The 230,686-nt window shown below is 60.0% G+C and carries 208 protein-coding genes, 8 tRNA genes, 3 rRNA genes, 1 other RNA gene, 3 pseudogenes and 1 riboswitch (1 of these 224 only partly in view); of the genes and pseudogenes, 99 read left to right on the top strand and 124 right to left on the bottom strand.

The genetic code is table 11. The annotated features are described in order from the left end of the window. The first annotated feature begins 646 nt into the window (after positions 1-646). The 6 genes from BLU24_RS06630 (at position 647) to BLU24_RS06605 (ending at position 9,170) form a co-directional block, all read left to right on the top strand. A complete protein-coding gene (locus BLU24_RS06630) occupies positions 647-1,807 on the top strand; it encodes an efflux RND transporter periplasmic adaptor subunit (protein WP_093098507.1) in 1,161 nt (386 codons plus the stop codon). After that, complete coding sequence (locus BLU24_RS06625) at positions 1,804-4,905, top strand: multidrug efflux RND transporter permease subunit (protein ID WP_093098504.1); 3,102 nt, start codon at positions 1,804-1,806, stop codon at positions 4,903-4,905. Before BLU24_RS06630 ends, BLU24_RS06625 begins: the two co-directional genes overlap by 4 nt. Before the next feature lie 8 nt (positions 4,906-4,913). Beyond that, complete coding sequence (locus tag BLU24_RS06620; protein ID WP_090286106.1) at positions 4,914-5,591, top strand: heavy metal response regulator transcription factor; 678 nt, start codon at positions 4,914-4,916, stop codon at positions 5,589-5,591. Continuing rightward, positions 5,581-6,945, top strand: coding sequence for a heavy metal sensor histidine kinase (locus tag BLU24_RS06615; RefSeq protein WP_093098501.1), 1,365 nt, complete (start codon positions 5,581-5,583; stop codon positions 6,943-6,945). The genes BLU24_RS06620 and BLU24_RS06615 overlap by 11 nt, the downstream gene beginning before the upstream one ends. A 316-nt stretch (positions 6,946-7,261) precedes the next feature. Beyond that, complete coding sequence (locus tag BLU24_RS06610) at positions 7,262-7,483, top strand: hypothetical protein (RefSeq protein ID WP_093098498.1); 222 nt, start codon at positions 7,262-7,264, stop codon at positions 7,481-7,483. Positions 7,484-7,661: 178 nt separating this feature from the next. Then, positions 7,662-9,170 (top strand): sensor domain-containing diguanylate cyclase, encoded by a 1,509-nt coding sequence (locus tag BLU24_RS06605; RefSeq protein ID WP_093098494.1) that lies wholly within the window; start codon positions 7,662-7,664, stop codon positions 9,168-9,170. Positions 9,171-9,348: 178 nt separating this feature from the next. Here BLU24_RS06605 and lpxC read toward each other — a convergent pair whose 3' ends face one another. The 18 genes from lpxC to rsmI form a co-directional block, all read right to left on the bottom strand. After that, on the bottom strand, positions 9,349-10,260 hold the full coding sequence (lpxC, locus tag BLU24_RS06600) for a UDP-3-O-acyl-N-acetylglucosamine deacetylase (RefSeq protein WP_007916984.1): 912 nt from the start codon (positions 10,258-10,260) through the stop codon (positions 9,349-9,351). Positions 10,261-10,372: 112 nt separating this feature from the next. Further along, entirely contained in the window at positions 10,373-11,569 is a 1,197-nt protein-coding gene (gene ftsZ, locus BLU24_RS06595; protein ID WP_016986475.1) for a cell division protein FtsZ, read from the bottom strand. A 103-nt stretch (positions 11,570-11,672) separates the two neighbouring features. Further along, positions 11,673-12,932, bottom strand: a complete 1,260-nt coding sequence (ftsA, locus tag BLU24_RS06590) for a cell division protein FtsA (protein WP_007916987.1) — start codon at positions 12,930-12,932, stop codon at positions 11,673-11,675. 15 nt (positions 12,933-12,947) lie between these two features. Then, positions 12,948-13,814 (bottom strand): cell division protein FtsQ/DivIB, encoded by an 867-nt coding sequence (locus BLU24_RS06585; protein ID WP_093098491.1) that lies wholly within the window; start codon positions 13,812-13,814, stop codon positions 12,948-12,950. 4 nt (positions 13,815-13,818) lie between these two features. Beyond that, positions 13,819-14,793 carry a D-alanine--D-alanine ligase gene (locus tag BLU24_RS06580; RefSeq protein ID WP_090286112.1) on the bottom strand — a complete coding sequence of 325 codons (975 nt, stop codon included), beginning with the start codon at positions 14,791-14,793 and terminating at the stop codon, positions 13,819-13,821. Further along, on the bottom strand, positions 14,790-16,250 hold the full coding sequence (gene murC, locus BLU24_RS06575) for a UDP-N-acetylmuramate--L-alanine ligase (protein ID WP_090286114.1): 1,461 nt from the start codon (positions 16,248-16,250) through the stop codon (positions 14,790-14,792). The genes BLU24_RS06580 and murC overlap by 4 nt, the downstream gene beginning before the upstream one ends. Then, positions 16,243-17,313: an undecaprenyldiphospho-muramoylpentapeptide beta-N-acetylglucosaminyltransferase gene (gene murG, locus BLU24_RS06570; RefSeq protein WP_093098488.1), complete on the bottom strand. Its 1,071-nt coding sequence runs from the start codon at positions 17,311-17,313 to the stop codon at positions 16,243-16,245. Before murG ends, murC begins: the two co-directional genes overlap by 8 nt. Beyond that, positions 17,303-18,520, bottom strand: coding sequence for a putative lipid II flippase FtsW (ftsW, locus tag BLU24_RS06565; RefSeq protein WP_090286119.1), 1,218 nt, complete (start codon positions 18,518-18,520; stop codon positions 17,303-17,305). Before ftsW ends, murG begins: the two co-directional genes overlap by 11 nt. Beyond that, complete coding sequence (murD, locus tag BLU24_RS06560) at positions 18,517-19,863, bottom strand: UDP-N-acetylmuramoyl-L-alanine--D-glutamate ligase (RefSeq protein WP_093098485.1); 1,347 nt, start codon at positions 19,861-19,863, stop codon at positions 18,517-18,519. The genes ftsW and murD overlap by 4 nt, the downstream gene beginning before the upstream one ends. Before the next feature lie 5 nt (positions 19,864-19,868). After that, a complete protein-coding gene (gene mraY, locus BLU24_RS06555) occupies positions 19,869-20,951 on the bottom strand; it encodes a phospho-N-acetylmuramoyl-pentapeptide-transferase (protein WP_090286123.1) in 1,083 nt (360 codons plus the stop codon). Continuing rightward, positions 20,951-22,318, bottom strand: a complete 1,368-nt coding sequence (locus tag BLU24_RS06550; protein ID WP_093098482.1) for a UDP-N-acetylmuramoyl-tripeptide--D-alanyl-D-alanine ligase — start codon at positions 22,316-22,318, stop codon at positions 20,951-20,953. The genes mraY and BLU24_RS06550 overlap by 1 nt, the downstream gene beginning before the upstream one ends. Beyond that, positions 22,311-23,774, bottom strand: a complete 1,464-nt coding sequence (locus tag BLU24_RS06545; protein ID WP_093098479.1) for a UDP-N-acetylmuramoyl-L-alanyl-D-glutamate--2,6-diaminopimelate ligase — start codon at positions 23,772-23,774, stop codon at positions 22,311-22,313. The genes BLU24_RS06550 and BLU24_RS06545 overlap by 8 nt, the downstream gene beginning before the upstream one ends. Further along, positions 23,774-25,513 carry a peptidoglycan D,D-transpeptidase FtsI family protein gene (locus BLU24_RS06540; protein WP_172833318.1) on the bottom strand — a complete coding sequence of 580 codons (1,740 nt, stop codon included), beginning with the start codon at positions 25,511-25,513 and terminating at the stop codon, positions 23,774-23,776. Before BLU24_RS06540 ends, BLU24_RS06545 begins: the two co-directional genes overlap by 1 nt. Then, on the bottom strand, positions 25,513-25,806 hold the full coding sequence (ftsL, locus tag BLU24_RS06535; RefSeq protein ID WP_016773269.1) for a cell division protein FtsL: 294 nt from the start codon (positions 25,804-25,806) through the stop codon (positions 25,513-25,515). Before ftsL ends, BLU24_RS06540 begins: the two co-directional genes overlap by 1 nt. Continuing rightward, positions 25,803-26,750 carry a 16S rRNA (cytosine(1402)-N(4))-methyltransferase RsmH gene (rsmH, locus tag BLU24_RS06530; protein ID WP_418951622.1) on the bottom strand — a complete coding sequence of 316 codons (948 nt, stop codon included), beginning with the start codon at positions 26,748-26,750 and terminating at the stop codon, positions 25,803-25,805. Before rsmH ends, ftsL begins: the two co-directional genes overlap by 4 nt. Further along, a complete protein-coding gene (gene mraZ, locus BLU24_RS06525; RefSeq protein WP_090286131.1) occupies positions 26,747-27,202 on the bottom strand; it encodes a division/cell wall cluster transcriptional repressor MraZ in 456 nt (151 codons plus the stop codon). Before mraZ ends, rsmH begins: the two co-directional genes overlap by 4 nt. 401 nt (positions 27,203-27,603) lie before the next feature. Beyond that, an RNA gene (gene rnpB / locus BLU24_RS06520) (RNase P RNA component class A) lies at positions 27,604-27,957 on the bottom strand. Between the two features lie 73 nt (positions 27,958-28,030). After that, complete coding sequence (gene rsmI, locus BLU24_RS06515; RefSeq protein WP_093098473.1) at positions 28,031-28,936, bottom strand: 16S rRNA (cytidine(1402)-2'-O)-methyltransferase; 906 nt, start codon at positions 28,934-28,936, stop codon at positions 28,031-28,033. 177 nt (positions 28,937-29,113) lie between these two features. On the opposite strand from rsmI, the gene BLU24_RS06510 reads away from it, so the two are divergent. The 4 genes from BLU24_RS06510 (at position 29,114) to BLU24_RS06495 (ending at position 32,560) form a co-directional block, all read left to right on the top strand. After that, a complete protein-coding gene (locus tag BLU24_RS06510; RefSeq protein WP_090286136.1) occupies positions 29,114-30,925 on the top strand; it encodes a penicillin-binding protein activator in 1,812 nt (603 codons plus the stop codon). Further along, on the top strand, positions 30,925-31,287 hold the full coding sequence (locus tag BLU24_RS06505; protein WP_090286138.1) for a YraN family protein: 363 nt from the start codon (positions 30,925-30,927) through the stop codon (positions 31,285-31,287). Before BLU24_RS06510 ends, BLU24_RS06505 begins: the two co-directional genes overlap by 1 nt. Positions 31,288-31,391: 104 nt before the next feature. Then, positions 31,392-31,985 (top strand): phosphoheptose isomerase, encoded by a 594-nt coding sequence (locus tag BLU24_RS06500; RefSeq protein WP_008082788.1) that lies wholly within the window; start codon positions 31,392-31,394, stop codon positions 31,983-31,985. Continuing rightward, positions 31,982-32,560: a BON domain-containing protein gene (locus BLU24_RS06495; protein WP_090286140.1), complete on the top strand. Its 579-nt coding sequence runs from the start codon at positions 31,982-31,984 to the stop codon at positions 32,558-32,560. Before BLU24_RS06500 ends, BLU24_RS06495 begins: the two co-directional genes overlap by 4 nt. A 51-nt stretch (positions 32,561-32,611) precedes the next feature. On the opposite strand, the gene BLU24_RS06490 is transcribed toward BLU24_RS06495, so the two are convergent. From BLU24_RS06490 to rplM, 7 genes are all read right to left on the bottom strand, one after another. Next, positions 32,612-33,022: a ClpXP protease specificity-enhancing factor gene (locus BLU24_RS06490; RefSeq protein WP_093098471.1), complete on the bottom strand. Its 411-nt coding sequence runs from the start codon at positions 33,020-33,022 to the stop codon at positions 32,612-32,614. 16 nt (positions 33,023-33,038) lie between these two features. After that, a complete protein-coding gene (locus BLU24_RS06485; RefSeq protein WP_090286143.1) occupies positions 33,039-33,656 on the bottom strand; it encodes a glutathione S-transferase N-terminal domain-containing protein in 618 nt (205 codons plus the stop codon). 146 nt (positions 33,657-33,802) lie between these two features. Then, positions 33,803-34,585 carry a cytochrome c1 gene (locus BLU24_RS06480; protein WP_093098468.1) on the bottom strand — a complete coding sequence of 261 codons (783 nt, stop codon included), beginning with the start codon at positions 34,583-34,585 and terminating at the stop codon, positions 33,803-33,805. Next, entirely contained in the window at positions 34,585-35,796 is a 1,212-nt protein-coding gene (locus BLU24_RS06475) for a cytochrome b (protein WP_093098464.1), read from the bottom strand. The genes BLU24_RS06480 and BLU24_RS06475 overlap by 1 nt, the downstream gene beginning before the upstream one ends. Continuing rightward, positions 35,796-36,389, bottom strand: a complete 594-nt coding sequence (petA, locus tag BLU24_RS06470; RefSeq protein WP_007917031.1) for a ubiquinol-cytochrome c reductase iron-sulfur subunit — start codon at positions 36,387-36,389, stop codon at positions 35,796-35,798. The genes BLU24_RS06475 and petA overlap by 1 nt, the downstream gene beginning before the upstream one ends. A gap of 275 nt (positions 36,390-36,664) precedes the next feature. Beyond that, complete coding sequence (rpsI, locus tag BLU24_RS06465) at positions 36,665-37,057, bottom strand: 30S ribosomal protein S9 (RefSeq protein WP_003228056.1); 393 nt, start codon at positions 37,055-37,057, stop codon at positions 36,665-36,667. 14 nt (positions 37,058-37,071) lie between these two features. Next, positions 37,072-37,500 (bottom strand): 50S ribosomal protein L13, encoded by a 429-nt coding sequence (gene rplM / locus BLU24_RS06460; RefSeq protein ID WP_007917032.1) that lies wholly within the window; start codon positions 37,498-37,500, stop codon positions 37,072-37,074. Positions 37,501-37,744: 244 nt separating this feature from the next. Here rplM and BLU24_RS06455 point away from each other — a divergent pair, with 244 nt between their 5' ends. Then, the gene (locus BLU24_RS06455; RefSeq protein ID WP_093098461.1) at positions 37,745-38,785 is read left to right on the top strand and encodes an NADP(H)-dependent aldo-keto reductase; all 1,041 of its coding nucleotides are present in this window, start codon (positions 37,745-37,747) and stop codon (positions 38,783-38,785) included. Positions 38,786-38,890: 105 nt separating this feature from the next. Here the strand turns inward: BLU24_RS06455 and BLU24_RS06450 are convergent, their stop codons facing one another. Beyond that, positions 38,891-40,027, bottom strand: coding sequence for an acyl-CoA dehydrogenase family protein (locus tag BLU24_RS06450; protein ID WP_093098458.1), 1,137 nt, complete (start codon positions 40,025-40,027; stop codon positions 38,891-38,893). A gap of 250 nt (positions 40,028-40,277) precedes the next feature. Between BLU24_RS06450 and BLU24_RS06445 the strand changes: the two genes are divergently transcribed. Beyond that, the gene (locus tag BLU24_RS06445; protein WP_172833317.1) at positions 40,278-41,174 is read left to right on the top strand and encodes a GlxA family transcriptional regulator; all 897 of its coding nucleotides are present in this window, start codon (positions 40,278-40,280) and stop codon (positions 41,172-41,174) included. 193 nt (positions 41,175-41,367) lie between these two features. Here BLU24_RS06445 and zapE read toward each other — a convergent pair whose 3' ends face one another. The 3 genes from zapE to BLU24_RS06430 form a co-directional block, all read right to left on the bottom strand. After that, positions 41,368-42,462 carry a cell division protein ZapE gene (zapE, locus tag BLU24_RS06440; protein WP_090286153.1) on the bottom strand — a complete coding sequence of 365 codons (1,095 nt, stop codon included), beginning with the start codon at positions 42,460-42,462 and terminating at the stop codon, positions 41,368-41,370. 90 nt (positions 42,463-42,552) lie between these two features. Then, positions 42,553-43,908 carry a tryptophan--tRNA ligase gene (locus tag BLU24_RS06435; RefSeq protein ID WP_093098452.1) on the bottom strand — a complete coding sequence of 452 codons (1,356 nt, stop codon included), beginning with the start codon at positions 43,906-43,908 and terminating at the stop codon, positions 42,553-42,555. 24 nt (positions 43,909-43,932) lie between these two features. Continuing rightward, the gene (locus BLU24_RS06430) at positions 43,933-44,562 is read right to left on the bottom strand and encodes an alpha/beta hydrolase (protein ID WP_093106469.1); all 630 of its coding nucleotides are present in this window, start codon (positions 44,560-44,562) and stop codon (positions 43,933-43,935) included. 144 nt (positions 44,563-44,706) lie between these two features. On the opposite strand from BLU24_RS06430, the gene BLU24_RS06425 reads away from it, so the two are divergent. After that, positions 44,707-45,141 (top strand): YhcB family protein, encoded by a 435-nt coding sequence (locus BLU24_RS06425; protein WP_016773251.1) that lies wholly within the window; start codon positions 44,707-44,709, stop codon positions 45,139-45,141. Between the two features lie 228 nt (positions 45,142-45,369). Here BLU24_RS06425 and BLU24_RS06420 read toward each other — a convergent pair whose 3' ends face one another. Then, positions 45,370-46,104: an OmpA family protein gene (locus tag BLU24_RS06420; protein ID WP_090286156.1), complete on the bottom strand. Its 735-nt coding sequence runs from the start codon at positions 46,102-46,104 to the stop codon at positions 45,370-45,372. Between the two features lie 116 nt (positions 46,105-46,220). Beyond that, positions 46,221-46,865 (bottom strand): MBL fold metallo-hydrolase, encoded by a 645-nt coding sequence (locus BLU24_RS06415; protein WP_093098449.1) that lies wholly within the window; start codon positions 46,863-46,865, stop codon positions 46,221-46,223. 478 nt (positions 46,866-47,343) lie between these two features. Here BLU24_RS06415 and BLU24_RS27955 point away from each other — a divergent pair, with 478 nt between their 5' ends. Beyond that, positions 47,344-52,059, top strand: a complete 4,716-nt coding sequence (locus tag BLU24_RS27955) for a M10 family metallopeptidase C-terminal domain-containing protein (protein WP_269458772.1) — start codon at positions 47,344-47,346, stop codon at positions 52,057-52,059. A 91-nt stretch (positions 52,060-52,150) separates the two neighbouring features. Here BLU24_RS27955 and BLU24_RS06405 read toward each other — a convergent pair whose 3' ends face one another. From BLU24_RS06405 to BLU24_RS06385, 5 genes are all read right to left on the bottom strand, one after another. Next, positions 52,151-54,880, bottom strand: a complete 2,730-nt coding sequence (locus BLU24_RS06405; protein ID WP_093098442.1) for a LuxR C-terminal-related transcriptional regulator — start codon at positions 54,878-54,880, stop codon at positions 52,151-52,153. 175 nt (positions 54,881-55,055) lie between these two features. Beyond that, positions 55,056-56,420, bottom strand: coding sequence for a DUF1329 domain-containing protein (locus BLU24_RS06400; protein WP_090286162.1), 1,365 nt, complete (start codon positions 56,418-56,420; stop codon positions 55,056-55,058). A gap of 27 nt (positions 56,421-56,447) precedes the next feature. Then, positions 56,448-58,337, bottom strand: coding sequence for a DUF1302 domain-containing protein (locus tag BLU24_RS06395; protein WP_090286164.1), 1,890 nt, complete (start codon positions 58,335-58,337; stop codon positions 56,448-56,450). Positions 58,338-58,674: 337 nt separating this feature from the next. Continuing rightward, complete coding sequence (locus BLU24_RS06390) at positions 58,675-60,357, bottom strand: fatty acid--CoA ligase (RefSeq protein ID WP_093098439.1); 1,683 nt, start codon at positions 60,355-60,357, stop codon at positions 58,675-58,677. A gap of 576 nt (positions 60,358-60,933) precedes the next feature. Next, entirely contained in the window at positions 60,934-61,563 is a 630-nt protein-coding gene (locus BLU24_RS06385) for a LysE family translocator (protein ID WP_090286168.1), read from the bottom strand. Between the two features lie 91 nt (positions 61,564-61,654). Here BLU24_RS06385 and BLU24_RS06380 point away from each other — a divergent pair, with 91 nt between their 5' ends. The 3 genes from BLU24_RS06380 to BLU24_RS06370 all read left to right on the top strand — a co-directional run bounded on the left by BLU24_RS06380 (position 61,655) and on the right by BLU24_RS06370 (position 64,500). Then, positions 61,655-62,620 (top strand): 2-hydroxyacid dehydrogenase, encoded by a 966-nt coding sequence (locus tag BLU24_RS06380; protein WP_093098436.1) that lies wholly within the window; start codon positions 61,655-61,657, stop codon positions 62,618-62,620. A gap of 33 nt (positions 62,621-62,653) precedes the next feature. Beyond that, positions 62,654-63,652 carry a class I SAM-dependent methyltransferase gene (locus tag BLU24_RS06375; protein ID WP_093098433.1) on the top strand — a complete coding sequence of 333 codons (999 nt, stop codon included), beginning with the start codon at positions 62,654-62,656 and terminating at the stop codon, positions 63,650-63,652. A 50-nt stretch (positions 63,653-63,702) separates the two neighbouring features. After that, positions 63,703-63,827, top strand: a riboswitch (yybP-ykoY riboswitch). 88 nt (positions 63,828-63,915) lie between these two features. Further along, positions 63,916-64,500, top strand: a complete 585-nt coding sequence (locus tag BLU24_RS06370) for a TMEM165/GDT1 family protein (RefSeq protein ID WP_093098429.1) — start codon at positions 63,916-63,918, stop codon at positions 64,498-64,500. A gap of 101 nt (positions 64,501-64,601) precedes the next feature. On the opposite strand, the gene BLU24_RS06365 is transcribed toward BLU24_RS06370, so the two are convergent. After that, entirely contained in the window at positions 64,602-65,420 is an 819-nt protein-coding gene (locus BLU24_RS06365; protein WP_093098426.1) for a M48 family metallopeptidase, read from the bottom strand. Positions 65,421-65,686: 266 nt separating this feature from the next. On the opposite strand from BLU24_RS06365, the pseudogene BLU24_RS28155 reads away from it, so the two are divergent. Further along, positions 65,687-66,925 (top strand): annotated as a pseudogene (locus BLU24_RS28155) (methyl-accepting chemotaxis protein); the annotation flags it as partial. A 60-nt stretch (positions 66,926-66,985) separates the two neighbouring features. After that, the gene (locus BLU24_RS28150; RefSeq protein WP_442965780.1) at positions 66,986-67,828 is read left to right on the top strand and encodes a methyl-accepting chemotaxis protein; all 843 of its coding nucleotides are present in this window, start codon (positions 66,986-66,988) and stop codon (positions 67,826-67,828) included. A 202-nt stretch (positions 67,829-68,030) separates the two neighbouring features. Here the strand turns inward: BLU24_RS28150 and BLU24_RS06355 are convergent, their stop codons facing one another. Genes BLU24_RS06355 through BLU24_RS06350 form a run of 3 tightly spaced genes read right to left on the bottom strand, consistent with a single transcriptional unit; the run spans position 68,031 to position 69,059 of the window. Continuing rightward, a complete protein-coding gene (locus BLU24_RS06355) occupies positions 68,031-68,654 on the bottom strand; it encodes an SOS response-associated peptidase (RefSeq protein WP_093098421.1) in 624 nt (207 codons plus the stop codon). A gap of 36 nt (positions 68,655-68,690) precedes the next feature. Continuing rightward, complete coding sequence (locus tag BLU24_RS27740) at positions 68,691-68,867, bottom strand: hypothetical protein (protein ID WP_172833243.1); 177 nt, start codon at positions 68,865-68,867, stop codon at positions 68,691-68,693. A gap of 9 nt (positions 68,868-68,876) precedes the next feature. After that, positions 68,877-69,059 (bottom strand): CPXCG motif-containing cysteine-rich protein, encoded by a 183-nt coding sequence (locus BLU24_RS06350; RefSeq protein ID WP_093098419.1) that lies wholly within the window; start codon positions 69,057-69,059, stop codon positions 68,877-68,879. A 142-nt stretch (positions 69,060-69,201) separates the two neighbouring features. Between BLU24_RS06350 and BLU24_RS06345 the strand changes: the two genes are divergently transcribed. Continuing rightward, on the top strand, positions 69,202-70,365 hold the full coding sequence (locus BLU24_RS06345) for a 1-acyl-sn-glycerol-3-phosphate acyltransferase (RefSeq protein ID WP_172833242.1): 1,164 nt from the start codon (positions 69,202-69,204) through the stop codon (positions 70,363-70,365). Positions 70,366-70,425: 60 nt separating this feature from the next. Here the strand turns inward: BLU24_RS06345 and BLU24_RS06340 are convergent, their stop codons facing one another. Then, positions 70,426-70,704 carry a hypothetical protein gene (locus tag BLU24_RS06340; RefSeq protein WP_090286189.1) on the bottom strand — a complete coding sequence of 93 codons (279 nt, stop codon included), beginning with the start codon at positions 70,702-70,704 and terminating at the stop codon, positions 70,426-70,428. A gap of 193 nt (positions 70,705-70,897) precedes the next feature. Between BLU24_RS06340 and BLU24_RS06335 the strand changes: the two genes are divergently transcribed. Continuing rightward, positions 70,898-71,104 (top strand): hypothetical protein, encoded by a 207-nt coding sequence (locus tag BLU24_RS06335; RefSeq protein ID WP_008083982.1) that lies wholly within the window; start codon positions 70,898-70,900, stop codon positions 71,102-71,104. A gap of 290 nt (positions 71,105-71,394) precedes the next feature. Here BLU24_RS06335 and BLU24_RS06330 read toward each other — a convergent pair whose 3' ends face one another. Next, a complete protein-coding gene (locus tag BLU24_RS06330; RefSeq protein WP_093098414.1) occupies positions 71,395-71,979 on the bottom strand; it encodes a YajG family lipoprotein in 585 nt (194 codons plus the stop codon). A gap of 203 nt (positions 71,980-72,182) precedes the next feature. On the opposite strand from BLU24_RS06330, the gene BLU24_RS06325 reads away from it, so the two are divergent. Next, on the top strand, positions 72,183-72,416 hold the full coding sequence (locus tag BLU24_RS06325; RefSeq protein WP_090286191.1) for a hypothetical protein: 234 nt from the start codon (positions 72,183-72,185) through the stop codon (positions 72,414-72,416). Positions 72,417-73,122: 706 nt separating this feature from the next. Further along, entirely contained in the window at positions 73,123-74,631 is a 1,509-nt protein-coding gene (gene mqo / locus BLU24_RS06320) for a malate dehydrogenase (quinone) (protein ID WP_090286193.1), read from the top strand. A gap of 76 nt (positions 74,632-74,707) precedes the next feature. On the opposite strand, the gene BLU24_RS06315 is transcribed toward mqo, so the two are convergent. The 3 genes from BLU24_RS06315 to BLU24_RS06305 all read right to left on the bottom strand — a co-directional run bounded on the left by BLU24_RS06315 (position 74,708) and on the right by BLU24_RS06305 (position 76,279). Next, positions 74,708-74,995 (bottom strand): PA4642 family protein, encoded by a 288-nt coding sequence (locus BLU24_RS06315; RefSeq protein WP_093098410.1) that lies wholly within the window; start codon positions 74,993-74,995, stop codon positions 74,708-74,710. A gap of 66 nt (positions 74,996-75,061) precedes the next feature. Further along, positions 75,062-75,541, bottom strand: a complete 480-nt coding sequence (locus BLU24_RS06310) for a hypothetical protein (protein WP_093098408.1) — start codon at positions 75,539-75,541, stop codon at positions 75,062-75,064. A 180-nt stretch (positions 75,542-75,721) separates the two neighbouring features. Next, on the bottom strand, positions 75,722-76,279 hold the full coding sequence (locus tag BLU24_RS06305; protein WP_090286198.1) for a hypoxanthine-guanine phosphoribosyltransferase: 558 nt from the start codon (positions 76,277-76,279) through the stop codon (positions 75,722-75,724). Between the two features lie 164 nt (positions 76,280-76,443). Here BLU24_RS06305 and upp point away from each other — a divergent pair, with 164 nt between their 5' ends. Both upp and BLU24_RS06295 read left to right on the top strand, forming a co-directional pair. Continuing rightward, positions 76,444-77,082, top strand: coding sequence for a uracil phosphoribosyltransferase (gene upp, locus BLU24_RS06300; protein WP_090286199.1), 639 nt, complete (start codon positions 76,444-76,446; stop codon positions 77,080-77,082). A 2-nt stretch (positions 77,083-77,084) separates the two neighbouring features. Then, entirely contained in the window at positions 77,085-78,359 is a 1,275-nt protein-coding gene (locus BLU24_RS06295) for a uracil-xanthine permease family protein (RefSeq protein WP_090286201.1), read from the top strand. 131 nt (positions 78,360-78,490) lie between these two features. Here BLU24_RS06295 and hemH read toward each other — a convergent pair whose 3' ends face one another. Next, positions 78,491-79,516, bottom strand: a complete 1,026-nt coding sequence (hemH, locus tag BLU24_RS06290) for a ferrochelatase (RefSeq protein WP_093098406.1) — start codon at positions 79,514-79,516, stop codon at positions 78,491-78,493. Positions 79,517-79,529: 13 nt separating this feature from the next. Beyond that, positions 79,530-80,432: a TIGR01777 family oxidoreductase gene (locus BLU24_RS06285; protein WP_093098404.1), complete on the bottom strand. Its 903-nt coding sequence runs from the start codon at positions 80,430-80,432 to the stop codon at positions 79,530-79,532. Between the two features lie 197 nt (positions 80,433-80,629). On the opposite strand from BLU24_RS06285, the gene BLU24_RS06280 reads away from it, so the two are divergent. The 12 genes from BLU24_RS06280 (at position 80,630) to BLU24_RS06225 (ending at position 91,304) form a co-directional block, all read left to right on the top strand. After that, entirely contained in the window at positions 80,630-81,616 is a 987-nt protein-coding gene (locus tag BLU24_RS06280) for an NAD(P)/FAD-dependent oxidoreductase (protein ID WP_093098402.1), read from the top strand. Further along, entirely contained in the window at positions 81,613-81,828 is a 216-nt protein-coding gene (locus BLU24_RS06275; RefSeq protein ID WP_093098400.1) for a TIGR02450 family Trp-rich protein, read from the top strand. The genes BLU24_RS06280 and BLU24_RS06275 overlap by 4 nt, the downstream gene beginning before the upstream one ends. A 761-nt stretch (positions 81,829-82,589) precedes the next feature. Next, a complete protein-coding gene (locus BLU24_RS06270) occupies positions 82,590-83,552 on the top strand; it encodes a YbgA family protein (RefSeq protein WP_090286212.1) in 963 nt (320 codons plus the stop codon). Next, positions 83,552-84,493 carry a MerR family transcriptional regulator gene (locus tag BLU24_RS06265; protein ID WP_093098398.1) on the top strand — a complete coding sequence of 314 codons (942 nt, stop codon included), beginning with the start codon at positions 83,552-83,554 and terminating at the stop codon, positions 84,491-84,493. The genes BLU24_RS06270 and BLU24_RS06265 overlap by 1 nt, the downstream gene beginning before the upstream one ends. 21 nt (positions 84,494-84,514) lie before the next feature. Next, entirely contained in the window at positions 84,515-85,960 is a 1,446-nt protein-coding gene (gene phrB, locus BLU24_RS06260) for a deoxyribodipyrimidine photo-lyase (RefSeq protein ID WP_172833316.1), read from the top strand. Then, positions 85,953-86,375, top strand: a complete 423-nt coding sequence (locus BLU24_RS06255) for a nuclear transport factor 2 family protein (RefSeq protein WP_093098393.1) — start codon at positions 85,953-85,955, stop codon at positions 86,373-86,375. The genes phrB and BLU24_RS06255 overlap by 8 nt, the downstream gene beginning before the upstream one ends. Continuing rightward, on the top strand, positions 86,372-87,154 hold the full coding sequence (locus tag BLU24_RS06250) for an SDR family NAD(P)-dependent oxidoreductase (RefSeq protein ID WP_093098390.1): 783 nt from the start codon (positions 86,372-86,374) through the stop codon (positions 87,152-87,154). Before BLU24_RS06255 ends, BLU24_RS06250 begins: the two co-directional genes overlap by 4 nt. After that, positions 87,151-88,398 (top strand): NAD(P)/FAD-dependent oxidoreductase, encoded by a 1,248-nt coding sequence (locus tag BLU24_RS06245; RefSeq protein WP_093098387.1) that lies wholly within the window; start codon positions 87,151-87,153, stop codon positions 88,396-88,398. The genes BLU24_RS06250 and BLU24_RS06245 overlap by 4 nt, the downstream gene beginning before the upstream one ends. Next, positions 88,395-89,210, top strand: a complete 816-nt coding sequence (locus tag BLU24_RS06240; RefSeq protein ID WP_093098384.1) for a DUF1365 domain-containing protein — start codon at positions 88,395-88,397, stop codon at positions 89,208-89,210. Before BLU24_RS06245 ends, BLU24_RS06240 begins: the two co-directional genes overlap by 4 nt. Beyond that, positions 89,197-90,462, top strand: a complete 1,266-nt coding sequence (locus BLU24_RS06235) for an SAM-dependent methyltransferase (protein ID WP_093098381.1) — start codon at positions 89,197-89,199, stop codon at positions 90,460-90,462. The genes BLU24_RS06240 and BLU24_RS06235 overlap by 14 nt, the downstream gene beginning before the upstream one ends. Further along, positions 90,455-90,946 carry a DUF2878 domain-containing protein gene (locus BLU24_RS06230; RefSeq protein WP_090286227.1) on the top strand — a complete coding sequence of 164 codons (492 nt, stop codon included), beginning with the start codon at positions 90,455-90,457 and terminating at the stop codon, positions 90,944-90,946. Before BLU24_RS06235 ends, BLU24_RS06230 begins: the two co-directional genes overlap by 8 nt. Before the next feature lie 52 nt (positions 90,947-90,998). After that, positions 90,999-91,304 carry a YkgJ family cysteine cluster protein gene (locus BLU24_RS06225; protein ID WP_090286229.1) on the top strand — a complete coding sequence of 102 codons (306 nt, stop codon included), beginning with the start codon at positions 90,999-91,001 and terminating at the stop codon, positions 91,302-91,304. A 129-nt stretch (positions 91,305-91,433) separates the two neighbouring features. On the opposite strand, the gene BLU24_RS06220 is transcribed toward BLU24_RS06225, so the two are convergent. The 6 genes from BLU24_RS06220 to hemA form a co-directional block, all read right to left on the bottom strand. Continuing rightward, positions 91,434-91,952, bottom strand: coding sequence for an acyloxyacyl hydrolase (locus BLU24_RS06220; protein ID WP_090286231.1), 519 nt, complete (start codon positions 91,950-91,952; stop codon positions 91,434-91,436). A 110-nt stretch (positions 91,953-92,062) separates the two neighbouring features. Then, positions 92,063-92,854, bottom strand: coding sequence for a glutamate racemase (gene murI, locus BLU24_RS06215; protein WP_093098378.1), 792 nt, complete (start codon positions 92,852-92,854; stop codon positions 92,063-92,065). After that, positions 92,847-93,602, bottom strand: a complete 756-nt coding sequence (locus tag BLU24_RS06210; RefSeq protein WP_093098375.1) for a molybdopterin-synthase adenylyltransferase MoeB — start codon at positions 93,600-93,602, stop codon at positions 92,847-92,849. Before BLU24_RS06210 ends, murI begins: the two co-directional genes overlap by 8 nt. Next, a complete protein-coding gene (prmC, locus tag BLU24_RS06205; RefSeq protein ID WP_090286237.1) occupies positions 93,596-94,426 on the bottom strand; it encodes a peptide chain release factor N(5)-glutamine methyltransferase in 831 nt (276 codons plus the stop codon). The genes BLU24_RS06210 and prmC overlap by 7 nt, the downstream gene beginning before the upstream one ends. After that, positions 94,427-95,509: a peptide chain release factor 1 gene (prfA, locus tag BLU24_RS06200; RefSeq protein ID WP_093098371.1), complete on the bottom strand. Its 1,083-nt coding sequence runs from the start codon at positions 95,507-95,509 to the stop codon at positions 94,427-94,429. Then, positions 95,506-96,792, bottom strand: a complete 1,287-nt coding sequence (gene hemA, locus BLU24_RS06195) for a glutamyl-tRNA reductase (protein ID WP_093098369.1) — start codon at positions 96,790-96,792, stop codon at positions 95,506-95,508. Before hemA ends, prfA begins: the two co-directional genes overlap by 4 nt. 183 nt (positions 96,793-96,975) lie before the next feature. Between hemA and BLU24_RS06190 the strand changes: the two genes are divergently transcribed. From BLU24_RS06190 to ychF, 8 genes are all read left to right on the top strand, one after another. Then, positions 96,976-98,700, top strand: a complete 1,725-nt coding sequence (locus BLU24_RS06190) for a tetratricopeptide repeat protein (protein WP_093098367.1) — start codon at positions 96,976-96,978, stop codon at positions 98,698-98,700. 3 nt (positions 98,701-98,703) lie between these two features. Then, complete coding sequence (gene lolB, locus BLU24_RS06185; RefSeq protein WP_090286245.1) at positions 98,704-99,321, top strand: lipoprotein insertase outer membrane protein LolB; 618 nt, start codon at positions 98,704-98,706, stop codon at positions 99,319-99,321. 3 nt (positions 99,322-99,324) lie between these two features. Beyond that, the gene (gene ispE, locus BLU24_RS06180) at positions 99,325-100,176 is read left to right on the top strand and encodes a 4-(cytidine 5'-diphospho)-2-C-methyl-D-erythritol kinase (RefSeq protein WP_093098364.1); all 852 of its coding nucleotides are present in this window, start codon (positions 99,325-99,327) and stop codon (positions 100,174-100,176) included. A 36-nt stretch (positions 100,177-100,212) separates the two neighbouring features. After that, positions 100,213-100,287 (top strand) — tRNA-Gln (locus tag BLU24_RS06175). A 45-nt stretch (positions 100,288-100,332) separates the two neighbouring features. Next, on the top strand, positions 100,333-101,274 hold the full coding sequence (locus BLU24_RS06170) for a ribose-phosphate pyrophosphokinase (RefSeq protein ID WP_090286249.1): 942 nt from the start codon (positions 100,333-100,335) through the stop codon (positions 101,272-101,274). Between the two features lie 141 nt (positions 101,275-101,415). Continuing rightward, entirely contained in the window at positions 101,416-102,018 is a 603-nt protein-coding gene (locus tag BLU24_RS06165) for a 50S ribosomal protein L25/general stress protein Ctc (RefSeq protein ID WP_090286251.1), read from the top strand. Positions 102,019-102,188: 170 nt separating this feature from the next. After that, positions 102,189-102,773: an aminoacyl-tRNA hydrolase gene (pth, locus tag BLU24_RS06160; RefSeq protein WP_008079560.1), complete on the top strand. Its 585-nt coding sequence runs from the start codon at positions 102,189-102,191 to the stop codon at positions 102,771-102,773. Between the two features lie 22 nt (positions 102,774-102,795). Next, positions 102,796-103,896 (top strand): redox-regulated ATPase YchF, encoded by a 1,101-nt coding sequence (gene ychF / locus BLU24_RS06155; RefSeq protein ID WP_090286253.1) that lies wholly within the window; start codon positions 102,796-102,798, stop codon positions 103,894-103,896. A gap of 185 nt (positions 103,897-104,081) precedes the next feature. On the opposite strand, the gene BLU24_RS06150 is transcribed toward ychF, so the two are convergent. Next, complete coding sequence (locus tag BLU24_RS06150; RefSeq protein WP_093098361.1) at positions 104,082-105,299, bottom strand: MFS transporter; 1,218 nt, start codon at positions 105,297-105,299, stop codon at positions 104,082-104,084. Between the two features lie 333 nt (positions 105,300-105,632). On the opposite strand from BLU24_RS06150, the gene BLU24_RS06145 reads away from it, so the two are divergent. Together BLU24_RS06145 and BLU24_RS06140 are read left to right on the top strand one after the other, a co-directional pair. Beyond that, the gene (locus BLU24_RS06145; RefSeq protein WP_093098358.1) at positions 105,633-107,690 is read left to right on the top strand and encodes a methyl-accepting chemotaxis protein; all 2,058 of its coding nucleotides are present in this window, start codon (positions 105,633-105,635) and stop codon (positions 107,688-107,690) included. A gap of 115 nt (positions 107,691-107,805) precedes the next feature. Continuing rightward, positions 107,806-107,882: transfer RNA gene (locus BLU24_RS06140), tRNA-Met, on the top strand. 374 nt (positions 107,883-108,256) lie between these two features. Here the strand turns inward: BLU24_RS06140 and BLU24_RS06135 are convergent. Both BLU24_RS06135 and BLU24_RS06130 read right to left on the bottom strand, forming a co-directional pair. Next, the gene (locus BLU24_RS06135; protein ID WP_093098355.1) at positions 108,257-108,481 is read right to left on the bottom strand and encodes a SymE family type I addiction module toxin; all 225 of its coding nucleotides are present in this window, start codon (positions 108,479-108,481) and stop codon (positions 108,257-108,259) included. A gap of 80 nt (positions 108,482-108,561) precedes the next feature. Beyond that, positions 108,562-108,957, bottom strand: coding sequence for a helix-turn-helix domain-containing protein (locus BLU24_RS06130; RefSeq protein ID WP_093098352.1), 396 nt, complete (start codon positions 108,955-108,957; stop codon positions 108,562-108,564). 328 nt (positions 108,958-109,285) lie between these two features. Between BLU24_RS06130 and ggt the strand changes: the two genes are divergently transcribed. Then, on the top strand, positions 109,286-111,118 hold the full coding sequence (gene ggt, locus BLU24_RS06125; protein WP_093098349.1) for a gamma-glutamyltransferase: 1,833 nt from the start codon (positions 109,286-109,288) through the stop codon (positions 111,116-111,118). 70 nt (positions 111,119-111,188) lie between these two features. On the opposite strand, the gene BLU24_RS06120 is transcribed toward ggt, so the two are convergent. From BLU24_RS06120 to BLU24_RS06105, 5 genes and pseudogenes are all read right to left on the bottom strand, one after another. Then, a complete protein-coding gene (locus tag BLU24_RS06120) occupies positions 111,189-111,821 on the bottom strand; it encodes a LysE family translocator (protein ID WP_093098346.1) in 633 nt (210 codons plus the stop codon). A 71-nt stretch (positions 111,822-111,892) separates the two neighbouring features. Next, positions 111,893-112,492 (bottom strand): flavin reductase family protein, encoded by a 600-nt coding sequence (locus BLU24_RS06115; protein ID WP_093098343.1) that lies wholly within the window; start codon positions 112,490-112,492, stop codon positions 111,893-111,895. A gap of 196 nt (positions 112,493-112,688) precedes the next feature. Continuing rightward, positions 112,689-113,126: pseudogene (locus BLU24_RS28145) on the bottom strand (methyl-accepting chemotaxis protein); the annotation flags it as partial. 150 nt (positions 113,127-113,276) lie between these two features. After that, a pseudogene (locus tag BLU24_RS28140) lies at positions 113,277-113,915 on the bottom strand (PAS domain-containing protein); the annotation flags it as partial. Between the two features lie 205 nt (positions 113,916-114,120). Continuing rightward, complete coding sequence (locus BLU24_RS06105) at positions 114,121-115,434, bottom strand: MFS transporter (protein WP_093098338.1); 1,314 nt, start codon at positions 115,432-115,434, stop codon at positions 114,121-114,123. Positions 115,435-115,749: 315 nt separating this feature from the next. Between BLU24_RS06105 and BLU24_RS06100 the strand changes: the two genes are divergently transcribed. From BLU24_RS06100 to BLU24_RS06090, 3 genes are all read left to right on the top strand, one after another. After that, positions 115,750-117,168 (top strand): short-chain fatty acid transporter, encoded by a 1,419-nt coding sequence (locus BLU24_RS06100; protein ID WP_093098335.1) that lies wholly within the window; start codon positions 115,750-115,752, stop codon positions 117,166-117,168. A gap of 234 nt (positions 117,169-117,402) precedes the next feature. Next, a complete protein-coding gene (locus BLU24_RS06095; RefSeq protein WP_093098332.1) occupies positions 117,403-118,590 on the top strand; it encodes a hypothetical protein in 1,188 nt (395 codons plus the stop codon). A gap of 178 nt (positions 118,591-118,768) precedes the next feature. Then, positions 118,769-119,293 carry an SET domain-containing protein-lysine N-methyltransferase gene (locus BLU24_RS06090; RefSeq protein ID WP_093098329.1) on the top strand — a complete coding sequence of 175 codons (525 nt, stop codon included), beginning with the start codon at positions 118,769-118,771 and terminating at the stop codon, positions 119,291-119,293. Between the two features lie 6 nt (positions 119,294-119,299). Here the strand turns inward: BLU24_RS06090 and can are convergent, their stop codons facing one another. After that, complete coding sequence (gene can / locus BLU24_RS06085; protein WP_090286282.1) at positions 119,300-119,944, bottom strand: carbonate dehydratase; 645 nt, start codon at positions 119,942-119,944, stop codon at positions 119,300-119,302. A gap of 142 nt (positions 119,945-120,086) precedes the next feature. Between can and BLU24_RS06080 the strand changes: the two genes are divergently transcribed. Further along, a complete protein-coding gene (locus BLU24_RS06080) occupies positions 120,087-120,491 on the top strand; it encodes a serine kinase/phosphatase (RefSeq protein ID WP_093098326.1) in 405 nt (134 codons plus the stop codon). 100 nt (positions 120,492-120,591) lie between these two features. On the opposite strand, the gene rimI is transcribed toward BLU24_RS06080, so the two are convergent. Together rimI and BLU24_RS06070 are read right to left on the bottom strand one after the other, a co-directional pair. Continuing rightward, complete coding sequence (gene rimI / locus BLU24_RS06075; RefSeq protein WP_090286286.1) at positions 120,592-121,044, bottom strand: ribosomal protein S18-alanine N-acetyltransferase; 453 nt, start codon at positions 121,042-121,044, stop codon at positions 120,592-120,594. Further along, positions 121,037-121,798 (bottom strand): energy transducer TonB, encoded by a 762-nt coding sequence (locus BLU24_RS06070; protein ID WP_093098323.1) that lies wholly within the window; start codon positions 121,796-121,798, stop codon positions 121,037-121,039. The genes rimI and BLU24_RS06070 overlap by 8 nt, the downstream gene beginning before the upstream one ends. Positions 121,799-122,019: 221 nt before the next feature. On the opposite strand from BLU24_RS06070, the gene mksB reads away from it, so the two are divergent. The 3 genes from mksB to mksF are packed head-to-tail and all read left to right on the top strand — an operon-like array spanning position 122,020 to position 126,828. Next, a complete protein-coding gene (mksB, locus tag BLU24_RS06065; RefSeq protein WP_167359908.1) occupies positions 122,020-123,300 on the top strand; it encodes an Mks condensin complex protein MksB in 1,281 nt (426 codons plus the stop codon). After that, positions 123,290-123,991, top strand: coding sequence for an Mks condensin complex protein MksE (gene mksE, locus BLU24_RS06060; RefSeq protein WP_090286292.1), 702 nt, complete (start codon positions 123,290-123,292; stop codon positions 123,989-123,991). The genes mksB and mksE overlap by 11 nt, the downstream gene beginning before the upstream one ends. Next, positions 123,988-126,828: an Mks condensin complex protein MksF gene (gene mksF, locus BLU24_RS06055; RefSeq protein ID WP_093098320.1), complete on the top strand. Its 2,841-nt coding sequence runs from the start codon at positions 123,988-123,990 to the stop codon at positions 126,826-126,828. Before mksE ends, mksF begins: the two co-directional genes overlap by 4 nt. A 192-nt stretch (positions 126,829-127,020) precedes the next feature. Here the strand turns inward: mksF and BLU24_RS06050 are convergent, their stop codons facing one another. From BLU24_RS06050 to BLU24_RS05980, 14 genes are all read right to left on the bottom strand, one after another. Then, positions 127,021-129,324: a PqiB family protein gene (locus BLU24_RS06050; RefSeq protein ID WP_093106464.1), complete on the bottom strand. Its 2,304-nt coding sequence runs from the start codon at positions 129,322-129,324 to the stop codon at positions 127,021-127,023. Beyond that, entirely contained in the window at positions 129,317-129,940 is a 624-nt protein-coding gene (locus tag BLU24_RS06045; RefSeq protein ID WP_090286297.1) for a paraquat-inducible protein A, read from the bottom strand. The genes BLU24_RS06050 and BLU24_RS06045 overlap by 8 nt, the downstream gene beginning before the upstream one ends. Next, positions 129,927-130,586: a paraquat-inducible protein A gene (locus BLU24_RS06040; RefSeq protein ID WP_090286299.1), complete on the bottom strand. Its 660-nt coding sequence runs from the start codon at positions 130,584-130,586 to the stop codon at positions 129,927-129,929. Before BLU24_RS06040 ends, BLU24_RS06045 begins: the two co-directional genes overlap by 14 nt. Positions 130,587-130,732: 146 nt before the next feature. Beyond that, a 5S ribosomal RNA gene (gene rrf, locus BLU24_RS06035) occupies positions 130,733-130,848 on the bottom strand. Positions 130,849-130,999: 151 nt separating this feature from the next. Next, positions 131,000-133,893, bottom strand: a 23S ribosomal RNA gene (locus BLU24_RS06030). A gap of 234 nt (positions 133,894-134,127) precedes the next feature. Further along, positions 134,128-134,203, bottom strand: a tRNA-Ala gene (locus BLU24_RS06025). A 10-nt stretch (positions 134,204-134,213) separates the two neighbouring features. Next, positions 134,214-134,290, bottom strand: a tRNA-Ile gene (locus BLU24_RS06020). A gap of 123 nt (positions 134,291-134,413) precedes the next feature. After that, positions 134,414-135,950 (bottom strand): 16S ribosomal RNA (locus BLU24_RS06015). The 16S, 23S and 5S rRNA genes sit together here with 2 tRNA genes alongside, the layout of an rRNA operon. Before the next feature lie 485 nt (positions 135,951-136,435). Beyond that, positions 136,436-137,059, bottom strand: a complete 624-nt coding sequence (gene msrQ, locus BLU24_RS06005) for a protein-methionine-sulfoxide reductase heme-binding subunit MsrQ (protein ID WP_093098317.1) — start codon at positions 137,057-137,059, stop codon at positions 136,436-136,438. Next, on the bottom strand, positions 137,059-138,072 hold the full coding sequence (gene msrP, locus BLU24_RS06000) for a protein-methionine-sulfoxide reductase catalytic subunit MsrP (RefSeq protein WP_093098314.1): 1,014 nt from the start codon (positions 138,070-138,072) through the stop codon (positions 137,059-137,061). The genes msrQ and msrP overlap by 1 nt, the downstream gene beginning before the upstream one ends. A gap of 63 nt (positions 138,073-138,135) precedes the next feature. Continuing rightward, on the bottom strand, positions 138,136-138,993 hold the full coding sequence (gene pssA / locus BLU24_RS05995; protein ID WP_093098311.1) for a CDP-diacylglycerol--serine O-phosphatidyltransferase: 858 nt from the start codon (positions 138,991-138,993) through the stop codon (positions 138,136-138,138). 148 nt (positions 138,994-139,141) lie between these two features. Then, positions 139,142-140,158 carry a ketol-acid reductoisomerase gene (ilvC, locus tag BLU24_RS05990; protein ID WP_003228216.1) on the bottom strand — a complete coding sequence of 339 codons (1,017 nt, stop codon included), beginning with the start codon at positions 140,156-140,158 and terminating at the stop codon, positions 139,142-139,144. Between the two features lie 46 nt (positions 140,159-140,204). Next, positions 140,205-140,696: an acetolactate synthase small subunit gene (gene ilvN, locus BLU24_RS05985; protein WP_003176102.1), complete on the bottom strand. Its 492-nt coding sequence runs from the start codon at positions 140,694-140,696 to the stop codon at positions 140,205-140,207. A gap of 2 nt (positions 140,697-140,698) precedes the next feature. Further along, the gene (locus tag BLU24_RS05980; RefSeq protein ID WP_090288639.1) at positions 140,699-142,423 is read right to left on the bottom strand and encodes an acetolactate synthase 3 large subunit; all 1,725 of its coding nucleotides are present in this window, start codon (positions 142,421-142,423) and stop codon (positions 140,699-140,701) included. 399 nt (positions 142,424-142,822) lie between these two features. Between BLU24_RS05980 and BLU24_RS05975 the strand changes: the two genes are divergently transcribed. Continuing rightward, positions 142,823-143,239, top strand: coding sequence for a DUF4124 domain-containing protein (locus BLU24_RS05975; protein WP_093098308.1), 417 nt, complete (start codon positions 142,823-142,825; stop codon positions 143,237-143,239). A gap of 19 nt (positions 143,240-143,258) precedes the next feature. Here the strand turns inward: BLU24_RS05975 and BLU24_RS05970 are convergent, their stop codons facing one another. Genes BLU24_RS05970 through mrcB form a run of 3 tightly spaced genes read right to left on the bottom strand, consistent with a single transcriptional unit; the run spans position 143,259 to position 146,684 of the window. Beyond that, positions 143,259-143,594: a YqcC family protein gene (locus tag BLU24_RS05970; RefSeq protein ID WP_093098305.1), complete on the bottom strand. Its 336-nt coding sequence runs from the start codon at positions 143,592-143,594 to the stop codon at positions 143,259-143,261. Beyond that, the gene (locus BLU24_RS05965) at positions 143,594-144,343 is read right to left on the bottom strand and encodes a tetratricopeptide repeat protein (RefSeq protein ID WP_093098302.1); all 750 of its coding nucleotides are present in this window, start codon (positions 144,341-144,343) and stop codon (positions 143,594-143,596) included. Before BLU24_RS05965 ends, BLU24_RS05970 begins: the two co-directional genes overlap by 1 nt. Positions 144,344-144,359: 16 nt before the next feature. Then, positions 144,360-146,684: a penicillin-binding protein 1B gene (gene mrcB / locus BLU24_RS05960; protein WP_093098299.1), complete on the bottom strand. Its 2,325-nt coding sequence runs from the start codon at positions 146,682-146,684 to the stop codon at positions 144,360-144,362. 116 nt (positions 146,685-146,800) lie between these two features. Here mrcB and BLU24_RS05955 point away from each other — a divergent pair, with 116 nt between their 5' ends. From BLU24_RS05955 to BLU24_RS05940, 4 genes are all read left to right on the top strand, one after another. Continuing rightward, positions 146,801-148,357, top strand: coding sequence for a bifunctional aminoglycoside phosphotransferase/ATP-binding protein (locus BLU24_RS05955; RefSeq protein ID WP_093098296.1), 1,557 nt, complete (start codon positions 146,801-146,803; stop codon positions 148,355-148,357). A gap of 91 nt (positions 148,358-148,448) precedes the next feature. Next, positions 148,449-148,793, top strand: a complete 345-nt coding sequence (locus BLU24_RS05950; protein ID WP_093098293.1) for a pentapeptide repeat-containing protein — start codon at positions 148,449-148,451, stop codon at positions 148,791-148,793. A gap of 285 nt (positions 148,794-149,078) precedes the next feature. Further along, positions 149,079-149,351, top strand: a complete 273-nt coding sequence (locus BLU24_RS05945; RefSeq protein WP_016773175.1) for a TfoX/Sxy family protein — start codon at positions 149,079-149,081, stop codon at positions 149,349-149,351. 16 nt (positions 149,352-149,367) lie between these two features. Then, a complete protein-coding gene (locus BLU24_RS05940; RefSeq protein WP_093098290.1) occupies positions 149,368-150,168 on the top strand; it encodes a Crp/Fnr family transcriptional regulator in 801 nt (266 codons plus the stop codon). Between the two features lie 227 nt (positions 150,169-150,395). On the opposite strand, the gene BLU24_RS05935 is transcribed toward BLU24_RS05940, so the two are convergent. Genes BLU24_RS05935 through BLU24_RS05920 form a run of 4 tightly spaced genes read right to left on the bottom strand, consistent with a single transcriptional unit; the run spans position 150,396 to position 153,939 of the window. After that, positions 150,396-151,244 carry a ChaN family lipoprotein gene (locus BLU24_RS05935; protein WP_093098287.1) on the bottom strand — a complete coding sequence of 283 codons (849 nt, stop codon included), beginning with the start codon at positions 151,242-151,244 and terminating at the stop codon, positions 150,396-150,398. A 21-nt stretch (positions 151,245-151,265) separates the two neighbouring features. Beyond that, positions 151,266-152,033, bottom strand: coding sequence for a heme ABC transporter ATP-binding protein (locus BLU24_RS05930; RefSeq protein WP_093098284.1), 768 nt, complete (start codon positions 152,031-152,033; stop codon positions 151,266-151,268). Further along, entirely contained in the window at positions 152,033-153,016 is a 984-nt protein-coding gene (locus BLU24_RS05925; protein WP_172833315.1) for a FecCD family ABC transporter permease, read from the bottom strand. The genes BLU24_RS05930 and BLU24_RS05925 overlap by 1 nt, the downstream gene beginning before the upstream one ends. 50 nt (positions 153,017-153,066) lie before the next feature. Beyond that, complete coding sequence (locus BLU24_RS05920) at positions 153,067-153,939, bottom strand: heme/hemin ABC transporter substrate-binding protein (RefSeq protein ID WP_093098278.1); 873 nt, start codon at positions 153,937-153,939, stop codon at positions 153,067-153,069. Between the two features lie 164 nt (positions 153,940-154,103). On the opposite strand from BLU24_RS05920, the gene BLU24_RS05915 reads away from it, so the two are divergent. Next, positions 154,104-154,421 (top strand): Rieske (2Fe-2S) protein, encoded by a 318-nt coding sequence (locus BLU24_RS05915; RefSeq protein WP_093098275.1) that lies wholly within the window; start codon positions 154,104-154,106, stop codon positions 154,419-154,421. On the opposite strand, the gene sfsA is transcribed toward BLU24_RS05915, so the two are convergent. Further along, positions 154,418-155,131 carry a DNA/RNA nuclease SfsA gene (gene sfsA, locus BLU24_RS05910; protein ID WP_093098272.1) on the bottom strand — a complete coding sequence of 238 codons (714 nt, stop codon included), beginning with the start codon at positions 155,129-155,131 and terminating at the stop codon, positions 154,418-154,420. The genes BLU24_RS05915 and sfsA overlap by 4 nt on opposite strands. Continuing rightward, the gene (locus tag BLU24_RS05905; protein ID WP_093098269.1) at positions 155,131-156,300 is read right to left on the bottom strand and encodes a pyridoxal phosphate-dependent aminotransferase; all 1,170 of its coding nucleotides are present in this window, start codon (positions 156,298-156,300) and stop codon (positions 155,131-155,133) included. The genes sfsA and BLU24_RS05905 overlap by 1 nt, the downstream gene beginning before the upstream one ends. Positions 156,301-156,633: 333 nt before the next feature. Between BLU24_RS05905 and dksA the strand changes: the two genes are divergently transcribed. The 15 genes from dksA to BLU24_RS05830 all read left to right on the top strand — a co-directional run bounded on the left by dksA (position 156,634) and on the right by BLU24_RS05830 (position 176,791). Beyond that, positions 156,634-157,077 (top strand): RNA polymerase-binding protein DksA, encoded by a 444-nt coding sequence (gene dksA / locus BLU24_RS05900; RefSeq protein WP_090286337.1) that lies wholly within the window; start codon positions 156,634-156,636, stop codon positions 157,075-157,077. Positions 157,078-157,281: 204 nt separating this feature from the next. Continuing rightward, on the top strand, positions 157,282-158,175 hold the full coding sequence (gluQRS, locus tag BLU24_RS05895; protein ID WP_093098266.1) for a tRNA glutamyl-Q(34) synthetase GluQRS: 894 nt from the start codon (positions 157,282-157,284) through the stop codon (positions 158,173-158,175). A 77-nt stretch (positions 158,176-158,252) separates the two neighbouring features. Further along, positions 158,253-158,429: a hypothetical protein gene (locus BLU24_RS05890; RefSeq protein WP_003176118.1), complete on the top strand. Its 177-nt coding sequence runs from the start codon at positions 158,253-158,255 to the stop codon at positions 158,427-158,429. Continuing rightward, the gene (locus BLU24_RS05885) at positions 158,413-161,367 is read left to right on the top strand and encodes a sensor histidine kinase (RefSeq protein WP_167359909.1); all 2,955 of its coding nucleotides are present in this window, start codon (positions 158,413-158,415) and stop codon (positions 161,365-161,367) included. The genes BLU24_RS05890 and BLU24_RS05885 overlap by 17 nt, the downstream gene beginning before the upstream one ends. A 22-nt stretch (positions 161,368-161,389) precedes the next feature. Continuing rightward, on the top strand, positions 161,390-162,826 hold the full coding sequence (locus tag BLU24_RS05880) for a sigma-54-dependent transcriptional regulator (RefSeq protein WP_093098263.1): 1,437 nt from the start codon (positions 161,390-161,392) through the stop codon (positions 162,824-162,826). A gap of 733 nt (positions 162,827-163,559) precedes the next feature. Next, entirely contained in the window at positions 163,560-164,960 is a 1,401-nt protein-coding gene (locus tag BLU24_RS05875) for a polynucleotide adenylyltransferase PcnB (RefSeq protein WP_093098260.1), read from the top strand. A gap of 4 nt (positions 164,961-164,964) precedes the next feature. Next, positions 164,965-165,450 (top strand): 2-amino-4-hydroxy-6-hydroxymethyldihydropteridine diphosphokinase, encoded by a 486-nt coding sequence (folK, locus tag BLU24_RS05870; protein WP_093098258.1) that lies wholly within the window; start codon positions 164,965-164,967, stop codon positions 165,448-165,450. Positions 165,451-165,850: 400 nt separating this feature from the next. Next, positions 165,851-166,651, top strand: a complete 801-nt coding sequence (gene panB, locus BLU24_RS05865) for a 3-methyl-2-oxobutanoate hydroxymethyltransferase (RefSeq protein WP_090286350.1) — start codon at positions 165,851-165,853, stop codon at positions 166,649-166,651. Then, positions 166,648-167,508: a pantoate--beta-alanine ligase gene (panC, locus tag BLU24_RS05860; RefSeq protein WP_093098256.1), complete on the top strand. Its 861-nt coding sequence runs from the start codon at positions 166,648-166,650 to the stop codon at positions 167,506-167,508. Before panB ends, panC begins: the two co-directional genes overlap by 4 nt. A 207-nt stretch (positions 167,509-167,715) precedes the next feature. Further along, positions 167,716-168,096, top strand: coding sequence for an aspartate 1-decarboxylase (panD, locus tag BLU24_RS05855; protein WP_093098254.1), 381 nt, complete (start codon positions 167,716-167,718; stop codon positions 168,094-168,096). Between the two features lie 232 nt (positions 168,097-168,328). Continuing rightward, on the top strand, positions 168,329-169,993 hold the full coding sequence (pgi, locus tag BLU24_RS05850; RefSeq protein WP_093098252.1) for a glucose-6-phosphate isomerase: 1,665 nt from the start codon (positions 168,329-168,331) through the stop codon (positions 169,991-169,993). Positions 169,994-170,260: 267 nt separating this feature from the next. Continuing rightward, a complete protein-coding gene (gene acs / locus BLU24_RS05845) occupies positions 170,261-172,198 on the top strand; it encodes an acetate--CoA ligase (RefSeq protein WP_093098250.1) in 1,938 nt (645 codons plus the stop codon). Positions 172,199-172,305: 107 nt separating this feature from the next. Next, on the top strand, positions 172,306-173,322 hold the full coding sequence (locus BLU24_RS05840) for a class I SAM-dependent rRNA methyltransferase (RefSeq protein ID WP_093098248.1): 1,017 nt from the start codon (positions 172,306-172,308) through the stop codon (positions 173,320-173,322). Positions 173,323-173,543: 221 nt separating this feature from the next. Further along, entirely contained in the window at positions 173,544-176,495 is a 2,952-nt protein-coding gene (locus BLU24_RS05835) for a DUF748 domain-containing protein (protein ID WP_093098246.1), read from the top strand. Then, positions 176,495-176,791 carry a DUF2845 domain-containing protein gene (locus BLU24_RS05830; protein WP_093098244.1) on the top strand — a complete coding sequence of 99 codons (297 nt, stop codon included), beginning with the start codon at positions 176,495-176,497 and terminating at the stop codon, positions 176,789-176,791. Before BLU24_RS05835 ends, BLU24_RS05830 begins: the two co-directional genes overlap by 1 nt. A 267-nt stretch (positions 176,792-177,058) precedes the next feature. On the opposite strand, the gene BLU24_RS05825 is transcribed toward BLU24_RS05830, so the two are convergent. From BLU24_RS05825 to BLU24_RS05820, 3 genes are read right to left on the bottom strand one after another with little or no spacing between them, the layout of a single operon-like run. Further along, positions 177,059-177,412: a BON domain-containing protein gene (locus BLU24_RS05825; protein ID WP_093098242.1), complete on the bottom strand. Its 354-nt coding sequence runs from the start codon at positions 177,410-177,412 to the stop codon at positions 177,059-177,061. Between the two features lie 53 nt (positions 177,413-177,465). Further along, positions 177,466-177,690, bottom strand: coding sequence for a hypothetical protein (locus tag BLU24_RS27525; RefSeq protein WP_157720821.1), 225 nt, complete (start codon positions 177,688-177,690; stop codon positions 177,466-177,468). Between the two features lie 19 nt (positions 177,691-177,709). After that, positions 177,710-178,132 carry a pilin gene (locus tag BLU24_RS05820; protein ID WP_090286368.1) on the bottom strand — a complete coding sequence of 141 codons (423 nt, stop codon included), beginning with the start codon at positions 178,130-178,132 and terminating at the stop codon, positions 177,710-177,712. A gap of 225 nt (positions 178,133-178,357) precedes the next feature. Between BLU24_RS05820 and pilB the strand changes: the two genes are divergently transcribed. From pilB to yacG, 5 genes are read left to right on the top strand one after another with little or no spacing between them, the layout of a single operon-like run. After that, complete coding sequence (pilB, locus tag BLU24_RS05815) at positions 178,358-180,058, top strand: type IV-A pilus assembly ATPase PilB (protein WP_093098240.1); 1,701 nt, start codon at positions 178,358-178,360, stop codon at positions 180,056-180,058. Between the two features lie 2 nt (positions 180,059-180,060). Next, positions 180,061-181,278, top strand: a complete 1,218-nt coding sequence (locus BLU24_RS05810; protein WP_093098238.1) for a type II secretion system F family protein — start codon at positions 180,061-180,063, stop codon at positions 181,276-181,278. A gap of 1 nt (position 181,279) precedes the next feature. Beyond that, positions 181,280-182,152: a prepilin peptidase gene (locus BLU24_RS05805; protein ID WP_093098236.1), complete on the top strand. Its 873-nt coding sequence runs from the start codon at positions 181,280-181,282 to the stop codon at positions 182,150-182,152. Continuing rightward, entirely contained in the window at positions 182,149-182,772 is a 624-nt protein-coding gene (gene coaE / locus BLU24_RS05800; RefSeq protein WP_093098234.1) for a dephospho-CoA kinase, read from the top strand. Before BLU24_RS05805 ends, coaE begins: the two co-directional genes overlap by 4 nt. After that, the gene (gene yacG, locus BLU24_RS05795; protein ID WP_093098232.1) at positions 182,769-182,969 is read left to right on the top strand and encodes a DNA gyrase inhibitor YacG; all 201 of its coding nucleotides are present in this window, start codon (positions 182,769-182,771) and stop codon (positions 182,967-182,969) included. Before coaE ends, yacG begins: the two co-directional genes overlap by 4 nt. A 6-nt stretch (positions 182,970-182,975) precedes the next feature. On the opposite strand, the gene BLU24_RS05790 is transcribed toward yacG, so the two are convergent. Further along, on the bottom strand, positions 182,976-183,191 hold the full coding sequence (locus tag BLU24_RS05790; protein ID WP_093098230.1) for a hypothetical protein: 216 nt from the start codon (positions 183,189-183,191) through the stop codon (positions 182,976-182,978). A 65-nt stretch (positions 183,192-183,256) separates the two neighbouring features. Further along, positions 183,257-183,946 (bottom strand): energy-coupling factor ABC transporter permease, encoded by a 690-nt coding sequence (locus tag BLU24_RS05785; RefSeq protein WP_093098228.1) that lies wholly within the window; start codon positions 183,944-183,946, stop codon positions 183,257-183,259. Positions 183,947-184,063: 117 nt separating this feature from the next. Between BLU24_RS05785 and BLU24_RS05780 the strand changes: the two genes are divergently transcribed. The 5 genes from BLU24_RS05780 (at position 184,064) to BLU24_RS05760 (ending at position 187,592) form a co-directional block, all read left to right on the top strand. Continuing rightward, the gene (locus BLU24_RS05780) at positions 184,064-184,690 is read left to right on the top strand and encodes a DUF1780 domain-containing protein (RefSeq protein WP_007909887.1); all 627 of its coding nucleotides are present in this window, start codon (positions 184,064-184,066) and stop codon (positions 184,688-184,690) included. Further along, the gene (locus BLU24_RS05775; protein ID WP_093098226.1) at positions 184,687-185,214 is read left to right on the top strand and encodes an MOSC domain-containing protein; all 528 of its coding nucleotides are present in this window, start codon (positions 184,687-184,689) and stop codon (positions 185,212-185,214) included. The genes BLU24_RS05780 and BLU24_RS05775 overlap by 4 nt, the downstream gene beginning before the upstream one ends. Before the next feature lie 52 nt (positions 185,215-185,266). Beyond that, positions 185,267-185,440, top strand: coding sequence for a DUF3094 family protein (locus BLU24_RS05770; protein ID WP_042561123.1), 174 nt, complete (start codon positions 185,267-185,269; stop codon positions 185,438-185,440). A gap of 63 nt (positions 185,441-185,503) precedes the next feature. Then, the gene (locus tag BLU24_RS05765) at positions 185,504-186,802 is read left to right on the top strand and encodes an NAD(P)/FAD-dependent oxidoreductase (RefSeq protein ID WP_090286386.1); all 1,299 of its coding nucleotides are present in this window, start codon (positions 185,504-185,506) and stop codon (positions 186,800-186,802) included. Between the two features lie 382 nt (positions 186,803-187,184). After that, positions 187,185-187,592, top strand: a complete 408-nt coding sequence (locus tag BLU24_RS05760) for an HvfA family oxazolone/thioamide-modified RiPP metallophore (RefSeq protein ID WP_090286388.1) — start codon at positions 187,185-187,187, stop codon at positions 187,590-187,592. A 60-nt stretch (positions 187,593-187,652) separates the two neighbouring features. On the opposite strand, the gene BLU24_RS05755 is transcribed toward BLU24_RS05760, so the two are convergent. The 8 genes from BLU24_RS05755 to rluD form a co-directional block, all read right to left on the bottom strand. Next, positions 187,653-189,278 (bottom strand): methyl-accepting chemotaxis protein, encoded by a 1,626-nt coding sequence (locus tag BLU24_RS05755; protein WP_093098224.1) that lies wholly within the window; start codon positions 189,276-189,278, stop codon positions 187,653-187,655. Between the two features lie 163 nt (positions 189,279-189,441). Then, positions 189,442-189,518, bottom strand: a tRNA-Pro gene (locus tag BLU24_RS05750). 97 nt (positions 189,519-189,615) lie between these two features. Further along, positions 189,616-189,691 (bottom strand) — tRNA-Lys (locus tag BLU24_RS05745). Positions 189,692-189,696: 5 nt separating this feature from the next. Further along, a tRNA-Pro gene (locus BLU24_RS05740) sits at positions 189,697-189,773 on the bottom strand. A gap of 9 nt (positions 189,774-189,782) precedes the next feature. Beyond that, a tRNA-Asn gene (locus BLU24_RS05735) sits at positions 189,783-189,858 on the bottom strand. Positions 189,859-190,156: 298 nt separating this feature from the next. Next, on the bottom strand, positions 190,157-192,721 hold the full coding sequence (clpB, locus tag BLU24_RS05730; protein ID WP_090286393.1) for an ATP-dependent chaperone ClpB: 2,565 nt from the start codon (positions 192,719-192,721) through the stop codon (positions 190,157-190,159). A gap of 263 nt (positions 192,722-192,984) precedes the next feature. Beyond that, positions 192,985-193,734, bottom strand: coding sequence for a peptidoglycan editing factor PgeF (gene pgeF / locus BLU24_RS05725; protein WP_093098221.1), 750 nt, complete (start codon positions 193,732-193,734; stop codon positions 192,985-192,987). Beyond that, a complete protein-coding gene (gene rluD, locus BLU24_RS05720; RefSeq protein ID WP_016773140.1) occupies positions 193,731-194,693 on the bottom strand; it encodes a 23S rRNA pseudouridine(1911/1915/1917) synthase RluD in 963 nt (320 codons plus the stop codon). The genes pgeF and rluD overlap by 4 nt, the downstream gene beginning before the upstream one ends. Before the next feature lie 151 nt (positions 194,694-194,844). On the opposite strand from rluD, the gene BLU24_RS05715 reads away from it, so the two are divergent. The 4 genes from BLU24_RS05715 (at position 194,845) to BLU24_RS05700 (ending at position 199,152) form a co-directional block, all read left to right on the top strand. Beyond that, complete coding sequence (locus tag BLU24_RS05715; protein WP_090286399.1) at positions 194,845-195,861, top strand: outer membrane protein assembly factor BamD; 1,017 nt, start codon at positions 194,845-194,847, stop codon at positions 195,859-195,861. A 126-nt stretch (positions 195,862-195,987) separates the two neighbouring features. Next, positions 195,988-196,230, top strand: coding sequence for a PP0621 family protein (locus tag BLU24_RS05710; protein ID WP_090286400.1), 243 nt, complete (start codon positions 195,988-195,990; stop codon positions 196,228-196,230). Next, positions 196,220-197,809: a sensor histidine kinase gene (locus BLU24_RS05705; RefSeq protein ID WP_090286402.1), complete on the top strand. Its 1,590-nt coding sequence runs from the start codon at positions 196,220-196,222 to the stop codon at positions 197,807-197,809. The genes BLU24_RS05710 and BLU24_RS05705 overlap by 11 nt, the downstream gene beginning before the upstream one ends. Further along, positions 197,806-199,152 (top strand): sigma-54-dependent transcriptional regulator, encoded by a 1,347-nt coding sequence (locus BLU24_RS05700; RefSeq protein WP_093098219.1) that lies wholly within the window; start codon positions 197,806-197,808, stop codon positions 199,150-199,152. Before BLU24_RS05705 ends, BLU24_RS05700 begins: the two co-directional genes overlap by 4 nt. Positions 199,153-199,283: 131 nt before the next feature. Here BLU24_RS05700 and thiO read toward each other — a convergent pair whose 3' ends face one another. From thiO to BLU24_RS05665, 7 genes are read right to left on the bottom strand one after another with little or no spacing between them, the layout of a single operon-like run. Continuing rightward, the gene (gene thiO, locus BLU24_RS05695; protein WP_093098216.1) at positions 199,284-200,384 is read right to left on the bottom strand and encodes a glycine oxidase ThiO; all 1,101 of its coding nucleotides are present in this window, start codon (positions 200,382-200,384) and stop codon (positions 199,284-199,286) included. Positions 200,385-200,441: 57 nt separating this feature from the next. Next, complete coding sequence (locus BLU24_RS05690; protein WP_090286408.1) at positions 200,442-200,843, bottom strand: type IV pilin protein; 402 nt, start codon at positions 200,841-200,843, stop codon at positions 200,442-200,444. 15 nt (positions 200,844-200,858) lie between these two features. Continuing rightward, positions 200,859-203,948, bottom strand: a complete 3,090-nt coding sequence (locus BLU24_RS05685) for a pilus assembly protein (RefSeq protein WP_093098214.1) — start codon at positions 203,946-203,948, stop codon at positions 200,859-200,861. Continuing rightward, positions 203,935-204,411: a pilus assembly PilX family protein gene (locus BLU24_RS05680; protein WP_093098212.1), complete on the bottom strand. Its 477-nt coding sequence runs from the start codon at positions 204,409-204,411 to the stop codon at positions 203,935-203,937. Before BLU24_RS05680 ends, BLU24_RS05685 begins: the two co-directional genes overlap by 14 nt. A 10-nt stretch (positions 204,412-204,421) precedes the next feature. Next, entirely contained in the window at positions 204,422-205,135 is a 714-nt protein-coding gene (locus BLU24_RS05675) for a PilW family protein (protein WP_093098210.1), read from the bottom strand. Next, a complete protein-coding gene (gene pilV, locus BLU24_RS05670) occupies positions 205,132-205,581 on the bottom strand; it encodes a type IV pilus modification protein PilV (RefSeq protein ID WP_090286416.1) in 450 nt (149 codons plus the stop codon). Before pilV ends, BLU24_RS05675 begins: the two co-directional genes overlap by 4 nt. Beyond that, a complete protein-coding gene (locus BLU24_RS05665; protein WP_093098208.1) occupies positions 205,578-206,051 on the bottom strand; it encodes a GspH/FimT family pseudopilin in 474 nt (157 codons plus the stop codon). The genes pilV and BLU24_RS05665 overlap by 4 nt, the downstream gene beginning before the upstream one ends. Before the next feature lie 130 nt (positions 206,052-206,181). On the opposite strand from BLU24_RS05665, the gene BLU24_RS05660 reads away from it, so the two are divergent. Further along, positions 206,182-206,736: a GspH/FimT family pseudopilin gene (locus BLU24_RS05660; protein WP_093098206.1), complete on the top strand. Its 555-nt coding sequence runs from the start codon at positions 206,182-206,184 to the stop codon at positions 206,734-206,736. Here the strand turns inward: BLU24_RS05660 and ispH are convergent. From ispH to murJ, 6 genes are all read right to left on the bottom strand, one after another. After that, positions 206,708-207,652 carry a 4-hydroxy-3-methylbut-2-enyl diphosphate reductase gene (gene ispH, locus BLU24_RS05655; RefSeq protein ID WP_090286422.1) on the bottom strand — a complete coding sequence of 315 codons (945 nt, stop codon included), beginning with the start codon at positions 207,650-207,652 and terminating at the stop codon, positions 206,708-206,710. The genes BLU24_RS05660 and ispH overlap by 29 nt on opposite strands. Before the next feature lie 156 nt (positions 207,653-207,808). Next, a complete protein-coding gene (gene fkpB / locus BLU24_RS05650) occupies positions 207,809-208,261 on the bottom strand; it encodes an FKBP-type peptidyl-prolyl cis-trans isomerase (protein WP_090286424.1) in 453 nt (150 codons plus the stop codon). Further along, positions 208,254-208,766, bottom strand: a complete 513-nt coding sequence (gene lspA / locus BLU24_RS05645; RefSeq protein WP_093098204.1) for a signal peptidase II — start codon at positions 208,764-208,766, stop codon at positions 208,254-208,256. Before lspA ends, fkpB begins: the two co-directional genes overlap by 8 nt. Then, positions 208,759-211,590, bottom strand: coding sequence for an isoleucine--tRNA ligase (gene ileS / locus BLU24_RS05640; RefSeq protein WP_093098202.1), 2,832 nt, complete (start codon positions 211,588-211,590; stop codon positions 208,759-208,761). Before ileS ends, lspA begins: the two co-directional genes overlap by 8 nt. Positions 211,591-211,603: 13 nt before the next feature. Beyond that, positions 211,604-212,542, bottom strand: coding sequence for a bifunctional riboflavin kinase/FAD synthetase (gene ribF, locus BLU24_RS05635; RefSeq protein WP_172833241.1), 939 nt, complete (start codon positions 212,540-212,542; stop codon positions 211,604-211,606). 129 nt (positions 212,543-212,671) lie between these two features. Further along, a complete protein-coding gene (gene murJ, locus BLU24_RS05630; protein ID WP_093098197.1) occupies positions 212,672-214,210 on the bottom strand; it encodes a murein biosynthesis integral membrane protein MurJ in 1,539 nt (512 codons plus the stop codon). Positions 214,211-214,462: 252 nt separating this feature from the next. Between murJ and rpsT the strand changes: the two genes are divergently transcribed. Next, on the top strand, positions 214,463-214,735 hold the full coding sequence (gene rpsT / locus BLU24_RS05625; RefSeq protein WP_003228351.1) for a 30S ribosomal protein S20: 273 nt from the start codon (positions 214,463-214,465) through the stop codon (positions 214,733-214,735). Between the two features lie 124 nt (positions 214,736-214,859). Here rpsT and BLU24_RS05620 read toward each other — a convergent pair whose 3' ends face one another. Beyond that, positions 214,860-215,606, bottom strand: coding sequence for an NADPH-dependent F420 reductase (locus BLU24_RS05620; RefSeq protein WP_093098195.1), 747 nt, complete (start codon positions 215,604-215,606; stop codon positions 214,860-214,862). A gap of 103 nt (positions 215,607-215,709) precedes the next feature. Between BLU24_RS05620 and BLU24_RS05615 the strand changes: the two genes are divergently transcribed. After that, positions 215,710-216,063, top strand: coding sequence for a winged helix-turn-helix transcriptional regulator (locus BLU24_RS05615; RefSeq protein ID WP_093098193.1), 354 nt, complete (start codon positions 215,710-215,712; stop codon positions 216,061-216,063). Positions 216,064-216,165: 102 nt separating this feature from the next. Here BLU24_RS05615 and BLU24_RS05610 read toward each other — a convergent pair whose 3' ends face one another. The 5 genes from BLU24_RS05610 to rplU all read right to left on the bottom strand — a co-directional run bounded on the left by BLU24_RS05610 (position 216,166) and on the right by rplU (position 219,921). Beyond that, the gene (locus tag BLU24_RS05610; RefSeq protein ID WP_090286439.1) at positions 216,166-216,633 is read right to left on the bottom strand and encodes a CreA family protein; all 468 of its coding nucleotides are present in this window, start codon (positions 216,631-216,633) and stop codon (positions 216,166-216,168) included. Between the two features lie 10 nt (positions 216,634-216,643). Further along, positions 216,644-217,762 carry a glutamate 5-kinase gene (gene proB / locus BLU24_RS05605; RefSeq protein ID WP_093098191.1) on the bottom strand — a complete coding sequence of 373 codons (1,119 nt, stop codon included), beginning with the start codon at positions 217,760-217,762 and terminating at the stop codon, positions 216,644-216,646. Positions 217,763-217,899: 137 nt separating this feature from the next. Further along, complete coding sequence (gene cgtA, locus BLU24_RS05600; RefSeq protein ID WP_090286443.1) at positions 217,900-219,123, bottom strand: Obg family GTPase CgtA; 1,224 nt, start codon at positions 219,121-219,123, stop codon at positions 217,900-217,902. A gap of 193 nt (positions 219,124-219,316) precedes the next feature. After that, positions 219,317-219,574 carry a 50S ribosomal protein L27 gene (gene rpmA, locus BLU24_RS05595; protein WP_016773121.1) on the bottom strand — a complete coding sequence of 86 codons (258 nt, stop codon included), beginning with the start codon at positions 219,572-219,574 and terminating at the stop codon, positions 219,317-219,319. Between the two features lie 35 nt (positions 219,575-219,609). After that, complete coding sequence (gene rplU, locus BLU24_RS05590; protein WP_007924746.1) at positions 219,610-219,921, bottom strand: 50S ribosomal protein L21; 312 nt, start codon at positions 219,919-219,921, stop codon at positions 219,610-219,612. 241 nt (positions 219,922-220,162) lie between these two features. Here rplU and BLU24_RS05585 point away from each other — a divergent pair, with 241 nt between their 5' ends. The 3 genes from BLU24_RS05585 to BLU24_RS05575 all read left to right on the top strand — a co-directional run bounded on the left by BLU24_RS05585 (position 220,163) and on the right by BLU24_RS05575 (position 222,043). Then, entirely contained in the window at positions 220,163-221,131 is a 969-nt protein-coding gene (locus BLU24_RS05585; protein ID WP_090286445.1) for a polyprenyl synthetase family protein, read from the top strand. A 121-nt stretch (positions 221,132-221,252) separates the two neighbouring features. Next, positions 221,253-221,594, top strand: coding sequence for a zinc ribbon domain-containing protein YjdM (locus BLU24_RS05580; RefSeq protein WP_090286447.1), 342 nt, complete (start codon positions 221,253-221,255; stop codon positions 221,592-221,594). A 191-nt stretch (positions 221,595-221,785) separates the two neighbouring features. Next, positions 221,786-222,043: a PA4570 family protein gene (locus BLU24_RS05575; RefSeq protein WP_093098189.1), complete on the top strand. Its 258-nt coding sequence runs from the start codon at positions 221,786-221,788 to the stop codon at positions 222,041-222,043. A gap of 135 nt (positions 222,044-222,178) precedes the next feature. On the opposite strand, the gene BLU24_RS05570 is transcribed toward BLU24_RS05575, so the two are convergent. From BLU24_RS05570 to BLU24_RS05560, 3 genes are all read right to left on the bottom strand, one after another. After that, positions 222,179-222,796, bottom strand: a complete 618-nt coding sequence (locus BLU24_RS05570; protein ID WP_093098187.1) for an FKBP-type peptidyl-prolyl cis-trans isomerase — start codon at positions 222,794-222,796, stop codon at positions 222,179-222,181. A gap of 122 nt (positions 222,797-222,918) precedes the next feature. Continuing rightward, positions 222,919-223,224 carry a DUF6482 family protein gene (locus BLU24_RS05565; RefSeq protein ID WP_090286453.1) on the bottom strand — a complete coding sequence of 102 codons (306 nt, stop codon included), beginning with the start codon at positions 223,222-223,224 and terminating at the stop codon, positions 222,919-222,921. Positions 223,225-223,358: 134 nt separating this feature from the next. Continuing rightward, positions 223,359-223,847: a TIGR00645 family protein gene (locus BLU24_RS05560; RefSeq protein WP_090286455.1), complete on the bottom strand. Its 489-nt coding sequence runs from the start codon at positions 223,845-223,847 to the stop codon at positions 223,359-223,361. Positions 223,848-224,008: 161 nt separating this feature from the next. Here BLU24_RS05560 and BLU24_RS05555 point away from each other — a divergent pair, with 161 nt between their 5' ends. Continuing rightward, positions 224,009-225,838: a hypothetical protein gene (locus BLU24_RS05555; protein ID WP_093098185.1), complete on the top strand. Its 1,830-nt coding sequence runs from the start codon at positions 224,009-224,011 to the stop codon at positions 225,836-225,838. Here the strand turns inward: BLU24_RS05555 and BLU24_RS05550 are convergent. Then, on the bottom strand, positions 225,835-226,155 hold the full coding sequence (locus BLU24_RS05550) for a PA4575 family protein (RefSeq protein ID WP_090286459.1): 321 nt from the start codon (positions 226,153-226,155) through the stop codon (positions 225,835-225,837). The genes BLU24_RS05555 and BLU24_RS05550 overlap by 4 nt on opposite strands. Positions 226,156-226,478: 323 nt before the next feature. Then, positions 226,479-228,917 (bottom strand): Lon protease family protein, encoded by a 2,439-nt coding sequence (locus tag BLU24_RS05545; RefSeq protein ID WP_093098183.1) that lies wholly within the window; start codon positions 228,915-228,917, stop codon positions 226,479-226,481. Between the two features lie 300 nt (positions 228,918-229,217). Between BLU24_RS05545 and BLU24_RS05540 the strand changes: the two genes are divergently transcribed. Beyond that, a complete protein-coding gene (locus BLU24_RS05540) occupies positions 229,218-229,706 on the top strand; it encodes a DUF3015 domain-containing protein (protein WP_007909797.1) in 489 nt (162 codons plus the stop codon). 96 nt (positions 229,707-229,802) lie between these two features. Then, positions 229,803-230,686 carry the 5' end (the start) of an Lnb N-terminal periplasmic domain-containing protein gene (locus tag BLU24_RS05535; protein WP_093098181.1) on the top strand. It continues 970 nt past the right edge of the window, so 884 of the gene's 1,854 nt are visible here — the first part of the coding sequence; it begins with the start codon at positions 229,803-229,805; the stop codon falls past the right edge of the window.

Raw genomic sequence — 230,686 nt, 5'->3', positions numbered from 1 at the left:
CCCTCACCCTAGCCCTCCCGAAACGTCGGACCGCCCGTAGGGAGAGGGGACTGATCGTGGGGGATGCGAGAACTACGCCGACTCGGGATATCGAGCCGTACGCGATTTCGAAGCCAACATAGATCGGCTCCCTCTCCCTCCGGGAGAGGGCTGGGCGGGCGGCGTTCCGATGAGGGGCGAATCCACCACAAATCCCAAACCAACCACCCGCTTCTAACCACTCAACAATGAGCGTTAGCTCGAGTGCCTTTGATCTTGATCTTGCCTAACCAGCGACATCGGAAGGCTGAGCGCAGGGATTGATCCGGGCGTGGGAGCGCAGCGACCGTACGACGAAGTCGTACACAGCGGAAGTAGGTGCAGCGAAGCAAACCGTAGCCGCTGCGCCCGGATCGATCCCGGAGGGAAGGGACCCGAGCCTGCGAGGGCCGTACGCAGGAGCAAGCGTTTTTTGCTTACTTTTTTTGGCGCTTGTAAAAAAGTAAGTCGCCGTCAGGCGAAACCGCCAGCAGCCGCTACAGCAGCAACGGATAACCCCCCAAACGAAACTGACAGCGCTGTCAGCCAGCCGTCACCCTCCTGACCCCCAAACCCGTATATAAAGTTCCAATCTGCCCAAACTCCAAACCCATCGGCGCCACACCGCATGCGAATCGAAAAAAACAAAGCCCTGCTCGCCACCCTGCTCATCCTGCTGGCAGCCACAGGCCTCTGGTTTGCACTCAAACCCGCCCCGGCCAAACTCGCCGCCCCCAACGCCATCCCGGTGCGAGTAGTAACGGTCAGCGCCAAAGACGTTCCCCGCTACACCAGCGGCATCGGCTCGGTCCTATCCCTGCACAGCGTGGTGGTGCGCCCACAGATCGACGGCATCCTCACCAAAATCCTCGTCAAGGAGGGCCAGTTGGTCAAAGCAGGCGACCTGCTGGCGACCATCGACGACCGCTCGATCCGCGCCAGCCTCGATCAGGCCCGCGCGCAACTGGGCGAAAGCCAGGCGCAACTGCAAGTCGCCTTGGTCAACCTCAAACGCTACAAACTGCTCAGCGTCGATGACGGCGTTTCGAAACAGACCTACGACCAGCAGCAAGCATTGGTCAATCAACTCAAGGCCACCGCCCAAGGCAACAAGGCCTCGATCGATGCAGCGCAGGTGCAACTGTCCTACACGCAGATTCGCTCCCCGGTCACCGGCCGGGTCGGCATTCGTACGGTCGATGAAGGCAACTTCCTGCGCATGACCGACACCGCCGGCCTGTTTACCGTGACCCAGATCGACCCGATCGCCGTCGAGTTTTCCCTGCCCCAGCAAATGCTGCCAACCCTGCAAAGCCTGATCAACGATCCGCAGCGCGCGCCGGTCAAGGCCTACATCGGCGCTGACACCGATGGCGAAACCGCCAACCTGCTCGGCGAAGGTCATCTGACCCTGATCGACAACCAGATCAACGCCAACACCGGCACCATTCGCGCCAAGGCCGAATTCGCCAACGCCAGCCAAAAGCTCTGGCCCGGCCTGCTGGTCACGGTAAAAATTCAGACTGCCCTCGACAAGGATGCGCTGGTCGTACCGCCCACGGTCGTCCAGCGCGGCCTTGATCAACACTTCGTTTACCGGGTCAACGGCGACAAGGTTGAAGCCGTGCCGGTGCAGATGGTCTATCAGGGCAGCGGTCAGGACATCATCAAGGGCGTGAACGCAGGCGATGTATTGGTCACCGATGGGCAGTCGCGGCTCAAGCCCGGCTCGACCGTGCAAGTCATGAGCGAACCGCCGCAAGTGGTGCAAGCGGAGCCGAGTCGATGAAGGCGCACAAAGGCGTCTCGACCTGGTGCATCGATCACCCGGTCGCGACCATTCTGTTGACCGTCGCACTGGTGTTGGTGGGCGTGATTGCCTTCCCGCGCTTGCCGATTGCACCGCTGCCGGAAGCCGAATTCCCCACCATCCAGGTCTCGGCGCAGTTGCCCGGCGCCAGTCCTGACACCATGGCTTCATCCGTGGCCACGCCGCTGGAGGTGCAATTCAGCGCCATCCCCGGCATGACCCAGATGACCTCGAGCAGTGCGCTGGGCTCGACCCTGCTGACCCTGCAATTCACGCTAGACAAAAGCATCGACACCGCCGCCCAGGAAGTGCAAGCGGCGATCAACACCGCCGCCGGCAAGTTGCCCAAGGACATGCCGACGCTGCCGACCTGGAAGAAGGTCAACCCGGCTGACAGCCCGGTGCTGATCCTCAGCGTCAGCTCTACGCAGATGCCTGGCACCGAACTCAGCGACCTGGTGGAAACCCTGTTGGCGCGTCAGATCAGTCAGATCGATGGCGTAGGCCAAATCAACATTACCGGTCAGCAACGCCCGGCGATTCGCGTGCAGGCTTCGGCAGACAAACTGGCGGCGATTGGCCTGACCCTCGCCGACATTCGTCTGGCAATTCAGCAGACCAGCCTCAACCTCGCCAAGGGTGCGCTGTACGGCGAGTCGAGCATTTCGACGCTGTCGACCAACGACCAGTTGTTCCATCCTGAGGACTACAGCCAGCTCATCGTTTCCTACAAGGATGGCGCCCCGGTGCACCTGCGCGATGTCGCCAAAGTTGTCAACGGTGCCGAAGATGCCTACGTGCAGGCCTGGGCCGGTGATCGTCCGGGGGTGAACCTGGTGATCTCGCGCCAGCCCGGCGCCAACATCGTCGAGACCGTCGACCGCATTCAAGCCGCCCTGCCCGGCCTCGAAGCCATGCTGCCGGCCTCGGTGCAGGTGAAAACCCTGATCGACCGCACCCAGACCATTCGCGCCTCGCTGCATGAGGTCGAAATCACCTTGTTGATCGCGATTCTGCTGGTGGTGGCGGTAATGGCGCTGTTCCTGCGCCAATTGTCGGCAACGCTGATCGTCTCGGCGGTGCTCGGCGTGTCGCTGGTGGCCAGTTTCGCCCTGATGTACCTGCTCGGTTTCAGCCTGAACAACCTGACGCTGGTGGCAATTGTCGTCGCGGTCGGGTTCGTGGTCGACGATGCGATTGTGGTCGTGGAAAACATTCACCGGCATCTGGAGGCCGGCGACGACATGCGCGAAGCGGCGATCAAAGGCGCGGGCGAGATCGGTTTTACCGTGGTCTCGATCAGCTTCTCGCTGGTGGCGGCGTTTATTCCGCTGCTGTTCATGGGCGGTGTGGTCGGGCGGTTGTTCAAGGAATTCGCCTTGACCGCGACCTCGACCATCATGATTTCTGTAGTCGTTTCGCTGACGCTGGCGCCGACGCTGGCGGCGCTGTTCATGCGCAAACCGACGCACCACGCCCACGACAAACCGGGTTTCAGCGAACGCTTGCTCGGCTGGTATGAACGCGGCCTGCGCCGCGCCCTCGCCCATCAGAAGTTGATGATCGGGGTGTTCGGTCTGTCGCTGGCACTGGCCATCGGCGGTTACATCTTTATCCCGAAAGGTTTCTTTCCGGTGCAGGACACCGGCTTCGTCCTCGGCACCACCGAGGCGGCTGCGGACATTTCCTACGGCGACATGGTGAAAAAACACTTGGCGATGGCCGAAATCGTCGCCGCCGATCCAGCGGTGCAGGCGTTTTCCCATTCGGTTGGAGTCTCCGGCAGCAACCAGACCATCGCCAATGGGCGCTTCTGGATCGCCCTGAAGAAACGCGGCGATCGCGACGTCAGCGCCAGCCAGTTCATCGACCGCATCCGCCCACAACTGATGAAAGTCCCAGGCATCGTGCTGTATCTGCGCGCCGGTCAGGACATCAACCTCAGCTCCGGCCCGAGCCGTGCGCAGTACCAATACGTGCTCAAGAGCAACGACGGCGCGACCCTCGCGACGTGGACGCAACGCCTGACCGAAAAACTGCGCAGCAACCCGGCGTTCCGCGACATTTCCAATGACCTGCAACTGGGTGGCAGCATCACCCACATCAGCATCGACCGCAGCGCCGCCGCGCGCTTCGGTCTGACCGCCAGCGATGTCGATGAAGCGCTGTACGACGCCTTCGGCCAGCGACAGATCAATGAGTTCCAGACCCAGGTCAACCAGTACAACGTGATCCTCGAGCTGGATACAAAACAGCGCGGCAAAGCCGAAAGCCTGAATTATTTCTACCTGCGTTCGCCGCTGAGTGGCGAGATGGTGCCGCTGTCGGCGCTGGCGCGATTCGATGCGCCGACCATTGGACCGCTGTCGATCGCCCACGACGGCATGTTCCCGGCGGCGAATCTGTCGTTCAACCTCGCCCCCGGTGTGGCGCTGGGTGATGCGGTGGTTCTGCTCAATCAGGCCAAGGCAGAGATCGGCATGCCGACCGCGATCAGCGGCAATTTTCAGGGTGCGGCGCAGGCGTTTCAGAGTTCGCTGGCCAGTCAGCCGTGGCTGATTCTTGCGGCGCTGGTGGCGGTGTACATCATTCTTGGTGTGCTCTATGAGAGCTTCGTGCATCCGCTGACGATCATTTCGACATTGCCGGCGGCGGGTCTGGGCGCGGTGATCATGCTGTGGATCTGCGGTCAGGACTTTTCGATCATGGCGTTGATCGGGCTGGTGTTGCTGATCGGCATCGTCAAGAAAAACGGCATCCTGATGATCGACTTCGCGCTCGAAGCGCAGCGCCACCGAGGCCTGTCGCCGCAGGAGGCGATTTTCGAGGCGTGCATCACGCGGTTCCGGCCGATCATCATGACCACCCTCGCCGCCCTGCTCGGCGCCCTGCCGCTGATGCTCGGCTACGGCACCGGCGCCGAGTTGCGCCAACCGTTGGGGATCGCCGTGGTTGGCGGTTTGCTGGTCAGCCAGATGCTGACGCTGTTCACTACACCGGTCATATACTTATGGCTTGAGCGGCTGTTCCACCGGCCCCGACCTGTGCCGGCAACGGCATTGGCGACCACAGACTGAGGCGGGTCATGCGCGTTCTGATTATCGAAGACGAGGAAAAAACCGCGGACTATCTGCACCGCGGCCTCACTGAACAGGGTTACACCGTGGACCTGGCCCGCGACGGTGTCGAAGGCCTGCATCTGGCGCTGGAAAGCGATTACGCGGTGATCGTCCTCGACGTCATGCTGCCGGGCCTCGATGGCTTCGGCGTGCTGCGTGCCTTGCGTGCGCGCAAGCAGACCCCGGTGATCATGCTCACCGCCCGCGAGCGCGTCGAGGACCGTATCAAAGGCCTGCGCGACGGTGCCGACGATTACCTCGGCAAACCGTTTTCCTTCCTCGAACTGGTCGCGCGTCTGCAAGCGCTGACCCGCCGCAGTGGCGGCCATGAACCGGTGCAAGTGAGCATCGCCGACCTGTGGGTGGATCTGATCAGCCGCAAAGCCACCCGTGCCGGCACCCGGTTGGACCTGACGGCCAAGGAGTTCTCGCTGCTCAGCGTGCTCGCCCGCCGCCAGGGTGAAATCCTCTCGAAAACCGCGATTGCCGAAATGGTCTGGGACATCAATTTCGACAGTGACGCCAACGTCGTCGAAGTCGCGATCAAACGCCTGCGCGCCAAACTCGACGGTCCGTTCGACGAGAAACTGCTGCACACCATTCGTGGTATGGGTTATGTGCTGGAGAGCCGTGGTGTCCAGTAACTCGATTGCCCTGCGCCTCAGCGGGATGTTTACGCTCGTGGCGCTGGTGGTGTTTGTTTTGATCGGCGGCGCGCTTTATCAACAAGTCGACAAGGGTCTGGGCCTGCTTCCCGAAGCCGAACTCGATGCGCGTTACAGCGTGCTCGAATCCACCGTCGGCCGTTACGGCACGCCGGAGCACTGGGTGAAAATCAACAACAAGCTCAAGCTGCTCGGCGAGGAAGACAAACGCATCAGTTTCTGGATCAGCAGCGGCAACCCGCAATACGAATACGGCAACCTCACGCCACAGATCCGCGCGGTCGCCAACGGCCCGCTGGGCATGCGTGACCTGCAACTGCCCGATCAGCCCGCTCCGCTGAAAGTGCTGGTCAGCCAGTTCCCGGCCAAGGACCAGCGTCCGCCGCTGCGCTTCATGATTGGCATCGACACCGAGACCTTTCACCAGACCCAGCACCAGTTGCTGATTGCCTTGGTCAGCCTGGCGATCGTCGGCGTGCTGCTGGCGTCGGCGCTGGGTTATTGGGTAGCGCGGATTGGCTTGCAGCCGCTGATCAAGCTGTCTCAGGAAGCCCAGCGTCTGGCGCCGCCACTGCGGGCCGGGCGCCTGCGTCTGTCACCACTGCCGCCGGAGCTTGCGCAGTTTGTCGAGTCGTTCAACTCGACCCTGGAGCGCGTGGAACTGGCCTATTCGCGCCTGGAATCATTCAACGCCGACGTCGCTCATGAACTGCGTTCGCCACTGACCAACCTGATCGGCCAGACGCAAGTGGCGCTGACCCGCGGGCGCTCTGCAGAGCATTACTTCGAAGTGCTGCAATCGAATCTGGAAGAACTCGAACGACTGCGCTCGATCATCAACGACATGCTGTTTCTGGCCAGTGCCGATCAGGGCAACAAGGCGACCCGACTCACCTCTACGTCGTTGGCCGATGAAGTGGCAACGACGCTGGACTATCTGGATTTCATTCTCGAAGACGCGCAGGTGCAAGTGCGGGTCAGCGGCGACGCGCAGGTACAGATCGAAGTCGCGCATTTGCGTCGGGCGTTGATCAACCTGCTCAGCAACGCGGTGCAGCACACCGAGCCGGGTGAGGTGATCGAGGTGTGCATCGAGGTCCAGGAACATCAGGTGAGCATCGGTGTGGCGAATCCCGGATTGCCGATTGCCAGTGAACATCTGCCGCGTCTGTTTGAGCGATTTTATCGGGTCGATGCCTCACGGCGTAACAGTGGCAATAACCACGGACTGGGGCTGGCAATCGTCAAGGCGATTGCGTTGATGCATGGTGGGGATGTGTTTGTGCGCAGTGATCGGGGGGTTAATACCTTTGGAATGCATCTGCCAATCTAAAAGCCCCTCATCGGAACGCCGCCCGCCTAGCCCTCTCCCGGAGGGAGAGGGGACTGACCGCGTTGTTCTCTCGAGTTGCATCGACCTGAAATACCCAGTCGAACTCAAGTTCTGAAAAGCCCCCGATCAGCTCCCTTTCCCCCTCGCCCCCTTGGGGAGAGGGCTGGAGTGAGGGGTTGCTCTTGGCTACACCGCGATCCTGGACTTTTACCTCCTACGCAACAGTCATTTATGAAAACCACGCTGTTTCCCATCGCCCGGCAACCTTATCTTTGCCCGCACCAAACAGCACTCGCCAAGCGAGAAGGTTTCCAGGATGTCCAACAGTATGGGTATTGCCAGCGCGTTCGTTTTGTCCTCATTGTTCCTGTCGCCGATGGCGATGGCTGAAGAATCGCAAACATTCGTGGCGCACAACATTGCCCGCGCGCAAGCATTCGATCAGCATCGGGCCGAAGTGATGGCCAAGACCCAAAACGCCACGCAAGCCCCGCAGGCTGCCACCTCACAGACGCCAGTCGGCGAAACCGACAGCTGAGTCGCACACCGCGCCACCGTTTCCCTCGACGCGGTTGTTTGGCTCTTCCCGTTCAACCGTCGTCATTGCAGGCCGCTGATTTTCAGCGGCCTTTTTTCGTTTTGGATTGCTCTCTCCACAGGGTTTTGTGGTGTGTGTTTAACTACGCTAAGAAGATCATCCCAACCGACAGTCCACCATGATCGTAAGCCGTACCCCGTCCACCACGGGCAAATCCAAACGCCCCGAGCGACTGCTGATCTGTGGCAGTCTGCTCAGCGTGATCGCGATTGTGTGCATCGTCACCTTCCTGCTCATCCGCGAGCACGCCAGCGCCCAGGAATCCGCCACTCGCAGCGCCACGACCATTGCGCAACTGATCGACGCCGATGTGCTGCGCACGGTCGAGCTGTATGACCTGACGCTGCAAGGCCTGATTGCCGCCGCGCAACGGGATGATCTGCAGAACGTCTCGCCGCAGATCCGTCATCTGGCGCTGTTCGATCGCTCGACCACGGCGCGCTACAAGGGCGATATCCTGCTGCTCGACAAGCTTGGCAATGTCGTCGCCGACTCTTCGCGGGTCGAGCCGAAGCCGGGCAATTTTGCCGACCGCGATTATTTCCTCGCCCACGCCTTCAACCGCGACATCGGCATGTTCATCAGCCGACCGTTCCAGACCCGTTGCGACTGCGATGAAGCCAATCAGTGGACGATCAGTTTCAGCCGCCGGATTTCCACGCAAACCGGCGAGTTTGCCGGCGTGGCCGTGGCGTCACTGAAGCTCGACTACTTCGATCAGTTGTTCAACAGCCTCGATATCGGTAAAGACAGCACGCTGAACATCATCAACAGCGATGGCGTGCTGCTCGCGCAGAAGCCTTATCTGCAGAGCGATTCGGTCGGCAAGAGCTTTGGCAACCGCCCCAATGTGGTGAAAATCCTCAGCGACAAGGATGGCAAAGGCAGTTTCACCAGCACCTCAAGCATGGATCAGCAGCAGCGCCTGTATACGTATTCGCGGGTCGGCAATCTGCCGCTGACGGTGATGGTCGCGCTGTCCAGCGACGAAGTGTTCGGCACCTGGCGGCGCACCGCACTGCTGATCAGCGGCGCCACCGGTGTGTTGTGCGTGGGGTTGCTCTGGCTGACCTGGCTGCTCGCCCGCGAGCTGCGCTTGCGCCAGCGTGCCGAGCGCGAACTGGCTCAACTGGCGGCCACCGACGATCTCACCGGCGTGGCCAACCGACGCATGCTTGATCAGACGCTGCGTCATGAATGGTTTCGCGCCCAGCGTTCGGGCCAGCCGTTGTCAGTGATGATGATCGATGCCGATCACTTCAAGGCGTTCAATGACCGCCACGGGCATCAGGCCGGGGATCAGGCACTGAAAACCCTGGCGCAGGTGATTGGCGAAAACGTGCGACGCCCGGCGGATCTCGTGGCGCGTTATGGCGGTGAGGAGTTTTCGGTGATTCTGGCCGAGACCGACAGCCAGGGCGCGCAACGGATTGCCGAGAAGATTCGCCAGGCAGTCGAGCAACTGCCGCTGGTGGACGGGGCTGAGCGGGCGATGACGGTGAGCATTGGCATTGCGACCTGGACGACGGCCAGCGAGATGACGCTGGAGCAGTTGCTGTTTGCGGCGGACAAGGCGTTGTATCAGGCCAAGGAAGGGGGGCGTAATCGGGTGGTGGTGGCTTCCTGACAGGTTCATTGGGGCCTCACCGGCCCTATCGCGAGCGGGCTCACTCCTACATTTGGAATGCATTCCCCTGTAGGAGTGAGCCTGCTCGCGATGAGGCCGGCCCAGGCAACACAAAAACCAAAGGCATAAAAAAAGGCCATCCAGGGATGGCCTTCAAAAAACTAGAGAGGTTTTTTACTTACACGGCCGCAACCGGGCGCATGTAAGAGATCGGTGCGGTGCTGGCGTCTTCGAACGTCACCACTTCCCAAGCGTCTGTCTGCTCAATCAACTTGCGCAGCAGCTGGTTGTTCAGTGCATGACCGGACTTGAAGCCTTTGAACTCACCAATCAGGCTGTTGCCCAGCAGGTACAGGTCGCCAATTGCATCGAGGATCTTGTGTTTAACGAATTCGTCTTCATAACGAAGACCGTCTTCGTTCAACACGCCATCGGCGTCGACCACGATTGCGTTTTCAACGCTGCCGCCGAGTGCGAGATTGTGCTTGCGCAGGTACTCGATGTCACTCATGAAACCAAAGGTACGCGCGCGGCTGACTTCTTTTACAAACGAAGTGCTGGAAAAGTCCACGCTTGCACTCTGGGTGCGGTCCCGGAAAACCGGGTGATCGAAATCGATCTCGAAGCTCACCTTGAACCCTTCGAAAGGCACGAAAGTGGCGCGCTTGTCGCCGTCTTCCACTGTCACTTCACGCAGGATGCGGATGAATTTCTTGGCGGCGTCCTGTTCTTCCAGGCCTGCCGATTGAATCAGGAATACGAAGGGTCCAGCGCTGCCATCCATGATCGGGACTTCGGACGCGGAGAGCTCGACGTAGGCGTTATCGATGCCCAGGCCAGCCATGGCCGAGAGCAAGTGCTCTACCGTGTCCACTTTGACGTCGCCATTGATCAGCGTCGTCGACATAGTGGTTTCACCGACGTTTTCCGCGCGGGCAGGAATCTGCACCACAGGGTCGAGGTCAGCGCGACAAAACACAATGCCAGTGTCGACAGGCGCAGGCTTGAGGGTCAGATAGACCTTCTCACCGGAGTGCAGGCCTACACCTGTGGCACGGATAATATTTTTCAGTGTGCGTTGTTTAATCATGGCTTGGGCCGCTTCAGCGCAAATTGCGAACTGGTATCAACAAAGGCTGGCGATGATAGCAGACCATGCCTTTGCTGAACACCAATCACCTTCATAGGCCTGATACATTCCATCAATCGGCCTGACGACGCAGGAATGCCGGGATGTCCAGGTAGTCCAGGTCATCTTGCGGATTCATCTTCGCGGCAGCCGCAGCACCGGCCTGAGCCTGGTTGCGCATGACGGTCGGACGGTCCAGATCACGGTAGTTCACCGCTGGCGCTTCCTGACGGGCCGGAGCCGGTTGTTGCACCTGCGCCGACGCCATGGAGGTGTGAACGGTGTTGTCGATGACCTTTACAGGCTTCTCGATTTTCGCGCCCAGACCGGTAGCAACCACGGTGACGTGCAGCTCGTCGCGCATGTCCGGATCGATAACGGTACCGACCTTGACCATGGCGTGCTCGGAAGCGAAGGCTTCGATGATGCTACCCACGTCGGAGTACTCACCCAGCGACAGGTCAGGACCGGCGGTGATGTTCACCAGAATGCCGCGTGCGCCCTGCAGGTTGACGTCTTCGAGCAGCGGGTTGCGGATTGCCGCTTCAGTGGCTTCACGTGCACGGTTCGGACCGCTGGCGCAGCCAGTGCCCATCATCGCCATGCCCATTTCGCTCATCACGGTACGCACGTCGGCGAAGTCGACGTTGATCATGCCCGGACGCTTGATGATGTCGGAGATACCGCGAACGGCACCGGCCAGTACATCGTCTGCCTTGGCGAAAGCCGACAGGAGGCTTGCGTCTTTACCGAGGATGGTCAGCAGTTTTTCGTTCGGAATGGTGATCAGCGAGTCGACGCTTTCCGAGAGCATGCGGATGCCTTCATCGGCGATCTGCATACGCTTGCGGCCTTCGAACGGGAACGGACGCGTCACGACCGCAACGGTCAGGATGCCCATTTCCTTGGCCACTTCGGCGATGATCGGCGCTGCACCGGTACCGGTACCGCCGCCCATGCCAGTGGTGATGAACACCATGTTGGTGCCCTGCAGCACTTCGGCAATGCGCTCGCGGTCTTCCAGAGCGGCCTGACGACCCACTTCAGGGTTGGCGCCCGCGCCCAGACCTTTGGTCACGCCGGTGCCCAGTTGCAGGATGGTCCGCGCGCCGATGTTTTTCAGCGCTTGAGCATCGGTGTTGGCGCAGATGAACTCAACGCCTTCGATGTTGCTCTTGACCATGTGATTGACAGCGTTGCCGCCGCCACCGCCGACACCGATAACCTTGATTACCGGGCTTGCGGGGATGTTGTCTACGAGTTCGAACATTTTCCCTCTCCTTACATTCTCTAGTTTTTTCGCCTACTGCTGTTTGTTGCGGTGTATCTACTGCAGTTGCTTGCCGCTTGAAGCTTGTCGCTTCAAGCTGCTTTTAAAAGTTGCCCTGAACCCACTTCTTCAAGCGGTCCAGCAACGGTGCCTGTGGCTCTTCGTTGCTGTAGCTGTCGCGGCTGCCGATGCCGGAGAACGACACCCCGTCGGACTGCTTTTGCAGGCCGTACATCAACAAGCCGACGCCAGTGGAATAGATCGGGTTGCGCACCACGTCATCCAGGCCTTTGACGCCATGCGGTACACCGAGGCGTACCGGCATGTGGAAGATTTCCTCGGCCAGTTCAGTGGCGCCTTCCATCTTCGACGTGCCACCGGTCAGCACGATGCCGGCCGGGATCAGGTCTTCGTAGCCGCTGCGACGCAGTTCGGCCTGGATCAACGTGAACAGTTCGTCGTAACGCGGCTCGACCACTTCGGCCAGGGCCTGACGCGACAGTTCGCGCGGTGGACGGTCGCCAACGCTTGGCACCTTGATGGTTTCGCCGGCGCCGGCCAGTTTGGCCAGGGCGCAGGCGTAACGGATCTTGATTTCTTCGGCGTACTGGGTCGGGGTGCGCAACGCCATGGCGATGTCGTTGGTCACCTGATCACCGGCAATCGGGATCACCGCGGTATGGCGGATCGCGCCTTCGGTGAAGATCGCGATGTCGGTGGTACCGCCGCCGATGTCGACCAGGCACACGCCCAGTTCTTTCTCGTCGTCGGTCAGCACCGAGTAGGCCGAGGCCAGTTGCTCGAGGATGATGTCGTCGATTTCCAGACCGCAGCGACGCACGCATTTTTCAATGTTCTGCGCGGCGTTGACGGCACAGGTGACCACGTGAACCTTGGCTTCCAGACGTACGCCGGACATGCCCAGTGGCTCGCGCACGCCTTCCTGGTTATCGATCACGTAATCCTGCGGCAGGGTGTGCAGCACGCGCTGGTCAGCCGGGATCGCCACGGCCTGAGCGGCATCCAGTACACGCTCGAGGTCCGCCGAGCTGACTTCACGATCACGGATCGCAACGATGCCGTGGGAATTCAGGCTACGGATGTGATTGCCGGCCACGCCGACAAATGCCGAGTGAATGCGGCAGCCGGCCATCAGCTGGGCTTCTTCGATCGCGCGCTGAATCGACTGCACGGTGGACTCGATGTTGACCACCACGCCCTTCTTCAGGCCACGGGACGGATGGGTACCGATCCCGACGATTTCCAGCGAGCCGTCGTCGGAGACCTCGCCGACCAGCGCCACCACCTTGGAGGTGCCGATATCGAGACCGACGATCATTTTGCCGCTTTGCACGTTTGCCATGGGTCCTGCCTCTTCTTAATTCTTTGCGACAGCGGGTTGGGCTGTCGTCGGCGCTACGGGTTCCCGCCAGCCAACAGCGAGGCCGTTGGCGTAGCGCAGATCGATGCGCGCAATGTTCGTAATCTGCTCTTTCAGCGTCTTGTCATAGATGGCGATGAAGCGGCGCATCTTTTCCACCAGATTGCCGCGTCCCAGCAGCAACTCGATGCCGGGGCCGGAACTGCCGGCACCGGTGGTCAGGAACCAGCTGCCGCGTTCACGCAATTCCAGGCGTGCAATCGAAAAACCCAGCGGGCGCAACATCTGGCTCAACACCTGGTACTGCTGCATCACTTGCTGCTGCGCCCGTTGTGGGCCGAACAGTTGCGGCAGGTGTTCGTAGTTCGCCAGCTCCTTGGGCGTGAACGCCTGGCCCTGGTTGTTGAGTAACGACTCGTCACCCCAACGCGCGACCGGCAGTTGCTCTTCGAGGCGGATCACCACTTGATCCGGCCACACGCGACGCACTTCGGCGTGGGCGATCCATGGCATCTGCTCAAGCTCGGTGCGCATCCCGGCCAGATCGATGGTGAAGAAGCTCGACGCCACGAATGGCGCGATGCGCTGCTGCACCGCCTGCTGGCTGATGTAGCTCAGGTCGCCCTGCACCGCGATCTTGCTGATCGGCCGGTCGGCGTACGGCAGCAGACGCTGCGCGCCTTCGTACGTACCGAAGCCCAGCGCCACCAGCAGCACCGGCCAGAACAGGCTTTTCAGAAAGTCGAAATTGGCTTTCGGCAGGCGCGCGGACATCGGCTCTTTCGCCACCATTCGGCTGGCGCCACGCGGCACCGGCTTGCGGCCGGGTGCGGGGGGCTGATGTCGCAGATGAGCGCCTTGCATGGTCTTAACCTCGCGCCTCTTTATTGCCGGCGTCTTCAACGCTGGCCGCCAGAATGGCCAGTACCAGTTGCTGGAAATCCAGACCGGCGGCACGCGCCGCCATCGGCACCAGACTGTGATCGGTCATGCCCGGTGCGGTATTCACTTCGAGGAACCAGAACTGCCCGTCGGCATCCTGCATCACATCCGCCCGGCCCCAACCGGCAATACCCAGCGCCTCACAGGCCTTGGCCGTGAGATCCATGAGTTCCTGCTCTTTGGCGGCATCCAGCCCGCACGGAATGCGGTACTGGGTATCGTTGGCGATGTACTTGGCGTCGTAGTCGTAGAACGAGTGCGGTGTCCCCAGGGCGATAGGAGGCAACACCTGGTCACGCAGAGTGGCGATGGTGAACTCCGGACCTTGAATCCATTGCTCGACCAACACTTGTGAATCGTAGGTACTGGCCGCTTTCCATGCGTCGATCAACTCGGACGCAGAACTCACTTTGGCCATCCCGATACTTGAACCTTCATGCGCCGGTTTGACGATCAAAGGGAAGCCCAGTTCCGTCGCTGCCGAAATACAATCGGCTTCGCTGCACAGCACGGCGTGACGCGGCGTCGGAATGCCGAGGCTGTGCCAGACCTGCTTGGTGCGCAGTTTGTCCATGGCCAGTGCCGAGGCCAGAATGCCACTGCCGGTGTACGGAATGCCCGCGCATTCGAGCAGGCCTTGCATGCTGCCGTCTTCGCCGCCGCGACCGTGAAGAATGATGAACGCACGGTCGATCTTTTCGCTGAGCAGACGCTGCAGGAAGTCGTCGCCGACATCGATGCCGAACGCGTCCACGCCAGCGCTTTGCAGCGCCTCGAGCACGGCGTTACCGGATTTCAACGAAACCTCACGCTCGGCACTCAGGCCGCCGAAGAGCACGGCGACGCGGCCGAAGTCTTTCGGCGCGATGGTGGAAAACAGCTTGGCGTAGGCAGCAGTCATTTCAACTTCCCCTCGACCGACGCCGCCACGGCGCCAGCGAACAATTCACTTTTCAACAGCTTCGGCGCGAGCCCGCCGATATCACCGGCGCCCTGGCACAGCAGGATGTCGCCGGCACGCAGCAGCGGCTTGACCAGCGGCGCGAGGTCGACGCCACGCTCGATGTAGATCGGGTCGAGCTGGCCGCGCTGACGGATGCTGTTGCACAGCTTGCGGCTGTCGGCGCCGGGGATCGGCTCTTCGCCGGCCGGATAGACTTCCATCAGCAGCAGCACGTTGGCGTCGGCCAGTACATTGACGAAGTCGTCGTACAGATCGCGGGTGCGGCTGTAACGGTGCGGCTGATACACCATCACCAGACGGCGCTCCGGCCAGCCACCGCGCACGGCTTTGATCACCGCCGCGACTTCGGTCGGGTGATGGCCGTAGTCGTCAACCAGCATCACGTTGCCGCCGTCGACCGGCAGTTCGCCGTAGACCTGGAAGCGTCGACCCACGCCCTGGAAACCCGAGAGCCCCTGTACGATGGCTTCATCGCTGACGCCCTCGTCGGTGGCAATACAAATGGTCGCCAGCGAGTTGAGCACGTTGTGGTTGCCGGGCATGTTCACCGACACTTCCAGCGGCTCGCGATCCGGGCGCAGCACGGTGAAGAACGTCTGCATGCCTTGCTGGCGAACATTGATCGCGCGCACGTCGGCGTCTTCGCTGAAGCCATAGGTCACGGTCGGACGCTTGACCAGCGGCAGGATTTCACGCACCACCGGATCGTCCAGGCACATCACCGCCAGCCCGTAGAACGGCAGGTTGTGCAGGAATTCGACGAAGGTTTTCTTCAGTTTGTTGAAGTCGCCGTCGTAGGTCGCCATGTGATCGGCGTCGATGTTGGTGACCACGGCCACCAGCGGCTGCAAATGCAGGAAGCTCGCATCGCTCTCGTCGGCTTCGGCGATCAGGTAACGGCTGGTGCCGAGCTGGGCATTGGTGCCCGCGGCATTCAACCGGCCACCGATTACAAAGGTCGGATCGAGGCCACCGGCAGCAAACACCGAAGCGATCAGGCTGGTAGTCGTGGTTTTACCGTGGGTACCGGCGACGGCGATGCCGTGGCGATAGCGCATCAGCTCGGCGAGCATTTCCGCACGCGGTACCACCGGGATGCGGCGCTCAAGCGCGGTCGCGACTTCCGGGTTGGAGGTGTTCACCGCGCTCGACACTACCAGCACATCAGCGGCCGCAGCGTTCTCGGCACGGTGACCAATGAAGATCTGCGCGCCGAAGGATTCCAGGCGCTCGGTGACCGGCGAGGCTTTCAGGTCGGAACCGGAGACTTGATAGCCCAGGTTCAACAGCACTTCGGCGATACCGCACATACCCACGCCGCCGATACCGACGAAGTGGATGCGGCGGATGCGGCGCATTTCCGGTTGTGGCATGGCTTTCTGATTCTCAACCATGGGCCACCTCCAGACAGGTATCGACCACGCTACGGGTGGCATCGGGTTTGGCCAGACGGCGGGCCGCTTGGGCCATTGCTTCGAGTCGTTGCGGTTGCATCAAGACCTCTGTCAGGCGCGCGGCAAGGTCCGCGGCGCCAGTCGTTCTTTGCGGCATCAGGAAGGCAGCGCCTTCGCGAGCCAAATAATCGGCGTTGCGGGTCTGGTGATCGTCGATCGCGTGGGGCAAAGGCACCAGCATCGAGGGCAGACCGGCGGCCGCCAGCTCACTGATGGTCAACGCGCCTGCGCGGCATACCACCAGGTCAGCCCAGCCATAGGCTTGGGCCATGTCTTTGATGAACGGCTGCACCTGCGCTTCCACACCGGCGGTGCGGTAGCGCTCGGCAGTCACTTCATCGTGATTTTTGCCGGCCTGATGAAACACTTCCGGGCGCAAATCGGCAGCGACCTGGGCCAGGGCTTCAGGCAGCAATTTGTTCAACGGTTCTGCGCCCAGGCTACCGCCAAGGATCAGCAAACGCGCTTTGCGGCCGGCCAGAGCAGGACGCGAGGTGTCGAGGAACAGCTCGCTGCGCACCGGATTACCGGTGGTACGGCGGCTGTCCGACAGAGTAAAGGTGTCGGGGAACGCTTCACACACTCGGGCGGCGAACGGCACCAGCAACCGATTGGCGGTGCCGGCGACGGCGTTCTGCTCGTGAACGATCACCGGCACGCCGGCCAGTTTCGCGGCGAGGCCGCCGGGCCCGGTCACATAACCACCGAAGCCGACCACACACACCGGCTTCAGGCGACGCATGATTGCCCGTGCCTGCCACACCGATTTCAGCAACATCAACGGTGCCTTGAGCAACGACAGTTTGCCCTTGCCGCGCAGGCCGCTGGCGTTGATCCGGTGCAACTCGAGACCCGCCGCCGGGACCAGTTCGTTTTCGATGCCGCGTGGTGTGCCGAGCCAGTGCACGGTGTAGCCGCGCGCCTGAAACTCGCGGGCACAGGCCAGCGCCGGGAACACGTGGCCGCCGGTACCGCCGGCCATGATCAATACGTTAGCGCCCATGAGTCGGCTCCTCGGCGAAGTCGCTTTCATGGAATTCCATCTCTTCGCTGCCCAGGTGGGTTCGACTCTCCCACTCGATGCGCAGCAACAAGCCCAGACAGGCGCAGCAGATCACCAGCGAACTACCGCCGTAACTGAGGAACGGCAAGGTCAGACCCTTGGTCGGCAGCAGGCCGACGTTCACACCGATGTTGATCAGGAACTGACCAATCCACAGGAACGACAGACCGTAAGCCACATAAGCGGCGAAGAACTGCTTGGCCTTCTCGGCCCACAAGCCGATGTACATGCCGCGAACACACACGAACACGAACAGCGCGACGGTGCACAGCGAACCGACCGCGCCGAGCTCTTCGGCGAGTACCGAGAACACGAAGTCGGTGTGCGCTTCCGGCAGGTAGAACTGCTTTTGCACGCTGTTGCCCAGGCCCACGCCTAGCCATTCACCGCGACCAAACGCGATCAACGCTTGCGACAGTTGATAACCGGCGCCGAACTGATCGGCCCACGGGTCGGCGAAGTTGGTCAGACGTGCCATCCGGTAGGGCTGCATCTGAATCAGCAAGACCACGGCACCGACCGCCAGCACCACCATCAGCGAGAAACGGAACAGCCCGACCCCGCCTAAAAACAGCATCGCCGCCGCCGCGCCCATCATCACCACGGTGGCGCCGAAGTCCGGCTCCATCAGCAGCAGACCGGCCATCGGCAGCAGCACGATGAACGGCTTGAAGAAGCCCATCCAGCTCTCGCGCACTTCTTTCTGGCGACGCACCAGATAACCGGCGAGGTAGATCACCACAAACACCTTGGCGATTTCCGAGGGCTGCACGTTGAAGAAGCTGAAACCGATCCAGCGCATCGAACCGTTCACTTCGCGGCCGATGCCGGGGATGATCACCATCACCAGCAAACCGAACGCGCCGATCAGCATCATCCAGCCGAGGCGTTGCCAGGTGGCGATCGGGATCATCATGGTGACGATGCACGCGCCCAAACCCAGCACCACATAAATAAGGTGGCGAATCATGTAATACAGCGGACTGCCCGACTGCGCCGCTGCCACTTCGGTGGATGCCGAGGCAATCATGATCAAACCGAGACCGAGCAGCGCCAGACACCCGGCGAGCATCGGGAAATCGAGGTCGATGCCACGCCCGGTGATCAACGGCGACGGGTACGGTTTGATGATGTTTCTAAGGTTCATGCCAGTTCCTCCACGGCGCGGACGAACTGGTGACCACGGTCTTCGTAATGCTTGAACATGTCGAAACTGGCGCAGGCCGGCGACAGCAGCACCACATCGCCCGGTTGCGCGACGGCACGGCATTGCGCGACAGCATCGACCAGCGAGGTCGCACGAATCAGAGGCACGGCATCGCCGAGCGCTTCGCCGATCTTGTCCGAGTCGCGGCCCATCAGGACCACGGCGCGGCAGTTGGCCGCGACCGGAGCACGCAGGTCATTGAACTCGGCGCCCTTGCCATCGCCGCCGGCGATCAGAATGACCTTGCCGTCGATGTCCGCGCCCAGGCCTTCAATCGCGGCCAGTGCGGCGCCAACGTTGGTGGCTTTGGAATCGTTGTAGTAGGCAACGCCATCCAGGTCACGCACCCACCGGCAGCGGTGTTCGAGCCCGGTGAAGTTGCGCAGGGCCGACAGCATGGCGTCGAACGGCAGACCGACCGCATGGCCGAGCGCCAGCGCCGCTAGGGCGTTGGACTGGTTATGCGCACCGCGCACCTTCAGTTCACGCACCGGCAGCAGATTCTGGAATTCGAAAGCCAGGTATTTCTCGCCGCCCTCTTCACGCAGACCGAATGCCTTGAAATCCGGCTTGTTCAGACCGAAGGTCCAGCACGGCTGGCCCTCGCCGATCAAAGGACGGCTCAGCGCATCCTGACGGTTGACCACGAACTGCTTCGCGCCACGGAAGATCCGGTGCTTGGCCAGGTGATACGCCGGCAGACCGCTGTAGCGATCCATATGGTCTTCGCTGATGTTCAGCACGGTGGCGACTTCAGCGTTGAGCTGGTCGGTGGTTTCCAGTTGAAAACTCGACAGTTCCATCACGTACAGCTCGATGTCGTCGCTGAGCAGATCCAGCGCCGGCGTGCCGAGGTTGCCACCGACGGCGACGCGTTTGCCGGCCGCAGCGGCCATCTCGCCGACCAGTGTGGTGACGGTGCTTTTCGCGTTGGAACCGGTAATCGCGACGATCGGCGCCCGCGCGTTACGCGCGAACAACTCGATGTCGCCGGACATTTTCACGCCACGCGCCGCAGCGGCTTGCAGGGCCGGAGTCGCCAGCGCCAGGCCGGGGCTCACGTAGAGCTCGTCGGCACGGCAGAGGAATTCCACGTCCAGCTCGCCACAACGCACTTCCACGTGCGGATAGTCACGCTTGAGCGTGGCCAGTTCCGGTGGATTGTCCCGCGTGTCGGCCACGGCAAACGCCACGCCCCGGTTCGCCAGGAAGCGAACCAGGGACATGCCGCTCTTGCCGAGGCCGACAACGATGCGGAAGTGGTCAGAAGCGATCAGAGACACTCGTTCTACCTCAGCTTCAGGGTGGCAAGGCCAACCAGCACGAGAATCACGGTGATGATCCAGAAACGGACGATCACGCGCGGCTCGGGCCAGCCCTTGAGTTCAAAGTGGTGATGGATCGGTGCCATGCGGAACACACGGCGACCGGTGAGCTTAAAGGACGCAACCTGAATGACCACTGACAGGGTTTCCATCACGAACACGCCGCCCATGATGAACAGGACGATTTCCTGACGGACGATTACCGCAATGGTGCCTAGTGCCGCGCCGAGTGCCAGGGCGCCAACGTCGCCCATGAACACTTGCGCCGGATAGGTGTTGAACCACAGGAAGCCGAGGCCGGCGCCAATCAGCGCGCCACAGAATACGATCAGCTCGCCCGCGCCCGGTACGTAAGGGATCAGCAGGTACTCAGCGAATTTCACGTTACCCGACAGGTAGCAGAAAATCCCCAGACCGCCGCCGACCATCACCGTCGGCATGATCGCCAGACCGTCGAGGCCGTCAGTCAGGTTGACCGCGTTGCTCGAGCCGACGATCACGAAATAGGTCAGCACGATGAAACCGGCGCCCAACGGAATGCTGTAGTCCTTGAGCATCGGCAGGATCAGCGTGGTTTCCACCGGGGTGGACGCGGTCATATAAAGGAAGATCGCCGCACCGAGGCCGAACACCGACTGCCAGAAATACTTCCAGCGGCTCGGCAGGCCACGCGAGTTCTTCTCGATGACTTTGCGGTAATCGTCGACCCAGCCGATGGCGCCGAACAGCAGGGTCACCAGCAACACCACCCAGACGTAACGGTTGCTGAGGTCGGCCCAGAGCAAGGTGCTGACACCGATCGACGACAGGATCAGCGCGCCGCCCATGGTCGGCGTACCGGATTTTGACAGGTGCGATTGCGGGCCGTCATTACGCACGGACTGGCCGATCTGACGGTTCTGCAGGGTGCGGATCATCCACGGGCCATAGCACAGCGACAAGACCAGCGCGGTCAGCACACCGAGAATCCCGCGCAGGGTCAGGTACTGAAAGACCGCGAAGCCTTTGTAGAACTGTTGCAGATACTCCGCTAGCAGCAGCAGCATTAATGTTTCTCCAGACTGGGCCCGCACAGAGCCGCAACGATGTTTTCCATCGCTGCACTGCGCGAACCCTTGATCAAAATGGTGGTGTTTGTGTCCTGCTCGGCGTCGAGGGCCTGGATCAGTTCGGCTTGCGTGCCGAAGTGATGCGCCTGTTCACCGAAAGCGTTCACGGCGTGGACCATGTTCGGCCCGACAGCGTAAAGCGCGGAAACCTTGCCTCGGGCGTACTCGCCCACGTCGCGGTGCCCCTGCTCCGCCCACTCGCCCAACTCGCCGATATCCCCGAGCACCAGGACGGTGCGGCCGGAAAAGCCGGCGAGTATATCAACGGCGGCGCACATCGAGGTGGGGTTTGCGTTGTAAGTGTCGTCAATCACGCGCATGCCGTTTTTCGCCAGTTGCGCGACGGTGCGGCCCTTGACCGGCTGCACGGCGCCAAGCCCGGTGGCGATGCCGAACAGCGACACGCCCAAGGCGTGGGCGGCAGCGGCGGCGGCCATGGCATTGGCGACGTTATGGGTGCCGAGCAGGTTCAACTGCACACGTTCGCTGCCTTCCGGTGTGTGCAGATTGAACGCCGGGCAGCCGCGCGCATCGGTGTTCAAGTCGCTGGCGTAGAAGTCCGCCTGAACGTTGCTCAGAGCGAAGGTCAGCACTTTGCGAGCGCCTGCACGGGTCTGCCAGATGCCAAAAGCCTTGTCATCGAGATTGAGCACGGCGACGCCATCAGCGGCGAGGCCGTCGATGATTTCGCCTTTGGCTTCGACGATTTTTTCCGGCCCGCCGAACTCGCCAACGTGGGCGGTACCGGCGTTATTGAGGATCGCGACGTGCGGCTTGGTCAGGCCCACGGTGTAGGCGATTTCGCCGAGACGCGAGGCCCCCAGTTCGATCACCGCCGAAGTGTGCTCCGGGGCGAGTTCGAGCAGGGTCAGCGGCGCGCCGAGGTCATTGTTCAGATTGCCACGGGTGGCCAGCACCGGACCGCGGGTGCGCAGGATGCTCGCGAGCATTTCCTTGACCGTGGTCTTGCCGCTGGAACCGGTCACCGCTGCCACAGGCTGAGTAAAGGCGGCACGGTTCAACGCGCCCAACTGGCCCAGCGCCTGACGGCTGTCCTTGACCAGCAATTGCGGCAGCGTGCTGTCGGCGACTTCACGCTCGACCAGTGCAGCAACGGCGCCTTTGCCAGCGACGTCGTTCAGATAATCATGACCGTCGAAACGCGGACCGGTCAGGGCGACAAACAATTGGCCTGGCTGGATCGCGCGGCTGTCGATGCTGACGCCATTGAAGCTGGCATCGCTGCCGATCAGACGGGCGTCGAGGGCGTTGGTCAGCTCGCTGAGTGTCAGGGCCTTAAGCATGGGCCACCTCCCACGCGGTCAGGGCATGATCGGCCTCGACCAGATCGGAGAAGGCATGGCGCACGCCGTTGATTTCCTGGTAGTCCTCGTGACCTTTGCCCGCGAGAACAATCACGTCGTCAGCCGTCGCGTCGGCAATCAATTGCGCAATGGCCTGGCCACGGCCGGCGACGAAGGTGACTTTATCCACAGCAGTGAAACCGGCGCGGATGTCATCAAAGATCACGGCCGGGTCTTCGCTGCGCGGGTTGTCATCTGTGACCAATACTTTGTCCGCCAAACGCTCGACCACTTCGGCCATCAACGGACGCTTGCCGCGATCACGATCACCGCCGCAGCCGAACAGGCACAGCAACTGACCTTTGACGTGCGGGCGCAGTGCGCTCAGGACTTTTTCCAGCGCATCCGGGGTGTGGGCGTAATCGACCACCACTAGCGGTTGTGTGCCGCCACCCAGACGCTGCATGCGCCCGGCCGGACCTTCGAGTTTCGGCAGCACTTTGAGAATTTCGTCGAGCGCGTAATCCAGACCGAGCAAGGCGCCGACCGCCGCCAGTACATTGCTCAGGTTGAAACGCCCGAGCAGTGTGCTGCGCAGGTGATGTTCGCCCTGCGGCGTGACCAGGGTGGCGCGCACGCCGTGATCGTCGAACTGCGCTTCGCGGCAAAACAGGTAAGCGCTGCTGTCGAGCAGGCTGTAGGTGATCAAGCGCGATTCGCGTTTTTCCGCCGCCAGTTGCCGACCGAAATCATCATCGAGGTTGACCACACGGCATTTCAGGTCATTCCAGGCGAACAACCTCGCCTTGGCCTCGGCATACGCCTGCATGGTGCCGTGATAATCCAGATGGTCGCGGGACAGATTGGTCATCACCGCCACGTCAAACGCCAGCGCGCTCACGCGGCCCTGATCCAGACCATGGGACGACACTTCCATGGCCACGGCTTTGGCGCCGGCCTTTTTCAGGTCGCCCAAGGTTGCCTGCACGGCGATCGGATTCGGCGTGGTATGCAGACCGCTTTCCAGCGCGCCATAGAAGCCGGAACCCAGGGTGCCGACGATGCCGCAATGCTGGCCGAGCAGATCCAGCGCCTGCGCGACCAATTGGGTCACGCTGGTCTTGCCGTTGGTACCGGTCACACCGATCAGATTCAGGTGATGGCTCGGCTCGCCATAAAAGCGCCCGGCGATGTCCGACAACTGCGCCGCCAGGCCCTTGACTGGAATCAGCGGCACATCGGTGATCGGCAGCACGGTGGCGCCTTCTACTTCATACGCCACGGCCGCGGCGCCGCGTTGCAGGGCATCGGCGATGTGCGCACGGCCGTCGAATTTGCCGCCGGGCACAGCGAGAAACAGATCGCCGGCGCGCACGTTGCGGCTGTCCAGCGCCAATTCACGGATCAACAGATCGTGGCCGGCGTGGGGGAATATCTTGTTCAGACTCAATGACATCAGCCGCGCCCTCCATTGGCTTTCAGCGGAATGACCGGGGTAGCGTTGGCCTGTTGCGTGGTCGGCAGGTTATCCGGGGTCACGTTCATCAGGCGCAGGGTGCCGGACATCACACGGCTGAACACCGGCGCCGACACCAGACCACCGAAGTAACCGGCCTTGGTCGGTTCGTCGATCACGACGACGATGGCGTAACGCGGATCGCTCATCGGACCGAAACCGGCGAACAGCGAACGGTAGGAATTTTCCGCGTAGCCTTTGGTGCCGACCGAGGTTTTACGCGCCGTACCCGACTTGCCGCCGACGTGGTAAGCCGGCACTTGCGCACGGAACACACCGCGCGGCGCTTCGATCACTTGCTGCAACATGCCCTGCATGGTTTTCGCCACGGCTTCGGGCAGCACTTGCGTGGTCTGCGGCATCTTGTCGGTTTTGATCAGGGTCAGCGGCGCCAGACGACCGTTGTTGGCCAACGCCGAGAATGCGTGCACCAGCTGGATTGCGGTCACGGAAATACCGTAGCCGTAAGACAAGGTTGCAGTTTCGGCCTTGCGCCATTCTCGGTAATTCGGCAGATTGCCGACACGTTCGCCGGGGAAGCCCAGGCCGGTGTCCTGGCCGAGGCCGACTTTTTGCGCGAGGCGGAAAATCGTTTCGCCGCCGATGTCGAAGGCGACCTTGCTCATGCCGACGTTACTGGAATTGATCAGAATCCCGGTCAGGTCGAGCACCGGACCTTCGCTCTTGGACACGTCTTTAATGGTGTATTTGCCGATCTGCAACGAGCCCGGATACACCTCGACGGTGTCGCTCGGTTTCCAGCGACCGGTTTCGATCGCCGCACTCATCGAGATGGCTTTCATGGTCGAACCCGGCTCGAACACGTCGATCATCGCGCGGTTGCGCATCATCGCCGGTTGCAGGTTTCGACGGTTGTTCGGGTTGTAGGTCGGCTGGTTGACCATGGCGAGAATCTCACCGGTCTTCACATCCATGATCACCAGACTGCCGGCCTTGGCGCCGTTCTCGATGATCGCGTTGCGCAGCTCGCGGTTGGCCAGGTATTGCAAACGCAGGTCAATCGACAACGCCAAGGGCTTGCCGGCCTTGGCGTTTTTGGTGACCTGGACATCCTTGATCAGCCGCCCGCGGCGATCCTTGATCACTTGTCGTTTGCCCGGGACCCCGGCCAGCCATTCGTCATAGGCCAGCTCGACACCTTCGCGGCCGTGATCGTCGATATCGGTAAAGCCGACCATGTGCGCGGTGACTTCGCCGGCCGGGTAGAAGCGGCGGAATTCTTCGATGCCGTAAACGCCCGGCACTTTCAGGTCGAGCACAGCCTGGCCCTGCTCGGGGGTCAAGCCGCGCACCAGGTAAATGAATTCTTTATTGGCCTGGGCTTCGAGGCGTTCGGCCAGGGCTTTCGGGTCCTGACCCAGCGCGGCGGCAAGTGCCGGCCACTTTTCTTTGTCCGACTGCATTTCCTTGGCGTTGGCCCACAGCGTGGTCACCGGGGTACTCACGGCCAGAGGTTCGCCATTACGGTCGGTGATCAGGCCACGGTGCGCAGGAATCGGGATGTGCCGCAGACTGCGCGCGTCGCCCTGCCCCTTGAGGAAGTCACGATCGACCACTTGCAGGTCGATGATCCGCCAGCAGATCGCCGCAACCATCAGGCCGAGCAGCGCCACCATCAGGCGGAAGCGCCACGGGAACAGTGCGCCTTCGAGCTTCATCATGGCGCCACCATCTTCACGTCAGCCGCGCCGGGAATGTGCATTTTCAATTGTTCGGTGGCCAGCACTTCGATGCGGCTGTGCGCAGTCCAGGTGCTCTGCTCGAGAATCAGCCGGCCCCACTCGGCCTGCGCCTTGTCGCGCACGCTGAGTTCGTTATAAAGGGTGTTGAGCAACTGACGGTTCCAGTGCGCGCTGTACGACACGGCAATCGCCGAAAAAAGCACGCCGATAAACAGCAGCAGCATCAGAAAGCTGCCGCCAGGCAATGGCTTGGCGAAAAGCTTGCTCACCGCAACTTCTCCGCGACACGCATGACCGCGCTACGGGAACGTGGGTTGGCTTTGAGTTCGGCGTCGGAGGCCGTCTGCGCTTTGCCGTGGATTTTGATTTTCGGTTCGAAGGCAACGTGGCGCACTGGCAGGTTACGCGGCAGATTGTCGGCCTCGCCCTTGACCAGTTTGCGCATGAACAGTTTGACGATGCGATCTTCCAGCGAATGGAAGCTGATCACCACCAGACGACCGCCGACTTCCAGCGCATCCAGAGCGGCTTCGAGGCCGGCTTCAAGATCACCCAATTCGTTATTGACGTGAATGCGCAAACCCTGGAATGCGCGGGTGGCCGGGTTCTTGCCCTTTTCCCACGCCGGGTTGGCGACTTTCAGTACTTCAGCCAGATCGGCGGTGCGCTCGAACGGCTTGATATCGCGACGCTCGACCACGGCACGGGCCATGCGCCCGGAAAAACGCTCTTCGCCGTATTCCTTGAACACCCGGGCGATTTCTTCAGCCGGCGCGGTGTTGACGAACTCGGCCGCGCTGATGCCACGGGACGGGTCCATGCGCATGTCCAGCGGGCCGTCGTTGAGGAAACTGAAACCGCGCTCGGCATCATCGAGCTGCGGCGACGACACACCGAGGTCGAGCAGAATACCGCTGACCTTGCCGGCCAGACCCTGTTCGGCAACCACCGAACCGAGCTCGGCAAAGCTGCGCTGCACAACGACAAAGCGGCCGTCTTCGGCCGCTAGCGTTTGCCCGGTGGCAATCGCTTGAGGATCCTTGTCGAATCCGATGAGCCGACCGTCCGTGCCGAGCTGGCTCAGGATCAACCGGCTGTGCCCGCCGCGCCCGAACGTGCCGTCCAGATAGCAGCCATCAGGACGTACGGCGAGAGCCTCGACGGCTTCGTCAAGCAGTACGGTGATGTGGTTAAAGCCGCTATCAATAGTCACAGGATCAAATCACGCAGTTCATCAGGCATCGCGCCCGGTTGTTGAATAGCAGCAAGGTCAGCGGCAGACACCGCGTTCCATGCATCCTCGTCCCACAATTGGAACTTGTTCAGTTGGCCCACCAGCATCGCGCGCTTATCCAGCCTGGCGTACTCGCGCAGACGCGGTGGAACCAGAAAACGACCACTGCCATCGAGCTCGAGGTCGACGGCGTTACCAATCAGCAAACGTTGCAGGCGACGGTTCTCTTCGCGAAGCGAAGGGAGCGCGCGCAACTTGGTTTCAATGATTTCCCATTCGTCGAGCGGGTAGACACACAAGCACGGGTCGACAGCATCAATGGTCACGATCAATTGACCGGAACTGCGCGAATCGAGCTCGTCACGGTACCGGCTCGGCATGGCGAGACGGCCCTTTGCATCGAGACTGATAGCGTTAGCTCCGCGAAACACGTCTGCGTTTCTCCAATTTTTATCGTTTTGAGCTCAAAAAACCCACTTCATGCCACTTTCCGCCACTTGTGCACACTATAGGAATGCGCCCACCACACCGTCAAGGCGCGGATTAAAGGAAAACCCTTACAGAACGGAGATTTAGCAGCTTAAAAGGAAGCACAACGAGAATCTGACGGGGGCTTTTGACCAATAACCTGATGCAGCACTGAAAGCTGCGCTCGGAAGTTAAAGTAGTTTGTTAAGAGTAAGATTTTTTTGGTATTACAAATGCGCTTCTGCTGTTGATTGAAGCGAGGTGGGAAATGGCTATTACCGCGTTTGCCGCTGCCGGATTTTCAGCCCAAGCCTGCTGATATTACACAGCCCTGTTGCCATTGATTCAAGCAGGGAAAGAAAAGGTGGAGAGTCGATCTGTAAGCCGGGTTCTGTCTTGAACAGTCATTCGTCTACGATGGCCATCACTGGACATCTTTAGCAACCTACCCGGTCCCAGCGCGGGCCACGCCTTGGGACCCTATTTGGTCTTGCTCCAAGTGGGGTTTACCTAGCCACGAACTGTTGCCAGACGTGCGGTGCGCTCTTACCGCACCTTTTCACCCTTACCGGCGCTTGCGCGCTTAGGCGGTTATTTTCTGTGGCACTTTCCGTAGGCTCACGCCTCCCAGGCATTACCTGGCACTTCGCCCTATGGAGCCCGGACTTTCCTCCCCCCCCTAATTCTCATAGAGGGCAGCGACTGTCCGATCGACTCTCCGCCGCGAAGGTTAACGGCAGAGCGGCGGAAGAACAAGCGCTAAAACCCGCAAGACCGCTATGGGCGACGGCTTACACGCCCTTCTGCTTATCCAGCGCAACCTGATAAAGCACGTTTTTGCGCTCTCCGGTGATCTGTGCGGCAAGCGCAGCGGCGCGTTTGAGCGGCATTTCCTCAAGCAGCAGATCGAGGATGCGCATCGCCTCGCTGCTGACCGCGTCTTCGGATTCCGGCGCGGTCCAACCCGCCACCAGCACCACGCATTCACCTCGCTGCTGATTGCTGTCCGATTCGACGAATGCGCGCAGCTCGGCCAGCGGCAAGCCCTTGAGTGTTTCGAAGGTCTTGGTGATCTCCCGGGCCAGCAAGGCCTGACGCTCGCCGCCGAACACTTCTTCCATGTCCTGCAGACACTCAAGAATGCGATGCGGGGCTTCGTAGAAGATCAAAGTGCGCGGCTCTTCCTTGACGGCTTCGAGACGAGCCTTGCGCCCCACCGACCTGGCCGGCAGAAAGCCTTCGAAGATAAACCGGTCGGACGGCAGACCGGCCGCCGACAGCGCCGCGATCAATGCACAGGCGCCTGGCACCGGCACCACATTAATGCCCGCCGCTCGCGCCTGACGCACCAGGTGGTAACCCGGATCGGAGATCAGCGGCGTGCCGGCATCGGAGATCAGCGCCACGTTGTCACCGGCCAGCAGACGGGTGATAAAGCGGCTACCTTCATCCCGTTCGTTGTGTTCGTGACAGGCCGCCAGTGGCGTACCGATCCCGAAGTGCTGCATCAGCCGCGCCGAGTGCCGAGTGTCTTCGGCGGCAATCAGTGCCACTTCACGGAGGATTTTCAGGGCCCGGGCACTGATGTCGTCCAGGTTGCCGATGGGCGTCGCCACCACATAAAGCGAGCCAGCAGCGGAATTCAGGGAACCTGGAGCAGTCAAAGCGCACACCTCGTGATCGGTAAAAGCGGCCATTGTAGCGCGTCACGAGGCTTGCGACGTGCTCGCGCCGAGCGCGGTTTTTCGCACAGTTGTGGGCCGCCGCAACATTTACTCCTGCTAAATTGCCCGTTTCACGCCAGTAACATCGCGCCCCGGCCAGTGCTTGGGTACAATTCCACGCTAATTTGATCGAGTATCAGGAACACTTACATGATCGCTTGCCTGCGGCTGTTCACTGCCCTCTGCCTCGCTGCCTTGTTGGCGGCTTGCGCCAGCTCCCCTTCCTCCAGCCTTGGCGAACTTCCACGGACTCCGGATGCCAGCATCGAGCAACTGCTCGAACAGGCGACCCAGGCTAAAACCCCGGAAAAAGCCGCTCTGTTGCGCTTGAGCGCCGCCGACCTTGCCTATCGTCAGGGCAATGCCGGCCAGTCCGCGCAAATCCTGCAACAAGTGCCGGTCGAGCAACTCAAGCCTGGCCAGCAGATTTTCGCCAACACCCTCTCTGCCGAACTGGCCATGACCCGCAACCAGCCGAAAGCTGCGCTGACTGCCCTGAGCCATCCAAGCCTGCAGAAACTTGGCGAAATGCCGGAAGAGCAGCAAGTACGCACCGGCACTGTTCACGCCCGCGCTCTTGAAGCCGATGGCCAGACCCTGGCCGCCGCACGTGAACGAGTGTTCATCGCGCCGATGCTCGAAGGTGAAGCCGCGAGCAAGAACCACGAAGCGATCTGGACCCTGATCGGCTCGCTGCCGGCCGACCAACTGCAAGCCAACAGCACCGACGACCTCGGCGGCTGGATGGCTTTGGCCCTGGCGGTAAAAACCGCTGGCACGCTGGAACAGCAGCAGGCGGCGATCGACAATTGGCGCACACAGAACCCCAAGCACCCGGCCGCAATCAACCTGCCGCTGCCGCTGACCAAACTCAAGGAACTGGCCAGCCAGCCTCTGAGCAAGATCGCCCTGCTGTTGCCGCAGGATGGCCAACTGGCCGCGGTCGGCAAAGCCTTGCGTGAAGGCTTCATGGCGGCGCACTACCAGGCACAACAAGCCGGGCAAAAACCGCCAGCCATCGAGTTCTACGACAGCTCCAGGCTGACCTCGATGGACGAGTTCTACCGCAAGGCCCAGGCTGACGGCGTGCAACTGGTGGTCGGCCCGCTGGAAAAGCCGCTGGTCAAGCAACTGAGCACCCGCCCGCAACTGCCGATCACGACCCTTGCGCTGAACTACAGCGAAGGCGATCAGGGTCCGGCGCAACTGTTCCAGTTCGGTCTGGCTGCCGAAGACGAAGCCCGCGAAGTGTCGCGCCGCGCCCGTGCCGATGGCCTGCACCGCGCCGCAATCATGGTGCCGAAAGGCGAATGGGGCGACCGCGTATTGCGTGCGTTCAGCCAGGACTGGCAAGCCAACGGCGGCAGCATCGTCGCCACCGAGCGTGTTGATCAGCCGGTGCAACTGGCCCAGCAGATCGCCGACATGTTCCAGCTGCGCCAGAGTGAAGCCCGCGCCAAGAGCCTGCAGAATGCGGCTGGCACCAACGTCGCCGCGCAGCCTTCGCGTCGCCAGGACATCGAATTCATCTTCCTTGCCGCCACGCCACAACAGGCGCAGCAGATCAAGCCGACCCTGAACTTCCAGTACGCCGGTGACGTTCCGGTCTACGCGACCTCGCACGTGTACAGCGCCAGCGGTGACATCAACCAGTACAACGACATGAACGGCATTCGCTTCTGCGAAACCCCATGGTTGCTGGACACCAGCGATCCGCTGCGTCAGCAAGTGGTTGCCCAGTGGCCGCAAGCCGCCGGCAGCCTCGGCCGTCTGTACGCAATGGGCGTGGACGCCTATCGCCTGGCACCGCGTCTGGGCCAGCTCAAAGCCCTGCCGGACAGCCGCATCGACGGTGAATCGGGCAGCCTCGGCATGACCCAGACCCAACGCGTCGTCCGTCAGTTGCCTTGGGCACAATTCGTCAGCGGCCAGGTGCAGCGCCTGCCGGACACCCCACGCTGATGCCCGACAGGTCACGCTCGCAAAGCGGCAAGGATGCCGAGCGCCAGGCGCTCGAACATCTGCAAAATCAAGGTCTGCGCCTGCTGGCGCAGAACTGGCTCTGCAAACGCGGCGAGCTTGATCTGGTCATGCTTGATGGCGATACAGTAGTATTCGTCGAAGTTCGTTATAGAAAGAACACTCAATGGGGTGGCGCGCTTGCCAGCATCGATGCGCGCAAGCAGCAGAAACTGATTTTTGCCGCGCAGTATTTTCTTCAGCGTGAATCGCGCTGGGCCAATTCCCCCTGCCGCTTCGACGTGGTGGCAATCGACAGCCACCCGGATCAGCTGAACTGGTTGCAGAATGCTTTCGACAGTTGATCGCCGGCGTTGCGACCCGGACAATTCCACCGCCACATTTTGCTCTTTGCTTTGCGGGCTGCACATTCATGTGCCGGACAGCCGCGCTACTTAAGGTCACACAGATGGACATGCAATCCCGAATTCGCCAGCTCTTCCAGGCCAGTATCGACACCAAGCAACAGGCGATGGACGTACTTGCACCGCACATCGAGCAAGCCAGCCAGATCATGGTCAACGCCCTGCTCAACGAGGGCAAGATGCTCTCGTGCGGCAACGGCGGCTCCGCCGGTGACGCGCAGCACTTTTCCTCGGAGCTGCTCAACCGTTTCGAGCGCGAGCGCCCGAGCCTGCCGGCGATCGCGCTGACCACCGACACCTCGACGATCACCTCGATTGCCAACGACTACAGCTACAACGAAGTGTTCTCCAAGCAGATCCGCGCACTGGGCCAGCCCGGCGACGTGCTGCTGGCGATTTCGACCAGCGGTAACTCGGCGAACATTATTCAAGCGATCCAGGCCGCACATGATCGCGAAATGATTGTCGTAGCTTTGACCGGACGCGATGGCGGCGGCATGGCGTCGCTGCTGTTGCCCGAGGACGTCGAGATTCGCGTACCGGCCAATGTCACTGCACGTATTCAAGAAGTCCACTTGCTGGCGATCCATTGCCTCTGCGATCTGATCGACAGCCAACTGTTCGGGAGTGAAGAATGACCCCTAATCGCCTTGGCCTTCTGGCCTTGACTCTGTGCCTCGGCATCAGCGGCTGCACCTCGGTGGTGAATGCCAGCCGTGAAGCACCGATCGAAGACGACCGTGGCACGCGCACCTTCGGCAGCAAGATCGACGACTCGTTGATCGAAACCAAGGTCGGCGTGAACATAGCCAAAGCCGACCCGGCGCTGGACAACGATTCGCACATCGTCGTCACCAGCTTCAACGGCGTGGTACTGCTCGCCGGCCAGACCCCGCGCGAAGACCTCAAGGCCAAGGCCGAACAGGCTGCCGCCAATGTGCAACGGGTCAAGAAAGTCCACAACGAGCTGCAAGTGCTGCAGCCTTCGTCCCTGCTGGCTCGACAGAATGACGCGTGGCTGACCACCAAAATCAAAACGCAGATGCTCACCGACGCCAGCATTCCCGGCTCGCGCATCAAAGTCATTACCGAGAACGGCATCGTCTACCTGCTGGGCCTGCTGACCAAACAGGAAGCCACTCAGGCGACCAATCTGGTTCAGGGTGTTTCCGGCGTGCAGAAAATCGTGAAGCTGTTCGAGTACATCGACTGACCAGCGAGCGGCAGACACAAAAAAGGCGATCCATCCGGATCGCCTTTTTTGTTACTTCACCACTTTCAGGCTTGGCCGGCCGCTGGGGCGCGGTGGCTCGCTGTCCGGTGGCGGCTGGTCGTCATCCTGCTCGATATCGTCGTCATCCAGCGGCGACTCGAGATCGAACACCATGCCCTGACCGTTCTCCCGGGCATAGATGCCCAGAATCGCGCTGATCGGCACGTACAGGCTGTGCGGCACACCACCGAAGCGACCTTCGAACGTCACCACGTCGTTGTCCATGTGCAGATGGCGCACGGCGCTTGGCGAGATGTTCAGCACGATCTGCCCGTCGCTGGCGAAACCCTGCGGCACCTGCACCGCCGGGTATTCGGCGTTGACCAGCATGTGCGGGGTGCAATCGTTATCCACAATCCACTCGTAGAGCGCGCGGACCAGATAAGGTCGACTGGAGTTCATAGCGGCTCCTTAAGCCTTAGCGCATGTCGCGTTCGACACCAGACAGACTCGCCTGGAAAGCCTCACGCGCAAACTGGCGCTCCATATAATCAAGCAGCGGCTTGGCCGGCCGCGGCAGTTCAATACCCAGAATCGGCAAACGCCAGAGTATGGGTAATAGGCAGCAATCGACCAGACTTTGTTCCTCACTGAGGAAGAACGGCTTGTCCGCAAACAGCGGCGACACGCCCGTCAGGCTTTCGCGCAACTCCTTGCGCGCCACCACCCGCGCGGCTTCCTTGGCCTTGGGATCAAGAATCAGATCCACCAGACCGCACCAGTCACGCTGAATGCGATGAATCAGCAGACGGCTGTTGGCACGCGCCACCGGATAAACCGGCATCAACGGCGGGTGCGGGTAACGCTCGTCCAGATACTCCATGACCACGGTCGACTCCCACAACGCCAGGTCGCGATCGACCAGCGTAGGCAGGCTGCCGTAAGGGTTCACCTCAATCAGTTTAGGCGGCTGGCGGCCGGCTTCCACGTAAATGATTTCAGCGCTGACACCCTTCTCTGCAAGCACGATGCGCACTCGGTGGGAATAGTGGTCGGCGGGGTCGGAGTAACAGGCCAACCGATTGGTCACGCCCATGGCGATCCTCCTCGCTTGTTGAATTTTTCGGAACCGGAAAAACGCGCGCGCCCAGAGGGCACCTCCCGCAGGGTCTGACCGAGCAGACCCTGCTTTATCGGAGGCGCCCTTGGGCGCGCGCGATTAACAGCAATGCTTGAAGCGTATCAGTGCACGTCTTTCCAGTATTCACGCTTGAGCAGGTAGGCGAACACAAAGAAGAACGCCAGGTACAGCAAGACATAAGTACCAATGCGCTGATGTTGCAGCTTAACCGGGTTAGCCGAGTAAGCCAGGAAGGTTACCAGATTCTTGACCTTCTCATCGAACTGCTCTTCGTTCAGAGCACCGGATTTGGGCACGATGGTCAGTTGATCGCAGGCTTCATGGGTCAAAGCCGTGCCGGTCAGCGGATCATATTGCTTCTTGCCGTCTTCGACGATCTGCACCTGCTTGCAACCTACGACCTGGCGACCTTGCAGACCGACGAGCACGTTAGGCATGCCGACGTTCGGGAAGACCTTGTTGTTCACGCCCCATGGGCGCGCCGGATCTTCGTAAAACGACTTCAGGTATCCGTACAGCCAGTCAGTGCCGCGCACGCGGGCCACCAGGGTCAAGTCCGGCGGCGCTGCACCGAACCAGGTTTTGGCGTCAGCCGGCTGCATACCGATGTTCATGTGGTCGCCAATCTTGGCGCCGGTGAACACCAGTTTCTCCAGCATCAACTCGTGGGGAATACCGAGGTCATCGGCGACCCGCTCGTAACGCTGGAATTTGGCGCTGTGGCAGCCCATGCAATAGTTGGCAAAGGTCCGTGCGCCATCCTGCAAAGCCGCCTTGTCGGAAACATCGATATCGACTTTTTCCAGTTCCGGACCATGGCCCTCGGCTGCAAAAGTCAGGGAAGGCAGCGCAGCAAAAATCAGAGCAAGCAATAACTTTTTCATCAGCCAGTCACCCTCTCCGGTACCGGTTTGGTCTTCTCGAGCCGGGTGTAGAACGGCATCAGAATGAAGTAGGCGAAGTACAGGAAGGTGCAGACCTGCGACAGCAACGTGCGGCCCGGCGTCGGCGCAAGCACACCGAGAATGCCGAGAATCACGAACGAAATGCAGAACACCACCAGCCAGATCCTGCTCAGCCAGCCTTTGTAGCGCATCGATTTGACCGGACTGCGGTCCAGCCACGGCAGCACGAACAGCACTGCAATCGCCGCCCCCATGGCGATAACGCCGAGGAGTTTATCCGGCACCGCGCGCAAGATCGCGTAGAACGGCGTGAAGTACCAGACCGGTGCAATATGCTCAGGCGTCTTGAATGGGTTGGCCGGTTCGAAGTTTGGCTTTTCAAGGAAGTAGCCACCCATTTCCGGGAAGAAGAACACAATGAAGCAGAAGATAAACAGGAACACCACGACACCGACAATGTCCTTCACCGTGTAGTACGGGTGGAACGCAATGCCGTCCAGCGGGATGCCGTTTTCGTCTTTATGCTTCTTGATATCGACGCCATCAGGGTTGTTTGAACCGACTTCGTGCAGCGCCAGAATGTGCAACACCACCAGACCGAGAATCACGATTGGCAGCGCCACGACGTGCAGTGCGAAGAAGCGGTTCAGGGTGATGCCGGAGATCAGGTAGTCGCCGCGAATCCACTGGGTCAGGTCGTCGCCGATCAGCGGAATCGCGCCGAACAGCGAGATGATCACCTGCGCGCCCCAGTACGACATTTGGCCCCACGGCAGCAAATAACCCATGAACGCTTCGGCCATCAGCGCCAGGTAGATCAGCATGCCGAACACCCAGACCAGCTCGCGCGGTTTCTGGTACGAACCGTAGAGCAGGCCACGGAACATGTGCAGGTACACCACGATGAAGAACGCCGAAGCGCCGGTCGAGTGCAACAAACGCAGGATCGAGCCGTACTCGACGTCACGCATGATGTATTCGACGGAAGCAAACGCCTCTTCTGCCGACGGCGTGTAGCTCATGGTCAGCCAGACGCCTGTGACAATCTGATTGACCAGCACCAACAGCGCCAGAGAGCCGAAGAAATAGAAGAAGTTGAAGTTTTTCGGAGCGTAATACTTGCTGAGATGGTCTTCCCACATCTTGGTTGCAGGAAAGCGCGCATCAACCCAATCCATGAACTTGCTCATCACGCTTTCTCCGTATCGACGCCAATGACAATCAGGTCATCGGTCTCATAGGAATGCGGGGGAACTGGCAGGTTCAAAGGCGCAGGTTGCGACTTGTAGACGCGGCCAGCCAGATCGTAGTGGGAACCGTGGCAAGGGCAGAAATAACCGCCTACCCAGTCTTTGCCCAAATCCGCAGGTGCCACTTCGGGACGGAAAGTCGGTGAGCAACCCAGGTGCGTGCAAATCCCGATCAGCAGCAGAATTTCCGGCTTGATCGAGCGCACTTCAGGGTCGACATAGGTAGGTTGCGTAGAGTTTTTCGAGGTCGGATCGGAGAGTTGGCCCTCGATCTTTTTCAGATTCCCCAGGATTTCCTCGGTACGGCGGACAATGAACACCGGCTGGCCGCGCCATTCAGCAATCATTTGCTGGCCTGGCTCGATTTTGCTGACATTCACTTTCACCGGTGCGCCGGCGGCTTTCGCCTTGGCGCTGGGAAACCATGACCCTACGAACGGGACCGCAGCCCCCACCGCTCCTGCAGCACCGACCACGGATGTGGCTGCCACCAGGAAGCGACGCCGGCCTGCATTCACGCCGTCATTGCTCATTCAGTCCTCTCCCATCAGCTTTTTTGGCCTGTTAAATCAGGCGTCTACTAAATAAACCGCGTGCTACTTATAAAAATTTTGCCGAATGGTAATGAAAAGCCCCAATTCTGACAAGGGAATTACCCGGAGCTCTCCACCCCTAAGCCTTGCAGTATAGGGGGTCTGCGAATGAGGCAAGTTGTCACAGCGCAATTCTTTCTGGAAAAAATGCACGCATAAAAAAACGCCCGATTCCGTGAGGAATCGGGCGTTCTTTTTTGAACGTGGAAGCGGTATTAACGCTTCGAGTACTGCGGACGCTTACGCGCTTTACGCAGACCCACTTTCTTACGTTCAACTTCACGGGCGTCGCGGGTAACGAAGCCAGCTTTGCGCAGAGCGCTACGCAGGGTTTCATCGTAGTCCATCAGAGCGCGAGTGATGCCGTGGCGGATTGCGCCAGCCTGACCACTTACACCACCACCGATCACGGTGACGTAGATGTCGAACTTCTCGACAGTCTCGGTCAGCTCCAGCGGCTGACGAACTACCATGCGGGCAGTTTCGCGGCCGAAGAAGTTATCCAGCGAACGGTTGTTGATGGAGATGTTACCAGTACCCGGACGCAGGAAAACGCGTGCGGTTGCGGTCTTGCGACGGCCAGTGCCGTAATTTTGAGTCGCCGACATAATGTACTATTCCGTTAAAACTTCAGTTCTTGGGGCTGCTGAGCAGTATGTGGGTGAGCAGCGCCCGCATAGACTTTCAGCTTACGGTACATGTCGCGACCCAGTGGGTTTTTAGGCAGCATGCCTTTAACCGCGGTCTCGATCACGCGCTCAGGGGCCTTGGCGATCAGCTTTTCAAAGTTGATCGACTTGATGCCGCCCGGGAAACCGGAGTGGGAGTAGTACATTTTGTCAGTGGTTTTAGCGCCGGTAACACGGATCTGCTCGGCGTTGATGACGACGATGTAGTCGCCGGTGTCAACGTGAGGAGTGTACTCAGGCTTGTGCTTGCCACGCAGACGGCTCGCGATTTCGGTGGCCAGACGACCCAGGGTCTGACCAGCAGCGTCGACGACAAACCAGTCGCGCTTTACTGTTTCCGGTTTAGCAGTAAAAGTTTTCATTCTTTATAGCCTCAGGGGCCGCCTGTAAATAAGACGGCGGATCTTACTGAATAGTGCGTACTTTGACAAGTCAAAGGCAGCCGGATACAGACGCTTTCGGGGGCTCGGGTCGGCGCGTCCGTTCAACGGCAAGATTCTTCGGCGGCGGCGCATCACTTCCACTGCAGAAAGAGGTCGGCAATTATGCAGATTGCGAAAAATATTTCAACCTGCTTTTATGATTGTTTTGCCCAAGGAGCACCCGATGGACTATCGCCAGCTAGGCCGTACCGACCTGAACGTGAGTGCAATCTGCCTCGGCACCATGACCTGGGGCGAGCAGAACACTGAAGCTGAAGCCTTCGCCCAGATCGAACGCGCCAAAGAGGCCGGGATCAATTTCCTCGACACCGCCGAGATGTACCCCGTGCCGCCGAAAGCCGAAACCTACGCCACTACCGAGCGCTACATCGGCAATTACTTCAAGAGTCGCGGCGACCGCGCCGACTGGATCCTCGCCAGCAAGATCGCCGGCCCGGGCAACACCATCGACTACATTCGCGACAAGAACCTGCGCCACAACCGCCAGCACATCACTGAAGCGCTGGATGGCAGCCTCAAGCGCCTGCAGACCGACTACATCGATCTGTATCAACTGCACTGGCCGGAACGCAGCACCAACTTTTTCGGACAGCTGGGCTACAAACACAAGACCGAAGCCAACCTGACGCCGCTGGAAGACACCCTCGAAGCCCTCGATGAGCAAGTGAAAGCCGGCAAGATCCGCCACATCGGCCTGTCCAACGAGACGCCGTGGGGCACCATGCGCTTTCTGGCCTTGGCCGAAGCCCGTGGCTGGCCGCGTGCGGTGTCGATCCAGAACCCGTACAACCTGCTCAACCGCAGTTTTGAAGTCGGCCTGGCGGAAATCGCCATCCGCGAACAATGCGGGCTGCTCGCCTATTCGCCGCTGGCGTTCGGCTTCCTCTCCGGCAAGTACGAGGGCGGCGCGCGCCCGGCGAAAGGTCGCCTGAGCCTCTACAGCCGCTTCAGCCGCTATTTCAACCCGCAGTCAGAGGCAGCGTGCAGCCGTTACGTTGCCCTGGCCCGTGAGCACGGCCTGGATCCGGCGCAGATGGCCCTGGCGTTCGTCAATCAGCAAACATTCGTCACCAGCAACATCATTGGCGCGACAACGCTCGAGCAACTGGACAGCAACATTGCCAGTTTCGATCTGAAACTTTCCGATGAAGTGCTGGCCGGGATTGAGGCGATTCACAAGGATCATCCGAATCCGGCGCCATAACTGACCGGCAAAAGCTTCGCGAGCAGGCTCAGTCCTACAGGGGAATGCATTCCAGAATGCAGGAGTGAGCCTGCTCGCGATAGCGGCCTGTCAGTCGCGCGAGGGTCAGAGCGACCGCGCAATGATCTCCTTCATGATTTCATTGGTCCCGGCATAGATCCGCTGCACCCGCGCATCCGCCCACGCCCGGGCCACCGGGTATTCCCACATGAAGCCGTAGCCGCCGTGCAACTGCACGCATTCATCGAGTACCTTGCACTGCAGGTCGGTGCCCCAGTATTTGGCCATCGCCGCCGTCGGCACGTCGAGTTTGCCCTGCAGGTGCAGTTCCAGACAGCGGTCAACGAACACCCGGCCGATCTGGATTTCCGTGGCCATCTCGGCCAGTTTGAAGCGGGTGTTCTGGAAATCGGCAATCGACTTGCCGAACGCCTTGCGATCGCGGGTGTAGTCGAGCGTCCACCGCAACGCCGCTTCGGCCGAGGCGAGGCCTCCAATCGCCACGGTCAGGCGCTCCTGCGGCAATTCCTGCATCAGATAAGCGAACCCTGCCCCGGCCTGCCCCAGCAGATTTTCCTTCGGCACGCGTACGTCCTGGAAGAACAACTCCGACGTGTCCTGCGCCTTCATGCCAACCTTCTCCAGACGCTTGCCCTTCTCGAAGCCCGGGGTGTTCGCCTCCACCAGAAAAAGACTGGTGCCCTTGGCGCCGGCCTTCGGATCGGTCTTGGCGACCACGATCACCAGGTCGGCAAGAAAGCCGTTGGTGATGAAGGTTTTCGAGCCGTTGATCACGTACTCGTCGCCGTCCAGCACCGCCGTGGTTTTCACCCCTTGCAGATCGGAGCCTGCACCCGGCTCGGTCATGGCGATCGCCGTAACCATCTCGCCAGAAACCAGTTTCGGCAGGTATTTGTGCTTCAGCGCTTCACTACCGTAATGCAGGATGTACGGCGCGACGATGTCCGAATGCAGGGAAAACCCGATCCCGGTCAAACCCAGCCTGCCAACCTCTTCGATGACTACCGCGCTGTAGAGAAAATCCGCGCCCAGCCCGCCGTATTCCTCCGGCAGATGCGAGCACAACATCCCCGCCTCGCCCGCCTTGTTCCATAGCTGGCGGTCGATGTGGCCTTGTTTTTCCCATTGCGCGTGGAACGGCACCGCTTCTTTTTCGAGGAAGGTTCGTACGCTGTCGCGGAACAATTCGTGCTCTGAGCTGAACAAGGTTCTGGGGATCATGCGGCACCTGTCTTTCTTGTTGGAGGGATACGTCCTTCAGAGACTATGCGCCGCCAGCGTCACGGGACACTGGACACATCCGACAAAAAATAAGACGATCCAGCCGTCTGGTGACCACTTTCCCTTATAAAAACAAAACAAAAGTTGAATTATGTCCAAGCACGTCTCCACGCCCTTGCGGCGCGTCAGCATCCTGGCAATCGACCGGGTTTTCGCTTCCACCCTCATGCAAGCCAAGGATTTCTTCCATCTGGCCAGCCTGCGTTATGGCAAACAACTGGGCCAGGGCCTGACACCGGCGTTCGAAACGCGCCTGGTCAGCCCCGACGGCAAACCGGTGAATAGTTTCAGTGACGTGGTGATGCCGGTCGATGGCGGTCTGGAAAACGCCGATGTGATTATCCTTCCGGCGTTCTGGGATGATTTCGACACGCTGTGCAGCCGTTACCCGCAAGTCCTGCCGTGGCTGCGTGAGCAACACGCCCGTGGCGCAGTCTTATGCGGCGAAGCGACCGGGGTGTTCTGGCTGGCGGAAGCGGGTTTGCTCAATGGCAAGGAAGCGACCACCTACTGGCGTTTTTTCAATGCTTTCGCCGAGCGTTTCCCCAAGGTTTATCTGAATCAGGACAAACACCTGACCGATGCCGACAACCTGTATTGCGCCGGCGGTACTACTTCAGCCTGCGACTTGTACATTTATCTGATCGAACGCTTTTGCGGCGCAAACGTGGCGCAAGCCGTGGCTCGCGACATTCTTTACGAAGTGCAGCGCAGCTATTCGCCGGGACGCATCGGTTTCGGCGGGCAGAAGCTGCACCAGGATGTGATCATCCTGCAGATCCAGCACTGGCTCGAAGAGCATTTCGCCGACAAGTTCCGCTTCGAGGACGTGGCGCGCGAGCACGGCATGAGCATCCGCAATTTCATGCGCCGTTTCCAGACCGCCACCGGCGACAAGCCGCTGCATTACCTGCAACGCCTGCGCATCGAAACCGCCAAGGGCTTGCTGTCGGGCAGCCGCAAGAGCATCAAGACCATCAGCTATGAGGTCGGTTACGACGACGCAAGCTTCTTTGCCCGACTGTTCCGCCAGCACACCGAATTGTCGCCGAACCAGTATCGGCAGCAGTTTCAGCAGGCTGCCTGACCCTGAAGCAAATACAAAACCTGTGGGAGCTGGCTTGCCAGCGATAGCGGTTTGTCAGAGAAAGAAATATCACCTGACACGACGCCATCGCTGGCAAGCCAGCTCCCACAGGGATTGAAGTGCGTTCGGGTTTTTCTTCAGCGCACAAAAAGGGCCTGCATTTGCAAGCCCTTTTTCGTTGCCGAGACTCCGCTTAAGGCTTGTGCGCCCGCGACAGGAATTCGTGGGATTGCATCTCGAGCAGACGGCTCAGCGTACGCTGGAATTCGAAGGTCAGGCGGCCGCCGGTGTAAAGATCCTTCAGCTCGACTTCGGCAGAAATGATCAGCTTGACGTTGCGGTCGTAGAACTCGTCGACCATGTTGATGAAGCGTCGGGCGATGTCGTCGGTGGTGACGCTCATCTGCTCGACACCGCTGAGCAACACGGCGTGGAAAATCTTGCCCAGTTCGATGTAATCGTTCTGGCTGCGCGGGCCGTCGCACAGTTCACGGAAGTCGAACCAGGCCACGTCGTCGCAAGTGCGCAGCGCACGGATTTCGCGGTTCTCGATGATCAGCACATCGTTTTCGACTGCTGCTGTGCACTCCGGCGTCAGCGCCTTGAAGCTCTTGCGCAGGCTTTCATGGGCGGCTTCGTCGAGCGGATAGTGAAACAGCTCGGCTTGTTCGAGGTGGCGCAGACGATAGTCGACCCCGCTGTCGACGTTGACGATCTCGGTGTTCTGCTTGATCAGCGCAATCGCCGGCAGGAAACGCGCGCGTTGCAGGCCATCCTTGTACAGACCGTCCGGGACGATGTTCGAGGTCGCGACCAGGGTCACGCCATTCTTGAACAACTCTTCCATCAAGGTGCCGAGGATCATCGCGTCAGTGATGTCGGAAACGAAAAATTCATCGAAGCAGATCACCCGCGACTCGGTCGCGAAGCGCTTGGCGATGATGGTCAGCGGGTTTTTCTCGCCGCCGAGGGTTTTCATCTCTTCGTGCACGCGCTTCATGAAACGGTGGAAGTGGGTGCGGGTCTTTTCCTTGAACGGCAGCGCTTCGAAGAAGGTGTCGACCAGGTAAGTCTTGCCGCGACCTACGCCGCCCCAGAAATACAGGCCCTTTACCGGCGTTTGATCCTTTTTGCCAAACAGCTTGCCGAGAAACCCCGGCTTGTTCTGGTCGGCGGCGATCAGGTCGTCGTACAGACGCTGCAAATGACGCACAGCCGTTTCCTGCGCAGCGTCATGGAAGAAGTCCGGGCGTTTCAGATCTGCTTGATATCGTTCTAGGGGCGTCATAATTCGTTAGCAAGGCAACAAAAACGGGCCGTCACTGTAGCGACGGCCCGCAGGAATGGCAATCGACCCTTGGTCGGGCCGTGCCGCCGATCAGTCCTGAGCCGGGGTCAGCGCGACGCGCAGTGCTGCGATGGCCGCGTCCCGCGCAGCCGCGTCGGCGAACGCCGGGCTGTCGCCGACGCATTCGCCTTGCAGCCAGACGCTGAAGCTCAGGTCATCGTTGCGCACGTCCAGCGGCTCGCCGGACTGCAACTGCTTGGTCACCTGCCCCGCGGTTTTGCCATCGGCGAAGTTGCGCGACAACAGCAATTGCTCGCCATCGGCCGCCAGCAGACGGAAACGGAAGCTGCCGTCGTCTTCGCGGAAGCTGACGAAACGTGCGGCTTTGGCGGCTTTCTTCTTGGTGGTTGCGGCGACCTGCACCTGGTTGACGAACGAACGCAGGCCAACCGCTTCACGCAATTCATTGAGGAACGGCGTGGCCACGGCACGGGCCTTTTTCGCGCCGATCTGCAGGATATCTTCCAGATCCGCCGGGCGTTCGATCAACTGGTGATACTTGTCGCGCGCTTCGCCGAGTTCGTTGTCGAGCAACTGGAACAGACGGTTCTTCGCCTCGCCCCAACCCAGACCACCAAGCAGTTCGCTGCGGAATTCGTCAGCCTGTGCCGGTGTGGCGAACGCCGTGAACAGGGTGAACAGATGCGAGTTGTCCGGATCCTTGGCTTCGCCCGGGGCCTTGGAATCGGTAACGATCCGCGAGATCGCGTCCTTCATTTCCTTGGCGCTGGAGAACAACGGGATGGTGTTGTCGTAGCTCTTCGACATTTTGCGACCGTCGAGGCCGGGCAAGGTCGCCACGCTTTCCTCGATCAGCGCTTCAGGCATGGTGAAGAACTCCTTGCCCTGGCCGAACAGATGGTTGAAACGCTGGCCGATATCCCGGGCCATTTCCACGTGCTGGATCTGGTCGCGGCCGACCGGCACCTTGTGCGCGTTGAACATCAGAATGTCTGCGGCCATCAGCACCGGGTAGCTGTAGAGACCCATGGTGATACCGGCATCCGGGTCTTCACCGGTCTCGACGTTCTTGTCCACCGAGGCCTTGTAGGCGTGCGCACGGTTGAGCAGGCCCTTGGCGGCAACACAGGTCAGCAGCCAGGTCAGCTCGGGGATTTCCGGAATGTCGGACTGACGGTAAAAGGTCACGCGGTCGACATCCAGGCCACCGGCCAGCCAGGTCGCGGCGATTTCCAGACGCGAGCGCTGGATGCGCAGCGGGTCATCGCATTTGATCAGGGCGTGGTAGTCAGCCAGGAAGTAGAACGAATCGGCATTGCTGTCGCGGCTGGCGAGGATCGCCGGGCGGATCGCGCCGGCGTAGTTGCCCAGATGCGGCGTGCCGGTGGTGGTGATGCCAGTGAGGATGCGGGTACGGTTGGTCATGGGTAATCGCTTGTCAGACTGCAATCAATTCGAGAGACGCGGCAGGATCAGATCCTTGAGATCGGTCAGCTTGCCGTGAAAAAAGTGTCCGCATTCTGCCACTTTCAGCAGCTCATGGGGGCGCTGGAGTTGCTCGGACCATTGGTAGACCAGTTGCGGATCGATGACCTCATCGGTTTCCGGCTGGATCACGGTCAGTTCGCCATGCTGCGGCAGTTGATCCTGCTCGCCCAGGCGCATCACCGCCGGCGCGACCATGAACAGGTGCTCGAGCTGCACGCCCTCGGCTTCGAGACGGCCGCCGAGACTTGCTGCAACAAATCCGCCAAAGGAAAAACCGAACAGGGTCAGCGGCAAGTCCGGGTGTTTTTCCCGCAGCCAGGCAGCGGCGGCCTGGGCATCGTCGACTTCACCGGTGCCCATGTCGTGGGTGCCTTCGCTGGCGCCAACGCCGCGATAGTTGAAGCGCAAGGTGATCAGGCCGGCGTCGCGCGCGGTGCGCTGCAGGGTCGAGACGACCTTGTTGAGCATGGTGCCGCCCTGCACCGGGTTCGGATGGCAGATCAGCGCGATGCCGCGCGGCTGCTCGCTGTCCAGGTAAAGACTTTCCAGTTGACCCACCGGGCCGGCAATCACTACAGGGGTTTCACGCATCAGCAAGGGAGGAACTCCGTGACCTCGAATCGGGTCGACTCGTCTAGCAAATTGTCTGTGCCGATCTATTGCGAGTGAATCGCGGTATACAGCGCAGGTTCGAGCCGTTAACGTAAAGCAAAGCCGTTTATAGAGGAAGGACTCGTGGAACACTCGCTCTTAGTTTGGTTGTTACCGACTCTTGCCCTGGTTGTGGGTGTCGCCATTGGATTCCTGATCGCGCGCGTTGCGCCGAACGCCGCACCGAGCCGTACGCAGCGTCAACTGGATGATATCCAGGAGCGTTTCGACAGTTATCAAAACGAGGTGGTCACCCACTTCAACAGCACCGCGATGCTGGTCAAGAAGCTCACTCAGAGCTATCAGGAAGTGCAGGATCATCTTGCCGAGGGCGCCAACCGTCTGGCCCTCGACGAACAGACCCGCCAGCGCCTGATCGCCGCCCTGCATGCCGACGCCGCGCAGGCACCGCGCGAACGCCTGACGCCACCGCGCGATCAAGAGCCGCCGCGCGACTACGCGCCGAAAAGCCCGAACTCGCCGGGCATGCTCGATGAGCATTATGGGTTGAAGAAGTAAGCAGTCTTCGCGCCAGACAAAAAGCCCCCGGACAGTGATGTGTCCGGGGGCTTTTTTGTATCCGATGATTTTGTGGTGCCCATTTAATAGCCATCGCGAGCAGGCTCACTCCTACATTTTGAAATGCATGCCCCTGTAGGAGTGAGCCTGCTCGCGATGGGGCCATAACGGCCAACACAAAAAAATGCCCGGTCACAAGACCGGGCATTTCTTCATTCAGGCAATCGCTTACGGATACTGCTGCACCGTACCCGGCTGTTGCTGCTGACCACCGTATTGCTGACCCGGAATCGCCTTCAGGTTGACCTCAACCCGGCGGTTCTGCGCCCGGCCATTGACGTCACCGTTGCTGGCAATCGGATTATCCGGACCGGCGCCACGGGCCGACAGGTTGGCACCGCTGACGCCTTGCGAGGTCAGGTAAGTCGCCACGCTCTGCGCACGACGCTGGGACAGGTCCATGTTGTGCTGGCGGCTGCCGGTGCTGTCGGTGTAGCCGACGATTTCGATCTGATTCTGGTTGAACTCTTTCAACGAGTTGGCCAGGTTGTTCAACGGCTGGTAGAAGCTTGGAGCGATGTTCGCCGAATCGGTCGCGAAGGTGATGTTACCCGGCATGATCAGCTTGATCTGATCGCCCTGACGCTGCACTTCAACGCCGGTGTTGGCCATGCTCGCGCGCAGTTTTTTCTCCTGCTGGTCGGCGTAATAACCGTAACCGGCCGCCGAGGCACCGACGACGGCGGCGCCGATCAACGCGCCCTTGCCACGGTTATCGTGACCGATCGCGGCGCCGGCGAGCGCGCCGGCCAAGGCACCGAGGCCACCGTATTTGGCGGTCTTGCTCATGCCTTGCGAGCCACCGTCGGCCTGCCCCTGATTGTCATACGGGTTGGGCGAGGCGCAGCCGGACAGCAAGGCCACGGCAGTAGCGACAATAATCAAACGACGCGTGGTGAACATGGAGAGCTCCTGGTTTTTTGCTTTCTTTGGTGCAGCGGCCATCGGTTAATGGACCCGTGCGGGCGTTGGATCATGACAATGCCTGAAAATTCCGCCGCACAACCGTTACAAAAAATTCAGGCACGCACGAACGGGTTTTCACGCATCTCGTCGCCCAAGCGTGTATCCGGCCCATGCCCGGTCACCACGGTCGCGTCTTCATCCAGCGTATACAGCCGCTGCTTGATCGAACGCACGATGGTCGCCTGATCGCCGCCCCACAAATCCGTGCGCCCCACGCCACGACGAAACAACGTGTCGCCGGCTATCAACAGCTTAGCCTCGGAAAACCAGAAGCTCATGGAACCTGGCGTATGTCCCGGCGTGTGCAGCGCCACACCGCAACCGCAGGCCAGTTCTTCATCGTCGCTCAACCAGCGATCCGGCGACGGCACCGGCGTGTAGGGCACGCCGAACATCTGGCATTGCATTTCGAGGTTGTCCCAGAGGAACTGGTCATCCTTGTGCAGATGCAGGGTCGCGCCGGTTTTTTCTTTCATCTGCCCCGAAGCGAGGAAGTGATCGAGATGTGCGTGGGTGTGGATGATGCTGACCACTTTCAGGCCATGCGCATCGAGGCGCGCCATGATCAGGTCGGGATTGCCGCCTGGGTCGACGACGATGGCTTTTTTTGTGATCGGGTCGCCGATGATCGTGCAGTTGCACTGGAGCGGGCCAACCGCAAAGGTTTCGCGGATCAGCGTTGGCGAGGCGGCAGGCATGATGACTCCCAATAGCGTGGCAAATCCGCAGAATACGTTTGCCCACTTCAGTAATCCACGTTTTTGGTCGATACAAGGTTCTTGGCAGCCATGCGTCGGCCAGTCAAAAAAATAGTGTCAATATGATGTCACGCGCCCCGTTTTTGTTGCAAAATCATACTTTTCAGCGGCCGTATCTTGGACAGGCCGCGGTCCATCCAGGAATATACCCATGCCTCGCCCGACTCAATCGACTGATAGTACTTTCTCCGCATTGACTGGAAACAAAGCCGTAGACAGCTTGATCTCGGGCTCTCAGTGGGAAAGCGTCCGATCGACCGATAAAAGCGCGCCGACTGAACTCACCTTCAGTTTCGTCACCGTGGGGTCGTCATATTTCGCGACCAATTACAGTGCCAATAACGAATACAATGCGGTTTTTTCCCTCACCGCCAATCAGCAAAACGCCGTCTTCAGCGCCCTGAGTTCGTGGAGTTCGGTGGCGAATATCAAGTTCAGCCAGACCACCGACGATGTGTTCAATGTCGGCGATCTGCGCTTCGGCGGCTATTCGCTGATGGACAGCGGCACCGTGGCCTGGGCTTACCTGCCCGGCAGTGCGCCAAGGTCCGGCGACGTCTGGATCGGCCCCGAGACCAATCAGGCGGTACCGGATAAAGGGTCCTACGATTACCTGACCTTCCTGCACGAAATCGGCCATGCCATCGGTCTCAAGCACCCGTTCGCCACCAGTGTGACCAATAACACGGTGCTGGATGCTTCGCTGGACGATGTGCGTTTTACCGTGATGAGCTACAACGACAATTACTCGTACCAGCCCACGACGCCAATGCTGCTGGACATACTTGCCATCCAGAGCCTGTATGGTGCCAACAACGCCTGGCAGGCCGGTAACACCACCTACTCGTGGGCGAACAATCAGTCGGTTTTCGAAACCATCTGGGACGCTGGCGGCACTGACACCATTGATGCGTCCAATCAGCTGAATGCCGTGCGTATCGATTTGAATGAAGGCGCCTTCAGTCAGATCGGCAAAGCGTTTCTCGACCTCAAGACGTTGACTGCATTCAATGAAGGCCTGGCCATCGCCTACGGCGCGAAGATCGAAAACGCCGTCGGCAGCAGCAATGACGACAGCCTCACCGGTAACGCTCTGGACAATATTCTCAACGGCCTCGGTGGCGCCGACACGATGGTCGGCGGCACCGGCAATGACACCTATTTCGTCGACAATGTCGGCGACACCGTTATCGAGACCAGCAACCTGTCGAATGAAATCGACACGGTGCTCAGCTACATCGATTACACACTGGGGGCCAATGTCGAACTGCTGACCTTGATGGGCACCGGCAACCTCAGCGGTACCGGTAACGCGCTGAACAACCGCATCACCGGTAACTGGGGGCAAAACACGCTCGATGGCGGTGCCGGCGCGGACACGCTGATCGGTGGCGGCGGCAACGACACATACTTCGTCGACAACGCTGGCGACGTCGTCGTTGAAACCAGCGAAGTGGGTGGCGGCACCGACACTGTCAATTCATCCGTCAGCTACAGCCTGAGTGCCAACATCGAAAACATAGTGTTGACCGGGTCCGCCAACCTGAACGCTAACGGCAACAGCAGCAACAACGTAATGACCGGCAACAGCGGCAACAACGTACTCAATGGCGGCGCGGGTGTGGACACCCTGATCGGTGGCGCTGGCGATGACACTTACTATCTGGACCAGTCGGCCGAGCTCGGGCTGATTCAGGAAAACGGCGGCGAGGGTAATGACACCCTGCGTATCTATTACAACGCCACGGCCTCGACCAATACGGTCAACCTCAATCAAGGCAACCTCACTGACGTTGAAAACGTCTGGTTGATGGGTTCCGGCAACTACACCGTGCAAGGCAACAGTCTGGCCAACTACCTCCTCGGCGGCGCTGGCAATGACAACCTGCAGGGCGGGGCCGGCGATGACCGGCTGGATGGCGCAGCGGGTGCCGACACGCTGGCAGGCGGCGCAGGTGACGACATCTATGTGATCGATAACGCCGGCGACGTTGTCATCGAAGGCAGCGGCGAAGGCCGTGATCGCGTACTGAGCAATATCGGTTACACCCTCACCGCCAACATCGAAGACGGACAACTGCTGGGCAACGGCGATCTGTATCTGGTCGGCAACAGCGAGGACAACACTCTGATCGGCAATGCCGGCAGCAACATCATCAATGGCCAGGCCGGCGCCGACACCATGGACGGTGGCGCCGGCAACGACACTTACTTCGTCGACAACTTAGCCGACGTCATCATCGAAAACGGCGCGTCGCTGACCGAGATCGACACGGTGCTGTCCTCCCTCGCCAACTACACGCTCGGCGCCAACCTGGAAAATCTCACCCTGCGTTTTGCCGACAATATCAACGGCACCGGTAACGCGCTGAACAACGTCATGACTGGCAACACAGGCGATAACATTCTCGACGGCGGCGCCGGTGCCGACACGCTGATCGGTGGCCTGGGCAACGATACCTACGTGGTCGATAACGCTAGCGACGTGATAGTCGAAAGCAGCGCATCGATGACCGAGATCGACACCGTGCGCTCTTCGATCAACTACAGCCTGGGCGCCAACCTGGAAAATATCGTGCTGACCGGCACCGCCAACCTCAATGCCAACGGCAATACCTTGAGCAACGTGATGACCGGTAACAGCGGCAATAACGTGCTCAACGGTGGCGCGGGCCTGGACACCATGATCGGCGGCAATGGCGACGACACCTATTACCTCGACCAGAGCGGCGAACTTTCGCTCATCCAGGAAAACGCCAGCGAAGGCAGCGATACCCTGCGCATCTATTACAACTCCACGCCGCTGACCAGCGTGGTCAACCTGAGCCTGAGCAATCTGGCCAACGTCGAGAACGTCTGGCTGATGGGCACTGGTGGCTACACGGTGCAGGGTAACAACCTGAACAACTATCTGCTCGGCAGCGCGTCGGCGGATACCTTGCAAGGCGGTAACGGCGATGACCGCCTGGACGGCGCCGCCGGGGCGGACACCTTGATCGGCGGCAGCGGTGACGATACCTACGTCATCGACAACGCAGGCGACCAGGTAGTGGAGCTGGGTAACGAAGGCCGTGATCGCGTCCTCACCAACATCGGCTACACGCTGACCGGCAACGTCGAAGACGGCCTGTTGCTGGGTACCAGCGACCTGTATCTGGTGGGTAACGGACTGGACAACGTCCTGACCGGCAATGCCGGCAGCAACATCATCAACGGCCAGGAAGGCGCCGACACCATGGACGGCGGCGCCGGCAACGATACCTATTTCGTCGACAACATCGGCGACGTGATCATCGAAAACGGCACCTCGCTGACCGAGATCGACACCGTGCTGTCGTCGATGTCCAGCTACACGCTCGGTACCAATCTGGAAAATCTGACGCTGCGCTTCGCCGACAATATCAACGGCACCGGCAACGCGCTGAATAACGTCATCACTGGCAACGCCGGCAACAACATTCTGGATGGCGGTGCAGGTGCCGACACCCTTATCGGCGGTCTGGGCAACGACACCTATGTGATCGATAACGTCGGCGACGTGATTGTCGAAAGCAGCACCCTGATCAATGAGATCGATACCGTTCGCACCTCGTTCAACTACAGCCTTGGCGCCAATCTGGAAAACGTCGTGTTGACCGGCTCGGCCAACCTCAATGCCAACGGCAATACCCTGAACAACGTCATGACCGGCAACAGCGGCAATAACGTACTCAACGGCGGCGCGGGGCTGGACACCATGATCGGTGGCGCCGGTGACGACACCTATTACCTCGACCAGTCAGGTGAGTTGTCGCTGATCCAGGAAAATGCCAGCGAAGGCACCGATACCCTGCGTATCTACTACAACGCTACAGCTTCGACTAACACGATCAACCTCAACCCGGCCAACCTCAGCCACGTCGAGAATGTGTGGCTGATGGGTACCGGTAACTACATCGTGCAAGGCAACGGCCAGGACAACTATCTGCTCGGCGGCGCCGGCAACGACACGCTGCAGGGTGGTGCCGGTAACGACCGTCTGGATGGCGCGGTCGGCGCGGACACGCTGGCTGGCGGTACAGGCGATGATACTTACGTGATCGACAACGCCGGTGACCTGATCATCGAAGGCCTCGGCGAAGGCCACGACCGCGTGCTGAGCAATATCGGCTATACCCTGACCGCTAACGTCGAAGACGGCCAGTTACTGGGCAGCAGCGACCTGTACCTGGTGGGTAACGGGCTGGACAACGTCCTGACCGGCAACAGCGGCAATAACATCATCAACGGCCAGGAAGGCGCGGACACGATGGACGGTGGCGCCGGCAACGACACCTACTTCGTCGACAATGTCGGCGATGTCATCATCGAGACCGGGACGTCGCTGACCGAGATCGATACCGTGCTGTCCTCGCTGGCCAATTACACCATGAGCGCCAACCTGGAAAACATGACGCTGCGTTTCGCCGACAATATCAACGGCACCGGCAATGCTCTCAACAACGTCATCACCGGCAATGCCGGCAATAACGTTCTCGACGGCGGCGCGGGTGCGGACACTCTGATCGGCGGTCTGGGCAACGATACCTATGTGATCGACAATGCCGGTGACGTGATTGTCGAGACCAGTACGCTGGGTAACGAAATCGATACGGTTCGCTCCTCGATCAATTACACCCTGGGCGCCAACCTGGAAAACCTGCAACTGACCGGCAGCACCAACCTGCTGGGCTATGGCAACGAACTCAATAACGTCCTCACTGGCAACGATGGCAACAACGTGCTCAATGGCGGCGCCGGCAACGACACATTGATCGGTGGTCGCGGCGTTGACATGCTCACCGGTGGCAGCGGGGCCGATACCTTTGCGTTCACCGACATCAGCGAAGTGGGCAAAGGCGCCGAGCGCGACGTCATTTATGACTTCAACAGCCTGCAGGGTGACAAGATTGATTTCTCGGCGTTCGACGCCAATCTGGGCACTGCCGGCCTCGACGCGTTCACCTTTATCGGTGCGGGCGACTTCACCGGCGCCGGGCAATTGCGCTTTGTCGATCAGGTACTGTCAGGCAATGTCTCCGGTAATGCCGGCGCTGACTTCGAGATTCATCTGGTCGGTGTGAACGCATTCTCCGAGCAGAACCTTGTGGCTTGATTGACATGAGTTGAACGCAACGCGCAACGCGCATGATGAAAAAAACGCCCCGAACCTGTCGGGGCGTTTTTTTTGCAACCGCTGCATGGCGCTATGCCAACAGTCCCAGCTCCTTGGCTCTGGCCACCGCTTGAGTGCGCCGCTCTACCCCCAGCTTGCTATTGATGTGGCTGGCATGGGTTTTTACGGTATGCAGGGAAATGAATAACTGCTCACTGATCTGCTGATTCGAACAACCTTGAGCAATCAGCCGCAATACCGCCAGCTCCCGAGTGCTCAGTTGTTCTGCGGCGCTGGTGTCCATGCCCACGGCTGTGGGCGGCGCAAGCTGCGCGAACAACTGTTGCGCCGCCCGCGCAGGCGAGTTTTGCACATGCGTACGTAGCCAGTCCGCGTGGTCTTTCACTAACTGGTCAAATGGCTGCAAGACGCCACCGCCAGCGGCTTCCAGCGCTTGAATGAACACCTTGCGCGCCTCTGCCTCGCGTGCACCGGTCAGAAGCAGCGCGACTTTCTGCGTCAACGCCATCACACAGAGCAACTGGCGTCCGCTTTGCTGGCCGTTCTGGTGCAACGCGTCCAGACGCCCCTCGGCGAGCATCGGGCGCCCCTGAATGACATCGAGCAGCGCCTGCTGCAGTTCGACATGCAGTGGCAGTTGTGGATGGAATTCGGGCGGTGCCGCGGCCTGCTCACCGGTATAGGTCTGGCTCAAGCGCGTGAGCCAGGCCTCGGCGAGATCGGTACGCCCCTGTGCCAGCCACAGTTCGCATTTGACCAGAGTGATCATCGCCAGGTAGTAAATTGGCGGTACGTCCCAGATGTGCATCAAGCGTTCGGCTTCGGCGAGTTCGGCAAATGCCCTGGCGAATTCGCCACGGCTACCGTCCAGACGCGCAATCACGCAATGGCCGATCAACACGCTGATATCGCGACAGGCGCGCGCTTCGCCAAGGCCCGCCAGCAGGCGCACTCGTGCTGCGTCGGGCTGCATGCGCATCGCCAGCAGAAAACCTTCGTACAACGTCAGCCGCGCGCGCACCGCATACAAGCGTTGCGGCGACAAACCGCGCAAGCGTTCCAGGCCCTGATGCACTTCATCCAATGCTCGCAGGATCTCGCCCCGCGACTGCAACACCCGCGCCCGGTCGTAATGCGCGAGCGCTTCGAACAGCGGATTGCCAACACGCTGCGCCAGTTCCAGAGACTCACGGTTGAGGCCGCGGGCGCGCCACAGGTCACCGTCGGCAATCGCCAGATTGGACAGGGTCGACAAACACATCAGCCGTTGCCCATAACGTTTGGCCGGCAGGCTTTCCAGGGCCTCGGTGCAGTATCTGATCGTCAACTCCCGATGGCCGCGCCCACGGGCAATGATCCCGCTCAACGCCAGCCATTGCGCCAGCATCGACTTTTGGGCAGTGGCCGAAGGCGCCGGCAGAAAGCGGCTCAGATGACTGGACAGATCTTCGGCGGCATCGAGCTGGCAGGCCAGCCCCAGTGCCCAGCTGTACAGAACGATCAGCCGCGGCGTGCTGATCAGCAGGCTGTCGGGCAAGTCCATTTTCCAGCGCAGCAACATGCCGACATTCTGCTCGGCGAGCAGTTGTTCCTCGGACAGGTTCTGCACCAGATTTGCCGCCACATCGAGGTGACCGGCACGCAGGGCTTGCTCCACAGCTTCGTCGAGCAAGCCCTGCGCGTTGAACCAGCGACAGGCGCGCAAGTGCAACGTGGCAGTCGGCACCAGCGCCTGTGCCGGAGGACGACTGCGCAACAAATCAGAAAACAGATGGTGATAGCGATACCAATGCCCGTGTTCATCGAGCGGCACCAGAAAAACCTGATGAGCCAGCAGGAAACGCAAAATCTCGGCGCTGTCATGGGCCTCGCGCACCGCGTCGCACAACTCGCTGCAAAAACGCTCCTGCGGCGCGGTGTCATACAGGAATGTCTGCACTTCGGCCGGCAGGCAATCGATGACTTCTTCAAGCAGATAATCGCGAATCAGCCCTTCCCCGCCGTTGAGCGCTTGCGGCAATGCCGCCTCGCTGCCCGCCTCGGACACCGCGAGCAACCAGAAACGCAAACCGGCAACCCAGCCTTCGCTGCGCTGGATCAGGTTTTCCAGCGCTTCGCCGCGCAGTGACGTGCTGTGGCGATCGAGCAGCGCCAACGCCTCGTCGTGAGTCAGGCGTAGATCCTGTTCATGCAGCTCCAGCAACTGCCGCGACAGGCGCAGGCGCGCCAGATGCCAGTCCGGGCGCTGGCGGCTGGTTACCATGACCAGCAGGCCATCGGGCAGATGATTGAGGAAAAACTGCAGGCAGCGGTCGAGCACCGGACCTTGGGCGAGATGATAATCGTCGAGCACCAGCAATAACGGTGCGGCTGCGTCGAGATGCAGCGCCAGCTCGTCGAGCAGGCCGTCGAGCCATTCTTCGAAGGCGAACGGCTGATGGCGCTGACGCATTTTCAGCAGCCCGAGGGCACCGGCACCCAACGCTGGAAAGTAATCTTGCAAACCTTCGAGCAGACGCTCGAGAAAGCGCCCGGGATCACTGTCGCGCGCGCTCAATCCGAGCCACAGGCTTTGCCAGTGCGCCGGCAGACTCTGACAGAACTCCACCGCCAGCGAACTCTTGCCGAACCCCGCCGGAGCGCTGACCAGCAACAGACGCCCGCTGAGCCCCGCTTGCAAGCGCTCGCACAGACGCGGTCGCAGCACATAGCCGTCGGGCAGTGGCGGGCGAAAAAAACGCCCGTCCAATGCCGTGACGGCAGCACTTGCAGGACCCGGAATCGGGGACAGATCAGTCATGGCCGGCTCTTGTTCGAATGGCGTTGGCGGCGTTGCAGATGTCCGCAGCCTAGCCTTAATCGAACCGGTTATGAAGGTTGCTGCTACAAATGGCTACAAAAAGACTACAGACACGAAAACGCCCCGAACCGGTCGGGGCGTTTTCACGAGGATGCGGCCTCGGGTTTACTGCGGTTTAGCGAACACCGTCCTGACGCAGAGCGGCCGGGGTGAAGTCGCTGGTGGTGGCGGTGAAGCCGAAGTCATACGCACTCTTCTCTTCGTTCTTCATGCCCAGTGCCAGATAGCGGCCGGACTGCAGGTCGTAGAGGGTTTCCAGGGCATACCAAGGCACTTGCTTGTCGTAGTAGTTCTCGGCGTGCGCCTCGGCGACGCGCCACAGTTGGCCACGACCGTCGTAGTGGTCGATGACCGCTGCCTGCCAGGTATCCTCGTCGATGTAGAAGTCACGCTTGGCGTAAATGTGGCGCTGGCCTTCCTTCAGCGTCGCCGTCACGTGCCAGACGCGGCGCAGCTCGTAACGCGCCAGGTCCTGGTTGATGTGGCCGGCCTTGATGATGTCCGAGTACTTCAGTTTCGGATCGTCGAGCTTGTAGCTGTCGGAGGCGATGTACATCTCTTTCTTGCCTTCGAGCTTCCAGTCGTAGCGATCCGGGGCACCGTTGTACATGTCGAGGTTGTCGGACGTACGCAGGCCGTCCGCTGCGGTACCCGGACCGTCATAGGACACTTGCGGTGCGCGGCGCACACGACGCTGACCGGCGTTGTAGACCCACGCCGAACGTGGCTCTTTAACCTGGTCGAGGGTTTCGTGCACCAGCAGTACGCCACCGGCCAGACGTGCCGGCGCGGTCACTTTCTGCTTGAAGTAGAACAGGATGTTGCCCGGGTTCGCCGGATCGTAGTCCTTCATCTTGTCGCGGAACACGAACTGGTCCTGGAAGTACACCAGGCTGTACGAGCCGTTCGGCTGCGGCGTGGCCTGGGTCACCAGACGGGTCACGCTGCCGCCGCGATAGCGGGTGATGTGGTTCCAGATCACTTCCACGCCGGTTTTCGGAATCGGGAATGGCACGGCGGTATCAAAGTTTTCCAGACCGTTGCCGCCCGACACCAGATTGGTGCTGGTGGCGTTCTTCTTGATGGCCGCGAATACGTTATCCGGCACGGTGGCGCCGCGATGGGACGGATAGACCGGCATCTTGAAGGTTTCCGGGTAGCGCTTGAACATCGCGTACTGGCCCGGCGCAAGCTTGTCCTTGTACTTGTCGGCATCCTTGGCGGTGATGGTGAACAGCGGCTGCTCGCTGGCGTAAGGGTTGGACAGGAAGCCCTTGCTGTCGACACTGCCGGCATTCTTCGGCAGTGGCTTCCAGGCCGGGATCGAACCGTCGGCGTTACCGGCCATTTCCGCGCCCATCGGCGTCAGGCTTTTACCCAGCTTGTCGGCTTCAGCGGCAGGCACAGCGGCCATGACGCTGGTTGCCAGCAGCGACAGACCCAGAACACCGGCGTGGAACAGACTCTTTGTTATTTTCATAAATTCGTTCGTCCTGAAATGCAGTGCTTAGAAGTTCACGCCGAAGCTGAGCGCAACGAAGTCGCGGTCATCCACGGTGGTGTACTTGCCGTCGAAGAAGTTGGTGTAAGCCAGGCTCGCGGTGTAGGTGTTCTGGTACTCGGCATCGACGCCCAGGCTGACCGCCTTGCGACCTTCCTCGAAGTTGCCGCCAGGGCCTGGCGAGTAACCGCTGACGTCGTGGGACCAGGCCACGTTCGGCTTGAGGTTCACACCGGCGAACACGTCGTTGTATTCCCAGATGGCGCGACCGCGGTAGCCCCACGACATCGACGTGGTGAAACCATCGTTGTCACAGTTGCGGCTGCGGTTGTTCTGCGGCGAACCCGGACCTGCACCATTGATGGTGCTGGCGTTGAGAATGTTCGCGCAGGTATTGGCAGTGCCAGTGGCTGGCAATTCACCCGGACCGTAGACCGGGTCGCGGCCATAACGCATGTCGGAACGGCTCTCCAGCCCGCCGACGTAGGTCGCACCGACTTCACCGACGAGGGTCAGACGGCTGGCGCCCATGACCTGATCGAAGAAGTGCGTGAAGGTCGTCTGGATCTGGGTGATTTCCTTGCGCTCGTAACCGTGCAGATCCTGACCCGGTACGCCGGTGAGCAGCGAAGCGTTGGTCAGCGCGCCGCCCAGTGGACGTACACCAGCAAACAGAATGTCGGTGGAGTTCAGCTGCACCGGTGCGTTCGGACGGTAGCTGATCTCACCGCTCCACGCCGTACCGGTAGGCAGGGTGGTGGAGAAGCTCAGGCCGTAGAGGCGAATGTCTTCAGGGTATTCAATGAAGTATTGCGAGTTGCCGGCTACCAGCAGTGGTGCGAGTGCGGCAAACGGCCCTGGCAGTCCGGCAGCTGTGTTGTAGACCGATTGCGGTGCGCCAGTGGCGCTGAAGATCGGCGCACGACTGTGGTAGTTCATGAAGTAGGCGCCAAACTCGGTGTCGAGTGGCTCGAACATGTATTTGAGGGATGCCCCCCACTGACCACTGTCGCGGGCATCGCGGTCCGGACCACGGCGCACCAGCACGCCTTCCTGGTTGACGTCGACGCCAGCGTTGGCAAGCGGGCCCAGGGCAATGGCCGGAATCTGCGAACGCTTGTTCAGCACGCGCAGGTTGCTGTCGCAACCGTCGGCCACGATGTCTGGCTGGGAGAAGAAGGTGCCGCAGTTGTCGACGACGGTCTGGTCCCATTCCAGCTGATAGAAGGCTTCAGCCGAAAGGTTGTCGGTCAGGCTCTGCGAAACGTAGAACATGTTGACCGGAATCAGGCCTTCCTTGATTTCGGCACCCGGACGACGGAACGCGGACACGTCAATCGGGTTGATCGAGTTGATGCCGCCGCCGATGAAGGTGCTTTCACCCCAACTGACCACTTGCTTGCCCAGACGCACGGAGCCTGGCTGATCGGCAATCGCATAGTTGTGGTAGACGAAGGCGTCGAGGATCTGCCCGCCCGAGGACTTGGCGCCCTCCTTGCGATTGCTGTCGCTGATGTCCTTGAACTCGCGGCTTTCATCCTTGAGTTCGAAGTCGTACCAGTATTTGCCACGAACGAACACGCCGGTGTCGCCGTACTTCAGTTCAAGGTCATGGATACCCTTGAAGATTTTCGAGAAGGTTTCGCCGCTCTTGAAGTTGGCGTGGCCGTCATCGGAGGTTTGCGACAGGCCGCGGCCGCCGTTGTTGACGCCGATGAGGTTCTTGTTCGGGCTCTGAGTAGACCAACTCGCACCGATCGACAGGGACGAGTCGAACTGGCCTTCGATTTCACCGACGTTGAAACTGACGCCGAATGCGGGCCCGGCGAGCGAGGAGGCAAGACTGACTGCCAGAGGCAGTTTCGCCCGGCGCCAGAACTGGTTTACTGAGGTCATCGACGCTACTCCATGTGCATTATTGTTATGGCAGTGAGTACTTTCAAAAACGCTGTGAAGGGCCGGAAGCCAAGGCTGCCCGAAACCGCTTCAAAGTTGCTCGCCCCAATCAGTGCGTGTGCTCCGTTTTCAAAAAGTCCTTGAGCGGACTATAGCCAGCAGGGGGTACTGCTTGATCCCTCTAAAGTGTGATTTGCAGTCGCCAACCACTCTGGAACAGTCCTTTCGCCAGTCCGACACAAGTCGGCACGGCAAGGATGGCTGATTTTTTCGATTTCACAAGCCAAGCGCTTGCTCGGTGGGTCTGGCGCGCCGGTTTCGGCGCGCCAGCGGACACTCAAAGTGTCGAAAGGAAGGTGCTGTTGCTGGCCTGCCATTCGCTGATGTCGAGGCGGATGCGCTTCTTGTCGAGCTTGCCGACACTGGTCTTGGGAATTTCGGTAACAAGGGCAATCTGACTCGGGATCGCCCACTTGCTCAGGTGCCCCAGTTCAACGAATGGCTTGAGGTGCTCCTTGAGCTCCCGCGCGCCGATCTCATGGCCTTCGCGAATCACCAGCAGGGCAAACGGGCGCTCGCCCCACTGTGGATCGGCAATCCCCACCACTGCTACTTCGCGTACCGCGACGTGACGGCTGATCAGGTCTTCGAGGTCCAGTGACGAAATCCACTCGCCGCCAGTCTTGATCACATCCTTGATGCGGTCACGGATGTCGATCACGCCCATGCTGTCGAGCGTGGCAACGTCGCCGGTGTGCAGCCAGCCGCCGCTCCACAGTTCAGCACCCTTCTGCGGCTCGTTGAAATAGCCCTCGGTGAGCCACGGTGCCCGCAGCACCAGTTCGCCCTGGGTTTCGCCGTCGGCCGGGAGAAAGTTCCCCTCGCCGTCGACAATCGCTGCCTCGACCAACGGCCCCGGCACCCCGGCCTTGATCCGGTAAGTGGTGCGTTCGTCTTCAGTGCCGGCCATCAGCTCATCGTTGAGGTGCGCGCAGGACACCAGCGGCCCGGTTTCCGACATGCCGTACGCTGCCGTCAGCTGGATGCCCCGGGCCTTGGCGTTTTCGTACAGGGAGCGATTGAGCGCACTGCCGCCGATGACAATCTTCCAGCCGCCGAAATCGGTGTTTTGTGCGCCTTTGGCATTGAGCAGCATTTGCAGGATGGTCGGCACGCAGTGCGAGAAAGTCACTTTCTCCTTGCGCCACAGTTCGACGAGAAACTCCGGGTCGTAACGCCCCGGATAAACCTGTTTCAGCCCGAGCATGGTTGCCACGTACGGCAAGCCCCAGGCATGTACGTGAAACATTGGGGTGATCGGCATGTACACATCGCTGGTACCGAGCAGACGCACGCTGTCGATCGAGCCCATGATCGTCGACACGCCGATGGTGTGCAGGACCAGTTGCCGATGGGTGAAATACACGCCCTTGGGATTACCGGTGGTGCCAGTGGTGTAGAAGGTGGTTGCGACGGAGTTTTCGTTGAAGTCCTGGAAATCGTATTGCGGACTCGCAGCAGCCAGCAGTTGCTCGTATTCGCCGACCAGGTTTGGCAGCTCGGCGTTTTTTTCCGGCAGATCGGTCAGCAGCAGGGTTTTCTCGACCGTGGTCAGCTGCGGCGCGATCGCCTGATACAAGCCGACGAATTCGCTGTTGACCAGCACGAAGCGGTCCTCGGCGTGGTTCATCGTGTAGAGAATCTGCTCCGGCGACAGGCGCACGTTGATGGTGTGGATCACCGCGCCGATCATCGGGATCGCGAACATGCATTCCAGATAACGATGACTGTCCCAGTCCATCACCGCCACCGTGTCACCGGCCTTCACACCCGCCGCCGTCAGCACGTTGGCTAGCCGTGCGACGCGCTCGATCAGCGTCGGATAGCTGTAGCGCAACTGGTCACGGTAGATGATCTCGCGGGTTTTCTCGTACCGGGCGCCGGACATGAGCAGCCGTTTGATCAGCAATGGATACTGGTAGGCCCCGTCGGCCGGGGGAATGACGCGAGTCTGCAACATAAGAATCCCTTTTCTGACTGCACGGTGTTGGCGGAGAGATCAGTACTCTAGTGCGCCTGCATGACAGTCAAATCAGCCAAAGGAATGATTTGCACAGCCGTACAAATGCTAGCTTTGCGCCAGCATCCAATGACTGAATCAGGGGCATGCGAACCGGGCGGCGGGCAAACCTGTGAGAGCAGCAGCGAAAGGTTGCTTCGCCTGACAAAAATCTGAACCGCCCCAAAAGCCCCTCACCCTAGCCCTCTCCCAAAGGGAGAGGGAACTGACCGAGTTGTGCCGAGCCAAACGCCGAACTGAAAGACCGAGGCGATTGTGGGTTCGGAGAAAGTCGTTCGCCGGCGTATTTCTCCAACTTCCCCCAATCGGTCCCCTTCCCCTCGGGAGAGGGCACTGACCGAGTTGTGCCGAGCCAAACGCCGAACTGAAAGACCGAGACGATTGTTGGTTCGGAGAAAGTCGTTCGGGCCTATTTCTCCAACTTCCCCCAATCGGTCCCCTCTCCCTCGGGAGAGGGCTAGGGTGAGGGGCTACAGTCTGCCAAGCGCCTTGAACCTCGAATCAATCACCCGCCCCTCAATGCATCTCGGTAAACGCGATTTTCACGCCGAGAGCAATCAGCACCGCGCCCATGGTGCGGTCGAACCAGTGGCCCATGCGGGCGAAACCGGCACGCACGCGGTGCTGACTGAACAGCATCGCCACCAGGCAGAACCAGATCGCGGTGGCCACAGCCAGGTAAACGCCGTAACCGGCCTGCACCGCCAAAGGCGTGTGCGGGTTGATCACTACAGTGAACAGCGACAGGAAGAACAGCGTGGCTTTCGGGTTCAGGCCGTTGGTCACGAAACCCGAGGTGAAGGCGCCGCGCGCGGTGCGCAAACCGGCCTCCTTGTGCAAATCATCCGCCACCGGTTTCGCCGGCTGCGCACGCAATGCCTTGAAGCCGATGTACAGCAGATACGCCGCTGCCGCCCATTTCAACGCATTGAACAGCACGATTGATTGCGACACGATCAGACCGATGCCCAGCAGCGAATAACCGACATGCAGGAAAATCGCCGTGCCGACACCCAGTGCCGTCCACGTACCGGCGCGACGACCGTGCGTCACGCTCTCGCGCACCACCACGGCAAAGTCCGGGCCGGGGCTGGCGACGGCCAGCAAATGGATCAATGCAACGGTCAAGAATTCGGTCCAGTACATGAGGGCTCCTTTCGGCCAGGCGTATCAATTTGTTTCATCTGGTAGGCTCGACAGAGTACGCCCTACGCTCTTCGCACAAAAGGTACAGTTGATGACGAACACGCACCGCGCGGTATTCCTCGATCACCCGTCGCTGGATCTCGGCGACCTCGACCTCAATCCGTTGCGCGACTGTTTCAGCGATTTGCAGCTGTTCGCCCAGACCACGCCGCAGCAGGTTGCCGAACGGTTGCAGGGCGCCAGAGTGGCGATCACCAACAAAGTCGTGATCGACGCGGCTGCCATGGCGGCCAACCCACAACTGAAACTGATCCTGATCAGCGCCACCGGCACCAATAACGTCGACCTCGCCGCCGCTCGCACGCAAGGCATCACGGTGTGCAACTGCCAGGCCTACGGCACGCCGTCGGTGGCGCAACACACGATCATGCTGTTGCTCAACCTCGCCACACGTCTGGCCGACTATCAGAAAGCCGTCGGCGAGGGTCGTTGGCAGCAGGCGAAGCAGTTCTGCCTGCTCGACTATCCGATTGTTGAACTGGAAGGGAAAACCCTCGGCCTGCTCGGTCACGGTGAACTCGGCGGCGCCGTGGCACGGCTGGCCGAAGCGTTCGGCATGCGCGTGCTGCTCGGGCAGATTCCCGGACGCCCTGCCCGCCCGGATCGCCTGCCGCTGGATGAACTGCTGCCGCAAATCGACGCCCTGACCCTGCACTGCCCTCTCAATGAACACACGCGCCATTTCATCGGTGCGCACGAGCTGGCCTTGATGAAACCGGGCGCTTTCGTGGTCAACACTGCACGCGGTGGCTTGATCGATGAGCAGGCGCTGGCCGATGCCTTGCGCAACGGGCACCTCGGTGGCGCGGCGACGGATGTGCTGAGCGTTGAACCGCCAGCTCAGGGTAATCCGCTGCTGGCAAACGACATCCCACGCTTGATCGTCACCCCGCACAATGCCTGGGGCAGCCGCGAAGCACGCCAGCGCATCGTTGGCCAACTCAGTGAAAACGCGCAGGCGTTCTTCAGCGCTAAGGCGCTGCGGGTCGTCAGTTGATAAACTGCGGCACTTTTTTTTCGAGGAGCAGTTATGGATCCGCGCAGTGAAGTACTGCTTCGTCAGCCCGAATGGTTTCAAGGTTCGCTGTTGCTCGCCGGTTTGCCCGCCGACGACTTGCTTGGACGCCTGCCGAATGCCTTTGGCTGGTGCTGGCACGCCGGCGATCAAGCCGCGCTGGAGGCCCGTTTCGAAGGTCGCAGCGATTTTGGCGTGAACATCCCGGAGCGTGAATTCGACAGCGCGGTGGTGTTTCTGCCCAAGTCCAAGGATTTGACCGATTACATTCTCAACGCCGTTGCCTCGCGCCTGGCCGGTCGAGAGGTGTTTCTGGTCGGGGAAAAACGCAGCGGCATCGAAGGGGCGGCGAAACAGCTCAACCCGTTCGGCAAACCACGCAAGCTCGACAGCGCGCGGCATTGCCAGCTCTGGCAAGTCACCGTGGCCAATGCGCCTGAAACCAGATCACTGGAAAGCCTGGCGCAGACCTACGAACTGCCCTTGGCCGAAGGCCCGTTGAAAGTCATCAGCCTGCCGGGCGTGTTCAGCCACGGTCGCCTCGATCGCGGTAGCGCCCTGCTGCTGGAGCACCTGGACAAGCTGCCAAGCGGCCATTTGCTCGACTTCGGTTGCGGTGCCGGGGTGCTCGGTGCGGCGGTCAAACGTCGCTATCCGCACAATCAGGTGACGTTGCTCGACGTCGATGCGTTTGCCGCCGCCAGCAGCCGTCTGACTCTCGCCGCCAATGGCCTCGAAGCCGAAGTACTGACCGGCGATGGCATCGATGCGGCGCCGATGGGTTTGAGCGCAATTCTGAGCAATCCGCCGTTCCATGTCGGTGTGCACACGGATTATTTCGCCACCGAGAACTTGCTGCGAAAAGCGGCCAAACATCTGAAAAACGGCGGCGAACTGCGCCTGGTCGCGAACAGCTTCCTGAAATATCAGCCGTTGATCGAGGAGCATCTGGGCATCTGTGCAATCAAAGCCGAAGGCAATGGTTTCCGAATCTATCGGGCCAAGCGCGGCTGAAACCGCTTTGAAAAAAGTCGCTTGCCCAATCGGATTTGCCTAGGCAGAATCCGCTCCGTCCTAGGGGAGTAGTCTCCCACGAGCGCCAAGCTCGTCCGGCATACGTCAACATACTTGATCCTCAGATCATGGCGTATGCGACCCAAGCGTCCGCAGCAGACGGATCGCAGGGTTTGACAAGACCTATGACACGCACACCTTACCCGGGGCGGGAAGGCTGTACGTGTCATAGCCGTGTCGACCCGCCCCTTAGGAAATCCCTGATGCTGGACTCGTTACTCGTTCCCACCGCAATCGTTGCCTTGGCCGAAATCGGCGACAAGACGCAACTGCTCGCGCTGATTCTTGCCGCTCGCTTCCGCAAACCCTGGCCGATCATTGCCGGGATTGTCGCCGCGACCCTGGCTAACCACGCGGCAGCCGGTGCGGTCGGTGCCTGGTTCGGCAGTTTCTTCTCCGACAGTGTTCTGCACTGGATTCTCGCTGCAAGCTTCGCCGCCACGGCGTTGTGGACGCTGGTCCCGGACAAGCTCGATGACGACGAAGCCAGCACGGCGCGCAAGTTCGGCCCGTTCCTGACCACGCTGATTGCATTCTTCCTCGCCGAAATCGGCGACAAGACCCAGATCGCCACGGTGATGCTCGCCGCGCAGTATCCGGAATTGTGGATGGTGATCATCGGCACCACCGTGGGCATGCTGATTGCCAACGTGCCGGTGGTATTGGCGGGTAATTTTGCAGCGGACAAACTGCCACTGACCCTGATCCGTCGCTTGGCGGCTTCGGCGTTCATGATTCTGGCGATTGTTGCTGTGTATAAAGCGATGCAGAGCAGTGGATGGGTTTGAGGCAGCTACAAGCTCTCAGCTGCAAGCTTCAAGAGTAAGCTGCAAGCCACGCGAATCTGCTTTGACTTGTAGCTTGCCGCTCGAAGCTTGCCGCTGCTTTATCAGGATTTTGGGGCTTTTTCGTAGAGTGGCATGACCTTCGGAATCGCTGCCTGCAACGCGGCGATCCGGCTGGTCGAGGCCGGGTGGGTGCTCATGAATTCCGGCGGCGAACCTTCCGAAGCCTTGCTCATCTTGTCCCACAGGGTGATTGCGGCATTCGGGTTGTAGCCGGCGCGGGCGGCGAGTTCCAGGCCGATCAGGTCGGCTTCGTTTTCGTTGGCGCGGCTGTTGGGCAAGGTCATGCCGTAGTTGGCCACGGTGTCGGCCAGGGCCAGGCTGTCCTGGCCTAGACCGAACAACGCACCGGCGCCCTGCTTGGCCATTTCAATGCCATACGCCTTGGACATCGCTTCGCGACCGTGCTCGCGCAAGGCGTGGGCGATTTCATGGCCCATGACCGCAGCGATTTCATCGTTGGTCAGTTTCAGGCTGTCGATCAGCCCGGTGTAGAAAATGATCTTGCCGCCGGGACCGCAGTTGGCGTTGAGTTCGTCGCTCTTGATCAGATTGACTTCCCACTGCCACTGCGCCGCATCCGGACGGAAATTCGGTGCCTGGGCGATCAAACGGTTGGCAATCGCCTGCACCCGCTTGGCCTCGGGGCTGGTCTTGTCCAGCACACCTTTGCTGGATGCCTCGCCGACAGTCTTCTGATACGACTGGGCGTACATCTGGTCGACTTCCTGTGCCGACAGCATGCTGAACATATACTGCTTGCGCTCCACCCCGACGGCGCCGCCGCTGGTGGTGTTGACCGACTGACAACCGGCCAGCAACAGCGCTGCGCTCAGTGCACTCACAACCAATGTCTTGTTCATCGAAAAGCTCCCTGAAAACCTGTGGCGTATCCTAGGCGGGTAATTGTATCGATGCCAGATACAAAGGATAGGTTGAAGTGACTTTCAGACATTTCCCGCAGCGTAATGTCACGAAAAAAAACCGAGCGACCGCCAGCCGCGCAGCCACTGCGTCACGCAGCAGCCGGTTTGCGACATCCCGGGCCGATTCCGACCAGCGCCACTCATGGCCCCGCCGGCGCCGCCGATAAATCTTTCGCAGATATTCTCCTGCCTGCGGAGCTCCCATGAAGTTCAAGTCGATCCAGTTTTCCGTCGCCGCCCTGGCCGGCGCCATCGTTCTCAGCGTGGTCGCTGCGCTGGTGCTGTATGCATTGTTTGTCGGCGCGCGCACCCAGGCGATGGTGCAACAACGCACCCAGGCCCAGTTCGAGCAGGTCATCGAACAGCGCCTGACCGCGCTGGCGCAAACCCAGGTCAGCCAGATCCAGCGCGAGCTCGAAGCGCCGCTGCTGATTGCCGGCGGGCTGGTGCGCGTCAACGCCCTGCTGGGCACGCCAGGCGCCGATGGCCAGCCGCGCCTGAGCGTCAGCCGCGAGCAACTGATCAGTCTGATCAAAGAAAACGTCGAAAAGAACCCGAAGATTCTCGGCACGTACATCGGCTGGGAAAAGAATGCTCTCGATCACAATGACGCGGCGTATGTCGGCACTAGCGTGGTCGGTATCGATGCGAGCAACGGGCGCTTTCTGCCGTGGTGGTTCCGCAACGAGGACGGCACCCTCGGCCTCGACAAACTGGTCGACGTCGACGATCAGAAAACCCTGTCGACCGGCGTGCGCGCCAGCGAGTACTACCTGTGCTCGAAGGAAAGTAAAAAGTCCTGCGTGATCGATCCGGCGCCGTACAAGGTTGGCGACAAGGTCGTCATGCTTGCCTCGTTTATCGAACCGATCATGCTCAACGGCGCTTTCCAGGGCATCGTCGGTGCGGACCTGTCGGTGAACTTCATTCAGGAAATGCTGCTGGGCGCCAACCAGAAACTCTACAGCGGTGCCGGGGAAATGGCTTTGGTGGGCGGCAATGGTCGGATCGTGGCCTACACCAAGGACCCGAGCAAATTCGGCGAGAAGGTCAACGATATTCTCGATGCCGAACAGTCCGCCAACATGGCCAGCCTCAAGCGCGGCGAAGTGACCTACTCGGTGAACAAGGACAAGGGCCGGATCGAGCTGTACCTGCCGTTCGGCATCGGTCAGACCGATGCGCGCTGGACGCTGATGCTGCAACTGCCGCTCAACGCGGTGATGGCCGACCTGCAAACGCTGCAGGCCGACCTCGATGCCCAGCGCAAGTCCGACACCTTCGGCATGGCCATGGTCGGTTTGCTGATCGCCGGCCTCGGCTTGCTGGTGATCTGGCTGGTCGGCCATGGCATTGCCCGACCGCTGAAGCAAATGGTCGCCATGCTCAATGACATCGCCCAGGGCGAAGGCGATCTGACTCGCCGCCTGAGCAGTGACCGCAGCGATGAACTCGGTTCGATCGCCAAGGGCTTCAACACCTTCCTGGCCAAATTGCAGGCGATGATCACCCAAGTGGTGACCTCGGTGCAGAGCGTCAGCGACTCCTCGGAGCACACCGCCGACATCGCCATTCGCACCAACATCGGCATCCAGAAACAAATGGCCGAGATCGATCAGGTGGCGACAGCGGTGCAGGAAATGACCGCGACCGCGCAAGACGTGGCGCGCAATGCCACGCAAGCTGCGCAGGCCGCGAGCCACGCTGATCAGGCAGCCACTCAGGGCATGCAGATCGTGCGCGACACCTCGAACTCGATCGGTGTGCTGGCCAAGGAAATCGGTAAAGCGGTCGACGTGGTGCAAAACCTGGCCAAGGACAGCGAAAACATCAACGCGATTCTCACGGCGATTCGCGGGATTGCCGAGCAGACCAACCTGCTGGCGCTGAACGCGGCGATCGAAGCGGCGCGCGCTGGCGAACAAGGTCGCGGCTTTGCGGTGGTGGCGGACGAAGTGCGCAACCTGGCGCAGAAAACCCAGAAAGCCACCGAAGAAATCCAGAGCATGATCCAGCAACTGCAACAAGGCACCCGCGATGTGGTGCGGGTCATGGAAGACAGCCAGAACCGCACCGACGAAAGCGTTCAACACGCGGCGAAAGCCGCCGAGGCGCTGGAGACAATTACGCACGCAGTGTCGGTAATCAACGACATGAACACGCAGATTGCCAGCGCGGCGGAAGAGCAGAGTGCGGTGGCCGATGACATCAATCGCAACGTGATCAATATCGGTCAGGTGGCCAACGAAGTGGCGGGCGGCGCGGATGAATCGAGTTCGGCGAGTGCCGGACTGACCAAACTGGCGGAGCAGCAGCGGCGGTTGATCAATCAGTTCAAGGTCTGAAGATCAAGAGCCCCTCACCCTAGCCCTCTCCCAGAGGGAGAGGGGACTGACCGAGTTGTCTCCCGTCATACATCGACCTGAAAAATCGTGTCGATTGGATTCAATTCGGAGCGTTCAAGTCGGTGTATTTCTTCAATATCCCCCAATCAGTCCCCTCTCCCTCCGGGAGAGGGTTAGGGTGAGGGGCTTTTGATCTACAGACTTAGCCCGGGGTCAAACACTCCGGCCCATTCAACTTCGGATCATTCACCAGATTCGCCAGCACCCGCTCGCGCAGCGCCGCCGGCTCACTGGCCAGCAAGCCCTGCAACACATGCAGCGGTGTTTCCGGATCAAGCCACGCCGCCTGCCCCGCCTCATCGAGTATCAACGGTCGGCGCTGACTGGCCGCCGGCTGGGTAATGACGGCGGTACTCAGCCAGACCTGTTCCTGCACCGGATACGCCTCCCAGATCGCCGCAAAACACAGCGACGAGCCCTCCCCCGGCGTCAGCCAGAACGGACGCTTGCGCTGAGTCCCGCGCCATTCGTAAAAACCATTGGCGGGCAACAGGCAACGACGCAAGCGCAACGCTTCGCGGAACATCGGTTGCTCGGCCACGGTTTCCGCGCGGGCGTGGGCAGGCGTTTTCGACAGGTCGGTCAGCCACGGCGGTGTCAGCCCCCAACGCGCGCGGGCCAGCGTGCGCTCACCGCCTGCACCGGCGCGCAGCATCAGCACTGAATCATTGGGGGAAATGTTCCACTGCGCCTGCTGATCGGCGGGAAAACCTGGCAGGGCCGCGAAGTCGCGGTTCCAGCGAAACAGGGCATAACGTCCACACATGAGGCAACACGACTCTTCAATAAAACCGACGCCAGCCTAACAGACCAGCGTACCGGGATAGCTCTCCGGTTCATCGCCGGGCAGCGGCAGCGCGGCATTGTACGCGGTGATCAGCTCGCGGCCGATCAGGTGCGCCTCGATGCCTTCGCTGGCAAGCATGCCCTTGAGCATTTCGCCTTCCATCAGACTGGCCGGTTCGTAGATTCGCTGCATGGGCGCCTCTCATTCGTTTTCGCTGAAGACTTCCAGGTGCCATTCCTCACCATGGACCTGCAAAACAAAGGTGATCGGTCGGCAACACACCTGACAATCCTCGATATACGTCTGATCGCCACCGGACAGATCCACCGAAGTCTCGACTACTTCCCCACAATACGGACATTCATACTCAGCGGTTTCCAGCATCGCGGTCTCCCAAGTGACTTGTGCGTATAATCGCCGGTCTATTGGCAGGGCTATTGGTGTCTGGCTATTTTTTCAGACCGTGCCCCGCGGGTTTTCGATCAAACCCTTTACTTACCCTAGCCGTTTCCAACAAGAGAGCATGATGGGCGAATTCGATGCCATCCGACCTTACGACGACAGCGAAGTACCTGTGGTACTGGCAAGACTGCTCGGCGACAAGGCGTTTCTAGATATCCTCACCCACTTCCGCTTCCCGCGTTTTGCCGGTGCCTTCGGCTGGATGCTCAAACCTCTTATAGCGCATCGGCTGCGTCGTGAGTTCGCCGACGTGGTTTCGGTGGCGACTTTGCAGGACAAGATCGAGTCTTATGTCGATCACACCATCGAGCGTGCTACCGACGGCGTGACCTACACCGGGGTCGAGCAATTCAAGTCCGGCAGCGCCTATCTGTTCATCGCCAACCACCGCGACATCGTCATGGACCCGGCTTTCGTCAACTACGCCGTGTACCACGCCGGCCTGCCGACGCCGCGTATCGCGATTGGCGACAACCTGCTGCAGAAGCCCTTCGTCAGCGACCTGATGCGCTTGAACAAGAGCTTCATCGTGCATCGTTCGATCACCGGTCGACGCGAGAAAATGGCCGCGTATCAGTTGCTGTCGGCGTACATCAACCACTCGATCCGCAACGATTGCGCCTCGATCTGGATCGCCCAGGCGGAAGGTCGGGCGAAGGACGGCGACGATCGCACCGAGTCGGCGATCCTCAAGATGTTCCACATGAGCCGCAAGGACGAGCCGTTCGGCGAAGTGATTCGCTCGCTCAATGTGACGCCTGTGTCGATCAGCTATGAATACGACCCTTGCGATCAGGCCAAGGCCCGCGAGCTGTACATCCGCGCCACCACCGGCACCTACTGCAAGGCGCCGGGCGAGGATGACGTGAGCATCGCCAAGGGCATCACCGGCTACAAGGGCCGCGTGCACATCAACTTCGCCGCGCCGATCACCGATGTGTTCGAAGACACCAAGCAGTTGGCGACCGAGATGGACAAGCAGATTCTCGGCGGTTACCGCTTGTTCCCGGTGCATTACCTGGCGTACGCGCAGTGGGCTGACGCTGATCCGCAACTGAATGTGCCGAAGGCTGCCGAGGTGTTCCCGGCCGACGAACTGGCCAAGGCGCAGGAAGAATGGCAGAGCCGGCTGGACGCCTGCCCCGCCGAGCATCGCCCGTATCTGGTGCTGCAATACGCGACGCCGGTGCGCAATCAGTACCGGGTCAAGGCTGGATTGCCGTTGTAAGCGGTGTGAGCCATACACAAAAACGGCGCCTGCGGGCGCCGTTTTTCATGCCTGAACGAGTCAGAAACGCGTGCTGATCCACGACACCAGCAAGGCCAGGCCCAGGCAGGCAAAACCGAAACGATAGAAAAAACGGTTCATGCGCAAGGTCGCCCAATCGAGCAGCGGCTCGGCATTCGGCTGCGCCTGACGCTGGGCGGCGAGGCTGGCCTGCGCGCGTTGTTCGCGGCGACGGGTGGCGTGCAGCAGCCAACTGCCGGGAAACGCCAACAGCAGCGCCAGCAGATTGATCAATTTGGCGGGATGGGCGGTAAACAGTGTCATCAAGTGCAGCGACATCACAGACCTCAATCTAGACCGGTTCGGCAGACGCCAGACCGACGACCGCGGCGCGGATTCTACCCAAACCCGAGCGCCCTGCCCCAGCCTTTGCGACAAATAACCTGACAAACGACCGATGGCTGTCCTGTGTCACGGCTTCGTCATGTGGATGCTGCACCCTGCGCGCCTCGAAACTTCAATGGATTGCACCATGCTGCACGCGGAAAACCAGGATCGCCTGTACCTCATCACGCCCTACGACGAACAGCAAAGTCTGGTCGGCAGCCTTGCGTTCAACGTGCAGGATCGGCATTGGCTGGTGTATTGCGCACTGGGCGGGCATCAGCATGCGGATTTGCCGGAGACGGATTTGCTGACTGGAGTGAGCGTGCTCGACTTTTATTCGCAGGCTGCCTGAACGTCAAAAGCTTAAAAGCCCCTCACCCTAGCCCTCTCCCAGAGGGAGAGGGGACTGATTGGGGGATGCTTTGAAATTTCACTGACCTGGCCGTCATGCTGTGAATCCATAATCGACAGAATCCTTCAGGTCGATGCATGACGCAAGACAACACGGTCGGCTCCCTCTCCCTCCGGGAGAGGGCTGGGGTGAGGGTGAGGCCCTTCCAGCCCACATCGATCTTGAGTCCGAGCCACAAAAAAAGCCCGAAACCATCACTGGCCCCGGGCTTTTTCACATCCGGTGAAAACTTACTCAGCCAGAACCTGCCCCACCGTCGGATCCTTGAACAGACGCGTCAACGCATCGCTCAACACATCGCTGACCAGCTTGGTGTTGGTTTCCTGGTTCGGCGCCATGCCGAAGCGCTGGTCCAGCGAAGCGCCGTAACGGCCGCTGTAGCGGCGGTTGGCGTTCTGCACGTCGGAGCGGAAGGTCGCGCCGATGGTCGCTTCGGTCACGTACATACCTTCCTTCGGCGACTGATATTTCAGCTCGGCCAGCGTCACCGTCAGCTGCGGCGCGTTCGGCGCGTTGGTGGTCGGGGTGAAGCCGAGCAGACGCACGGCGGCCTCAGCCTGTGCCTGCAGCTTGGGCAGGATCTGTTCGCGCTGCACAGTGATGGCGCTGGTTTCCGGGTACAGGCCGCCACGGGTGCCGAGGGTTGGCGACGGACGACCGTCGACCACGCGCACGACAACCGGCTGGCCACGGCCGACCGCTGGCAGTTGCGTGGTCAGCTTCGGCTCCGGATTCAGTTGTTGCGGGCTGTGGGCGCAGCCGGCCAGGGTCAAACCGGCCACAGTGATCAAACCGAACAACAGGCGTTGCAACATGCTTTCTCTCCAGAATCAGGCACAAACAGGCCGGCAGTATAGCGGTGGGCCACTGCGGGTAACCAGCGCCATACAGTGAATACTGAAATGTCTGACAAACCCCGTCGAAAGCGGTTCCTGTCACAGATTCTTCACCGTCCATACACCACGACGTCACGGCCCGAGGCCAAGCTTCACCTCAGTCCCCAACAAGGTACTCAGCCATGCGTTATCTGATCTCGTTGTTCGCCCCGCGTCCGCTGCACCGCTGCTTTGCACTGCTCGACCGCAACGGCCACTGCCAGGCCTTCAAGCAGTGCAGCCTGCAACCGATGGGCGACGGTTGGGTGGAAATCGAAGAAATCCGCCTCAACTGGTTGCACCAGCCACTGCCGGCCAGCGCCCGCGTCATAGCGTCGCAGCCTCGCACACGGGTTCAGGCGATGTTGAGCATCTGACCGGATGGCTAATAAAAGTCATTAAACACGAGCAACTGCGCGCATTTCTTCGCTACAATCTCCCCCCGATTATAAGGACGTCTCCTGATCGGGCCCCGCAACAGCGTCAATGCACATGCATCGACACCAAAAATCGCCCACAGAGAGCCGCCCACACAGATCGAGTGAAGTTGGCGCGCTTGCCTGTTCTTCCGGCAAAAACCCGCTTTTCGCGAATCTGCAGAGCTGTCATGACGCTCGGCCACCGCGTTGTTTTGCCCTTGCGGGCAGGTGCCAGGCCAAGGCAGCCCTTTTTTGAGGTTCACGTCTTCAAAAGAGCGTGAAAAAAACGGGTTTTCACAACTTCACAAGAGTGTGGCGAGCAAATGAATAGTTTTGCGTCTGAACATGCACCATTAGCGTCTGAAACAGCCCAACGACACAGGACCGGGTATACCTCGAATACCGGAGCCTGAAGCCTGTCCGCTACGGATTTGGTTGCACAAAACGGATGTCTCGACCATAAGTCGAATTGCCAGCCTTGCGCAGAAATGAGTTCATGGAACCCTTGAAGCCAGGCCGCACGCATCCGTCGAAGTTGCGAAAAATTGCGAAGATTCGGACATGGCGAACCTGACCACGGATAGCCCGGACACCACTGACCTGTCCCGGAACGCCTGGCAGCCATGCCGACAATTTGGTGCTGCAGATTTTGGAGACGCGTTAAATGGCGCATAACGAAGCAGTCGACGTAGTTCTGGTAGGGGCCGGCATCATGAGCGCCACCCTGGCCGTACTGCTCAAAGAGCTCGACCCCGCGATCAAGCTGGAAGTCGTCGAGCTGATGGATTCCGGTGCCGCCGAGAGTTCCAACCCCTGGAACAACGCCGGTACCGGCCACGCGGGTCTGTGTGAGCTCAACTACACGCCGCAGGCTGCCGATGGCAGCGTCGACATCAAGAAAGCCGTGCACATCAACACCCAGTTCGAGGTGTCGAAACAGTTCTGGTCGTACCTGACCAAGAAAGGCACCTTCGGCTCGTGCAAATCCTTCATCAGCCCGGTGCCGCACCTGAGCTTCGTTCAGGGCGACAGCGGTGTGTCGTTCCTCAAGGAACGCTTCAACGTGCTGAGCAAGCACCACGCCTTTGCCGACATGGAATACACCGAAGACAAAGGCAAGATGGCCGAGTGGATGCCGCTGATGATGCCGGGCCGTTCGCCGGACGAAGTCCTCGCCGCGACCCGCGTGATGAACGGCACCGACGTCAACTTCGGCGCCCTGACCAATCAGTTGCTCAAGCACCTGACCAGCGCCCCGGACACCCAGGTCAAATACTGCAAGCGCGTCACCGGCCTGAAGCGTAACGGCAACGGCTGGACCGTCAGCATCAAGGACGTCAACAACGGCAACACCCGCGAAGTCGACGCCAAGTTCGTCTTCCTCGGTGCTGGCGGCGCGGCGCTGCCATTGCTGCAGGCCTCGGGCATCGAAGAAAGCAAAGGCTTCGGCGGCTTCCCGATCAGCGGCCAGTGGCTGCGTTGCGACAACCCGGAAGTGGTCAAGCAGCATCAGGCCAAGGTCTACAGCCAGGCGGCTGTGGGTTCGCCACCGATGTCAGTGCCACACCTCGACACCCGTGTCGTCGACGGCAAGAAATCCCTGCTGTTCGGGCCATACGCCGGTTTCACCACCAAATTCCTCAAGCACGGTTCCTTCATGGACCTGCCGCTGTCGGTGCGCGCCGGCAACATCGGGCCGATGCTGGCCGTGGCGAAAAACAACATGGACCTGACCAAGTACCTGGTCAGCGAAGTGATGCAATCGATGGAGCAGCGCCTGGATTCCCTGCGCCGTTTCTACCCGCAGGCGAAAGCCGAAGACTGGCGCCTGGAAGTGGCCGGCCAACGGGTGCAGATCATCAAGAAAGACCCGAAAAAGGGCGGCATCCTGCAATTCGGTACCGAGTTGGTTGCTGCGAAGGACGGCTCCCTCGCCGCCCTGCTCGGCGCTTCGCCAGGCGCGTCGGTGACCGTTTCGATCATGCTGGAACTGATCGAGAAGTGCTTCGCGGACAAAGCCAAAGGCGAATGGGCCGGCAAACTGGCCGAGATCTTCCCGGCCCGTGAGAAGGTCCTGGAAACCGATGCTGCGCTGTATCGCAAGATCAACACGCAGAACAACATCGCGCTGGAACTGGTAGAAGAAAACAGCGAGACGCCAAGCTACGCTTGATCTCGCGGCATAAAAAACGCCCCGTACTCAATGAGTGCGGGGCGTTTTTTTCGCCTTGGCAATTGAATTGAATGCCTCAGCCGCGAGCCTTGTCGATCAACTCGATGTAGTCGGCGGCATTGCGCTGATCGGCGATCAGCTCGACGAAGGTCTTGCCCTGCTCGTCCTTGCCATCAACGTCGTAACCGGCCGCGACGAAGAAGCCCAGAAAGCGCTCGAAGTCGTCAACACGCAGACCGCGATACGCCTTGATCAGTTTGTGCAGCGACGGCGAAGTGGCGTCGACGGGCTCAAAATCGAGGAACAGCTTGATCTGCTCATCGCCGATCTCGTCACCAATCACTTGTTTCTTATCTTTACGCATTGCCGACTCCAGCTCGCAGACATCATGACACGGGGCGGGCAGTTTACCCCTGCCTGGCCGCCCTGCTCAACGCGATCGCACCGCACCGGTGTGCAAATCCGCCCAGATATGGCCATTGGCGTAATTGAGGAACTGCACATACACGGTGTCGTTGCGCAGCAAATCCATCACCACACGGTACTGGGCGAGCGGATAAAACAGCGTCAGGGTTTTGCTCTTGTCGTCGTAGGCCGGTTTTTTCAGGCTTTTACTTTCGCCGTCAAAACTCACCAATACCTGATTGATCGTCGCCCCCTTGTTCAGCGACTTGCCTTTGAGGCGGATCAACAACGACGAGGTGACCGGAATCGGCTGCTGGTTGGATTGGCGTTGCGCGCCAACTACTACGGAATACTCGCTGACCTGCATCAATTGCTGCTGCTCGGGCTCGGCGTCGCGCACGGTCAGATCGTCGGGCGGCAGGAATTGACTGTGCATCGGTGCGGCCGACAACGGCAGGCTGAAGGACAGCAACAGCGCGGCAAGGCTGCGGAACAAGAGGCGCATGACAGGCTCCGAGGGGCGGGGCCGAGCACTCTAGCATGGGTATCGCGGATGGATCAGCACACACAAAAACAACTGTAGGAGTGGGCCTGCTCGCGATAGCGTCGTGTCAGCCAACATCAATGTGGCTGACAGACCGCTATCGCGAGCAGGCTCACTCCTACAATGGGTTGTGCGTGGGGCTTACATGCCCTTGACGGCGTAGATCCCGTTGGCGTTGCGCCAGTAACCCTTGTAGTCCATGCCGTAACCGAAGATGTAGCGGTCGATGCACGGCAGGCCGACGAAATCGGCTTTCAGGTCAGGACGCGCCTTGCGGTCGTGGTCCTTGTCGATCAGCACGGCGGTGTGCACTTTGCGCGCGCCGGCGTGTTTGCAGAAGTCGATGATCGCGCCCAGGGTGTGACCTTCGTCGAGGATGTCGTCGATGATCAGCACGTCGCGGTCAATGAACGAGACTTCCGGCTTGGCTTTCCAGAACAGGTCGCCGCCGCTGGTTTCATTGCGATAACGGGTGGCGTGCAGGTAGGACGCTTCCAGCGGGAACTGCAGATGCGTCAGCAGTTTGCCGGAGAAAATCAGGCCGCCGTTCATCACGCAGAACACCACCGGGTTGGTGTCCGCCAGTTGTTCGTTGATTTGTGCACCGACACGGGCGATGGCCGCTTCGACTTCAGCTTCGGTGTACAGGCAGTCAGCCTCTCGCATGACTTGACGGATATGCTCGAGATCAGCGGACATGGCGCTCTCCAGGGGGGCTTCGGATTCGGAAAAGCGGGCAAAGGTACGCATCCCCAACGGCTGAATCAAGCCTTTATGGACTAACGTACTGTATGTCCTATAGGACATCACCCTCGGATAGATTAATCTAGGCCGGTTTTTTTGCCCGCCGCCGGAGTTTTTCCATGCCCATTCTCGAGATCCGCCATCCGCTGATCCGCCATAAACTCGGCCTGATGCGCCGCGCTGACATCAGCACCAAGAATTTCCGTGAGCTCGCTCAGGAAGTCGGCGCCCTGTTGACCTATGAAGCTACAAAAGATTTGCCGCTTGAATCCTACGATATCGCCGGCTGGTGCGGCACCGTGTCGGTGGAAAAGATCGCCGGCAAGAAAATCACCGTCGTGCCGATCCTGCGCGCCGGCATCGGCATGCTCGAAGGCGTGCTCAGCCTGATTCCGGGTGCCAAGGTTTCGGCTGTCGGTGTTGCCCGCAACGAAGAAACCCTGCAAGCGCACACCTATCTGGAAAAACTGGTGCCGGAAATCGACGAACGTCTGGCGATGATCATTGACCCGATGCTCGCCACCGGCAGTTCCATGGTCGCGACCATCGACCTGCTGAAAAAAGCCGGTTGCCGCGACATTCGCGCCATGGTCCTGGTCGCCGCGCCAGAAGGCATCGCCGCCGTCGAAAAGGCGCACCCGGACGTGACCATCTACACCGCGTCCATCGATGAACGCTTGAACGAGCATGGCTACATCATTCCTGGGCTTGGCGACGCCGGTGACAAGATTTTCGGCACCAAGCAGAAGGACGCGTAAGCATGCAACAAGAGTTCAACGATCCGCTCTGGCGCACGGTGCTGTCCGGCGCGCAGATGCTGTTCGTGGCGTTCGGCGCGCTGGTGCTGATGCCGCTGATCACGGGCCTGGACCCGAACGTGGCACTGTTTACCGCCGGTCTGGGCACGATCCTGTTCCAGATCGTCACCGGGCGTCAGGTGCCGGTGTTTCTGGCGTCGAGCTTCGCCTTCATTACCCCGATCATTCTCGCCAAGGGCCAGTTCGGCCTCGCCGCGACCATGGGCGGGGTGATGGCGGCCGGTTTCGTCTACACCTTCCTCGGCCTGGCCGTGAAGATCAAAGGCACCGGGTTCATTGACCGCCTGCTGCCGCCGGTGGTGATCGGTCCGGTGATCATCTCGATCGGCCTGGCAATGGCGCCGATTGCCGCGAACATGGCGATGGGCAAGGCTGGCGATGGTTCTGAATTGATTCCCTACCAGACCGCCATGCTGATTTCGATGCCGGCCCTGCTGACCACGTTGATCGTGGCGGTGTTCGGCAAAGGCATCTTTCGTCTGGTGCCGATCATTTCCGGGGTACTGGTGGGTTTTGCCATGTCGTTCTATTTCGGCGTGGTCGACACCGCGAAGATTGCAGCGGCGCCCTGGTTCGCCCTGCCGCACTTCACCGCGCCGGAGTTTAACTGGCAGGCGATCCTGTTCATCGTTCCGGTGGCCCTGGCGCCGGCGATTGAGCACATCGGCGGGGTGATTGCGGTCGGCAGCGTGACCGGTCGCGATTATCTGAAGAAGCCTGGCCTGCATCGCACCCTGCTCGGTGACGGCATCGCCACCACCGCCGCCGGCCTGTTTGGCGGTCCGCCGAATACCACCTATGCCGAAGTGACCGGCGCGGTGATGCTGACCAAGAACTACAACCCGAAAATCATGACCTGGGCGGCGATCTTCGCCATCACCCTGGCGTTCATCGGCAAGTTCGGCGCGCTGCTGCAAAGCATTCCGGTGCCGGTGATGGGCGGGATTCTGTGCCTGTTGTTCGGCTCGATCGCGGCGGTGGGGATGAACACCTTGATCCGCCACAAGATCGACCTGGGCGAAGCGCGCAATCTGGTGATCGTCTCGGTGACGCTGGTGTTCGGTATTGGCGGTGTGCTGGTCGGCACCGGCACCGGTCCGGATGACTTCGGCCTCAAAGGCATCGCGCTGTGCGCGGTGGTGGCGATTGCGCTGAACCTGATCCTGCCGGGTAATGATGGCTGGAAGCAGAAGAAGGCGGATGAACCGCTGATCTAAACCTACAGATCTGCAGCGCCTGACACACCGCTATCGCCAGCAGGAGGCTGGCTCCCACATTTGATCTCTGATGCCACAGTTTTTGTGAACACAGCAGATCCAGTGTGGGAGCCAGCCTGCTGGCGATGCTTTTAGAGGGCCAGCGGCGCGCGTTCGCAGAGCGTTGCCAAGGCCTTGGCCCATTGCGGGTCATCATTCAGGCAGGGCACCAGCACCAGCTCCTCGCCCCCCGCTTCGCGGAACTGCTCCTTGCCGCGATCGCCGATTTCTTCCAGCGTCTCGATGCAGTCAGCGACGAATGCCGGGCACATCACCAGAATCTTTTTCACGCCGCTTTTTGCCAGCTCGTCCAGCCGCGCTTCGGTGTACGGCTCGATCCACTTTGCTCGCCCCAGGCGCGACTGAAACGACACCGACCACTTGCCGTCCGCCAGCCCCATGCTTTTGGCGAACTCGGCGGCGGTACGGAAGCACTGCGCGCGATAACAGGTCGCCAGCACCGCCGGCGACGCGGTCTGGCAGCAATCGGCGCCTTTCAAGCAATGATTGCCGCTCGGATCGAGCTTGGTCAGATGCCGCTCCGGCAAGCCGTGGAAGCTCAGCAGCAAGTGGTCGAAATCCTGCTGCAAATGCGGGCGAGCGCTGGCTACCAGCGCATCGATGTATTCCGGCTGGTCGTAAAACGGCTGCAGGATCGACAGCTGCACATCGAGCTTGTGCTCGCGCAAAACGCGTCGGGCTTCTTCGATCACCGTGGTGGTGGTGCTGTCGGCGAACTGCGGATACAGCGGCGCCAGGGTGATCTTCTTGTGCCCGGCCTTCACCAGACGCAGCAGGCAGGTTTCGATCGACGGCTCGCCATAACGCATCGCCAGGTCGACCGGGCCATGCTTCCAGGTCTGGGTCATCTGCTGTTGCAGACGCTGGCTGAGCACCACCAGCGGCGACCCTTCCTCCCACCAGATCGAGGCATAGGCATGCGCCGATTGCTCCGGGCGCTTGATCAGGATCAGCGACACCAGCAGACGCCGCACCGGCCAGGGCAGGTCGATGACGTACGGGTCCATCAGAAATTGATTGAGGTAGCGGCGCACATCGGCCACCGAGGTCGAGGCCGGGGAACCCAGGTTGACCAGAAGCAAGGCGTGATCGGTCATGCAACGTCCTATTTCAGAGGCGGCTGGAGAGATCGTCCAGAGCCGCGCGTAAATCCGTGAACTGGAAAGTGAAACCCGCTTCCAGCAAGCGTACCGGCATGGCCCGTTGGCCGCCGAGCAACAACAATGACATCTCACCGAGGCCGACTTTCAGCGCCAGCGTCGGCATCGGCATGAACGCCGGGCGGTGCAACACGCTGCCCAGCGTCTGCGCAAATTCGCGATTGCGCACCGGTTTCGGCGCGCAGGCATTATAAGGACCACTGGCCTGCTCGCGGTGCAGAAGAAAATCAATCAGGGCGATTTGGTCGTTGATATGAATCCACGGCATCCACTGCCGCCCGTTGCCCAACGGCCCGCCCAGACACAGCTTGAACGGCAACAGCAGGCGCGACAAAAAGCCGCCCTCGGCCGACAGCACCAGACCGGTTCGCACCAGCACCACGCGCATACCCAGGTTCTCCGCACGCAAGGCCGTCTCTTCCCAGGCGATGCACAACTGACTGGCAAAATCGTCGATCACCGGCGGTGACTCTTCGGTCAACTCGCGCTCGCCACCGTCGCCGTACCAGCCGATGGCCGAGCCGGAAATCAGCAAGGCCGGTTTTTGCGTGCGCGTTTCGAGCCAGGTCAACAGGGTCTCGGTGAGCTTGATCCGGCTGCTCCACAGCAACGCCTTGCGCCGGTGCGTCCAGGGCCGATCGGCAATCGGCGCGCCAGCCAGATTGACGATCGCGTCGAGCGGCTCCTCGCCGAGGTCTTCCAGAAGGGCGATGCCACGCACCGACGCGCCACAGATCTTCGCCACCGTTTCGGGCTTGCGACTCCACACCGTCAGGCGATGGCCCTGCTCCAGCCAATGACGGCAGAGCTGACGTCCGATCAAACCAGTACCGCCGGTCAGCAATATGTGCATGACATCTTCCTCGCGTGGCATTTAACCCGGATCACTAGTCTATTTTTATAAGCAGGGATCTTTTCCATCGGGCGGGCTCTATTGTTTAACCATAGGCCAAGCTAACGAAACGAGAATGGCAGAAGTTATACCAAAAAACATAATTGTACAGGTTTCATCGACGGCGTAGTCTGTACAGAAAGGTAAACGAGGCCCCTATGACTGTACCTATCGCAATCATCGGCACCGGCATCGCCGGACTCTCCGCCGCCCAGGCTCTGACAGAGGCCGGGCACACCGTGCAACTCTTCGACAAAAGCCGCGGCAGCGGCGGGCGCATGTCGAGCAAACGCAGCGACGCCGGTTCGCTGGACCTCGGCGCCCAATACTTCACCGCCCGCGACCGCCGCTTCGTCACCGAAGTACAGCGCTGGCAAAGCCAGGGCTGGGTCGCCGAATGGGCGCCACAGCTCTATTCGTATCAGGGCGGGCAACTGAACATGTCCCCGGACGAGCAGACCCGCTGGGTCGGCGCTCCCCGCATGAGCGCCATCACCCGTGGCCTGCTCGACGGCCTGAACGTGCAGTTCGCCTGCCGCATCACCGAAGTGTTTCGTGGCGAACAACACTGGCATTTACAGGACGCCGAGGGCTTTACCCACGGCCCGTTCAGCCACGTCGTCATCGCCACACCAGCGCCGCAAGCCACCGCCCTGCTCGCCGCCGCACCGAAACTCGCCGCGGCCGCCGCCGGGGTCAAAATGGACCCGACCTGGGCCGTCGCCCTGGCCTTCGAAACCCCATTGGACACACCGATCGAAGGCTGCTTCGTGCAGGACAGCCCGCTCGACTGGCTGGCCCGCAACCGCAATAAACCCGGACGCGACACCACCCTCGATACCTGGGTGCTGCACGCCACCAGCGCCTGGAGCCGGCAACACATCGACCTGTCCAAGGAAGCGGTGATCGAACATCTGCATGGCGCCTTCGCCGAACTCCTGCACAGCGCCATGCCCGCCCCCACCTTCAGCCTCGCCCACCGCTGGCTCTACGCCCGCCCCGCCACCGGCCACGAATGGGGCACCCTCGCCGACGCCGACCTGGGCCTCTACGCCTGCGGCGACTGGTGCCTGTCCGGGCGCGTCGAAGGCGCCTGGCTCAGCGGCCAGGAAGCCGCACGCCGCCTGCACGAGCACTTGCAATGAACCGCCTCAACCCCAGCAAACTGCTGCTGTCGAAATGGACAGCAGCCCAGCCACAACACCGCGAAAAACACTTCCTCGTCACCGAACTGTTCCGCGACGAAGAAGGCACCGTACTGGAAATCGAAATGCAGGCCGTGCTGACCAAACGCAGTGAGCGGATGGAATGGCGAGTGCTGAAGAATGCCGAGCAGTGGATTCTGGGCTGGAAATAATCCTGTGAGAGCCAGCTTGCTGGCGATGGACGATAACCCGCTCGTCCTGCAAATTAGCCTGGTAGCCACTTTCACGGACACAGCCAAAAGCCAACCCTCACCCTAGCCCTCTCCCGGAGGGAGAGGGAACAGATCGTGGTGTTTGGCTGAGGTACGCCCGCCTCAGGTACCGAGTCGAATGCAGATTCTGAACGGCCCACAAATCGGCTCCCTCTCCCTCGGGAGAGGGCTGGGGTGAGGGGCGAATCCAAAACAAATCCCAAGCCAACCACCCGCTTCTAACCACTCAACAATGAGCGTTAGCTCGCGTGCTTTTGATCTTGCGTCACCGGCGACGTCGGAAGGCTGAGCGGAGGGATTGATCCGGGCGTGGGAGCGCAGCGACCGTACGACGAAGTCGTACACAGCGGAAGGAGGTGCAGCGAAGCAAACCGTAGCCGCTGCGCCCGGATCGATCCCGGAGCGAAGGGACCCGAGCTTGCGAGGGCCGAACGCAGGAGCAAGCCTTTTGGGTTACCTTTTTGGCGTTTGAAAAAGGTGACCCGCCGTAAGGGCGGAACCTTAAGTGGCCGTTACCGCAGCAACGGATATGTACCCAAAGAGACGCCTTCGCGCGCAAGCTCACTCCCAAAGAAAAACCACAACCACCCTCCAACCCATAAATCTTGTACAAACTATTTGACTTGTACACCAACCCATCTATGCTGACAAAAAGTTGTACAGACAAAACCCACTGTACAGGTATAGATCGCGAGGTGCCCATGTCCGCTACCCCCACGTCCAAGCCAAAAATCGCCATCAGCGCCTGCCTGCTCGGCGCCGAAGTGCGCTACAACGGCGGACACAAGGAATCGCGCCTGTGCAGCCGCACCCTCACCGAATACTTCGACTTCACCCCGCTGTGCCCCGAAGTCGCCATCGGCATGGGCATCCCCCGCGAACCGATCCGCCTGGTCGGCGACCCCGAACAGCCACAAGCCGTCGGCACCGTAAACCCGGCGATCAACGTCACCGCCCCACTGGCTGAATATGGCAAACAGATGGCCGCCGAACTCAACGACCTCTGCGGCTACATCTTCATGCAGCAATCACCGTCCTGCGGCCTCGAGCGAGTCAAGGTCTACCACGCCAATGGCGCCCCGGTGAACGGCGGCGGTCGCGGCATTTACGCCCAGGCTTTCTGCGCCGAGCACCCTGACCTGCCTGTGGAAGAAGCCGGACGCCTGAACGACCCGGTGCTGCGCGAAAACTTCATCACCCGGGTACTCGCCTACAGCGCCTGGCAACAAGTGCTTGCACAAGGCCTGAGCCGTCGTGTCCTGACCGAATTCCACTCGCGCTACAAATACCTGCTGATGGCGCACAACCCGCTGCAATACAAAGCCCTCGGCAAACTGCTGGGCAGCATGGCCGACAGCGATCCGGCCGAACTCGGCCCGCGCTACTTCAGCGAGCTGATGGCCGCCCTGAAGAAATGCGCGACCCGTGGCACCCACTGCAATGTCTTGCTGCACATCAGCGGTTATTTGAAACAATCGCTGAGCGCCGAAGACAAAAAAGAAATGCAGCACGTCATTGGCCAGTACCGCCAGGGCATCGTGCCGCTGGTGGTGCCGCTGACCCTGCTCAAGCATCACTTTCGCCTCCATCCGGATCCGTACATTGCGCAGCAGGTTTACCTGCAACCGCACCCGGAAAACCTCAGTCTGCGAAACGCTATCTAATGAACGATAAAACCGACAGCAGCGCCCAGGAAGATCTCGGCGCCGACTTCAAAAAGGCCCTCGACGAGGGCTGGCTGCCAATCCGTGAAGTGGCGCGGCAGACCGGCGTCAACGCGATCACTCTGCGCGCCTGGGAGCGTCGCTACGGGCTGGTCGTGCCGCAGCGCACGCCCAAGGGCCATCGCCTGTATTCGGCTGAACATGTGCAGCGCATTCTGGCAATTCTCACCTGGCTCAACCGCGGCGTCGCGGTCAGTCAGGTCAAGCCGTTGCTCGACACGCCACAGGCGTTCAGCGAAACGGTAGAGAACGACTGGCAGCAACTACACCAGACGCTGATGACGGCCGTCACCCAACTCAACGAGCGCTTGCTCGACGACAGCATCAATCAGGCCATGGCGTTGTACCCGCCGCGCACCCTGTGCGAGCAACTGCTGATGCCGCTGCTGACAGAACTGGAGCAGCGCTGGCAGGGCCAGTTCGGCGCACAGATGGAACGGGTGTTCTTTTATTCCTGGCTGCGCAGCAAATTCGGCACGCGCATCTACCATAACAACCGCCAGTTCCACGGCGCGCCGCTGTTGTTGATCAACCATTCCGACCTGCCACTGGAACCGCATCTGTGGCTATGCGCCTGGCTGGTCAGCAGTGCCGATTGTCCGGTGCAAGTGTTCGACTGGCCGCTGCCCGCCGCCGAACTGGCACTGGCGGTGGAACACCTGCAGGCCCGTGGCGTACTGCTGTATTCCAGCAAAGCCATGAACCTTGGGCAGTTGCAGAAGCTGCTCAATGGCATCGACTGCCCGAAAATGATCGTCGGACCAACGGTATGCATCCACCACGCCGAGTTGTCCGTAAAAACCTCCGACATGACTGATGTGCTCCTGGCAGAAGACGTGCTTCTGGCCCACCAGGCACTGGTTCAGCGTGGATTGATTTAAATGGACGCGGTGAGTTCCGACATGCAATTGATCTGGCTGCGCTGCGACTTGCGCCTACATGACAACACTGCCCTGGCCGCCGCCGCTGCGCGCGGGCCGATGGTGGCCGTGTACCTGCTGAGCCCAGAGCAATGGCAGGAACATGACGATGCGCCGTGCAAGGTCGATTTCTGGTTGCGCAACCTCACCGTCCTGAGCCAAAGCCTCGCCGCGCTGAATATTCCTCTGCTGATTCGCACCGCGACGCATTGGGATCAGGCGCCAGCGCAACTGCTGAAACTGTGCAAGGAGCTCGGAATTCAGGCAGTCCACGTCAACGAGGAATACGGTGTCCATGAAAGTCGCCGCGATGCCGCCGTTAGCCAAACCCTGAAAGCCGCAGGCATCGAATTCCATAGCTACCTCGATCAGTTGCTGTTCAAACCCGGCACCGTGCTGACCAGGACCGAGACGTACTTTCAGGTGTTCAGCCAGTTTCGCAAGGTCTGTTACGAACGCCTGCACCGCTCGTTGCCGGCGCTGGTCAAGGCACCCGGCAAACAAGCCGCGCTGCACATCAGCAGCGATCCGATTCCCGCATCGATCAACGGTTTCGCCACCCCGAGCCAAACCCTGCAAGCGCTGTGGCCGGCCGGTGAAGACGAAGCCCGCCGGCGTCTCGACAGCTTCACCGACGCGCAAATCGACTATTACCAGAGCGAGCGTGACTTCCCGGCGAAACCCGGCACCAGCCAGCTCTCAGCTTATCTGGCGGCCGGGGTGATCTCCCCGCGTCAGTGCCTGCATGCCGCGCTGCACAGCAATCAGGGCGAATTCGAAAGCGGCAAGGTCGGCGCGGTCACCTGGATCAATGAGCTGCTCTGGCGCGAATTCTACAAACACATTCTGGTTGGTTATCCGCGGGTCTCGCGCCATCGCGCGTTTCGCCCGGAAACCGAAGCACTGGCCTGGCGTGACGCGCCGGCCGAACTGGCCGCCTGGCAAGAGGCGCGCACCGGCCTGCCGATCATCGACGCGGCGATGCGCCAATTGCTTGAAACCGGCTGGATGCACAATCGTCTGCGCATGGTCGTGGCGATGTTCCTGACCAAGAACCTGCTGATCGACTGGCGCGAAGGCGAGCGCTTTTTCATGCGTCATCTGATCGATGGCGATCTGGCGGCGAACAACGGTGGCTGGCAGTGGAGCTCCTCAACCGGCACCGACTCGGCACCGTACTTCCGGATTTTCAATCCGCTGAGCCAGTCGGAGAAATTCGACAGCGAAGGCCTGTTCATCAAGCACTGGCTGCCAGAGCTGGCCGGTCTGAACAAAAAAGACGTGCACAACCCGGCCAAACTCGGCGGCTTGTTCGGCGTGGCGGATTACCCGGCGCCGATCGTCAATCTGAGCACCTCGCGCGAGCGTGCCCTGGCCGCGTTCAAGAACCTGCCGTCGCGCCTGCCAGCCGGAGGCCATGATGAGTGAGTTCCTGTACCGCTTCGCCGGGCAATTTTCCACCTTGAACAAAGACAACCTGGACCGCCTCGGCGAGCTGTACAGCCACGACATTCATTTCACCGACCCGCTGCACGAAGTGCAGGGTTTGCAGCAATTGCGCGATTACTTTAACGAGCTGTACGCCAACGTCAGCGAACTGCGCTTCGATTTTCACGGTTACGACCAGATCGCGGACGGCGAAGGCTACTTGCGCTGGGTCATGAGTTATCGCCACCCGCGTCTGGCGAGCGGGCAAGTGATTCGCGTCAGCGGCTGCTCGCATTTGCTGTGGCACGACAAGGTTTATCGCCATCGGGATTATTTCGATGCCGGGGCGCTGCTGTATGAGCATTTACCCGTATTGGGCCGGGTCATCGCCTGGCTAAAAAGGAGAATGGGATGAGTCGTACACCTCCACGGCGTTATTGGCTGACCGGTGCCAGCAGTGGCATCGGCGCGGCACTGGCTGAGGAAATTCTGAAAACCGGTGCGCACCTGGCGGTCAGCTCGCGGCAGATCGCGCCGCTGAAAGTCTTGTCGCAACGCTATCCGGGACAAGTGCTGGTGGTGCCGGGCGACCTGACCAACAGCCAGACCGTGCGCGAAATCGGCGAGCAGATTACCCAAGACTGGGGCTCGCTGGATTCGGTGATCCTCAACGCCGGCACCTGTGAATATGTCGACGCGAAACAGTTTGATTCATCGATCATCGAGCACGTGGTGCGCACCAATCTGCTCGCCAGCAGCTACTGCATCGAAGCCGCCCTGCCCCTGCTGCGCAAAGGCACCGCGCCGCATCTGGTTGGCGTGGCCAGTTCAGTGACGTACCTGCCGCTGCCGAGGGCGGAAGCTTATGGCGCGTCGAAGGCCGGTTTGCGTTATCTGTTCGAATCGCTGCGCATCGATCTGGCCGACGAAGGCATCGAAGTTACCGTGGTCAGCCCTGGCTTTGTCGATACGCCGCTGACCGCGAAAAACGATTTCCCCATGCCGCTGAGCTGGCCTGTGGATAAGGCCGCGCGGCACATCTTCGCCAAGCTCAAGGACCGGCCGCTGGAGATCGCCTTTCCGGCACTGTTCATGGCGGCGCTGTGGCCGCTGTCGAAGCTGCCGTCGCGTGTGCAACTGGCGATCGGCAAACGCATGGTGCGCAAATCTCCGCCATTGACGGACCCGACATGAAAATCGCCATCATCGGCAGCGGCATCGCCGGGCTGACCTGCGCCTACCTGCTCAATCGCCGCCACGACATCACGGTGTTCGAGGCCAGCGACTGGGTCGGCGGCCACACGCATACCGTGCCGGTGACTGTCGACGGGCGTGACTATGCGGTGGACACCGGTTTCATTGTGTTCAACGACTGGACCTATCCGAACTTCATCCGCTTGCTCGGGCAACTCGGGGTGGCGTTCAAACCGACCGAGATGAGCTTCTCGGTGAACGATCCCGACACCGGCCTGGAATACAACGGCAACAACCTCAACAGTCTTTTTGCCCAGCGCAGCAACCTGTTGTCGCCGGGGTTCTGGGGCATGTTGCGCGACATTCTGCGCTTCAACAAAGAAGCCCAGCGCGACCTGCTCGAACTGCGCATCGCCGCCAACACCACGCTGGACGAATACCTCAGGGCCGGCGGCTACGGTGAGCGTTTCATCCTGCATTACATCGTGCCGATGGGTTCGGCGATCTGGTCGATGTCGATGGCGGAAATGCTCAACTTCCCGCTGCAGTTCTTTGTACGTTTTTTCAAGAATCATGGACTGCTGTCGGTCAGCGACCGTCCGCAATGGCAAGTCATCGAGGGTGGCTCGAGCGCTTACATCGCGCCGCTGACCGCTTCGTTCAAGGAACGGATTCGCACCAACTGTGCGGTGACTCGAGTCGATCGCGACACCCACGGTGTGGTCACCCACAGCCCGGCCGGCATCGAGCACTTCGACCGCGTGGTGTTCGCCTGTCACAGCGATCAGGCACTGAAACTGCTGGCCACACCGAGCGATGCCGAACGGGCGATCCTCGGCGCCCTGCCCTACGCCGACAATGAAGTAGTGCTGCACACCGACACGCGCCTGCTGCCGACACGCAAACTGGCGTGGGCGAGCTGGAACTACCGGCTCAGCGGCGCCGGCCACACCCACGCCGCCGTCACCTACGACATGAACATTCTCCAGGGCATTCAAAGCGACACCACGTTTTGCGTAAGCCTCAACCAGAGCGCCGGCATCAGCACGGACAAGGTGCTCGCCCGTTACACCTACGCGCACCCGCAATTCAGCCTCAACGCGGTGGCGGCACAGCAGCGCTGGGGCGAACTGGACGGCGCGCAGCACACGCATTATTGCGGCGCCTATTGGGCCAACGGTTTTCACGAGGACGGTGTGGTCAGCGGTTTGCGCGTGGCCGCCGCGTTCGGGGAAACCCTGTGAACAGCGCCCTGTACAGCGGCTGGATCGGCCATCGGCGCTTCTCGCCGCGTCGCCATGAATTCCGCTACCGCATCGGCTTGCTGTATCTCGATCTGAGCGAGCAGGACGCAGTTCTCGCCCTGTCGCCGCTGGCCGGGCGCAGTCGCTTCGCGCCGTTTTCCTTCCGCGAAACCGACTACCTCAAGGCGTTCACCGGCCAGGGCATGCGCCTGATCGATGCGGTGCGCCAACAGGTCGGCGCGGCCATCGGGCATGAGCCGCAAGGTTCGATCTGCCTGCTGACCCAGGTGCGCAGTTGGGGCTTGTCGTTCAACCCGGTGAGTTTCTTTTACTGCCATGAGGCGGACGGGCAACTGGCGGCGATTGTCTGCGAAGTGACCAACACGCCGTGGCGCGAGCGCTATCACTATGTGCTGCCGGCGCGCGCACCGCTGAGCCTGGGCGATTTTCATCAGCACTTCGCCGTGGCCAAGGCTTTTCATGTGTCGCCATTTTTGCCGCGCGATCTCGAATACCGCATGAGCTTCAGCCCCGCCGCGCAAAACCTCGGCGTGCACATGGCCGACTGGCAGGGCGAACAGAAACTGTTCGACGCCACGCTCAACCTGCAACGCGAACGCCTCGATCGCCACAGCCTGCATCGTTACCTGCGACGTTTCCCGTGGATGACCGCAAAAACCGCATTGGCCATTTATTGGCAGGCGCTGCGCCTGTTGCTCAAGCGCGCGCCGATTTTCGCCCACCAGACTGCCGACGGCAGCTTTCAAACCGCCACTGTGTCTCCCAAGGAGCACCGCCATGAAATCCTCTAGTCTGTCGGCCGGTTGGCTCAGCACCAACGGTTTGACCGGGTCGCTGTTGCGCCGTGGCGTCTTGCGCCAATTGAGCCTGCTTAAACACGGACAACTGCTGGTGGTCGAGGATGGCGAACGTCTGCTGTTCGGCACTCCGGGCAGCACGCTGCTGGGGGAAATCCACGTCAACGATCCGGCACTCTGGGGCATGGTCGCCGGCAACGGTTCGATTGGCGCTGGCGAAGCGTTCATTCACGGCTACTGGAGCTCGCCGGATCTGACCGCGGTGGTGCGCGTGTTCGTCAGCAACCTTGACGTGCTCGATGCCATGGAAGGTGGCCTGGCGCGTATCAGCCGGCCGTTGGTGCAAGGCTTGCACTGGCTCAATCGCAACACGCGCAAGGGCTCGCAGAAAAACATCGCCGCGCACTACGATTTGGGCAACGACCTGTTCGAGCAATTTCTCGACCCGACCATGATGTACTCGGCCGGGCAATTCCTGCGCCCCGACGACAGCCTCGAACAGGCGCAACTGAACAAGTTGCAGCGCATCTGCCAGAAGCTTGCTTTGCAACCCGGCGATCACTTGCTGGAGATCGGCACCGGTTGGGGCAGCATGGCGCTGTATGCGGCGCAGCATTACGGCTGCCGCGTGACCACCACGACCCTGTCGAAAGAGCAGTACGCATTCACCGCGCAACGCATCGAGCAACTGGGCCTGCAAGATCGCGTCACGCTGCTGTTGCAGGACTATCGCGACCTCACCGGGCAGTACGACAAACTGGTGTCGATCGAGATGATCGAAGCGGTCGGCCATCGTTTCCTGCCGACCTACTTCAAGCAGTGCGCGCAGTTGCTCAAGAGCAACGGGCTGATGCTGATCCAGGCCATCACCATTCGTGAACAGCGCTACGAACAGGCGTGCCGCAATGTCGATTTCATCCAGCGCTACATCTTCCCTGGCGGCGCCTTGCCCAGCGTGCAGAAGATGCTCGATGTGGTCAGCCGCGACACCGACATGAACCTGCTGCACATGGAAGATTTCGGCCTGCACTACGCGCGGACCCTGCGCCTGTGGCATGAAAACTTTCGCCAGGCCCACGGTCGTTTGACCGAGCTGGGCTATGACGATTATTTCCTGCGTTTGTGGGAGTTCTATCTGTGCTACTGCGAGGGCGGTTTCCTCGAGCGCGCGATTGGCACGGCGCAACTGCTGCTGGCAAAACCGGCGGCGATCACCGCGCCGCTGCTCGGACGCTTCGATGCTTAAAAATGTCGCCAACGCGGTACTGTTCCAGCTCGGCTGGCTGACCTGCGTGATGGGCGGCAACAGTCTGTGGTTGCTGCTGGCATTGGCGGTGCTGGTGATTCATCTGCGCTGGCTCAGCAGTTGGGCGGCCGAGGGCCGGCTGGTGCTCAGCGTGGTGATTGTCGGCACGGCGCTGGACAGTGTTCTGCGCGCGTTGGGCGTGTTCGAGTTCAGCGACGAGTCGCCGCTGATTCCGCTGTGGCTGATGTTGCTCTGGGCATTGCTCGCGACAACGTTGCGCCATTGTCTGCAATGGAGTGCTCGGCCGTGGTGGCTGGCCAGCGCGCTGGGGGCCGTCGGCGGTGCCCTGTCGTACTACGCAGGAGGGCGCCTGGCCGGGGTGCAATTTCCCTACGGCGACTGGCCCACACTGATTGGCATCGGTGTGCTTTGGGCACTGGTGTTTCCGCTGCTGCACGCGATGGCCCGGCGCCTGGCGCAGTGAGCGTCTGTCAGCGCTTTCACACGCACAGCGACCGCTGCCTTACACTGGCGCCATGAAAACCATCCCTCATCAACAAATCGCCGAACCGGCGGTCACTTGCTCGACCTGCGCAGCCTGCTGTTGCCAGCTCGAAGTCATGCTGATCACCGACACGGGCGTGCCTGAACGTTTTATCGATACCGATGAGTGGGGCGGCGAAGTGATGCTGCGTCTGGACGACGGCTGGTGCGCAGCGCTGGATCGCGACAGCATGATGTGCACGATCTACGAAAAACGCCCGCTGATCTGCCGCGAATTCGAAATGGGTGCACCGGAGTGCATTGAGGAACGGCGCGGCATCGCCACGGCCTACCGCTGATTTTTCAAACACCACAAACCAATGCAGGAGTGAGCCTGCTCGCGATAGCGGAGTGTCAGCCGAAAATTGTTTGACTGACACTCCGCTATCGCGAGCAGGCTCACTCCTGCAAGGGGAGCTGCGTAGCGGTTACAGCGGCATCGTGTAATGCAGTGCGTAACTCTCTACACCATCGTTGTCGCTGGACAGGCCGGCGTTGGAATAGTGCGTCGCACGAATCCCGACTTCATGCCCGCCATTGAAACGCAGGCCGAAACCGATGCGGTCTTCGAACTGGAAGGAACCGCCGATTTTGTTGTCTTCGTATTCGGTGTTAGAGAAAAACGCCGCACCGATACCCGCTTCAACGTACGGTTTGACCGACTGGCCGGCAAACTCATAAACGAAAACAGGCGAGAACGACAGGCTGTTGTTGCTGGAAGTCTTGTCACCTTCCCAATAAGTGTAAGCGCCACTCCAGTAGCCGGTCAGGCGACCCACGTCGCTCTGCAGCCAGCTCTTGTCCCAGTCGAAATTCATGCCCAGGCGATAGGTCATGGTCGAATCGCTGGTACCGCCAACGGCGAATTCAACGCCAGCGGCTTGTGCAGAAATGCTTTGCCCCATCAGTGCGGCCGCAATCGCGGCCAAGCAGAATAGTCGCTTCACTTTGAAACTTCCTTTTCCGGAACGATCGTTTGGTTTTTAGTGCTGCTGTCGCTATAGAAATCTGCGCTCGAACAGAAGTTCAGCTTATTTCGAGTTATTTCACATTTTTTTTACAAGTCGAAGTTTTGCACATCTGCGGCGGATTGGCCCAGCAGCGGCAGGATTTTTCTGAAGGACAGCGGATCGGCACTGGTCCAGAACTTCACAGGCTGGCATGGTCCTGCGGCAAGCAGATCACGTTCACCCAGCAACCGTTGCAGTTGCCGGGCCACCGCCGCGCCGGTGTCGATCAGGCTGATATCGTCGCCGATCATCGTCTTTAGCAGCGGCTTCAGGAAGGGATAATGCGTACAGCCGAGAATAATCGTGTCGCAGCCCTGAGCCAGTAATGGCGCGACGTAACCTTGCAGCAACACGCGCAATTGCGGGCTGTGCAGCTCACCGTCTTCAATCAGCTCGACCAGCCCCGGGCACGGCTGGGTGATGACTTTCACGTCGGCAGCGAAGCGATCGAGCAGCGCGGCGAACTTGGCGCTCTGCAAGGTGCCCGTGGTGGCGAGTACGCCCACCACCCCGCTGCGGGTCGCGGCGGCGGCAGGTTTGACCGCCGGTTCCATGCCGACAATCGGCCAGTTCGGGAAGTCTCGACGCAAGTCAGCCACACCGGCCACGGTTGCAGTGTTGCAAGCCAGCACCAAGGCCTTGGCGCCCTGCTCGCGGAAAAACCCGGCCATCGCGCTGCAGCGCTGGCGGATGAATTCCGGAGTTTTCTCACCGTAGGGAATGTGCCCGCAATCGCCAACATAGAGCAGCGATTCATTGGGCAGCAAGCGCTGGATTTCAGCCAGTACCGACAAGCCGCCGACGCCGGAATCGAACACGCCGATCGGCGCTTCACGCATGGCGCGAACCACAGACACTGCAACCCGGATCGCGCTTGACGCGCAATTCGCGGAAACGCGAACCGAGCGCATCGATCAGTAGCAAGCGCCCTACCAGCGGCTCGCCGAAACCAACCAGCATCTTCAGCGCTTCAAGTGCTTGCAGGCTGCCAACCAGACCGACCAAAGGCCCGACCACGCCCGCCTCGCTGCAGGTCAATTCGGCTTCGCTGCCATGCCCGTACAGGCAGTGATAACAAGGGCTCTCGGCACGCCGCGGGTCGAACACAGACAACTGCCCTTCCAGGCGAATCGCCGCGCCGCTGACCAGCGGTTTACCCGCCGCTACGCACGCCGCATTGACGGCCTCACGGGTAGAAAAGTTATCCGAACAGTCGAGGACCAGATCCACCGCCGTCACCGCGACTGCCAGAGAACTCTCGTCGAGCGCCTGACGGTGGGCAATCAGCTGAATCTCGGGATTGATCGCACCCAGGCGCTTGAGCGCCGAATCGACCTTGCTCATGCCGACACTGTCGGTGTCATGAATGATCTGCCGTTGCAGGTTGGTCAGGTCGACGGTGTCGAAATCGGCCAGGTGCAGTGCACCGACACCGGCAGCGGCCAGATACAGCGCCACCGGTGCGCCGAGACCGCCGAGGCCGACAATCAATACGCGACCGTCCTTGAGCTTCAGTTGCCCGTCGATGTCGATGTGTTGCAGCAGAATCTGCCGGCTGTAGCGCAGCAATTCCTGATCATTCAGCACGGCAGGCGCCCCAGACTGATGCGTTGATGGCCGCCCAGATCGGTGCGGCTGTGAACCTCGGTAAAACTGCGGGTCAGCAGCAGATCGCGCACGGCTTCGGCCTGATCATAGCCATGTTCGAGCATCAGCCAGCCACCGGCTTCGAGATGATCCGGCGCCTGAGCGACGATCAAACGCAGATCGTCGAGACCGTCTTCACCGGCGACCAGCGCACTGGCCGGCTCGAAGCGCACATCGCCTTCGACCAGATGCGGATCGGCGGCGGCGATGTACGGCGGGTTGCTGATGATCAACTGAAAACGCTGACCGGCCAGCGCACTGAACCAGTGGCTGCTCAGCACTGTAGCGTTGTTCAAGTGCAGGCGCTGGCGATTGCGTTCGGCCAACGCGACGGCTTCGAGCACGCGATCCACCGCCGTCACTCGCCACGCCGGGCGCTCGCTGGCCAGGGCCAAGGCGATGGCACCGCTGCCGGTGCCGAGGTCGAGCACTTTCGCCGGGGTCGCGGGCAGCAGTTCCAACGCCGCTTCCACCAGCAATTCAGTGTCGGGACGCGGGATCAGCGTGTGCGGTGCCACTTCCAGATCGAGTTTCCAGAAGCCCTGCTGGCCGAGAATGTAGGCCACCGGCTCGCCGCCACGGCGTCGTTGCAGATACTCGGCAAAGGTCAGCGCCGCTTCGCTCGGGACGATGCGCTCGGGCCAGGTGTGCAGAAAACTGCGCGATTTGCCCAGCGCTGCGGCGAGGAGCAATTCGGCGTCCAGACGCGCCGTCGGCGAATCCGGCAGTTCGGCGGCGCGCAACAGGCTGGCGATAATGGTCATTTATTCACCTATCGCCGCGAGCTGATCCGCCTGGTATTCGGCCAGCAACGGTTCGATCACCGCGTCCACGCCACCGGCGAGAATTTCATCCAGCGAATACAGGGTCAGGTTGACGCGATGGTCGGTGACCCGGCCCTGCGCATAGTTGTAGGTGCGGATGCGCTCGGAACGATCACCGGAACCGACCAGCAATTTGCGCTCGCTGGCGATCGCGTTGGCCGCCGCGGCGTTTTGCTGATCGTTGAGCTTGGCCGACAGCCACGCCATCGCCCGCGCACGGTTCTTGTGCTGGGAACGTTCTTCCTGGCACTCGACCACAGTGCCGGTCGGTATGTGGGTGATGCGGATCGCCGAGTCGGTGGTGTTGACGTGCTGACCACCGGCGCCGGAGGAGCGGTACGTGTCGACGCGCAAATCCGCCGGGTTGATTTCGATGGCTTCGCGCTCGTCCGGCTCTGGCAATACCGCCACGGTGCACGCAGAAGTATGGATACGGCCCTGGGATTCGGTGGCCGGTACGCGCTGTACGCGGTGCGCCCCGGACTCGAATTTCAGCTTGCCGTAAACGTTGTCGCCTTCAATGCGCGCGATGACTTCCTTATAGCCGCCGTGTTCGCCTTCGTTTTCCGAGAGGATCTCCACGCGCCAGCCACGGCGTTCGGCGTAACGCGAGTACATGCGGAACAGGTCGCCAGAGAAAATCGCCGCCTCGTCGCCACCGGTGCCGGCGCGAATTTCGAGGAACACGTTGCGGCCATCGTTGGGATCTTTGGGCAGTAGCATGCGCTGCAAGTCGGATTCCAGGGTAATCAGCGATTCCTTGGCTTCGCGGACTTCTTCCACGGCCATTTCGCGCATGTCCGGGTCGTTGTCCTTGAGCAGCGCCTGTGCGCCTTCAAGATCGCTTTGTACGCCGAGCAGCTTTTCATAAGCCTGCACGACCGGCTCGAGTTCGGCGTATTCCTTGGAATAGGCGCGAAACTTCGTCTGATCGGAAATGACCTCGGCGTCGCCGAGCAGCGCGGTCAGTTCCTCGAAACGGTCCTGGAGGGTGTCCAGCTTGTTGAGCAGTGACGCTTTCATTGCGGTTTTTTATCCGAAAAACTATCCGGTGAGCCCTCAAGGGCAAAGAGTTCCTGGGCCATGGCCAGCGCATCGAGGCGGCCTTCGGCAGAAAGCTTTTTCAGCTGCACGCTGGGCGCATGCAGCAATTTGTTGGTCAGGCCACGGGCCAATTGCCCGAGCACATCTTCGGCATTGCCGCCGTTAGCGAGCAGGCGCAGGGCCTTTTGCAGCTCTTCGTCGCGCAGGCGTTCGCTCTGTTGACGGTAGGCCTTGAGCACGTCGACTGCCGCCAGTTCGCGCAGGCGCACCATGAAATCGTCGGCGCCGACCGAAACCATCTCTTCCGCCGCCTGCGCTGCGCCCTGGCGGCTCTTGAGGTTTTCGGCGACCACTTCGTGCAGGTCATCGACGCTGTACAGGTAAACGTCGTCCAACTCGCCGACTTCCGGCTCGATATCGCGGGGAACCGCGATATCGACCATGAAAATCGGTTTGTGCTTGCGCAGCTTCAGCGCACTCTCGACAGCGCCTTTGCCAAGGATTGGCAACTGACTGGCGGTCGAGCTGATGACGATATCGCTGCGCACCAGCTCCGCCGGAATATCCGACAGCAGCACCGCGTGGGCACCGAACTGTTCAGCCAACAGGCTGGCACGCTCCAGCGTACGGTTGGCGACGACGATGCGCTTGACCCCCAGCTCGTGCAGATGGCGGGCGACCAGGGTGATGGTCTCGCCGGCGCCGATCAGCAAGGCCTGGCTGCGCTGCAAGTCACTGAAAATCTGTTTGGCCAGGCTGACCGCGGCAAACGCCACGGACACCGGGTTTTCGCCGATCGCGGTGTCGGTGCGCACCTGCTTGGCGGCATTGAAGGTGGCTTGAAACAGCCGCCCCAGCAGCGGGCCAATCGTGCCGGCCTCCCGTGCCACGGCGTAGGCCGACTTCATCTGGCCGAGAATCTGTGGCTCGCCCAAAACCAGCGAATCGAGCCCTGAGGCGACGCGCATCATGTGACGAACGGCCGCATCGTCTTCATGCACATAAGCACTGGCGCGCAGCTCATCGAGACTGAGCTTGTGATAATCGGCCAGCCAGCGCAGCACGATATCCGCCGACAACTGATCCTGTTCTATATAAAGTTCACTGCGATTGCAGGTGGAGAGGATCGCGGCTTCGCGGCTGTCGGTCAGTCGGCAGAGCTGCTGCAAGGCCTCCACCAGCTGTTCTGGCGTAAAGGCCACGCGCTCGCGGACGTCTACGGAAGCAGTCTTGTGGTTGATACCGAGTGCAAGGAAGGCCATTCAAGGTCGCTGGTGGTGACGTGAAGCCGGCAATTGTCCTACTTCGAAAGATTCAGAACAACTACCGCTGACTATTGTCCCAATTGTCGGCCCCTATAATGGCCACAATCGAGACTCGGTTATGTTTGGCCGAAGGCTTGTGTCATGATGATCCGACCGCAGGTTTAGCCGTCCTCTTCCTATATGAATAGATCTTCCGCGTTGCTCCTCGCTTTTGTCTTCCTCAGCGGCTGCCAGGCCATGGCTCCCGTTTCGCCGAGCGGCACGCCGTCGGTCGAAGACACCACGCCCGCACCTGAAAAGCCCAAGGTCTACGGCTCGTTCAGCGAGGAAACCGTTTTCAGCCTGTTGAGTGCCGAACTCGCCGGCCAGCGCAATCGCTTCGACATTGCCTTGGACAACTACGTGACCCAGGCCATCAACACGCAGGATCCGGGCATTTCCGAGCGCGCCTTCCGCATCGCCGAGTACCTGGGCGCCGATCAACCGGCCCTCGATACCGCGCTGATCTGGGCGCGAAACGCTCCGGACGATCTCGAAGCGCAACGCGCCGCCGCCGTGCAACTGGCACGCGCCGGACGTTATGACGACTCCATGGTGTACATGGAGAAAGTCCTGCAGGGCAAGGGCGACACCCATTTCGATTTCCTCGCGCTGTCGGCCGCCGACACCGATCAGGAAACCCGCAACGGCCTGATGAAAAGTTTCGACCGTTTGCTGCAGCGCCATCCGAACAACAGCCAGCTGATTTTCGGCAAGGCCTTGCTGCTGCAACAGGACGGCGACAACAAAGGTGCGCTGGCCCTGCTCGAAGACAATCCTCCGGAAGACGGCGAGATCGCACCGATTCTGCTGCGCGCACGCTTGCTGCAGATCCTCAACCGTGGCGACGAAGCGCTGCCGCTGTTGCAAAAAAGCATCAAGAAATACCCGGACGACAAACGCCTGCGCCTGACCTACGCGCGCATGCTGGTTGAACAGGACCGCATGGACGACGCCAAGGCCGAGTTCTCCAGCCTCGTTCAGCAGTACCCGGAAGACGACGAACTGCGTTATTCGCTGGCGCTGGTGTGCCTGGAAGCCAAGGCCTGGGACGAGGCCAAGGGTTATCTGGAAGACTTGATTGCCCGTGAAAGCCATGTCGATTCAGCGCACTTGAACCTCGGTCGTATTGCCGAGGAACGCAACGATCCGCAAGGCGCGCTCATCGAGTACGCCCAGGTCGGCCCGGGCAACGACTTTCTGCCGGCGCAATTGCGTCAGGCTGACATTCTGATGAGCAACGGCAAGACCGCTGAAGCACAGAGTAAACTCGGCGCAGAGCGTGACGAACAACCGGATTACGCGATCCAGCTGTTTCTGATCGAATCGGAAACCCTGTCGGCCAATAAACAGGACGACAAGGCCTGGTCGGTTCTGCAGCAAGCGCTGGTGCAATACCCGGACGACCTTAATCTGCTCTACACCCGAGCGATGCTCGCGGAAAAACGCAATGATCTGGCGCAAATGGAAAAAGACCTGCGCCTGATCATCAAGCGTGACCCGGACAACGCCATGGCCCTCAATGCGCTGGGCTACACCTTGTCCGACCGCACCACCCGCTACGCGGAAGCGAAAACCCTGATCGAGCAGGCGCACCAGATCAATCCGGAAGACCCGGCGGTCCTCGACAGCCTCGGCTGGGTGAATTACCGCCTGGGCAATCTGGACGACGCGGAGAAATACCTGCGTCAGGCCCTGGAGCGCTTCCCCGATCACGAAGTCGCCGCGCATCTGGGTGAAGTGTTGTGGGCCAAGGGCAGTCAACGCGAAGCCAAACAAGTGTGGGGCAAGTTCCTCAAGGATCAGCCCGACAGCACCATTCTGCGCAGCACCATCAAGCGCCTGACCGGATCCGAGACTCTCTAACCCATGTTTTTGCGCCACGTCATTGTTTTCAGCTTCATCGCCCTGCTCGCCGGTTGCTCGGGTTTTGGTACTCGCGAATCGGTCGAGGGCCACGGCAGCCCGGCTCAATGGGCCGCCAACAAACAGCAACTGACCGCCCTCGATGGCTGGCAGATCGACGGCAAGATCGGCATCCGCGCCCCGAAGGATTCCGGCAGCGGCACGTTGTTCTGGCTGCAGCGTCAGGACTATTACGACATTCGCCTGTCCGGCCCGCTGGGTCGCGGCGCGGCACGCCTGACCGGGCGTCCGGGCAAAGTCTCGCTGGAAGTCGCCAATCAGGGCCGCTACGAAGCGCAATCGCCCGAAGCCCTGCTCGAAGAACAGCTTGGGTGGAAGTTGCCGGTGTCGAACCTGGCGTGGTGGGTGCGTGGCTTGCCGGCTCCTGAAAGCAAAAGCCGCCTGAATCTGGACGCCGACAGCCGCCTGGCCAGCCTTGAGCAGGATGGCTGGAACGTCGAATACCTCGCCTACACCGAACAGAATGGCTACTGGTTGCCCGAGCGCATCAAGCTGCACGGCACCGACCTCGACGTCACGCTGGTGATCAAGACCTGGCAACCGCGCAAGCTGGGGCAGTAATCGATGACCGCTGTACGCCTGACCCTGCCCTCGCCGGCCAAACTCAACCTGATGCTGCACATCCTCGGTCGCCGCGCCGACGGTTATCACGAATTGCAGACGCTGTTTCAGTTTGTCGATTACGGCGATGAAATCACTTACGCCGTGCGCGATGACGGCGTGATCCGACTGCACACCGAGTTCGCTGGCGTGCCGCACGACAGCAACCTGATCGTGCGCGCAGCGAAAATGCTTCAGCAACAATCCGGCTGCACGCTCGGTATCGACATCTGGATCGACAAGGTGCTGCCCATGGGCGGCGGCATCGGTGGCGGCAGTTCGAATGCGGCAACGACGTTGCTCGGCCTCAATCACCTGTGGCAGTTGGGTTGGGATGAGGATCGCCTGGCCGCGCTGGGTCTGACACTCGGCGCTGACGTGCCGGTTTTCGTGCGTGGCCACGCGGCGTTCGCCGAGGGCGTGGGCGAGAAACTGACCCCGGTCGACCCCGAAGAACCGTGGTATCTGGTACTCGTGCCGCAAGTCTCTGTTAGTACGGCAGAAATTTTTTCCGATCCTTTGTTGACACGTAACACACCGCCCATTAAAGTGCGCCCCGTTCCCGAGGGAAACAGTCGAAATGACTGCTTGCCGGTGGTTGCAAGGCGTTATCCAGAAGTACGTAACGCATTGAATTTGTTAGGTAAATTTACCGAAGCAAAACTTACCGGAACTGGAAGTTGTGTGTTTGGGGGCTTCCCAAGCAAAGCTGAAGCTGATAAAGTCTCGGCCCTTCTGACAGAGACCCTTACAGGGTTTGTAGCCAAAGGCAGCAACATTTCGATGTTGCACCGCAAACTGCAAAGTCTGCTCTAAAGGAACCAGGTGCTCGGCACTTGATGCAACAGATACAGGGGCGTCGCCAAGCGGTAAGGCAGCAGGTTTTGATCCTGCCATGCGTTGGTTCGAATCCAGCCGCCCCTGCCATTTTCTCTACTCATCCAGGTTACCCTCAGCCTCTAGGTACTGCGCGTGTCCAAGATGATGGTCTTTACGGGGAACGCTAACCCCGATCTGGCTCGGCGTGTCGTACGTCAGCTGCATATCCCTCTCGGTGACATCTCTGTCGGCAAGTTTTCCGACGGCGAAATCACAGCCGAGATCAATGAAAACGTTCGTGGTAAAGACGTCTTCATTATTCAGCCGACTTGCGCTCCGACCAACGATAACCTGATGGAACTGGTAGTGATGGCTGATGCCTTCCGCCGCTCCTCGGCTACTCGTATCACTGCTGTTATTCCTTATTTTGGTTATGCCCGTCAGGATCGCCGTCCGCGTTCCGCACGTGTGGCCATCAGCGCGAAAGTCGTCGCTGACATGCTTACCGTAGTCGGCATCGACCGTGTTCTCACGGTTGATCTGCATGCTGACCAGATTCAGGGCTTCTTCGATATTCCGGTAGATAACATCTACGGCTCCCCGGTTCTGGTGGATGACATTGAAGATCAGCGCTTCGAAAACCTGATGATCGTGTCCCCGGACATTGGTGGCGTCGTGCGTGCACGGGCGGTTGCCAAGTCGCTGGGTGTCGATCTCGGGATCATCGACAAACGCCGTGAGAAAGCCAATCACTCTGAAGTGATGCATATCATCGGTGATGTCCAGGGGCGTACCTGTATTCTGGTCGATGACATGGTCGATACCGCCGGCACTCTGTGCCACGCGGCCAAGGCCCTGAAAGAGCATGGCGCAGCCAAGGTCTTTGCCTATTGCACACACCCTGTGCTGTCGGGTCGGGCCATCGAGAATATCGAAAATTCCGTGCTGGACGAGCTGGTGGTGACCAACACCATCCCGCTGTCCGCTGCTGCACAAGCCTGTGCACGTATCCGTCAACTGGATATCGCACCGGTTGTTGCCGAAGCGGTTCGCCGCATCAGCAATGAAGAATCGATCAGCGCGATGTTCCGTTAAGGGCCCTGCCCTTCGCGAAATGTCTCGTTGACGAAAAGCGCCCCGCCCCGGCATCTCTGCCGGGGCGGGGCTTTTTTGCCCATACCGTGTTCGGCGCTGGTCGCAAACGCCACTCGGTCATGGCTATTTTGGAGATACAAAATGAACGATTTTACTCTGAATGCTGAAGTGCGTTCCGACCTGGGGAAAGGTGCGAGCCGCCGCCTGCGTCGTCTCGCAAGCCTGGTTCCAGCTGTAGTTTACGGTGGCGACAAAGCCCCTGAATCCATCAGCATGCTGGCCAAAGAAGTTGCCAAACTGCTCGAAAACGAAGCGGCTTACAGCCACATCATCGAGCTGAACGTTGGTGGCACCAAGCAAAACGTCATCATCAAGGCTCTGCAGCGTCACCCGGCCAAAGGCCACGTGATGCACGCTGACTTCGTACGCGTTGTTGCCGGCCAGAAACTGACCGCCATCGTGCCTGTACACTTTGTTGGCGAAGAAGCTCCAGTGAAGAAAGGCGGCGAAGTTTCGCACGTTGTTGCTGAAATCGAAGTGACCTGCCTGCCGAAAGACCTGCCTGAGTTCATCGAAGTCGACCTGTCGAAAGCAGAAATCGGCACCATCATTCACCTGTCGGACCTCAAAGCTCCTAAAGGTGTTGAGTTCGTTGCTCTGGCACACGGCGATGACAAGGCTGTTGCCAACGTCCACGCTCCACGTGTTGCTCCAGAAGCTACCGAAGAAGGCGCAGCAGAGTAATCCACTCTGCTTGCCTGAGTGAGCAAGTAACATCGCGGACTGGAACGTAGCGAGAAAGCGGGCGAGAACGCGGAGTTTACATTCATGGTAAATGAGCATTTTTCGTCCACTTTCGCCGCTGTCACAGATTGCGGTGATGTTATTCACCACTCAAAGGAAGGGCCCCTATCGTGACTGCCATCAAACTGATCGTTGGCCTGGGAAATCCAGGCGCTGAATACGACCAGACCCGGCATAACGCAGGGGCCCTTTTTGTTGAGCGCATCGCCCACGCCCAGAACGTGAATCTGGTGGCCGATCGCAAATATTTCGGCCTGACCGGGCGCTATTCGCATCAGGGTCAGGATGTTCGTCTGCTGATTCCCACGACCTACATGAACCGCAGCGGCCAGGCCGTGGCGGCACTCGCCGGTTTCTTCCGCATCAAGCCTGAAGAAATCCTCGTGGCGCACGACGAACTCGACTTGCCTCCGGGCGTTGCCAAGCTCAAGCAGGGCGGCGGCCATGGCGGTCACAACGGGTTGCGCGACATCATTGCGCAACTGGGTAATCAGAATACGTTCTACCGCTTGCGGCTTGGCATTGGCCACCCGGGCGTTGCCAGTATGGTTTCAAATTTCGTCCTGGGTCGTGCGCCACGCGCCGAACAGGAAAAACTCGATGCCAGCATCGACTTTGCCCTCGGCGTGCTGCCGGATATCCTCGCCGGGGAATGGAACCGCGCGATGAAAAACCTGCACAGCCAGAAGGCCTGACTTTTACCCGAGGGGAAACACCATGGGATTCAATTGCGGCATCGTCGGCCTGCCTAACGTCGGCAAGTCCACCCTGTTCAACGCCCTGACCAAGTCCGGTATCGCGGCCGAAAACTTCCCCTTCTGCACCATCGAGCCGAACAGCGGCATCGTGGCGATGCCGGATCCGCGCCTGCAAGCACTGGCGGAAATCGTCAATCCCAAGCGCATCCTGCCGACCACCATGGAATTCGTCGACATCGCAGGCCTGGTGGCCGGCGCCTCGAAAGGTGAAGGTCTGGGCAACAAGTTCCTCGCCAACATCCGCGAAACCGATGCCATCGCTCACGTCGTGCGCTGCTTCGAAGACGAAAACGTGATCCACGTTTCCAACAGCGTCGACCCCAAGCGCGACATCGAAATCATCGACCTGGAACTGATCTTTGCCGACCTCGACAGCTGCGAGAAGCAACTGCAGAAAGTCGCGCGCAACGCCAAGGGCGGTGACAAGGACGCGGTCGTGCAGAAGGCGCTGCTGGAGCAGCTGATCGCGCACTTCACCGAAGCCAAACCGGCGCGCAGCCTGATGAAGAACATGAGCACTGACGAAAAGGCAGTGATCAAGGGCTTCCACCTGCTGACCACCAAACCGGTCATGTACATCGCCAACGTCGCTGAAGACGGTTTCGACAACAACCCGCACCTGGACGTGGTTCGCGCCATTGCCGAAGAAGAAGGCGCCATGGTCGTGCCGGTGTGCAACAAGATCGAAGCGGAAATCGCCGAGCTCGACGACGGCGAAGAAAAGGACATGTTCCTCGAGGCTCTGGGCCTGGAAGAGCCGGGCCTGAACCGCGTGATCCGCGCCGGCTACGAAATGCTGCACCTGCAGACCTACTTCACCGCCGGTGTCGAAGAAGTCCGCGCCTGGACCGTCAAGGTCGGTGCCACCGCCCCGCAAGCCGCTGGCGTGATCCACACCGATTTCGAAAAAGGCTTCATCCGCGCCGAAGTCATCGCCTACAACGACTTCATCCAGTACAAGGGCGAACCCGGTGCCAAGGAAGCTGGCAAATGGCGTCTGGAAGGCAAGGAATACATCGTCAAGGATGGCGATGTGATGCACTTCCGCTTCAACGTCTAAGCAACACCCGCGCAAGAAAAAGCCGCGTTTGATACGCGGCTTTTTTGTGCCTGAAATGTATAGCCCAACACATTTCCCTGTAGGAGTGAGCCTGCTCGCGATAGCGGTATGTCAGTCAGCACATCTGTAGCTGAGAGAACGCTATCGCGAGCAGGCTCACTCCTACAATTGGATCTGTGTGGGGATCAGGGTTTCCTGGTGCGCGGCAGGAAAATTGCCAACACGCCAAACAACGGCAAAAACGAACACAGGAAATACACGTACTCGATCCCGTGTATATCCGCCAGATGCCCGAGCAACGCCGCGCCAATACCGCCAAAACCAAACATCAAACCGAAGAACACCCCGGCGATCATTCCGACATTGCCCGGCACCAGTTCCTGCGCGTACACCACGATCGCCGAAAACGCCGAGGCCAGAATAAAGCCGATCACCACGCTGAGCACGCTGGTCCAGAACAGATCGACGTGAGGCATCAGCAAGGTGAACGGCGCCACGCCGAGGATCGAGAACCAGATCACCGCCTTACGGCCGATCTTGTCGCCGATCGGCCCGCCGAAGAATGTCCCCGCCGCTACCGCGCCGAGAAACAGGAACAGGTGCAACTGCGAGCTGGCCACCGACAGGTCGAATTTCTCGATCAGGTAAAAGGTGAAATAGCTGGTGAGGCTGGCCATGTAGAAATACTTGGAGAACACCAACAGCCCCAGCACCACCAGCGCACTGATCACCCTGCCCTTCGACAAGCCGTGAGCCGCAGCCTGGCCGGCCTTGAGCTTGAACAAGTTCAAGTGATGGGCGTACCAGCGGCTGATGCGGTACAGCACGAACAACGCAAACACCGCGAACAGGCCGAACCACGCGACGTTGCCCTGACCAAACGGAATGATGATCGCCGCCGCCAGCAGCGGGCCGAATGCCGAACCCGCGTTACCACCGACCTGAAAGGTCGATTGCGCCAGACCGTAACGCCCGCCCGAGGCCAGTCGCGCAATCCGCGAGGCTTCGGGGTGAAATGTCGAGGAGCCGATGCCGATCAGCGCCGCCGCCAGCAGAATCAAGGGGAAGCTGCCAACCATCGACATCATCACAATGCCGATCAGCGTGCAAATCGAACCGGCTGGCAGCAGCCACGGCTTCGGATGTCGATCAGTGTGATAACCCACCCACGGCTGCAACAGCGACGCCGTCAATTGGAAAGTCAAAGTGATCAGGCCGACCTGGGTGAACGTCAGGCCGTAATTGGCCTTGAGCATCGGATAGATCGACGGCAGCACCGACTGGATCAGGTCGTTGATCAAATGCGCCAGCGCTACCGCGCCGATGATGCGCGTCACCAAAGGGCTGCTTTGCGGAGCAGCGGTCGCCGAGGCAGCGGCGGTCTGAACATTGCTGATAGCCATGGAATTTTCCGGACAGCAGAGGGGTGCCCGCAGGCAGGTGCGTCAATGTGCCATTTTTCGGTGCGCCTGCGCTATCCCCTTAGCCAGCTAACTAACTGACGGGTCGTCGATTGCCAGGTGATAGCGCAACGCCATGGTCTGAATCTTGCCTTGCTTCTCTGCTTGAACGCGGCCGCCTTACAAAGGCGACCGACAATGGGAAGTTTCGCTACAGAGCCGGCCTACAGAGCGGGCAAGAGTGAACTTTCGAGGCCTTTTAGCAGGGCACAACATCAAGGTCGAGCGACTGCGATGCACGCCAATGGTGCGTGGTGTCCGGGGGAGTCATGGGGCATGCAGGCTTTTCTTTCGCCGGGGATCAAATTGCTGGGGCGATTTGGCTTCGCACGTAAATTCCAGTTGTTGTTTCTGCTGTTCATTCTGCCGTTGGCCGGTAGCCTGTTGATGATCGGTCAGGACTATCGCGAAAAGCTCAGTCTTATCTCCGGCGAGCGCGCCGGCGTGCGCCAGTTGCTGGCGCTGGATGCGCTGGACAACCTGCTCGCCGCGCAACGCGACCGCGCCGCCCGCTGGCGCGCTACGGAAACCAACCGGCAACCGACGCCGGCCACACTGGCGGCCATGGCCGCGTTCGACAAGGTGCAGCCTGCCGTATTGCAAGCCACTACGGACCTGGGTACAGCACTGAATAACGAAGGAGCCGAAGGCGAAACGCTGACGCGCTATCAAGCGCTGCAAACCGCGCTCAATAGCCTCGATTCGAAAAGCCTGAGCAGCGTCGGCTGGTGGCCGGACGGCTACGACCGCTTTACCAACGCCTTGGGCGCGTTGCAAGCGTTGCGCGAGCAGATCGTCATGGACAATCGCCTGACGCTCGCGCCGTGGCTGGAAACCTATCTGCTGACGCAGATCTCCACGCAACACGCGCCGGACCTGATCGAGCGAATCGGCCGCCTCGCCGCGGTCGGCCAGGCCTCGGTGGTCTCCGGCCAATTTACCTTGCAGAGCCGTTTGCAATTGCGTGACCTGCGCAGCCGCATCGGCGACGCCCGCGAGCAACTGGTCAAAACCGCCACGCTGCTCGAAGCACGCCTGCCGACAGACCAGCAGAGCTGGGCCAGCCAATACCACGACAGCCTCAAACACCTCGACAGCGGCTTGAAAGTGCTCGACGACGGCGTGTTCGGGGGCAGCATCAATCTGAAACCGGAAGACTTCGAGCGCAGCCTCGACGCCCTGCTGATCAACCTCGCGTCCCTGCGCCAGCAATCGCTGCTGTCGCTGGATCAGCGGCTCGACGCCTATCACAGCTCGGCTATCCGTCAGTTCATCCTGGTCGCGGCGATCTTCGGTTGTCTGCTGCTGGCCGCGTTATACCTGTTCATTTGCCTGCAAGCCTCGATCCGCCGCAGCGCCAGCGGCATCACGCTGCTCGCCGAAGCCCTGCGTGACGGCAATCTGAGCCTGCAGGTGCCGGTAGTCGGCCGTGATGAGCTGGCGGCCATCAGCACCGCGCTCAACGTGGCCGTGGTGCAACTGCGCAGCAGCATGCTCGGCGTCGATCACGAAACTTCGCAACTGAGCAACGCGGTGCGCAGCCTCAACGATCATTCCAGCGGTGCGCTCAGCGAAGTCGAGGCGCAACAATTGCAGATCAGCCAGATCGCCGCAGCGGCCACGCAACTCGCCGCCACCTCGCAAGGCGTGGCGCAGAGCTGCGAACAGGCCTCTGGCAGCGCCCAGCACACCCGGCGCATCGCCGCTGAGAGCAGCCGCGACAGCCAGCGCACCACGGCGAGCATTCAGCAGCTCAATCAGCGCTTGAACGAAACAGCAGCGGCATTGGGTCGGGTCAGCGAACAAGGCCAGCAGATTCAACTGGTCGTCGACACCATTCGCGGCGTCGCCGAGCAAACCAACCTGCTGGCCCTCAACGCGGCGATCGAAGCGGCACGCGCCGGTGAACAGGGTCGTGGCTTTGCCGTGGTTGCTGACGAAGTGCGCAGCCTGTCGCAACGCACCCAGTCATCCACCGCACAGATCGCCGGCACCGTCGACAGCCTGCGTGCCACCGTCAATGAAGCAGTCAGCCTGATGGAAGCCGCGTGCGGCCAGGCGCAATCGGACGCCGCCGCCGTCACCGGCCTCGGTGAACGCCTGGGCGAAATTGCCAGCGCCGTTCAGAGCGTCACCGACACCCTGGCGCAGATCGCCACGGCGGTTGAGGAACAGGCGAGCACCGCCGATGAGGTGAGCGGCAACATCCAGCAGGTCGATCAAGCGGCGGTGCGTTTGCTCGAAGGCGCGCGGGCGGTGAACATTGCGGCAGACACCTTGAGCCTGGGCAGCGAAGCCTTGAGCGCCAATACCGCCAGATTCCGCCTGCGCTGACACCCTCCCCGGCCCCGATTTTCGGGGCCGGAGGATAAGCGGTTGAAAATAAGAAGAAATATTTTGGATTTACGCTTGACGCTTTTCCATTTCAGGGGAATAATGCGCGCCACTTGGCTACATAGCTCAGTTGGTTAGAGCATAGCATTCATAATGCTGGGGTCCGGGGTTCAAGTCCCTGTGTAGCCACCAAGTACTAAAAACGGCTTACCGAAAGGTAGGCCGTTTTTTTATGCTTGCAATAATCCCCCGCCCGGTTACCGATCTATCCGAATCACTGTTTACCCTAGAGGTGTAGCGATGCGCTACCACCGATCAATGGGTCCGCAGTTGCTCATCAGTCAGACTTTCTTACAGTTTGCGCTTCGCTTTTTTTCACATAAGCCAATATCACATTCAAGATAAGGCCTTCGTAACAACCAGGCTTATAGCCAAGTAACACGGGCCCTGCCCCCATAAAAATCAAGAAAATCAAAAGCGCTATCTGAGAAAAACGCCGCTATCACTGAATGTTAGCGGCGTTTTTTCTTACGTAAATAGCATTGCGGCTTTACTCGGCGATTCATCTATTCCGCAGTAATCACCAGACAACCTTTCATCACACGGACTTTCACGTTCTCGTTCACCTCGAATCCTGCCTGTCTTAACCACAGTCCGCGTAGCCTGATCCAGGGCACCGGTTTGGCGGGGCTGTGAGGTTGATCCTTTATGTGGACCGGGTAAAAGTCTGCGGCGATTTTCAACCGGCGTTCAGTGATAGGGGTTGATGACGTATGATCGGCCTTAGCCATAATTAGCTCCTTCTTAGCTGCTTGTGGTTAGCGGGGCCAAAGTGTTGGTAGCACCTTGGTTCCGCGTTCTTTGAGTTACTTCAAACTTCTCCTTCTCCGTTGCTTGTCTTGCTCGTTGCTTGTGCGATCAGCGCATCGAGCATCTGCGCTACGACCTTCTGCTGGACTTTCGGCAGCTCATTGATGGACTGCAGCCGTCGATACCAGGTCGAGGTCAAGCTGCGTCTGGGCGTTTCCGTGTACGAGGGAACCCCGAGCAGCTCTTCAACAGGAACGCGAAGCGCAAATGCCATCTTCACCAGTGTCGTGACCGGCATGCTGCGCGTGCCCTCTTCGTAACCCTGAAAGGTCTGTCGAGAAAGACCTAAAGCCCGTGCCAACCGAGTCTGTGTGATCTCATGCACCATACGTAAGTGAGCGATGCGACTGCCCATCGCCATCAGAAAAGCGCGGTCCTCCTCATTGGAAACACTCATGACAATCGCCGACTGGAAATGGAGTTGAATAACAACGGACTTGTCCCTCTACCTGAAATCCATCCTGGGGAAATTCAATAGAAAACATCCTCAGGCAAGGGTGCGTAGGTTGTCGACCTGAAAAGTCTGTAGGAGAAATGAAGGGTAAATACCAACCCAGAGCGGAGTACTACAAGTACAAAACCTTTGATTTGACTGAGCCCGTTACGAGAGGCCCGAGTGCTTCCGAAACACTTTGACCAAGGATCAAATCCTCACCCGGTTTGCACCCCCACCGCCCGCTCGCTAAAGTCCCCCAACACTTCTATCCCACGGACGGAGAGCCCGCGTGTTTTCAACCCAGCCCTTGAGCCGCTTTCGCCTGCCAGTTCTTACACTGCTTATCAGTGCCCTGACCCTCACCGCGTGCAACGCCCCGCCCTCCTCGATGTTGCCGCTGGCACCGGAAGGCGCTTCCGGTTATCGCACCGATCTGCAAACCCGCCACGCCAACAAACACATGGCTGCTGCCGCCAATCCACTGGCCGCCGAGGCGGGTCGGGAGATGTTGCGTCAGGGTGGTTCGGCGATCGATGCGGCGATTGCGATGCAGGCGGTGCTGACGCTGGTCGAGCCGCAGTCGTCCGGGATTGGTGGTGGGGCGATGATCGTGTTGTGGGATGGCAAACAGGTGCGCACCTATGACGGGCGCGAGACAGCGCCGGCAGGCGCTACCGAGAAGCTGTTTCTACAAGCGGACGGCAAACCGATGGCTTTCCCGCAGGCGCAGATTGGCGGCCGGTCGGTCGGCACGCCCGGGGTGTTGCGTGCGCTGGAAATGGCGCACAAACAACACGGGCGTCTGCCGTGGGCCAGGTTGTTCGAGCCGGCGATCCAACTGGCCGAGCAGGGTTTCGCCATCTCCCCGCGCCTGTACTCGTTGCTTGCCGCCGATTCGGCGCTGCGCCAGTCGCCCGACATGGCCGCCTACTTTTTGAACAGCGATGGCAGCGTCAAAGCCGTCGGCACGCGCCTGCAGAATCCGGCCTTGGCCGCCGTGTTCAAGCGCATCGCCAGTGAAGGTGCAGACGCGTTTTACAAAGGTCCGATCGCTGAGGAAATCGTCGCCAAGGTCCAGCGTCACGCCAACCCCGGCAGCCTGTCGCTGACCGATCTGCAACGCTATCAGGCCAAGGAGCGTGCGCCGCTGTGCACGGACTACAAGCGCTGGCAGGTGTGCGGCATGCCGCCACCGTCGTCGGGCGGGATCGCCGTGGCGCAAATCCTCGGCACGTTGCAGGCCCTGGAAACCCGTGATCCGCGCCTTTCGCTGACACCGCTCAAACCGGTCAAGACCGACAAACCGGCCGGCATTGAACCGGACCCGCAAGCCGTGCACCTGATCGCGGAAGCCGAACGGCTCGCCTACGCCGACCGTGCGCAATATGTCGCGGACACCGACTTCGTGCCGGTGCCGGTCAAAGGTCTGGTCGACCAGGGTTATCTGGCCAGCCGCGCCAGCCTGATTGGCGAACGCAGCATGGGCACTGCCAAACCGGGCACACCGCCGGGCGTGCAGGTTGCCTACGCGCCGGACCGTTCGCCATTGCGTATTTCCACCTCACAAGTCGTGGCGGTGGATGACCTCGGCGGCGCGGTGTCGATGACCACCACCATCGAAGCCGCATTCGGCTCACACCTGATGGTTCAGGGCTTTCTGCTCAATAACCAGATGACCGATTTCTCGTTCATCCCCGAAGAGAACGGTCAGAAAGTCGCCAACCGCGTCGAACCCGGCAAACGCCCGCGCTCGTCGATGGCGCCGACCCTGATCTTTGATCGCCAGAGCGGCGAATTCGTCGCCACGGTCGGCTCGCCCGGCGGCTCGCAAATCATTGAATACGTCGCCAAGACCACCATCGGCCTGCTCGACTGGGACCTCGACGCACAACGCGCGATCAGCCTGCCCAACTTCGGCAGCCGCAACGGCCCGACCGAACTGGAACAGGGCCAGTTCAGCCCGGCGCTGGTACAGGCACTGAAAGACAAAGGGCATATCGTGAGCGAAATCGACATGACCAGCGGCACCCAGGCCATCGTGCGGGTCAAGGATGCACAGCGGAAAGTGTCGTTGGAAGGTGGCGCCGATCCACGGCGTGAAGGCGAAGCGCTCGGCGACTGAGTCTACGATGCAAAAAGAAAAGGCTTACCGGGTGGTAGGCCTTTTTTATCGGCGTGTCCCTCAATCGCTCTCAACGATTCGCCACCAAATGCGCCCCAAACAACAAATAGCAGCCACCCGCCAACCGATCCAGCCACTGCCGTGACCGTTCGTAAACACCGGCAACCCGGCGGCTGGCGAAGAAAAGTGCGACGCAGCAATACCAACTGAAGGACAACGTGGCCATGGTCAGCACGGCCAGCGCCAGCAGGAGCGGCGATACGTGAGCCGGCATGGCGGTGGCGAAGATGGTGGTGACGAACAGTGCCGATTTCGGGTTGGTCATATTGCCGAGCAAACCGCGAGCGTAAACGCTGAGACAGGTCTGGTGGGTTGCAGCGGGCTCACCGGGAGCAATCGCTCCCTTGCGCTTGAATTGCTTCAATCCCAGATAAATCAGGTAGCAACCGCCGGCGATCTTGAAGCCCAGATATAGCGTCGGCGCGACGCTGAACAGTGTCTTGATTCCCAAGCCGCCCGCGAGCCCCCATAGCACCGTGCCGGTCGCCACGCCCAGCGCAGCCACCACACCATGCCGACGCGACTGACTCGCCGCCAACTGAGCGATGTTGAAAAAATTCGGGCCGGGCGTGACCACGGCAACAGTCCACAACAGCGCCAGCGACAACAGCGGGGCGAGATAACCGGCAGCGGAAAAGTCCATGATTCAGGCGCCTGAAATAAGGTGAGTCTTATACCTTGCTACATCCGCTGACGGATTTCCATCAACGCTGCTTAAACCTTTAGCGTCTTGCCATCCACCGCATCACCAATCTTCAAAAAATGCCCCCCGGCAACATGGTGCAGCGTGCGCAAACCGTCATGCCCTTCGAAATGCCAGCGCCCGTCGCTGAACACGCGTTCGTCGGCATGGGCGGCGATGACTTCGGCGAGGAACAGGTCGTATTGCTGGTGGTTGCGTGGTTCCGGCAGCAGGCGGCATTCGAGCCAGGCGACGCAGCCGTCGAGCAGCGGCGCTGCGACCTGTTCGCCGATGAAGGTTTGCAGACCGCAGGCCTGAAATTTGTCCCGTCCCTGGCTCTGGGTAATTTCCAGCCCCGAGGTGTTGCCGACGGTTTGCACGATGTCGGCCTGATCGGCGCAAGGAACGTTGAGTACGAAGGTGCCCGAGGCTTCGAGCAGCTGGCGGGTCCAGGTGGACTTATCCAGCACCACGGCGACTTTCGGCGGTTCGAAATCCAGGGGCATGGCCCAGGCGGCGGCCATGATGTTGCGCTGCCCATCGTGGGCCGCGCTGACCAGCACGGTCGGGCCGTGATTGAGCAAGCGGTAGGCTTTGTTCAAGGGTACCGGGCGGCGGTGGGAATCGCTCATGGGGGTCTGCTCCGCGGGTAAAGGAGCCGATTGTAGCGCTGCTACTGGAGAATCACAGAACCTGTGACACCTCGGTGATCGTTCCCACGCTCTGCGTGGGAATGCATCCTGTGACGCTCTGCGTCACGCCGGCAAGGGAACGCGGAGCGTCCCGAGAGGCGTTCCCACGCAGAGCGTGGGAACGATCAGCAGGGTGTCAGTGAGACAGTTGATTGGCGAACTGACCCACCGCGTCTACCACTTTCTGTGCTCCGTCCTGGATTTCGACAATCACCGTCCCCGCCTCTGCCGCCAGTGCCAGGCCTTGCTCGGCCTGCAGCTTGCCGTCGGTCATCAGCGCCACCGCATTGCGGGCCATTTCCTGGTTCTGCCGGACCACGGTGACGATCTCGTCGGTGGCCTGGCTGGTGCGCGAAGCCAGCTGTCGCACTTCATCGGCGACTACGGCAAAGCCGCGACCCTGCTCGCCGGCACGGGCGGCTTCGATCGCGGCGTTGAGCGCCAGTAGGTTGGTCTGTTCGGCGATGCCGCTGATGGTTTTGACGATGGTGCCGATCACCATTGACTGCTCGTTGAGCGCCTCGATGCCCTCCCCGGCGGCTTGCATGTGCCGCGACAAATCACGCATCACGTTGACCGCTTCGGTGACCACCGTCGTGCCACGTTGCGCGGTGCTGTCGGTTTGTTGCGAGGTGCTGTAGGCGATGCTGGCCGCGTCGGCAACAGCTTGTTCGCGGTTGACCTGATCGGTGATGACCGTGGCGAACTTCACCACTTTGTACAGTTTGTCGTTGGCATCGACCACCGGGTTGTAGGACGCTTCCAGCCAGACATCGCGGCCATGGCTGTCGATACGCTTGAAACGACCCGCGACGAACTCGCCATTGTTCAAGCGGCGCCAGAAATTCTGATACTCGCCGCTGTTGTATTCCTCCGGCGCGCAGAACGTGCGGTGATGTTTGCCCTTGATCTGCGCCAGGCTGTAACCCATGCCATTGAGGAAACGATCGTTGGCGGTGAGTACGTTGCCATTGAGATCGAATTCGATCACAGCGGTAGAGCGCACCAGCGCGCCGATCAGGTTTTCATGCTCGCGGGAGGCTTCGATGGTGCGGGTCAGGTCGCTGGCGTAGAACGAAATATGTCTGATCCGGCCATCGGAAGCACGCACGGGCTGGACGATCGAGCGTAGCCACGCCTCTTCGCCATTGCCACGCACCAGGCGCACGGCACCGGCAAAATGCTCGCCACGGGTCATTGCGTTCTTGAAGCGCAGATGGAATTCGTTGGTTTTGACGTGGGCCGGGACGATGTCTTCAAGCGCCCGGCCGATCAGGTCCTGGCTTTTGTAAATCATCTCGCCAAGGAAGTTCTGGTTGACCGAACGAATCCGCCCGTCGGCCTCAAGCGTCAGCGCCAGCATCTCGCTTTCCAGGCTTTCCTTCACTTGCACAAGGCTGGAGAGTTCTTCACGGAGAGCGGCCAGCTCTTGCTTCAAGCGTTTATTGAACATGGGAAAGCACCAATGGCAGGGTTGAACGCGGCGTACAACCTAGCCATCGGCCTTGCAGAGCTTTTCTGAAGCGGCCGCGAGACCCGTCAGTCGAAAATAGTTCGGCGGTTTCTGCTCAGGCAGCGCCCGCGGCCTGACAGGGCCCTGTGCGAGGCATGCGAGCACCGAAATAAGCGGCCGTCAGCATGCCCACCACGCCCATCACTGCGCAGAACATCACGCAGATCCAAGGGCTCCAGGGCATCAGCCCGATCAGCAACAATGGCGTAACGCTCGCCCACGCGGCGTAGGCAATGTTGTAGGTAAAGGAAATGCCCGACACGCGAATACGCGCTGGAAACAGCCCGACCATCACCGAAGGCACCGCGCCGACGACTCCGCAACCGAGCCCGGCCACGGCATAAGCCAGGCCGACCCACTGCCCGCCTGCGATCAGGCAGGCATACAGCACGCCGATGCCCAGTGGCAGCAGCAGGCTGTAGAACATGACCGTGCGCCACGCGCCGATGCGATCGACCAGCAGACCGGCGAGCACGCAACCGATGTTGAGGAAAACGATGCCCAGCGCACTGAGGCCGAAGGTGTGGCTGGCGGTCATGCCAAACGTCTTTTGCATCATCGTCGGCGTGATGACCACAAACACCACCACCGCCGAGGTCAGCACGCAGGTCAGCAGCATCGCCGGCAACATCGCCAGTCGGTGCTCGCGCAACACGGTGCGCAGTGGCAGTTCGACCCGCGCCTCGCGCTGCGCCTCCATCGCGATGAAAACCGGTGTTTCGCTCAGCCAGCGGCGCAGATAAACGCCAACCACCCCAAACACTCCGCCGAGCAGGAAGGGATAACGCCAGGCGTAATCGAGAATTTCCGCTGGAGTGAAGACCTGGGCGAGGAATGTCGCGGTCAGTGCACCGATCAGATAGCCGAAGGTCAGCCCGGCCTGCAAAAAGCCAAGGGCGTAACCGCGGTGACCGGACGGTGCGTGTTCGGCGACGAATACCCAGGCACTCGGCACTTCGCCCCCCACGGCTGCGCCCTGAAGGATGCGCAGCGCCAGCAACAGCAGCGGTGCGAAATAACCGATCTGTGCATAAGTCGGCATGATCCCGATCAGCAGGCACGGCAGCGCCATCATCAGGATGCTCAGGCTGAAGACCTTTTTGCGGCCCAAACGGTCGGCGAAATGCGCCATCAGGATGCCGCCCAGCGGCCGTGCGAGATAGCCGGTGACGAAGATGCCGAAGCTCTGCAGCAGGCGCAGCCACTCGGGCATTTCCGGCGGGAAGAACAGCTGACTGAGGGTCAGGGCAAAAAATACGAAAATGATGAAGTCGTAGATTTCCAGCGCCCCGCCGAGGGCCGCAAGGCCAAGGGTCTTGTAGTCGGAGCGGCTGAACGGCGCAGGTCTGGCCGGGATTTGGGCAGTCATCGCAAAGAACTCTGGATCAGGCAAAAAACCAAGGCGCCCATGGTCTACGCAAATGGACGGGGGGACAACCCGTTAGACCATAGTCATGGTTTTGCAAAAGCTGATCACAAATGGGCGGCGCTTGATTTACTGTAAATGCCTGTCTGCAGGATGAACACCGCTGCCCTGCAGGAGTGAGCCTGCTCGCGATGGCGTGCGTCCAGTCACTGAATGTGTTGAATGTGATTGCGCTATCGCGAGCAGGCTCACTCCTACAAGGGATTTGTGTTTCGCCTGCCAGACCAAAATAACCATAAAAATTCCGAGGTACTCCCCGTGGCCGTTGATATCGAAGATAGCCGCTCTGCGCGCTTTGCCCTGCGCTGTTCAAGTTTTGCCGAACGCTGGTTTCCCGATTCCTGGGTATTTGCCGCGTTGGCCGTCATCATCGTTACCCTCGCCACTCTGGCCATGGGTGCCAAACCCACCGCGGCGGCAATGGCCTTCGGCGACGGTTTCTGGAGCCTGATTCCGTTCACCATGCAGATGGCCTTCGTGGTGATCGGCGGCTACGTGGTCGCCAGCTCGCCGCCTGCGGTCAAACTGATCGACCGACTGGCGCGGGTCCCGAAAAATGGCCGCTCCGCCGTGGCCTGGGTGGCGTTGATCTCGATGGTCGCTTCCTTGCTCAACTGGGGCCTGTCGCTGGTCTTCGGTGGTCTGCTGGTGCGCGCCCTCGCCCGCCGTACCGACCTGAAAATGGATTACCGCGCCGCCGGCGCCGCTGCGTATCTCGGCCTTGGCGCGGTGTGGGCGCTGGGTTTGTCGTCGTCCGCCGCGCAACTGCAGGCCAACCCTGCCAGCCTGCCGCCGTCGATCCTGTCGATCACCGGGGTGATTCCGTTCACCGAAACCATTTTCCTCTGGCAGTCGGGCGTAATGTTGCTGGCGCTGATCGTGATCTCGATCATCATCGCTTACGCCACCGCACCCGGCCCGAACTCGGCGCGGGACGCGAAGGCCTGCGGCATCGACCCGGCGTTCAACCTGCCACCGCTGCAACCGCGCACACGACCGGGCGAATGGCTGGAACACAGCCCGCTGTTGATCATCGTGCTGGTGCTGCTGGCGGCGGGATGGTTGTTCCATGAATTTTCCAGCAAACCGGCGATCACCGCGATTTCCGGGCTCAATACCTACAACTTCCTGTTCATCATGCTCGGCGCCCTGCTGCACTGGCGCCCGCGCAGCTTTCTCGATGCGGTGGCGCGCGCCGTGCCGACCACCACTGGCGTGCTGATCCAGTTTCCGCTGTACGGCTCGATCGCCGCGTTGATGACCACGGTCAAAGGCGCGGATGCGCAGACTCTGGCGCACCACATTTCGACGTTCTTCGTCAGCATCGCCTCGCACGACACCTATGCGCTGCTGATGGGCGTCTACTCGGCGATTATTGGCTTTTTCATTCCGTCGGGCGGCGGCAAGTGGATCATCGAAGCGCCGTACGTGATGCAGGTCGCCAACGACTTGCAGTACCACCTCGGCTGGGCCGTGCAGATCTACAACGCCGCCGAAGCACTGCCGAACCTGATCAACCCGTTCTACATGCTGCCGCTGCTCGGCGTACTCGGCTTGAAGGCGCGGGATCTGATCGGCTTCTCGTTCGTGCAATTGCTGGTGCACACGCCGCTGGTGCTGGTGCTGCTGTGGGCGCTGGGGACGACGTTGGCGTATACGCCGCCGGTGATGCCGTAGCCATCAAGTAGCTGCCTGCTGCAACTGTGGGAGCCAGCCCGCTGGCGATAGCAAACTATCAGTCGACTTCAGTGTTGCCTGACATACCGCTATCGCCAGCAGGCTGGCTCCCACATTTCTTGCGCTACTCGCTGAAAAAAATCGTACCGACCAGCTTTTTTGTGCCACACGGCTGATCCACTATGAAACGCCCCCGACACTTGCGGGGAATTCCACGCTGAAAAGGATCTGAGCATGTTCAAGTTCGCAGGACTTTCCCCCGCCGCACTGGCCCTCACCGCACTGACGCTGAGCGCCGCCGCCCACGCCGATGTCGACCTGAAACTGGGCAGCACCGAGCGCGTCACGCGCCTCTTCGCTTATCCCAATAATTGTCACGTCATCTGTTACCGCAACTGGACGCTGGAGCAGACCGTTGCGCATTACCTGACCCAAAGCGTACAGCGCGATGGCTATGCCGACGCCAAGGTGCTGGTGAAGACCGACAACGATCAGCTCTACGCCGAGATCTCTGGTGTGCCGCAGGGTTACGACAAACCGCTGGCGGCGCTGCTTGACGCTGGCGACTTGGCCTACAACGGCGCCAGCAAGCTCAATGCCGATGGTAAATGGGCTTACAGCTGGTATCTGTTCCTGCCGCTGGGCATGGCCCTGGAAAACCGTAAAAGTGTCGAGTTGCTGCACTTCCCGCCGGATTATTCGCTGACTCAGGCGCAGGATTATTTGCGCTCCAACACCACTGATCGCTGGGCGACGTTGCTCACTGACAATGGCATTCCCGCTGAGCAGACGCCGGCTTATCAGACCATCATCGACATCGCCCCGATTGCCGCGCCGTCCAATGCCGGTAGCGACCTGGAAGGCGTGTACGACTATTTCAAGGACTACCAGACCACGCTGGTCAAGCAGTTCAGCCAGACTGCCAGCGGCACGACGCTGCCGATGGTCGCGTTCGGTGCGCCGGTGCGTAACTGGATCAAACAGCAATACGGGCCGACCGTCGGCGTATTGGGCCTGGCGACCATCAGCCCGAGCGAGGGCGTGCAGGTGCCGGTGCTGGGGTCCAACCATCCGAGTTACATCTGGTACGCCGCCGATCCGAAAAGCTACACCGGCGACGATGCGCAGGCCAAGGCCGATGCTGCGGGCCTGAAAGTCATGGGTCAGGATTTGAGCGCCGCCTGCTGGCAGGCCGGCATGGGCAGCAAACCGGGCAGCAACGCGCAGACCACGCTGAACACTTGCACGCAAACCTGGCAGGTCACGCAGAAAGTCAAAACTTGCGAACTGTTCTACACCTCGATCCGTGATCTGACAGCGGAGCAGGCCGCAGCCAAGTGCGCTAGCACACCGATCAAGGCGCAACTGCAACAGTTGAAAGCGCCCCTGCCGGCGACCGCCATTCCTGCTCCGCACCTGTAAACCTGACGACTCATCCCGTGTCAGCCCTGGCTGACGCGGGAATACGTCTATCACGCCTGTCACATCTGACAGTAGACCGGTTATACCTGTAACCACTAGATTGGATCCATGGCTGTAAACAAGGGCCGACAGGACGTCGTCCCGGCAACGTCGCATAGCCGTGCGACAAAGGAAGATCATGAATACCCACGCCGTGGCAGGCTCTGCCCCGCACGATACCGAAGGCATCTACCCCTTCTCCGGCCTGCCCGTGCGTCTTGGGTTTCCCTCCAGTGCCGACTTCGAAATCATTCACGATCCCTACGCCAATCCGGTGGCAATCGCCGCACGCCGAGATTTTCCCGGTACACACCGGATGTGCAGGGTTTCCGGGCAATTGCTGCCCTATCGCTGCCGACAGACCCGCCAATTGCTCGGCGGCATTCACCTGTACGATCCTCGCTTTTGCGGACTGCTCGAACATGCCTGCGACCCGAACACGTTTCTCGACATGACTGAGTTGTGGCTGTGGTCGCTCAAGGACATTCAGCGCGGCGAGCATCTGAGCATTGATTACGCCGCCACTGAAGACAAACTCTCGCGCCAGTTTGCCTGCGGTTGCGGCTCATCACGTTGTCGTGGCTGGATCACCGGTTACGATGAACCGCCAAGCCTGGAAGGCCTGCACTTTCTCCAGCGCTGGCGGCAATCGGGCCGACGCTAGGCGGCTTTACGCCGGGCCGATCGGGCGCAAGCGATACTGCGGCGGCAGTTGCTCGAAACCACTGATGGTGGTGTTGAGACTTTTCCAGCGGCCATCCTTGATGCCGTAGATGCAGCCGTGGATCGACAGGCTCTGGCCGCGATGCCAGGCGTTCTGGATGATGCTGGTGTGCGCGACGTTGGCCACTTGCTGGATCACGTTGAGTTCGCACATCCGGTCGACCTGCTCTTCTTCGGTCGGCAGCTTGGCCAGTTCTTCGCGCTTTTCGTAATACAGATCGCGGATCGAACGCAGCCAGCCATCGATCAGACCGAACTGGCGGTCCTGCATCGACGCGCGCACACCGCCGCAACCGTAGTGGCCGGTAACGAGGATGTGTTTGACCTTGAGCACGTCCACTGCGTACTGGATCACCGACAAACAGTTGAGGTCGGTGTGCAGCACCACGTTGGCGACGTTGCGGTGCACGAACAGATCGCCAGGCAACATGCCAACGATTTCGTTGGCTGGCACCCGTGCGTCGGAACAGCCGATCCACAAGTATTCGGGGGTCTGCTGGCGCGCCAGTTTGGCGAAGAAATCCGGGTCTTCCTTGGTGATCGCGTCAGCCCAACGCTCGTTGTTATCAATCAGGTCTTGTAAGTCGTGCATGGATAAGGCCTCAAGAAAGATGCGCTGGTTTGATAGACGACCGCCCGTCGGAGTCACGCCCGTTGAGCAAAGTGTTTTCGTTGGAATTCTCGTGCGCCTGATGAGTCCACTCCAAGTAAGGCCCACAGTATGAGGATTTGCCATGACTGATTCACGACGCCCCTACGATGCGGCGCAACCGGAGCCCATCGATGATAACGAAGACCGCATGGGTTCGGTGCATGAGTTGGATTTCGACGACGAAGAGCCCAGCGCGAAGATCGGTGATGAGATTCCTGAGCGTGAACGCGAGCAGCTGATGCCAGGTGAACGCGTGCGTGAGGCAGGTCTGACCGGCGGCTCGGTCGATGATCACCAACCGACGGACGACGATTTGAGCCCGGAAACGCTGATCCGCGACGATGGCGCTCGCGATGCCGAAGAAATTGGTGAGGGCAATCAGGCAGATTGGGATTTGAGCGTGGTCGGAGAAAATGACATCGGCGGCGGAGACGGACTGGACGAGGCTGAACTGGCGGACCTGGATCCGCTGGATGGCAAGCGCTGATCAGCGGCACCTGATAAATCGCTATCGCGAGCAGGCTCACTCCTACAGGGGAACGCATTCCAAACTGTAGGAGTGAGCCTGCTCGCGATGCTTTTAAGCTTCAGTCAACAAGGGTGCAGGCCATCACCACCGCATCTTCACGCCCCCCCACCGCCGGATAATAATCCCGGCGCCGGCCAATCTCGTTGAAGCCATAACGCTCATACAACTTGAATGCCGCAGTATTGCTGTCGCGCACTTCCAGAAAGCACTCCCGAGCTTCAGCCTTGTAGGCAATCGACATCAGATGCTCCAGCAACGTCAGCCCCAGCCCACGTCCCTGGTTCTCAGGCTTGACGGTGATGTTGAGCAGGTGCGCCTCGTCGAGAATGATTTGCACCACACCGTGCCCGACCTGCTGCTGCCCTTCGAACATCAGCCAGATCTGGTATTTGCCGAGACCGTCGAGAAAAATTCCCCGGGTCCACGGATGGCTGTAAGCGGCGTACTCGATTTTCAGCACTGCCTCGAGATCCGCCTCGGTCATCGGGCGGAAGGTTACCGCGTCACTCATTCGATTCTTTCCAGCGCGCCATCAGCCGACGCATGGCTTGCCACACAGCGGCTTTGCGCTGCGGCTCTTCCATTAACAATTCCAGACCGGGAATCGCCCAGGCCGGGCCCAGACCTTCGATCTGCAATTCACGATTGAACGCCTCGGCGTCCGCTTCGCCGGCAAAACGCACGGCCGGCAAGCCGATCAGCCACAGGCAGGCGCAGGGTGCCGCTTCCATTTGTACCGAGAGGAAACCCTGGACGAAGTCCCGCGCCGCGTCCGGGCCTTGGTCCAGCGTGCCGCGATTTAGCCACGGCCAGCGCACCGGCTCACCGACGATTTGCGGCGCATCCGGCAGACCCGCGGCGCGCAGCATGTCCTTGAGCAACAGATAAGCCGGGTCGCGGCTCTGGAACGCTTCGCCTGTGGGTAACTCGACCAGCAGCAGGCAGCGCCCGGCGCGCAGCAATTGCAGGGCAAAACGTGGCGGTGGCACCGGCGCGGGTTTGGCGACGACCGGCGTGGCCACGGCCTCTTCCACCGGTTTGGCACCATTGCGGGTGCTGGCCAGCGAAGGCCGTGGCACCTCGACTTTCGGCCGTTCGCTCGGCCGCGCGATCGCCGGCTGCACCGGTGCCTGGACTTGGGCCTGGGCCTGAGGCGCAGTCACGACGGGCACTTCTGGCTCAGGCTCGGGCATGTCCAGCAACTCGGGCCGGGACGGCGCGGCGAAGGGCAATTCGGTGCGCGGCAGCCAGGTGACCACCTGCATGGCGTTCAAATAGGCGCGGCGGCGGGACTCGATAAGCAAGGGTCGGCCACTTGTGGATAACGGAAAGTGCGCTGATTCTACCGCCCTTCGCTCAAGATCGCCTGCTGTTGATCGATGCACTTGATTGAAAAGAAAGGCAGCAGTCCGTCCCGAGAGTGAATCGCATCGGCTTCGATGCAGTACAATCGCGGCTTTTAATCGCCAACCAGCCGGCCATTCCGATGATCGAACCCAAGCGCGTCTTGCGCGCCCTCGCTGAACACTGGGCACTTCTGGAGCCACTGTGCGAGCACTTCGACCAAGGCACCCTGAGCCTCAACGAACTGCGCACGCAACTGGCCGCCCAACAACTCGACAGCACGCCGCAGGACATCACCAGCCTGCTCGACGTGTGGATTCGCCTCGACATCCTGGTGCCCGTGGCGAAAAGCCCGAACCGTTTCGAGCTGAACGCGCAGATCCACGACTTCCTTGCCTACCTGCGCCGCGAACACCGGCTGGGCCTGTGCCTGGAAATCGAAGCCTACCTGCGTCACCTCGAACGGCTGGCCGGTTACATTCAGGACGCCTTCGAAGTACGCGACGGCAACGACCTCGCCCGCCAATTGCGCCTGCTCGACATGCGCGTGCGCGACGTGCTGAAGAAACTCGACAACGACGAACAGGCGCTGGTCGCTGTGGCCGAACGCGCCAAGACCAGCGACCGGCAGATTCCGTTGCGTCAGCGTTACGCCGAAGTACTGGCGACGTGGGACGAATACGTCGAGCCGATGATCGATCTGGTCAACGCCGACGGCGCCTTTGAACAAGGCGTGCGCAAGGTCGAAACGGTGTTGCTGAAAATGCTCAGCGAACAGCAGCGCCTCGGCCATCTGGTCGATGACGACATGCTTCTGCGCACCCACGCGCGCATCCTCGAAATGCAGACCAGCGCCCAGCTGACTTTGCGGCACGCCCGCGAACTGCTGCTGCCGTTGCGTGAAGAAGCGCGCCGGCACAACGCCGTGACCCGTGGTGCGGCATTGGCGCTGGCGGCGATCCGACGTAAAGGCATCGACGCAGTACCACAGGCGGCGATGCCATTGTTCACCCGCCCGCAAAGTACCTTCCTCGGCAGCGCCAGTCAGGTCGAAGCCTACGTCTATGCGCTGGCGCGTTTCGAGCCGAAACCGGCGCGCTTCCCGAAGGCGCACAAGACCCAGAAGGCTGGCGATGCCCCACGTGCGCCGCGCACCGTGCGCGAGATGGTCGACCGCTGCGAAGAAGCTCTGCCGATGCCGGATCTGATGACCTGGCTGCTGGAGCAGGAACCGGACGGCGCCACTGACGAATTGCTCTACTGGTTCTCGCGCCTGTCGCGGGAAAAACGCTTCAAGCGCGAGCGTCTGGAACGCCGCGAATACCACACTCACGAGCATCAGGTCAGCCTGCGCTCCTTCGCCCTGCTCTCGGCCAGCGACACCGCCGCCGAGGATTCTGCGAGCATCCCCCATGCATCTTGATCTTTCCGAACTGTCGCAACTGGCGCCGATCTTCCGCGAGTTGTTCAAGGGCTACCACGTCAGCCGCCGCGACCCGGAGCTGTACGCCCAGTTGTCGAATTTCCAGGACCAGTACCGCACGCTGTTCAAGGCGCTGGGCTTTGAACTGGTCTGCGACACCCGTGGCTTCTACTACTTCGTGCCGGACATGGCCGCCGCGGCGGTGAACAAGACCGCCCAGCGTCTGGCGTTGTTCACCTTCATCCTCGTTGAGCATCTGGCTGATCAGGGCCGCGACCCGATCGCCGTCCTCGACGGCGGCAGCCTCGGCCGTGAAGAATTGCCGTCGCTGCTGGACAAGTATCGCGACCTGTTCATCCAGGCCGAAGTGCAGACCGTCGAAGAACTCGAGGAAAAGATCATGCGCCGCATGACTCAACTGGGTTTCGCCGGCGAAGAAAACGGTGTGTACCGCTTCCTGCCGCCGATGCACCGTTTCCTCGATGTGTGCCTGTCGGTGCAGCAGGACCGCGACCTGGCGGCCAGCGTGCACAGCGTGCTGCCGCTGCCGGCACCAGTGCTGATCGACGAAGCGGCGGAAGCCAGATTCCTCGAAACCGACGACCCACTGGACCTCAGTGAGTTTGCCGAAGAAAGCGAAGAAGACGCACTGGCCCGCGCCATTGCCGAAGAACAGGAGTCCGACGCATGAGCCAGGAACGCTACGGCATCCGCCGCTTTGCCCTTTTGAACACCGCCGGTTACAGCCTCGGCTTGTTCCCGCTGGAAGAACCGCTATCGGTTTACGGCGCGAACAACCTCGGCAAATCGGCATCGATCAACGCCTTGCAGTTCCCGATTCTGGCGCGCATGTCGGACATGAGTTTCGGCAAGTACAGCCTCGAGCAATCGCGGCGCTTCTACTTCGCCTCCGACACCAGCTACATCCTCGTCGAAGTGAACCTGCCTCACGGCCCGCACGTGATTGGTGTGGTCGGTCGTGGCCCGGGCGGGGGGTTCGGTCACCAGTTCTTTGCCTACGCCGGCAAACTCGACCTGGCCCATTACCAGAAAAACGACACCTGCCTGCGCCAGAAAGAGCTGTTCAGCAACCTTGAGAAAGAAGGCCTGAAAGCCTACGAACTCAAGCCTGACGAACTGCGTCGTTTGCTGGTCGGCGGTCACACGTCGATCCCGCTCGACCTGACGCTGATTCCGCTGCGCTCGACCAGCGAGCAAAGCCTGAAAACCTTCCGTGCGCTGTTCATCAACCTGCTGCACATGCGCGAAATCACTGCGGCCAAGCTCAAGCAGCTGTTCCTCGATGCCTTTGAGCACAGCCTGCGTTCCGGCAGCGTCGATTACATCGCCGCGTGCGAAGAAGCCTTCCGCGACGTACGACGTATGGAGCAGGATTACAACTCATTGGTTGCCGCCGGTCCGTTGGTCGAAGCGCTGGCCAACGGCGTGAAACAGCGCGATGTGCTGCGCGGCAAACTGCATCGCCTGTCGCCGCTGCTCGATTCGCTGCTCGGCACCTGGTCCGACTACGCCACCGCGCGCAAGGAAGAGCTGACGCTGCAAGCCGAGCACTACCGCCGCGAGCAGGACGATCTGCAAAACGATCAGCGCGGCGGCACTCAGGAACTGATGCGTCTGGAGCGGGAGATTTCCGGCATCCAGCGCTGGCTCGGCGAGCTGTCGGTGCTGAAAAACCGCTTCGCGCTGGTCGATGACGTCAAAGTGCTCGAGCAACAATTGCTCGCCGCCAAAGACGCGCACGACGAACTGGCCGGCGCGCTGGCGCAGTCGCGGCAGTTCAGCGCCGAAGATCTCGAAGAGCGTCTGCGCGATCTGGAAAAACGCCTGAAGTCGGTGAAGCAGCAACTCGATAACGCCGACAACAACAGCTACGCCCGTCTGCGCGAAGAATTCTCGCAACAGGACGTTGAACGCCTGATGCGTCTGTTCAACAGCGCGCTGTTCAGCCTGCCGCTCGGCGAACACGGCATCACCCTCGACGAGAACGGCGAGTGGGTCAAATCGGTCGAGCTGATTCTTGATGGTTTCAAAGGCGAGCGCTTCGAAGTGCCGGGCCTGTCGATCGACATCTCGCACATAGAGCCGCCGGCCCTGCAAGCGCTGGCCGACCGCGCCGCGTTGCGCGATCAAAAAGAGCGTCTGGAAAAAGAACTCAAGCAACTGAAAACCCAACAAGCCGTGGCCGCTGACCGCGCCGCGAGCAAAACCCAGACCGAAGCGCTGTACCAGCAGGTACTGGATGCGCAGAAAGCGCTGGAAGATTTCCGCCGCACGCAAACCCTGAGCGCCGAAGAAGCCGACAAACTCGAGCAACTGGCGCAACTGGAAGCCGCACAGGACGAACTCAAGCGCTCCAGCGATGCCTTCACCGAGCGCGTCCAGCAACTGTCGGCCAAGCTGCAACTGGTCGGCCGGCAGATCGCCGACATGGAAGCCAAACAACGCACGCTCGACGACGCCCTGCGCCGCCGCCAGCTGCTGCCAGCGGACCTGCCGTTCGGCACGCCGTTCATGGACCCGGTCGACGACTCGATGGACAACTTGCTGCCGCTGCTCAACGACTATCAGGACAGTTGGCAGGGCTTGCTGCGCGCCGACGGTCAGATCGAAGCGTTGTATGCGCAGGTGCGCCTCAAAGGCGTGGCCAAGTTCGACAGCGAAGACGACATGGAGCGCCGCCTGTCGCTGCTGATCAACGCTTACGCGCACCGCACCGATGAAGCACTGACGCTGGGCAAGGCGCGCCGCGCGGCGGTCACCGACATCGCACGCACCCTGCGCAACATCCGCAGCGACTACGACAGCCTTGAGCATCAACTGGCGCTGTTCAACCGCGAGATCAACAAGCGTCAGGTTTCCAACCTGCAAAGCTTCCGCATTGTCCTGGCACCGAACAAGGAAGCGCTCAAGCACATCGATCAGATCATCCACAGCGCCGGTCAGTACGAAGAAGGCGAAACCCTGTCGGTGTTCGATCTGAGCCAGAGCGCCGAGCAGGACAACAAGAACGAAGAGGCCAAGGAATATCTGGCGCGACTGGTGGCAGCGAACCACAACCAGCTCGGCCTCAAGGACTTGTTCGAACTGGCCTTCGAGATCACCAAGGTCAACGGTCAGCCGGTGATCCACACCGACATCGATGGCGCGGCGTCCAACGGGACGACCATGACCATCAAGGCGCTGACCAACATGTACTTGTTGCTGCACTTGATGGACCGCGACCTGGCCGGCCGTGTGCGCCTGCCGTACTACCTCGACGAGGCGGCGGACATTGACGAGAAGAACCAGGCCGCATTGCTGGAAACCAGTCTGCAACTGGGCTTCGTGCCGATTCTGGCGAGTGTGAAGCCGCAGGTCTGCGCCAGTGTTGCGATCGACCTGGAAGGCGGCAGCGGCCCGGCGGGGATCTACATCGATGAGGCGGACTGGAAATACATCCGTCGCCATGATGTGGTGAAGGCCACGTTGAACGTGCAGGCGGATGAGCCGGAGCTGGATGCAGTTTGATCGGCTTTGACTGAAAACGAAAAAGGGCCGCGATCCGATGGGATCGCGGCCCTTTTTTATGGCTTGAGTTTTGTGCTGTCTTTTAGGGCCTCATCGCTGGCAAGCCAGCTCCCACAGGAATTTGTGTTGTGAACACGATCCCCTGTGGGAGCCAGCCTGCTGGCGATGAGGCCAGCCGAAACACCGCAGGATTTACTTACCGAGCGAAATCTTCGGCGCCCAGGTCAGCCACTCATCCTCGAACTTGTCGAACAACGGGAACGTCTGCTCGGCCCGCGCCGGATTGCCCATGCGCTCGCCGTCCGGCGTAGCGAAGGCGATGCCGCCCTGAATCAGCGTTTCCAGCGATTCAGTGCGCACCGTGACACCTTTGAACAAGCCGTAATCAAAACCGACCCCGCTGGTGTTCCAGAAGCGGCTGCCACTGCGCACCAACGGCGCGTATTTCGGCTCGATCAGAATGTGTACCAGTACCCGGTCAGCCGTCTGGCCCAACTCATAACCAGTGACTTTGCCTACGGTGATTTCCCGATAAGTAACCGGCACACCCGGTTTCAGTGAGCCACGACGCGCCGCGCTCAATACCAGACTCAACCCCGCCTCCTGCTTCGTCACTTCCGGAGCCTCAGCCAGGGCGACAAAGTTGTTCTGCGGGCCAAGGTTCTTCGCCGCTGGTTGCACCTCGATGTACTTGCCGGTGACCAGGGTTTCGAGGTTCTCGGTCTTGATCAGGCCCAGTTCAGGTTTGACCACCCAGAACTGACTGCCGACCCGGGCGATCTTCTCCGGCACTTCGGTTATACGTGCGGTGAGGATGACCGACTGCAGATCGTCAGTCAGGTCGACGCTTTCGATCTTGCCGACGTCCAGCCCCTTGAAGCGCACCGGAGTGCCGCTGCGCAGACCGTCCGCGCGATCAACCTTGATGGTGACCACGGCGCCCTTCTGGTTGGCATCGTCGTGACTGGCGAACAGGCGGAAACGCGGAATACGCTTCTGCAATGGCGCCTTGGCCTGTGGCGTTTCAAAGGCGATGCCACCAGCCATCAACGTCTGCAGCGACTCGCTCTTGACCTGAATCCCGCCGGTCAAACCGCCGGTCAGCGTAACGCCGCTGACATTCCAGAAGCGCGTCGAGGCGTTGACCAGATTTTCGTATTCTTTCTCGATGTGCACACCGATGATCAATTGCTTGCGGGTTTTGGAGAACTGGTAACTCTGCACCGAACCGACCTTGACCTGCTTGTACAGAATCGGACTACCGACATCGATGGAACCGAGGGTATCGGTGAACAATACCAGGTGCAGGCCCGGTGAACGCAGGTCGAGTGGCGGCGCTTTCGGTCGCGCTTCGAATTCACGCTTCGGCGCCGCGCCTTTGTCACCCGGACGCACCGCGATGTAGTTACCCTTCACCAACGCTTCCAGCCCGGTGATACCCGCCAGAGAAATCGACGGCTTGACCACCCAGAATTGTGTGCCGTCGACCAGATAATCTTCGGCCAGAGGATCGAGGGTCAGCTCGGCAGTAGCGCTGTTCAGATCCGGATCGACCTTGAGGGCTTTCAGGTTGCCGACCTGAATGCCTTTGTACATCACTGGCGTACGACCGGCCTGCAGGCCTTCGAAGTCGCTGAGTTTGACCTTCACGCGGATACCCGCTGCCGCCGCATCAAAGTCTTCGTAGAGACGGAACGGCAGGCTTGGATCGGTCGGCGGGCTGTCCTTACGGTTCTCGGGTGTGGCGAAGGCGATGCCGCCGGCGACGATACTGGCCAGCGATTCGCTGCGCACTTTCACCCCGGACAGGTTAGCGTCGATGCTGATGCCACTGGCATTCCAGAAACGTGTGTGTTTGCGCACCAGTTTGGCGTAGGTCGGCTCGATGAAGACCTTGAGTTCAACAGTGCTCTGGTCTTCCGACAGCAGATAGCTTTTAACCTGACCCACCTGAATCTGTTTGTAGAACACCGGGCTTCCGCGATTCAGCGAGCCGAGGCGGTCAGCCTTGATGGTCAGGTGCAGGCCGGGCTTGGCGTCAGACAGCGGAGGCTCTTCGGCCAGCGCCTTGAACTTGCGCGTCGGCTCGCCTTCGCCCGGACTGATAGCGACGTAATTACCCGACACCAGGGTTTCCAGGCCGGTAATGCCGGCCAGGGTCACGCTCGGCTTGACCAACCAGAACCGCGTGCTGGTTTTCAGGTACTGTTCGACGTCCTTGTTCATTTCGACGGTGGCAATCACGCCTTTGGAGTTGCCTTCATCGTCGAGCTTGAGCGTCTTGACCTTGCCGACCGGCATGCCTTTGTAGACCACTTCAGTCTTGTTGGCCTGGATGCCTTCGCCGCTTTCAAAGCGAACCTGGATTTCGATACCGGTTTCGGAGTAGGCACGCCAGCCAAGCCAGCCGCCGATGATCAGCGCGATCAGAGGCAGCACCCAGATGGCAGACCAGTTAGAGGCCGGTCGGGTTTTCGCTACAGGCAAATCAGTCATGGTCGTCATCCGACTCCGTGTTATCCCAAATCAGCCGGGGATCAAAAGTTACTGCGGCAAGCATCGTCAGAATCACCACAGTGGCGAAGGCGATGGCACCAAGATTGGCTTCGACACTGGCGAGTCGGCCGAAGTTGACGACCGCCACCAGAATGGCGATCACAAAAATATCGAGCATCGACCAGCGACCGATGAATTCGATAAAGCGGTACATCCAGATGCGCTGACGCGCGGATAGCGGCTGACGTCGCTGCACCGAAAACAGCAGCAGCGCAATGCCGACCAGTTTGAAGGTCGGCACCAGAATGCTGGCAATGAACACCACTGCTGCAATCGGAATCATGCCGTGCTGCACCAACTGGATCACCCCGGACATGATCGTGCTTGGATCGCCCTGCCCCAGAGAACTGACCGTCATGATCGGCAGGACATTGGCCGGGATGTAAATGATCGCAGCGGTGATCAGCAGCGCCCAGGTTCGGGTCAGGCTATTCGGACGCCGGGCGTGTACCAGCGCACCGCAACGGGTGCACGTCTGCTGATCGAGGTCGGCTTCCTGCTTGTTCAGTTCGTGGCACTCGGTGCACACCAGAATGCCTGCATCAATCGCCCGCATGGGCATCCTCTCCTGATAACGCCTGCCAGATCTGATGCGGTGACATCACCACTTCCAGCCAGACCTGTACGAGCAACAAACCGATGAAACACGCCAAGCCGAGGCCGACCGTGATTGCTGCCATATCTGCCAGCTTGACGATCGCCACCAGCACGCCCATGAGGTAGACCTCGAGCATTCCCCAGTCTCTGAGGTGGTGGTAAATGCGGTAAAGCAGCAAGCCGTAACTGCGACCGACATTGAATTGGATCGTCAGTAAAACGAATAACTGGCACAGCAGCTTCAGCAGCGGTATGGCCATGCTGCACAGGAAAACGACAATCGAAACGCCCTGCATGTCGGTGTTGAACAGGCCCACAACACCGCTCCAAACGGTGTCTTGTGAGGTTTGGCCGAGAATATTGAGCTGCATGATGGGTAAAAAGTTTGCCGGGATATACAACAGCAGCGCAGCGATCACCAAGGCAAGGCTGCGCTGCACCACGTTATGGCGGTGGGCGTACAACTCGTAACCACAACGCGGACAGACGGCCTTCTCGCCGTGAGCGAGTTGAGGCTTGCGCATCAGCAGGTCGCACTCATGACAGGCTACCAGGTCTTCCAGCGGTAATTCTGACAGCCCGGGGGCGTCAACCGACTCTGACATACAGGCTCTGGCTCCAAAAAAGGTGGGGCTATTCTAGTGCTGTGATTGGAAAATAACTGTGCAAATTTGTTCGCTAGTGCGCGCAAACTTTCCCGCAGGCAAAACAAAACCCCAACTGCTTTCGCAATTGGGGTTTCGGAATTTAATCTTGACGATGACCTACTCTCACATGGGGAAACCCCACACTACCATCGGCGATGCATCGTTTCACTGCTGAGTTCGGGATGGGATCAGGTGGTTCCAACGCTCTATGGTCGTCAAGAAATTCGGGTACCGAATCGTGGCCAGATGGCCTCGCTTCAGCAAATTGGGTATGTGACAGCTGTCGGTGTTTGTGAACATCGAACTTTCGGTTCGTTTCGTCTTCACACACCGCAATCTGGTCTGTTCGACGCAAATTGCTTGGGTGTTATATGGTCAAGCCTCACGGGCAATTAGTATTGGTTAGCTCAACGCCTCACAGCGCTTACACACCCAACCTATCAACGTCGTAGTCTTCGACGGCCCTTCAGGGAACTCAAGGTTCCAGTGAGATCTCATCTTGAGGCAAGTTTCCCGCTTAGATGCTTTCAGCGGTTATCTTTCCCGAACATAGCTACCCGGCAATGCCACTGGCGTGACAACCGGAACACCAGAGGTTCGTCCACTCCGGTCCTCTCGTACTAGGAGCAGCCCCTCTCAAATCTCAAACGTCCACGGCAGATAGGGACCGAACTGTCTCACGACGTTCTAAACCCAGCTCGCGTACCACTTTAAATGGCGAACAGCCATACCCTTGGGACCGGCTTCAGCCCCAGGATGTGATGAGCCGACATCGAGGTGCCAAACACCGCCGTCGATATGAACTCTTGGGCGGTATCAGCCTGTTATCCCCGGAGTACCTTTTATCCGTTGAGCGATGGCCCTTCCATACAGAACCACCGGATCACTAAGACCTACTTTCGTACCTGCTCGACGTGTCTGTCTCGCAGTCAAGCGCGCTTTTGCCTTTATACTCTACGACCGATTTCCGACCGGTCTGAGCGCACCTTCGTACTCCTCCGTTACTCTTTAGGAGGAGACCGCCCCAGTCAAACTACCCACCATACACTGTCCTCGATCCGGATAACGGACCTGAGTTAGAACCTCAAAGTTGCCAGGGTGGTATTTCAAGGATGGCTCCACGCGAACTGGCGTCCACGCTTCAAAGCCTCCCACCTATCCTACACAAGCAAATTCAAAGTCCAGTGCAAAGCTATAGTAAAGGTTCACGGGGTCTTTCCGTCTAGCCGCGGATACACTGCATCTTCACAGCGATTTCAATTTCACTGAGTCTCGGGTGGAGACAGCGCCGCCATCGTTACGCCATTCGTGCAGGTCGGAACTTACCCGACAAGGAATTTCGCTACCTTAGGACCGTTATAGTTACGGCCGCCGTTTACCGGGGCTTCGATCAAGAGCTTCGCGTTAGCTAACCCCATCAATTAACCTTCCGGCACCGGGCAGGCGTCACACCCTATACGTCCACTTTCGTGTTTGCAGAGTGCTGTGTTTTTAATAAACAGTCGCAGCGGCCTGGTATCTTCGACCGGCATGAGCTTACGGAGCAAGTCCTTCACCCTCACCGGCGCACCTTCTCCCGAAGTTACGGTGCCATTTTGCCTAGTTCCTTCACCCGAGTTCTCTCAAGCGCCTTGGTATTCTCTACCCAACCACCTGTGTCGGTTTGGGGTACGGTTCCTGGTTACCTGAAGCTTAGAAGCTTTTCTTGGAAGCATGGCATCAACCACTTCGTCACCCAAAGGGTAACTCGTCATCAGCTCTCGGCCTTAAGATCCCGGATTTACCTAAGATCTCAGCCTACCACCTTAAACTTGGACAACCAACGCCAAGCTGGCCTAGCCTTCTCCGTCCCTCCATCGCAATAACCAGAAGTACAGGAATATTAACCTGTTTTCCATCGACTACGCTTTTCAGCCTCGCCTTAGGGACCGACTAACCCTGCGTCGATTAACGTTGCGCAGGAAACCTTGGTCTTTCGGCGTGGGTGTTTTTCACACCCATTGTCGTTACTCATGTCAGCATTCGCACTTCTGATACCTCCAGCAAGCTTCTCAACTCACCTTCACAGGCTTACAGAACGCTCCTCTACCGCATCATCCGAAGATGATACCCGTAGCTTCGGTGTATGGTTTGAGCCCCGTTACATCTTCCGCGCAGGCCGACTCGACTAGTGAGCTATTACGCTTTCTTTAAAGGGTGGCTGCTTCTAAGCCAACCTCCTAGCTGTCTAAGCCTTCCCACATCGTTTCCCACTTAACCATAACTTTGGGACCTTAGCTGACGGTCTGGGTTGTTTCCCTTTTCACGACGGACGTTAGCACCCGCCGTGTGTCTCCCATGCTCGGCACTTGTAGGTATTCGGAGTTTGCATCGGTTTGGTAAGTCGGGATGACCCCCTAGCCGAAACAGTGCTCTACCCCCTACAGTGATACATGAGGCGCTACCTAAATAGCTTTCGAGGAGAACCAGCTATCTCCGAGCTTGATTAGCCTTTCACTCCGATCCACAGGTCATCCGCTAACTTTTCAACGGTAGTCGGTTCGGTCCTCCAGTCAGTGTTACCTAACCTTCAACCTGCCCATGGATAGATCGCCCGGTTTCGGGTCTATTCCCAGCGACTAGACGCCCTATTAAGACTCGCTTTCGCTACGCCTCCCCTATTCGGTTAAGCTCGCCACTGAAAATAAGTCGCTGACCCATTATACAAAAGGTACGCAGTCACCCAACAAAGTGGGCTCCCACTGCTTGTACGCATACGGTTTCAGGATCTATTTCACTCCCCTCTCCGGGGTTCTTTTCGCCTTTCCCTCACGGTACTAGTTCACTATCGGTCAGTCAGTAGTATTTAGCCTTGGAGGATGGTCCCCCCATATTCAGACAAAGTTTCTCGTGCTCCGTCCTACTCGATTTCATTGACAAGAGATTTTCGCGTACAGGGCTATCACCCACTATGGCCGCACTTTCCAGAGCGTTCCGCTAATCTCAAATCAACTTAAGGGCTAGTCCCCGTTCGCTCGCCACTACTAAGGGAATCTCGGTTGATTTCTTTTCCTCAGGGTACTTAGATGTTTCAGTTCCCCTGGTTCGCCTCTTGCACCTATGTATTCAGTACAAGATAACCATCTTGTGATGGCTGGGTTCCCCCATTCAGACATCTCCGGATCAAAGTCTGTTTGCCGACTCCCCGAAGCTTTTCGCAGGCTACCACGTCTTTCATCGCCTCTGACTGCCAAGGCATCCACCGTATGCGCTTCTTCACTTGACCATATAACCCCAAGCAATCTGGTTATACTGTGAAGACGACATTCGCCGAAAATTCGAATTTCTCAATTAAGAGAACTCACAAATTTTACCTTAGCCTGATCCGTTACCAGTGAAAGTAACGTCCAGTCTATCTTTCTATCACATACCCAAATTTTTAAAGAACGATCTAATCAAAAGACTAGAAATCAATATTCTCTCGGAATATTCATTTCTAAGCTTTCAGAAGCAGTTTATATGGTGGAGCCAAGCGGGATCGAACCGCTGACCTCCTGCGTGCAAGGCAGGCGCTCTCCCAGCTGAGCTATGGCCCCATAACAAAATTGGTGGGTCTGGGCAGATTCGAACTGCCGACCTCACCCTTATCAGGGGTGCGCTCTAACCAACTGAGCTACAGACCCAATTTCGAGCGCGTAACTGTTAGCCTGGAGCTATCAGCTTGGAGCTTAAAGCTGCTTCTATCGTCTTCTTCAATGAATCAAGCAATTCGTGTGGGAGCTCATGGAGCAGCTGATGTCGTCGATTAAGGAGGTGATCCAGCCGCAGGTTCCCCTACGGCTACCTTGTTACGACTTCACCCCAGTCATGAATCACACCGTGGTAACCGTCCTCCCGAAGGTTAGACTAGCTACTTCTGGTGCAACCCACTCCCATGGTGTGACGGGCGGTGTGTACAAGGCCCGGGAACGTATTCACCGTGACATTCTGATTCACGATTACTAGCGATTCCGACTTCACGCAGTCGAGTTGCAGACTGCGATCCGGACTACGATCGGTTTTATGGGATTAGCTCCACCTCGCGGCTTGGCAACCCTTTGTACCGACCATTGTAGCACGTGTGTAGCCCAGGCCGTAAGGGCCATGATGACTTGACGTCATCCCCACCTTCCTCCGGTTTGTCACCGGCAGTCTCCTTAGAGTGCCCACCATAACGTGCTGGTAACTAAGGACAAGGGTTGCGCTCGTTACGGGACTTAACCCAACATCTCACGACACGAGCTGACGACAGCCATGCAGCACCTGTCTCAATGTTCCCGAAGGCACCAATCCATCTCTGGAAAGTTCATTGGATGTCAAGGCCTGGTAAGGTTCTTCGCGTTGCTTCGAATTAAACCACATGCTCCACCGCTTGTGCGGGCCCCCGTCAATTCATTTGAGTTTTAACCTTGCGGCCGTACTCCCCAGGCGGTCAACTTAATGCGTTAGCTGCGCCACTAAGAGCTCAAGGCTCCCAACGGCTAGTTGACATCGTTTACGGCGTGGACTACCAGGGTATCTAATCCTGTTTGCTCCCCACGCTTTCGCACCTCAGTGTCAGTATCAGTCCAGGTGGTCGCCTTCGCCACTGGTGTTCCTTCCTATATCTACGCATTTCACCGCTACACAGGAAATTCCACCACCCTCTACCATACTCTAGCTCGACAGTTTTGAATGCAGTTCCCAGGTTGAGCCCGGGGATTTCACATCCAACTTAACGAACCACCTACGCGCGCTTTACGCCCAGTAATTCCGATTAACGCTTGCACCCTCTGTATTACCGCGGCTGCTGGCACAGAGTTAGCCGGTGCTTATTCTGTCGGTAACGTCAAAATTGCAGAGTATTAACCTACAACCCTTCCTCCCAACTTAAAGTGCTTTACAATCCGAAGACCTTCTTCACACACGCGGCATGGCTGGATCAGGCTTTCGCCCATTGTCCAATATTCCCCACTGCTGCCTCCCGTAGGAGTCTGGACCGTGTCTCAGTTCCAGTGTGACTGATCATCCTCTCAGACCAGTTACGGATCGTCGCCTTGGTGAGCCATTACCTCACCAACTAGCTAATCCGACCTAGGCTCATCTGATAGCGCAAGGCCCGAAGGTCCCCTGCTTTCTCCCGTAGGACGTATGCGGTATTAGCGTTCCTTTCGAAACGTTGTCCCCCACTACCAGGCAGATTCCTAGGCATTACTCACCCGTCCGCCGCTGAATCCAGGAGCAAGCTCCCTTCATCCGCTCGACTTGCATGTGTTAGGCCTGCCGCCAGCGTTCAATCTGAGCCATGATCAAACTCTTCAGTTCAAACATCTTTGGGTTTTTAAGAAACCCTAAACTTGGCTCAGCAATCGTTGGTTACATCTTTGATTTCTCGCGGAGTAACTTGTGATGCTGATAATCTTGTTGACTATCAGTCTGACTCCACAAGCACCCACACGAATTGCTTGATTCAGTTGTTAAAGAGCGGTTGGTTAAGATCTTTCGTCTCAACCGAGGCGCGCATTCTACAGCAGCCTCATTTGCTGTCAAGTGATTATTTTCAGAAGCTTTCGAAGATTTCTTCAACAACTTCAACCACTTGCGCTTTCGATCTCTCGTCAGCGGGAGGCGAATTCTACAGCGTTACACGCTGCTGTCAACACCTCTTTTTCAACTTCCTTTCGGGCTTCGATGAACTGAAACCACCTACTGCCGAAACCTACTTAACTCGTTGAATCTCAAGGAGTTTTCCGTTTCGACTGCGCCGGAAGTGGGGCGAATTATAGACACCTCAGATCTGCCGTCAACCGTTAATTTCGCTTTTCTTGCAAAACCTGCTTCCCGACCTTTAAACGCGGGATCTTGCGCATCACCGGTGGAATACGCAGAACGAGCAGCACTCCACCTATAAAGGCATAAATCGCCCACTCTTCGAGATCTGCACGAACGATCCACAACATATGCAGCAAACCCAGACCCAGAATCACGTAAACCAAGCGATGTAACTTTTTCCAGCGCACACCCAGCCGACGCTGACTGTAGCGATTAGACGTCACCGCCAGTGCCAACAAGCCAAGAAAACCCAAAGCCCCAACGATGATGTACGGCCGCTTGCGTAATTCGACCGCCAGTTGCGACCAATCGAAGCCAAGGATGAATGCCAGATAGCTACTCAGATGCAAAACCACATAGGCAAAACACCAAAGCCCCAACTGCCGGCGCACGGCGATCCACCCAGCCCACCCGGTCAGCTTCTGTAGAGGCGTCATGCTCAAGGTGATCAGCAGCAGGATCAACGTGCCCAGCCCCAGCCGATCGACCAGGACTTTGCCGGGATCAGGCCCCAGCGAATCTTCCAAAGCTTGATACAACCACAGCAACGGCCAGATGGCCGCTGTAATGAACACGCCTATCCGCCAGTACGGGAATCGCATCAATAATTCTTCCGTAGATCGAGCCCTGTATATAAAGAAGCGACTTCATCCGCGTAGCCGTTGAACATCTGCGTATCACGCACGTTCGGTTTAAACAGGCTGTTCGGCAAACGTCGCTCGCGTGCCTGCGTCCAGCGCGGGTGATCAACGGTCGGGTTGACGTTGGCATAGAAGCCGTACTCATTTGCGGCGATGCTTTGCCAGGTGGTCTTCGGCTGCTCGCTGACCAGACTGATGCGCACGATGGACTTCACACTCTTGAAGCCGTATTTCCACGGCACCACCAGACGCAACGGAGCGCCATTCTGGTTCGGCAACTCGCGCCCATACATCCCGACCGCAAGGATCGCCAGTGGATTCATCGCCTCGTCCAGTCGCAAGCCCTCGACATAAGGCCAGTCGATCAAGGCGAAACCCGAGCGCTGCCCGGGCATGCTCTTCGGATCCTGCAGGGTTTCGAAGCGGATGTACTTGGCCTTGGAGGTCGGCTCGACCTGCTTGAGCAATGCCGAGATCGGAAAGCCGATCCACGGAATGACCATCGACCATGCCTCGACACAGCGCAGACGGTAGATGCGCTCCTCGAGTTGATACGGCTTCATGAAATCTTCCAGCGCATAACGTCCGGGCTTGCCCACCTCCCCGTCCACCACAACGCTCCACGGCTCGGTTTTCAGCGACCCGGCGTTCGCTGCCGGATCGCCCTTGTCCGTACCGAATTCATAGAAGTTGTTGTAATGAGTAGCGTCTTTATAAGGCGTGATCGCCTCATCCTTGACATTAACCGCGCCCCATTGGGTAGAAGGAAGCTTTTCGGTAAACCAGGCCGGCGCTCTGCCAGGTTCGACATCGGCGTACCGCGCGGCATCATCGGCGCTGGCCCAACGCGGCAGACTGCTCATCGCAATGCCGGCCGCTGTGGCACCGAGTAATCGGCGACGCGAAAGATAAATGGATTCAGGCGTGACATCCGACTCATGGCAGTCGGACGCTTTAGGGACTTTGATCAACATGGCAACTCCGCAGCTTTGGAGGACTGATGCACCCATTGACTGCGGAGTATGCGGGAAATTACATCACTCGGCTTTTTTGTGGCGACGAAGACGCAACAGATACTGCACCGGCCCGGAAGCGGCATAAGCAAGGAACACCAGCAGCAGGATTCGCGGCGGATCGCTGAACACAACGGCGAACACCAATACCACCGCCAGGATCGCCACGAACGGCACGCGTCCTTTCAGATCCAGCTCCTTGAAGCTGTTGTACTTGATGTTGCTGACCATCAACATGCCGGCCGCAGCGACCATCAGCGCCACCAGGAACGACATCTTCGAACCCTGGATGCCGTAATCGCTGAACGCCCAGACGATACCGGCCACGACGCCAGCAGCCGCCGGACTTGCCAGACCGATGAAATAGCGTTTGTCAGCGGTACCGACCTGAGTGTTGAAGCGCGCCAGACGCAACGCCGCGCCTGCTACATAGATGAAGGCGACCATCCAGCCGACCTTGCCCATATCACCCAGCGCCCAGCCGAACGCCAGCAACGCCGGGGCGACACCGAACGCGACCATGTCCGACAACGAGTCGTACTCGGCGCCGAAGGCACTTTGCGTATTGGTCATGCGCGCCACACGACCATCGAGGCCATCGAGCACCATGGCGACGAAAATCGCGATCGCGGCAAAAGCGAAATACTTGCTCGCGTTCGCCGAATCACCGGCGCTCAACGCAGCCTGGGCACTCATCGAATTGATGATGGAATAGAAGCCTGCAAACAGGTTTGCAGTGGTGAACAGGTTCGGCAGCAGATAGATACCACGATGCCGGACTTTACGACCTTCCGCGTCGTGCCCTTCTTCGATGTGTTCATCGACGGGCAGCAGACTTTCGGCGTCAGAAGCCTTGTTCGGCTCTTCGGGACGTTCGCTCATGGACATTACCTTGCAACGGTTTGGAGAAAATTCGACAGAGGCTTGAGGACGACAGTTCGGCCACAAACGATGCAGCTTTATACCAGAACCACCGCCTCAAACGAAAAAACGCGGCCGAGGCCGCGTTTTTCGTACAAGCAACGACGACTTAGTTTTTGGCTTTGTCGACGATCTTGTTGGCACCGATCCACGGCATCATGGAGCGCAGTTGCTCGCCGATAATCTCGATACCGTGAGCGGCGTTGTTACGACGCTTGGCGGTCATCGAAGGGTAGCCGGTTGCGCCTTCGCTGATGAACATTTTGGCGTATTCGCCGTCCTGAATACGTTTCAGGGCGTTGCGCATGGCCTGACGGGATTCGGCGTTGATCACTTCCGGACCCGTCACGTACTCGCCGTATTCAGCGTTGTTGGAGATCGAGTAGTTCATGTTGGCGATACCGCCTTCGTACATGAGGTCAACGATCAGTTTCAGTTCGTGCAGGCACTCGAAGTAGGCCATTTCCGGCGCGTAGCCAGCTTCAACCAGGGTTTCGAAACCGGCCTTGACCAGCTCAACGGTACCGCCGCACAGAACGGCTTGTTCGCCGAACAGGTCGGTTTCGGTCTCGTCCTTGAAGGTGGTTTCGATGATGCCGGTACGACCGCCGCCAACGCCGGCTGCGTAGGACAGTGCAACGTTCTTGGCGTTGCCCGAGGCGTCCTGGTAGATCGCGATCAGGTCAGGGATACCACCGCCCTTGACGAATTCGGAACGTACGGTGTGGCCTGGAGCCTTCGGCGCGATCATGATCACGTCGAGGTCAGCACGTGGCACAACCTGGTTGTAGTGAATCGCGAAGCCGTGGGAGAAGGCCAGGGTGGCGCCTTTCTTGATGTTCGGCTCGATCTCGTTCTTGTACAGCGAGGACTGGAACTCGTCCGGGGTCAGGATCATGACCAGGTCGGCTGCAGCAACAGCGGAAGCCACGTCGGTCACTTTCAGGCCGTGGGCTTCGGCTTTGGCAACAGTGGCCGAACCTTTACGCAGACCAACGGTAACGTCGACACCGGAGTCTTTCAGGTTGCACGCCTGGGCGTGGCCCTGGGAACCGTAACCGATGATGGCAACTTTCTTGCCCTGGATGATCGACAGGTCGCAGTCTTTATCGTAGAAAACTTTCATGAATTTCCCCTTATATCCGGCCATTCAGGCCATGCGCTAATTTGGTTTAGATGCTGAGTACTTTGTCGCCGCGGGCGATACCGGTCACGCCGCTGCGGACGGTTTCCAGAATCGATGCGGTGCCGATGGACTGAATGAAGCTGTCGAGCTTGTCGCTGGTACCGGTCAATTGAACGGTATACACGCTGGCGCTGACATCGACGATCTGTCCACGGTAAATATCGGTGGTGCGTTTGATCTCGGCGCGCTGGGCGCCAGTGGCCTTGACCTTGACCAGCATCAGCTCGCGCTCGATGTGAGCGCTTTCCGACAGGTCCACCAGCTTGACCACTTCGATCAGCTTGTTCAGGTTTTTGGTGATCTGCTCGATGACTTCATCGTGGCCCACGGTGGTCAGCGTCAGACGCGACAAGGTCGGGTCTTCGGTCGGGGCCACGGTCAGGCTTTCGATGTTGTAGTTGCGCTGCGAGAACAGGCCGACTACGCGAGACAGAGCGCCAGGTTCGTTTTCCAGAAGCAAGGAAATAATGTGCCGCATGATTAAGTACGCTCCGTCTTGCTCAACCACATATCGCGCATCGAGCCGTCTTTGATCTGCATCGGATAGACGTGCTCGCTGGTGTCGACCGAAACATCGATGATCACCAGGCGATCCTTCATGGCGAACGCTTCTGCCATCTTCGACTTCAAGTCTTTCGATTCGGTGATGCGTACGCCAACGTGGCCGTAGGCTTCAGCCAGCTTGATGAAGTCCGGCAGCGATTCCATGTAGGAGTGCGAGTGACGGCTGCCGTAGCTCATGTCCTGCCACTGGCGAACCATGCCCAGCACACCGTTGTTGAGGATGACGATTTTCACCGGCAAGCCGTATTGCAGGCAGGTCGACAGCTCCTGGATGTTCATCTGGATACTGCCTTCGCCGGTGACGCAGGCAACGTCGTCGTCCGGGAAGCTCAGTTTGATGCCCATCGCGGCCGGCAGGCCGAAGCCCATCGTGCCCAGACCACCGGAGTTGATCCAGCGGTTCGGCTTGTTGAAGGTGTAGTACTGCGCAGCGAACATCTGGTGCTGACCGACGTCGGAGGTCACAAAGGCATCGCCCTTGGTCACTTCGCACAGGGTTTCGATCACGGTCTGCGGCTTGATCTTGCTGCCATCACCCTTTTCGTAAGGAAACAGGCCGCGATCGCCGCGCCATTCATCGACCTGCTTCCACCAGCTGGCCACAGACTCCTTGTTCGGGGTTTCGCCGATTTCCTTGAGAATCGCGACCATCTCGGTCAGCACGCTCTCGACCGGGCCAACGATTGGCACGTCGGCCTTGATGGTCTTGGAGATCGACGCCGGGTCGATGTCGATGTGGATGATCTTGGCGTTCGGGCAGAACTTCGCCGGGCCGTTGATCACACGATCGTCGAAACGTGCGCCGACGGCGAGAATCACGTCGGCATGGTGCATCGCCAGGTTGGCGGTGTAGCTGCCGTGCATGCCGAGCATGCCGATGAACTGGCGATCGGTGCCAGGGAAGCCGCCCAGGCCCATCAGCGTGTTGGTCACCGGCAGGTTAAGCATTTTTGCCAGTTCGGTCAGCGGTGCGGAACCGTTGCCGAGGATCACGCCACCGCCGGAGTACAGCACCGGACGCTTGGCCGCCAGGAGCATTTCGGCTGCCTTGCGGATTTGCCCGGAGTGACCGCGAACGGCCGGGCTGTAGGAACGCAGCTTGGCTTTTTTAGGGAAGATGTATTCGAACTTCTCGGCCGGGTTGGTCATGTCTTTCGGGATATCGACCACGACCGGGCCCGGACGACCGGATTGCGCCAGGTAGAACGCCTTCTTCATGACTTCCGGGATCTCCGAAGCGTGCTTGATCATGAAGCTGTGCTTCACGATCGGCCGGGAGATACCGATCATGTCGGTTTCCTGGAACGCGTCGGTGCCGACCATGGTGCTGGGCACCTGACCGGAAATGATCACCATTGGAATCGAGTCCATATAGGCGGTGGCGATACCGGTGATGGCGTTTGTGGCGCCTGGACCGGAAGTCACCAATACCACGCCGGCTTTACCGGTGGCACGGGCGTAGCCGTCAGCCATATGGGTTGCCGCTTGCTCGTGACGAACCAGGATGTGAGTCACTTCCGGTTCTTTGAACAGGGCATCGTAAACATGCAGGAGAGCACCACCCGGGTACCCGTAGATATATTTGACGCCTTCGTCACGCAAAAAGCGGACGAGCATCTCACCGCCAGATAAAAGCTCCACGTTGTTCACCTCTAAAACGCCAGAATACCGTCCACAAAAAAGGGGCGGGTCTTAATAGGTTTACTTCTCGGCAGAGCATGAGCGACGGTGGTCGCCGACTACGTCAGCACTGACTGAGCAAGTATTGGGATCGTCCCAAGTGTTGCGGGCCTTTCCCACCCAGCGCGAGGTAACGCGTTGCGGGTGTAACAGGTCGGCGCGGATGTGCGCCTCATGATCTACCGAGTGGGTCTGCTTCTGGCAGTCCCTCTACAGCGGACTTTGGATTCTTCTGTTTCGCCCTCTGCAAGTCAAGTCGTCTGTGTGGTTAATTGTGGGTAAGCACATGAGAACGCAAGAAAAAACCTGAAAAGCGCTACTCTGTTAGCGTCAATTGCGCAATTTTGCCAAGGAATCAGCATGCGAACGCTTCTCCTCACTCTGCTGATCGGCCTAAGCCCGTGGTGCTCGGCCGCTCAAATCTACAAATGGGTCGATGCCCAGGGCGTCACCCACTTCGATGCGCAGCCGCCTGCGGGCCAGCCATCGACCACCGTGCAAACGCCCTCCTCGCCACCGGCAAAACCTTCGGCCATGCCGGGCAGCGGGGTACTCGGCGATCAGAAAGCGATCAACGACAAGGTCAAAAAGCAGGTAGCCGAGCAACAGGCGCAGCTCCACGCGTTTTGTGAGCAGGCACGGACCAACCTTGCGCAGCTGCAAAACAATCCGCGTTTACGAGAAGAGGTCGAAGGACAGTTGAAGCGGCTTGACGATGCGCAGCGTCAGGAGCGCATCGCCGAAGCGCAGAAGCAGATTGAGCAGAACTGCCAGTGATCACTGGCAGTTCTGCGGGTCAGCGTGAGGCGGTGATCAGCAGGTCGAACTCTTTGAGCAGCACCTGCAACTGGCGATCCTTGCCCCCAAGGTTGCGCTGGGCGAAGACCATCTCGGCCATTTCCTGAATCCCCGAGGCATTCGGCAACGGCAGATCCTGCTCCAGAATCATCTTCATGCGCGGCAAGAAGATCCACTGAAGCCACTGCTCAAAGTCCAGCGTATCGACGGAAAACGGCTCGACACTGCTCAGGGCTTCGGCCGAAGGCTCAACCTCGTCCCACCAGCCCTGGGTGCGCAGCTCACGCTCGATCAGCAGCAACTGATCAGCGACTTTCGGGAAACGGGCATCCATTACAGCGAGACCTTGGCCTTCTGCCGGGCCAGCGTGGCGCCGGCGGAATCGCCTTGTTTCTCACGGGCCTGAGCGATCAACTCCCACAGGCTGGCTTGTAGATCCGGACGACCGTTGGCCATGGTCAACGCACGACGGGCAAATTGCTCGGCTTGCGGCGCATCGCCCTGAGCCATGCGCACCTGCGCGAGGCGATAAAGCACTTGCGGCTCACGCGGCGCAACGCGCTGGGCGCGCTCCAGACTCGACGATGCACCGTTGAGGTCGCCACCGGCCTGCTGCTGTTGTGCAGTGGTCAGCAAGGCGAGTACCGGGCCGTCCAGTTGCTCATCGGCTGACAAGCCACCGCTACTGCTCGCGGAAGGAATACCGCTCGGCGTCGACGGCATGCTGTAGCTGCCGGCGTTGACCGGCGCCGATTCGACCGCCGACGGGTTGTACGGCCCCGATGTGATACCGCCGGATGCCGGGCCCGGAACGATTGGCGAAGAACTGATCGGTGTCGACACGGCCGCGCCGCCGCCCGGCACCATCACCACTACACCGGTATCGCCCTGTGGAATGGCCTGGGTCTGGCCCTGCACCGGGCGCTTGACCGTCGTCTGACGGAAACCGCCGTTGGCACCGATACGCTCGCTGTTGGACACCGCTGTGCCTGAGTCGACTACGGGAATCGAACCACGCTGTACGGTAGAGCAGCCGCTGAGCAAAGCCACGGCGGTCACCGCTGGAATCAACCACTTGTTCACTTGAAACCCTCTTTGCTTAATTCATCCAGCCCTTGACCCAATCCATCACCGACTCCGGCGAGGCAGGCGTTTCGCTTGCGCACGCGGCGCCGGGTGGCGGTTCGCTGCCGCGAATATACGGCATCTGTACCGCGCCGGGGCAGTTGGCATCGGAGCCTTGCCCGGTGCGCGAATCGACCCAGGCCTGCACGACGTTGTCCGGCTGCGGCATGTCCAGCGGCAGCGGATCGGCCTTGCGCATGAAACTGGTCCAGACCTGCAACGCACCGGTCGCCCCGGTGAACGGCGTCTTGCCATTGTCGTCGCGACCCAGCCAGACCACGGCCAGCAGATCCTGACTGAAACCGGCGAACCAGCTGTCGCGCGAATCGTTACTGGTACCGGTCTTGCCGGCCAGCGTCAGCGTCTTGGGCAACACGTTATAAACCGAACTGCCGGTACCTTCACGCATCACGCGCTGCATGGCGTTCTGGATCAGATAGATGGAGGCCGGGTCGAAACGCTGTTGAATCTGGAACGGATAACGCTTGAGCGGCTCGCCTTCGGCGGTCAGTACGCTGCGAATCCCGCGCATCGGCGTGTTGAAACCACCGTTGGCCAGCGTTTGATACATGGTCGCCACTTCGATCGGGGTCATGCCGCCGGCACCGAGAAGCATCGACGGGAACGCCGGGAATTCACGCGTCACACCCAGACGACCGAGGGTCTTGAGCACGTTCGGCACACCGACTTCCAGGCCCAGACGCGAGGTCGACAGGTTGTAGGAATGCGCCAGCCCTTGATAGAGGAACACGGTGCCATGGGAACGGCGATCGTAGTTCTGCGGCTTCCACACCTGCCCGTTCGCGCCTTTGACCGACAACGGCTCATCCGACAGCCAACTGGTCAGGGTGTACTGGCTCGGTTTTTCCAGCGCGGTCAGATAAACCGCCGGTTTGATCAACGAACCGATCGGCCGCACCGCATCCAGCGCGCGGTTGAAGCCGGCGTAACTGGCCTGACGGCTGCCGATCATCGCCTGGACTTCGCCGGTTTCCGGGTTGGTCACGACCATTGCCGCTTCAACGTCATCGGAGCCTTTGCGCCCGGACAGGCGTTTGAAGGTGTCGTTGACCGAGGCTTCGGCCTTCATCTGCAGAATCGGGTCAAAACTGGTGAAGATTCGCAGGCCTTCTTCGGTCAAGTCTTCGTCGCGGTAATCCTCACGCAACTGACGTTTGACCAGATCGATGAAGCCTGGGTACGAGCTGTCGGCCAGCTTGCCGCGAGTGGTCACGCCCAGCGGCATTTTCTTCGCCGCTTCGACTTGTTCCGGCGTGGCTACGCCCTGTTGTGCAAGCACGTCGAGCACCAGGTTACGGCGCTCCAGCGCGCGCTCCGGATTACGGCGCGGGTTGTAGTAGGACGGGCCCTTGACCATGCCGACCAGCAACGCCACTTGATGCAGCTTCAGCTCGGACAATGGCTGGCCGAAGAAGAACTGGCTGGCCAGACCGAAACCATGCACCGCACGTTGACCGTCCTGCCCGACGAAGACTTCGTTGAGGTAGGCCTCAAGTATTTCCTTCTTGTCGTAATGCAGCTCCAGCAACATCGCCATCATCGCTTCGGTGAGCTTGCGGGTCAGGCTGCGTTCGCTGGTCAGATAGAAGTTCTTTACCAACTGCTGGGTCAGAGTACTGCCGCCCTGGGTCATCTTGCCGCCAGAGGTGTTGACCCACACCGCACGTGCGATCGATTTCGGCGACACGCCCCAATGGCTGTAGAAATCGCGGTCTTCGACGGCGACCAGGGTTTCGAGCAGATACGGCGGCACCTGATCGAGCTTGATCAGAATACGGTCTTCAAGATTTTTCGGATAAATGCCGCCGATCAGCAGTGGCTCAAGACGCACCACCGACAGTTTGGAGCCGTTGGTCGCCGACAGCTCGGCGACGTAATCGCCAGAGAAACGCACACGCACCGGTTGCGGTTTCTCCAGGCCTTCATAGAACTGGAAACCACGGGTATTCAGGTCAACCGTGTTGCCGCTGACGGCAGCAGCGCCGGGGCCATTGCTCACGGCTTCGCGGCGATAGCCGAGGGCATCGAGTTCGGTGAGGAAATCGTCCTTGCTGAGCTTCTGTCCGACGAACAGCTCGAGCGGGCGCGCGTATACCTTGGCCGGGATGGTCCAGCGCTTGCCGGAGAACTTCTCCTGCACCACGGCATCGAGGTAAACGGCAAAGCCGGCCAGCACGACGAGGCCGACCAGACTGAGTTTGATGGCCCAGCTCAGCCACGGGCTCAGGCCCTTGGACGGTGGTTTTTTCTTGGCACGGGGGGATCGGGATCGAGTCATGGCGGCGGATTATACGCACTTTATCGATCCTCAACAGGCACCCTCAGAGGTTTGCGTCCGGCGGGCAAGCGGCCATAATGGCGACCTCGAATTTCCCCGCCTCTGAAGGATCGCCCGTGAGCCAGTCCCTGATCGCTGCCCTGCAAAACCCGGCCCTCTACCCGCACCCTGTCGAAGGATTTCAGGTCATCGAAACCCACATCTCGTGGGTGATCCTCACCGGCCCCTTTGCCTATAAAGTGAAGAAGCCGGTAAATTTCGGCTTTCTCGACTTCACCGGCCTCGAATCCCGCGCGCACTTCTGCGCCGAAGAGCTGCGTCTCAACCAGCGCCTGACTGAAGATTTGTATCTGGAAGTGTTGCCAGTCACCGGCAGCGTTGAAGCGCCACAACTGGATGGCGACGGTGCACCTATCGAATACGTGCTGAAAATGCGTCAGTTCCCGCAGACTGGCCTGCTCAGCACCCTGCAAGCCAACGGCGAGCTGACCACCCAGCACATCGATGCGATGGCCGAGCAGATTGCCCGCTTCCACCTCAACGCGCCGAAAGTCCCGGCCGAGCATGACGCCGGCACCCCGGACAGCGTAATGGCGCCGGTCGCGCAGAACTTCGACCAGATCCTGCCGTTTCTCAGCGACAAAAACGACCTGCTGCAACTCGAGGCGCTGAAAGCCTGGGCCGAAAGCAGCTTCGAGCGTCTCAAGCCACTGTTCGCCGAGCGCAAGGCCGCGGGTTTTACCCGTGAATGCCACGGTGACATCCACTTGGGCAACGCCACGGTCATCGACGGCAACGTGGTGATCTTCGACTGCATCGAGTTCAACGAGCCGTTCCGTTTCACTGACGTCTGGGCCGACACCGGTTTCCTCGCGATGGACCTGGAAGACCGCGGCCTGAAATCCCTGGCTCGACGTTTCATCAGCCAGTACCTGGAACTGACCGGCGACTATCAGGGCCTTGAAGTGCTGAACTTCTATAAAGCCTACCGCGCGCTGGTCCGCGCCAAGGTCGCGCTGTTCAGCATGCCGGCGGACGCGACCGCCGTGCAGCGCGCCACCACCCTGCGCCAGTACCGCAACTACGCCAACCTGGCGGAAAGCTACAGCACTATTCCTTCGCGCTTCATGGCGATCACCCACGGTGTTTCCGCCGTTGGTAAAAGCCACGTGGCCATGCGCCTGGTCGAGGCACTGGGTGCGATCCGCCTGCGTTCGGACGTCGAGCGCAAGCGCCTGTTCGGCGAGCAGACCGTCACCAACGACGTACAGGCCGGGATTTACAGCGCCGATGCCAGCGCCGCGACCTACGCGCGCCTGCACGAAATCGCCGAAGTGATCCTGCACGCCGGTTTCCCGGTGGTGATCGACGCCACTTACCTGAAACGCGAGCAGCGCGACAATGCCGCGAAAATCGCTGAGGCCACCGGCACGCCGTTCCTGATCCTCGACTGCCACGCACCGCAAGCGGTGATCGAGAGCTGGCTGGCGATGCGCCAGGCCGACCAGAAGGACCCGTCCGACGCCACCCTGGCGGTGATCGAAGCGCAACAGGCCAATCGCGAAGCGCTGACGCCGGAAGAGATTCTGCGCAGCAAACGAGTGCAGACCAATGAATCCGGCACGCTGGATACCGTGGTCGCGCAGATTCGTCAGCGCCTGCCAGGCCTGTAAGAAACTATTTCGGCCGTGAAGCCCTCGCTCGCTTCACGGCCGCCAAATAGTGGCACTATACTGGCGTCATAAAACCAACAGGTGATCTGACATGAGCCAGCCGAAACTTCTCGATACCCCGCTGTATGCCTTGCTGCACAAAGACGACATCACTGGTTTCAACAAGGAACGTCCGCTGGACGGTCCGATCGACATGGTCGGTGGCGACTTCCGCGGTCTCGATCTGCGCGAGTTGAATGCCGATGGCGTGGATTTCCGCGACGCGTATTTCCGTTCCGCCGATTTGCGTGGCATCGACTTCCGTAACGCGCAGCTTGAAGGCGCAAGCCTGGCCCACGCGCAAATTTCCGGTGCCTACTTCCCGCCGGAGCTGAGTGCCGACGAAATTCTGATGTCGATGAATTTCGGCACGCGCTTGCGCTATCGCACACGCTGATAGCCCCATTACTTCCTGACACAACGCCATCCCCTGTAGGAGTGAGCCTGCTCGCGATAGCGGCTTCACATTCAATAAATAGATTGCCTGCCCGTCCGCTATCGCGAGCAGGCTCACTCCTACATTGATTTGTGTTCCCCCTCCTTTCTGCGCTCGCAGGCGTTCAAACACCCTTTCTTAGAAGCATTTGCGTCGAATCCGACCAAACAACCACGCTTTTCCTACTGATGGCTACACTCCTGAGAAGCTCGCCCACGCACCATTCGGCCGTCGCAAGGAGGCTTGATGAATGATGAACTGCAACACCTGAAAAATCTTGGCAAGACGTCGGCGCAATGGCTGCATGCCGTGGGCATCCACAGCGCCTCGGACTTGCGTCGGCTCGGCGCAGTGGACGCCTACCGGGCCGTGCGTACCCGCGGGTTTCGTGCATCGAAGGTGTTGTTGTATGCGATCGAAGGCGCGCTGATGGATGTGCACTGGAACGACATCCCCGCCGAACGCAAGGACGCCCTGAACAAGCAGCTCGAAGCCATTTCCGCGCGTCACAAGAACTGAACGGGCAGCGACCGTCATGTATTTACTGGGCGAACAATCGGCACGTACCGATGCAATGATCAACCGTTTGCAAAGCCTGCCCGTGCAGTGGTTGCGAGATCTCGCACCTTGCGGGCCGGTTTTGCAGGTCGATGCAACGGATGACTTGCTGCCCCTGCTGCCCGCCGAACAGTTGTTTCTGCTGATTGATGGCGTGATCAATGGCTGCATCGGTGCGCGACCGCTGTTTTACTGGCAGGAAGGCGATTTGATTGGTCTGCAGCAGGGTGATGTCTGGGCTGATTGTCACTGGTGCTGCGATGCGCCGCTGCGTTTGCAGCCTTACCGTCGCGAGGAGGTGTTTCGGTATCTGTTCGCTGACGCAGGCAGAGCGCAGCAGTTCGTCGAGTATCTGCAGGGCCACCTGGCGATTCTCGCCCACGCCGTAGCGGAGCTGAAACCGCGCGAATTTCGCAGCAGCAACGGTTTCAAACGAGTCGCGGCGGGGGAAATCCTGATCAGGCAGGGTGACATTGCCGATCATGTGTTTGTGATCATCGACGGGCATGCCGAAGCATTTGTCGACGGGCACAAGGTCGGTGACGTGCCCAGGGACGAGATCTTCGGTGCCATGGCGATCTTCACTGGCGAGCCGCGCAACGCCACGGTAATCGCGCGCGTCCCGAGTACAGTGATGATGATTCCCGGTGATCAGTTTCTGAGCATGACCCGCACCAATCCGAAGATTGCGCACAGCCTGATCGAAAGCATGGCGCGGCGCATCGGGCAATTGAATCGGCAGATCGCCCCCTCCACAGTGGCTGAAGGCCAACGCTGAAGCCCTGGATTCACGCGGTATTCCGGCCATTTACCCGACTAAATCGTAAAAACGGCAAATCAGTGGTTGACGCGCTAATGAGAATCGCTATGATTATCACAACTGGTCGCGAGATCAGTCGATATTCTGAAAAGCCCTTGGTTCGGACTCTCAGATTATCTCCTCATCAGGCTAATCACGGTTATTTGACCCGGTTCTTACCGGGTCTTTTTTTGCCCGCAAAAAAGTCATTTGCCGAACTGTTGGCGCATCTGTTCGCAGTAATCCGGCTTGGCCGTTGCAGGCGTGTACCAGACATAATCGGCCATCGCAGCCGTCACCGCGTCGCCCTGTTCGGCCATTATCAGCACCGTGGACTCCTTGGCCGCGCCCAGATCGAGAACATGCAGCGGCACGCCGGCGTCCTTGCGCGCATGCCACGCGCCAGCCAGAAGGATTGAGGGCGTGGGCGCCGCAAGCAGCCGTTCAGCCATGCGCCGATCGCGCTGTTGCTGAACCGCCAGCATCGCCGGCATTTGCGACTCGGGCAGCAAGCCGCAGTGGGAATCGCTGATCTGTCGCAGCAGTTGGTCCTGTACCGATGCCGCGTTGCTGCGCGCACCGCTCAACGCCGGAGCCTGGCGATAAACAGCACGGATTTCGTTATCGTCGAGATTGGCCGCCAGCAGCGGATACGGTTGCGAGAGCGCGAAGCGCACGATCGGTCCATAGAGCGTCCAGTCCCAGCCGTCCTGCCAGTCCAGCACTTTGGCAACATCGGCGGATGCCGGCATCTGGCGCGCGGCAGCCACTTTCGGCTGCTGATCCGGCGTGAGCATTTCCAGCAGCAGACTGCCCTGCTGGCGCTGCTCGCCGAGCGCTTGCAGCAGCCATAACTGCGCAGCGTGGTGATCGGCATTGTCATGCTGCTCACCGATGATCAGTCGCTCGGGCCTCGTGAGACGCCTCACCAGTTTCTCTGCGGTCAGCACTTCACCGCTGTGCAGGTCGCGAATTTCGCCACTGACTGGCGCTGGCGCAACAGCATGCTGACACCCTGCAAGCAACACCAGCATCAATAACCACAGTCCTCGCATGCACACACCTCGACGATTCAGTCAGCGGGCGATGATCAGCGGATGGCCGCGCTCCGGATGCGGCTGCACCAGCACTTCCAGCCCGAACACCGCTTGCAGGGTATCCGGCCGCAGCACCTGCTGCGGCGTATCAAGGGCTACTGGCCGGCCGTTTTCCAGCAGCAGGATGCGGTTACAGTAGCGCGCGGCGAGGTTCAGATCATGCAGGATCACCAGCACTGCCGCGCCGCGATCGGCAAATTCACGCACCGCCTGCAAAGTGGTGTGCTGGTGCAACGGATCAAGCATCGACGTCGGCTCGTCGAGCAACAGCGTTTGCCCGGCCTGCCCCGGCCACAGTTGCGCCAGCACCCGCGCCAGGTGCACGCGCTGCCGCTCGCCACCGGACAACGCCAGATAACTGCGCCCGCTCAGATGCCCGGCATCGGCGGCCGCCAATGCTGCAGCGATGATTTCCTCGTCACGCACGCGGCCGCTTTGATACGGCAAGCGGCCCATGCCCACCACTTCTTCGACCCGGAAGGCAAAGTCCAGCGTCGAAACCTGCGGCAAGACTGCCAAGCGTTGCGCACGCTGGCTTCGCGCCCAGTCATGCAACCGCTTGCCATCGAGCAACACCTCGCCCGCGCTGGCGGCCAACTCGCCGCACAACGCGCCGAGCAAAGTGCTTTTGCCCGCACCGTTCGGGCCGAGGACACCGAGCACTTCGCCCGCTTCGAGTTGTAGCGTGACCTCATCGAGCACGGTTTTGCGCCCGCGCTGAATCTGCAGATTGTGCGCACGCAGCATCAGGCCCGCCCTCGCAGCAGCAGATACAGAAAGAACGGCGCGCCGATGAACGCCGTGACGATACCGATCGGCAATTCCGCCGGCGCCAGCGCCAGCCGCGCCACCAGATCGGCGAGCAATAACAGGCTGCCACCGGCCAGCACCGAAGCCGTTAACAGCACCCGGTGATCCGGCCCGGCAAGCAGTCGCACAAGGTGTGGCACCACCAGCCCGACGAAACCGATCATGCCCGCCGCCGCCACCGCCGCGCCGACACCCAGCGCGGTGCAGAACACCAGCTCACGCTTGAGCCGCTCGACGTCGATCCCCAAATGCCCGGCCTCCGACTCGCCAAGCAACAACGCATTCAACGCCTTGGCCCGACGCGGCAGCCATAACGCGACACCGGCGCTGATGATCAGCAGTGGCCACAGCCGCGCGTAACTGGCGCCGTTGAGGCTGCCGAGGTTCCAGAAGGTCAGCGTGCGCAGGGTCGCGTCATCCGCCAGATAGGTGAACAGGCCGACAGCCGAGCCGGCCAGCGCCGTCAGCGCGATGCCCGCCAGCAACATGGTTGCGACATGGGTCTGACCGTTACGCCGGCCGAGTCGATAGACCAGCGCCGTTACCCCGAGCCCGCCGAGAAATGCGCACGCCGACAGCAGATACGGCGCGAAGGCTTCCGGCACTTCGCCAAACATCTCGCCGCCAACTATCGCAATCGCGGCTCCCAGCGCCGCGCCACTGGAAACACCGACCAGCCCCGGATCGGCCAGCGGATTGCGAAACAAGCCCTGCATGGCGACGCCGGACAACGCCAGCACACCGCCCACCGCCAGACCGAGCAAAGTCCGCGGCAGACGAATCTGCCCGAGGATCAGTTCAGCCTGTTCCAGGCCGTCCGGCGCCAGCGGCACGCCCAGCAGGCGCAACGCTGCGCGCAAAGTGTCGAACAGCGGCAAGCTGACCGGCCCCAGCGCCAACGACAACCAGGTCGCCAGCAGACACAGCAGCGTCAGGCCGATGAACAGGCCGCGCGGTTTGACCAGTGGGGTCATTGGCCGCCCTTGGCCGGATAAAAACCGTCAGTCAGGGTTTTCAGCGCAGCCGGCAAGCGCGGCCCGAGTCCGCCGACCAGCAACGTCGGATCCAGCTCCATCACCCGCCCGGCCTTGGCCGCGCGGCTGGAATTGAGAATCGGGTTCTCCTTGAACAGCGCGGTTTTCGCCGCCTCGCCGCTCAGCGCGCGGTCGGCGAACACCAGCACTTCGGGATCGAGGCTGGCGAGCGATTCCACCGAAAACGGTTTGTAACCGCTGTGGGTCGCCAGATTACGCCCGCCTGCCTGTTGCAGCAGCCAATCGGCGGCGGTGTCCTTGCCGGCTATCAGCGGTTTGCCTCCTGCGTGACCGAGCAACAACAGCACGCCCGGGGCTTTTTGTGCGGTTTGCGCCTGAGCCACCCGCGTCTGTTGCGCATCGAGTTGCTGTTGATAAGTTTGCAGCAGTTGTTTCGCCTGCGCCTCGGCGCCCAGCAGTTGGCCCAGGTGAATGAGGTTTTGCGCAAGCGTCGGCAGATCCGCTTGCGCCGAAAACAGCTCGACGCGGACCTTGGCTGCCTTGACCTGAGCCAGCACCGGCGGCGGGCCCATTTCTTCGGTGCCGATGAGAATGTCCGGGCGCAGACTGAGAATGCCCTCGGCGGAAAGACTGCGCTGATAACCGATGCTTGGCAGCGCCTTGAGCGATTGCGGATGCTGGCTGGTGGTATCGACGCCGACCAGTTTCGTCTCGCCGCCCAGCGCGCTGACCCACTCCGACAGCGCACCGCCGGCGCTGACCCAGCGTTGCGGCAGATCAGCCGCGACAGCGTGATGACTGAACAGCCAGCCGACACACAACGCAGCAATGCGGGTACTCAGGCGCATACACAGCTTCCTTGGATAAGGTTTCCCGGGCATCCGCAGAGCGAGCCAAGTATCCTCGACAGCTGCCAGACTCCCTGTGGGAGAGGGTCGCCATTTGATAATTGTTTGCATTTAAACGTCAAGCTCAGACATATCCAGACACGAGCAGACTCTTGAGGATAGCCATGAAGTTTCTCTGCGCCGGCGATGAGCTGGTCGAGGCCTGCAGTCGCGGCTTCGAAATCGACGGCAACAAACTGTTCGCCGTGCGCCGTGGCGGGCAGGTTTACGTTTATCTGAATCGCTGCCCGCACCGTGGCGTCGGGCTGGAATGGCAACCTGACCAGTTTCTCGACCCGAGCAACAGCCTGATCCAGTGCGCCACCCACGGCGCACTGTTTCTGATCGAGGACGGTGAATGCGTCGCCGGTCCATGTGCCGGGCAAGCGCTGACGGCGATTGAATGCCTGGAAGACGCGCAAGGCGTCTGGATCGATGTTTAACCGTTAAGCCGCACATCAAGTCGGCGGTCGATGACCATTTCCTCATGATCCAGGCGCACGCCATAAGCCAGCACCTCCACGCCGCAGGCGACCGCTTCGCGCAACGCCTCGGCATAGGCCGAATCGATTTCCTCGGCCGGGCGCACGGCTTCGATGCCGGTCAGGTTTACGCAATACAGCTGCACCGCACGAATGCCGTCGCGCGCCAGATGCGCCAGCTCGCGCAGGTGTTTGGCGCCACGCTGGGTCACGGCATCGGGAAACGCCGCCACCGCCGTCCCGTCGAAACCCAGGGTGACGCTCTTCACTTCGATATAAGCCGGGCCGCTCGGGTATTCGAGGCGAAAGTCGATGCGGCTTTTTTCCTGCCCGTAGGCGACTTCGCGCTTCAACGCGGTAAAGCCGTTCAACTCGGTGATGATCCCGGCCTGCAAGGCTTCTTCGACCAGCCCGTTGGCCCGTGCGGTATTCACACAGAACAAGCGCCCCTGCGGCGTTTCGCCGATCTCCCAGGTGCCAGGCAACTTGCGCTTCGGGTCGTTCGAGCGGCTGAACCAGACCTGCCCGCCCTCGACCTGACAGTTGAGCATTGAGCCGGTGTTCGGGCAGTGGATGGTCAGCAACTCGCCGCTAACGGTTTCGATGTCGGCGAGAAAACGTTTGTACCGGCGGATCAGGCGCGCCTCTTCAAGCTGTGGATAAAAGCGCATCAGCCTTGCCAGCTCTTCAAGCCACGGGCGATACGCTCCACCGCTTCCTGTAAGCGTTCAAGGTTTTGCGTGTAGGCGAAACGCACGTGGTGGCTGGCTTGGTGACGGCCAAAATCCAGCCCCGGCGTGAAGGCAACGTGCTCGGTTTCGAGGAAATGCTGGCAGAACGCGAAGGCATCGCCGCCGAACTGGCTGATATCGGCATACAGATAAAACGCCCCTTCAGGCTCGACGGCAATGTTGAAGCCCAGCTCACGCAACGCTGGCAAAAGGTAATCGCGGCGACGGCCGAATTCGGCGCGGCGCTCCTCGAAAATCGCGATCGTCGCCGGCTCAAAACAGGCCAGAGCCGCATGCTGCGCCATGCTCGGCGCGCTGATGTAGAGGTTTTGCGCAAGTTTCTCCAGCTCGCTGACCGCTGCGTCCGGCGCGACCAGCCAGCCGAGGCGCCAACCGGTCATGCCGAAATACTTGGAGAAGCTGTTGAGCACGAACGCACCGTCATCCACTTGCAGAACGCTGGCGGCATCGGTGCCGTACGTCAGGCCGTGATAGATCTCGTCCACCACCAAATGACCGTGACGCGCCTTGATGGCGGTGGATAACCCGGCCAGTTCATCGCGCGTCAGAATCGTCCCGGTCGGGTTGGCCGGCGACGCGACCAAGGCGCCGACGCTGTCGCGGTCCCAATGCCGCGCGACCAGATCGGGGGTCAGTTGATAGCGCACGTCCGGCCCAACCGGGACCAGCTGCGCCGCGCCTTCGACCAGTCGCAGAAAATGCCGGTTACACGGGTAGCCGGGGTCAGCCAGCAGCCAGTGCTTGCCCGGATCGACCAGCAATGCACTGACCAGCAGCAGCGCACCGGAGCCGCCCGGGGTGATCAGAATCCGTCGCGGGTCGATGTTCAGCCCGTACCGCGACTGATAGAACCCGGCAATCGCCTCGCGCAGCTCGGGAATCCCGCGCGCCGCGGTGTAGCGGGTCTTGCCCGCCGTCAGCGCCGCTTGCCCCGCACGGATGATCGGCTCGGCGGTAGTGAAGTCCGGCTCGCCGATCTCGAGATGGATCACGTCGTGCCCGGCGGCCTGCAATTCATTGGCCCGCGCGAGCAGCGCCATCACATGAAACGGTTCGATCGCACGACTGCGCGCACTGTAGGGGGCCATTGAAATGCCTTCGACGGGAAAAAAGAGACGATTCTACCTGTCTGCCGGAACGAGCGAGAACCCGTGAAGGTCACAGCCTCAAGAACGCTGGACTGTAACGATCTGAACGTACGCTCCAGGATTGACTAAAATCAGTGATTGAACAGGTCTCCATTCCCACAGACACGGCTTGCCAAACATCTGCAAGCGCCACCCGCCGGGGGCTCGACATCCGGGAGTAGCGCAGGCTGATTTGATCTGGTAAGTTCGCCCGCTTGCAGCCGCAGGGCCGGCAGGTGTCGGTGATGGAGCAATCCTGCGCAATGGATTACAAGAGTAGAGGCGGTCCATTTCATGCCCACCCAAGCAAAGCAACAGCAGCAATCGACGATCAGCGGCTTCGAACCTTACGTTCCGCAGCCGGGCGAAGAGTACATGGGCGCCCCGATGCGCGCGCACTTCACCAAGATCCTGAACAAGTGGAAACAGGACCTGATGCAGGAAGTCGACCGTACGGTTGATCACATGAAAGACGAAGCGGCCAACTTCCCTGACCCGGCCGACCGTGCCAGCCAGGAAGAAGAATTCGCTCTTGAACTGCGCGCCCGCGACCGCGAGCGCAAGCTGATCAAGAAGATCGACAAGACGCTTGAGCTGATTCAGGACGAAGAATACGGCTGGTGCGAATCCTGCGGCATCGAGATCGGCGTCAAGCGCCTCGAAGCCCGCCCGACGGCGGATCTGTGCATCGACTGCAAGACCCTGGCGGAAATCAAGGAAAAACAGGTCGGCAAGTGATTGCGACCTGAACGAAAAACGGAGCGTGCGAACGCTCCGTTTTTGTTTCTACCTTTTGCTTCTGCCTTTGTTTTTTGTAGGCGTGAGCCTGCTCGCGATAGCGATGGATCAGTCAATATTTTTGTTGAATGTCACACCGCTATCGCGAGCAGGCGAAGGCCTACAGGTTGACCTGCATATTCCCTGAAAAGTAGCTTCGCTTTCATGACTGCCAAATCCCCCGCCTATATCGGCCGCTTCGCCCCGACCCCCAGTGGCCACTTGCACTTTGGTTCGCTGGTCGCCGCCCTCGCCTCTTACCTGGACGCGCGTTCGGTTGGCGGGCGCTGGCTGGTGCGCATGGAAGATCTCGATCCGCCCCGCGAAGAGCCCGGAGTGCAAGCGGCGATTCTCAAGGCGCTGGAGAGTTACGGTTTCGAATGGGACGGCGACATGGTGCGCCAGAGTGATCGCCACGACGCCTACGCTGAAGTGCTAGACAGCCTGTTCAATCATGGCCTGGCGTATGCCTGCACCTGTTCGCGCAAACAGCTCGAGCCTTACAACGGCATATATCCGGGCTTTTGTCGCAATGCCGGTCATGAGCAACAGGACGCGGCGATCCGCCTGCGCGTGCCGGAGCTGGAATATCACTTCATCGACCGCGTGCAGGGCGAATATCGCCAGCACCTGGGCCGGGATGTCGGCGATTTCGTGATTCGTCGTCGCGACGGGCTCTACGCCTATCAACTGGCGGTGGTGCTGGATGACGCCTGGCAAGGCATCACCGACATCGTGCGCGGCGCCGACCTGCTCGACTCGACGCCGCGCCAGTTGTATCTGCAAGAACTGCTCGGCTTGCGTCAGCCGCGCTACCTGCATTTGCCGCTGATCACCCAGCCGGACGGCAACAAACTCGGCAAGTCCTACCGCTCGCCGCCGCTTGCGGCCGATCAGGCCACACCGTTACTGCTGCGAGCCCTGCGCGCACTGGGGCAAAACCCCGGCGCCGAACTCGCCCACGCTTCGCCGCGCGAACTGCTCGCCTGGGGCCGCGCGCACTGGGATGCCACGCAGATCCCGCGCACACTGACCCTGCCCGAGGCGCAACTGCAATGACGCCCCTTGCAGTCACGCCCCCATCCGTTACCATCGCCGCACGTTTTCGGGCACGCGCATAAAAAAGAGAGGCCGGGATGTACATCTATCGCTTGGTCCTGCTTTTAGTCGTGGGGATCTACCTGTTTTCCCCCGCCATCATGGATTGGTGGATCGACGCTACGGGCGCCTGGTATCGCCCCTATCTGCTCTGGCTGATCCTGATTGTCGTGACCTTCATCCTGCAGAGCCAAAAAGATGCCGATGAGCTTTAGCCTGACCCAGATGATCCTGGTCAGCGCCGCGTACCTGGCGGCACTGTTTGGCGTTGCCTGGGTCAGCGAACGGGGCATGATCCCGCGCGCGATCATTCGCCACCCGCTGACCTACACCTTGTCGCTGGGGGTTTATGCCAGTGCCTGGGCGTTCTATGGCACGGTGGGCCTCGCCTATCAATACGGCTACGGCTTTCTCTCGAGTTACCTGGGCGTGTCCGGTGCGTTTCTGCTGGCGCCGGTGCTGCTTTATCCCATTCTGAAAATCACCCGCACCTATCAATTGTCGTCGCTGGCGGATCTGTTCGCGTTTCGTTTTCGCAGCACCTGGGCCGGCGCGCTGACTACGATTTTCATGCTGATCGGCGTGCTGCCGCTGCTGGCCTTGCAGATTCAGGCCGTGGCCGATTCGATCGGCATCCTCACCGGCGAGCCGATCCAGAGCCGCGTCGCCCTGGCGTTCTGCGCGCTGATCATCCTGTTCACAATCTTCTTCGGCTCGCGCCACATCGCAACTCGCGAGAAACACGAGGGGCTGGTATTTGCGATTGCCTTTGAATCGGTGATCAAACTGGTCGCCCTCGGCGGCGTTGGCCTGTACGCGCTGTATGGTGTGTTCGACGGGCCGCAACAGCTTGAACTGTGGCTGTTGCAAAACCAGACCGCCCTCGCCGCGCTGCACACGCCGTTGCAGGAAGGGCCGTGGCGCACCCTGCTGCTGGTGTTCTTCGCTTCGGCGATCGTGATGCCGCACATGTACCACATGACTTTTACCGAAAACCTCAACCCGCGCTCGCTGGTGAGCGCCAGCTGGGGCTTGCCGCTGTTTCTACTGCTGATGAGCCTGGCAGTGCCGCTGATTCTCTGGGCCGGACTGAAACTCGGCGCCACGACCAATCCGGAATATTTCACCCTCGGCATCGGTATCGCCGCCAACAGCAAACCGCTGGCGTTGCTCGCCTATGTCGGCGGGCTGTCGGCGGCCAGCGGGCTGATCATCGTCACCACGCTGGCGCTGTCGGGCATGGCGCTGAACCATTTGGTGCTGCCGCTCTATCAGCCACCGGCCGAAGGCAATATCTACCGCTGGCTGAAGTGGACCCGCCGGGCGCTGATCGTCGCGATCATCATGGCCGGTTTCGGCTTCTACCTGATGCTCGGCGCCGAGCAGGATCTGGCCAACCTCGGCATCGTCGCGTTTGTCGCGACCCTGCAATTCTTGCCGGGAGTACTGTCGGTGCTGTACTGGCCGACCGCCAATCGTCGCGGGTTTATCGCCGGTCTGCTGGCGGGGATTCTGGTGTGGGTGGTGACCATGCTGTTGCCGCTGGTCGGCAATCTGCAGGGTTTCTATATTCCGCTGCTGAACATGATCTACGTGCTCGACGACACCAGTTGGCACATGGCAGCCATCGCCTCGCTGGCCGCCAATGTGTTGATGTTCACCCTGATTTCACTGTTCACCAACGCCAGCCCTGAAGAAGCCAGCGCCGCTGAAGCCTGCGCAGTGGATAACGTGCGTCGACCACAACGCCGCGAACTGCACGCCGCCTCACCACAGGAATTCGCCACGCAACTGGCGAAACCGCTGGGTGCCAAGGCCGCGCAGAAAGAAGTCGAGCAAGCGTTGCGTGACCTGTATCTGCCATTCGACGAGCGCCGCCCGTACGCCTTGCGCCGTTTGCGCGACCGCATCGAGGCCAACCTGTCCGGACTGATGGGACCGAGCGTCGCCCAGGACATGGTCGAAACCTTCCTGCCGTACAAGGCCGGCGGCGAAAACTACGTCACCGAAGACATCCATTTCATCGAAAGCCGCCTCGAGGACTACCACTCGCGCCTCACCGGGCTCGCCGCTGAACTCGATGCGCTGCGCCGCTATCACCGCCAGACCTTGCAGGAACTGCCGATGGGCGTCTGCTCGCTGGCCAAGGATCAGGAGATCCTGATGTGGAACAAGGCCATGGAAGAACTCACGGGGATTGCCGCGCAGCGTGTCGTCGGCTCGCGCTTGAGTACCATTGGCGAGCCGTGGAAAGATCTGCTGCAGGGCTTCATCAATCTGCCCGATGAGCATTTGCACAAACAGCACCTGACCCTCGATGGCCAGACCCGCTGGTTGAACCTGCACAAAGCGGCGATCGATGAACCGCTGGCGCCAGGCAACAGTGGCTTGGTACTGCTGGTCGAAGATCTGACCGAAACACAAATGCTCGAAGACAAACTGGTGCATTCCGAACGTCTGGCCAGCATCGGTCGGCTGGCGGCGGGCGTAGCCCACGAAATCGGCAACCCGATCACCGGCATCGCCTGCCTGGCGCAGAATCTGCGCGAGGAACGCGAAGACGACGGCGAACTGACGGAAATCAGCGGGCAGATTCTCGAACAGACCAAACGCGTCTCGCGCATCGTTCAGTCGCTGATGAGTTTCGCCCATGCCGGCAGCCATCAGCACAGCGACGAGCCGGTTTGCCTGGCCGAAGTGGCGCAGGATGCGATTGGTCTGCTGGCGCTGAACCGACGCAATTTCGAAGTGCAGTTCTATAACCTGTGCGATCCCGAGCACTGGGTCGAAGGCGATCCGCAGCGGCTCGCCCAGGTCTTGATCAACCTGCTCTCCAACGCCCGCGACGCCTCGCCGCCGCACAGTGCGGTACGGGTAAAGAGCGAAGCTGGCGAACACACGGTCGACCTGATCGTGGAAGACGAAGGCAGCGGTATTCCGAAGAACATCATGGACCGATTGTTCGAACCTTTTTTCACCACCAAGGATCCTGGCGAAGGCACCGGTCTGGGCCTTGCACTGGTCTATTCCATCGTTGAAGAGCATTATGGACAAATCACCATCGACAGCCCGGCTGATGTAAACAGCCAGCGCGGCACCCGTATCCGGGTGACATTGCCGCGTCATGTCGAAGCGACGTCCGCTGTGAACTGAGACCGTCGAGAGTATCGAATCAATGCCGCACATTTTGATCGTCGAAGACGAAACAATTATCCGCTCCGCCTTGCGCCGCCTGCTGGAACGCAACCAGTACCAGGTCAGCGAAGCCGGTTCAGTGCAGGAAGCACAAGAACGCTTCACCATTCCTACGTTCGATCTGATCGTCAGCGATCTGCGCCTGCCGGGCGCGCCGGGTACCGAGCTGATCAAGCTCGGCCAGGGTACGCCGGTGCTGATCATGACCAGTTACGCCAGCCTGCGCTCGGCGGTCGACTCGATGAAGATGGGCGCGGTCGATTACATCGCCAAGCCTTTCGACCACGATGAAATGCTGCAAGCCGTGGCCCGCATCCTGCGTGATCGTCAGTCGGCACCGGCTGCCGCTGAAACCGCCTCGAGCAAGCCTGCCACTGGCAACGGCAAAGCCTCTGTGGATAACAGCAACGGTGAAATCGGCATCATCGGTTCGTGCCCGCCGATGCAGGATCTGTACAGCAAGATTCGCAAAGTCGCGCCGACCGATTCCAATGTGCTGATCCAGGGCGAGTCCGGTACCGGCAAGGAACTGGTCGCCCGCGCCCTGCACAACCTGTCGAAGCGCGCCAAGGCGCCGATGATCTCGGTGAACTGCGCGGCCATTCCGGAAAGCCTGATCGAGTCCGAACTGTTCGGCCACGAGAAAGGCGCGTTTACCGGCGCCAGCGCCGGGCGTGCCGGTCTGGTCGAAGCGGCGGACGGCGGCACGCTGTTCCTCGACGAGATCGGCGAACTGCCGCTGGAAGCCCAGGCTCGCCTGCTGCGTGTGTTGCAGGAAGGCGAGATCCGCCGGGTCGGCTCGGTGCAGTCGCAGAAAGTCGACGTGCGCCTGATCGCCGCGACCCACCGCGACCTCAAGGGCCTGGCGAAAATCGGCCAGTTCCGCGAAGACCTTTATTACCGTCTGCACGTGATCGCCCTGAAACTGCCGGCCCTGCGCGAGCGCGGTGCCGACGTCAACGAAATTGCCAATGCTTTCCTTGCCCGCCAGAGCGCGCGCATCAACCGTACCGACCTGAAGTTTGCCGCCGATGCCGAACAGGCCATCCGGCATTATTCCTGGCCGGGTAACGTGCGCGAGCTGGAGAACGCGGTCGAGCGCGCGGTGATCCTCAGTGAAAGCCCGGAGATTTCGGCCGACCTGCTGGGCATCGATATCGAGCTGAGCGATCTGGAAGACGACGAGTTCATCGGCCTGCCGCCGCAAACCGGCGGTAGCGCCAGCAACAGCAGCCATGAGCCGACCGAGGATCTGTCACTGGAAGACTACTTCCAGCACTTCGTCCTCGAGCATCAGGACCACATGACCGAGACCGAACTGGCGCGCAAACTGGGCGTGAGTCGCAAATGCCTGTGGGAACGCCGTCAGCGTCTGGGCATTCCACGGCGCAAGACCGGGGTAGCGAGCGAGAGCTGAACGTTACCTGTCGCGTGCGCGGGTAACGCATGACATTGTGAAAAAACTGTTACCGCAGTCGATTCACGTAACAGAAGCCGGGGTTATCGGTAACGAAACCCCGGCTTTTTTTCGCCCCTGCAAAACGGTTAAATCGCCCTAACCCCTTGTTTTACTGGGGTTCGCAAAAGTTGGCACGCACCCTGCTATATGTTTGGTACAAGAACAATAACAAGCAATGTACAAGACAATAAAAATAAGACGAATCGACTCACGCACAATAAAAACAAGACGGCGAGAGGCGCAGCTAACTGATTCTTTTGGAGAGGCGTTGTATTTGGGGCTTGCCCCACGACCAGGCCGAGAACAACAAAAACTGTCCTAAGACAGAGCCTGTACTGGTTGGATCGACAGATCACTGCAATTCAGCGACCAAAGCAATCCGTTTGCTCTTGGCTCCCGATTGGGAGGGTCACGAAGGAAACACTTCGTGGCGAGGGCACTCAACAAAAACAAGAAGCCCGAATCAATAATAAAAAGAGCACGCAACTACTTCTTGGGGAGCTTCGGCTCCCCTTGTAGTTTCTTCCCCGCGCAAATCCCCCCTGCTTTGCCTCGCTCGACCCTTGCAGCTTGCGGCTTACAGCTCATATCTGCGGTGTCCTACACCATCCCTCGACTAAATGCTAGAATCTGCGCCCATCATGCGGTCATTCTTTGGTATGGCCGAACATTCCTTCAAACAGTGCATCCCATGCTGAAGAAGCTGTTCCAGTCATTCCGAACTCCCGTGCGTCGTACGCAACACATCCGCAGCACCCCTGAAGTGCTCAACAGCGGTCAACATTCGCTGCAGAAAACGCAATTCAGCCGCTATGCGGTGAATATCGTCGAACGCCTGCAAGGTGCCGGTTACCAGGCTTATCTGGTCGGCGGTTGCGTGCGCGACATGCTGCTGGGCATCACGCCCAAGGATTTCGACGTCGCCACCAGCGCCACGCCCGAGCAAGTGCGTGCCGAATTCCGCAATGCGCGGATCATCGGCCGGCGTTTCAAGCTGGTGCACATCCATTTCGGTCGCGAAATCATTGAAGTCGCGACCTTCCGCGCCAACCACCCGGTCAACGAAGACGACGAAGACAGCAACCAGTCTTCGCGCAACGAGAGTGGGCGGATTCTGCGTGACAACGTTTACGGCACCCTGGAAGAAGACGCGCAACGCCGCGACTTCACCATCAACGCCCTGTATTACGATCCGGTCAGCGAGCGCATCCTCGACTACGCCAATGGCGTACACGATATCCGCAATCACCTGATCCGTCTGATCGGCGACCCGAAGCAGCGTTACCAGGAAGACCCGGTGCGCATGCTGCGCGCGGTGCGTTTTGCCGCCAAGCTCAATTTCGGCATCGAAAAGCACACGGTGCAGCCGATCCGCGAACTGGCGCCGATGCTGCGCGAGATTCCTTCGGCGCGGCTGTTCGAAGAAGTGCTCAAGCTGTTCCTCTCGGGTCACGGCGCGATCACCTTCGAAATGCTCGTCGATCTGCAACTGTTCGGCCCGCTGTTCCCGGCCAGTGCCGACGCGCTGGAATACAACCCGGAATATACGCACACGCTGATCAGCGAAGCCCTGACCAACACCGACCTGCGCATCAAGCAGAACAAACCGGTGACCCCGGCGTTCCTGTTTGCCGCCCTGCTCTGGCCGGCGCTGCCGGCGCGCGTGTTGCGCTTGCAGGAACGTGGCATGCCGCCGATCCCGGCGATGCAGGAAGCCGCCCACGAGCTGATCGCCGAGCAGTGCCAGCGCATCGCGATTCCGAAACGCTTCACCATGCCGATCCGCGAAATCTGGGACATGCAGGAACGCCTGCCACGGCGCAGCGGCAAACGTGCCGACCTGCTGCTGGACAACCCGCGTTTCCGCGCCGGATACGACTTCCTGCTGCTGCGTGAAAGCGCTGGCGAGGAAACCGACGGCCTCGGCGAATGGTGGACCGACTATCAGGACGCCAACGACAGCGAACGTCGCGACATGATCCGTGACCTCGGCGGCAAGAGTGACGACGCCAGCGGGGCACCACGCAAGCGTCGTCGCAGCAGCGGCGCCAAGCGCAAACGCGCCGGCGCACCGAGCGCTACAGGCGAGTAAAGGCATGGAACGCGTTTACATCGGCATGGGCAGCAATCTGGCTGACCCGGCCGAACAGTTGCGCAGCGCCGTCACGGCGCTGGGGCAATTGCCGCACACCCGTCTTGTCGGCGTTTCCGCCTTCTATCAAAGCGACTCGCTGCTGCCGGGCCAACCGCGTTACACCAACGCGGTCACCGCGCTCGACACGACTCTCGCGCCGCTGACGCTGCTCGATGCCTTGCAGGCAATCGAGAACGACCAGGGCCGCGAACGCCTGGAACGCTGGGGCCCGCGCACGCTGGATCTGGATATCCTGTTGTTTGGCGATCGCCTGATCGACGAGCCACGATTGAAAGTCCCGCATTATCAGATGCAGGAACGTGCGTTCGTGCTGTATCCGCTGGCTGAACTGGCACCGCAGGATCTGCATCTGGTCGATGGCCGCACGCTGACAGACCTGCTGGCTGCCTGCCCGTTCGTCGGTCTGGAACGCATTTCCCAAGCCTGACGCAAATCCAGATTGCAGGAGTGAGCCTGCTCGCGATGGCGGTGGGTCAGTCACGCAAATGTTGATTGACCCACCGCTATCGCGAGCAGGCTCACTCCTACAGTTGATCGCATCATATTCACGATTCTTGTCCGACAAAAAATCCTCGAATCAGCCCCGCCGCGCCGCTGAATCGCATCAGTAACGCCGGTAACACCGCGCGCGTAACAATGCGGTAACACACGCAATTGACTTCCGCTTGGCTCCTCACGACTATAGGCGTCCCGCTGCCGCCAACCCGGCACATACGGGCGCAATCCAGGCCTTATAAGCACGACAAAAGAGCGTGCGCCTGAGTAGATGACGAATCACGCGCGTTACTCGCTGTAGTTTCCAGAGCGCCTGAACGAGGATTTTTTACATGCCAGCCATTACCCTGACCACGCTCCAGAGCCTCAAGCAGAAAGGTGAAAAGATCACCATGCTGACCTGCTATGACGCGACCTTCGCCCACGCCTGCAACCAGGCCGGTGTCGAAGTGCTGCTGGTGGGCGACTCCCTCGGCATGGTCCTGCAAGGTCACGACAGTACTTTGCCGGTGACCACCGCAGAAATGGCCTATCACACCGCCTGCGTCAAACGCGGCAACAGCGACGCGCTGATCCTGGCCGATCTGCCTTTCATGGCCAATGCCACCCTCGAACAGACCCTGAGCAACAGCGCCACGCTGATGCAGGCCGGTGCGCACATGGTCAAGGTCGAAGGCGCGCTGTGGCTGGCCGAGTCGATCCGCCTGCTCGCCGAACGTGGTGTGCCGGTCTGCGCGCACATGGGGCTGACCCCGCAAGCGGTGAACATTCTCGGTGGCTATAAAGTGCAGGGTCGCAATGAGAACCAGGCGCGGCAGATGCGCGCCGATGCGATCTCGCTGGAGCAGGCCGGTGCAGCGATGCTGCTGCTTGAATGCGTGCCCAGCGAACTGGCCGCGGAGATCAGCCAGGCGGTGAAGATTCCGGTCATTGGTATCGGTGCCGGTAACGCCACGGATGGTCAGGTTCTGGTGCTGCACGACATGCTCGGCCTGTCGATTACCGGTCGCGTGCCGAAATTCGTCAAGAACTTCATGCACGGCCAGGACAGCATCCAGTCCGCGCTGAAGGCTTACGTCAGCGAAGTCAAAGCCACCACGTTCCCCGGCATCGAACATGGATTCTCCGCATGAACACCGTCAAAACCGTACGCGAACTGCGCGCCGCCGTCGCCCGCGCGCGCAGCGAGGGCAAGCGCATCGGCTTCGTGCCGACCATGGGCAACCTGCATAGCGGCCACGTCGCGCTGGTGACCAAAGCCACGCAACGGGTGGATTTCGTCGTCGCGAGCATTTTCGTCAACCCCCTGCAATTCGGCGCCGGCGAAGACCTCGACAAATACCCGCGCACGCTGGCGGCCGATCAGGAAAAACTGCTCGAGGCTGGCTGCTCGCTGCTGTTCGCCCCGACCGTCGAGGAAATGTACCCCGACGGCATGGCCGGGCAGACCCGCGTCAGCGTCCCGCAATTGTCCGAAGGCCTGTGTGGTGCCAGCCGTCCCGGGCACTTCGAAGGCGTGGCAACCGTCGTCAGCAAACTGTTCAACATGGTCCAGCCGGACCTGGCGATTTTCGGCCAGAAGGATTATCAGCAACTGGCGGTGATCCGCGCACTGGTACATGACCTGAACATGCCGATCCAGATCATCGGCGAGCCGACCGTACGCGCCGCCGATGGTCTGGCGCTGTCTTCGCGCAACGGCTTCCTCAGTGATGAACAACGTGCGGTGGCTCCGGCGGTGTATCGCTCGCTGAGCAGCATTGCCGAATCGATCAAGCAAGGTAACCGGGATTTCCCGGCGCTGATCAGCGCGCAGTTGCAAGCGCTTGAAGCAGCCGGCCTGCGCCCGGATTATCTGGAGATCCGCCACGGTTTGACCCTGCGTCCGGCAACGGCTGAGGATCGCGATCTGGTGATTCTGGTGGCGGCGTTTCTGGGCACCACGCGGTTGATCGATAATTTGCATCTGAACCTCGATACGCCCGCTTAAAACCACCGCAATCCCTCTGTAGGCCTTCGCCTGCTCGCGATAGCGGTGTGTCATTCAACACTCATGCTGACTGACACACCGCTATCGCGAGCAGGCGAAGGCCTACAGTGTTTTTCAGCGTCATGAAGATTGCATTCCAGCCATATTGCCGCCCCCAAAGCCTTCGGGCACACTGCCCGCCGTTCGATTCCAACCCGGGAAACCCCAATGCACGCGATCATGCTCAAGGCCAAACTGCACCGCGCCGAAGTCACCCATGCGGTGCTCGATTACGAAGGTTCGTGCGCCATCGATGGCGAATGGCTGGACCTGTCCGGCATTCGTGAATATGAGCAGATCCAGATTTACAACGTCGACAACGGCGAGCGTTTCACCACCTACGCGATTCGTGGCGAAGAAGGCTCGCGGATGATTTCAGTCAACGGCGCCGCGGCGCACAAGGCCAGCGTCGGTCATCGCGTAATCATCTGCGCTTACGCCCATTACAGCGAAGCCGAACTGGTCAATTTCAAGCCGCGCATGCTCTACATGGCGCCCGGCAACGAGCTGAGCCACACCAGCAACGCCATCCCCGTTCAGCTCGCCTGAACCACCGCAGCGCCCGCTCCCCCTCCGTTTGTCGGCCAAATCCCTGTTCGGATGTTAAAAAAGTACAGGGATCTGGTCAGACAAAGTCAAGACAGATCGCAGCGCGAGGTTTACTGTATTCGCCCTGTGTCCGCAAATCGTGTCGATGCAGTCGATCCCGCGTCCCAACAGCGGCGTGCCGGGTCTGTTCAGTGTTCAAAAGGCCGTTCAAGTAAAAAGGAAAACCGCAGCGATGGCGTACTACCGCACTCCTCATGACGTTACCGCTCTGCCTGCCTGGCAAGCGTTGAAAGATCACCGCCAAGCCATGCAGGATTTCAGCATGCGCGAGGCCTTCAACGCCGATCCGCAGCGCTTCAATCAGTTCACCCTCAGCAGCTGCGGACTGTTTCTCGATTATTCAAAGAATTTGATCAACGCCGAGACCCGCAATCTGCTGGTGGGTCTGGCCAATGAAGTCGACCTCCAGGGCGCGATCAAAGCGCTGTTCGACGGCGAAATCGTCAACGCCTCCGAAGGCCGCCCGGCGCTGCATACCGCTCTGCGCCGTCCGGTTGGCGACAAGCTGTCGGTCAATGGCGTCAACGTGATGCCGGACGTCCATAAAGTGCTCAACCAGATCACCGATCTGGTCGGCCGCATCCATGACGGTCTGTGGCGCGGTTACACCGAGAAGCCGATCACCGACGTGGTCAACATCGGCATCGGTGGCTCGTTCCTCGGCCCGGAGCTGGTTTCTGAAGCGCTGCTGTCGTACGCGCAGAAAGGCGTGCGCTGCCACTATCTGGCGAACATCGATGGCAGTGAGTTCCACGAGCTGACGCAAAAACTGCGCGCCGAGACCACGCTGTTCATCGTGTCGTCGAAATCCTTCAACACCCTCGAAACCCTGAAGAACGCTCAGGCCGCACGCGCCTGGTACCTGGCGCAGGGCGGCTCGGAAGCCGAGCTGTATCGTCACTTCATCGCCGTTTCGAGCAACAACGCTGCTGCGGTGGCATTTGGCATCCGCGAAGAAAACATCTTCCCGATGTGGGACTGGGTCGGCGGCCGTTACTCGCTGTGGTCGGCGATCGGTCTGCCCATCGCCCTGGCCATCGGCATGTCCAACTTCAAGGAACTGCTGTCCGGTGCCTACACCATGGACCAGCATTTCCAGACCGCGCCGTTCGAACAGAACATGCCGGTGCTGCTGGCCCTGCTTGGCGTGTGGTATGGCAACTTCTGGGGCGCGCAAAGTCACGCGATCCTGCCGTACGACCATTACCTGCGCAACATCACCAAGCACTTGCAACAGCTGGACATGGAATCCAACGGCAAGAGCGTGCGCCAGGACGGCACCTCGGTGTCGACCGATACCGGTCCGGTGATCTGGGGTGGCGTCGGCTGCAACGGTCAGCACGCCTACCATCAGTTGCTGCACCAGGGCACCCAGTTGATCCCGGCCGACTTCATTGTGCCGATCGTCAGCTTCAACCCGGTTGCTGATCACCATCAGTGGCTGTACGCCAACTGCCTGTCGCAGAGCCAGGCGCTGATGCTCGGCAAGACCCAGCCGGAAGCCGAAGCCGAGCTGCGCGACAAAGGCATGAGCGAAGAAGATGTGCGCAAACTGGCACCGCACAAGGTGATTCCGGGCAACCGTCCGAGCAACACGCTGGTGGTCGAACGCATCAGCCCGCGTCGCCTCGGCGCGCTGGTGGCGATGTATGAACACAAGGTGTTCGTGCAAAGCGTGGTCTGGGGCATCAACGCCTTCGACCAGTGGGGCGTGGAGCTGGGCAAGGAACTGGGCAAAGGCGTTTACAACCGTCTGGTCGGCAGTGACGAAAGCGTGGCTGACGATGCCTCGACTCAAGGCCTGATCAACTATTTCCGCGGCCGTCACCGCGGTTGATTTGACCTATCGGCCCACAAGGTTTGGCTCAACCCAGATCCTGTGGGCACAGAGATCCCTTGTAGGAGTGAGCCTGCTCGCGATAGCGGTGTATCAGTCAGCATTGATGTTGAATGATTCATCGCTATCGCGAGCAGGCTCACTCCTACAGTTGTTTTGCGGTGCCTTCGAAATCAGGTCCAGCCATCAGATTCCTGATCCGGCTTGAACCCTTGCGTCTCTCGGCGCATCTTTATCCTTGTCGCACCACAAGAATAAGGAACCGTCATGTTCGAGATCAGTACGTTCCCCAAAGCCGATGCCGTGCGCCGGGCTGCTCAGTTGAGTCAGGACGATTATCGGCGTCTGTACCGCGAATCCATTGAACACCCCGACACCTTCTGGGCCGAACAGGCCACGCGCTTCCTCGACTGGAGCACGCCGTGGCAGACCGTGCAGCACTACGATCTGCAAACCGGTGAAGCCGCCTGGTTTGCCGGGGGCAAACTGAACGTCAGTTACAACTGCATCGACCGTCACCTGGCAGAACGCGGTGAACAGACCGCGCTGCTCTGGGAAGGCGACGACCCTGCCGAATCAGCGCAGATCACCTACAAAAAACTTCACCATCACGTTTGCCGACTGGCCAATGTGCTGAAAAGCCGTGGGGTGAAAAAAGGCGACCGGGTGTGCATCTACATGCCAATGATCCCGGAAGCGGCTTACGCCATGCTCGCTTGCGCACGGATCGGTGCCATCCATTCGGTGGTGTTTGGCGGTTTCTCCCCCGACTCTTTGCGTGACCGTATTCTCGATGCTGATTGCCGCACGGTGATCACCGCCGACGAAGGCGTGCGCGGCGGCAAGTTCGTGCCGTTGAAACACAATGTCGACAAAGCCCTGCAAAATTGCCCCGACGTCAGCACCGTGGTGGTGGTCGAGCGCACCCAGGGCAAGGTCGATTGGGCCGAGGGCCGTGACGTCTGGTATCACCAGGCCGTGCGCGAAGTCAGCGACAACTGCCCAGCGGAACCGATGGACGCCGAAGACCCGCTGTTTATCCTCTACACCTCCGGCAGCACCGGCAAACCCAAAGGCGTACTGCACACCACCGGCGGCTATCTGCTGCAAGCGGCGATGACCTTCAAATACGTGCTCGACTACCGTGACGGCGAAGTGTTCTGGTGCACCGCCGATGTCGGCTGGGTCACCGGCCACAGTTACATTGTCTACGGCCCCCTGGCCAACGGCGCGACCACACTGATGTTCGAAGGCGTGCCGAGTTACCCGAGCAGTTCGCGATTCTGGCAGGTCATCGATAAACACCAGGTCAACATTTTCTATACGGCGCCGACCGCACTACGCGCATTGATGCGCGAAGGTGCCGGACCGTTGAAGGAAACTTCGCGGCAGAGCCTCAGATTACTCGGCAGCGTCGGCGAGCCGATCAACCCGGAAGCGTGGGAATGGTATTTCAACGTGGTCGGCGAACAGCGTTGCCCGATCGTCGACACTTGGTGGCAGACCGAAACCGGCGGCATCATGCTCAGCCCACTGGTCAGCGCCCAACGCATCAAACCGGGTTGCGCCACGCAGCCAATGTTCGGCGTGCAGCCGGTATTGCTCGATGAACATGGCAAGGAAATCCACGGCGCCGGCAGCGGCGTGCTGGCGATCAAGTCCAGTTGGCCAGCGCAGATCCGCAGCGTTTATGGCGATCCGCAACGCATGGTCGACACCTATTTCAAGCCCTACCCCGGCTATTACTGCAGCGGCGACGGCGCGCGACGCGATGAGGATGGCGATTACTGGATCACTGGGCGCATTGACGACGTGATCAACGTTTCCGGGCATCGCATCGGCACCGCTGAAATCGAAAGCGCACTGGTGCTGCACGACAGCATCGCCGAAGCAGCCGTGGTCGGTTACCCGCACGACGTCAAAGGCCAGGGCATCTACGCCTTCGTCACGCCCATGGACAGCACCGAAGCGAACGAAGAATTGAAAAAGGATCTGCTGGCGCACGTCAGCAAGGAAATCGGCAGCTTCGCCAAACCGGACCTGATCCAGTGGGCGCCAGCCCTGCCGAAAACCCGTTCGGGCAAAATCATGCGGCGGATCCTGCGCAAGATCGCCTGCAATGAGCTCGACAGCCTGGGCGACACCTCTACACTGGCTGACCCGAGTGTGGTGCAGACGTTGGTCGATAAACGGCTCAACGGTTGAGAGCTGCAAGCTGCAAGCTGAAGCGGTCCGCATTGACTTGCAGCTTGCAGCTCGCCGCTTGAAGCTCCCAACTGATAGACTTCGCGTTTTTTCAGCAAGGCGCCCGCATGTCTTCCTTGAATCAGGCGCTGCGCGCCGCCCTCGATCAACGCCAGGACCTGCTCGCTGAGCTGCACAGCCAGGGCACCGATTGCTATCGCTTGTTCCACGGCAGCCAGGAAGGCGCCGGCGGCCTGACCATCGATCGCTACGGCCCGCAACTGCTGGTGCAGAGTTTCCACCAGACGCTGGAGCGCGACGACCTGCTGCAACTGCACGCCATGGTCAATCAGACGCTGGGCTTTGAATCCCTGCTGGTCTACAACGACCGTTCACGGGGCAACTCGCGCATCGATCGTGAAGACCACGTCTATAAAGCTGACGAGGCAGCGCTGACGGATCTGGTCGGTCACGAATGGGGTCTCAACTACCGCGTACGCGGGCGCCACGCCGGGCAGGATCCGCTGCTGTTTCTCGATCTGCGCAACACCCGCGGCTGGGTCAAGGAACACGCCAAAGGCAAATCCGTGCTTAATCTGTTCGCCTACACCTGCGGCGTGGGGCTGAGCGCTGCAGCTGGCGGCGCGAATGAGGTGTGCAACCTGGATTTCGCTGAAGGCAATCTGGCGGTCGGTCGCGAAAACGGCCTGCTCAACCCGCAGTTGCCTGAAATGCAATTCATCCAGTCCGATTATTTCCCGGCGATTCGCCAACTCGCCGGCCTGCCGATCAGCCAGCGGCGCGGCCAAAAACTGCCGAGCTATCAGCGCCTTGAACAACGTCAATACGATCTGGTGCTGCTCGACCCACCGGCCTGGGCGAAAAGCGCATTCGGCACCGTCGACCTGCTGCGCGACTATCAAAGCCTGCTCAAGCCTGCACTGCTGACCACCGCCGACAATGGCGTGCTGATCTGCTGCAACAATCTGGCGAAGGTCAGCATGGACGATTGGCGCGAACAGGTCTTGCGCTGCGCCGAGAAGTCCGGGAGGCCGGTGCGCGAATGGAGCGTGATGACCCCTGGCGCCGATTTCCCCTCGATGGATCAGCAACCGCCGTTGAAGACGCTGATTCTGCAGCTCTGACGCCTTCCTCTAGACACGCCCCCCTCCCTGTAGGAGTGAGCCTGCTCGCGATAGCGGTCTGTCAATACCAGTATTACTGACTGACACACCGCTATCGCGAGCAGGCTCACTCCTACAGTAGGGATTTTTTCCTACAGAAGAATCTGAACAATCCTGCCCCACATCAAGCGCTTCGGAACCAGATTCGCGTGCCATACTCCAAGGCACTCCGATTCAGACAGATGAAGCCGCACATGCCCAAAGGATTGATTCGCGCGATTGGCGCCTTGCTAACCGCTCTGGCGCTCTACAGCCTGCTGGGGTTTCTGATTTTGCCGGGCATTGCGCTGCGGATAGCCAATCAGCAACTCGCCAATTACGCGACCGTACCTGCGCATATCCAGCGTATCGAGCTCAACCCGTTCAGCCTTGAAGTCACACTGTGGGGGCTGGTCATCGGCGAGCCGGGCAAGGAGCAGGTCGGCTTCGAACGTCTGTACGCCGACCTGCAGATCGACAGCCTGTGGAGCAAGGCCCTGCATCTGGCGAGCATCGAACTGGACAAGCCGAAGACCGAAATCCTCTTCACCAAGGACGGCAAGCTCAACCTGCTCGGCCTGTTCAATGTGCCGGCCAGCGAACCGACGCCCGCCGACCCCGACGCCAAGCCGTTCCCGCTGCGTATCGACAACATCAAACTGGCCAGCGGCGTGGTGCACTTTCAGGATGTGCGCCCGAGCGAGCCGATCGAGTTTCTTTACGACGACCTCAGTTTCGAGCTGAAAAACCTCAGCACCCTGCCCGAAGACAGTGCCGACATGACCCTGGTCGCCATCGGCCCTGCCGGCGGGCGAATCGACTGGAGCGGTAATTTCAGCCTGATTCCGTTCACGTCCGAAGGCACCCTGAAAGTCACCGACGGCCAGATGAAAGCCTTCTGGCCCTATGTGCGCGATGCGGTGCCGCTGGTTCTCGAAAACGGCGTGGTCAGCCTCAGCACCGACTACAAACTCAACCTGTCGAAACAAACCGAACTGCTGCTCAGCAACGTCGCGGTGAGCATCGCGCCGTTCGCCATCAAGGCTCCGGACGGCCGCCCGCTGGCCAAGCTTGAACGTCTCGATGTCAGCGAAACCAGCGTCGACCTCGCCAAACAGCAGGTCGTGGTCGGCAAGATCCGCAGCCAGAAGCTGGAAACCTGGGCCGCCCTCGAAGCCGACAAGCAACTGGACTGGCAGAAACTGTTTGCCAGCCAACCGTCGAAACCGGCGGCGAAAGCCGCTGCCGAACCGGCCAGTACTCCGGCCGCAGCCGATTCACCGAAGCCTGAACCAACGGCGCCAAGCAAGCCATGGCAAGTGCTGCTTAAAGATGTGCAGTTGCGCAACTACACCGTGCACCTCGCCGATCGCTCGGCGCAACCGCCGGTGACGCTGGACCTGACGCCGCTGAACGTCGATCTGCAGGATTTCGACAGTCTCAATGGTTCGCCCTTCAAGCTCAAGCTCGACAGCGGCGTAGGTAAGCAAGGCAAGATTTTCGCCGACGGCACGCTCAACCTCGCCCCGGTCAACGCGCAGCTCAACGTCAAGACCCAGGACATCGACCTGCGTGTCGCCCAGTCGTACATCAATCCGTTCATTCGCCTGGAACTGCGCAGCGGCATGCTCGGCAGCGATCTGAAGGTCAACCTCAAGAGTACCGAACCGCTGGCTCTCAACGTGACCGGGCGCGCGCAGATCGATCAGCTGCACACCCTGGACACCCTGAAAACCCGCGACTTCCTCAAGTGGCAGCAAGTGGTGGTCGAAGGCCTGAATTACCAGCACGGTGATAGCTTGTCGATCGACAAGGTCAACCTGTTCCAGCCTTACGCGCGGTTCATGATCAACGATGACCGCAGTACCAACATCGACGATCTGCTGATTCCGCAACCGGCCGACAACGGCGCAAAAAGCACCGGCGCGAAACCGGCAAGCAATGAAAAACCCTTGGGTATTCACATCGGCGGCATCGCGATCAACGATGGCTCGGCCAACTTCGCCGACTTCAGCCTGACGCCGAACTTTGCCACCGCCGTGCAGCAACTCAACGGTCAGATCGGCACCATCGACAGCCGTCAGGCGAAACCGGCCAGCGTCGATATCAAAGGCAAGGTCGACCGTTATGCACCGGTCACCATCAAAGGCGCAGTCAACCCGTTCGACCCGATGGCCAGCCTCGACATCGCCACCAGTTTCAAACGCGTCGAGCTGACCACGCTGACGCCCTACTCCGGCAAGTTCGCCGGCTATCGAATCCGCAAGGGCCGGCTCAATCTTGATCTGCATTACCTGATTACCAAGGGACAACTCAAAGCCGAGAACAAAGTGGTGGTCGAACAATTGCAGCTCGGTGAGAAGGTCGACAGCCCGGATGCCGTGAGCTTGCCGTTGAAACTTGCGATTGCCCTGCTCAAGGACGTCGACGGCAAGATCTCCATCGAACTGCCGGTGACCGGTGACTTGAACAACCCGCAGTTCAGCGTGATGCCGATTGTCTGGCAGACCCTGCGCAACCTGATCGTCAAAGCCGCCGCGGCGCCGTTCAAGATGATTGGCGGACTGGTCAGTGGTGGCGGCTCCGAGGACCTCGGCACTGTGTCCTTCGCGCCGGGCTCCAGCGATCTGAGCAAGGATGCTGAAGCCGCGCTGGTGAAACTGTCCCAGGCGCTCAAGGAACGTCCGGCCTTGCGCCTGGAGATCGAAGGCACCGCCGCGAAAAGCAGCGATGGTCCGCTACTCGCCGAGCAGCGTCTGGAACGTGAATATCAATACAACTACTACAAGATGCTCCAGCGCCGAGGCGATAAAGTCCCCGCGCAGGCCTCGCTCCTGCAAGTACCCGACGGCGAAAAAGGCCCGCTGCTGGAGGGCATTTACCGCACCCGTTTGAAAACCCAGCCACCGGCCGAATGGAAGGATCTGGGCAAGGAAGAACGCACCGCGAAAATGCGCGAAGGCGTGGTCAAGTTCTGGAGCGGCAGCGATGTGTTGCTGCGTCAGCTGGGACAGGACCGCGCCAGCACCATCAAGGATTACCTGGTCGACAAGGGCAAGCTTGAGGATGACCGCGTGTATTTCATCGATGCCAGTCTCGGCGAGGCCGAAAGCGATGGCCGGGTGGTGACGCAAATGCACCTGGATGCAGAGTGATGAATTGCAAATGGCTGGCCGCCGCCGCGCTGGTATTCGCCGCCAGCCATGCCGCGGCGTCCGATACGCTGCGTTGCGGCAGCCAGTTGATCAGTCTTGGCGACCGCACCAGCGAAGTCCTGCAGAAGTGCGGCGAGCCGGTCAGCCGTGACGTGCTCGGCTACAAGCGCAGCGCCAACCGCCGCGAGGAGTTTCAGGTCGAGGAATGGACCTACGGCCCCAGCAACGGCATGTATCAATACCTGCGCTTCGAGGGCAACCGCTTGCGGCAGATCAACAGCAAACGCGGCCCCTGATCCAACACCATCCCCCCGTAGGAGTGAACCTGCTCGCGATAGCGGATTGTCGGTCAACGCTTGAACAACTGACAAAACGCTATCGCGAGCAAGCTCACTCCTACCTTTGATTGGGTCGCCCCTGAAATAGAACAGGCCCCGACACAAGTGCCGGGGCCTGTAATGGTCACCTCCGTGTGACCGTTCGCATGAACTCTAAAGGTGCGGCAGACGTATGGCTCGGCCCGTCTGTCGCGTCTTCTCCCGGTCCAGGCGAGAAGCCTTGCCTTACTCGGCTTTCAGGCCGTCAGCGGAAACCGCTTTAACGCCTTTGATTTTTTTGGCGATCGACACGGCTACGTCTTTTTGCGATTCACTCACCGGAGCGGTCGACGACAGGGATACCACACCTTTGTTGGTTTCTACTTTGATATCGGTGCCTGGAATGCCTTTTTCGGTGACCAGATCAGCTTTGACCTTGGTGGTGATCCAGGTATCGGAAGTGTCCTGCTTCATCTCGGTAACTTCACCGGCAGCCAGAACCATTGGCGACTGGGTAGCCTGAGTGGTCTGGGCGAAAGCGCCGCCAGCCATGGTCAGGGTCAGAGCGGTAGCAGCGGCAGTGATAGCGAACTTCTTCATACGAGTAACTCCTGTTTTTCTGGAAAGTCTGCTGGGATATGTCTTCAGCAGGGTTACCAAGGTAGTTGCGAACGCTGTGCCAACTTTTTTGATTCGATAAAACCCTTATAAAACAATGCCTTAACGAAATGACCAATTTTCATTTTCATGCAATTTGCATGACTTGGGCGTATTTCGCATGCAAGTTGCGGTTTTTTGGAAAGTTCATAAGCTGCTGAAATTATTGAAGCTTTTTTCAAGCGCAGCGCCATGAAAAATGCCCCGCAGAGGCGGGGCATCGGGTCCTGCGGCAGCAACCTATGTACCGCTGGCAGTGCAGCCTTTAGGTGAGTAATCAGGTGAAACGTTGGTTGTGCATGCCCAGCCAGTCGTAGCCGTACGAGTCAGCGTAATTGTTTTCCCCAACACCGGTGCCGGAGCGTTGGCAATCGTGCAAACGATGGTACCCGCACCATCTGCAGCGGTCCCCGAAGCAGACAAAGCACAGTTGGAAGTGGTGGTCACCGCATCGCCCTTCACAATTGCCAGTGTCGGGTTCGTCCCTTGGTTGATCGTATCTTCAAACGGTATTTTCAGTGCGCTGATTTCCGCCAACCCCGCCGTCACCTTCGACCGCGCCTGATACTTCGAATATTGCGGCAAGGCGATGGTCGCCAAAATCCCGATGATCGCCACCACGATCAGCAGCTCGATCAGGGTAAAACCTTGTTGTTTTTTCATAGACACGCTCCATGCATGAGGGGAAATCTCATGATCTGAAAGAAACCCAGCATAGGCCATGCCACTGCCTCGGAGCCCTGTCTGCCGGGCGCGAACTGCGCACTGCGCCGTTTCCTACAACCTGCAACCGCACTATCTGACACTTTTTGTCACCTGCATCGGCCGTGTTTGGCGCTGTCACTTGACTAGGCTATAAGTCATGAACGCCAAGCACGCGGAATCCACATGAATGACATCGCTCTGAGCGGTCTGGCCAAGCAATTGGTGCAGGCCGAACTGCTGACGGAACAAGGTGCCCAGCAAGCCTGGCAGCAGGCACAGCGCAATCGCGTGTCGCTGGTGAACTACTTGGTGCACAACAAACTGGTGAAGAGCCGGCAGATCGCCGAGATTGCCTCGGAACACTTTGGTATGGCCCTGCTCGATCTCAGTTGCCTCGATAAGGAAACCCAGCCCAAGGGCCTGGTCAGCGAAAAACTGATACGCCAGCACTGCGCTCTACCATTGTGGCGACGCGGCAACAAACTGTTCGTGGGCCTTTCCGACCCGAGCAACCAGCAGGCAATCAGTGATATTCAGTTCAGTACAGGCCTGAGTACCGAAGCGATTCTGGTCGAGGATGACAAGCTCAGCGATGCCATCGACAAGTTCTTCGATACTCACGCGACCGGCCTCGAGGAAATGGCCGACGTCGACCTCGACGGCCTTGATGTCGAGTCCGTCAGCGACAGCAAACAGGACGCCATCGGCGGGCTCGATGCCGACGATGCGCCGGTGGTGCGCTTCGTTCACAAGATGCTGCTCGACGCGATCAAAAGCGGCTCCTCCGACCTGCACTTCGAACCTTATGAGAAGAACTATCGGGTGCGGGTGCGCACCGACGGCATGCTGCGCGAAGTGGCCAAACCGCCGATTCAACTGGCCGGGCGCATTGCCGCGCGCCTGAAGGTCATGGCCAGCCTTGATATTTCAGAGCGGCGCAAACCGCAGGACGGGCGGATCAAGATGCGCCTGTCGAAAAGCAAGTCGATCGACTTTCGGGTCAATACCCTGCCGACGCTGTGGGGTGAAAAAGTGGTGATCCGGATTCTCGACCCGTCCAGCGCGCAGATGGGTATCGATGCGCTCGGTTATGAGCCGGAACAGAAAGAGTTGTACATGGCCGCGCTGAAACAGCCGCAAGGCATGATTCTGGTCACCGGCCCCACCGGTTCGGGGAAAACCGTGTCGTTGTACACCGGGCTGAATATCCTCAACACCGTCGACATCAACATCTCCACCGCCGAAGACCCGGTAGAGATCAACATGGAAGGCATCAATCAGGTCAACGTCAATCCGCGCCAGGGGCTGGATTTTGCTCAGGCTCTGCGTTCGTTTCTGCGTCAGGACCCGGACGTGATCATGGTCGGCGAGATCCGTGACCTGGAAACCGCCGAGATCGCCATCAAAGCCGCGCAGACCGGCCACCTCGTGCTCTCGACCCTGCACACCAACAGCGCCGCGGAAACCCTTACCCGCCTGCACAACATGGGCATTCCCGGTTTCAACATCGCCACCTCGGTCAGCCTGATCATCGCCCAGCGTCTGGCGCGCAAGCTGTGCAATCACTGCAAGAAACCGATTGAAGTGCCACGTGAAACCCTGATCAAGGAAGGCTTCCCCGAGGAACGCATCGGCAGTTTCACGATCTACGAGCCGGTCGGTTGCGATCATTGCAACAACGGTTACAAGGGACGCGTGGGGATTTATGAAGTGGTAAAGAACACGCCTGAGCTGCAACGCCTGATCATGGCCGAAGGCAACTCGCTGGAAATCGATATGCAGATGCGCCGCGACGGCTTCGACGATCTGCGCACCGCAGGTCTGCACAAGGCCATGCAAGGCACTACCAGCCTGGAAGAAATCAACCGGGTCACCAAGGATTGAACATGGCGGTCAAGGCAGCAAAAACCAGCACGTACGCCTGGGAAGGTACGGACCGCAAAGGCAGCAAAGTCACCGGTGAGCTGAGCGGGCAGAATGCTGCATTGATCAAGGCGCAGTTGCGCAAACAGGGGATCACTCCAGGCAAGGTGCGCAAGAAGTCGGCCTCGTTGCTGAGTTTCGGCAAACGCATCAAGGCCCAGGACATCGCCCTGTTCACCCGGCAAATGGCAACGATGATGAAGGCCGGCGTGCCGCTGTTGCAGTCGTTCGACATCATCGGCGAAGGCTTCGAAAACCCGGCGATGCGCAAAGTCATCGACGAGGTCAAACAAGAGGTCGCCGCCGGTAACAGCTTTGCCGCAGCGCTACGCAAGAAGCCGCAGTACTTCGACGAGCTGTATTGCAACCTGGTCGATGCCGGCGAGCAGTCCGGCGCGCTCGATACCCTGCTCGAACGCGTCGCCACCTATAAAGAAAAAAGTGAAGCGCTCAAGGCCAAGATCAAGAAAGCCATGACGTACCCGAGCGCCGTCCTCCTGGTGGCGGCCGTGGTGACCGGCATTCTGCTGGTCAAAGTGGTGCCGCAGTTTCAGTCAGTGTTTTCCGGGTTTGGCGCCGAGTTGCCAGGGTTTACCTTGATGGTGATCAGCCTGTCTGAATTCATGCAGCAATGGTGGTGGGCGATTCTCGGCGCACTGATCGCGGCATTTTTCGGCACCCGCCATGCACTGAAAAAGTCTCAAGCGTTGCGCGATCGCCGCGACGCCTGGCTGCTGAAATTGCCATTGGTCGGCACGCTGATGTACAAGTCTGCCGTGGCGCGATTTGCCCGCACTTTGTCGACCACCTTCGCTGCCGGCGTGCCGCTGGTGGAAGCCCTCGACTCGGTTGCGGGCGCTGCGGGCAATGTCGTGTTCAAACGTGCCATCCTGCGGATCCGCCAGGACGTCTCCACCGGCATGCAGCTGAATTTTTCCATGCGCAGCACCGGAGTCTTCCCGACCATGGCCGTGCAGATGACCGCGATTGGCGAAGAGTCCGGGGCGCTGGACGATATGCTCGACAAGGTCGCCGGCTTTTACGAAGAGGAAGTGGATAACATGGTCGACAACCTCACCAGCCTGATGGAGCCGTTCATCATGGTCGTGCTCGGGGTCGTCGTCGGCGGTCTGGTGGTGGCCATGTACCTGCCGATCTTCCAGCTCGGCTCAGCAGTCTGATATGCCCCTCGACGAATTGTTCGGCCTCTATCCGCTGGCCTTTGTCGGCGCCGCGCTGCTGCTCGGGCTGGTGGTTGGCAGCTTTCTCAATGTGCTGGTCTGGCGCCTGCCGAAAATGCTCGAACGCGACTGGCGCCAGCAGGCACACGACGTGCTCGGCCTGCCGATCGAGACGCCACAACCCACTTACAACCTGATGCTGCCGCACTCGCAATGCCCGCACTGCGCACACCGGATTCGCGCTTGGGAAAACATCCCCGTGCTGAGTTATCTGTGCCTGCGTGGTCGTTGCTCGGCGTGTGCTGCGCCCATCAGCAAGCGTTACCCGCTGACCGAATTGACCTGCGGTGTACTGTCGGCCTTCATCGCCTGGCATTTCGGTTTCGGCTGGCAGGCGGGGCTGCTGATGTTCCTCACCTGGGGCTTGCTGGCGATGAGTCTGATCGACACCGAACATCAATTGCTGCCCGATGTGCTGGTGCTGCCGTTGTTGTGGCTGGGGCTGATCGTCAACAGCTTCGGGCTGTTCGTGCCGTTGCACGATGCATTGTGGGGGGCGGTGGCCGGTTATCTGGCGCTGTGGTCGGTGTTCTGGCTGTTCAAGCTGCTGACCGGCAAGGACGGCATCGGCCACGGTGACTTTAAATTATTGGCGCTGCTGGGCGCGTGGGGCGGCTGGCAGATTCTACCGCTGACGATTCTGCTGGCATCGCTGGTCGGCGCCATGATCGGCGTGATTCTGCTGCGCCTGCGCGAGCAGAAAACCTCGACGCCGATTCCTTTCGGCCCCTATCTGGCCATTGCCGGCTGGATTGCCTTGCTCTGGGGTGGTCAAATAACCGACTTCTATTGGCAGTTTGTCGGTTTGAAATGAATACCCCTGTGGAAACACCCTGGATTCTCGGCCTCACCGGCGGCATCGGCAGCGGCAAAAGCGCGGCGGCGCAGCACTTCATCGACCTCGGCGTGCATGTCGTCGATGCCGACCACGCGGCGCGCTGGGTGGTCGAACCCGGGCGCCCGGCGCTGGCGCAGATTGCCGATCATTTCGGCGCCGAGGTGTTGCAAAGCGACGGCACGCTGAACCGTGCAGCCCTGCGCAAGCTGATCTTCGAAGTGCCGGAGCAACGGCGCTGGCTGGAAGCGCTGCTGCACCCGTTGATCGCCGAGGAAATCGCTCATCACCTGGCGCTGGCAAAATCGCCTTATGCGATTCTGGTTTCGCCGCTGTTGATCGAGTCCGGGCAATACAGCATGACCCAGCGGATCCTGGTGATCGATGCCCCGCAATCACTGCAGATCGAACGCACCTTGCAACGTGACCAGACCAGCGCCGAGCAGGTTCAGGCGATCCTAAAGGCCCAACTGAGCCGCGAAGACCGCGTGAGCCGTGCCGACGACGTGGTGGTCAATGACCGCGACCTCGCCTGGCTGCACAGCGAGATCGAGCGTCTGCATCACTTTTACCTGACTTTATCCGGAGGCCAAGCATGAGCCAGACCCCAACCGTTGAATGCCCGACCTGTGGCGCCCCCGTGGAATTTATCCCGGCCAACAAGTTTCGCCCGTTCTGTTCAGACCGCTGCAAGCTGATCGACCTTGGCGCCTGGGCCTCGGAAGAACACAAGATTCCGGTCGCTCCGGATGCCGAAGACGAACTGTTTTCCGGCGATTTCGATCCGCGTCACTGAGCCCGATCAAGGCCGCATGAAGCCGTAGTCCTGCTGGTCGTCGAGGTTTTCCGCAAGAAAACGCAACTCGTCGGCCAGATCTTCGGCGTTGCGCACAGCCTTGCTCTGCTGAACCACGGCACTGAGCAAGGCGCGCAAGCTCAACCCTGGGTCAAACCCGACCTCCTGCGCCATCTCCAGACTCTGCCGGGTTTCCTGCCTCGCCCATTCGTACACACTCATGCCGCTGCTCCTGAAGGGATTTGCGTGAGCATGAAATTTTCCGCCGATGGCGGATTTGATGTGGATCAAGGCTTGCGATCGTCGTCATTCCACGGCGCCGAGAGGTAGCGCGTACGGTTGAAGGTTTCCAGCCATTCCGGACTGAACACCACCAGCGCACTGACGATCATCCCGTTGATGAAGGCCTCGGGGAAAATGATCAGCCACACGTAACCAATGAAATCTTCCAGCCACTCCGGCATGGCGAAGATACCGTCGAACCACAGCAGCGTCAGGCTGAAGATCAGACACAGCAGCGCCGACAATGCCGCAGCAAAAAAACCGGAACAGAAGATGTACACGAACGGATTGCGCGGCTGCGCACGCTCGACGAGGATGGCCACGCACTCGGTGACCAGCACCGGCAGCAAAATGAACAAGGCACCATTGACCCCCAATGCCGCAAGGTCCTGCCGCCCGAGCAGCACCAGGCCGATCTGCGCCACCAGCCCGCCAATGATCGCCAGAGGCCAGTCCAGCAACAGGGTCACTGCGGTCATGCCGAGGAAGTGATAAGACACGCCGGTATCGAAATCCCGGCGCATCAGCCACAGCAGAAACAAGGCGAACACCGTTGCGAACAGCAAATGCTGACGCCGATTGTCACTGAACAACTCGACCCACGGCGCGCGCACGATCGCCCACAGCAGCACCGGCAGATAAATCAGCCAGCCGAGCGTCAGACTCGCCGAGGACAGCAGTTCGGCACCGATCATGATTCCCTCACCTTCTCCATGGACATACCGCCTCGTCGCAGTCTACACCGCCACCGGATGCGCACCAGCCGATGCAAAGCTATCTGCTTGTCGCATTTGAACGCTAAGCTTGGGCTTATGGATGACTCAGATTACTTACGCCTGCTGACCATCGCGGCCGAGCAAGCCAACGCCTTTCTGTCCAATGCCCGCAAATGGGAGCGTGAGCGTTGGGTTTGCCAACGCCTGCTGCAAGGTCTCAACATCCCCTACCGCGCCGACGAATTCGCGCCGGCCGGTGAGCCGCCGGATGTGCTGTTTCGGGATGCCAACTTCGAAGTATTTTTTGTGCTCGATGAAGGTCGTCGGCTCAACGATGAATGGCGCGATGAACTGCAGCGGCGCCGCAGTGCATTTTCCCTCAGCCAACTGGTGCGCCGTGAAGCCAAGCCCAAGCGGATTCCGGCCAACGAATTTCTCCTGCGGCTGGCCCCGACCCTGCGCAAGAAGGCCCACAACTACAAGGAACGCGGCATGGATCTGGGCGAACTGGACATCATTGCTTTCGCCAGCCTCAAACGCGAAGTGCTGGACCTGAACAGTCACTTTCCACCGCCGACCGAATATTTGCGTCAGGGCTGGCGCTCGCTGTCGCTGGTCGGCCCGACGTTCGCCCGCGTGTTGTTCGCACACCCGGATGCACCGGATTTTCTGCGCAGCAACCTGGGGCGCAGCATTGTGTTTGATGTCGGGATCAGCCTGTGACGCCACTCCAACAATTGATTGCCGATGTGCCGCAAACCGGACGAGTGCGCTGGATTGGCGTGCGTCCCGAATCACGCGGACCGATGCTTGAGCTCGATGCCGTGGAGGCGCGCCTGGAAGCCGGCTTGACCGGCGATCATGCCCGGCCCGGCGTGCGCAACGCGCGCCAGGTGACACTGATTCAGTGGGAGCATCTGGCGGTGATCAACGCTTTGATGGGCCGCCCTGACGACAATCCGGTCAGGCCTGAAGACCTGCGGCGCAATCTGGTCATCAGCGGTATCAATCTGTTTAGTCTGAAGGGTCGGCGTTTTCGCATCGGTCAGGCAATATTCGAAACCACCGGCTGGTGCCAACCGTGTGCACGTCTGCAGAACAACCTCGGCCCGGGCACCTTTCAAGCGGTGCGCGGACATGGCGGAATCACCGCGCGGGTGTTACAAAGCGGGATCATTCGCCTCGACGACCGGGTCAGCGTCGAACCGGTGCCGGACAGCGGCTATGCTGCGTTCAACCCCGGATAAAAAACCGCTGTAGCGTGTGCCCATTCAGCAACGTCTACCTGACGAGGCCAATATGACCAGCCGCCTGAAACCCGAAGACCAAAAGCATGTCGAAGAGTACCTGCAACTGTCCCAACACCGAGTCGAGCGCCGACCTTTCCGGCCGTGGATGCTCCTGGTGCTGGTGCTGGCAGTGACCATTGGTCTTGGCCTGTTGAGCCGATTCATCAGTTACCTGACGCTATGAGCAGCTTCGCGCTCGCTTGGGTAACCGCACCGATTTCCTTTAAAAACCTTGCGAGTTATCCCTATGTCCCATCGTATTGTCATTGTCGGCGGCGGCGCCGGCGGTCTGGAGTTGGCTACCCGTCTGGGTAAGACCCTGGGCAAGCGCGGCACCGCCAGCGTGATGCTGGTCGACGCCAACCTCACCCACATCTGGAAACCGCTGCTGCACGAAGTGGCCGCCGGGTCGCTGAACTCTTCCGAAGACGAACTCAACTATGTCGCCCAGGCGAAATGGAATCACTTCGAGTTCCAGCTCGGGCGAATGAGCGGGCTTGATCGGGCGCAGAAGAAAATCCAGCTGGCGGCCACCTACGACGAAAACGGCATCGAACTGGTCCCGGCGCGTGAAGTGCCCTACGACTCGCTGGTGATCAGCGTCGGCAGCACCACCAACGATTTCGGCACTCAGGGCGCGGCGCAGCACTGCCTGTTCCTCGACACCCGCAAGCAGGCCGAGCGCTTTCACCAGCAACTGCTCAACCACTATCTGCGTGCGCACGCCGGGCAAACCGATGTGGTCGAGCAGATCAGCGTGGCCATCGTCGGTGCCGGCGCCACCGGCGTCGAACTGGCGGCCGAGCTGCACAACGCTGCGCATGAACTGGCGGCCTATGGTCTGGACCGGATCAAACCGGAAAACATGCACATCACCTTGATCGAGGCCGGCCCACGGGTGTTGCCCGCGCTGCCGGAACGCATCAGCGGGCCGGTGCACAAGACCCTGGAAAAACTCGGGGTCAATGTGCTGACCAATGCTTCGGTCAGCGAAGTGACTGCCGACAGCCTGATCACCGCCGACGGCAACCAGATCAAGGCCAGCCTGAAAGTCTGGGCGGCGGGTATTCGCGCACCGGGTTTCCTCAAGGACATCGACGGTCTGGAAACCAACCGCATTAATCAGCTGCAAGTGCTGCCGACCCTGCAGACCACCCGCGACGAAAACATCTTCGCTTTCGGTGATTGCGCCGCATGCCCGCAACCGGGAAGCGATCGCAACGTACCGCCACGGGCCCAAGCGGCACACCAGCAGGCCTCGCTGCTGGCCAAGTCGCTGAAGCTGCGCATCGAAGGCAAGACCCTGCCGGAGTACAAATACACCGACTACGGCTCGCTGATCTCGCTGTCGCGTTTTTCGGCGGTGGGTAACCTGATGGGCAATCTGACGGGCAGCGTGATGCTCGAAGGCTGGCTGGCGCGGATGTTTTACGTATCGTTGTACCGCATGCACCAGATGGCGTTGTACGGACCGTTTCGCACGGCGATGCTGATGCTGGGCAGCAAGATCGGCCGCGGTACCGAGCCGCGTCTGAAGCTGCATTGATCAAGGCCTGGGAAGGCAAATCCTGACCCAGTACACCTCTGCTTTGGGAGCCAGCCTGCTGGCTCCCACACTTTTTTGTGCCTGGCTCGGAGTCGGGGCTACACGCCGACCATTGTAGGAGTGAGCCTGCTCGCGATAGCGGTGAATCAGCCAAGTCGATTTGACTGACGCACCGCTATCGCGAGCAGGCTCACTCCTACATTTGCCCTGCATTTCTGTCTCGTAATGTATCCCCCTAGGCATATCTCACTTTCTCTTACAAACCCCGCGCGCCACGACACAGTCGCGATACACCGCCACCGCTTAATGGCCACACCCGAGCGCACCTGCTCAGGGCTTCGTCCTTAACGTGTGGCTGCGCTGTGCAGCCAGGAGAATGTCAATGTCGCGTACTTCGACCCTCGGTAAAAAATCCATTGGCCTGTTCGGCGCCGCGCTCGCCGGTGGGCTGATGTTGTCCGGTTCAGTGTTTGCTGCCCAGCCCTTGGCACAGGGCTACATGGTCGCCTCCGCGGAAACTTCGGTGAAAGCGCCGGAAGGCAAATGCGGTGAAGGTAAATGCGGCGATGCTTCGATGGCCAAGACCGACAGCGACGGTGACGGCAAGGTGTCCCGTGCGGAGTTCATCAAGGTCGCGCCGAAGTCCGACTTCGACAAGATCGACACCAACCATGACGGTTTCATCGACGAGCAAGAGGCCTACAACAACGTGAAGGCCAACTTCGAAGCCAATGGCAAGAAGATGCCCAAAGGCCTGTTCGAGCATCTGAAGGATCAAGACGGCGCCTGATTCAGCAGGCAATCAAGCCGCGCTTTTTAAAGAAAAGCGCGGCTTTTTCATATCTGGCACTTACAACTGAAAGCGCCGCACCATGCCTTGCAGGGCGTTGGCCAGTTTCGACAATTCGTGGCTGGAGGCGCTGGTCTGGTCGGCACCTGCCGCGGAGCGTACCGACAAATCACGAATGTTGACCAGATTGCGATCCACTTCCCGCGCCACCTGCGCCTGTTCCTCGGCAGCGCTGGCGATGACCAGATTACGCTCGTGAATCTCGTGCACTGACGCGGTGATCGTCTGCAACGCTTCACCGGCGCGCGCCGCCATGCTCAGCGTGGTATTTGCACGCGCCGCACTGGCCTGCATCGACTCCAGCGCCAGACTCGAGCCGTTGCGCATGCCCTGCACCATCTGCTCGATTTCCTGGGTCGATTGCTGGGTGCGATGGGCCAGCGCGCGCACCTCATCGGCGACCACGGCAAAACCGCGCCCGCTTTCGCCCGCCCGCGCCGCTTCAATCGCCGCGTTGAGCGCCAACAGGTTGGTCTGCTCGGCAATCGCGCGAATCACGTCGAGCACCTTGCCGATGTCCTGGGACTGATTGGCCAACGATTGCACCAACTCGCCGGTGTGCTGCACATCAGCGGCCAGGGCACTGATGGCGCTGGCAGTCTCGCTGACCCGCTCCTGCCCCAGTTGCGCCGAATCGCTGGATTGGCGAGTGGCGTCACTGGTCGAAACGGCGTTGCGCGCGACCTCCTCCACTGCCGTGGTCATTTCGTTGACCGCGGTGGCCGCCTGTTCGATTTCATTGTTCTGCTGTTGCAGGCCCTGGGAGCTGTCGAGCGTCACTGCGTTGAGTTCGTCGGCAGCGGAGGCCAGTTGCGTGGCCGAGCCGCTGATGCCCTGCAAGGTCTCGCGCAGGTTCTGCTGCATGGTCGCCAGTGCCTTGAGCAAACGGCTGACTTCGTCATTGCCCTGAGTCTCGATAGGACGGGTCAGATCGCCCTTCGCCACGCTTTCAGCGGCGCTGACTGCACTGCTCAGCGGTAGCACGATGCTGCGTGTCAGCAGCATGGCAAGCGCCACGGTCGCAAGCGCCGCCAGTGCGATGAACACGCTGACGATGGTGCGCGACGTGGCGTAATGGGCGGCTGACTTCTGGCTTTCCAGCGCGACCTGTTTGGCGAACAGATCCGCCAGGTCATTAAGTTGTTTGCCCGAGCCATCGACCACGGTTTTCATGTCGACGAGCAGCAGTTTGGTCAGCTCGTCGCGCTTGCCCTGTTCGGCCAGGGTGAACGATTGGGCAATCCCGGTGCGGTACGCGGCAAAGGTCTGCTTGAACTGGTCATAGAGCTGCTGGCCCTCTGGCGTGGTGACCAGATTGTCGTAGGCGGTGATTTTCTCGCTGAGCTCTTTGTCGCGGGTGTCCATCTGGCCGCGGTAGGTCGGGATGTTCTTCGGATCTTCGTCCAGCGCCATGCGCAAGGAGATGGTACGGATACGCAGCATCAGCTCGCGGATCTCATCGCCGCCGCGAATGCTGGGCAGCCACTGAGTCTCCACGGCGACTTCACTGTCGCGAATGCTCGACATCTGCCCGAGGGCGAATACGCCCAGCAAGGCCACCAATACCGCGATCAGGGCAAAGCCAAAGGCAGCCCGCGGAGCAATATTCAACTGACGAAGCAACATGACGAACGCCCTTATTCTTGTATTGGCCAGATGCGAGGGGCGAAGCCATGGCAGTCCCCTCGTGTTAGCGGGCTATCGGCCGGTTGTATGACGACTTGAAGGGATTTGCCTTTTCAGCAGCCAAAAAAAATCCCCGTATCTTTCGATACGAGGATTTTCAATATGGTCGGGGTAAGGGGATTCGAACTCCTGACATCCTGCTCCCAAAGCAGGCGCGCTACCGGACTGCGCTATACCCCGGTAAAAAAAAGGCGACCTTTCAAAGATCGCCTTCTTCGATCAGCGCTTTTGGCCTCTGATCTTAAGATTCGATCCCAGCGCTAACTGGTTTCAAAAATGGTGGGTCGTGTGGGATTCGAACCTACGACCAATTGGTTAAAAGCCAACTGCTCTACCAACTGAGCTAACGACCCAAAAATGGTCGGGGTAAGGGGATTCGAACTCCTGACATCCTGCTCCCAAAGCAGGCGCGCTACCGGACTGCGCTATACCCCGGTTTGAAATTGGCTCCGTGACCAGGACTCGAACCTGGGACCCAATGATTAACAGTCATTTGCTCTACCGACTGAGCTATCACGGAACTACATATTTCAATTTACAACGGTGAAACCTGAAGCTTCTCGACACCGTTTTCGCATCGCTGCGTTCGTGTGTCTGAGGCGCGCTATTCTACAACCTAGAGCACCTCTGTCAACCCCCTAAATTGCTTTCAAGTTAATGATTTGCAACTTATTTCAGTTTTCAACCCAGTGAGTTGAAACGCTGCCGGTGACTGACTGCGGGGCGCACTTTACAAGCCTTTTCCTTTGAGTTCAACAGCCTAACGAAAAAAAAGGCCCCACAATGTGGGGCCTCGGTTTTTTCCTTGCCGCATGGCATCAGTTGAAAACGATTTCCTCGTTCTCGACGGTGCCGGTTGCGGTGTCGCCTGGCATGAAGTGACCGGAAAGGATCAACTGTGCCAGCGGGTTTTCGATCCAGCGCTGAATCGCACGCTTCAATGGCCGTGCGCCATAGACCGGGTCGTAACCGACGGCAATCAGCTTGTCCATCGCCTCCGGGCTCAATTCCAGCTTCAACTCGCGCTCGGCCAGACGGCTGCGCAGACGGCCCAGCTGGATCTCGGTAATGCCCGCGATCTGATCACGCGCCAGCGGCTCGAAGATCACCACTTCGTCGACGCGGTTGATGAACTCCGGACGGAAGTGCGACGTCAGCGCGTCCATCACTGCTGCACGCTGCGCTTCACGATCACCGACCAGTTCCTGGATCTGCATCGAGCCAAGGTTCGAGGTCATCACGATCACCGTGTTGCGGAAATCCACCGTACGGCCATGGCTGTCGGTCAGGCGCCCATCCTCGAGCACTTGCAGCAGGATGTTGAATACATCCGGGTGCGCCTTCTCGACTTCGTCCATCAGGATCACCGAGTAAGGCTTGCGCCGCACTGCTTCGGTCAGATAACCGCCCTCTTCATAGCCAACGTAGCCCGGTGGCGCGCCGATCAGACGAGCCACGGAATGTTTCTCCATGAACTCGGACATGTCGATACGCACCATCGCCTCTTCAGTGTCGAAGAGGAATTCGGCCAGCGCCTTGCACAGCTCGGTTTTACCGACACCGGTCGGGCCGAGGAACATGAACGAACCGCTCGGACGATTCGGGTCAGACAGCCCGGCGCGCGAACGGCGTACCGCGTTGGCCACGGCCACGACTGCTTCTTCCTGACCGATCACGCGTTTGTGCAACAGGCTTTCCATCTTCATCAGCTTGTCGCGCTCGCCTTCGAGCATTTTCGACACCGGGATGCCGGTCCATTTCGACACGACTTCGGCGATCTCTTCTTCAGTGACCTTGCTGCGCAGCAACTGGTTTTCGCTCTTGCCGTGCTGGTCGACCATTTGCAGGCTGCGCTCCAGATCCGGGATCACACCGTATTGCAACTCGGCCATGCGGTTCAGATCGCCTTTGCGCCGGGCCGCTTCCAGTTCCTGACGCGATTGCTCGATCTTCTGCTGGATCTGTGCAGAACCCTGCACTTCGGCTTTTTCCGAGTTCCAGATTTCTTCCAGATCGGAATACTCACGCTCGTGGCGCTCGATTTCTTCCTGGAGTTTTTCCAGGCGTTTCTTCGCTGCGTCGTCGCTTTCTTTCTTCAGCGCCTGGGATTCGACTTTCAGCTGAATCAGGCGCCGCTCCAGACGATCGAGCACTTCCGGCTTGGAGTCGATTTCCATGCGGATGCGGCTGGCGGCCTCGTCGATGAGGTCGATGGCCTTGTCCGGCAGTTGCCGATCAGTAATGTAGCGATGGCTGAGCTTGGCCGCGGCGATAATCGCGCCATCGGTGATCGCGACTTTATGGTGGACCTCGTAACGCTCTTTGAGGCCGCGCAGAATCGCGATGGTGTCTTCTTCGCTCGGTTCATCCACCAGCACTTTCTGGAAACGCCGCTCGAGCGCCGCGTCCTTCTCTATATATTGGCGGTACTCGTTGAGCGTGGTCGCGCCGACGCAGTGCAGCTCGCCACGGGCCAGCGCAGGCTTGAGCATGTTGCCGGCATCCATCGAGCCTTCGCCTTTACCGGCGCCGACCATGGTGTGCAGTTCGTCGATGAACAGAATGATCTGCCCTTCCTGTTTCGACAGCTCATTGAGCAAGCCTTTGAGGCGTTCTTCGAACTCACCGCGGTACTTGGCACCGGCAATCAGCGCGCCCATGTCCAGCGACAGCAGACGCTTGCCCTTGAGGCCGTCCGGCACTTCGCCGTTGATGATGCGCTGGGCCAGACCTTCGGCGATGGCAGTTTTACCCACGCCTGGCTCACCGATCAGCACCGGGTTGTTCTTGGTGCGACGTTGCAGAACCTGAATGGTACGGCGGATTTCGTCGTCACGGCCGATCACCGGATCGAGCTTGCCGTCTTCGGCACGCTTGGTCAGGTCGACGGTGTATTTATCCAGCGCCTGACGCGACTCCTCGTGATTGGCGTCGTTGACTGCTTCGCCGCCACGCAGGTTGTTGATTGCGTTTTCCAGAGCTTTCTTGCTCACGCCCTGACCGAGCAGCAACTTGCCGAGCTTGCTGTTCTCGTCCATGGCGGCGAGCAGCACCAGTTCGCTGGAGATGAACTGGTCACCCTTCTGCTGTGCAAGGCGGTCGGCCTGATTGAGCAGGCGCGCCAGATCCTGCGACATGTTCACATCGCCGGTCGGGTTCTGGATTTTCGGTAATTGATCGAGCTCTTTGGTCAGCTCTTTACGCAAGCTGTTGACGTCAAAGCCTACCTGCATCAGCAGCGGCTTGATCGAACCGCCCTGCTGTTCAAGCATGGCCTGCATCAAGTGCGCCGGCTCGATGGCCGGATGATCGTGGCCGACTGCCAACGACTGGGCGTCGGACAAGGCCAACTGTAATTTGCTGGTTAAACGGTCTATACGCATGGGTCACCTTCCTTTTGAGCAGGCCGGACCTAAGAAACCATCCTGAATAAAGAAACCTGCCAGATACCGCTATAGATGCGGTCGATTCTGCAAGATTCAAGCGTCAGAGAGTTGATACAGGTCAGGCAAGTCTAGCTGGCGCCCAGCTTCGCAAATACGATCCTCTTTTGACGAGTGGCTGTTTTCGTCAGGCAAGGCGCCGCGACGAGTCATAGCCCGCTATGGCGAGGAGCGGCAACGCCGCATGACGGGAACAGACGCCGTCAAAAAGGAATCGTATTTGTGAGGCTGGGCGCCTCAAGCCAAACGAGGGAGGCGAAGCGACCGGTGCGCGACGCGCGGCGGTAAGAGAAGAAGCGCGGGTCGGTCACGGTGCAGAAACCGCCGCCGTAAACCGCTGTTACACCACGGGCTGCCAGACGCAGGCGCGCCAATTCATAGATGTCAGCCATGAACTTGCCAGGGTTGTGGCTCGGCACGAAGGCTGTCGCCGCTTCCGGCAACTGCTTGACGAAGACTTCGCGCACTTCCGCTCCGACTTCAAAGGCTTGCGGGCCGATGGCCGGGCCGAGCCAGACCAAAACGTCTTCAGCCGAAACATCGAGGCTGTCGAGAGTTGCCTCAAGCACACCCGCCGCCAGACCGCGCCAACCGGCGTGAGCCGCAGCAACGCGAGTGCCGGCACGATCGCAGAACAATGCTGGCAGGCAATCCGCAGTCATCGCCGTGCAGGCAATTCCGGGGGTTGTCGTCCAACTGGCATCGGCGGTCGCGACTACCTCCGGATCAGCTTGTGCCACGGTAATCCCGTGCACCTGCTGCAACCAGGCAGGCTGTATGGAGAAGTGCTCAGTCAGACGCCGACGATTCTCGGCAACGGCCTCAGGACGGTCATCAACATGATCGCCCAGATTGAGGCTGTCGAACGGCGCCTCGCTGACACCACCCTCGCGGGTGGTGACGCAGGCTTTGACGCTGGCCGGCGCAGGCCAGTCCGGCGTCAGCCAGTTCATCCGACGAAGGCCTCGCGATCCTGCTTGAGCAGGGTCAGCAGCCAGACGAAATCTTCCGGCAGCGGTGATTCCCAGCTCATCCGCTCACCGCTCGTCGGGTGATCGAGTTCGAGGAAACGCGCGTGCAGGGCCTGACGGGGGAAGTGCTTGAGCGATTCGACCATGGTCGGGTTCGCTGCAGGCGGAATGCGGAAACGCCCGCCGTACGCCGGGTCGCCGACCAACGGGAAGTTGATGTGCGCCATGTGCACGCGGATCTGGTGCGTACGACCGGTTTCCAGCTTCACTCGCACGTGGGTGTGCGAACGGAAACGCTCCAGCACGCGATAATGGCTGACCGCAGGCTTGCCGCCTTCCATCACCGCCATGCGTTGACGCTGCTGGCCGTGACGGCCGATCGGCGCGTTGATCTTGCCGCCCGCCGTGACCACACCGATCACGATGCACTCATAGATGCGACTGACACTGCGGCTCTGCAACTGCGCGACCAGTTTGGTCTGCGCCTGAATGGTCTTGGCCACCACCATCAGACCGGTGGTGTCCTTGTCCAGACGATGGACGATGCCGGCCCGTGGGACATTGATGATGTCCGGCACATGGTGCAACAAGGCGTTGAGCAGCGTGCCATCGGCGTGACCGGCAGCCGGGTGCACCACCAGGCCCGCAGGCTTGTTGATCACCAGAATGTCGTCGTCTTCGTAGACGATGTCGAGCTCGATGTCCTGGGCGATCCACTCGCCCTGGGCTTCCTGCTCGGCCGTCAGTTCGAGGACGGCACCGCCATGCACGATGTCGCGCGGGCGGATCACCGCCCCGTCCACAGTCAGGCGACCTTCTTTGATCCAGGCGGAAAGGCGCGAGCGCGAGTGCTCAGCGAAGAGTTGGGCGGCGACTTGATCGAGGCGTTGGCCGCCCAATTCGGACGGCACCTCTGCGCGAAGTTCTATTTTATCGGACATGCTCGGACTGGGCGTCGGCACAGCCTTTGGTTTCGGCTGCGCGCTTGTGGTTAAATACGGCGTCTTTTGCCCCGAGGCTTTTCAACGGGGCGCTCATCATAACAGGACGGCCCCGCCCAAGACAGCGGCCGTCATAGGGACGCAAGCCGCCATGCAAGTGAAACACCTGCTGCTGATCGCCATCCTCGCATTGACCGCTGCTTGCTCATCGAAGGAAGTCGTAGACGAAAACCTCAGCGAAGCCGAGCTGTACCAGCAGGCTCAGACTGATCTGGACAACAACAGCTACACCAGCGCCACAGCCAAGCTGAAGGCCCTGGAGTCGCGTTATCCGTTCGGTCGCTACGCCGATCAGGCTCAGCTGGAGTTGATCTACGCCAACTACAAGAACGCCGAGCCGGAAGCTGCAAAGTCCGCCGCCGAGCGTTTCATTCGTTTGCATCCGCAGCACCCGAACGTGGATTACGCGTACTACCTCAAGGGTCTGACCTCGTTCGACCAGGACGTCGGCCTGCTGGCGCGCTTCCTGCCGCTGGACATGACCAAGCGTGACCCGGGCGCGGCCCGTGACTCGTACAACGAGTTCGCCCAGCTCACCAGCCGCTTTCCGAACAGCCGCTACGCGCCGGACGCCAAGCAGCGCATGATCTACCTGCGCAACCTGCTGGCGGCCTACGAAATCCACGTGGCCGACTACTACCTGACCCGTCAGGCCTACGTCGCCGCCGCCAACCGTGGCCGTTACGTGGTGGAAAACTTCCAGGAAACCCCATCGGTCGGCGACGGCCTGGCGGTGATGACCGAAGCCTACCAGCGTCTGCACCTGGACGATCTGGCGGCCACCAGTCTGGAAACCTTGAAGCTCAACTACCCGGATCACCCGAGCCTGCAGGACGGCCAGTTCGTGCCGCGCGTTGCCGAAGCCGACAACCGCTCGTTCCTGAGCAAGGCGACTTTGGGCCTGATCGAATCGCGTCCACCGCTGCCACCGGGCGAAACCCGCGCCAACCAGGACGTACAGAAGCAGTTCCAGGATGCCAAAGACGCGATCCCGAACGAGCTCAAGCCGAAAGACGAAAACGGCGACGTGATCGAAGAGCCGGAGCCGGAATCCACCGACACCGACCGTTCGTGGTTCAGCTACATGACCTTCGGTGTGTTCGACTGAACACACTGGCGGTAACAAAAAGGGAGATCTGCGGATCTCCCTTTTTTATTGCGGCGATTTAATAGGCTGTGCGCTGCTCGGCTCCTTGGCTAAACTGCCGGATCATCAGTCGAAAAGCCGCTCATCATGCTTCGTTTATTGTTCTGGATCGCCGTGATCTTCGCCGCCATCTGGCTCTGGCGTAAATTCAAGGCCCCCGCCGCCTCCAATCAGTCCCAGCGCAATTCTCGCGAGCAAGACGCGGCGCCCATGGTGCGCTGTGCCCATTGCGGCGTGCACCTGCCCCGTGATCGCGCGCTGGGCAATCAGCAACAGTGGTATTGCAGCCAGGCTCATCTCGAGCAAGGCCCGGGCGCCAGTGGTCGCTGAGGCCGCCACCACCGACAGCAAACAGGCGCAGCGTCTGCTGCGTTTGTATCATCTGTACCGTCTGAGCGTCGGCATCACCTTGGTGCTGCTGATTTCAAGCAACATGGACAACCGCCTGCTGACGTCGGCCAACGACGACTTGCTGCGCGGCGGCAGTTGGCTGTATCTGGTTCTGAATATTCTGCTGGTGGTGTTTCTCGAAAACACCCGCCGGCCCGGGCAATTGTTCAGCCTGGCACTGGTCGACGTGCTGCTTCTGTGCGGTTTGTTCTTCGCAGCAGGCGGCGTTGGCAGTGCGCTGGGCAACTTGTTGATTGTCTCCGTGGCGATCAGCAACACCCTGCTGCGCCGGCGCATCGGCCTGTTGATTGCGGCCATCGCCGCGCTGGGCATTGTCGGTTCGAGTTTCCTGCTCGGTTTTAGCCATCCCCTGAGCGCCAATGAATACCTGCAGGCCGGTACGCTCGGCGCGCTGTGCTTTGCCGCCTCGCTATTGGTGCAGGGGCTTATCCGTCGCCTCGAGGTCAGCGAAACCCTGGCCGAGCAGCGCGCCAGCGAAGTGGTTAGCCTTGAAGCTCTGAATGCCTTGATCCTGCAACGCATGCGCACCGGCATTCTCGTTCTCGATCATGAGCGTCGCGTGCTGCTGGCCAATCACAGCGCGCAAATCCTGCTCGCCCGCTCGCACCTGCAGGGCCACTTGATCGATGAGTATTCGCCGGCGCTGGTCGAGCGCCTGCAACTGTGGATGAACAACCCGACCCTGCGTCCGCAAAGCCTGAAAGTCCCTGGCAATGGCATAGAACTTCAACCGAACTTCATCGCGCTAGAGCAGAGCCCAAATCCGCGCACCCTGGTGTTTCTTGAAGATCTGGCGCAAATCACCCAGCAGGCGCAGCAATTGAAGCTCGCCGCGCTCGGCCGATTGACCGCCGGCATCTCCCACGAAATCCGCAATCCGTTGGGGGCGATCAGCCATGCCGCGCAACTGTTGGCCGAGTCCGAGGAACTCGATAGTGCCGATCGGCGTCTGACGCAGATTATTCAAGACCACTCCCAGCGCATGAATCGAGTCATCGAAAACGTCCTGCAACTGTCCCGTCGTCAGCAGAGTGCCCCGCAACGGCTGGACCTCAAACCGTGGCTGGAGAACTTCGTTGCCGAAAGCCGCGAGCAGGCCGGCGAGCGCCAGCAGATCCATCTGCGGATCAATTCCGGGGACTTCACCACGCTGATGGACCCGAACCAGCTGCGGCAGATCCTCGACAACCTGCTGCGCAACGGCTGGCGTCACAGCGCCCTGCTGCACGAACAGGCTGAGGTCTGGCTGGCGCTGTTCACTGACCCCGACAGCCAGTTGGCGGTACTTGAGGTACAGGATAACGGCCCCGGCGTACCGGCCGAGGAACAGGCGCATCTGTTCGAACCGTTCTTCACAACCAGCAGCCAGGGCACCGGCCTGGGTCTTTATCTGTCCCGTGAGCTGTGCGAAAGCAACCAAGCGCGCCTAGACTTTCAATCACGCCAAGGCGGCGGCTGCTTTCGCATCACTTTTGCTCACGGACGGAAACAAAGTTGAATACAAGCCCACGGCAAAAAATCCTCATCGTTGACGACGAACCGGATATCCGCGAACTGCTGGAAATCACCTTGGGGCGTATGAAACTCGACACCCACAGCGCGCGCAATCTCGCCGAGGCACAAGCACTTTTGCTGCGCGAAGCGTTCGATCTGTGCCTGACCGACATGCGCCTTCCCGACGGCACGGGGCTGGAGTTGGTGCAGCACATCCAGCAACGTTATCCACAACTGCCGGTGGCGATGATCACCGCGTATGGCAGCCTGGAAACCGCAATCAATGCGCTCAAGGCCGGGGCTTTCGACTTTCTGACCAAACCGGTCGACCTCACTCGCCTGCGCGAACTGGTCAGCAGTGCCTTGCGCATGCCCGCCGCCGGCGGCCATTGCACACCGATCGATCGGCACTTGCTCGGCGATTCACCGCCGATGCGTAATCTGCGCAAGCAGATCGACAAACTCGCGCGCAGTCAGGCGCCGGTGTACATCAGCGGTGAATCAGGCAGCGGCAAGGAACTGGTCGCGCGGCTGATCCATGAACAAGGGCCGCGCGCCAGCCAGCCGTTCGTGCCGGTCAACTGCGGGGCGATTCCGTCGGAGTTGATGGAAAGCGAGTTTTTCGGTCATCGCAAAGGCAGTTTCACTGGCGCGGTCGAAGACAAACCGGGGCTGTTTCAGGCGGCCCATGGCGGCACATTGTTTCTTGATGAAGTGGCGGACTTGCCCTTGTCGATGCAGGTCAAGCTGCTGCGAGCCATCCAGGAAAAAGCCGTGCGCAGTGTCGGCGGTCAGCAGGAAACCGTGGTCGACGTGCGGATTCTTTGCGCCACGCACAAGGACCTCGATGCCGAGGTCGCCGCCGAGCGCTTTCGTCAGGATCTGTATTACCGCTTGAACGTGATCGAGCTGCGCGTGCCGTCCCTGCGCGAGCGGCGCGATGACATCCAGGCGCTGGCGATGCACATGCTCAAGCGTTTGGCCAAGGACACCGGCCAGCCTGCCGCGAGCCTGCATCCGCAGGCGCTGGAAGCGCTGAAGAATTACCGCTTCCCCGGCAATGTACGGGAACTGGAAAACGTCCTCGAGCGAGCCCATACCCTGTGCGAGAACCGTATGATCGAGGCCGGAGATCTGCGCCTTAGCGAGGGCAACAGTGCGGCAGACGGCGCGATTGCCGATCTGACGCAAATCGACAATCTCGAAGATTATCTGGAGAACGTCGAGCGCAAGCTGATCCTGCAGGCGCTGGAAGAGACGCGCTGGAACCGCACGGCGGCGGCGCAGCGCCTGAGTCTTTCGTTTCGGTCGATGCGCTACAGGCTGAAGAAACTCGGTCTGGATTGAGGGCCTCTTCGCGAGCAGGCTCGCTCCTACATGGATCTGTGATGTGCCCAATTTTTTTTGAACACCAAGGACCAATGTAGGAGTGAGCCTGCTCGCGATGACGGCCTATCAGACACCGAAGACTTATCAGCTCAAATACGGCCTTCCGGTGCATACGGCGCCGGATCAATAATCGGCGCCCTGCCCAACATCACATCGGCAAACAACTGACACGACGCCGGCGCCAGCACCAGCCCGTTACGGTAATGCCCGCAATTGAGCCACAAGCCGTCGAACCCCGGCACCCGGCCGATGTAAGGAATCCCCTCCGGCGAGCCCGGACGCAGCCCGGCCCAGTGCCCGACCACTTCGGCATCGGCCAGCGCCGGCAGCAGCTCTACCGCCGATGCCTTGAGGCTTTCCAGTGCGACGTCGGTCGGCGTCTTGTCGTAGCCTGCGTGCTCCAGCGTACTGCCGATCAGAATATGCCCGTCGCGACGCGGAATCGCATAACGCCCCTTGGCCAGCACCATGCTCGGCAGGAAGTCCGCAGCGCATTTATAAAGAATCATCTGCCCTTTGACCGGTTCCACCGGCAGTGTCAGGTCCAGGGTCTTGAGCAAGTCGCCGCTCCACGCCCCGGCAGTCAGTACCACCTGATCGCCAGCGATGACACCACCGGCCGTTTCAACCCCAATCACACGTTCGCCGTCGCGAGCGAAACCGCTGACTCCGCACTGCTCGTGAATGGTCACGTTGGGCAACGCCTGCAACGCTGCTTTCAAGGATTTCACCAGCCGCGGATTGCGCACATTGGCGACATCGGCCATGTAGATCGCTCGCGAAAAACCGCCGCCCAGCACCGGCACCGCGTCATGCGCCGCGGAGATATCCACAGAGCGCAGCGGGCGGTTTTCGCGCTCGGCCCACGCCAGTGCCTCGGCTTCGTCATCCAGGTCCAGCCAGTACAGGCCGGTAGTGTGCACTTCTGGATCAACACCCGTGTCGGCAAACAGCCGCGCGCCGAGCTGTGGATAAAAATCCTGCGACCAGTGCGCCAGCGCGGTGACCGCCGGGCTATAACGCCACGGGTACAGCGGCGACACGATACCGCCGCCCGCCCAGGACGATTCCTGGCCAAGGTGCGAACGATCCAGCAGCACCACGCTGCGCACTTCGGAGGCGATATTGTAGGCAGTCAGCAGGCCTATCACCCCGCCACCGACAATCACCACTTGCTGTTGCCTGGTCATGTTTGATCCAACCGTAAAAAAGACAGTGGGCGCAAAAGGCGCCCGAAAGAAAGCGCCTCAGCGGCCCCAGCAATCCTTGGTGGTCAGCCCGGTGGTCGCGTTGTTCATGCCCCTGACACCGGTGTTGGTCAGGGTGAAATCGCCGCATTTGTCAGTGGCCATCGACGTGCCGCTCTTGCGTGTTGCGGTCAGCACAAAGGTCTGGTCAGTGATCGTCGGCGTGAGGGTGTAGAAGTCATTGCCGGCACTCAGCCCGGTGACGCCGGTGTAGACATTGTTGCGGGTGTAGAACCGTTCGAGGATCTGCGCCTGTTCCGAGAGCAGCGATACCACTTCGGCGCGACGGCCCTTTTTCATGTACTCGGTGTAGCTCGGTGCGGCGATGGTAATGACGATCCCGATGATCGCAATCACGATCATGATTTCGATCAGGGTGAAACCTCGGTTGGTTCTGCGCATGCCTCAAACTCTCGCTTACTGGATTTGTCGCCACATGATACGACGGCTGCCGCCACCGCCCTTCTCCACGACGGTGGTGATGGCGCCACTGGAGTCGGTCAGAAGCTTGGTCTTGGCATCGGCGGAAACCACGTTAAGGGTCGGGATGCCCCCGGTGAACACCACGCCGCTGGATATCGTGTCATTGCCGTCGACCAAACGGTCACCATTGGTGTCGATCACGGCATAGTTGAGCATCTTACCGCTGAACGCCTCCAGTTCGACCAGTTTGCCGGTGCCGAAACTTGCACAGGGATCGGTGGTGTCGACGCTGGCCGTGGTAAACACGATTCGCCCGAGCACAAGGCTGGCCTGGTTGATGACCCGCTCGCCGGTCAGCACGTTGTTATACACCAGAGGCAAATACCAGCCCTTCTCACCCGGATACGTCGTGTCATTCTGCGTGGTGGTCAGGAACTGCCCGGTGCTGCCGGAAAACGACCCGGTAATCGCCTGCGCCTGCAAACTGCTGACGGTAATTTGTCCCGAGCCGCCATCGGCATCCCATACCGAGTAGAACCCTTGCTGATCCTTGTTGCTCTTGTCGGCAGTTTCGTTGAATTTGCCGGTGCCGAAAAACACCTGCTTGCCGCCCTGCGGGTTATCCGCCAGCAGCGGTTGCGCGGTGATCGGCTGCGTCGCCCCACCCGGGGCGGTGAACAACGGTTTGCCGGCAAACGCCACGCCCCAGCTTTCCGGAGCCGTCGCACTCAAGTCGAATTTCCACATACGCCCCTTCAGGTCACCGCCGTAGGCAGCCTGGACCACATTCGACGAATTGACCCTTAGTTCCACCGAGGACAGGCCATTGGTGGTCTCTGTACTGTCGATGACTATTTTCCTGATCAACGATCCATCACGAACATCCAGTACGTACAACGCCGCGACGCCGGAATTGCTGCCGTAACCGTTAGCAATGAACGCGGCCCAGCGACCATCGGCCAAGCGTGCCACTTCCGGACGGGCGTAGGCGTAACCCAGATCATTGAAAGCGTTGGCCGTGCTGGCGGTGGCCGGCGCGCTGACCTCCCACAGGGCACGAATCACATTGCCCGCCGAAGCATCGAACAGTTGCAGCCCGTAGAAGGTTTTACCGCCGGCACCGGTGCCGCCTATGGCCAGGGTTTTCCAGGTAGTGCCGGACTGCACGTCAAACACCCCGACCTGACCATCGACGAGAAACTTGTGGCTGACGCCGTTGACGTAGTTGGCATCGGCGATCAGGCGCAGCGACGGCACCACGCTGGATGGCATGTAGGCATAACGGCGCGTGCCGTTCGCCGAATTGATCACGTTGACAAAACCGTCGTTGGCGTTGACCACCAGACTGGTATTCATGTTGGCTGCTTTGGTCGCCAGGTAGGTCGTGTAACTGGTATCGGCGGACAGATCGGACGCGGTCTTCTCCGCAGGCGACGCGAGCACCAGCGGCGAATTGATGATGTCGCCGAGCAACACGCTGCGCACTTTGAGCCCGGCTTTGTTGGTGCCCTTGCTCCACTCCACCAGATCATTGCCAGTGATGCCGGTAGGCAAGCCCTGATTGAGGGTGGCCTGCTGCACCGGAGAAAAGTTGCCGAAGGCCAGGGATATCGGCGCATTGCTCACGGTGTTCCACGACTGGAAAGTCGGCGCCGTGGCGGACGGCACAATGGTGGTGTCGGTGGTCCACTGTGCGCTCGACATATTCACCGTACCGGCCGAGGTAAAGCCGAACGAGCGGATCGTGCCGCGCCAATCCTTGGGATCGTAAGTGGTCTGATAAAAGCTGCTGCCACTGCTCAACGAACTGCTACTGGCGACACCGGCCCCGCCAGAGCCAGCCTTGGAGGTAATGTCGCTCAATGCCGACGATAACGCCGCGTTGAGTCCGGAGCTGTCGGTGGCCTGGTAATACCTGCCCTGCCCATAGCTGGCGGCATCGGACAGCATGTCGTTATCCGCCGCGAAACCCACGGTGTAGGTGTTCATGTTCTGCTTGGGAAAATCCACCGCGTTCCAGCTTTTGCCGGCCGCATCGGTGCCGGTCGAGCGCATGTCGATGTCGAAGGCGAACTTGGCGATGTCATCCAGATACAGCGTATCGCCCTCACTGTCACCGTTGAGATTGTCGCCGTCATTGTTGACGCCATCCCAGTTCGGCAAGCGGCTGCCGCCCAATGGGTCGTTGGTCGGGAAGGTTCGGTCGTAGGTCGGCAAGCCGTCGGTAATCACCACGCCGTAGTTTTTCTGGCAGCGATACTGAATCGGGCTGGTGTAGGTGCTCGGCGTGCCGTTGTAGAAAGGCGCGATGCCGCGCATGTAACGGGTGATCTCGTAATAGCTTTCCGCCAAAGGTGTGTTGGCCACCGCGTTCAAACCATTGATCGAAGAAATCAGCGCGTTGTAGTTGGTATCGGCCTGCGCCTGGGTCACGCTGCCCGCGACCGGCGACAGATCGGTAATCGCGCGCGGGATGAAGCCACCGTTACCGGGGTTGGTGCTGGTGGCCGGGTTGAACGTCGCCAGCCCCATGCGCAAGGTACGGTTGCTGCTGACCAGCGCGGTGGACACGTTGCGTGCCACGTTCATCCGGTAATCGTTGGGAATCGCTCCTGTGGTGAAATCGCGGGTGCCGTTGCTGATCGCCAGACTGACGATGTAGGAAATGTAATCGGCGGAATAGCGGGTGTTCTCGTTGCCCACCGGGTCGGGCAGTTTCAGGCACAACGGTGCTGGGCTGTTGTTGTAAAACGCATAGGCGCCGCCGGAGCAACCCGAGTTCGGCAAGCTCGAGAGAAACACCAGGTCGCCGGTGATCTGCGGGGCGTTCAGGGCAGAGCACAATCCAAGAAAAGTATTGCACTGCCGCGCAGGCGTGCGGTTGACGTTCGGATCAAACCCGGCGGCATAAATGATGCTGTTCATGCTCCCCGAATCGTCGATCAGCAGCATCACGTTCGGCGGTACCGCTGCTGCGCTCAGCAGCGGCGAGTCGGAGGGCGTGAAGGCGTAGGCCGGGGAGCTCAGATAAAAACTCAGCAGCATGCCGAGCAACAACGTCCGGCAGCACTCAAAACTTCGCATACACACTCTCCAGCACACTGCGCGAGCTACCGGCGATACCGACAGCGGTGACCCGGTACAGCGTCGCCGAGGTGTTGCTCGGCACGTTGACCGCAGTCAACGTCGTGCCAATGTTCTGCACCCCGTAAAAGCCGTTACCGGCAGCGATCCAGGTCACCCCGGATGTCGAGTTGAGCCCCGCTGCGCTGACCACCGTCGATTCTGCCGGCGGCGCACATTGATTGCCGCTGCACACCACCAGTGAATAACTGTCCAGTTGCACCGCACTTTCGCCTATTCGCAGCGCGGCCTCGGCAGCCTGGAACGACTGATTACGCAGGCTGACGCTGCCGGCCATTTTTTCCTGCAGGTTGGCACTCTGCATCGATGACAGGCCAATCAGGGTCAGCAGCAACAGGAACACCAGGCTGACCAGCAAGACCATGCCGCGCTGCGCCTGCCGTTGATGCAGAGAGATCCTCATGCTGATGCCCTCACTGCAAGCGGTTGCGCAAGGCGGCAACCACATTGAAGGTTTGGCTGGCGACCCGATTGTTCGGATCGGTGAGGGTCAGGCTCAGCCGCACGCTGCGAATGCGCGCCGCATCGCTGGGATTGGTGCTGTAAGTGGACGCGGCGATATCCGTCGCCGAACTGGCCAGACCAAACATTACGCTGAAAGCGCTGACGTTATTCACCAGCACCTGCTGCGTCGGATTGCCGCTGCCGGTGCCCATCAGGATCTGATTGTTGCTGAAGCTGTAGATCAGCCGCCGGATCGGAAACGCAATCTGCCCGCTGGCGGCGGTTCGTAATCCGGTATATGCGACGGCGCTGTTGCGGCAATCGGAGAGCACCGTCCAGGTTGGCGTACCGCCAGCATTGCCGACGTCGGCGGTGACAAGGGTGAGTTTCAGGTTGGCATTGTCCCAACTGATCGGCGCGAGCTGCGCCGCGTTGAAATCGCCAGCGCTGCTGGAGTCGGTGATGGTGCCGAGACAACCGAACATGCCGACCATGCGGATTTCCTGAATCATTTTGCTCAATACGAACCGCGCGTCTTCCTGCATCGCGGCGGCGCTGTTCTGGCTGACGTAAGTGTTTTTTGCAGCGATGAAAATCTGCACCACGCCGAGTACCACGATCAGGCCCAGCGCCAGGGCGACCAGCAATTCGATCAGACCGAAACCCTGTTGTCCACGCTTCATGGCGACACCACCGGATCGACCGCCGCGCGGCTGCTAAGGACGAAACTGCGCGCCGCCGTTGCGGTGTTGGCGGCACGCGCGTCGTTCCAGGTGATGGTAATGGTGTACACGCGCTGATTGCGGGTGATGGTGCCCGTGGCGGTCGGGCCACCGAAATTGGCAATGTTGGTGGTGAAATCGTAGAGATCCTGATCCCGCGCGACCGAAAGATTGCCCGAGGTCGGCGGCGTGGCGGTGTAGTCGGCAGCGGAATTGGCGCGGATACGGTCCATCATGTCGTAGGCGATGAAACTGGCCTGGCTGGTCATCCGCGAGCTGTCGGTGTACTTCAGCGCATTCAGCTGCACTGCCGCCGCGCCAAGCAAGCCGACCGTCAAAATCAGCAACGCGACCAGCACCTCGATCAGCGTCATTCCTCGCTGCGTCCGTTGACTCCCTGCCCTCATCCGCAATTTCCACCCAATTGAATTCGTCCGTTCAGACACACGTTCAGCGTCCTGCTTTGCGTACCCAGCGTGTAACCGATGACCACCGCCGTCGACGGCGCCGCCAGACCGCCGAGATTATTGAAATCCAGCGCGGTCACTCCTGAGGGTAGCGTCAGAGTCGCGCCGCTGCTCATCGCTGGAACAACCCGTAATACATTGGCCGGATTGCCAGTACTGTCGTAAACCGCCAGCTCACCGGTCCAGATGTTGCCGCCAGCGGTCGGGCGCAAACGGGTGGTGACCCCCCGGTTGATCGCCTCAAGGCGGGCAAAGTTGATCGCTCGTTGCAAGTCACCCATTTCGGTATCGGCCTTGCTGCCCTGGATCGAACGGGTAAAGGCCGGGACCGCCAAAGTGATCAAAACCAGAAACACGGCGATCGCTACGAGCAACTCGATCAGCGTGAAACCTTTTGTACGAAGATCCATCGGTGCCCTCCGTTGCCGTCGGCTATACCTGCTTCTACACGCTAGAACATTCAGCCGACCTGTGTCGGTTGATTTGCCCTGCCCGGCGCACGGAGCGCGCCATCCATCACGTTCCACGGAGGGAGTCTTCATGTCACAACACGGTTTCAGCCTGATCGAATTGCTTATGGGACTGGCGATCGGCGCAATTGTTCTGCTGCTGGTCAGCCCCGCGCTCACCAGCCTGAGTGAATCCAGCCGCCGCGAGCAGGCGGCGCAGTCACTGTTCGAGGGCATGCGCAACGCCCGCAGCCAGGCCATTACGCGCAATCAGAGCGTGGTGATTCATGGCATCAACGGCGACTGGAGCCAGGGCTGGCGGATCATTCTCGATATCAGCGGAAAGGGAGAAAAGGACAGCGGCAATCCGCTGCTGGTGGAACAGGCGAGTGACGCACGGGTGCCGATTGTCGGCAATTGGGCAGTCAGTCAATATGTGCGCTTCAGCAGTCTGGGACAACCGCTGATGCCCGGGCGGGCGTTTCAGGCTGGGACGTTACACGTCTGCTCGATGCACGAGCCGGTCAGCCAGCAGCAGATTGTGCTGGCCGCGACCGGTCGCGTGCGCCTGAGCCGCGCGAAGACGGAACAGGCGTTGTGTCAGAAAGCCGAGCGGGTCAGATCGAACGCACGCGCAGCTCTTTAGGCATCGAGAAGGTGATGTTCTCTTCGCGTCCGGCCAGTTCATCGGCGCCGGTGGCGCCCCAGGCCTGCAATTGCTGAATCACGCCGCGCACCAGCACTTCGGGAGCAGAGGCACCGGCGGTAATGCCGATCCGCTCGACGCCATCGAACCAGCTCTTTTGCATGTCTTCGGCGCCGTCAATCAGGTAGGCCGGAGTGGCCATGCGCTCGGCGAGTTCGCGCAGACGATTGGAGTTGGAGCTGTTCGGGCTGCCGACCACCAGCACCACGTCGCATTCGTCAGCCAATTGCTTGACCGCGTCCTGACGGTTTTGCGTGGCGTAGCAGATGTCGTCCTTGCGCGGGCCGCCGATTGCCGGAAAACGTGTGCGCAAGGCGTCGATGACGCGACTGGTGTCGTCCATCGACAACGTCGTCTGGGTGACGAACGCGAGTTTTTCCGGGTTGCGCACCTGCAGTTCGGCCACGTCTTTCTCGTCTTCGACGAGATAGATCGCGCCGCCATTGCTGGCGTCGTACTGGCCCATGGTGCCTTCGACTTCCGGGTGCCCGGCGTGGCCGATCAGGATGCACTCACGGCCATCACGGCTGTATTTGGCGACTTCGATATGCACCTTGGTCACCAGCGGACAAGTGGCGTCGAAGACTTTCAGGCCACGACCGGCGGCTTCATTGCGCACGGCCTGGGAAACGCCGTGGGCACTGAAGATCACGATCACGTCGTCCGGCACTTGATCGAGTTCCTCGACGAAAATCGCGCCACGACTGCGCAGGTCCTCGACGACGAACTTGTTGTGCACCACTTCATGACGCACGTAGATCGGCGGCCCGAAAACCTCGAGGGCGCGGTTGACGATTTCGATCGCCCGGTCCACGCCGGCGCAGAAGCCACGGGGGTTGGCGAGTTTGATTTGCATGCTGTGCCTCGTGTCTTGCGCGCGAAAAAATTGGATCGTTGCATGACCTGTGGGAGCGGGCTTGCCCGCGATGGGGCCATGACAGTCAACATTGATGTCGACCAATACATCGCTTTCGCGGGCAAGCCCGCTCCCACAGAGGTTCTGCTTTATTGCTCAGATCGCTTTGACGGAAATGATTTCCACGTCAAAGGTCAATGTCTTGCCGGACAGCGGGTGGTTGAAGTCGACGGTCACTTGCGCGTCGTCGAACTCTTTTACCACGCCCGGCAGTTCAGTATTGGCCGCATCGTTGAAGATCACCAGCAGGCCCGGCGACAGCTCCATGTCGGCGAACTGCGAACGCGGGATGACCTGGACGTTTTGCGGGTTCGGCTGGCCGAAGGCGTTTTCCGGCTCGACGGTCAGCGTGCGCTTGTCGCCGGCCTTGAAGCCGAACAGCGCCGCTTCGAAACCCGGCAGCAGGTTGCCGTCGCCGACCTTGAAGGTCGCCGGGGCTTTGTCGAACGTGCTGTCGACGGTGTCGCCGTTTTCCAGGCGCAGTGCGAAATGCAAAGTGACTTCCGTGTTCTGGCCGATGCGTTGCTCAGCCGATACCTGTTCAGTCATGAGCGGTCTCTTCGGTTTTCTTCGATTTGAACATGTCCAGCGCCAGCATGATCGCGCCGACGGTGATCGCGCTGTCGGCAATGTTGAACGCCGGGAAGTACCAGCGGTTCTGCCAGTGCACCAGAATGAAGTCGATCACATGGCCCAGGGCGACGCGGTCGTACAGGTTACCCAGCGCGCCGCCCAACACCAGCGCCAGCGCGATGGCCAGCCAGGTGTCGTTGCGGCCCAGGCGCTTGAGCCAGACCACCAGCACACCGCTGACCACGATGGCGATCAGGGCGAACAGCCAGCGCTGCCAGCCGGAGCTGTCAGCCAGGAAGCTGAACGCCGCGCCGGTGTTGTAGGCCAGGGTCCAGCTGAACAGATCGGGAATGATCACGATCTGCTGGAACATTTCGAGCTTGCCTTCGAAGTAGAACTTGCTGGCCTGGTCGATGACCAGAACCAGCAGGCTCAACCACAGCCAGCTCAACCGTCCGAAACGGCCAATGGCATCAGGCATAGTGACGAACCTCGCCAGTGCCGCTGATGTTGTCGACGCAACGACCGCAGATTTCCGGATGCTCCGGGTTCACGCCGACGTCTTCGCGGCAGTGCCAGCAACGGGCGCACTTCGGGAAGGCCGATTTGACAATCTTCAGTTTCAGACCGCTGACTTCGGTGGCGACCGCGTCCGCCGGTGCCTGAACAAACGGCGCGACGCTGGCGGTCGAAGTGATCAGGACGAAGCGCAGTTCGTTGCTGAGTTTTTCCAGATCGGCGCTCAGCGCGTCTTCGGCGTACAGCGTCACTTCGGCCTGCAAGTTGCCACCGACGGCTTTGGCCGCTCGCTGGATTTCCATTTCCTTGTTGACCGCTGCCTTGACCGCCATCACCCGGTCCCAGTATTCGCGACCCAGCTCGACGTTGTCCGGCAGTTCGGTCAGGCCTTCGTACCAGGTGTTGAGCATGACCGATTCGTTACGCTCGCCCGGCAGGTACTCCCACAGCTCGTCAGCGGTGAAGGCGAGGATCGGCGCGATCCAGCGCACCAGCGCTTCGGAGATGTGGAACAGCGCGGTTTGCGCCGAACGGCGGGCCTTGCTGTTGGCGCCAGTGGTGTACTGACGGTCCTTGATGATGTCGAGGTAGAAACCGCCCAGCTCCTGCACGCAGAAGTTGTGGATCTTCGAGTAGACGTTCCAGAAACGGTATTCGCCGTAGTGCTCTTGCAGCTCGCGTTGCAGCAGCAAGGTGCGGTCGACCGCCCAACGGTCCAGCGCGAGCATTTCTTCAGCCGGCAGGAGGTCGGTGGCCGGGTTGAAGCCGCTCAGGTTGGAAAGCAGGAAACGCGCAGTGTTACGGATACGACGATAAGCGTCGGCGCTACGCTGCAGGATCTGGTCGGATACCGCCATTTCACCGGAGTAATCGGTCGAAGCGACCCACAGACGCATGATGTCGGCGCCGAGGGTGTCGTTGACTTTCTGCGGCGCGATCACGTTGCCCAGCGACTTGGACATCTTGCGCCCGGCTTCGTCGACGGTGAAACCGTGGGTCAGCAGTTCGCGGTACGGCGCGTGGTTGTCGATGGCGCAGCCGGTCAGCAGCGACGAGTGGAACCAGCCACGGTGTTGGTCCGAGCCTTCCAGGTACAGGTCGGCACGCGGGCCGCTTTCGTGGCCCATCGGGTGCGAACCGCGCAGGACGTGCCAGTGCGTGGTGCCCGAATCGAACCAGACGTCGAGGGTGTCGCTGATCTTGTCGTACAGCGGCGCTTCATCGCCAAGCAGTTCGGCCGCGTCCATCTTGAACCAGGCTTCGATGCCTTCGACTTCGACGCGCTTGGCCACTTCTTCCATCAGTTCGACGGTGCGCGGGTGCAGTTCGCCGCTTTCCTTGTTGAGGAAGAACGGGATCGGCACGCCCCAGTTGCGCTGACGCGAGATGCACCAGTCCGGACGGTTGGCGATCATCGAGTGCAGACGCGCCTGGCCCCAGGCCGGCACGAACTTGGTGTCTTCGATGGCCTTGAGCGAACGCACGCGCAGGGTGTCACCGCTGGTAGGTTCCTTGTCCATGCCGATGAACCACTGCGCGGTGGCGCGATAGATCAGCGGAGTCTTGTGGCGCCAGCAGTGCATGTAGCTGTGTTCGATGACCGTGGTGTGCATCAGCGCACCGACTTCGGTCAGCTTGTCGACGATCGCCGGGTTGGCCTTCCAGATGAACTGGCCGCCGAAGAACTCCAGCGACGGCACGTACACGCCGTTGCTCTGCACCGGATTGAGGATGTCGTCGTTGACCATGCCGTATTTCTTGCAGGTCACGAAGTCGTCCACGCCGTAGGCCGGGGCGGAGTGAACCACGCCGGTGCCCGCGCCCAGTTCGACGTAGTCAGCCAGATACACCGGCGACAGACGGTCGTAGAACGGGTGACGGAAGTTGATCAGTTCCAGCTGTTTACCGGTGGTGGTAGCGATGACCGAGCCTTCGACGCCATAACGGGTCAGGCAGGCTTCAACCAGTTCCTCAGCCAGTACCAGCAGCTTGTCGCCGATATCCACCAGCGCGTAGTTGAATTCCGGGTGAACGTTCAGCGCCTGGTTGGCCGGGATGGTCCACGGGGTGGTGGTCCAGATCACGATCGCCGCAGGCTTGCTCAGCGACGACAGACCGAACGCGGCAGCCAGTTTGGCTTCGTCAGCGATCGGGAATGCGACGTCGATGGTCGAGGACTTTTTGTTCTCGTACTCGACTTCAGCTTCGGCCAGGGCCGAACCGCAGTCGAAGCACCAGTTCACCGGCTTCAATCCCTTGAAGACGAAACCGCCCTTGACGATTTCGGCGAGGGCGCGGATTTCACCGGCCTCGTTCTTGAAGTCCATGGTCTTGTACGGGTTGGCCCAATCGCCCAGCACACCCAAACGGATGAACTCGGACTTCTGCCCTTCGATCTGCTCGGTGGCGTAGGCACGGCACAGTTCGCGGGTCTTGTCGGCGCCCAGGTTCTTGCCGTGAGTCACTTCAACCTTGTGCTCGATCGGCAGGCCGTGGCAGTCCCAGCCCGGAACGTACGGCGCATCGAAGCCCGACAGGGTCTTCGAGCGGATGATCATGTCCTTGAGAATCTTGTTCAGTGCGTGACCGATGTGGATCGTGCCGTTGGCATACGGAGGGCCGTCATGCAGAACGAACTTCGGACGATCCTTGCCAATCTCGCGCAACTTTCCGTACAGGCCAATACTGTCCCAGCGCTGCAGGATCTGCGGTTCGCGCTGTGGCAGGCCGGCCTTCATTGGGAAGGCGGTGTCCGGAAGGTTTAGCGTGGCTTTATAGTCGGTCATTTAAGGCTCTTCATTAGCGATGGGCGCTAGGTGCGGCTAGTGCACGGGCGGCGGCGACATCCGCGTTGATCGCCGTTTTCAGTGCCTCCAGGGAGGCGAAACGCTGCTCTTCACGCAGCTTCTGGTGGAAAACCACCGTCAAACGCCGGTCATACAGATCGCCGGCAAAATCTAAAAGATGGACTTCGAGGTGGGCCTTGCCATCACCTTGTACCGTGGGCCGTACGCCAATATTGGCGACGCCGGGCCAGGTCTTGCCGTCGATATCGACATTCACCAGATACACCCCGGTGAACGGCACGCGACGACGCTTGAGTTGCACATTGGCAGTGGGCGTACCCAGTTGCCTGGCCAGTTTCTGGCCATGCAGCACGCGACCGGCGATCCGGTACGGGCGGCCGAGCAAGCGTTCGGCCAAAGCGAAATCGGCCGCGGCCAAGGCGTTGCGCACTTGCGTGCTGCTGACGCGAATGCCGTCCAGCTCGACGGTTTGCGCGGCTTCAACGCTGAAACCGTGCATCTGCCCGGCCTGCAGCAAAAAATCGAAATCGCCGAGGCGATCGCAACCGAAACGGAAATCGTCACCGACCTCCAGATGCTGCACGCCGAGACCATCGACAAGGATGGTGTCGACGAACTCACTGGCGCTGAGCTTGCTCAAGCGCTGATTGAAGGCCAGGCACAACACCCGGTCGACGCCTTCGGCAGCCAGCAATTGCAGCTTGTCACGCAAGCGGGCCAGACGCGCCGGCGCAGTCTCGGGGGCAAAGAACTCCCGGGGCTGCGGCTCGAAAATCACCACGCAGCTGGGTACGCCCAACTCGAGCGCACGCTCACGCAGCCGGGCCAGGATAGCCTGGTGACCACGGTGAACACCGTCAAAGTTGCCAATAGTGGCGACGCAGCCCCGATGCTGGGGGCGCAAGTTGTGGAGGCCTCGAACCAGCTGCATAACGCGCTTCTTGCTCATAAAGTGGTCGATTATAACCACACCCGACGGTCGACGACAGGCAACACCGTAACGCAAAGTGATCGAGCCGACAAAACTGCCGGCCCACGCCTGTGGATAAAGGCTGAAACCTTAGCTCAGGGCCTTGCGATTGAAGTCACGCAGACGGAAACCGAGCAGCAGCAACATGCCGAAATAGGCCACCACGCCAGCAACCACCAGCGCGCCAAGACGCAGGAAGCGCTCTAGCATGTGCCCCTCATCCCACGCCGGCATGAAATGCATGCCCGCCAGCAATACCGCCGACATGACCGTAACCGCCACGACCAGCTTGAAGCCGAACTTGCCCCAGCCCGGCTGCGGCTGATACATCTTCTGCTTGCGCAATTGATAGAACAGCAGCCCCGCATTCAGGCAAGCCCCGGCACTGATCGCCAGTGCCAGGCCGGCATGGGCCAACGGACCGATCAACGCCAGGTTGAACAGCTGCGTGCAGACCAGGGTGAAGATGGCGATCTTCACTGGCGTGCGGATGTTCTGTTGCGCATAAAAGCCCGGCGCCAACACTTTGATCACGATGATCCCCAGCAAGCCGACCGAATAGGCGATCAATGCACGCTGGGTCATCTCAGCGTCGAAGCCGCTGAACTGGCCGTACTGGAACAGCGAAACCGTCAGCGGCTCGGCGAGAATCCCCAGCGCCAGCGCGCACGGCAACACCAGCACAAAGCACAGGCGCAGACCCCAATCGAGAATCCGCGAATATTCGTGGCGATCCTTGTTGGCGTAGGTCTTTGCCAGCGTCGGCAACAGGATCGTACCGAGCGCCACGCCGAGCACACCGGACGGCAACTCCATCAAACGGTCGGCGTAATACATCCACGACACGGAGCCGGCGACCAGAAACGAGGCGAAAATCGTGTTGATGATCAGCGAAATCTGGCTGACCGAAACCCCGAGAATCGCCGGCAGCATTTGCTTCATCACCCGCCACACGCCGGTATCGCGCAAATTCAGGCGCGGCAGCACGAGCATGCCGATCTTTTTCAGGTGCGGCAGTTGATAGAGCAACTGCGCCAGACCACCGACCAGCACTGCCCAGCCAAGGGCCATGACCGGCGGATCGAAGTACGGCGTAAGGAACAGCGCAAACACGATCATGCTGACGTTGAGCAGCGTCGGCACGAACGCCGGCACGGAAAAACGATTCCAGGTATTGAGGATGGCGCCGGCCAGCGAGGACAACGAGATCAGCAATATATAAGGAAAGGTCACCCGCAGCAGATCAGAGGTGAGCTCGAATTTTTCCGGCGTGTCGGTAAAACCCGGCGCCGTTGCCCAGATCACCCAAGGCGCAGCGAGCATGCCCAACGCGGTGACGAGCGCCAGCACCAAGGTCAGCAGGCCGGTCACGTACGCAATGAACGTACGCGTCGCCTCTTCGCCCTTCTGGCTTTTGTATTCGGCGAGAATCGGCACGAAGGCCTGGGAAAATGCGCCCTCGGCAAAGATTCGCCGCAGCAGGTTGGGCAGTTTGAACGCAATAAAGAAGGCATCCGTGGCCATTCCGGCGCCGAATATGCGCGCGATCAACGTGTCCCGGACAAAACCCAGAACCCGGGAAAGCATGGTGATAGAGCTGACCGCGGCCAGCGATTTGAGCAGATTCATTGAGGGAATGGGTGCCTGTCGATAAACAGCAGGCGAACAATGCGCCTACTTGTGCGATACTCCGCGCCGCAACAGCACAGAGCCAAAGCTCGCGAGTTTACAGGTCAAGCGCCGGAAATAAATATCCCGCCTCTTTATACCTACCACTTAGCGGAACGATTCAAGTGCCCTTGACAAGACAAGTCTTCATCGGCATGATTCGCGGCCTATTTTGTTTGCTATTTCCTAAAAAGTCTTTCGAGGAGCTCGACGGTGGCCAACTCACCTTCCGCCAAAAAACGTGCAAAACAGGCTGAGAAGCGTCGCAGCCACAACGCCAGCCTGCGTTCCATGGTTCGCACCTACATCAAGAATGTAGTCAAAGCCATCGACGCAAAAGACGCTGAAAAAGCTCAAGCTGCATACGTTCTGGCTGTGCCAGTTATCGACCGCATGGCCGATAAAGGCATCATCCACAAGAACAAGGCTGCTCGTCATAAGAGCCGTCTGAATGGCCACGTCAAAGCGCTGAAAGAAGCCGCTTAATCGACGTAGTCATTAAAAAACCGACCTCAGGGTCGGTTTTTTATTGCCTGTGATTTGACCAGCTTCGCGAGCGAGACCGCGCCCCGCCCTCAAAGAGCCAGGCGCCGCCACGCACCGATTAACGTCAATCCAGCGGATTGAAAGAACGATTCATCGCCACGACGTCATCATGGCCTGGGTTCGGACCGAGCAATTGGAAGTGCTGGGGCAACTCATCACGTATGGCTGGCGCCCGCCCTTTGACCGCCAGCGCCAGAGCCCGGCGCATGGTTTGTGCGTCATAGTCACAGCAATAGCAAGGCGTGCACGGCTGCTGCCGCCAGGACTCGTCAAGCGTACCGCCATCCACCGGATCAAAACCAACCTGATCCACCAAAGACATGACCGTCTCTTTGGCCTTTTGGTCATCCCCTGCTACGGCCGCTGCCAGACGACCCTCAGCACCTTGCGCACGACCCAGCTCAGCCAAGGTATAGGCCAGCAGGTTGTTGAAAGCCTTGATCACTGGACGCCCGATCTGCCGGGTGACCCAGATGCTTTCCGTCATTCCCTGATCGATCTCCTCAATCTTCGGATCGCGCAAACCGGGATAGTAATTACTGGTATCGACGATCGGGACGCCGGGTGGCACAGAAGCAAACAGATCAGCAGGTAACGCACTCAACGCCGGCAGCGGTATCGACAACACGATCACCTCCACCCCGTCTACCGCACCTCGAATATCCGCAGGCTCCACTCCAATTTCTTCAGCAAACGCACGCACGCCCTCAACACCTCTAGAGTTCGCCACACGGACCTCATGACCGGCAGCCTTGAGCTTGCGCGCGAGAACACCGCCAATATTGCCGGTGCCGATGATGCCGATTTTCATGATTAAAACCCCCCTTCAATGATTAGCTGCACCGATGTTAGGGGGCTGGTGTGATAATGGTAAGTACCGACCAAAAGGTGGGTAACTCACCTGCGAGGAAGAAATGGACCGAGAGTGGAACTGCGAAGACCCGCAAAATCGAAAGATCTGGGCCGAGGCAACGACTGAGACGCTTCGCGTACTGGAGGGGAAATGGAAAATCATCATCCTCTGCCAGCTGTTCGCGGCAAAGGGCGCGCTGCGCTTCTCGGATCTGGAGAAGCTGATCGAAGGGATCAACCAGAAAATGCTGATCCAGCAGCTCAAGCAACTGGAAAAGGACGGCATTGTGCTGCGCACGGTGTACCCGCAGGTGCCACCCAGGGTGGAATATCAGCTCACGCCCATCGGTCACGCGCTTGGGCCGTCAATCCAGGCATTGATCGAATGGGCAGAGATGCGCCGCGATCAGCGCTGAGCGCTTCAGGCTGCAATGGCCCAAATCCAAACGCCAGAATGCAGCGAGCCGGTCTGCAAAAAACTGCCGGACCGGCTCGCACATCGTTTGGGTTTGCAGCGCTTACTGCTGGACCGGCACCCACGGCAGGATCGGAATCGCCGTCACAGCATTCTGCGGACTGCCCTCAATCAAGCGATCGCTGTAGACCAGGTACACCAGTGTGTTGCGCTTCTTGTCGAGGAAACGCACCACCTGCATGGTCTTGAACACCAGCGAGGTGCGCTCCTTGAACACCTCGTCGCCATCCTTCAGCTCACCCTTGAACTTGATCGGCCCCACCTGGCGACAGGCGATCGACGCTTCCGCGCGATCCTCGGCCAGACCCAGACCGCCCTTCACACCGCCAGTCTTGGCGCGCGACAGGTAGCAGGTCACGCCCTCGACCTTCGGATCATCAAAGGCCTCGACCACAATGCGGTCGTTCGGACCGACGAACTTGAACACCGTCGACACCTGACCGATTTCTTCGGCCGAGGCCAGCAATGGCAGCGCCATCAGCAGACCCAACAATCCTTTCGCTATGCGCATCGAGTTTTCCTTAAACCAGAATCAGGTTGTCACGGTGAACCAGTTCCGGCTCCGCCATGTAACCGAGCAAACCGACAATCGCATCCGACGACTGACCGATGATTTTTTGTGCTTCCAGCGCGCTGTAGTTGGCCAGGCCGCGGGCGATCTCACGACCGTCCGGCGCCACGCAAACCACCATCTCACCGCGACGAAAGCTGCCTTGCACCAGTTTGACGCCCACCGGCAGCAGACTCTTGTTGCCTTGCGACAGCGCTGAGACCGCACCATCATCCAGCACCAGGGTGCCACGGGTTTGCAGATGCCCGGCCAGCCACTGCTTGCGTGCTGCGAGCATGCCGCGCTCAGGCGAGAGCAAGGTGCCGATGCGCTCGCCGGCTTTCAGGCGATCAAGCACTCGCTCCAGTCGCCCACCGACAATGATCGTGTGCGCACCGGAACGCGCCGCCAGACGCGCCGCGCGCAACTTGGTCTGCATGCCGCCACGCCCCAGCGCACCACCGGTGCCGCCCGCTACCGCGTCGAGGCCCGGATCATCGGCGCGCGCCTCGAAGATCATCTGCGCATCGGGGTTGTTGCGCGGATCGGCGTCAAACATGCCGTCGCGATCAGTGAGGATCACCAGCAGATCCGCTTCGACCAGATTGGCCACCAGCGCCGCCAGCGTGTCGTTGTCGCCGAAGCGGATTTCGTCAGTGACCACAGTGTCGTTTTCGTTGATCACCGGGATGACTTTCAGCTCGACCAGCGCGCGCAAAGTGCTGCGGGCATTGAGATAGCGCTTGCGGTCGGACAGGTCATCGTGAGTCAGGAGGATCTGCGCGGTGTGCCGGCCATGCTCGGCAAAGCTCGATTCCCACGCCTGCACCAAGCCCATCTGACCGATTGCCGCGGCCGCCTGAAGCTCGTGCATCGCACTGGGTCGCGCCGTCCAGCCCAAACGACTCATGCCGGCCGCTACCGCCCCGGAGGACACCAGCACCAACTCGACGCCAGCCTCATGCAAGGCCACCATCTGTTCGACCCAGACACTCATTGCCGCGCGATCGAGCCCCTTGCCATCCGCTGTCAGCAAAGCGCTGCCGATCTTCACGACCCAACGCTGCGCACCTGTCACCTTGCTCCGCATCATCTTCAACCTTAGCTTGAGGGCAGCACGACCTGACACCACCCATGACGTTAATCGTGGCGATTGCTGACCAACGATCGATTTCCAGATACCAAAACGCCGCTCGATTGAGCGGCGCTTAAGTTTACTGCAACGAATCAGTCACGCACGTAAATGATTTCCGGACCGTCTTCGTCATCCACATCTTCTTCGTCCCAGTCATCGTCGCCGATGTCATGGACCGACTTCACGCCGCTGCGACGCAGGGCACGCTTGTCGTCCAGCGCCTGCAGTTGCGCACGCGCTTCGTCTTCGATGCGCTGGTCGAGGTCGGCTAGCTCTTCCTTGTAGGCCGGGTCATTGGCCAGGCGATCGGCGCGATCTTCCATGTAACGCATGATGTCGTGGCACAGACGCTCGGTACCGATCTTGGCGATCGCCGAGATCACGTACACCGGACCAGTCCATTCCAGGCGGTCGACGATTTCCTTGACGCGAGCGTCGTGCTCTTCTTCAAGGATCTGGTCGCACTTGTTCAGCACCAGCCAGCGGTCACGCTCGGCCAGCGACGGGCTGAACTTGATCAGCTCGTTGACGATCACTTCAGCCGCGTCCGGAGCACTGGAGTCATCCAGCGGCGCCATGTCGACGAGGTGCAGCAGCAAACGCGTGCGCGCCAGGTGCTTGAGGAAGCGAATGCCCAGACCGGCGCCGTCGGAAGCACCTTCGATCAGACCCGGAATGTCGGCAACGACGAAGCTTTTCCAGCGGTCGACGCTGACCACACCAAGGTTCGGCACCAGCGTGGTGAACGGGTAATCGGCGACTTTCGGCTTGGCGGCCGAGACCGAACGGATAAAGGTACTTTTACCAGCGTTCGGCAAGCCCAGCAGACCGACGTCGGCCAGCACTTTCATTTCCAGCTTCAGGTCACGCTGCTCGCCCGGCTTGCCCGGCGTAGTCTGGCGCGGCGCACGGTTGGTACTGGATTTGAAACGGGTGTTGCCCAGACCGTGCCAGCCGCCCTGCACCACCATCAGTTTCTGACCGGCCTTGGTCAGGTCGCCGATGACTTCCTGGGTGGCGGAGTCGATCACCGTGGTGCCGACCGGCACGCGCAGGATCAGGTCCTCGCCCTTCTTGCCGGTGCAGTCGGTGCTGCCGCCGTTGGAGCCACGCTCGGCATCGAAGTGCCGGGTGTAACGGTAGTCGACCAGGGTGTTGAGGTTTTCGTCGGCCATCATGTAGATGGAACCGCCATCACCGCCATCACCTCCGTTCGGACCACCGTTCTCGATGAACTTTTCCCGACGGAAACTCATGGCGCCATTACCGCCATCACCAGCCTTTACGCGAATCGATACTTCATCAACAAACTTCATAACCAACGCCTCTCGCCGTACGGACGAGCCGAAAAACAATCAAGACATAAGACTCTTGCAAAAATGAGCGCAGCGACCCCAAGACACGACCTGCATCGCACGCCGACAGCCCATACAAACAGCTTTGCAAGAGACTCACCCCACAAACGAAAAAGCCCCGTCGCAAGACAGGGCTTCTCCAGCGATCTCGCGATTAAGCCGCGATTACGCTCACGTAACGACGACCGAAGGCGCCCTTTACTTCGAACTTGATCACGCCTTCGATTTTAGCGAAGAGAGTGTGATCCTTACCCATGCCAACGCCGTAGCCAGCGTGGAATTGGGTGCCGCGCTGACGCACGATGATGTTGCCGGCCTTGATGACCTGGCCGCCATACATCTTCACGCCAAGGCGTTTGGCTTCTGAGTCGCGACCGTTACGGGTACTACCACCAGCTTTTTTGTGTGCCATGAGTTCAATTCTCCTAGTGAGGAATTAGGCTGTAATTAAGCCTGAATACCGGTGATTTTGATCTCGGTGAACCACTGGCGGTGGCCCATACGCTTCATGTGGTGCTTACGACGACGGAACTTGATGATGCGGACTTTATCGTGACGACCTTGGGAGATCACTTCAGCCTTGACGGTTGCGCCAGCAACAACTGGTGCGCCGATGTTCACGTCGTCGCCATTGGCGACCAGCAGAACGCGATCAAAAGTCACGGATTCGCCAGTAGCGATTTCGAGTTTTTCGATCTTCAGGTATTCACCTTCAGCGACCTTGTATTGCTTACCGCCGGTAACGATTACTGCGTACATGGTATTTCTCCGATAATCCTGCTCACCCAGCTCTTTATAAGAAGAGGTATTGGCTGGCATGGCTGCATGGGGCTGGAACGGCCCAAGTGCAATTGCGTAAGGCAGGTGCTGCCCAGGAAGTTCAGGGTGCGCGATTGTACGCAAGCCGCAGCAGGCTTGCAAGTAGCCGTCCATCGCGCCTTGACAGGTCTGGACGGGGGTCCTAGCATGCCGCGCAACCCTTCTGGAGCGACTCTCGCTGATGCAACCCCAAGCTTTCTACCGCGCGGTGGCGGACGATTTTAGCGCCGTCGACGGCATCATCAAGAAGCAGCTGACTTCCCGAGTACCGCTGGTATCGAAAATCGGCGATTACATCACCTCGGCTGGCGGCAAGCGTCTGCGTCCTTTATTAGTGTTGCTGTGTGGCAAGGCCCTGGGTCGCGAAGGCGACGACATGCGTCTGCTGGCCGCCACCATCGAATTCCTGCACACCGCGACCCTGCTGCATGACGACGTGGTCGACATGTCCGGCATGCGCCGTGGCCGTTCGACCGCCAACGCCATGTGGGGCAACGCCCCGAGCGTGCTGGTCGGCGATTTCCTGTATTCGCGCTCGTTCGAAATGATGGTCGAACTGGGCTCGATGCCGGTCATGAAGATCCTGTCCCAGGCCACGCGCATTATCGCCGAGGGCGAAGTGTTGCAACTGTCCAAGGTGCGTGACGCCAGCACCACCGAAGAAACCTACATGGAAGTCATCCGCGGCAAGACTGCGATGCTCTTCGAAGCCTCGACCCATAGCGCCGCCGCACTGGCCGGTGCTACCGCCGAGCAGAGCGAAGCCCTGCGCACCTTCGGCGATCACTTGGGTGTGGCCTTCCAGCTGGTCGACGACCTGCTCGACTACAAGGGTGACGCGGAAACCCTGGGCAAGAACGTCGGTGACGATCTGGCCGAAGGCAAGCCAACCCTGCCGTTGATCTACACCATGCGCGAAGGCACGCCGGAACAGGCAGCTCTGGTGCGCCAGGCGATCCAGAAAGGCGGGATCGAAGACCTGGAAAGCATCCGCATCGCCGTGGAAGCTTCCGGTTCGCTGGAGTACACCGCGCAACTGGCCCGTGATTACGTGGCCCGTGCGATTACTTGCCTCGAAGCACTGCCGGCCAGCGAATACCGCGATGCACTGGTGGAACTGAGCGAGTTTGCGGTCGCCCGCACGCACTGATTCTGCCCTTGGTGGGAGCGAGCCTGCTCGCTCCCACAGTTGTTTCTGCGTTATCCCCTCCTTCGGCTAAAACCCTATACAATGTGCGCCCTTTTATCCTCCTGATACCCAAGGAACCTTAGTGAGCACGTTGCCACCCTGCCCGAAATGCAATTCCGAATACACCTACGAAGACGGTACGCAACTGGTCTGCCCTGAGTGCGCCCACGAGTGGTCTGCCGGCGGCGAAGCCGAAGTGGCGTCCACGGATGACGTGAAGAAAGATTCGGTCGGCAACGTCCTGCAGGACGGCGACACCATCACCGTGATCAAGGACCTCAAGGTCAAGGGCACCTCCCTGGTGGTCAAGGTCGGCACCAAGGTCAAGAATATCCGCCTGTGCGATGGCGATCACGACATTGACTGCAAGATTGACGGCATCGGTCCGATGAAACTCAAATCCGAGTTCGTCAGAAAAGTCTGAGCCTTGCGTCATCCATCCTGCGCCAGCCGTGGGATGGAGCTTCGCCCTCTGCGCTGCGCCTCAAAGAATCCTTTATTTGCCCCTTCGCGAGCAGGCTCGCTCCCACACAAAGATCATCATCCGCCAATAGGCACTTGCTATTTGATGAATAAGAATTATTCTCATTGAAACCTTTCAAGGAGAAACGACCCATGACTTATTTGATCGACGCCTGGCTGGATCGCCCGCACCCCTACCTCAGAATCCTCCATCGGGAAACCGGCGAAGTCTGTGCGGTGCTTGAAGAAGAAGCGTTGCATGAGCTGCAGGATCAAGGCGATCTGGACGTCAGCAGCCTCAATTCCAGCGAGCCGCTGGTGCTCAAGGAGCTGGTGCGCAACCTGTTCCTGTTCTGCTATGCCCGGGCGTTGCGCCCCAGCAGTGAACTTCACAACAAGATCGAAATATGAAACGCGGTAAAAACTGTAGGAGTGAGCCTGCTCGCGATAGCGGTGTGTCAGATAGCCAATCAACTACTGACAGGACGCAATCGCGAGCAGGCTCACTCCTACATTAGTAAGCCTGCCGCGAAGGCAGGCCCGGAATTACAGAACGTCCAGCAACTCGACGTCGAACACCAGAACGCTGTGCGGCGGGATGCTGCCAACGCCTTGAGCGCCGTAAGCCAGTTCGCTTGGCACGTACAGGCGCCATTTGCTGCCGGCATTCATCAGTTGCAGCGCTTCGGTCCAGCCGGCAATCACGCCGCCGACCGGGAATTCTGCAGGCTGGCCGCGCTCGTAGGAGCTGTCGAACACAGTGCCGTCGATCAGCGTGCCGTGGTAGTGCGTGCGCACCTGGTCTTCACGGGTCGGCTTGGCGCCGTCGCCTTGGGTCAGCACTTCGAACTGCAGGCCGGAAGCCAGCGTGGTGATGCCGTCACGCTTGGCGTTTTCCGCCAGGAAAGCCAGGCCTTCACCAGCGGCAGCTTCAGCCTTGGCAGCCGCTTCAGCTTGCATGATTTCGCGGATCACCTTGAAGCTGGCGGACATCTCTTCCTGACCCACACGGCTTTCCTTGCCGGCGAAGGCGTCGGTCAGGCCAGCCAGAATCGCGTCCAGGCTGACGCCCGGTGGCGGGTTGTCGCGCAGCTGGTCACCCAGCTGACGGCCAATGCCGTAGCTGACGCGGGTTTCGTCGGTGGACAGATTTACTTCGGACATGACACTGCTCCGCTATGCGGACGGCCACAAGACGTGCCGTGCGAGCACAGCGCGTCCCGGCGCGCCCGGAACCAAAAGGGCGAGCAGACTAGCACAGATGCCCCGAACGTGGGGCGCCGGGCCTACAGGGCGGAGCGCCAGGCAAGCGGCACTTTCAGACTTTCATTGATGCCACCGCCCAAACCACACATTTCATCATGCACCGAGGTGTGCACCAGATTGAACGGCAGCACCGGAAAGGCATGCAGCATGTCCCGTGCATGCTCGACGGAACGAAGAGTCAGGGTTTTACCCAGAGGATCATGCAACGGATGCGCCGCCCCATGCATGCGCGCTTCCAGCAGATAGATCCCGCCCTCCATTGAAATCAGATTCAACTCATCGACCTTGCCGGCGATAGCGAACGCGTTCAGCTCTTGCAGGTTCATCGAACACCTCAAGCAGTGGCGAGCCAGAATCTACAGGGATAGGCTTGTACAGAACAAAGCACAAGGTACAAGCGAAGCCGCCCGTCTGTTTCACAACAGACGGGCGGCTTTTTTTTACCTTGATCAACGGTTGATCAGTGCTTGGTGACCTTGTCCAGGTAACCCATGGCGAACGCCGAGATCACAAAGGTCATGTGAATGATCACGTACCACATCAGGTGCTCGGGATCGACGTTCTTGGCATCCATGAAGATGCGCAGCAGATGGATCGAGGAGATCGCCACGATCGACGCTGCGACTTTCATCTTCAGCGATGACGAGTCCATGGTGCCGAGCCAGCTGAGCTTTTCCTTGCCTTCGTCGATGTCCAGCTGCGAGACGAAATTCTCGTAACCGGAAATCATCACCATCACCAGCAGACCGCCGACCAGCGCCATGTCGATCAGCGACAGCAGCACCAGAATCAGTTCCGACTCGGCCATGGCGAAGACGTTGGGCAGGATATGCACGATTTCCTGGAAAAACTTCAATGCCAGCGCCAGCAAGCCAAGGGACAGGCCGATGTAGATCGGCGCCAGCAGCCAGCGCGTGGCGTACATTGCATTTTCGATAAAGCGTTCCATTGAATCTCACACAAGGGGGCTGGAAATGGCGGCGAGTATAGCAGCCACCTGTGACAGCCAGAAACTGTCCGAAAATCCGCGACCTGCGTGTGTGTGTCATTTGTTTTCTGCTAGTGTCCAAAGCATTGACAGCCCAGTGACCGTAGACAGGACGCGTGGAAATGGATGTGCGATTGCCGCTAACGACCGCCGGAATTTGCCTTGCCTTGCTGATCAGCGGTTGCTCGCCCGGCGATGAAAAACGCGTCGTCAACCTTGACGAAAAGACCGCCACCTTCGAACAGTCCCTGGACGCAATCAGCGATCCGAAACTCAAGGACGCCATCACTGAACTCGGCGGCTCGCTGCTGTTGCTCGATCGCGCCCGCCTCAAGCTCGACGACCTCGCAGCGCATACCGAGTACGGCGAAGACGCGCTCGCCATGCTCAAGCACTACCCTGCCCCGCAGGCTCTGGTCGATACCTTCATCAACGGCCTGTTCGTGCTGCACAAGGATGCCAGCTCCGATTACCTCACCGACCTGCAGCCGGTGTTCCCCTTCAACCTGAACATCCCCGGCGGTTTCCTGTTCCCGCATGCCATCGAATGGCGTTCGGTGACACTGAGCAACCAACGCGTGATCGCCTGGCAGCCGGAATGGTCGGAAACCGATCCCGGCATCCAGCTCAGCCCGTCCAGCTCCAACGTCACCAACCCCGACGACCTGACCGTGACCTACCCGTTCATCGACGGCTTGAACGTCGACAAGAAAACCCTGCCGCAACCGGTCAGCCTGCAAGGCGAGGTCGAAGTCATCGCGCCGCGGCGCCTGTACAGTTTCGACCTGACGCAGAAAGACGTCGGCCAGACCCGCAGCAACGACAACCTCAGCGTCAAATTGCTGAAGCTTGAAAACAACTACGCCGAGGTCGAAGTCAGCAACAGCCTGCCGCTGGCCGCAGAAGTGGCCGAGACTCGCCTCAATCCGCTGATCGTCCAGGCCCGCGACGCCAGTGGGCAATACCTGGTGCGCGCAGGCTCGATCAATGAAAGCCCGGAACAGGTGGCGTTTTACCAAAAACAACTGGCGCAATTGCAGCAGCAGAAGACCTGGAGCGACAGCCTGGAAAAACAGCTCAGCGACGACCAGCAAGCGTTCGAGAAGGAGCATCCGCGTCGCTACAACAAGGTGTATTTCCACGGCCCGATCGAAACGCTGGAAGTCAGCGTGCTGGACTTTTCCTCGGCGACGGTCACGCGCAAAGACCTGAACCTGCCGGTTCGCACCTTCAACCCGCATACCACGGCCAAAGCCGTGCAGCCGCTGGACCTGCCGGTGGTGGTTTACGACGATCTGGCCGCCAACTGGCTCAAAGGCGCAACGCTGACCGAGGAGCAACTGAAGGCCGGCGTGCGCATTCATCAATCGGTGGAGGAGCCGAGTGCCGCGCGCATCGAGTTCTCGCACCGCCGCACCTTCAATGATGAAATGCTCGGTGACGAACTTAATCCCGGCGTCAGCCCGGTGACCTTCTTTACCGAGAAGCGTGGCGGCAAGCTCGACGAACCGATCGAACTGCCGCCCGAGGCGTATCAGGTGGACCCGTTACAAGCGACCATCACCTACGACCTCAATCTGTTCCCGGAGACACCGGCGATTGCGGTCGGCTCGATGCCGCTGTTTCTCGCCACGGTGAACAAGCAGACGTACGACGCCAGGTCCTTGCCCAAGGGCCTGGAGATCAAGGACAACACACTGGTGGTCGACCTGAAACTGTTCTCGCCCAACGAATGGCGTTTCTTCGCCAAGGACGACAGCGGTCATTACCTGAAGCAGATTCTCTCGGTCAGCCATGACGCCAGTGCAGAGGGCCCGGCGCTGTTCGGCGTGCATTATTTCTATGGTCGTCCGACGCACGTGGAGACCTATCAGCGAACCGACCTCAGCACCGTGCAATACGGTTTCGAGGTCAAGCTCGACAAGGCGCCATTGCCACCAACCGCGCCTTAGCTGTTGAGGCTGCGCCCACGACCGCCGTTGATCTGGCGCAGCTGGGCCTGCAAATGCAGACTCCATATCTGCGGATCGTCGGCCAGTTCATAACCATGCAAGGTCAGGCTTTCGACGATCGTGTCGAGTATCGACTCGGCCGCCACCGGGCCGTGAAACGGGCCTTGGGCCTTGATCGCAGAAGGTTGTTCGCCCGCCATGCCGGCGGCGAAGAGCAATGTCCACATGCCGTTATCGCCGGCCAGCGGCTTGACGGCGCATTCGATCCGGGTCACGAGACCCAGGCATTGACGGGTAAGGCAGAGGTTGCGCGACATGGCGGCGACCCTCGATAAAGCCGGTATTCAGCCCCCACAGGAGGACTGGCTCGATCCAGTGATACTGTCGATATCCTTGACCTGAGAATAGAAGAAAAGTGTCCTTCGCAAGCCGAATGGAACCAGAAGGCGCCGAATGGTCATTGTGTGAATATTGACGTCAGAGTCGTGACACATTTGCCGAAGATCGCTGCAAATCCTAATCCTGGAAACAAATGTAGGAGTGAGCCTGCTCGCGATGGCGGCGGGTCAGGCAACATCTTTGCCGACTGACACTGCGCCATCGCGAGCAGGCTCACTCCTACAGTTTGACCGCGCTTGGCTTAAGCGGGTTTGGCTTCGGCCAGTGCCTCCTGCGCCAGTTCCTTCTCGGCTTCTTTGAGATCCTCTTCGCTGATCATCTCGGCAATATCACGCAGACGCTCCACCACTCGTGCGTTGATGCTGCCTTCCGGGAATTGCCCATCCTCATTCGGCTCACCCGCCGGTTCGCCGACCAGCAGACTCAACGCTTCGTCCGCCTGGCGCACCGCGTAAACGTGGAACTGTCCGGCTCGCACCGCCGCGAGGACTTTTTCGTCGAGCATCAGCGTGGCGACGTTGGCCTGCGGAATGATCGCGCCCTGCTCGCCGGTCAGTCCGCGCGCTTCGCAGAGGCGGAAGAAGCCTTCGATCTTCTCGTTGACCCCGCCGACCGCCTGCACTTCACCGAACTGGTTGATCGAACCGGTGATCGCAAAGCACTGCTTGAGCGGGGTTTTCGACAGCGCCGAAATCAGCGTGCAGGCTTCGCCCAGCGACGCACTGTCGCCATCGACGTAACCGTAGGATTGCTCCAGCGCGATGCTCGCGGAAATCGCCAGCGGGAATTCCTGCGCGTAACGGCTGCCCAGATAGCCGGTGAGAATCATCACGCCCTTGGAGTGGATCGGCTGACCGAGATTGACCTCACGCTCGATGTCGACAATGCCGCTGCCGCCCGGGTACACCGTGGCAGAAATCCGCGCCGGCACGCCGAACGCCGAGTCGCCGACTTCAAGCACGGTCAGCCCGTTGCACTTGCCGACCGCCGCGCCATCGGTGTCGATCAGGATGATCCCGGCGAGCATGTCGTCGAGAATCCGCGCCGATACCCGGCCGGTGCGGGTGGCCTTGGCTTTCAGGGCTCGCTCGATGTGCCCGGCATCGGTCATTTCATCGCCGGCCAGATGACGGATGAAGTCCGCCTCGCTGACCAGTTGAAACAGATCGCCGATGCGCGCCGACAAGCGCCCCTGGTGTTCGGCCAGCCGCGCACTGTAGGTCGCCAGACGTGCCACCGCATCGGCGGTGAGCGGCGCCATGCCTTCTTCCGAAGTGCGGGTCTTCAGCAACTGGGCGAACTGCTCCAGGCTCTCGTCGACCATCGGGATGTCTTCGTCGAAGTCGACCAGCACGCGGAACATTTCCTGGAAGTCCGGATCGAGGTCCTGCAGCGTGTAGTACAGCTGCCGCGCGCCAATGATGATGACTTTGACCTGCAGCGGAATATGCTGCGGGTTCAGGGTCACCGTGGCGAAACGGCCCATCTCGCCCAGCGGCGATTCCATTTTCAGTTTGCGCGATTGCAGCGCGCGCTTGAGCGCATCCCACACGAACGGCTCGCTAAGCATTTTTTCCGCTTCGAGAATCAGAAAACCGCCGTTGGCGCGGTGCAAAGCGCCCGGGCGCAACTGCCGATAAGTGGTGTACAGCGCGCCCTGATCGGTGGTGTATTCGATACGACCGAACAGGTTTTCATAAGTCGGGTGTGGCTCGAAAACCACTGGCGCACCGCCGCTGGCCGGATGGCCGACTACCAGGCTCGGCGCATATTGCTCTTCGAGCAGTTTTCGCGCGACGGCGTCGGTCTTGCTGTCGTCGACCAGTTGCTCGACCACGGTTTTCAACAAATACACCTGCATCGCTTGCAGATAACCGCAGACCGCGGCGTTCTCGGCGTACTTCTCCGACAACGGCGCCAGCAACGGCTGCAAGGCCAGGGTGATGGTTTCTTCGTTGAGCTGGCGCAGTTGATTGTTCGATTCGCGCTTCCACTGCGGCAGGCTGGCGAGTTCTTCGTTCAGACGCTCCTCGAGCCCGGAAATATCATCGTGGAAGCGCTCGCGCTCGGCTTCCGGCAACTGGGCGAATTCGGCTTCGTCCAGCGCCTTGCCGTCGAGCATGGGGGTGAAGGCGATGTTGCTGCTGTCGCGATACAGCGCGACGTCTTTTTCCAGGGCCAGGCGCTCGATGATGTCGAGGGCCTTGTCGTAGCGCTGGTTGAAGGCGCGGTCGATGGCGCTTTTCTTTTGCTGGTAGGAGGGGTGTTCGAACACGGCCGGAAAAGTCGCCAGCAGGTTGTCGATCAAGCCGTTGATGTCACCGATGAACGCGCCGGCAGTACCCGATGGCAATTCCAGCGCACGCGGCTCGCGCGGCTCGTCGAAATTGTTGACGTAGACCCAGTCCGCCGGGGTCTGCAGGCGTTTGCCTTCGGCTTTCAGGTAGCGTTTGACGAACGAGAAGCGGCCGGTCCCGGGCTCGCCCATGACGAATACGTTGTAACCGGGGCGTGGCATGGCCACACCGAACTGCAAGGCTTCGACCGCGCGTTCCTGGCCGAGCACACCGCGAAAGGGCTCCAGATCATTGGTGGTAGTGAAGCTGAACTGTTCAGCGGAAAACGGACGGGTCAGCGCTTCGGGCGCGAGACGCAAGCTGGCAGCAACAGGATCAGGCATCGGGCTTCCTTAACAATCGGGCGGGGCAGATAGCGGCATTCTGGCGCTGCCCGTGCCCCACTGGCAAGGCGCGCCACATGACAAAGCATAGACAACCGACCAGCCCGGCGGCGCGTCCCGTAAAACCGGGGTTTATTCCAAATATTTTGTAAAAAACCACGGAACCCTCGGAACGTGCCTAAACTCCAAACTGCGCGGCTGGAACTAATACTGGCCCACTGGCTATATTCGGCTCTGTTTCACGCAGCACCGGAAAGTCAGAACCCTGTCCATTGGTATGCACATAAAGAGAAAAAAGCTATGAAACGGATTCTTCTCGGTACTCTCTTCACCGCTGTATCCATCAACGCAATGGCGCAAGCTCCAGGCGGCCCGGATTGCGGTTGGGGCAACATGCTGTTCGAAGGTCAGCGTGGCACCCCGGCTCACTTCCTCGCTTCCACCACCAACGGCACTTCCGGTAACGCTACTTTCGGTATGACCTCCGGTACCAACGGTTGCTCGACCAACGCGTCGCTGACCTACGGCGGCAAATCCTGGTTCGCCATGAATGGCATGATGAACGAGCTGTCCGAAGACATGGCCAAAGGCAACGGCGAAGCGCTGACGACTTACGCTGTGGTACTGGGCGTGGCACCAGAAGATCGCGCGCACTTTGCCGCTGTCACTCACGAGCACTTCCAGCAGATCTTCAGCAAGGCTGACGTGACCGCAGAAGACGTGCATACCAACACCCTGGCGGTACTGAAATCGGACCCACGTCTGGCCAAGTACGCAACCCAGGCTTAAGCTCGACCCCGCCCGCTTCCTTCGGGAAGCGGGTTTTGTTTTTTTGGCCCGCCCTTCCTTGGGTCTTTTATTTCTTTCCTGTTCAAGTTGCCGACTATGCTCAAACGCCTTGCCTGGCTGGCGCTCTGTGTCTGTGCCCCGCTGTCCGCCGCGCCTCACATCGACCCTCAACGTTTGCAGCAACTGGCCAACGACCGCTTCTGGATTTCCCTCGGTCATTACGAAACCGCCAAGCTCGGCGGCTGGCGCAGCTATGTCAGCGACAAGAAGTTCTTTCTCGCTGCCGATGGCAACGAGCATCCGGACAGCGAACTGGCCGCCACCGTGCAGGCGCTGTACGCCCCGGCCAGTCTCGGCGAGCAACACGCACAATGTGTATACCCGGCGCGCACGCGCTGGCTGAAAGCGCAGCTCAACCTCAACGATCTGCCGACGCCGGAGTGCGCCGAGTACAAGAAGTGGTTCAAGGACGTCTCGCCGCACAGCGCGGTGATGATTTTCCCGGCCGCCTACCTCAACAGTCCTTCGTCGATGTTCGGCCACACCCTGTTGCGCATCGATCAGGCCGATGTACAGGCCGACAAGACTTCGCTGCTCAGCTACGCGATCAACTTCGGCGCCTATATCGAAGGCTCCGACAACAGCATTCTCTATGCCTGGAAAGGCTTGATGGGCGGCTATCCGGGGCTGTTCGCGCTGGTGCCGTATCAGGAAAAACTCTCCGAATACCGCAGCCTCGAGAACCGCGACCTGTGGGAATACCGGTTGAACCTGTCGCAGGAAGAAACCGCGCGTATGGTCGAGCATGTCTGGGAGCTGAAGCAGATCCAGTTCGATTATTTCTTCTTCGACGAAAACTGCTCCTATCGCTTGCTCGAGTTGCTGCAAGTCGCGCGGCCGAGCCTGCGCCTGACCGAGCAATTCCCATTGACCGCGATCCCCACCGACACCGTCAAAGCGGTGAAAGAGGCCGGGCTGGT

The sequence above is a fragment of the Pseudomonas sp. Z003-0.4C(8344-21) genome (genome assembly GCF_900104975.1).
GTDB lineage: Bacteria > Pseudomonadota > Gammaproteobacteria > Pseudomonadales > Pseudomonadaceae > Aquipseudomonas > Aquipseudomonas granadensis.
This window is presented reverse-complemented; position numbering and strand designations above follow the sequence as displayed.

Coding starts and splice junctions, on each gene's coding strand:
- BLU24_RS06630 (WP_093098507.1), top strand. CDS start 647: ATGCGAATCGAAAAAAACAAAGCCCTGCTCGCCACCCTGCTCATCCTG.
- BLU24_RS06625 (WP_093098504.1), top strand. CDS start 1,804: ATGAAGGCGCACAAAGGCGTCTCGACCTGGTGCATCGATCACCCGGTC.
- BLU24_RS06620 (WP_090286106.1), top strand. CDS start 4,914: ATGCGCGTTCTGATTATCGAAGACGAGGAAAAAACCGCGGACTATCTG.
- BLU24_RS06610 (WP_093098498.1), top strand. CDS start 7,262: ATGTCCAACAGTATGGGTATTGCCAGCGCGTTCGTTTTGTCCTCATTG.
- BLU24_RS06605 (WP_093098494.1), top strand. CDS start 7,662: ATGATCGTAAGCCGTACCCCGTCCACCACGGGCAAATCCAAACGCCCC.
- lpxC (WP_007916984.1), bottom strand. CDS start 10,260: ATGATTAAACAACGCACACTGAAAAATATTATCCGTGCCACAGGTGTA.
- ftsZ (WP_016986475.1), bottom strand. CDS start 11,569: ATGTTCGAACTCGTAGACAACATCCCCGCAAGCCCGGTAATCAAGGTT.
- ftsA (WP_007916987.1), bottom strand. CDS start 12,932: ATGGCAAACGTGCAAAGCGGCAAAATGATCGTCGGTCTCGATATCGGC.
- BLU24_RS06585 (WP_093098491.1), bottom strand. CDS start 13,814: ATGCAAGGCGCTCATCTGCGACATCAGCCCCCCGCACCCGGCCGCAAG.
- BLU24_RS06580 (WP_090286112.1), bottom strand. CDS start 14,793: ATGACTGCTGCCTACGCCAAGCTGTTTTCCACCATCGCGCCGAAAGAC.
- murC (WP_090286114.1), bottom strand. CDS start 16,250: ATGGTTGAGAATCAGAAAGCCATGCCACAACCGGAAATGCGCCGCATC.
- murG (WP_093098488.1), bottom strand. CDS start 17,313: ATGGGCGCTAACGTATTGATCATGGCCGGCGGTACCGGCGGCCACGTG.
- ftsW (WP_090286119.1), bottom strand. CDS start 18,520: ATGAACCTTAGAAACATCATCAAACCGTACCCGTCGCCGTTGATCACC.
- mraY (WP_090286123.1), bottom strand. CDS start 20,951: ATGCTGCTGCTGCTAGCGGAGTATCTGCAACAGTTCTACAAAGGCTTC.
- BLU24_RS06550 (WP_093098482.1), bottom strand. CDS start 22,318: ATGCTTAAGGCCCTGACACTCAGCGAGCTGACCAACGCCCTCGACGCC.
- BLU24_RS06545 (WP_093098479.1), bottom strand. CDS start 23,774: ATGTCATTGAGTCTGAACAAGATATTCCCCCACGCCGGCCACGATCTG.
- BLU24_RS06540 (WP_172833318.1), bottom strand. CDS start 25,513: ATGAAGCTCGAAGGCGCACTGTTCCCGTGGCGCTTCCGCCTGATGGTG.
- rsmI (WP_093098473.1), bottom strand. CDS start 28,936: ATGGCCGCTTTTACCGATCACGAGGTGTGCGCTTTGACTGCTCCAGGT.
- BLU24_RS06510 (WP_090286136.1), top strand. CDS start 29,114: ATGATCGCTTGCCTGCGGCTGTTCACTGCCCTCTGCCTCGCTGCCTTG.
- BLU24_RS06505 (WP_090286138.1), top strand. CDS start 30,925: ATGCCCGACAGGTCACGCTCGCAAAGCGGCAAGGATGCCGAGCGCCAG.
- BLU24_RS06500 (WP_008082788.1), top strand. CDS start 31,392: ATGGACATGCAATCCCGAATTCGCCAGCTCTTCCAGGCCAGTATCGAC.
- BLU24_RS06495 (WP_090286140.1), top strand. CDS start 31,982: ATGACCCCTAATCGCCTTGGCCTTCTGGCCTTGACTCTGTGCCTCGGC.
- BLU24_RS06490 (WP_093098471.1), bottom strand. CDS start 33,022: ATGAACTCCAGTCGACCTTATCTGGTCCGCGCGCTCTACGAGTGGATT.
- BLU24_RS06485 (WP_090286143.1), bottom strand. CDS start 33,656: ATGGGCGTGACCAATCGGTTGGCCTGTTACTCCGACCCCGCCGACCAC.
- BLU24_RS06480 (WP_093098468.1), bottom strand. CDS start 34,585: ATGAAAAAGTTATTGCTTGCTCTGATTTTTGCTGCGCTGCCTTCCCTG.
- BLU24_RS06475 (WP_093098464.1), bottom strand. CDS start 35,796: ATGAGCAAGTTCATGGATTGGGTTGATGCGCGCTTTCCTGCAACCAAG.
- petA (WP_007917031.1), bottom strand. CDS start 36,389: ATGAGCAATGACGGCGTGAATGCAGGCCGGCGTCGCTTCCTGGTGGCA.
- rpsI (WP_003228056.1), bottom strand. CDS start 37,057: ATGTCGGCGACTCAAAATTACGGCACTGGCCGTCGCAAGACCGCAACC.
- rplM (WP_007917032.1), bottom strand. CDS start 37,500: ATGAAAACTTTTACTGCTAAACCGGAAACAGTAAAGCGCGACTGGTTT.
- BLU24_RS06455 (WP_093098461.1), top strand. CDS start 37,745: ATGGACTATCGCCAGCTAGGCCGTACCGACCTGAACGTGAGTGCAATC.
- BLU24_RS06450 (WP_093098458.1), bottom strand. CDS start 40,027: ATGATCCCCAGAACCTTGTTCAGCTCAGAGCACGAATTGTTCCGCGAC.
- zapE (WP_090286153.1), bottom strand. CDS start 42,462: ATGACGCCCCTAGAACGATATCAAGCAGATCTGAAACGCCCGGACTTC.
- BLU24_RS06435 (WP_093098452.1), bottom strand. CDS start 43,908: ATGACCAACCGTACCCGCATCCTCACTGGCATCACCACCACCGGCACG.
- BLU24_RS06430 (WP_093106469.1), bottom strand. CDS start 44,562: ATGCGTGAAACCCCTGTAGTGATTGCCGGCCCGGTGGGTCAACTGGAA.
- BLU24_RS06420 (WP_090286156.1), bottom strand. CDS start 46,104: ATGTTCACCACGCGTCGTTTGATTATTGTCGCTACTGCCGTGGCCTTG.
- BLU24_RS06415 (WP_093098449.1), bottom strand. CDS start 46,865: ATGCCTGCCGCCTCGCCAACGCTGATCCGCGAAACCTTTGCGGTTGGC.
- BLU24_RS06405 (WP_093098442.1), bottom strand. CDS start 54,880: ATGACTGATCTGTCCCCGATTCCGGGTCCTGCAAGTGCTGCCGTCACG.
- BLU24_RS06400 (WP_090286162.1), bottom strand. CDS start 56,420: ATGAAAATAACAAAGAGTCTGTTCCACGCCGGTGTTCTGGGTCTGTCG.
- BLU24_RS06395 (WP_090286164.1), bottom strand. CDS start 58,337: ATGACCTCAGTAAACCAGTTCTGGCGCCGGGCGAAACTGCCTCTGGCA.
- BLU24_RS06390 (WP_093098439.1), bottom strand. CDS start 60,357: ATGTTGCAGACTCGCGTCATTCCCCCGGCCGACGGGGCCTACCAGTAT.
- BLU24_RS06385 (WP_090286168.1), bottom strand. CDS start 61,563: ATGTACTGGACCGAATTCTTGACCGTTGCATTGATCCATTTGCTGGCC.
- BLU24_RS06380 (WP_093098436.1), top strand. CDS start 61,655: ATGACGAACACGCACCGCGCGGTATTCCTCGATCACCCGTCGCTGGAT.
- BLU24_RS06375 (WP_093098433.1), top strand. CDS start 62,654: ATGGATCCGCGCAGTGAAGTACTGCTTCGTCAGCCCGAATGGTTTCAA.
- BLU24_RS06370 (WP_093098429.1), top strand. CDS start 63,916: ATGCTGGACTCGTTACTCGTTCCCACCGCAATCGTTGCCTTGGCCGAA.
- BLU24_RS06365 (WP_093098426.1), bottom strand. CDS start 65,420: ATGAACAAGACATTGGTTGTGAGTGCACTGAGCGCAGCGCTGTTGCTG.
- BLU24_RS28150 (WP_442965780.1), top strand. CDS start 66,986: ATGATCACCCAAGTGGTGACCTCGGTGCAGAGCGTCAGCGACTCCTCG.
- BLU24_RS06355 (WP_093098421.1), bottom strand. CDS start 68,654: ATGTGTGGACGTTATGCCCTGTTTCGCTGGAACCGCGACTTCGCGGCC.
- BLU24_RS27740 (WP_172833243.1), bottom strand. CDS start 68,867: ATGCAGCGAATCTACGAACCGGCCAGTCTGATGGAAGGCGAAATGCTC.
- BLU24_RS06350 (WP_093098419.1), bottom strand. CDS start 69,059: ATGCTGGAAACCGCTGAGTATGAATGTCCGTATTGTGGGGAAGTAGTC.
- BLU24_RS06345 (WP_172833242.1), top strand. CDS start 69,202: ATGGGCGAATTCGATGCCATCCGACCTTACGACGACAGCGAAGTACCT.
- BLU24_RS06340 (WP_090286189.1), bottom strand. CDS start 70,704: ATGTCGCTGCACTTGATGACACTGTTTACCGCCCATCCCGCCAAATTG.
- BLU24_RS06335 (WP_008083982.1), top strand. CDS start 70,898: ATGCTGCACGCGGAAAACCAGGATCGCCTGTACCTCATCACGCCCTAC.
- BLU24_RS06330 (WP_093098414.1), bottom strand. CDS start 71,979: ATGTTGCAACGCCTGTTGTTCGGTTTGATCACTGTGGCCGGTTTGACC.
- BLU24_RS06325 (WP_090286191.1), top strand. CDS start 72,183: ATGCGTTATCTGATCTCGTTGTTCGCCCCGCGTCCGCTGCACCGCTGC.
- mqo (WP_090286193.1), top strand. CDS start 73,123: ATGGCGCATAACGAAGCAGTCGACGTAGTTCTGGTAGGGGCCGGCATC.
- BLU24_RS06315 (WP_093098410.1), bottom strand. CDS start 74,995: ATGCGTAAAGATAAGAAACAAGTGATTGGTGACGAGATCGGCGATGAG.
- BLU24_RS06310 (WP_093098408.1), bottom strand. CDS start 75,541: ATGCGCCTCTTGTTCCGCAGCCTTGCCGCGCTGTTGCTGTCCTTCAGC.
- BLU24_RS06305 (WP_090286198.1), bottom strand. CDS start 76,279: ATGTCCGCTGATCTCGAGCATATCCGTCAAGTCATGCGAGAGGCTGAC.
- upp (WP_090286199.1), top strand. CDS start 76,444: ATGCCCATTCTCGAGATCCGCCATCCGCTGATCCGCCATAAACTCGGC.
- BLU24_RS06295 (WP_090286201.1), top strand. CDS start 77,085: ATGCAACAAGAGTTCAACGATCCGCTCTGGCGCACGGTGCTGTCCGGC.
- hemH (WP_093098406.1), bottom strand. CDS start 79,516: ATGACCGATCACGCCTTGCTTCTGGTCAACCTGGGTTCCCCGGCCTCG.
- BLU24_RS06285 (WP_093098404.1), bottom strand. CDS start 80,432: ATGCACATATTGCTGACCGGCGGTACTGGTTTGATCGGACGTCAGCTC.
- BLU24_RS06280 (WP_093098402.1), top strand. CDS start 80,630: ATGACTGTACCTATCGCAATCATCGGCACCGGCATCGCCGGACTCTCC.
- BLU24_RS06275 (WP_093098400.1), top strand. CDS start 81,613: ATGAACCGCCTCAACCCCAGCAAACTGCTGCTGTCGAAATGGACAGCA.
- BLU24_RS06270 (WP_090286212.1), top strand. CDS start 82,590: ATGTCCGCTACCCCCACGTCCAAGCCAAAAATCGCCATCAGCGCCTGC.
- BLU24_RS06265 (WP_093098398.1), top strand. CDS start 83,552: ATGAACGATAAAACCGACAGCAGCGCCCAGGAAGATCTCGGCGCCGAC.
- phrB (WP_172833316.1), top strand. CDS start 84,515: ATGCAATTGATCTGGCTGCGCTGCGACTTGCGCCTACATGACAACACT.
- BLU24_RS06255 (WP_093098393.1), top strand. CDS start 85,953: ATGAGTGAGTTCCTGTACCGCTTCGCCGGGCAATTTTCCACCTTGAAC.
- BLU24_RS06250 (WP_093098390.1), top strand. CDS start 86,372: ATGAGTCGTACACCTCCACGGCGTTATTGGCTGACCGGTGCCAGCAGT.
- BLU24_RS06245 (WP_093098387.1), top strand. CDS start 87,151: ATGAAAATCGCCATCATCGGCAGCGGCATCGCCGGGCTGACCTGCGCC.
- BLU24_RS06235 (WP_093098381.1), top strand. CDS start 89,197: ATGAAATCCTCTAGTCTGTCGGCCGGTTGGCTCAGCACCAACGGTTTG.
- BLU24_RS06230 (WP_090286227.1), top strand. CDS start 90,455: ATGCTTAAAAATGTCGCCAACGCGGTACTGTTCCAGCTCGGCTGGCTG.
- BLU24_RS06225 (WP_090286229.1), top strand. CDS start 90,999: ATGAAAACCATCCCTCATCAACAAATCGCCGAACCGGCGGTCACTTGC.
- murI (WP_093098378.1), bottom strand. CDS start 92,854: ATGCGTGAAGCGCCGATCGGCGTGTTCGATTCCGGCGTCGGCGGCTTG.
- prmC (WP_090286237.1), bottom strand. CDS start 94,426: ATGACCATTATCGCCAGCCTGTTGCGCGCCGCCGAACTGCCGGATTCG.
- prfA (WP_093098371.1), bottom strand. CDS start 95,509: ATGAAAGCGTCACTGCTCAACAAGCTGGACACCCTCCAGGACCGTTTC.
- hemA (WP_093098369.1), bottom strand. CDS start 96,792: ATGGCCTTCCTTGCACTCGGTATCAACCACAAGACTGCTTCCGTAGAC.
- BLU24_RS06190 (WP_093098367.1), top strand. CDS start 96,976: ATGAATAGATCTTCCGCGTTGCTCCTCGCTTTTGTCTTCCTCAGCGGC.
- lolB (WP_090286245.1), top strand. CDS start 98,704: ATGTTTTTGCGCCACGTCATTGTTTTCAGCTTCATCGCCCTGCTCGCC.
- ispE (WP_093098364.1), top strand. CDS start 99,325: ATGACCGCTGTACGCCTGACCCTGCCCTCGCCGGCCAAACTCAACCTG.
- BLU24_RS06165 (WP_090286251.1), top strand. CDS start 101,416: ATGAACGATTTTACTCTGAATGCTGAAGTGCGTTCCGACCTGGGGAAA.
- ychF (WP_090286253.1), top strand. CDS start 102,796: ATGGGATTCAATTGCGGCATCGTCGGCCTGCCTAACGTCGGCAAGTCC.
- BLU24_RS06150 (WP_093098361.1), bottom strand. CDS start 105,299: ATGGCTATCAGCAATGTTCAGACCGCCGCTGCCTCGGCGACCGCTGCT.
- BLU24_RS06145 (WP_093098358.1), top strand. CDS start 105,633: ATGCAGGCTTTTCTTTCGCCGGGGATCAAATTGCTGGGGCGATTTGGC.
- BLU24_RS06135 (WP_093098355.1), bottom strand. CDS start 108,481: ATGGCTAAGGCCGATCATACGTCATCAACCCCTATCACTGAACGCCGG.
- BLU24_RS06130 (WP_093098352.1), bottom strand. CDS start 108,957: ATGAGTGTTTCCAATGAGGAGGACCGCGCTTTTCTGATGGCGATGGGC.
- BLU24_RS06120 (WP_093098346.1), bottom strand. CDS start 111,821: ATGGACTTTTCCGCTGCCGGTTATCTCGCCCCGCTGTTGTCGCTGGCG.
- BLU24_RS06115 (WP_093098343.1), bottom strand. CDS start 112,492: ATGAGCGATTCCCACCGCCGCCCGGTACCCTTGAACAAAGCCTACCGC.
- BLU24_RS06105 (WP_093098338.1), bottom strand. CDS start 115,434: ATGACTGCCCAAATCCCGGCCAGACCTGCGCCGTTCAGCCGCTCCGAC.
- BLU24_RS06095 (WP_093098332.1), top strand. CDS start 117,403: ATGTTCAAGTTCGCAGGACTTTCCCCCGCCGCACTGGCCCTCACCGCA.
- BLU24_RS06090 (WP_093098329.1), top strand. CDS start 118,769: ATGAATACCCACGCCGTGGCAGGCTCTGCCCCGCACGATACCGAAGGC.
- can (WP_090286282.1), bottom strand. CDS start 119,944: ATGCACGACTTACAAGACCTGATTGATAACAACGAGCGTTGGGCTGAC.
- BLU24_RS06080 (WP_093098326.1), top strand. CDS start 120,087: ATGACTGATTCACGACGCCCCTACGATGCGGCGCAACCGGAGCCCATC.
- rimI (WP_090286286.1), bottom strand. CDS start 121,044: ATGAGTGACGCGGTAACCTTCCGCCCGATGACCGAGGCGGATCTCGAG.
- BLU24_RS06070 (WP_093098323.1), bottom strand. CDS start 121,798: ATGCAGGTGGTCACCTGGCTGCCGCGCACCGAATTGCCCTTCGCCGCG.
- mksB (WP_167359908.1), top strand. CDS start 122,020: ATGATCGAACCCAAGCGCGTCTTGCGCGCCCTCGCTGAACACTGGGCA.
- mksE (WP_090286292.1), top strand. CDS start 123,290: ATGCATCTTGATCTTTCCGAACTGTCGCAACTGGCGCCGATCTTCCGC.
- mksF (WP_093098320.1), top strand. CDS start 123,988: ATGAGCCAGGAACGCTACGGCATCCGCCGCTTTGCCCTTTTGAACACC.
- BLU24_RS06050 (WP_093106464.1), bottom strand. CDS start 129,324: ATGACTGATTTGCCTGTAGCGAAAACCCGACCGGCCTCTAACTGGTCT.
- BLU24_RS06045 (WP_090286297.1), bottom strand. CDS start 129,940: ATGCGGGCGATTGATGCAGGCATTCTGGTGTGCACCGAGTGCCACGAA.
- BLU24_RS06040 (WP_090286299.1), bottom strand. CDS start 130,586: ATGTCAGAGTCGGTTGACGCCCCCGGGCTGTCAGAATTACCGCTGGAA.
- msrQ (WP_093098317.1), bottom strand. CDS start 137,059: ATGCGATTCCCGTACTGGCGGATAGGCGTGTTCATTACAGCGGCCATC.
- msrP (WP_093098314.1), bottom strand. CDS start 138,072: ATGTTGATCAAAGTCCCTAAAGCGTCCGACTGCCATGAGTCGGATGTC.
- pssA (WP_093098311.1), bottom strand. CDS start 138,993: ATGAGCGAACGTCCCGAAGAGCCGAACAAGGCTTCTGACGCCGAAAGT.
- ilvC (WP_003228216.1), bottom strand. CDS start 140,158: ATGAAAGTTTTCTACGATAAAGACTGCGACCTGTCGATCATCCAGGGC.
- ilvN (WP_003176102.1), bottom strand. CDS start 140,696: ATGCGGCACATTATTTCCTTGCTTCTGGAAAACGAACCTGGCGCTCTG.
- BLU24_RS05975 (WP_093098308.1), top strand. CDS start 142,823: ATGCGAACGCTTCTCCTCACTCTGCTGATCGGCCTAAGCCCGTGGTGC.
- BLU24_RS05970 (WP_093098305.1), bottom strand. CDS start 143,594: ATGGATGCCCGTTTCCCGAAAGTCGCTGATCAGTTGCTGCTGATCGAG.
- mrcB (WP_093098299.1), bottom strand. CDS start 146,684: ATGACTCGATCCCGATCCCCCCGTGCCAAGAAAAAACCACCGTCCAAG.
- BLU24_RS05950 (WP_093098293.1), top strand. CDS start 148,449: ATGAGCCAGCCGAAACTTCTCGATACCCCGCTGTATGCCTTGCTGCAC.
- BLU24_RS05945 (WP_016773175.1), top strand. CDS start 149,079: ATGAATGATGAACTGCAACACCTGAAAAATCTTGGCAAGACGTCGGCG.
- BLU24_RS05940 (WP_093098290.1), top strand. CDS start 149,368: ATGTATTTACTGGGCGAACAATCGGCACGTACCGATGCAATGATCAAC.
- BLU24_RS05935 (WP_093098287.1), bottom strand. CDS start 151,244: ATGCGAGGACTGTGGTTATTGATGCTGGTGTTGCTTGCAGGGTGTCAG.
- BLU24_RS05930 (WP_093098284.1), bottom strand. CDS start 152,033: ATGCTGCGTGCGCACAATCTGCAGATTCAGCGCGGGCGCAAAACCGTG.
- BLU24_RS05920 (WP_093098278.1), bottom strand. CDS start 153,939: ATGCGCCTGAGTACCCGCATTGCTGCGTTGTGTGTCGGCTGGCTGTTC.
- BLU24_RS05915 (WP_093098275.1), top strand. CDS start 154,104: ATGAAGTTTCTCTGCGCCGGCGATGAGCTGGTCGAGGCCTGCAGTCGC.
- sfsA (WP_093098272.1), bottom strand. CDS start 155,131: ATGCGCTTTTATCCACAGCTTGAAGAGGCGCGCCTGATCCGCCGGTAC.
- BLU24_RS05905 (WP_093098269.1), bottom strand. CDS start 156,300: ATGGCCCCCTACAGTGCGCGCAGTCGTGCGATCGAACCGTTTCATGTG.
- dksA (WP_090286337.1), top strand. CDS start 156,634: ATGCCCACCCAAGCAAAGCAACAGCAGCAATCGACGATCAGCGGCTTC.
- gluQRS (WP_093098266.1), top strand. CDS start 157,282: ATGACTGCCAAATCCCCCGCCTATATCGGCCGCTTCGCCCCGACCCCC.
- BLU24_RS05890 (WP_003176118.1), top strand. CDS start 158,253: ATGTACATCTATCGCTTGGTCCTGCTTTTAGTCGTGGGGATCTACCTG.
- BLU24_RS05885 (WP_167359909.1), top strand. CDS start 158,413: ATGCCGATGAGCTTTAGCCTGACCCAGATGATCCTGGTCAGCGCCGCG.
- BLU24_RS05880 (WP_093098263.1), top strand. CDS start 161,390: ATGCCGCACATTTTGATCGTCGAAGACGAAACAATTATCCGCTCCGCC.
- BLU24_RS05875 (WP_093098260.1), top strand. CDS start 163,560: ATGCTGAAGAAGCTGTTCCAGTCATTCCGAACTCCCGTGCGTCGTACG.
- folK (WP_093098258.1), top strand. CDS start 164,965: ATGGAACGCGTTTACATCGGCATGGGCAGCAATCTGGCTGACCCGGCC.
- panB (WP_090286350.1), top strand. CDS start 165,851: ATGCCAGCCATTACCCTGACCACGCTCCAGAGCCTCAAGCAGAAAGGT.
- panC (WP_093098256.1), top strand. CDS start 166,648: ATGAACACCGTCAAAACCGTACGCGAACTGCGCGCCGCCGTCGCCCGC.
- panD (WP_093098254.1), top strand. CDS start 167,716: ATGCACGCGATCATGCTCAAGGCCAAACTGCACCGCGCCGAAGTCACC.
- pgi (WP_093098252.1), top strand. CDS start 168,329: ATGGCGTACTACCGCACTCCTCATGACGTTACCGCTCTGCCTGCCTGG.
- acs (WP_093098250.1), top strand. CDS start 170,261: ATGTTCGAGATCAGTACGTTCCCCAAAGCCGATGCCGTGCGCCGGGCT.
- BLU24_RS05840 (WP_093098248.1), top strand. CDS start 172,306: ATGTCTTCCTTGAATCAGGCGCTGCGCGCCGCCCTCGATCAACGCCAG.
- BLU24_RS05835 (WP_093098246.1), top strand. CDS start 173,544: ATGAAGCCGCACATGCCCAAAGGATTGATTCGCGCGATTGGCGCCTTG.
- BLU24_RS05830 (WP_093098244.1), top strand. CDS start 176,495: ATGAATTGCAAATGGCTGGCCGCCGCCGCGCTGGTATTCGCCGCCAGC.
- BLU24_RS05825 (WP_093098242.1), bottom strand. CDS start 177,412: ATGAAGAAGTTCGCTATCACTGCCGCTGCTACCGCTCTGACCCTGACC.
- BLU24_RS27525 (WP_157720821.1), bottom strand. CDS start 177,690: ATGCCCCGCCTCTGCGGGGCATTTTTCATGGCGCTGCGCTTGAAAAAA.
- BLU24_RS05820 (WP_090286368.1), bottom strand. CDS start 178,132: ATGAAAAAACAACAAGGTTTTACCCTGATCGAGCTGCTGATCGTGGTG.
- pilB (WP_093098240.1), top strand. CDS start 178,358: ATGAATGACATCGCTCTGAGCGGTCTGGCCAAGCAATTGGTGCAGGCC.
- BLU24_RS05810 (WP_093098238.1), top strand. CDS start 180,061: ATGGCGGTCAAGGCAGCAAAAACCAGCACGTACGCCTGGGAAGGTACG.
- BLU24_RS05805 (WP_093098236.1), top strand. CDS start 181,280: ATGCCCCTCGACGAATTGTTCGGCCTCTATCCGCTGGCCTTTGTCGGC.
- coaE (WP_093098234.1), top strand. CDS start 182,149: ATGAATACCCCTGTGGAAACACCCTGGATTCTCGGCCTCACCGGCGGC.
- yacG (WP_093098232.1), top strand. CDS start 182,769: ATGAGCCAGACCCCAACCGTTGAATGCCCGACCTGTGGCGCCCCCGTG.
- BLU24_RS05790 (WP_093098230.1), bottom strand. CDS start 183,191: ATGAGTGTGTACGAATGGGCGAGGCAGGAAACCCGGCAGAGTCTGGAG.
- BLU24_RS05785 (WP_093098228.1), bottom strand. CDS start 183,946: ATGATCGGTGCCGAACTGCTGTCCTCGGCGAGTCTGACGCTCGGCTGG.
- BLU24_RS05780 (WP_007909887.1), top strand. CDS start 184,064: ATGGATGACTCAGATTACTTACGCCTGCTGACCATCGCGGCCGAGCAA.
- BLU24_RS05770 (WP_042561123.1), top strand. CDS start 185,267: ATGACCAGCCGCCTGAAACCCGAAGACCAAAAGCATGTCGAAGAGTAC.
- BLU24_RS05765 (WP_090286386.1), top strand. CDS start 185,504: ATGTCCCATCGTATTGTCATTGTCGGCGGCGGCGCCGGCGGTCTGGAG.
- BLU24_RS05760 (WP_090286388.1), top strand. CDS start 187,185: ATGTCGCGTACTTCGACCCTCGGTAAAAAATCCATTGGCCTGTTCGGC.
- BLU24_RS05755 (WP_093098224.1), bottom strand. CDS start 189,278: ATGTTGCTTCGTCAGTTGAATATTGCTCCGCGGGCTGCCTTTGGCTTT.
- clpB (WP_090286393.1), bottom strand. CDS start 192,721: ATGCGTATAGACCGTTTAACCAGCAAATTACAGTTGGCCTTGTCCGAC.
- pgeF (WP_093098221.1), bottom strand. CDS start 193,734: ATGAACTGGCTGACGCCGGACTGGCCTGCGCCGGCCAGCGTCAAAGCC.
- rluD (WP_016773140.1), bottom strand. CDS start 194,693: ATGTCCGATAAAATAGAACTTCGCGCAGAGGTGCCGTCCGAATTGGGC.
- BLU24_RS05715 (WP_090286399.1), top strand. CDS start 194,845: ATGCAAGTGAAACACCTGCTGCTGATCGCCATCCTCGCATTGACCGCT.
- BLU24_RS05710 (WP_090286400.1), top strand. CDS start 195,988: ATGCTTCGTTTATTGTTCTGGATCGCCGTGATCTTCGCCGCCATCTGG.
- thiO (WP_093098216.1), bottom strand. CDS start 200,384: ATGACCAGGCAACAGCAAGTGGTGATTGTCGGTGGCGGGGTGATAGGC.
- BLU24_RS05690 (WP_090286408.1), bottom strand. CDS start 200,843: ATGCGCAGAACCAACCGAGGTTTCACCCTGATCGAAATCATGATCGTG.
- BLU24_RS05685 (WP_093098214.1), bottom strand. CDS start 203,948: ATGCGAAGTTTTGAGTGCTGCCGGACGTTGTTGCTCGGCATGCTGCTG.
- BLU24_RS05680 (WP_093098212.1), bottom strand. CDS start 204,411: ATGAGGATCTCTCTGCATCAACGGCAGGCGCAGCGCGGCATGGTCTTG.
- BLU24_RS05675 (WP_093098210.1), bottom strand. CDS start 205,135: ATGAAGCGTGGACAACAGGGTTTCGGTCTGATCGAATTGCTGGTCGCC.
- pilV (WP_090286416.1), bottom strand. CDS start 205,581: ATGAGGGCAGGGAGTCAACGGACGCAGCGAGGAATGACGCTGATCGAG.
- BLU24_RS05665 (WP_093098208.1), bottom strand. CDS start 206,051: ATGGATCTTCGTACAAAAGGTTTCACGCTGATCGAGTTGCTCGTAGCG.
- BLU24_RS05660 (WP_093098206.1), top strand. CDS start 206,182: ATGTCACAACACGGTTTCAGCCTGATCGAATTGCTTATGGGACTGGCG.
- ispH (WP_090286422.1), bottom strand. CDS start 207,652: ATGCAAATCAAACTCGCCAACCCCCGTGGCTTCTGCGCCGGCGTGGAC.
- fkpB (WP_090286424.1), bottom strand. CDS start 208,261: ATGACTGAACAGGTATCGGCTGAGCAACGCATCGGCCAGAACACGGAA.
- lspA (WP_093098204.1), bottom strand. CDS start 208,766: ATGCCTGATGCCATTGGCCGTTTCGGACGGTTGAGCTGGCTGTGGTTG.
- ileS (WP_093098202.1), bottom strand. CDS start 211,590: ATGACCGACTATAAAGCCACGCTAAACCTTCCGGACACCGCCTTCCCA.
- ribF (WP_172833241.1), bottom strand. CDS start 212,542: ATGCAGCTGGTTCGAGGCCTCCACAACTTGCGCCCCCAGCATCGGGGC.
- murJ (WP_093098197.1), bottom strand. CDS start 214,210: ATGAATCTGCTCAAATCGCTGGCCGCGGTCAGCTCTATCACCATGCTT.
- BLU24_RS05620 (WP_093098195.1), bottom strand. CDS start 215,606: ATGAAAATCGGCATCATCGGCACCGGCAATATTGGCGGTGTTCTCGCG.
- BLU24_RS05615 (WP_093098193.1), top strand. CDS start 215,710: ATGGACCGAGAGTGGAACTGCGAAGACCCGCAAAATCGAAAGATCTGG.
- BLU24_RS05610 (WP_090286439.1), bottom strand. CDS start 216,633: ATGCGCATAGCGAAAGGATTGTTGGGTCTGCTGATGGCGCTGCCATTG.
- proB (WP_093098191.1), bottom strand. CDS start 217,762: ATGCGGAGCAAGGTGACAGGTGCGCAGCGTTGGGTCGTGAAGATCGGC.
- cgtA (WP_090286443.1), bottom strand. CDS start 219,123: ATGAAGTTTGTTGATGAAGTATCGATTCGCGTAAAGGCTGGTGATGGC.
- rpmA (WP_016773121.1), bottom strand. CDS start 219,574: ATGGCACACAAAAAAGCTGGTGGTAGTACCCGTAACGGTCGCGACTCA.
- rplU (WP_007924746.1), bottom strand. CDS start 219,921: ATGTACGCAGTAATCGTTACCGGCGGTAAGCAATACAAGGTCGCTGAA.
- BLU24_RS05585 (WP_090286445.1), top strand. CDS start 220,163: ATGCAACCCCAAGCTTTCTACCGCGCGGTGGCGGACGATTTTAGCGCC.
- BLU24_RS05575 (WP_093098189.1), top strand. CDS start 221,786: ATGACTTATTTGATCGACGCCTGGCTGGATCGCCCGCACCCCTACCTC.
- BLU24_RS05570 (WP_093098187.1), bottom strand. CDS start 222,796: ATGTCCGAAGTAAATCTGTCCACCGACGAAACCCGCGTCAGCTACGGC.
- BLU24_RS05565 (WP_090286453.1), bottom strand. CDS start 223,224: ATGAACCTGCAAGAGCTGAACGCGTTCGCTATCGCCGGCAAGGTCGAT.
- BLU24_RS05560 (WP_090286455.1), bottom strand. CDS start 223,847: ATGGAACGCTTTATCGAAAATGCAATGTACGCCACGCGCTGGCTGCTG.
- BLU24_RS05555 (WP_093098185.1), top strand. CDS start 224,009: ATGGATGTGCGATTGCCGCTAACGACCGCCGGAATTTGCCTTGCCTTG.
- BLU24_RS05550 (WP_090286459.1), bottom strand. CDS start 226,155: ATGTCGCGCAACCTCTGCCTTACCCGTCAATGCCTGGGTCTCGTGACC.
- BLU24_RS05545 (WP_093098183.1), bottom strand. CDS start 228,917: ATGCCTGATCCTGTTGCTGCCAGCTTGCGTCTCGCGCCCGAAGCGCTG.
- BLU24_RS05540 (WP_007909797.1), top strand. CDS start 229,218: ATGAAACGGATTCTTCTCGGTACTCTCTTCACCGCTGTATCCATCAAC.